At 71.5% G+C, this 215,486-nt stretch carries 213 protein-coding genes, 3 tRNA genes and 1 pseudogene (1 of these 217 cut by a window edge); 114 read left to right on the plus strand and 103 right to left on the minus strand.

Annotated elements, in window-relative coordinates:
* A protein-coding gene (locus AC5L35_RS21185; RefSeq protein ID WP_495061400.1) for an acyl-CoA desaturase crosses the window boundary here: on the minus strand, window positions 1-933 show its 5' portion. It extends 42 nt beyond the left edge of the window; only the first 933 of its 975 coding nucleotides appear in the window; it begins with the start codon at window positions 931-933; its stop codon lies beyond the left edge, outside the window.
* Between the two features lie 289 nt (window positions 934-1,222).
* Between AC5L35_RS21185 and AC5L35_RS21190 the strand changes: the two genes are divergently transcribed.
* Together AC5L35_RS21190 and AC5L35_RS21195 are read left to right on the plus strand one after the other, a co-directional pair.
* A complete protein-coding gene (locus tag AC5L35_RS21190; protein ID WP_495061401.1) occupies window positions 1,223-1,999 on the plus strand; it encodes a TetR/AcrR family transcriptional regulator C-terminal domain-containing protein in 777 nt (258 codons plus the stop codon).
* 34 nt (window positions 2,000-2,033) lie between these two features.
* Window positions 2,034-2,792 (plus strand): SAM-dependent methyltransferase, encoded by a 759-nt coding sequence (locus AC5L35_RS21195; RefSeq protein WP_495061402.1) that lies wholly within the window; start codon window positions 2,034-2,036, stop codon window positions 2,790-2,792.
* A gap of 13 nt (window positions 2,793-2,805) precedes the next feature.
* Here the strand turns inward: AC5L35_RS21195 and AC5L35_RS21200 are convergent, their stop codons facing one another.
* A complete protein-coding gene (locus AC5L35_RS21200; RefSeq protein ID WP_495061403.1) occupies window positions 2,806-4,077 on the minus strand; it encodes an MFS transporter in 1,272 nt (423 codons plus the stop codon).
* Window positions 4,078-4,143: 66 nt separating this feature from the next.
* Entirely contained in the window at window positions 4,144-5,355 is a 1,212-nt protein-coding gene (locus AC5L35_RS21205) for a low temperature requirement protein A (protein WP_495061404.1), read from the minus strand.
* Window positions 5,356-5,485: 130 nt separating this feature from the next.
* On the opposite strand from AC5L35_RS21205, the gene AC5L35_RS21210 reads away from it, so the two are divergent.
* The 8 genes from AC5L35_RS21210 (at window position 5,486) to AC5L35_RS21245 (ending at window position 13,028) form a co-directional block, all read left to right on the plus strand.
* Complete coding sequence (locus tag AC5L35_RS21210) at window positions 5,486-6,328, plus strand: MEDS domain-containing protein (protein WP_495061405.1); 843 nt, start codon at window positions 5,486-5,488, stop codon at window positions 6,326-6,328.
* A 37-nt stretch (window positions 6,329-6,365) separates the two neighbouring features.
* Window positions 6,366-7,352 (plus strand): MEDS domain-containing protein, encoded by a 987-nt coding sequence (locus AC5L35_RS21215; protein ID WP_495061406.1) that lies wholly within the window; start codon window positions 6,366-6,368, stop codon window positions 7,350-7,352.
* Between the two features lie 125 nt (window positions 7,353-7,477).
* Window positions 7,478-8,464, plus strand: a complete 987-nt coding sequence (locus tag AC5L35_RS21220; RefSeq protein WP_495061407.1) for a chemotaxis protein CheB — start codon at window positions 7,478-7,480, stop codon at window positions 8,462-8,464.
* A 137-nt stretch (window positions 8,465-8,601) separates the two neighbouring features.
* Window positions 8,602-10,560: a CheR family methyltransferase gene (locus AC5L35_RS21225; protein WP_495061408.1), complete on the plus strand. Its 1,959-nt coding sequence runs from the start codon at window positions 8,602-8,604 to the stop codon at window positions 10,558-10,560.
* A gap of 106 nt (window positions 10,561-10,666) precedes the next feature.
* Complete coding sequence (locus AC5L35_RS21230; protein ID WP_495061409.1) at window positions 10,667-11,458, plus strand: ATP-binding protein; 792 nt, start codon at window positions 10,667-10,669, stop codon at window positions 11,456-11,458.
* A gap of 147 nt (window positions 11,459-11,605) precedes the next feature.
* A complete protein-coding gene (locus AC5L35_RS21235; RefSeq protein WP_495061410.1) occupies window positions 11,606-11,929 on the plus strand; it encodes an STAS domain-containing protein in 324 nt (107 codons plus the stop codon).
* 58 nt (window positions 11,930-11,987) lie between these two features.
* Window positions 11,988-12,440, plus strand: a complete 453-nt coding sequence (locus tag AC5L35_RS21240) for a hypothetical protein (RefSeq protein ID WP_495061411.1) — start codon at window positions 11,988-11,990, stop codon at window positions 12,438-12,440.
* Between the two features lie 120 nt (window positions 12,441-12,560).
* The gene (locus AC5L35_RS21245; RefSeq protein WP_495061412.1) at window positions 12,561-13,028 is read left to right on the plus strand and encodes a hypothetical protein; all 468 of its coding nucleotides are present in this window, start codon (window positions 12,561-12,563) and stop codon (window positions 13,026-13,028) included.
* A gap of 25 nt (window positions 13,029-13,053) precedes the next feature.
* Here AC5L35_RS21245 and AC5L35_RS21250 read toward each other — a convergent pair whose 3' ends face one another.
* Window positions 13,054-13,521: a hypothetical protein gene (locus AC5L35_RS21250; protein WP_495061413.1), complete on the minus strand. Its 468-nt coding sequence runs from the start codon at window positions 13,519-13,521 to the stop codon at window positions 13,054-13,056.
* A 379-nt stretch (window positions 13,522-13,900) separates the two neighbouring features.
* Here AC5L35_RS21250 and AC5L35_RS21255 point away from each other — a divergent pair, with 379 nt between their 5' ends.
* Both AC5L35_RS21255 and AC5L35_RS21260 read left to right on the plus strand, forming a co-directional pair.
* On the plus strand, window positions 13,901-14,662 hold the full coding sequence (locus AC5L35_RS21255) for a L,D-transpeptidase family protein (RefSeq protein ID WP_495061414.1): 762 nt from the start codon (window positions 13,901-13,903) through the stop codon (window positions 14,660-14,662).
* Between the two features lie 15 nt (window positions 14,663-14,677).
* Window positions 14,678-15,598 (plus strand): choice-of-anchor P family protein, encoded by a 921-nt coding sequence (locus tag AC5L35_RS21260; RefSeq protein ID WP_495061415.1) that lies wholly within the window; start codon window positions 14,678-14,680, stop codon window positions 15,596-15,598.
* A gap of 68 nt (window positions 15,599-15,666) precedes the next feature.
* Here the strand turns inward: AC5L35_RS21260 and AC5L35_RS21265 are convergent, their stop codons facing one another.
* The gene (locus AC5L35_RS21265) at window positions 15,667-16,122 is read right to left on the minus strand and encodes an ATP-binding protein (protein WP_495061416.1); all 456 of its coding nucleotides are present in this window, start codon (window positions 16,120-16,122) and stop codon (window positions 15,667-15,669) included.
* 191 nt (window positions 16,123-16,313) lie between these two features.
* On the opposite strand from AC5L35_RS21265, the gene AC5L35_RS21270 reads away from it, so the two are divergent.
* Window positions 16,314-16,658, plus strand: coding sequence for an STAS domain-containing protein (locus AC5L35_RS21270; RefSeq protein ID WP_495061417.1), 345 nt, complete (start codon window positions 16,314-16,316; stop codon window positions 16,656-16,658).
* An 85-nt stretch (window positions 16,659-16,743) separates the two neighbouring features.
* Window positions 16,744-17,643: a DMT family transporter gene (locus tag AC5L35_RS21275; RefSeq protein WP_495061418.1), complete on the plus strand. Its 900-nt coding sequence runs from the start codon at window positions 16,744-16,746 to the stop codon at window positions 17,641-17,643.
* Between the two features lie 6 nt (window positions 17,644-17,649).
* Here the strand turns inward: AC5L35_RS21275 and AC5L35_RS21280 are convergent, their stop codons facing one another.
* Both AC5L35_RS21280 and malQ read right to left on the minus strand, forming a co-directional pair.
* Entirely contained in the window at window positions 17,650-18,015 is a 366-nt protein-coding gene (locus AC5L35_RS21280; RefSeq protein ID WP_495061419.1) for an RNA-binding S4 domain-containing protein, read from the minus strand.
* A 57-nt stretch (window positions 18,016-18,072) separates the two neighbouring features.
* Window positions 18,073-20,019, minus strand: a complete 1,947-nt coding sequence (gene malQ / locus AC5L35_RS21285; protein ID WP_495061420.1) for a 4-alpha-glucanotransferase — start codon at window positions 20,017-20,019, stop codon at window positions 18,073-18,075.
* 1,909 nt (window positions 20,020-21,928) lie between these two features.
* Here malQ and AC5L35_RS21290 point away from each other — a divergent pair.
* The 3 genes from AC5L35_RS21290 to AC5L35_RS21300 all read left to right on the plus strand — a co-directional run bounded on the left by AC5L35_RS21290 (window position 21,929) and on the right by AC5L35_RS21300 (window position 24,639).
* Window positions 21,929-22,726, plus strand: a complete 798-nt coding sequence (locus AC5L35_RS21290) for an MSCRAMM family protein (RefSeq protein ID WP_495061421.1) — start codon at window positions 21,929-21,931, stop codon at window positions 22,724-22,726.
* A complete protein-coding gene (locus AC5L35_RS21295; protein ID WP_495061422.1) occupies window positions 22,723-23,583 on the plus strand; it encodes an alpha/beta hydrolase in 861 nt (286 codons plus the stop codon). The genes AC5L35_RS21290 and AC5L35_RS21295 overlap by 4 nt, the downstream gene beginning before the upstream one ends.
* Before the next feature lie 210 nt (window positions 23,584-23,793).
* The gene (locus AC5L35_RS21300) at window positions 23,794-24,639 is read left to right on the plus strand and encodes a type IV toxin-antitoxin system AbiEi family antitoxin (RefSeq protein ID WP_495061423.1); all 846 of its coding nucleotides are present in this window, start codon (window positions 23,794-23,796) and stop codon (window positions 24,637-24,639) included.
* A gap of 320 nt (window positions 24,640-24,959) precedes the next feature.
* Here the strand turns inward: AC5L35_RS21300 and AC5L35_RS21305 are convergent, their stop codons facing one another.
* Complete coding sequence (locus AC5L35_RS21305) at window positions 24,960-25,667, minus strand: acetoacetate decarboxylase family protein (protein WP_495061424.1); 708 nt, start codon at window positions 25,665-25,667, stop codon at window positions 24,960-24,962.
* 256 nt (window positions 25,668-25,923) lie between these two features.
* On the opposite strand from AC5L35_RS21305, the gene AC5L35_RS21310 reads away from it, so the two are divergent.
* Together AC5L35_RS21310 and AC5L35_RS21315 are read left to right on the plus strand one after the other, a co-directional pair.
* Window positions 25,924-26,412: a cysteine dioxygenase gene (locus AC5L35_RS21310; protein ID WP_495061425.1), complete on the plus strand. Its 489-nt coding sequence runs from the start codon at window positions 25,924-25,926 to the stop codon at window positions 26,410-26,412.
* Window positions 26,409-26,798, plus strand: coding sequence for a rhodanese-like domain-containing protein (locus AC5L35_RS21315; protein ID WP_495061426.1), 390 nt, complete (start codon window positions 26,409-26,411; stop codon window positions 26,796-26,798). The genes AC5L35_RS21310 and AC5L35_RS21315 overlap by 4 nt, the downstream gene beginning before the upstream one ends.
* Here AC5L35_RS21315 and AC5L35_RS21320 read toward each other — a convergent pair.
* Together AC5L35_RS21320 and AC5L35_RS21325 are read right to left on the minus strand one after the other, a co-directional pair.
* Entirely contained in the window at window positions 26,791-28,005 is a 1,215-nt protein-coding gene (locus AC5L35_RS21320) for an acyl-CoA dehydrogenase family protein (protein WP_495061427.1), read from the minus strand. The genes AC5L35_RS21315 and AC5L35_RS21320 overlap by 8 nt on opposite strands.
* 20 nt (window positions 28,006-28,025) lie before the next feature.
* Window positions 28,026-28,472, minus strand: a complete 447-nt coding sequence (locus AC5L35_RS21325; protein ID WP_495061428.1) for a MarR family winged helix-turn-helix transcriptional regulator — start codon at window positions 28,470-28,472, stop codon at window positions 28,026-28,028.
* A gap of 103 nt (window positions 28,473-28,575) precedes the next feature.
* On the opposite strand from AC5L35_RS21325, the gene AC5L35_RS21330 reads away from it, so the two are divergent.
* From AC5L35_RS21330 to AC5L35_RS21340, 3 genes are all read left to right on the plus strand, one after another.
* The gene (locus AC5L35_RS21330; RefSeq protein WP_495061429.1) at window positions 28,576-29,628 is read left to right on the plus strand and encodes an SDR family oxidoreductase; all 1,053 of its coding nucleotides are present in this window, start codon (window positions 28,576-28,578) and stop codon (window positions 29,626-29,628) included.
* A gap of 74 nt (window positions 29,629-29,702) precedes the next feature.
* On the plus strand, window positions 29,703-30,068 hold the full coding sequence (locus AC5L35_RS21335; RefSeq protein ID WP_495061430.1) for a hypothetical protein: 366 nt from the start codon (window positions 29,703-29,705) through the stop codon (window positions 30,066-30,068).
* 66 nt (window positions 30,069-30,134) lie between these two features.
* On the plus strand, window positions 30,135-30,695 hold the full coding sequence (locus AC5L35_RS21340) for a CGNR zinc finger domain-containing protein (protein WP_495061431.1): 561 nt from the start codon (window positions 30,135-30,137) through the stop codon (window positions 30,693-30,695).
* Here AC5L35_RS21340 and AC5L35_RS21345 read toward each other — a convergent pair.
* The 4 genes from AC5L35_RS21345 to AC5L35_RS21360 all read right to left on the minus strand — a co-directional run bounded on the left by AC5L35_RS21345 (window position 30,678) and on the right by AC5L35_RS21360 (window position 34,241).
* A complete protein-coding gene (locus AC5L35_RS21345; RefSeq protein WP_495061432.1) occupies window positions 30,678-31,865 on the minus strand; it encodes a MalY/PatB family protein in 1,188 nt (395 codons plus the stop codon). The two genes, AC5L35_RS21340 and AC5L35_RS21345, sit on opposite strands and share 18 nt — an antisense overlap.
* Window positions 31,865-32,344, minus strand: a complete 480-nt coding sequence (locus AC5L35_RS21350; RefSeq protein ID WP_495061433.1) for a DinB family protein — start codon at window positions 32,342-32,344, stop codon at window positions 31,865-31,867. The genes AC5L35_RS21345 and AC5L35_RS21350 overlap by 1 nt, the downstream gene beginning before the upstream one ends.
* 108 nt (window positions 32,345-32,452) lie before the next feature.
* Window positions 32,453-33,235, minus strand: a complete 783-nt coding sequence (locus tag AC5L35_RS21355) for a phosphotransferase (RefSeq protein WP_495061434.1) — start codon at window positions 33,233-33,235, stop codon at window positions 32,453-32,455.
* A 10-nt stretch (window positions 33,236-33,245) separates the two neighbouring features.
* Window positions 33,246-34,241 (minus strand): sugar-binding transcriptional regulator, encoded by a 996-nt coding sequence (locus tag AC5L35_RS21360; protein ID WP_495061435.1) that lies wholly within the window; start codon window positions 34,239-34,241, stop codon window positions 33,246-33,248.
* Window positions 34,242-34,361: 120 nt separating this feature from the next.
* Between AC5L35_RS21360 and AC5L35_RS21365 the strand changes: the two genes are divergently transcribed.
* From AC5L35_RS21365 to AC5L35_RS21380, 4 genes are all read left to right on the plus strand, one after another.
* The gene (locus AC5L35_RS21365; protein WP_495061436.1) at window positions 34,362-35,729 is read left to right on the plus strand and encodes an ABC transporter substrate-binding protein; all 1,368 of its coding nucleotides are present in this window, start codon (window positions 34,362-34,364) and stop codon (window positions 35,727-35,729) included.
* A gap of 70 nt (window positions 35,730-35,799) precedes the next feature.
* Complete coding sequence (locus AC5L35_RS21370) at window positions 35,800-36,750, plus strand: carbohydrate ABC transporter permease (protein WP_495061437.1); 951 nt, start codon at window positions 35,800-35,802, stop codon at window positions 36,748-36,750.
* Window positions 36,747-37,625: a carbohydrate ABC transporter permease gene (locus AC5L35_RS21375; RefSeq protein ID WP_495061438.1), complete on the plus strand. Its 879-nt coding sequence runs from the start codon at window positions 36,747-36,749 to the stop codon at window positions 37,623-37,625. Before AC5L35_RS21370 ends, AC5L35_RS21375 begins: the two co-directional genes overlap by 4 nt.
* Window positions 37,622-38,611 (plus strand): zinc-dependent alcohol dehydrogenase family protein, encoded by a 990-nt coding sequence (locus AC5L35_RS21380; protein WP_495061439.1) that lies wholly within the window; start codon window positions 37,622-37,624, stop codon window positions 38,609-38,611. Before AC5L35_RS21375 ends, AC5L35_RS21380 begins: the two co-directional genes overlap by 4 nt.
* 94 nt (window positions 38,612-38,705) lie before the next feature.
* On the opposite strand, the gene AC5L35_RS21385 is transcribed toward AC5L35_RS21380, so the two are convergent.
* From AC5L35_RS21385 to AC5L35_RS21420, 8 genes are all read right to left on the minus strand, one after another.
* The gene (locus AC5L35_RS21385; protein ID WP_495061440.1) at window positions 38,706-40,277 is read right to left on the minus strand and encodes an AbgT family transporter; all 1,572 of its coding nucleotides are present in this window, start codon (window positions 40,275-40,277) and stop codon (window positions 38,706-38,708) included.
* Between the two features lie 78 nt (window positions 40,278-40,355).
* Window positions 40,356-41,684 (minus strand): M20 family metallopeptidase, encoded by a 1,329-nt coding sequence (locus AC5L35_RS21390; RefSeq protein ID WP_495061441.1) that lies wholly within the window; start codon window positions 41,682-41,684, stop codon window positions 40,356-40,358.
* A gap of 51 nt (window positions 41,685-41,735) precedes the next feature.
* Complete coding sequence (locus tag AC5L35_RS21395) at window positions 41,736-42,392, minus strand: cyclase family protein (RefSeq protein ID WP_495061442.1); 657 nt, start codon at window positions 42,390-42,392, stop codon at window positions 41,736-41,738.
* Between the two features lie 33 nt (window positions 42,393-42,425).
* Window positions 42,426-42,995: a L,D-transpeptidase gene (locus AC5L35_RS21400; protein WP_495061443.1), complete on the minus strand. Its 570-nt coding sequence runs from the start codon at window positions 42,993-42,995 to the stop codon at window positions 42,426-42,428.
* 159 nt (window positions 42,996-43,154) lie between these two features.
* Window positions 43,155-47,462, minus strand: coding sequence for an ATP-dependent RNA helicase HrpA (gene hrpA, locus AC5L35_RS21405; protein ID WP_495061444.1), 4,308 nt, complete (start codon window positions 47,460-47,462; stop codon window positions 43,155-43,157).
* A gap of 28 nt (window positions 47,463-47,490) precedes the next feature.
* A complete protein-coding gene (locus AC5L35_RS21410) occupies window positions 47,491-47,751 on the minus strand; it encodes a DUF8836 family protein (RefSeq protein ID WP_169397646.1) in 261 nt (86 codons plus the stop codon).
* Between the two features lie 558 nt (window positions 47,752-48,309).
* Window positions 48,310-49,131 carry a serine hydrolase domain-containing protein gene (locus tag AC5L35_RS21415; protein WP_495061445.1) on the minus strand — a complete coding sequence of 274 codons (822 nt, stop codon included), beginning with the start codon at window positions 49,129-49,131 and terminating at the stop codon, window positions 48,310-48,312.
* A complete protein-coding gene (locus AC5L35_RS21420; RefSeq protein WP_495061446.1) occupies window positions 49,124-49,813 on the minus strand; it encodes an SDR family NAD(P)-dependent oxidoreductase in 690 nt (229 codons plus the stop codon). The genes AC5L35_RS21415 and AC5L35_RS21420 overlap by 8 nt, the downstream gene beginning before the upstream one ends.
* Before the next feature lie 26 nt (window positions 49,814-49,839).
* Between AC5L35_RS21420 and AC5L35_RS21425 the strand changes: the two genes are divergently transcribed.
* Window positions 49,840-50,724 (plus strand): DUF72 domain-containing protein, encoded by an 885-nt coding sequence (locus tag AC5L35_RS21425; protein WP_495061447.1) that lies wholly within the window; start codon window positions 49,840-49,842, stop codon window positions 50,722-50,724.
* A gap of 28 nt (window positions 50,725-50,752) precedes the next feature.
* The gene (locus AC5L35_RS21430; RefSeq protein WP_495061448.1) at window positions 50,753-51,250 is read left to right on the plus strand and encodes a CinA family protein; all 498 of its coding nucleotides are present in this window, start codon (window positions 50,753-50,755) and stop codon (window positions 51,248-51,250) included.
* Between the two features lie 49 nt (window positions 51,251-51,299).
* On the opposite strand, the gene AC5L35_RS21435 is transcribed toward AC5L35_RS21430, so the two are convergent.
* Entirely contained in the window at window positions 51,300-52,469 is a 1,170-nt protein-coding gene (locus AC5L35_RS21435) for an MFS transporter (protein ID WP_495061449.1), read from the minus strand.
* A gap of 107 nt (window positions 52,470-52,576) precedes the next feature.
* On the opposite strand from AC5L35_RS21435, the gene AC5L35_RS21440 reads away from it, so the two are divergent.
* Entirely contained in the window at window positions 52,577-53,287 is a 711-nt protein-coding gene (locus AC5L35_RS21440; protein ID WP_495061450.1) for a VC0807 family protein, read from the plus strand.
* Here the strand turns inward: AC5L35_RS21440 and AC5L35_RS21445 are convergent.
* From AC5L35_RS21445 to AC5L35_RS21460, 4 genes are all read right to left on the minus strand, one after another.
* Entirely contained in the window at window positions 53,267-54,874 is a 1,608-nt protein-coding gene (locus tag AC5L35_RS21445) for an acyl--CoA ligase family protein (protein WP_495061451.1), read from the minus strand. The genes AC5L35_RS21440 and AC5L35_RS21445 overlap by 21 nt on opposite strands.
* 103 nt (window positions 54,875-54,977) lie before the next feature.
* Window positions 54,978-55,169: a ferredoxin gene (locus tag AC5L35_RS21450; protein WP_495061452.1), complete on the minus strand. Its 192-nt coding sequence runs from the start codon at window positions 55,167-55,169 to the stop codon at window positions 54,978-54,980.
* A gap of 81 nt (window positions 55,170-55,250) precedes the next feature.
* Window positions 55,251-55,664, minus strand: coding sequence for a hypothetical protein (locus AC5L35_RS21455; RefSeq protein ID WP_495061453.1), 414 nt, complete (start codon window positions 55,662-55,664; stop codon window positions 55,251-55,253).
* A 130-nt stretch (window positions 55,665-55,794) separates the two neighbouring features.
* On the minus strand, window positions 55,795-57,672 hold the full coding sequence (locus AC5L35_RS21460) for a propionyl-CoA synthetase (RefSeq protein WP_495061454.1): 1,878 nt from the start codon (window positions 57,670-57,672) through the stop codon (window positions 55,795-55,797).
* A 425-nt stretch (window positions 57,673-58,097) separates the two neighbouring features.
* Here AC5L35_RS21460 and AC5L35_RS21465 point away from each other — a divergent pair, with 425 nt between their 5' ends.
* The gene (locus AC5L35_RS21465) at window positions 58,098-59,459 is read left to right on the plus strand and encodes a GDSL-type esterase/lipase family protein (RefSeq protein ID WP_495061455.1); all 1,362 of its coding nucleotides are present in this window, start codon (window positions 58,098-58,100) and stop codon (window positions 59,457-59,459) included.
* A 13-nt stretch (window positions 59,460-59,472) separates the two neighbouring features.
* On the opposite strand, the gene AC5L35_RS21470 is transcribed toward AC5L35_RS21465, so the two are convergent.
* Together AC5L35_RS21470 and AC5L35_RS21475 are read right to left on the minus strand one after the other, a co-directional pair.
* Window positions 59,473-59,877 carry a hypothetical protein gene (locus AC5L35_RS21470; RefSeq protein WP_495061456.1) on the minus strand — a complete coding sequence of 135 codons (405 nt, stop codon included), beginning with the start codon at window positions 59,875-59,877 and terminating at the stop codon, window positions 59,473-59,475.
* A 64-nt stretch (window positions 59,878-59,941) separates the two neighbouring features.
* Complete coding sequence (locus tag AC5L35_RS21475) at window positions 59,942-60,163, minus strand: heavy-metal-associated domain-containing protein (protein ID WP_495061457.1); 222 nt, start codon at window positions 60,161-60,163, stop codon at window positions 59,942-59,944.
* A 369-nt stretch (window positions 60,164-60,532) separates the two neighbouring features.
* Between AC5L35_RS21475 and AC5L35_RS21480 the strand changes: the two genes are divergently transcribed.
* From AC5L35_RS21480 to mftR, 6 genes are all read left to right on the plus strand, one after another.
* Complete coding sequence (locus AC5L35_RS21480; protein ID WP_495061458.1) at window positions 60,533-60,769, plus strand: hypothetical protein; 237 nt, start codon at window positions 60,533-60,535, stop codon at window positions 60,767-60,769.
* A 147-nt stretch (window positions 60,770-60,916) separates the two neighbouring features.
* A tRNA-Glu gene (locus AC5L35_RS21485) sits at window positions 60,917-60,989 on the plus strand.
* Between the two features lie 37 nt (window positions 60,990-61,026).
* A tRNA-Asp gene (locus AC5L35_RS21490) sits at window positions 61,027-61,100 on the plus strand.
* 27 nt (window positions 61,101-61,127) lie between these two features.
* Window positions 61,128-61,201: transfer RNA gene (locus AC5L35_RS21495), tRNA-Phe, on the plus strand.
* 358 nt (window positions 61,202-61,559) lie between these two features.
* Window positions 61,560-62,822 (plus strand): GGDEF domain-containing protein, encoded by a 1,263-nt coding sequence (locus AC5L35_RS21500; protein ID WP_495061459.1) that lies wholly within the window; start codon window positions 61,560-61,562, stop codon window positions 62,820-62,822.
* A gap of 85 nt (window positions 62,823-62,907) precedes the next feature.
* Window positions 62,908-63,531, plus strand: coding sequence for a mycofactocin system transcriptional regulator MftR (mftR, locus tag AC5L35_RS21505; protein ID WP_495061460.1), 624 nt, complete (start codon window positions 62,908-62,910; stop codon window positions 63,529-63,531).
* 13 nt (window positions 63,532-63,544) lie between these two features.
* Here the strand turns inward: mftR and AC5L35_RS21510 are convergent, their stop codons facing one another.
* Window positions 63,545-64,480 carry an acyl-CoA desaturase gene (locus tag AC5L35_RS21510; RefSeq protein ID WP_495061461.1) on the minus strand — a complete coding sequence of 312 codons (936 nt, stop codon included), beginning with the start codon at window positions 64,478-64,480 and terminating at the stop codon, window positions 63,545-63,547.
* A gap of 340 nt (window positions 64,481-64,820) precedes the next feature.
* Between AC5L35_RS21510 and AC5L35_RS21515 the strand changes: the two genes are divergently transcribed.
* A complete protein-coding gene (locus AC5L35_RS21515; RefSeq protein WP_142059975.1) occupies window positions 64,821-65,024 on the plus strand; it encodes a cold-shock protein in 204 nt (67 codons plus the stop codon).
* Between the two features lie 76 nt (window positions 65,025-65,100).
* Here the strand turns inward: AC5L35_RS21515 and AC5L35_RS21520 are convergent, their stop codons facing one another.
* The gene (locus AC5L35_RS21520; protein ID WP_495061611.1) at window positions 65,101-66,009 is read right to left on the minus strand and encodes an NAD-dependent epimerase/dehydratase family protein; all 909 of its coding nucleotides are present in this window, start codon (window positions 66,007-66,009) and stop codon (window positions 65,101-65,103) included.
* 278 nt (window positions 66,010-66,287) lie between these two features.
* On the opposite strand from AC5L35_RS21520, the gene AC5L35_RS21525 reads away from it, so the two are divergent.
* The gene (locus AC5L35_RS21525; RefSeq protein WP_495061462.1) at window positions 66,288-66,806 is read left to right on the plus strand and encodes a hypothetical protein; all 519 of its coding nucleotides are present in this window, start codon (window positions 66,288-66,290) and stop codon (window positions 66,804-66,806) included.
* A 411-nt stretch (window positions 66,807-67,217) separates the two neighbouring features.
* Complete coding sequence (locus AC5L35_RS21530) at window positions 67,218-68,432, plus strand: DUF445 domain-containing protein (RefSeq protein ID WP_495061612.1); 1,215 nt, start codon at window positions 67,218-67,220, stop codon at window positions 68,430-68,432.
* 18 nt (window positions 68,433-68,450) lie between these two features.
* Here the strand turns inward: AC5L35_RS21530 and crcB (AC5L35_RS21535) are convergent, their stop codons facing one another.
* Window positions 68,451-68,810 carry a fluoride efflux transporter CrcB gene (crcB, locus tag AC5L35_RS21535; RefSeq protein ID WP_495061463.1) on the minus strand — a complete coding sequence of 120 codons (360 nt, stop codon included), beginning with the start codon at window positions 68,808-68,810 and terminating at the stop codon, window positions 68,451-68,453.
* Window positions 68,807-69,217, minus strand: a complete 411-nt coding sequence (crcB, locus tag AC5L35_RS21540) for a fluoride efflux transporter CrcB (protein WP_495061464.1) — start codon at window positions 69,215-69,217, stop codon at window positions 68,807-68,809. Before crcB (AC5L35_RS21540) ends, crcB (AC5L35_RS21535) begins: the two co-directional genes overlap by 4 nt.
* Window positions 69,218-69,348: 131 nt before the next feature.
* On the opposite strand from crcB (AC5L35_RS21540), the gene AC5L35_RS21545 reads away from it, so the two are divergent.
* The 5 genes from AC5L35_RS21545 (at window position 69,349) to lon (ending at window position 74,011) form a co-directional block, all read left to right on the plus strand.
* A complete protein-coding gene (locus AC5L35_RS21545) occupies window positions 69,349-69,825 on the plus strand; it encodes a helix-turn-helix domain-containing protein (protein WP_495061465.1) in 477 nt (158 codons plus the stop codon).
* Between the two features lie 18 nt (window positions 69,826-69,843).
* Entirely contained in the window at window positions 69,844-70,617 is a 774-nt protein-coding gene (locus AC5L35_RS21550; protein WP_495061466.1) for a hypothetical protein, read from the plus strand.
* Between the two features lie 111 nt (window positions 70,618-70,728).
* On the plus strand, window positions 70,729-71,031 hold the full coding sequence (locus AC5L35_RS21555) for a DUF2516 family protein (protein WP_211174818.1): 303 nt from the start codon (window positions 70,729-70,731) through the stop codon (window positions 71,029-71,031).
* Window positions 71,028-71,579 (plus strand): YbaK/EbsC family protein, encoded by a 552-nt coding sequence (locus AC5L35_RS21560; protein WP_495061467.1) that lies wholly within the window; start codon window positions 71,028-71,030, stop codon window positions 71,577-71,579. The genes AC5L35_RS21555 and AC5L35_RS21560 overlap by 4 nt, the downstream gene beginning before the upstream one ends.
* Window positions 71,580-71,668: 89 nt before the next feature.
* Entirely contained in the window at window positions 71,669-74,011 is a 2,343-nt protein-coding gene (gene lon, locus AC5L35_RS21565) for an endopeptidase La (protein WP_495061468.1), read from the plus strand.
* Window positions 74,012-74,148: 137 nt separating this feature from the next.
* On the opposite strand, the gene purU is transcribed toward lon, so the two are convergent.
* Window positions 74,149-75,072 carry a formyltetrahydrofolate deformylase gene (gene purU, locus AC5L35_RS21570; protein ID WP_495061469.1) on the minus strand — a complete coding sequence of 308 codons (924 nt, stop codon included), beginning with the start codon at window positions 75,070-75,072 and terminating at the stop codon, window positions 74,149-74,151.
* Window positions 75,073-75,108: 36 nt separating this feature from the next.
* On the opposite strand from purU, the gene AC5L35_RS21575 reads away from it, so the two are divergent.
* Window positions 75,109-76,350, plus strand: coding sequence for an MFS transporter (locus tag AC5L35_RS21575; protein WP_495061470.1), 1,242 nt, complete (start codon window positions 75,109-75,111; stop codon window positions 76,348-76,350).
* On the opposite strand, the gene AC5L35_RS21580 is transcribed toward AC5L35_RS21575, so the two are convergent.
* Window positions 76,319-76,822 (minus strand): DUF2505 domain-containing protein, encoded by a 504-nt coding sequence (locus AC5L35_RS21580; protein ID WP_495061471.1) that lies wholly within the window; start codon window positions 76,820-76,822, stop codon window positions 76,319-76,321. The two genes, AC5L35_RS21575 and AC5L35_RS21580, sit on opposite strands and share 32 nt — an antisense overlap.
* A 24-nt stretch (window positions 76,823-76,846) precedes the next feature.
* On the opposite strand from AC5L35_RS21580, the gene AC5L35_RS21585 reads away from it, so the two are divergent.
* The 3 genes from AC5L35_RS21585 (at window position 76,847) to AC5L35_RS21595 (ending at window position 79,594) form a co-directional block, all read left to right on the plus strand.
* Entirely contained in the window at window positions 76,847-77,884 is a 1,038-nt protein-coding gene (locus tag AC5L35_RS21585) for a UDP-N-acetylmuramate dehydrogenase (protein ID WP_495061472.1), read from the plus strand.
* A 98-nt stretch (window positions 77,885-77,982) separates the two neighbouring features.
* Window positions 77,983-79,182, plus strand: coding sequence for a L,D-transpeptidase (locus tag AC5L35_RS21590; RefSeq protein ID WP_495061473.1), 1,200 nt, complete (start codon window positions 77,983-77,985; stop codon window positions 79,180-79,182).
* A gap of 199 nt (window positions 79,183-79,381) precedes the next feature.
* The gene (locus AC5L35_RS21595) at window positions 79,382-79,594 is read left to right on the plus strand and encodes a hypothetical protein (protein WP_495061474.1); all 213 of its coding nucleotides are present in this window, start codon (window positions 79,382-79,384) and stop codon (window positions 79,592-79,594) included.
* Between the two features lie 6 nt (window positions 79,595-79,600).
* On the opposite strand, the gene AC5L35_RS21600 is transcribed toward AC5L35_RS21595, so the two are convergent.
* The 3 genes from AC5L35_RS21600 to AC5L35_RS21610 form a co-directional block, all read right to left on the minus strand.
* Window positions 79,601-80,515 carry an SMP-30/gluconolactonase/LRE family protein gene (locus AC5L35_RS21600; RefSeq protein ID WP_495061475.1) on the minus strand — a complete coding sequence of 305 codons (915 nt, stop codon included), beginning with the start codon at window positions 80,513-80,515 and terminating at the stop codon, window positions 79,601-79,603.
* A 2-nt stretch (window positions 80,516-80,517) separates the two neighbouring features.
* On the minus strand, window positions 80,518-81,255 hold the full coding sequence (locus tag AC5L35_RS21605; RefSeq protein WP_495061476.1) for an SDR family NAD(P)-dependent oxidoreductase: 738 nt from the start codon (window positions 81,253-81,255) through the stop codon (window positions 80,518-80,520).
* A gap of 229 nt (window positions 81,256-81,484) precedes the next feature.
* Entirely contained in the window at window positions 81,485-81,736 is a 252-nt protein-coding gene (locus AC5L35_RS21610; protein WP_495061477.1) for a DUF2530 domain-containing protein, read from the minus strand.
* A gap of 45 nt (window positions 81,737-81,781) precedes the next feature.
* On the opposite strand from AC5L35_RS21610, the gene AC5L35_RS21615 reads away from it, so the two are divergent.
* Entirely contained in the window at window positions 81,782-83,218 is a 1,437-nt protein-coding gene (locus AC5L35_RS21615) for an NCS2 family permease (RefSeq protein WP_495061478.1), read from the plus strand.
* A gap of 145 nt (window positions 83,219-83,363) precedes the next feature.
* On the opposite strand, the gene AC5L35_RS21620 is transcribed toward AC5L35_RS21615, so the two are convergent.
* The 7 genes from AC5L35_RS21620 to AC5L35_RS21650 form a co-directional block, all read right to left on the minus strand.
* Window positions 83,364-84,194: a glycoside hydrolase family 16 protein gene (locus tag AC5L35_RS21620; protein ID WP_495061479.1), complete on the minus strand. Its 831-nt coding sequence runs from the start codon at window positions 84,192-84,194 to the stop codon at window positions 83,364-83,366.
* A 180-nt stretch (window positions 84,195-84,374) separates the two neighbouring features.
* Window positions 84,375-85,862: a glycoside hydrolase family 16 protein gene (locus AC5L35_RS21625; protein ID WP_495061480.1), complete on the minus strand. Its 1,488-nt coding sequence runs from the start codon at window positions 85,860-85,862 to the stop codon at window positions 84,375-84,377.
* 19 nt (window positions 85,863-85,881) lie between these two features.
* A complete protein-coding gene (locus AC5L35_RS21630) occupies window positions 85,882-86,493 on the minus strand; it encodes a hypothetical protein (protein WP_495061481.1) in 612 nt (203 codons plus the stop codon).
* A gap of 4 nt (window positions 86,494-86,497) precedes the next feature.
* Window positions 86,498-87,637, minus strand: coding sequence for a VldE C-terminal domain-containing protein (locus tag AC5L35_RS21635; protein WP_495061482.1), 1,140 nt, complete (start codon window positions 87,635-87,637; stop codon window positions 86,498-86,500).
* A 3-nt stretch (window positions 87,638-87,640) separates the two neighbouring features.
* Window positions 87,641-88,306, minus strand: a complete 666-nt coding sequence (locus AC5L35_RS21640; protein ID WP_495061483.1) for a hypothetical protein — start codon at window positions 88,304-88,306, stop codon at window positions 87,641-87,643.
* Between the two features lie 5 nt (window positions 88,307-88,311).
* The gene (locus AC5L35_RS21645; protein WP_495061484.1) at window positions 88,312-89,274 is read right to left on the minus strand and encodes a hypothetical protein; all 963 of its coding nucleotides are present in this window, start codon (window positions 89,272-89,274) and stop codon (window positions 88,312-88,314) included.
* 379 nt (window positions 89,275-89,653) lie between these two features.
* Window positions 89,654-91,162: a glutamate-cysteine ligase family protein gene (locus AC5L35_RS21650; protein WP_495061485.1), complete on the minus strand. Its 1,509-nt coding sequence runs from the start codon at window positions 91,160-91,162 to the stop codon at window positions 89,654-89,656.
* 177 nt (window positions 91,163-91,339) lie between these two features.
* Between AC5L35_RS21650 and AC5L35_RS21655 the strand changes: the two genes are divergently transcribed.
* Both AC5L35_RS21655 and AC5L35_RS21660 read left to right on the plus strand, forming a co-directional pair.
* Window positions 91,340-92,152 (plus strand): TrmH family RNA methyltransferase, encoded by an 813-nt coding sequence (locus tag AC5L35_RS21655; protein ID WP_495061486.1) that lies wholly within the window; start codon window positions 91,340-91,342, stop codon window positions 92,150-92,152.
* Between the two features lie 4 nt (window positions 92,153-92,156).
* Window positions 92,157-92,714 carry a DUF2537 domain-containing protein gene (locus AC5L35_RS21660; RefSeq protein WP_495061487.1) on the plus strand — a complete coding sequence of 186 codons (558 nt, stop codon included), beginning with the start codon at window positions 92,157-92,159 and terminating at the stop codon, window positions 92,712-92,714.
* Between the two features lie 24 nt (window positions 92,715-92,738).
* Here AC5L35_RS21660 and sepH read toward each other — a convergent pair whose 3' ends face one another.
* From sepH to AC5L35_RS21675, 3 genes are all read right to left on the minus strand, one after another.
* A complete protein-coding gene (gene sepH / locus AC5L35_RS21665; protein ID WP_495061488.1) occupies window positions 92,739-93,818 on the minus strand; it encodes a septation protein SepH in 1,080 nt (359 codons plus the stop codon).
* A gap of 244 nt (window positions 93,819-94,062) precedes the next feature.
* Window positions 94,063-95,217, minus strand: a complete 1,155-nt coding sequence (gene serC, locus AC5L35_RS21670; protein WP_495061489.1) for a phosphoserine transaminase — start codon at window positions 95,215-95,217, stop codon at window positions 94,063-94,065.
* A gap of 91 nt (window positions 95,218-95,308) precedes the next feature.
* Window positions 95,309-96,328 (minus strand): GlxA family transcriptional regulator, encoded by a 1,020-nt coding sequence (locus AC5L35_RS21675; RefSeq protein WP_495061490.1) that lies wholly within the window; start codon window positions 96,326-96,328, stop codon window positions 95,309-95,311.
* Between the two features lie 72 nt (window positions 96,329-96,400).
* On the opposite strand from AC5L35_RS21675, the gene AC5L35_RS21680 reads away from it, so the two are divergent.
* Window positions 96,401-97,681: an MFS transporter gene (locus AC5L35_RS21680; RefSeq protein WP_495061491.1), complete on the plus strand. Its 1,281-nt coding sequence runs from the start codon at window positions 96,401-96,403 to the stop codon at window positions 97,679-97,681.
* Between the two features lie 21 nt (window positions 97,682-97,702).
* On the opposite strand, the gene AC5L35_RS21685 is transcribed toward AC5L35_RS21680, so the two are convergent.
* Window positions 97,703-98,821 (minus strand): citrate synthase 2, encoded by a 1,119-nt coding sequence (locus AC5L35_RS21685; protein WP_495061613.1) that lies wholly within the window; start codon window positions 98,819-98,821, stop codon window positions 97,703-97,705.
* A 346-nt stretch (window positions 98,822-99,167) separates the two neighbouring features.
* Here AC5L35_RS21685 and pdxH point away from each other — a divergent pair, with 346 nt between their 5' ends.
* The 5 genes from pdxH to AC5L35_RS21710 all read left to right on the plus strand — a co-directional run bounded on the left by pdxH (window position 99,168) and on the right by AC5L35_RS21710 (window position 105,746).
* On the plus strand, window positions 99,168-99,818 hold the full coding sequence (pdxH, locus tag AC5L35_RS21690) for a pyridoxamine 5'-phosphate oxidase (RefSeq protein WP_495061492.1): 651 nt from the start codon (window positions 99,168-99,170) through the stop codon (window positions 99,816-99,818).
* A gap of 192 nt (window positions 99,819-100,010) precedes the next feature.
* The gene (locus AC5L35_RS21695; protein ID WP_495061493.1) at window positions 100,011-101,408 is read left to right on the plus strand and encodes an MFS transporter; all 1,398 of its coding nucleotides are present in this window, start codon (window positions 100,011-100,013) and stop codon (window positions 101,406-101,408) included.
* A 74-nt stretch (window positions 101,409-101,482) separates the two neighbouring features.
* Window positions 101,483-102,844 carry an APC family permease gene (locus AC5L35_RS21700; protein ID WP_495061494.1) on the plus strand — a complete coding sequence of 454 codons (1,362 nt, stop codon included), beginning with the start codon at window positions 101,483-101,485 and terminating at the stop codon, window positions 102,842-102,844.
* 96 nt (window positions 102,845-102,940) lie between these two features.
* A complete protein-coding gene (locus tag AC5L35_RS21705) occupies window positions 102,941-104,239 on the plus strand; it encodes a citrate synthase (protein ID WP_495061495.1) in 1,299 nt (432 codons plus the stop codon).
* A gap of 118 nt (window positions 104,240-104,357) precedes the next feature.
* The gene (locus AC5L35_RS21710) at window positions 104,358-105,746 is read left to right on the plus strand and encodes a cryptochrome/photolyase family protein (protein ID WP_495061496.1); all 1,389 of its coding nucleotides are present in this window, start codon (window positions 104,358-104,360) and stop codon (window positions 105,744-105,746) included.
* 484 nt (window positions 105,747-106,230) lie between these two features.
* On the opposite strand, the gene AC5L35_RS21715 is transcribed toward AC5L35_RS21710, so the two are convergent.
* The gene (locus tag AC5L35_RS21715; RefSeq protein ID WP_495061497.1) at window positions 106,231-106,986 is read right to left on the minus strand and encodes a hypothetical protein; all 756 of its coding nucleotides are present in this window, start codon (window positions 106,984-106,986) and stop codon (window positions 106,231-106,233) included.
* 85 nt (window positions 106,987-107,071) lie between these two features.
* On the opposite strand from AC5L35_RS21715, the gene AC5L35_RS21720 reads away from it, so the two are divergent.
* Window positions 107,072-107,353 carry a sunset domain-containing protein gene (locus AC5L35_RS21720; RefSeq protein WP_495061498.1) on the plus strand — a complete coding sequence of 94 codons (282 nt, stop codon included), beginning with the start codon at window positions 107,072-107,074 and terminating at the stop codon, window positions 107,351-107,353.
* A 258-nt stretch (window positions 107,354-107,611) separates the two neighbouring features.
* On the opposite strand, the gene AC5L35_RS21725 is transcribed toward AC5L35_RS21720, so the two are convergent.
* Window positions 107,612-108,799, minus strand: a complete 1,188-nt coding sequence (locus AC5L35_RS21725) for an ABC transporter permease (protein WP_495061499.1) — start codon at window positions 108,797-108,799, stop codon at window positions 107,612-107,614.
* Window positions 108,796-109,722: an ABC transporter ATP-binding protein gene (locus AC5L35_RS21730; protein ID WP_495061500.1), complete on the minus strand. Its 927-nt coding sequence runs from the start codon at window positions 109,720-109,722 to the stop codon at window positions 108,796-108,798. The genes AC5L35_RS21725 and AC5L35_RS21730 overlap by 4 nt, the downstream gene beginning before the upstream one ends.
* A 109-nt stretch (window positions 109,723-109,831) precedes the next feature.
* Here AC5L35_RS21730 and AC5L35_RS21735 point away from each other — a divergent pair, with 109 nt between their 5' ends.
* Both AC5L35_RS21735 and AC5L35_RS21740 read left to right on the plus strand, forming a co-directional pair.
* Window positions 109,832-110,707: an SDR family oxidoreductase gene (locus tag AC5L35_RS21735; RefSeq protein ID WP_495061501.1), complete on the plus strand. Its 876-nt coding sequence runs from the start codon at window positions 109,832-109,834 to the stop codon at window positions 110,705-110,707.
* Between the two features lie 18 nt (window positions 110,708-110,725).
* Window positions 110,726-111,229 carry a MerR family transcriptional regulator gene (locus AC5L35_RS21740; RefSeq protein ID WP_495061502.1) on the plus strand — a complete coding sequence of 168 codons (504 nt, stop codon included), beginning with the start codon at window positions 110,726-110,728 and terminating at the stop codon, window positions 111,227-111,229.
* Between the two features lie 10 nt (window positions 111,230-111,239).
* Here AC5L35_RS21740 and AC5L35_RS21745 read toward each other — a convergent pair whose 3' ends face one another.
* Complete coding sequence (locus tag AC5L35_RS21745) at window positions 111,240-113,003, minus strand: sigma-54-dependent Fis family transcriptional regulator (protein ID WP_495061503.1); 1,764 nt, start codon at window positions 113,001-113,003, stop codon at window positions 111,240-111,242.
* A gap of 443 nt (window positions 113,004-113,446) precedes the next feature.
* Between AC5L35_RS21745 and AC5L35_RS21750 the strand changes: the two genes are divergently transcribed.
* The 6 genes from AC5L35_RS21750 to AC5L35_RS21775 all read left to right on the plus strand — a co-directional run bounded on the left by AC5L35_RS21750 (window position 113,447) and on the right by AC5L35_RS21775 (window position 120,713).
* Window positions 113,447-115,084, plus strand: coding sequence for a ferritin family protein (locus tag AC5L35_RS21750; protein WP_495061614.1), 1,638 nt, complete (start codon window positions 113,447-113,449; stop codon window positions 115,082-115,084).
* A gap of 101 nt (window positions 115,085-115,185) precedes the next feature.
* The gene (locus tag AC5L35_RS21755) at window positions 115,186-116,241 is read left to right on the plus strand and encodes an FAD-binding oxidoreductase (protein ID WP_495061504.1); all 1,056 of its coding nucleotides are present in this window, start codon (window positions 115,186-115,188) and stop codon (window positions 116,239-116,241) included.
* The gene (locus AC5L35_RS21760; RefSeq protein ID WP_495061505.1) at window positions 116,238-117,437 is read left to right on the plus strand and encodes a ferritin family protein; all 1,200 of its coding nucleotides are present in this window, start codon (window positions 116,238-116,240) and stop codon (window positions 117,435-117,437) included. Before AC5L35_RS21755 ends, AC5L35_RS21760 begins: the two co-directional genes overlap by 4 nt.
* Window positions 117,434-117,802: a propane 2-monooxygenase effector subunit MimD gene (mimD, locus tag AC5L35_RS21765; protein ID WP_407692254.1), complete on the plus strand. Its 369-nt coding sequence runs from the start codon at window positions 117,434-117,436 to the stop codon at window positions 117,800-117,802. Before AC5L35_RS21760 ends, mimD begins: the two co-directional genes overlap by 4 nt.
* A gap of 93 nt (window positions 117,803-117,895) precedes the next feature.
* Entirely contained in the window at window positions 117,896-119,584 is a 1,689-nt protein-coding gene (groL, locus tag AC5L35_RS21770; protein WP_495061506.1) for a chaperonin GroEL, read from the plus strand.
* 10 nt (window positions 119,585-119,594) lie between these two features.
* Window positions 119,595-120,713, plus strand: a complete 1,119-nt coding sequence (locus AC5L35_RS21775) for an amidohydrolase family protein (RefSeq protein WP_495061507.1) — start codon at window positions 119,595-119,597, stop codon at window positions 120,711-120,713.
* A 26-nt stretch (window positions 120,714-120,739) separates the two neighbouring features.
* Here the strand turns inward: AC5L35_RS21775 and AC5L35_RS21780 are convergent, their stop codons facing one another.
* The 4 genes from AC5L35_RS21780 to AC5L35_RS21795 form a co-directional block, all read right to left on the minus strand.
* Window positions 120,740-121,945, minus strand: a complete 1,206-nt coding sequence (locus tag AC5L35_RS21780; protein WP_495061508.1) for a cytochrome P450 family protein — start codon at window positions 121,943-121,945, stop codon at window positions 120,740-120,742.
* A gap of 134 nt (window positions 121,946-122,079) precedes the next feature.
* The gene (locus tag AC5L35_RS21785; protein WP_495061509.1) at window positions 122,080-123,276 is read right to left on the minus strand and encodes a cytochrome P450 family protein; all 1,197 of its coding nucleotides are present in this window, start codon (window positions 123,274-123,276) and stop codon (window positions 122,080-122,082) included.
* Window positions 123,277-123,448: 172 nt separating this feature from the next.
* The gene (locus AC5L35_RS21790) at window positions 123,449-124,792 is read right to left on the minus strand and encodes an MFS transporter (RefSeq protein ID WP_495061510.1); all 1,344 of its coding nucleotides are present in this window, start codon (window positions 124,790-124,792) and stop codon (window positions 123,449-123,451) included.
* Between the two features lie 83 nt (window positions 124,793-124,875).
* Window positions 124,876-125,925 (minus strand): gamma-glutamylcyclotransferase family protein, encoded by a 1,050-nt coding sequence (locus AC5L35_RS21795; protein WP_495061511.1) that lies wholly within the window; start codon window positions 125,923-125,925, stop codon window positions 124,876-124,878.
* Window positions 125,926-126,024: 99 nt separating this feature from the next.
* Between AC5L35_RS21795 and mtnA the strand changes: the two genes are divergently transcribed.
* On the plus strand, window positions 126,025-126,999 hold the full coding sequence (gene mtnA, locus AC5L35_RS21800) for an S-methyl-5-thioribose-1-phosphate isomerase (protein ID WP_495061615.1): 975 nt from the start codon (window positions 126,025-126,027) through the stop codon (window positions 126,997-126,999).
* Window positions 126,996-128,153, plus strand: coding sequence for an MFS transporter (locus tag AC5L35_RS21805; RefSeq protein WP_495061512.1), 1,158 nt, complete (start codon window positions 126,996-126,998; stop codon window positions 128,151-128,153). The genes mtnA and AC5L35_RS21805 overlap by 4 nt, the downstream gene beginning before the upstream one ends.
* 76 nt (window positions 128,154-128,229) lie before the next feature.
* Here AC5L35_RS21805 and AC5L35_RS21810 read toward each other — a convergent pair whose 3' ends face one another.
* Window positions 128,230-128,865 (minus strand): MBL fold metallo-hydrolase, encoded by a 636-nt coding sequence (locus AC5L35_RS21810; RefSeq protein WP_495061513.1) that lies wholly within the window; start codon window positions 128,863-128,865, stop codon window positions 128,230-128,232.
* Entirely contained in the window at window positions 128,862-129,947 is a 1,086-nt protein-coding gene (locus AC5L35_RS21815; protein ID WP_495061514.1) for an S-(hydroxymethyl)mycothiol dehydrogenase, read from the minus strand. The genes AC5L35_RS21810 and AC5L35_RS21815 overlap by 4 nt, the downstream gene beginning before the upstream one ends.
* An 83-nt stretch (window positions 129,948-130,030) precedes the next feature.
* Here AC5L35_RS21815 and AC5L35_RS21820 point away from each other — a divergent pair, with 83 nt between their 5' ends.
* A complete protein-coding gene (locus AC5L35_RS21820) occupies window positions 130,031-130,795 on the plus strand; it encodes an enoyl-CoA hydratase/isomerase family protein (protein WP_495061515.1) in 765 nt (254 codons plus the stop codon).
* A gap of 21 nt (window positions 130,796-130,816) precedes the next feature.
* Here AC5L35_RS21820 and AC5L35_RS21825 read toward each other — a convergent pair whose 3' ends face one another.
* On the minus strand, window positions 130,817-131,392 hold the full coding sequence (locus tag AC5L35_RS21825; protein ID WP_495061516.1) for a TetR/AcrR family transcriptional regulator: 576 nt from the start codon (window positions 131,390-131,392) through the stop codon (window positions 130,817-130,819).
* A 164-nt stretch (window positions 131,393-131,556) separates the two neighbouring features.
* On the opposite strand from AC5L35_RS21825, the gene AC5L35_RS21830 reads away from it, so the two are divergent.
* Window positions 131,557-132,585, plus strand: a complete 1,029-nt coding sequence (locus AC5L35_RS21830) for a DUF3224 domain-containing protein (protein ID WP_495061517.1) — start codon at window positions 131,557-131,559, stop codon at window positions 132,583-132,585.
* Between the two features lie 6 nt (window positions 132,586-132,591).
* On the opposite strand, the gene AC5L35_RS21835 is transcribed toward AC5L35_RS21830, so the two are convergent.
* The 3 genes from AC5L35_RS21835 to AC5L35_RS21845 all read right to left on the minus strand — a co-directional run bounded on the left by AC5L35_RS21835 (window position 132,592) and on the right by AC5L35_RS21845 (window position 134,349).
* Window positions 132,592-133,011: an acyl-CoA thioesterase gene (locus AC5L35_RS21835; protein ID WP_495061518.1), complete on the minus strand. Its 420-nt coding sequence runs from the start codon at window positions 133,009-133,011 to the stop codon at window positions 132,592-132,594.
* A 10-nt stretch (window positions 133,012-133,021) separates the two neighbouring features.
* Entirely contained in the window at window positions 133,022-133,555 is a 534-nt protein-coding gene (locus AC5L35_RS21840; protein ID WP_495061519.1) for a YbhB/YbcL family Raf kinase inhibitor-like protein, read from the minus strand.
* A gap of 65 nt (window positions 133,556-133,620) precedes the next feature.
* Complete coding sequence (locus AC5L35_RS21845) at window positions 133,621-134,349, minus strand: MerR family transcriptional regulator (protein ID WP_495061520.1); 729 nt, start codon at window positions 134,347-134,349, stop codon at window positions 133,621-133,623.
* Between the two features lie 91 nt (window positions 134,350-134,440).
* Here AC5L35_RS21845 and AC5L35_RS21850 point away from each other — a divergent pair, with 91 nt between their 5' ends.
* Entirely contained in the window at window positions 134,441-135,664 is a 1,224-nt protein-coding gene (locus AC5L35_RS21850) for an acetyl-CoA C-acetyltransferase (protein WP_495061521.1), read from the plus strand.
* Between the two features lie 81 nt (window positions 135,665-135,745).
* Window positions 135,746-137,911, plus strand: a complete 2,166-nt coding sequence (locus AC5L35_RS21855) for a 3-hydroxyacyl-CoA dehydrogenase NAD-binding domain-containing protein (RefSeq protein ID WP_495061522.1) — start codon at window positions 135,746-135,748, stop codon at window positions 137,909-137,911.
* Between the two features lie 81 nt (window positions 137,912-137,992).
* Here the strand turns inward: AC5L35_RS21855 and AC5L35_RS21860 are convergent, their stop codons facing one another.
* The gene (locus tag AC5L35_RS21860) at window positions 137,993-139,075 is read right to left on the minus strand and encodes a glutamate--cysteine ligase 2 (RefSeq protein WP_495061523.1); all 1,083 of its coding nucleotides are present in this window, start codon (window positions 139,073-139,075) and stop codon (window positions 137,993-137,995) included.
* Between the two features lie 110 nt (window positions 139,076-139,185).
* On the opposite strand from AC5L35_RS21860, the gene AC5L35_RS21865 reads away from it, so the two are divergent.
* From AC5L35_RS21865 to AC5L35_RS21910, 10 genes are all read left to right on the plus strand, one after another.
* Entirely contained in the window at window positions 139,186-139,794 is a 609-nt protein-coding gene (locus tag AC5L35_RS21865; protein WP_495061524.1) for a DedA family protein, read from the plus strand.
* Window positions 139,795-139,910: 116 nt separating this feature from the next.
* Window positions 139,911-140,720: an ANTAR domain-containing protein gene (locus AC5L35_RS21870; RefSeq protein ID WP_495061525.1), complete on the plus strand. Its 810-nt coding sequence runs from the start codon at window positions 139,911-139,913 to the stop codon at window positions 140,718-140,720.
* A gap of 37 nt (window positions 140,721-140,757) precedes the next feature.
* Complete coding sequence (locus tag AC5L35_RS21875; RefSeq protein ID WP_495061526.1) at window positions 140,758-141,630, plus strand: ATP-binding cassette domain-containing protein; 873 nt, start codon at window positions 140,758-140,760, stop codon at window positions 141,628-141,630.
* Entirely contained in the window at window positions 141,627-142,298 is a 672-nt protein-coding gene (locus AC5L35_RS21880; protein ID WP_495061527.1) for a hypothetical protein, read from the plus strand. Before AC5L35_RS21875 ends, AC5L35_RS21880 begins: the two co-directional genes overlap by 4 nt.
* 96 nt (window positions 142,299-142,394) lie before the next feature.
* Window positions 142,395-142,757 (plus strand): GntR family transcriptional regulator, encoded by a 363-nt coding sequence (locus tag AC5L35_RS21885; RefSeq protein WP_495061528.1) that lies wholly within the window; start codon window positions 142,395-142,397, stop codon window positions 142,755-142,757.
* Window positions 142,754-143,653, plus strand: coding sequence for an ABC transporter ATP-binding protein (locus AC5L35_RS21890; RefSeq protein WP_495061529.1), 900 nt, complete (start codon window positions 142,754-142,756; stop codon window positions 143,651-143,653). Before AC5L35_RS21885 ends, AC5L35_RS21890 begins: the two co-directional genes overlap by 4 nt.
* Complete coding sequence (locus tag AC5L35_RS21895) at window positions 143,650-144,348, plus strand: hypothetical protein (protein WP_495061530.1); 699 nt, start codon at window positions 143,650-143,652, stop codon at window positions 144,346-144,348. Before AC5L35_RS21890 ends, AC5L35_RS21895 begins: the two co-directional genes overlap by 4 nt.
* Before the next feature lie 112 nt (window positions 144,349-144,460).
* Window positions 144,461-145,057 (plus strand): dihydrofolate reductase family protein, encoded by a 597-nt coding sequence (locus AC5L35_RS21900; RefSeq protein ID WP_495061531.1) that lies wholly within the window; start codon window positions 144,461-144,463, stop codon window positions 145,055-145,057.
* Window positions 145,058-145,070: 13 nt separating this feature from the next.
* Window positions 145,071-145,418, plus strand: coding sequence for a YciI family protein (locus AC5L35_RS21905; RefSeq protein WP_495061532.1), 348 nt, complete (start codon window positions 145,071-145,073; stop codon window positions 145,416-145,418).
* A gap of 7 nt (window positions 145,419-145,425) precedes the next feature.
* A complete protein-coding gene (locus tag AC5L35_RS21910) occupies window positions 145,426-146,658 on the plus strand; it encodes an RNA polymerase sigma factor (protein WP_495061533.1) in 1,233 nt (410 codons plus the stop codon).
* A 13-nt stretch (window positions 146,659-146,671) separates the two neighbouring features.
* Here the strand turns inward: AC5L35_RS21910 and AC5L35_RS21915 are convergent, their stop codons facing one another.
* Both AC5L35_RS21915 and AC5L35_RS21920 read right to left on the minus strand, forming a co-directional pair.
* Complete coding sequence (locus AC5L35_RS21915) at window positions 146,672-147,811, minus strand: right-handed parallel beta-helix repeat-containing protein (RefSeq protein ID WP_495061534.1); 1,140 nt, start codon at window positions 147,809-147,811, stop codon at window positions 146,672-146,674.
* Between the two features lie 111 nt (window positions 147,812-147,922).
* Window positions 147,923-148,735 carry an alpha/beta fold hydrolase gene (locus AC5L35_RS21920; RefSeq protein WP_495061535.1) on the minus strand — a complete coding sequence of 271 codons (813 nt, stop codon included), beginning with the start codon at window positions 148,733-148,735 and terminating at the stop codon, window positions 147,923-147,925.
* 81 nt (window positions 148,736-148,816) lie between these two features.
* On the opposite strand from AC5L35_RS21920, the gene AC5L35_RS21925 reads away from it, so the two are divergent.
* Genes AC5L35_RS21925 through AC5L35_RS21935 form a run of 3 tightly spaced genes read left to right on the plus strand, consistent with a single transcriptional unit; the run spans window position 148,817 to window position 151,206 of the window.
* Window positions 148,817-150,145: an aminotransferase-like domain-containing protein gene (locus AC5L35_RS21925; RefSeq protein WP_495061616.1), complete on the plus strand. Its 1,329-nt coding sequence runs from the start codon at window positions 148,817-148,819 to the stop codon at window positions 150,143-150,145.
* A gap of 24 nt (window positions 150,146-150,169) precedes the next feature.
* Window positions 150,170-150,820, plus strand: coding sequence for a GNAT family N-acetyltransferase (locus tag AC5L35_RS21930; protein WP_495061536.1), 651 nt, complete (start codon window positions 150,170-150,172; stop codon window positions 150,818-150,820).
* A gap of 14 nt (window positions 150,821-150,834) precedes the next feature.
* Entirely contained in the window at window positions 150,835-151,206 is a 372-nt protein-coding gene (locus AC5L35_RS21935) for a PadR family transcriptional regulator (RefSeq protein WP_495061537.1), read from the plus strand.
* Here AC5L35_RS21935 and AC5L35_RS21940 read toward each other — a convergent pair.
* The 8 genes from AC5L35_RS21940 to AC5L35_RS21975 form a co-directional block, all read right to left on the minus strand.
* A complete protein-coding gene (locus AC5L35_RS21940) occupies window positions 151,154-152,407 on the minus strand; it encodes an MFS transporter (RefSeq protein ID WP_495061617.1) in 1,254 nt (417 codons plus the stop codon). The genes AC5L35_RS21935 and AC5L35_RS21940 overlap by 53 nt on opposite strands.
* Window positions 152,408-152,538: 131 nt before the next feature.
* On the minus strand, window positions 152,539-152,793 hold the full coding sequence (locus AC5L35_RS21945) for a hypothetical protein (protein WP_495061538.1): 255 nt from the start codon (window positions 152,791-152,793) through the stop codon (window positions 152,539-152,541).
* 2 nt (window positions 152,794-152,795) lie between these two features.
* Complete coding sequence (locus tag AC5L35_RS21950) at window positions 152,796-153,503, minus strand: HNH endonuclease family protein (protein ID WP_495061539.1); 708 nt, start codon at window positions 153,501-153,503, stop codon at window positions 152,796-152,798.
* A 465-nt stretch (window positions 153,504-153,968) separates the two neighbouring features.
* Window positions 153,969-155,405, minus strand: a complete 1,437-nt coding sequence (locus tag AC5L35_RS21955; protein ID WP_495061540.1) for an FAD-dependent oxidoreductase — start codon at window positions 155,403-155,405, stop codon at window positions 153,969-153,971.
* Window positions 155,398-156,060 (minus strand): VC0807 family protein, encoded by a 663-nt coding sequence (locus AC5L35_RS21960; protein WP_495061541.1) that lies wholly within the window; start codon window positions 156,058-156,060, stop codon window positions 155,398-155,400. The genes AC5L35_RS21955 and AC5L35_RS21960 overlap by 8 nt, the downstream gene beginning before the upstream one ends.
* Window positions 156,057-156,656, minus strand: a complete 600-nt coding sequence (locus tag AC5L35_RS21965) for a TetR/AcrR family transcriptional regulator (protein ID WP_495061542.1) — start codon at window positions 156,654-156,656, stop codon at window positions 156,057-156,059. The genes AC5L35_RS21960 and AC5L35_RS21965 overlap by 4 nt, the downstream gene beginning before the upstream one ends.
* 123 nt (window positions 156,657-156,779) lie before the next feature.
* The gene (locus AC5L35_RS21970; RefSeq protein ID WP_495061543.1) at window positions 156,780-159,749 is read right to left on the minus strand and encodes an FAD-binding and (Fe-S)-binding domain-containing protein; all 2,970 of its coding nucleotides are present in this window, start codon (window positions 159,747-159,749) and stop codon (window positions 156,780-156,782) included.
* On the minus strand, window positions 159,746-160,915 hold the full coding sequence (locus AC5L35_RS21975) for a pyridoxal-phosphate-dependent aminotransferase family protein (RefSeq protein ID WP_495061544.1): 1,170 nt from the start codon (window positions 160,913-160,915) through the stop codon (window positions 159,746-159,748). Before AC5L35_RS21975 ends, AC5L35_RS21970 begins: the two co-directional genes overlap by 4 nt.
* Window positions 160,916-161,128: 213 nt before the next feature.
* Here AC5L35_RS21975 and AC5L35_RS21980 point away from each other — a divergent pair, with 213 nt between their 5' ends.
* The 12 genes from AC5L35_RS21980 (at window position 161,129) to AC5L35_RS22035 (ending at window position 173,949) form a co-directional block, all read left to right on the plus strand.
* Entirely contained in the window at window positions 161,129-162,520 is a 1,392-nt protein-coding gene (locus tag AC5L35_RS21980) for an SLC13 family permease (protein WP_495061545.1), read from the plus strand.
* Window positions 162,521-162,522: 2 nt separating this feature from the next.
* Window positions 162,523-163,749 carry a CaiB/BaiF CoA transferase family protein gene (locus AC5L35_RS21985; RefSeq protein WP_495061546.1) on the plus strand — a complete coding sequence of 409 codons (1,227 nt, stop codon included), beginning with the start codon at window positions 162,523-162,525 and terminating at the stop codon, window positions 163,747-163,749.
* Window positions 163,746-164,519, plus strand: coding sequence for an enoyl-CoA hydratase/isomerase family protein (locus tag AC5L35_RS21990; protein ID WP_495061547.1), 774 nt, complete (start codon window positions 163,746-163,748; stop codon window positions 164,517-164,519). The genes AC5L35_RS21985 and AC5L35_RS21990 overlap by 4 nt, the downstream gene beginning before the upstream one ends.
* A 64-nt stretch (window positions 164,520-164,583) precedes the next feature.
* On the plus strand, window positions 164,584-165,366 hold the full coding sequence (locus AC5L35_RS21995; protein ID WP_495061548.1) for an IclR family transcriptional regulator: 783 nt from the start codon (window positions 164,584-164,586) through the stop codon (window positions 165,364-165,366).
* Window positions 165,363-165,941: a class I SAM-dependent methyltransferase gene (locus AC5L35_RS22000; RefSeq protein ID WP_495061549.1), complete on the plus strand. Its 579-nt coding sequence runs from the start codon at window positions 165,363-165,365 to the stop codon at window positions 165,939-165,941. Before AC5L35_RS21995 ends, AC5L35_RS22000 begins: the two co-directional genes overlap by 4 nt.
* A 171-nt stretch (window positions 165,942-166,112) precedes the next feature.
* Window positions 166,113-167,123 carry a LacI family DNA-binding transcriptional regulator gene (locus AC5L35_RS22005; RefSeq protein ID WP_495061550.1) on the plus strand — a complete coding sequence of 337 codons (1,011 nt, stop codon included), beginning with the start codon at window positions 166,113-166,115 and terminating at the stop codon, window positions 167,121-167,123.
* A 99-nt stretch (window positions 167,124-167,222) separates the two neighbouring features.
* The gene (locus AC5L35_RS22010) at window positions 167,223-168,878 is read left to right on the plus strand and encodes a glycoside hydrolase family 13 protein (RefSeq protein WP_495061551.1); all 1,656 of its coding nucleotides are present in this window, start codon (window positions 167,223-167,225) and stop codon (window positions 168,876-168,878) included.
* A 35-nt stretch (window positions 168,879-168,913) separates the two neighbouring features.
* Complete coding sequence (locus tag AC5L35_RS22015) at window positions 168,914-170,287, plus strand: ABC transporter substrate-binding protein (RefSeq protein WP_495061552.1); 1,374 nt, start codon at window positions 168,914-168,916, stop codon at window positions 170,285-170,287.
* Between the two features lie 2 nt (window positions 170,288-170,289).
* Window positions 170,290-171,177, plus strand: coding sequence for a carbohydrate ABC transporter permease (locus AC5L35_RS22020; protein ID WP_495061553.1), 888 nt, complete (start codon window positions 170,290-170,292; stop codon window positions 171,175-171,177).
* Window positions 171,174-172,175 (plus strand): carbohydrate ABC transporter permease, encoded by a 1,002-nt coding sequence (locus AC5L35_RS22025; protein ID WP_495061554.1) that lies wholly within the window; start codon window positions 171,174-171,176, stop codon window positions 172,173-172,175. Before AC5L35_RS22020 ends, AC5L35_RS22025 begins: the two co-directional genes overlap by 4 nt.
* A gap of 489 nt (window positions 172,176-172,664) precedes the next feature.
* Window positions 172,665-172,904: a DUF397 domain-containing protein gene (locus AC5L35_RS22030; protein ID WP_495061555.1), complete on the plus strand. Its 240-nt coding sequence runs from the start codon at window positions 172,665-172,667 to the stop codon at window positions 172,902-172,904.
* A 142-nt stretch (window positions 172,905-173,046) separates the two neighbouring features.
* Window positions 173,047-173,949 carry a Sco1979 family transcriptional regulator gene (locus AC5L35_RS22035; protein WP_495061556.1) on the plus strand — a complete coding sequence of 301 codons (903 nt, stop codon included), beginning with the start codon at window positions 173,047-173,049 and terminating at the stop codon, window positions 173,947-173,949.
* A 21-nt stretch (window positions 173,950-173,970) separates the two neighbouring features.
* Here the strand turns inward: AC5L35_RS22035 and AC5L35_RS22040 are convergent, their stop codons facing one another.
* From AC5L35_RS22040 to AC5L35_RS22075, 8 genes are all read right to left on the minus strand, one after another.
* A complete protein-coding gene (locus tag AC5L35_RS22040; protein WP_495061557.1) occupies window positions 173,971-174,810 on the minus strand; it encodes an SAM-dependent methyltransferase in 840 nt (279 codons plus the stop codon).
* Between the two features lie 346 nt (window positions 174,811-175,156).
* The gene (locus AC5L35_RS22045; RefSeq protein WP_495061558.1) at window positions 175,157-176,419 is read right to left on the minus strand and encodes a class I SAM-dependent methyltransferase; all 1,263 of its coding nucleotides are present in this window, start codon (window positions 176,417-176,419) and stop codon (window positions 175,157-175,159) included.
* Between the two features lie 34 nt (window positions 176,420-176,453).
* Window positions 176,454-177,200 (minus strand): hypothetical protein, encoded by a 747-nt coding sequence (locus AC5L35_RS22050; protein ID WP_495061559.1) that lies wholly within the window; start codon window positions 177,198-177,200, stop codon window positions 176,454-176,456.
* 12 nt (window positions 177,201-177,212) lie between these two features.
* A complete protein-coding gene (gene pip, locus AC5L35_RS22055) occupies window positions 177,213-178,169 on the minus strand; it encodes a prolyl aminopeptidase (RefSeq protein ID WP_495061560.1) in 957 nt (318 codons plus the stop codon).
* A gap of 72 nt (window positions 178,170-178,241) precedes the next feature.
* Window positions 178,242-179,036 carry a hypothetical protein gene (locus AC5L35_RS22060; protein WP_495061561.1) on the minus strand — a complete coding sequence of 265 codons (795 nt, stop codon included), beginning with the start codon at window positions 179,034-179,036 and terminating at the stop codon, window positions 178,242-178,244.
* Window positions 179,037-179,319: 283 nt separating this feature from the next.
* Complete coding sequence (locus tag AC5L35_RS22065; RefSeq protein ID WP_495061562.1) at window positions 179,320-179,799, minus strand: GNAT family N-acetyltransferase; 480 nt, start codon at window positions 179,797-179,799, stop codon at window positions 179,320-179,322.
* 3 nt (window positions 179,800-179,802) lie between these two features.
* The gene (locus tag AC5L35_RS22070; protein ID WP_495061563.1) at window positions 179,803-180,519 is read right to left on the minus strand and encodes an anti-sigma factor; all 717 of its coding nucleotides are present in this window, start codon (window positions 180,517-180,519) and stop codon (window positions 179,803-179,805) included.
* A complete protein-coding gene (locus AC5L35_RS22075) occupies window positions 180,519-181,055 on the minus strand; it encodes a sigma-70 family RNA polymerase sigma factor (RefSeq protein WP_495061564.1) in 537 nt (178 codons plus the stop codon). The genes AC5L35_RS22070 and AC5L35_RS22075 overlap by 1 nt, the downstream gene beginning before the upstream one ends.
* A gap of 490 nt (window positions 181,056-181,545) precedes the next feature.
* Here AC5L35_RS22075 and AC5L35_RS22080 point away from each other — a divergent pair, with 490 nt between their 5' ends.
* The gene (locus tag AC5L35_RS22080; protein ID WP_495061565.1) at window positions 181,546-182,259 is read left to right on the plus strand and encodes a hypothetical protein; all 714 of its coding nucleotides are present in this window, start codon (window positions 181,546-181,548) and stop codon (window positions 182,257-182,259) included.
* Between the two features lie 147 nt (window positions 182,260-182,406).
* Here the strand turns inward: AC5L35_RS22080 and AC5L35_RS22085 are convergent, their stop codons facing one another.
* The gene (locus tag AC5L35_RS22085) at window positions 182,407-183,114 is read right to left on the minus strand and encodes a hypothetical protein (RefSeq protein ID WP_495061566.1); all 708 of its coding nucleotides are present in this window, start codon (window positions 183,112-183,114) and stop codon (window positions 182,407-182,409) included.
* Between the two features lie 116 nt (window positions 183,115-183,230).
* Between AC5L35_RS22085 and AC5L35_RS22090 the strand changes: the two genes are divergently transcribed.
* From AC5L35_RS22090 to AC5L35_RS22100, 3 genes and pseudogenes are all read left to right on the plus strand, one after another.
* The gene (locus tag AC5L35_RS22090) at window positions 183,231-183,956 is read left to right on the plus strand and encodes an ATP-binding protein (RefSeq protein ID WP_495061567.1); all 726 of its coding nucleotides are present in this window, start codon (window positions 183,231-183,233) and stop codon (window positions 183,954-183,956) included.
* 22 nt (window positions 183,957-183,978) lie between these two features.
* Window positions 183,979-184,452, plus strand: coding sequence for a zinc-binding dehydrogenase (locus AC5L35_RS22095; protein WP_495061568.1), 474 nt, complete (start codon window positions 183,979-183,981; stop codon window positions 184,450-184,452).
* Window positions 184,449-184,670, plus strand: a pseudogene (locus tag AC5L35_RS22100) (Gfo/Idh/MocA family oxidoreductase); the annotation flags it as partial. The gene AC5L35_RS22095 and the pseudogene AC5L35_RS22100, both read left to right, overlap by 4 nt.
* Before the next feature lie 296 nt (window positions 184,671-184,966).
* Here the strand turns inward: AC5L35_RS22100 and AC5L35_RS22105 are convergent.
* A complete protein-coding gene (locus AC5L35_RS22105) occupies window positions 184,967-185,836 on the minus strand; it encodes an oxidoreductase (RefSeq protein ID WP_495061569.1) in 870 nt (289 codons plus the stop codon).
* Window positions 185,837-185,966: 130 nt separating this feature from the next.
* Here AC5L35_RS22105 and AC5L35_RS22110 point away from each other — a divergent pair, with 130 nt between their 5' ends.
* The gene (locus AC5L35_RS22110) at window positions 185,967-186,512 is read left to right on the plus strand and encodes a TetR/AcrR family transcriptional regulator (protein ID WP_495061570.1); all 546 of its coding nucleotides are present in this window, start codon (window positions 185,967-185,969) and stop codon (window positions 186,510-186,512) included.
* Between the two features lie 3 nt (window positions 186,513-186,515).
* On the opposite strand, the gene AC5L35_RS22115 is transcribed toward AC5L35_RS22110, so the two are convergent.
* From AC5L35_RS22115 to AC5L35_RS22135, 5 genes are all read right to left on the minus strand, one after another.
* Complete coding sequence (locus AC5L35_RS22115; protein WP_495061571.1) at window positions 186,516-186,893, minus strand: hypothetical protein; 378 nt, start codon at window positions 186,891-186,893, stop codon at window positions 186,516-186,518.
* A gap of 100 nt (window positions 186,894-186,993) precedes the next feature.
* The gene (locus tag AC5L35_RS22120) at window positions 186,994-187,956 is read right to left on the minus strand and encodes an ABC-2 membrane transporter-related protein (RefSeq protein WP_495061572.1); all 963 of its coding nucleotides are present in this window, start codon (window positions 187,954-187,956) and stop codon (window positions 186,994-186,996) included.
* Window positions 187,953-188,834 (minus strand): ATP-binding cassette domain-containing protein, encoded by an 882-nt coding sequence (locus AC5L35_RS22125; protein ID WP_495061573.1) that lies wholly within the window; start codon window positions 188,832-188,834, stop codon window positions 187,953-187,955. The genes AC5L35_RS22120 and AC5L35_RS22125 overlap by 4 nt, the downstream gene beginning before the upstream one ends.
* Window positions 188,827-189,231, minus strand: coding sequence for a GntR family transcriptional regulator (locus tag AC5L35_RS22130; RefSeq protein ID WP_495061574.1), 405 nt, complete (start codon window positions 189,229-189,231; stop codon window positions 188,827-188,829). The genes AC5L35_RS22125 and AC5L35_RS22130 overlap by 8 nt, the downstream gene beginning before the upstream one ends.
* A 104-nt stretch (window positions 189,232-189,335) precedes the next feature.
* The gene (locus tag AC5L35_RS22135) at window positions 189,336-190,328 is read right to left on the minus strand and encodes a helix-turn-helix transcriptional regulator (protein ID WP_495061575.1); all 993 of its coding nucleotides are present in this window, start codon (window positions 190,326-190,328) and stop codon (window positions 189,336-189,338) included.
* A 68-nt stretch (window positions 190,329-190,396) separates the two neighbouring features.
* Between AC5L35_RS22135 and AC5L35_RS22140 the strand changes: the two genes are divergently transcribed.
* On the plus strand, window positions 190,397-190,858 hold the full coding sequence (locus tag AC5L35_RS22140; RefSeq protein ID WP_495061576.1) for a VOC family protein: 462 nt from the start codon (window positions 190,397-190,399) through the stop codon (window positions 190,856-190,858).
* 172 nt (window positions 190,859-191,030) lie between these two features.
* A complete protein-coding gene (locus tag AC5L35_RS22145) occupies window positions 191,031-191,378 on the plus strand; it encodes a hypothetical protein (RefSeq protein ID WP_495061577.1) in 348 nt (115 codons plus the stop codon).
* Window positions 191,379-191,401: 23 nt separating this feature from the next.
* Here AC5L35_RS22145 and dnaE read toward each other — a convergent pair whose 3' ends face one another.
* The 4 genes from dnaE to AC5L35_RS22165 all read right to left on the minus strand — a co-directional run bounded on the left by dnaE (window position 191,402) and on the right by AC5L35_RS22165 (window position 197,634).
* On the minus strand, window positions 191,402-194,965 hold the full coding sequence (gene dnaE / locus AC5L35_RS22150) for a DNA polymerase III subunit alpha (protein WP_495061578.1): 3,564 nt from the start codon (window positions 194,963-194,965) through the stop codon (window positions 191,402-191,404).
* Window positions 194,966-195,146: 181 nt separating this feature from the next.
* Window positions 195,147-195,683 (minus strand): GNAT family N-acetyltransferase, encoded by a 537-nt coding sequence (locus AC5L35_RS22155; RefSeq protein ID WP_495061579.1) that lies wholly within the window; start codon window positions 195,681-195,683, stop codon window positions 195,147-195,149.
* Window positions 195,684-195,901: 218 nt separating this feature from the next.
* Entirely contained in the window at window positions 195,902-196,600 is a 699-nt protein-coding gene (locus tag AC5L35_RS22160; RefSeq protein ID WP_495061580.1) for an alpha/beta hydrolase, read from the minus strand.
* Window positions 196,601-196,815: 215 nt separating this feature from the next.
* Window positions 196,816-197,634, minus strand: coding sequence for an NAD(P)H-binding protein (locus tag AC5L35_RS22165; RefSeq protein ID WP_495061581.1), 819 nt, complete (start codon window positions 197,632-197,634; stop codon window positions 196,816-196,818).
* Between the two features lie 88 nt (window positions 197,635-197,722).
* Here AC5L35_RS22165 and AC5L35_RS22170 point away from each other — a divergent pair, with 88 nt between their 5' ends.
* Window positions 197,723-198,112 (plus strand): winged helix-turn-helix transcriptional regulator, encoded by a 390-nt coding sequence (locus AC5L35_RS22170; protein ID WP_495061582.1) that lies wholly within the window; start codon window positions 197,723-197,725, stop codon window positions 198,110-198,112.
* Window positions 198,113-198,172: 60 nt separating this feature from the next.
* Entirely contained in the window at window positions 198,173-198,583 is a 411-nt protein-coding gene (locus AC5L35_RS22175) for a DUF4440 domain-containing protein (RefSeq protein ID WP_495061583.1), read from the plus strand.
* A 4-nt stretch (window positions 198,584-198,587) separates the two neighbouring features.
* Here AC5L35_RS22175 and AC5L35_RS22180 read toward each other — a convergent pair whose 3' ends face one another.
* Window positions 198,588-199,208 carry a TetR/AcrR family transcriptional regulator gene (locus tag AC5L35_RS22180; RefSeq protein WP_495061584.1) on the minus strand — a complete coding sequence of 207 codons (621 nt, stop codon included), beginning with the start codon at window positions 199,206-199,208 and terminating at the stop codon, window positions 198,588-198,590.
* 106 nt (window positions 199,209-199,314) lie between these two features.
* Here AC5L35_RS22180 and AC5L35_RS22185 point away from each other — a divergent pair, with 106 nt between their 5' ends.
* Complete coding sequence (locus AC5L35_RS22185; RefSeq protein ID WP_495061585.1) at window positions 199,315-200,343, plus strand: glycoside hydrolase family 113 protein; 1,029 nt, start codon at window positions 199,315-199,317, stop codon at window positions 200,341-200,343.
* Here AC5L35_RS22185 and AC5L35_RS22190 read toward each other — a convergent pair.
* Window positions 200,309-200,617, minus strand: coding sequence for an SDR family oxidoreductase (locus AC5L35_RS22190; protein WP_495061586.1), 309 nt, complete (start codon window positions 200,615-200,617; stop codon window positions 200,309-200,311). The two genes, AC5L35_RS22185 and AC5L35_RS22190, sit on opposite strands and share 35 nt — an antisense overlap.
* 72 nt (window positions 200,618-200,689) lie before the next feature.
* Here AC5L35_RS22190 and AC5L35_RS22195 point away from each other — a divergent pair, with 72 nt between their 5' ends.
* Window positions 200,690-201,118 carry a sensor histidine kinase gene (locus AC5L35_RS22195; RefSeq protein ID WP_495061587.1) on the plus strand — a complete coding sequence of 143 codons (429 nt, stop codon included), beginning with the start codon at window positions 200,690-200,692 and terminating at the stop codon, window positions 201,116-201,118.
* A gap of 80 nt (window positions 201,119-201,198) precedes the next feature.
* Here AC5L35_RS22195 and budC read toward each other — a convergent pair whose 3' ends face one another.
* Together budC and AC5L35_RS22205 are read right to left on the minus strand one after the other, a co-directional pair.
* Window positions 201,199-201,993 (minus strand): meso-2,3-butanediol dehydrogenase, encoded by a 795-nt coding sequence (gene budC / locus AC5L35_RS22200; RefSeq protein WP_495061588.1) that lies wholly within the window; start codon window positions 201,991-201,993, stop codon window positions 201,199-201,201.
* Between the two features lie 118 nt (window positions 201,994-202,111).
* Window positions 202,112-205,417, minus strand: a complete 3,306-nt coding sequence (locus AC5L35_RS22205; RefSeq protein ID WP_495061589.1) for an AfsR/SARP family transcriptional regulator — start codon at window positions 205,415-205,417, stop codon at window positions 202,112-202,114.
* A 174-nt stretch (window positions 205,418-205,591) separates the two neighbouring features.
* Here AC5L35_RS22205 and AC5L35_RS22210 point away from each other — a divergent pair, with 174 nt between their 5' ends.
* From AC5L35_RS22210 to AC5L35_RS22225, 4 genes are all read left to right on the plus strand, one after another.
* Entirely contained in the window at window positions 205,592-206,779 is a 1,188-nt protein-coding gene (locus AC5L35_RS22210; protein WP_495061590.1) for an SGNH/GDSL hydrolase family protein, read from the plus strand.
* Window positions 206,780-206,808: 29 nt separating this feature from the next.
* Entirely contained in the window at window positions 206,809-208,329 is a 1,521-nt protein-coding gene (locus AC5L35_RS22215) for an FAD-dependent oxidoreductase (RefSeq protein WP_495061591.1), read from the plus strand.
* 227 nt (window positions 208,330-208,556) lie between these two features.
* Window positions 208,557-209,090 carry an RNA polymerase sigma factor gene (locus AC5L35_RS22220; RefSeq protein ID WP_495061592.1) on the plus strand — a complete coding sequence of 178 codons (534 nt, stop codon included), beginning with the start codon at window positions 208,557-208,559 and terminating at the stop codon, window positions 209,088-209,090.
* Entirely contained in the window at window positions 209,087-210,139 is a 1,053-nt protein-coding gene (locus AC5L35_RS22225; protein ID WP_495061593.1) for a CU044_5270 family protein, read from the plus strand. The genes AC5L35_RS22220 and AC5L35_RS22225 overlap by 4 nt, the downstream gene beginning before the upstream one ends.
* Before the next feature lie 74 nt (window positions 210,140-210,213).
* Here the strand turns inward: AC5L35_RS22225 and AC5L35_RS22230 are convergent, their stop codons facing one another.
* Together AC5L35_RS22230 and AC5L35_RS22235 are read right to left on the minus strand one after the other, a co-directional pair.
* Entirely contained in the window at window positions 210,214-211,062 is an 849-nt protein-coding gene (locus AC5L35_RS22230) for a CPBP family glutamic-type intramembrane protease (RefSeq protein ID WP_495061594.1), read from the minus strand.
* Between the two features lie 141 nt (window positions 211,063-211,203).
* The gene (locus tag AC5L35_RS22235) at window positions 211,204-211,428 is read right to left on the minus strand and encodes a GNAT family N-acetyltransferase (RefSeq protein WP_495061595.1); all 225 of its coding nucleotides are present in this window, start codon (window positions 211,426-211,428) and stop codon (window positions 211,204-211,206) included.
* Window positions 211,429-211,757: 329 nt separating this feature from the next.
* Here AC5L35_RS22235 and AC5L35_RS22240 point away from each other — a divergent pair, with 329 nt between their 5' ends.
* Entirely contained in the window at window positions 211,758-211,934 is a 177-nt protein-coding gene (locus AC5L35_RS22240; protein WP_495061596.1) for a helix-turn-helix domain-containing protein, read from the plus strand.
* Window positions 211,935-212,152: 218 nt separating this feature from the next.
* Here the strand turns inward: AC5L35_RS22240 and AC5L35_RS22245 are convergent, their stop codons facing one another.
* From AC5L35_RS22245 to AC5L35_RS22255, 3 genes are all read right to left on the minus strand, one after another.
* Window positions 212,153-212,338 carry a hypothetical protein gene (locus AC5L35_RS22245; RefSeq protein WP_495061597.1) on the minus strand — a complete coding sequence of 62 codons (186 nt, stop codon included), beginning with the start codon at window positions 212,336-212,338 and terminating at the stop codon, window positions 212,153-212,155.
* Window positions 212,339-212,368: 30 nt separating this feature from the next.
* A complete protein-coding gene (locus tag AC5L35_RS22250; RefSeq protein ID WP_495061598.1) occupies window positions 212,369-212,518 on the minus strand; it encodes a DUF2510 domain-containing protein in 150 nt (49 codons plus the stop codon).
* A gap of 256 nt (window positions 212,519-212,774) precedes the next feature.
* Window positions 212,775-213,443 (minus strand): hypothetical protein, encoded by a 669-nt coding sequence (locus tag AC5L35_RS22255; RefSeq protein WP_495061599.1) that lies wholly within the window; start codon window positions 213,441-213,443, stop codon window positions 212,775-212,777.
* 420 nt (window positions 213,444-213,863) lie between these two features.
* On the opposite strand from AC5L35_RS22255, the gene AC5L35_RS22260 reads away from it, so the two are divergent.
* The gene (locus tag AC5L35_RS22260) at window positions 213,864-214,511 is read left to right on the plus strand and encodes a hypothetical protein (RefSeq protein ID WP_495061600.1); all 648 of its coding nucleotides are present in this window, start codon (window positions 213,864-213,866) and stop codon (window positions 214,509-214,511) included.
* Window positions 214,512-214,766: 255 nt separating this feature from the next.
* On the opposite strand, the gene AC5L35_RS22265 is transcribed toward AC5L35_RS22260, so the two are convergent.
* Window positions 214,767-215,339 (minus strand): hypothetical protein, encoded by a 573-nt coding sequence (locus tag AC5L35_RS22265; protein WP_495061601.1) that lies wholly within the window; start codon window positions 215,337-215,339, stop codon window positions 214,767-214,769.
* Between the last annotated feature and the right edge of the window lie 147 nt (window positions 215,340-215,486).

Raw genomic sequence — 215,486 nt, forward strand, 5'->3', positions numbered from 1 at the left:
CCGGGAGGTGGTGGGCCAGCGAACGCTGTGCGCCCAGCCCAGCTTCTCCAGGACCCAGATCACGCGGGCGGACATGTCGACCTGTCCGCGCTGCACGCCGTGACGGGCGCAGGTGGGGTCGGCGTGGTGCAGGTTGTGCCAGGACTCGCCCATGGACAGAACCGCCAGCGGCCACACGTTGGTCGCCTTGCCCTGCGCGACGAAGGGGCGCTCACCGATCATGTGGCAGATCGAGTTGATCGACCACGTGACGTGGTGCAGCACGGCTACGCGCACCAGCCCGGCCCAGAAGAACGCGGTGAAGGCACCCCAGAACGACATGGTGACCAGGCCGCCGATCAGGGCGGGCGCGAGCAGGCTGATCACGGTCCACACCGGGAACAGCAGGCTGATCCGCGCGATGTCGCGGTCGGCGAGCAGGTCGGGGGTGAAGCGGGCGGCGTTGGTGCGGTCCTTGCCGAACAGCCAACCGAGGTGGGCGTGGAAGAACCCCTTGGCCAGCGCGGCCGGGGTGGTGCCGAAGAGCCATGGCGAGTGCGGGTCGCCGTCCTTGTCGGAGTAGGCGTGGTGGCGGCGGTGGTCGGCGACCCAGGTGACGACGTCGCCCTGTAGCGCCAGGCTGCCGGCGATGGCGAGCCCGTTGCGCAGGCCCCGGTTCGCCTTGAACGCGCGGTGGGTGAAGTACCGGTGGAAGCCGACCGTCACGCCGAAGCCGGAGAGGAAGTAGAAGCCCACGGCGAGGCCGATGTCGAGCCAGCTCAGGCCCCAACCCCAGGTCAGCGGCACGGCCGCGACCAAGGCGAGCATCGGGATCACGGTGAAGAGGTAGACCAGCGCGCTCTCCGCGGGTGGCCGTCTCCCGTCGAGCATCGGTTTGGCGCGGCCGCGCTGCTCGGTGGCTGTCGTGCCTCCGGGGGCGGTCAGTGTTGTCATGCTCGGGGTTCTCCTCGGTGATCTCGGGCGTGCGGCAGTCGTGCTGCGCCTGGTTGCGCTGACGTGGTTCCGGTCCTGGCGGAACGGCCCTGCGAGACGAAGAGGCCCCGGGATGTGGGGCCCTCACGTGCCTGCGGATTCCTGCGACCGCACACTTCGAGTACCCGTTATCCGACGATGTAGCACTACGGGCGGTGTGTGCGACGTGTCACTACTGTGTCGCGCTAGGTTGTAGACACTACGGTGTAGCGGCCCAATCTTCAATCGGGAGGTGGGGCAGCGCACGACGATGAGCACGGAGGTTCGTCTGGTGGACGGCGACGACACGTCGACCCCGGTTGTCGATGACGGAGACGTCGACGGCGTCGCCGGGGCCGTCCCGGCCGGGGGAGGGCGCAGGCCGGTGCTGTCCCGGGGCGAGGTGCTCGCCGCCGCCCTGTCGCTCATCGACAGCGACGGGGTCGAGGCGTTGTCCATGCGCCGTCTCGGCAAGGCGCTCGGCCGCGACCCGATGCGGCTCTACCGGCACGCATCGAGCAAGGACGAACTGCTCGACGGGGTGGTCGAGCTCGTGTTGTCCGAGCTCTCCGTCCCGGTGCCTGCGGACGCCGGCGACTGGGAGGAGGCCCTGCGGCGCACGGCCCACACCTTCCGCGGGATCGTTCTCGCCCATCCTCACGTCGTGCCCCTGCTGGTGACCCGCCCGCTGGCCACCCCGCTGGCCATGCGCCCCCTGGGCACGCTGCGTCCGCTCGAGGACCTGCTGGCGCTGTTCATGGAGGCGGGTTTCGACGGGCGCGGCGCTCTGCACGCCTACCGCCTCTACATCGGCTTCCTGTACGGGCACGTGCTCAACGAGCTGCAGGAACGGGTGCAGGACCCGGACGAGAGCGATGACCTGCTGCGGCTGGGCCTGTACCGGCTGCCCGTCCTCGAGTTCCCGCGGCTGCGCGCGCTGGCAACGGAGCTGGCGGACTACGACGGCGGCCGGGAGCTCGACGAGGGGCTCGACGTCATCCTCGCGGGTCTGCGCGAGCAGCTGAAGGCCGGCGGCACTGACTCGTGACGTCCGCACGCGGAACACCTGGGAGTATCCGGGCGTGGTCGATCCGCCTGCCCCCGCGATGTTCGACGTGTTTCACCGGGCGCTGGGACGCAGTCCGCTGTTGGCGCGGATCGCCGCGGAGGCGATGGGCGATCGCTACCCGTCGGAGGTCGAGCCCTCCAGTTGCGCGTCGTGGTGGTTCCTCGGGCAGGCCGTCGCCGGGCTCCGGCTTCGTCCCGGCGCGCTCCTGGTGGATCTGGGCTGTGGGCGGGGTGGGCCGGGCATCTGGGTGGCCCGAGCGATGTCGGCAACTCTGGTCGGAGTCGACTTCAGCGAGGAAGCGTGTCGGCTGGCTGCCGAGCGCGCTCGTGCTTTCGGCCTCGCTGACCGTTCGAGCTTCCGGGTGGCGCCCCTCGACCGCACCGGCCTGCCCGACGGGTGTGCCGACGGGCTTCTGAGTGTGGACGCGTTGTACTTCGCCGACAGCGCCGCAGCGCTGAGGGAGGTCCATCGCATCCTCGTGCCCGGCGGCCGTGCTGTGTTCACCGCCAACGAGGGTCTCGATGTACCGCTCGGCTCGGAGCGGCGCTGGGATCGCCGGATCGCCGCTGCCGGCCTCGCGCTGGAGGACCGCATCGTCGACCCGGTCCACAACGAGGACTACTCGAACCTCTGCGCCCTCTGGGTCCGGCATGCCGATGCGATTCGGGCCGAGGTGGGCGACGAGGTGACCGACGGTCTGCTCGCCGAAGCCGCCGAGGTCGCGGGGGTCGTGACCCGGGAGAAACTGGTCCTCGTCGTGCGTCGTCCCTGAGCGACCGGAGCGACTACGGCGTCGCGGCCGTCACGGGCTCCGGGGGTGGTTCGTCATCGGGCCCCGCTGCCCGGAACCCCGACACCGCGAGCAGGATGCCCGCGGCGGCGACTCCGGACGCTGCGAGCGCGAGTGCGGCCTGCATCCCCACGGCGTCGGCGAACAGGCCGCCGAGCGGGGCGCCGACCACGACGGCGGCTCGGTTCAGCGATCTCATCGTCGCGTTCGTCCGGCCCTGCAGGCGGTCGGGGGTGACCGCCTGGCGGTAGGACATCTCGATCGGTCCCTCCGCCCCGAACCCCAGCCCGTAGAGGAACTGGCCGGCCGCGGCGGTCACAACGACCGCGATCCCGTCCGTGCTGCCTGCCACGGCGATGACCGCGATCCCGCCGGCCTCCAGTACGCGGGAACCGGCGACGGTCGCCGGGATCCCGGCGCGGCGTCCCAACGTCTCGGACGCGGAGCTGCCCATGAGCGCGCCGACGCCGGCCAGCGCGACCGTCACTCCCAGCCCCGTCGGGCCGATGCCCAGCCGCAGGAGCGCATAGGGCACGTAGACGGTGACGAACACGGCGTTGAACAGGAACCAGCCGTGCGTGGAGAGTGCGAGCGGCCGCAGTGTGGGGTGCCGGAAGACCCACCGGACGCCTTCGCGCAGCTCGGCGAGGACGGATCGGGTGGCCCGACGCGCAGGACGCTCGACCACCGGGGTGGCGGCGACGAGCAGGCCCGACAGCGTGAAGCTCACGGCGTCGACCAGCACGGCGAGCGGTGCCCCGACCGCCGCGATCACGCCGCCGCCCAGCAGTGGTCCGGTCGTCTGGGCCACCGCGTCGCTCTGCTGGAGACGGGCGTTCGCGCGCGGCAGCAGTTCGCGCGGGACGAGCCGTGGGAGGAAGGACTGGTTGGCGGCGGCGTTGAAGACCGACAACGTCCCGAACACCACCATCAGCGCGGCCAGCATGGCGACGGTCAGGGTGCCCGTCACCGTGAGCAGCGCAATCCCGGCGAGCACCACCGCACGGCCGAAGTCGGTGCCGACCAGCACCGGCTTGCGGCGCACCCGGTCGGCCAGCACACCGGCGAACAACCCGACGGCCACGTAGGGCGCCATCCCTGCGGCCTTGACGAACCCGACGTCCGCCACCGTGCCGCCCAGCGCGGTCACCACGATCGCGGCAATCGCGATCTCGCTGATGTACGTGCCGAAGGCGGAGACCGTGGACGCCGTCCAGAACCGGCGGAACCCGAGGTCGTGACGCAGCCCGGCGGCCCGCTCCGTCACGCCGGCCGACCAGCCACTGACCCAGCGTAAGCGGATGATCGTCCGCAGTGAACGTCTCCCTGTGGGTCAGGCGAGGGCGACGCCGCGGCGGGCGCGTTGCCGGGCACCCCACACGGCCACGACCACCGTGGTCAGGGCGAGCAGGCCGACGAGCGCCAGCACTGGGACGTCCAGGACGGTGAGCACGAGTAGCGGGGCGATGGCGGCCACCGGCCACGGCCACATCGCCGACAGGCGCTTGTGGGCGCTGACGAGCACGATGCCTGCCCCGACGAGGGTGAGGGTCATGCCGCCGATCGCGGTCCACCCGGCCGCTGCGGGCAGGGCGGCGTACGGATGCATGACCAGTTCCTCGATGCCGACGCCTGCCGCGGCGATACCGAGGCTGAGCGGCAGGTGGCCGTAGACGTAGAGGTCGTGTCGCTCGTCGGCCTCGTCGTCGGTCTCCTCCTCGTCCTCCTGAAGCTCCTCGTTGCCGCTGGCCGAGGCCACGTCGAAGTAGGTCCACCAGAGGGCGCCGCCCACCACGAACGCGACGGCCGCCACGGTCACGGACAGGCCGGCCCACGCCGCGTCGTGCACTCCCGTGACGATGCCCGCGACGACCTCGCCGAGCACGAGGATGACGAACAGCCCGAACCGTTCCGGCAGATGCTCCATGTGCAGCGGTGCGGTGTCGCCCCGCCACGTGGCGACCACGGGGCCCGCGGCGTCGACGAGCACCGCCGCCGCCCACAGCACGTAGCGGGCCGGGGCGGGCACCACGAGCGACACCGCCCACAGTGCGGCGGCGATTCCGGTGCTGCCCAGGTAGACCGTGATGTTCCCCCGGCTCTCGGGCACGTGCCTCCACGCGCGCACGTACAGCGCGAGCAGCACGACCCGACCGAGCAGGAAGCATGCCGCGAACGGCACCGCGGTCGCCCCGACGGCGCCGGTCGCAGCAGCGGCGCAGCCGGCGATCGCGGCGGTCCCGACGAGCTGGGCGATGCGGAAGACCACGTCGTCCGTGTCGAAGCGGTTGGCGTACAGGGTTGTGCTGACCCACGAGAACCACATGGCCGAGAACAGGCCGGCGAACACGGCGGCACCCGACCAGCTGAGGTCCTTCAGGAACACGGCGGCGAGCTCGGCGACGACGAGCACGTACGCGAGGTCGTAGAACAGCTCCAGCCGCGACGCGGTGCGTTCCTCCCCGGTGGCGAGCCGCGGCGGGCGAACCCATTCCGCCGCGGCGTCGCGCTCGGTAACGTCGGTCTGCTCGCACTCCGCAGTCATGCGCTTCCTCCCCGGGTTCGATCGCCGCGACAGTGTCCCTGTCCCGCCGCCGCCGCGCCGGGTCGAGATCACGGCGGCGACAGGGATTCGGGCTGGGAGCGGCGGCCGGGACGTGGGTACGGTTGGCTGCGTGTCCGCCACCGGTCGTGATCAGGCGACCACGACATGGGACGGTCATCTCGTCCTGCTGCACCGCTCCGAGAGCGACCGGCTGGCCCGGCTGGCGGCGTGGGTGCGCACGGGCCTGGACCAGGGGGAGAAGGTCCTCTGCGTCGAAGGCGCGGAGGCGGGGAGCCCGTTGTTCGGCCACCTCCGCGGCTGCGGGATCGACGTCGACGCTGCTGCGGCGGAAGGCCGGTTGGTGCTACTGCCGCTGGAGGAGTTCCACGCGGCCGGCGGCCGGGACGAGGTGGTGGACCGGGCGCTCGACGAGGGCTTCCCGGCGCTGCGGATGTCCGCGCAGGCCGACTCGGCCCGCACCGTCCTCAGCACCGAGGCGTACGAGGACCTCGAGCGCGGGATCGATCGGCTGTGCCGGACGAGACCGGTGTCGGCCATGTGCCGCTACGCCAGCCGCTCCACCACCGGGGTGCTCCTGCGTGACGTCGTGGCGATGCACGTGGCCGGGGTCCGCGATCCGACCTTGAGCACCGGTGGGAAGGGGTCGGGGCTGGTCCTCCGGGGCGAGGTCGACATCGCCAACGTCGATGTGCTCGCAGCCACGCTGGCCGCTGCCCTTGGCGCCGCAATGTCCTCGCGGCGGGATGTGGTGTGGCTCGACCTCGCCGGGGTGGGCTTCCTCGGTGTCTCTGCCTGTCGCACGATCGCAGAGGAGAGTGCGGCCTTCCGCGACGGCGGTGGTCGCGTACGCCTCGCAGGCTCCCCGCCGGGGGTCGAGCGCGTCCTCACGCTCGTCGGGCTCCCTGCGATGCCGGGCCTGGAACTCGTCGGATCAAGCCGTCCGGCCGGTTGACGTATCGCTGTCCACGACAACGGGTACGCCCCGATTCGTGCAGGGCTACCCCGATGCCCCGTACGCCGCGAGCGCAGCTCACGCCGTGGCGCTGTACGGGTCCGACGCCGAGCTCCGGCGGACGGTGCTGCCGTTCGTGCGCGAGGGCCTGCGTCGCGGCGAGACCGTGGTCGCCGCCGTGTCGGAGCAGGCGGCCGCTGCGCTGTGCGAGGGCCTGGGGACGGCCGGCAACGACGTCCGGTGGGCGGTGCCCGGCCTCACGTACGCCAGCCTCGGGCCGGCGTCGGAGGCTGTGCGCAGCTACCTCGCCGAGCAGCGCGCGGCGGGGACTCCCGTCCGGCTGCTGGCGGAGAACGTCAGCGAAGGCCCCGCGGGGCGGACTGCCGCGTACCTGCGCCTCGATGCGGTGAGCACTGAGGTCTACGGCGTCTACGGGTTCCCGTGGGCGTGTCTGTACGACCGGCGCCGGTACCCGGCCGAGGTCCTGCAGCAGGCGGTCCAGGTCCACCCGCTGCTGCTCGGTGCGGACGGCCGCGCGGCCGGCAACGGCGCGTACGTGAGTCCCGATGAGTACGTCGCCACGCATCCCGGGCCGCTGTCCCCGGTGCCCCCGACGGTGGTTTTCGACGTCGCGCTGACCACGACCGCGGAGCTGTCGGCCGTGCGGAACCGGGCGGCGCACGCCGCGCAGCTCCTCGGGCTGCCCGTCGCGGACAGCCGTGATCTCGAGCTCGGGGCCGGCGAGGTGATCGCCAACGCTCTGGAGCACGGTGTCCTCCCCTGCCGGGTCCGGCTGTGGGGCGAGGCGGGGCAGGTGGTGGTCCGGGTGGACGACCGCGGGCCCGGCGACGGCGTCGCGACCGCGGGATTCCGCCGCCCGGCCCCCGACAGCGGTTCCGGCATGGGCCTCTGGATCGCCCGCCAGCTGGCCGACGTCGTTCACGTCGGTACCGGAGCGGACGGGTACGCGGTCGAGCTGCGGTTCGGTCCGGTCGCGGGAGGAGGGGGACGCGATGCCGCGTGACGACGGTGGGGGCGGCTCGGACCTACCGTCTCGCTGAGGAGCATCGCGCCGAGGTCGACGAACGACCGGTGCCCGATCTGTGCGGATCGACGGGTGCGCGTCGCCCGTACGGGGTACCGCTGAACGTGACACGTCCAGGGGTCGTCGCGGTCGGTGGGTCGGCCGGCGGGATCGAGGCGCTCGTGGCGATGGTGGCAGACCTGCCGGCGGATCTGCCTGCGTCCGTGCTGGTGACGGTGCACATCGGCCAACACGCCCGGAGCAGCCTCCCGCGGATCCTGTCGCGGGCCGGACCGCTGCCCGCGGAGCACGCCAGGAACGGGGAGCAGGTCCAGCCCGGACGCATCTACGTCGCGCCTCCGGGATTCCACCTGCTCGTTGCGGGTGGGGTGGTGCGGCTGAGCCCGGGACCGCGGGTCAACCGGCACCGACCGGCGGTCGACGTGATGTTCGGCAGCGCGGCGCGGTGGGCGGGAGACCGGGTGGTGGCGGTCGTGCTGTCGGGTCTGCTCGACGACGGTTCCGTCGGCGCCGCGCTCATCGCCAGGGCCGGCGGCCGCGTGGTCGTGCAGGATCCGGCGGAAGCCGTCTTCGGGTCCATGCCACGAGCGGCGCTGGGAGCGGTACCGGGTGCGGATGTGCAGCCGACGGCGCGGCTCGGCACCGCGGTCGGGGCCATGCTGGATGAGAGTGAGCCGGAGAGCAGGTCCGAGGACGAGAGGCAGGTGGAGCCGGAGATGTCGATGGAGGACAGCGGGGACCCGCAGTTCCTGGCAGCGGAGGAGACCCGGCTGACCCGCCTGATGTGCCCCGACTGCGGAGGCTCACTCGCGGAGGTCGAGCTCCCGCACATCAACTACTACCGCTGCCACGTGGGCCACCACTACGCCCCGAAGACGCTCGAGGCGGCGCAGGCGGAGGCCGCGGAGCGGAAGCTCTGGGCGGGGGTCGCGGCGCTGGAGGACCATGCGGCGCTCGCGCGGCACCTGGCCGAGCAGCCGGGTGCGGGTGCCGAGTATCGCGAGGCTGCCGAGCGGGCCGCCGACCTCGCGAAGATGATGCGATCACACCTGGCTGCGCCGAACCTCCAGGGCGTGGCCGGCTCGTCATAGGGCTCTCCGCCGCCGGGACGGTGTCCGTCCCGGTGGAATGAACGATGCGGCGGCGACGCGGCGCCGGGCCTCGCCAGGCAGGTCTACCGTGCGGTCCCACGAACGTGCACGCCACCGGCCGTGCGTGAGGAGGCAACGTGTCGCAACCGAACGCGGCGTTCGAGGAGCTCCTCGTCTACCTGCGGGACGCCCGGGGGTTCGACCTCACCGGCTACAAGCGCTCGAGCCTGACCCGCCGCGTCGAGCGGCGGATGGCGCAGCTGAACATCCCCGAGTACGGGGACTACCTCGACTACCTCCAGGTGCACGCCGAGGAGTTCACGGCGCTGTTCAACACGATCCTGATCAATGTGACGGGGTTCTTCCGGGATCCCGACGCCTGGGCCGCGTTGCAGACGGAGATTTTGCCTGCGCTGCTCGCGGCGAAGGCGAGCGGCGAACCGATCCGGGTCTGGAGCGCGGGCTGCGCATCCGGCGAGGAGGCCTACACGCTGGCGATCGTGCTCGCCGAGCTGCTCAGCCCCGACGAGTTCCGGCGGCGCGTGAAGATCTACGCCACCGACGTGGACGAGGAGAGCCTGGCGCAGGCCAGGCACGCGAGCTACTCGCCGCGGGAGATCCAGGGAGTCACGCAGGAGGAGTACCTCGAGAAGTACTTCGAGCAGTCCGGCGGCCGCTTCGTCTTCCGCAAGGACCTGCGGCGGGCGGTGATCTTCGGTCGTAACGACCTCGTGCAGGACGCGCCCATCTCGCGGATCGACCTGCTGGTCTGCCGCAACTCACTGATGTACTTCAACGCCGAGACCCAGGCCCGCATCCTGTCGCGCTTCCATTTCGCACTCGCCGACGCCGGTGTGCTGTTCCTCGGCAAGGCCGAGATGTTGCTGAGCCACTCGACGCTGTTCCTGCCCATCGACCTCAAGCGCAGGATCTTCCGCAAGGTGCCTCGGCAGCCCGTCGGCAACGGCACCGCGTTCGCCGAGGTGCCGGTCTCCGCCCCGCGGGCCGAGCTGCCCGGGGTGGAGTTGCTGCGTCACGAGACGCTCATGACGGGCCCGCTCGCGCAGGTCGTCCTCACCGCGGACGGTCGGGTCGCGCTGGCCAACCATCAGGCCGAGCACCTCTACGGGGTGTCGGCGAGGGACGTGGGACGTCCCTTCCGCGACCTCGACCTGTCCTACCGCCCTGTCGAGCTGCGCCAGTACATCGAGCAGGCCCAGCTCGAGCGGCGCATCGTGCGGGTGCCTGACGTCTCCTACGTCCGGGGCGGCGAGCGCCTCGACGTCGAGGTGCACATCACCCCCCTCGCCACCGGGGAGAGGGGCCTGCTCGGGGTCAGCGTCGTCTTCCACGACGTCACCCAGGCGCGGCGGCTGCAGGACGAGCTGGAGCAGACCAACCGGCAGCTGGAGACCGCCTACGAGGAGCTGCAGAGCACCAACGAGGAGCTGGAGACCACCAACGAGGAGCTCCAGTCGACGGTGGAGGAGCTCGAGACGACGAACGAGGAGCTCCAGTCCACCAACGAGGAGCTGGAGACGATGAACGAGGAGCTCCAGTCCACCAACGACGAGCTGCAGACGATCAACGACGAGCTGCAGGACCGCACCACCGAGCTCGACCAGGCCAACGGTTTCCTGGAGACCATCCTGTCGAGCCTGCGTGCGGGGGTCGTCGTCCTCGGTCCCGAGCTGCGGGTGCAGGTGTGGAACCGCCAGGCGGAGGAGCTGTGGGGGCTGCGCACCGATGAGGCGGTCGGCGAGCACTTCCTCAACCTCGACATCGGCCTGCCGCTCGATCGGCTCCGCCCGCTCGTCCGGCAGGCGCTGGCGGCGGACGAGGGTCTGCACGAGCTGGCAGTGGCCGCGGTCAACCGGCGGGGCCGCCCGATCCTCGTGCGCGTGCTCGCCAGCCCGCTCCGCGGATCGGACGGCGGGGCCGCCGGGGTGATCCTGATGATGGAGCAGGAGGCAATGGCCGACCGCCCGAACGGCGGCACCGGCTCCGACACCGTGGCCGCGGACGGTAGCGCCGACGGCAACGGTCGCGAACCGGCAGGCGGGATGTCGCGCGCCGACGGAGCGGCCGCCCACTGACCGTCGGCCCCACCGGGCAGACCGTCCGATCGGTGTGGCCTGCGCCACAGCATGCCCTTGGTGTCGCCTGTGCCTATCCTCCGTAATCGGGAGGTTGCATTCAGTGGTGGTGAGCGGTGTCCTGGCCGGCCTCGACGAGCGCGACGACCACGCCGTCGTGGTGCTCTCGGGCGCTCTCCGCCAGGGTACCCAGACGGACGTCCGGCGGTTGCTGCTCAAGCTGCTCGCGGATCACGGGCGCCTCCTCGTCGACCTGTCCCGCATGCGGCTCGAATGGCTGCCTGCGGTGCAGGTCTTTCCCGCCGTCCTGACGGAAGCGGGCGGCTGGCCCACGGGACTGCTGGTGCTCTTCGGTGCCGACGAGCGCATGGCGGCAGGCCTCGGGAAGCTGCACGTCGGGCGGACTGTCCCGGTGGTCGCCACCCTGGCCAATGCCGAGCGACGACTGTTCGAGCGACCCGCCCGCGTCGTCCGGGACCGCGAGCTGCCGGCGGATCTGGCCGCGCCGGGGGCCGCACGGGCGTTCCTCCGGGACACGTGCACGGACTGGGAGGTGCCGGCGTTGGCCGACGACGCCGCCCTCGTCGTGACCGAGCTCGTCTCCAACGCGGTGCAGCACGCGGGCAGCGAGAGCCGCCTCCGCATCGGGTGGGACGACCGGGGGTTGTGGATCGAGGTGCGTGACTACCGTCCCGGTGACGATGCCCGGCCCCGTCCGCGCGTGCTCGGCGCCCACCACGGCCGGGGTCTGCACGTCGTCGCCGCCGTGGCCACGCATTGGGGGGTGAGCGATCATCTCGACGGGAAAACGGTGTGGGCGCTTGTCTCCGTGCCGCCTGCGCCGAGGCAGATCCACCCGTCCAACCGTCGACGCAGGGATGGAACCGCCCTACCCTGACGCCTGGTCAAGCGGCGTGTCAGCCGCTCGTCCTACCCGGCCTGGGGGACCAGAATTGACGCCGGAGATATTTCCGGAAGGAATTCAGTGTGAATGCGAGATTCCGGGCTACGGTGGGTTCGCCGGGACGGGGGTGCTCAGGACGCAATGGAGCGCCACGAGCATGCCACCCTGCTGCATGCCGACGGCGAGATCGAGCTCGCGACCGCCGCCCGGCTCGCGGCCGAACTCGCGGCGTGCTCCGGTGAGATCCTTCTCGATCTGCGCAGTGTCACGTTCATCGACTGCGCAGGAGTGACCGTTCTCGTCGACGCCACCCGCCGCGCTGCCATCGGTGGCGGCCGGCTGCGGATCGTCCCGGGCCGGGCCATGGAGAGGCTGGCCGACATCCTCGGTCTGGCAGGCGAGCTGCACCTCGAGGACGAGCTGAGCCTGCGCAGGTGCCACGCACGACCTGCCGCCGACGCCTGATCCTCGAGCTCGCTCCACGCGGGCGGGGGCTGCAGGTGATCGCCGCGGTGTCGGCGGCATGGGCTCCGGAAAAGATTCCGGCAACCAGCGCGGGAGGCACGGGGAGTACGCGGTGCAGGCCGCGATCGCCGCGTGCCATGCCCGGGCACTCACCGCCGCCGACACGGACTGGGCGCGAATCGCGACGCTGTACGACGTGCTCGCGGAGATGGCGCGGTCTCCTGTGGTGGAGCTGAACCGGGCGGTCGCCGTCGGCATGGCGTTCGGTCCCGCCGCCGGCCTGCACCTGCTCGACCAGCTGGGTACGGAGCCCGCCTTCGCGGGATACCACTTCCTGCCCAGCGTGCGGGGCGACCTGCTGACCAAGCTCGGCAGGCACGGCGAGGCCCACGTCGAGTTCGCGCAGGCGGCGTCGCTCACCGCGAACGGACGCGAGCGCACCCTCTTTCTCGGGCGGGCATCGACGGCGCTGGCGCTGCTTCGTGGCGAGGACCGCGAGCCGCCGGGGTGACTTCGGCCGCCACGGGCACGGCCGGGCGATGCTGCTGCCTGCGAGAACGGCCGACCGGCCGCGCCTGTGCCCACGGTGTCCGGCTTGCGCGCGGGCCCGGCCGGCCTGCTATCTGGTGAGGTGTCCGAAAGCGTCGCCACGGGACGGGCAGCGAACCCGCCCGCCATGGTCCGGAGCCGCGTGGGCGTGCGCGGCGCCGTGCTCCTGGCTGCGGTGTTGCTGCTGGCCGGGTGCGCCGGTCAACAGCCGGAGATCGAGCGGATCGCGTCCACGTTCGCAGCGGCCGACCCCTCCGCCCGGTGTGCGGTGCTGGCACCGGCCACCGTGGCGGCGGTGGAGGCGGCACGGTCCGAGTCGTGCGTCCGGGCCATGGCGCAGCTCTCGCTTCCCGAGGGCGCGGTCGTGTCGTCGACGGTGCGGGGCGACGAGGCGCAGGTGCAACTCGTCGGGGACACGGTCTTCCTGACCAGGACGAGCTCCGGGTGGAGGGTCACCGCCGCGGGCTGCAGGTCCCGCGGCGGTGCGTCGTACGGCTGCAGGCTCGCGGGGCCATGGGGCGGCGGCGTACCCGGCCCGGCGCGCTGGTAGCGGCGCCGGGCCGGTGGTTCCCGTCTCAGCCGCCCTGGTCGCCCGCCGGGAGGTCGGGGGAGCGGGGGTCCTGTGACGTCCCGCTGCCGTCCTCGTCGGTTCGGCCGACCGGTCGGCCTGCCGCGCCCTTGGTCCCGACGTCGTCACGGTCGGGCGCGATCTCCTCGCCGCCCTTGCCGTGTTTCTCGCCGACTCCGAGAGGGGGTTCCGGGTTCATCTCGGTCGCGGCCATCCCCGACCGTTCCTCGTCGGATGCGGGAGACGGTGGCCCGGGGGGCCCCGCAGTCGAGGCGTCGAACGCCTTGCGGGTTCCTTCCGCGCCTTCGCCACTGTTCTCGCCCCGTAGGTCGTCATAGGGGGGTGTCGGCACCTGGGTTTCGCCTGCCGTGCCGTATTCCGGTCCTCGGCTCGACCGGCCGCCAGGAGCTTCCTGTTGGACGTCCGATATTTGCTTGTCGGGGCTGGTCTTGTCGTCATCGACCATGATGATCACCTCGCACCTGATTACCCGGCGTTCAGCTGCAGGAATCCGGCCGATCAGGCGATGAGTGGTGCACTTACCGGCGTCGTGCACCCCCGCCCATTCCGGTGTTCGCTCCGTCCGCTGTGGACTGCCGATTCACTCACTCTGAGTGACGACCTGTTCAGCGGATCGTGAGAAAAAATCTTGGTCGTAACCCCGATGGAGTCTCCGTCGTTTCATCGTTGCGCGCACTGCAGCCGGGGGGCTCGAGGTAGTCACCCGAACGCGGCCATCCCTGTCTGATTCGCACGGTTTGGGTCTTATGCCACAGCACACATCGCCACAACAGGTGGCGTCATCCGAAGATCCGTCACGTCCATCCCGCAAGCCGCTCCTGATCGGAGCGGTTGTGGGCGTTGTCGCGGTGTTGGCCGTGGTGATCGGCTTCGCCGCCTTCAGTGGGCCACCTGCCGCGTCGCCTGCGGGCATCGCAGCAGGTGAGGTCGCGCCTGCCGCCGGCGAGCTCCCCCTGAGCAGCACGTACACCACAGTGGACGGTGCTCCTCAGGACTCGGCGGCGACAGCGAAGACGGACGGGCTCGTCGTCCACCCGATCCGGGAGACGCCGGTCCACGACTCCCCGAACGGACGCGCCATCGCCAGGATGGAGCCGACGCAGATCGGCGACACCTGGCTGCCCGTGATCGGGGAGGACTCGGGCTGGGTGCAGGTCCTGCTGCCGTCGAAGCCGAACGGTTCGACGGGCTGGCTGCGCTCGGAGGACGTCAAGCGCGCGAACACGCCCTACCTCGTCACTGTGCACCTCGGGTCGAAGAAGCTCGAGCTGCACCGCGACGACAAGGTCGTCGGTCAGTGGACCGTCGGCATCGGCAAGGAGTCCGCTCCCACGCCGACAGGTCGGACCTTCCTGCTCGGAGCGTTCTCCGACAAGAAGCAGACCTACTCGCCGGTGATCCTCCCGCTCGGGACACACAGCCCGACGCACGACACCTTCGGCGGTGGTCCCGGGACCGTCGCCATCCACACCTGGCCGACCGATGACGTCTACGGCACCGCAACCAGCGATGGATGCATCCGGGTGCCGGCCGATGCGCTCGACCAGCTGTCCGAGGTGCCGCTCGGCACCCTCGTGATGATCGATGAAGATTGAGGGGTTTGCACCACAGTGAACACGAAGAAGCTCGCCGGCGCGGGGGCGGCGGCGTTCAGCGCCGCAACAGCGGTGACGGCTCTGCTCCTCGGCTCGTCCGTCGCGGTCGCGCAGGAGGCTGCGCCCGACTCGGCGTACGCCCTGTCGGCCTCCGGCCTCCTGAAGATCGACCCGGTCACCTACGTGGAGTCGACCGACGGCAACCACGTCGAGGGCCAGCTGGCGGGCATCGGTGACGTTCTGGGCGAGCACCAGAGCGACATCGGCGTCGGGGTCCTGACCGCAGAGGCCAAGGGTGGGTCGGCGGAGACCTCGGTCACGAAGCTCAACCTCCTCCAGTTGCTCCGCGCCGACCTGGTGCGCACCTACTGCAACGACGGTGACGGCGGCCTGCAGATCATCCGCGGCACGATCCTCGGCCGCGACCTGCCGGAGGCCCCGGTGCCCAGCCAGGCGATCGACATCTCGCCCCTGCTGAAGCTGACCCTGAACGACCAGGTCCGTCACGAGGACGGCTCCCTCACGGTCACGGGCATCGAGCTCACCGTGCTGCCGGGTGCCGGCGAGGACCTGGACCGGGTGCTCACCAGCGACGAGCGCAAGGCCCTTCCGGAGCTGGGCGGCCTGCTCGGCGCCGACCTCCCGGGCGGCGTCAACACCGTTCGTGACGTGGTCGACGGGCTGAGCGGCGAGCTCGGCGTCCAGGTCGACCCGTCCAAGCCGGTGCAGACGATCACCGTCGGCTCGGCCACCTGCAGCGCCGGCGACGGCGATGACAACGGTGACGGCAACGGCAACGGTGACGGCAACGGCAATGGTGACGGCAACGGTGACGACAACGGCGACGACGACAACGCCGCTGACACCGACACCGCTGCGGTCGCGACCGCGCCGAAGCCCGAGGTCATGGACGCGTCCCTGCCGGTCACCGGCTGATCTTCGCGATTCCTGCTAACGGGCGGGGGCCGATTCGGCCCCCGCCCGTTCGTCGTTTCCGCCGTTGCTCAGCCGTCGCCCCGCGGCCCGGTCCGGGCTCGTCCGTCGGGAGCCGACGGCAGCCGCCAGCGCATCTCCACAGTGGTGCCCGTGTCGTCGTGACGGACGTCGGCGTCGTCGCTGAGCCCCCGGATGATGAGCAGCCCCCGGCCCCGCCACCCGGGGTCGGCCGCCGGTGCCCGCCATCGTCCCTGGTCGCGGACCACCACGACGATCTCACCGTCGCCGGTCAGCTCCGCGTCCAACAATGCCATCGCGCCGTCGCTGTCGGGGTAGGCGTGGTCGGCGACGTTGGCGAGCGCTTCGTGGGTGGCCAGCACCAGGTCGTCCACCGTCTCCTCGGACGCCCCGAGACCTTCTGCCCACGCGGCCATGCGGCTCCGCACGGCCGCCAACTCGTACGGCAGTGACGGTCCGTCGAGGCGCAGCCTCAACGGGTCCGGGCCTCGGGCGGGCGCAGACATCGATCACTCCCGGTCGGCATCCGTGCCACGTGCGCAGATCCGTCAGGATCTCCGGCGGTCGGAAAGGGCGTACCCACAGCCGGGTGCGCCCAATCGGACGCCTCCGGGGTGTCGGTGCTGGGGTACGGTTCAGATCCGTTGGACCCTTCAGCAGCGGCCGGGCCGGCCGCCGTCGGAGAAGGGGTCGCATCATGCAGGTACCATCGCGGCAACCGACCGTCGATCCGCCGGCGTTCGCCCTCGAGGTAGCCGGTGATCCGCCGAAGGCCACCGTCCGGGTCATCGGCGAGCTGGACATGCTCACGGCTCCTCACCTGGAACGGGAGCTGGATCTGCTCTGCGAGCGCGGGTACCGCGAGGTCGATCTCGACGTCGTCGGCCTGACGTTCGTCGCGGCCGCCGGGCTCACCGCCTTCGCCCGTTCCGACCGCAGACTCCGCGCGATGCCCGGGCGGCTGCGGCTCGTCGGACCCACGCCCCGGTGCCGGCGGTTGCTGGCGCTCACGGGGCTCGACGCGACCCTGACGATCAGCTGAACCGGCCCTGCGCCGTCCCGTGATCGGCTGCGGGTATGGATCGTGCCCCGCCTGCGTTGGGTGCCATGTGGATCAACGTGGAGGCGTGCCCGACCGGACCTGGCTGATCGCGGTCGCGGCGGCGCTGTGGGGTACCGACGGCCTGCTCCGTCAGCCGCTCGCCGGACAGCTCCCGGCAGCGACGATCGTGTTCTGGGAGCACCTGCTGATCGTGCTGGTGCTGGTGCCGTTCCTGCCCTCCGCGGTGCGGGCCTTCCGCTCGGCCACACCCAAGGAACGCACCGCGCTGGTCCTGATCGGCGCCGGTGCCTCCGCCGTCGCGACGGCGCTGTTCACGCAGGCCTTCCAGCTCGGTGACCCGGTCACCCCGCTCGTGCTGCAGAAGCTGCAACCCGTGATCGCCGTGGTGGCAGCGGCTCTGCTGCTCGGAGAACGGATGCGCGGCCGGTACTGGCTGTTCGCGGTGCCCGCCCTCGCGGGGGCGTGGTTGATGGCCTTCGCAGACCCGTTCTCGGCGGCGCCGAAGGCGGTGCTCGCCGCGCTGCTGGCAGTGGGCGCTGCCGCGCTGTGGGCCGTGGGCACGGTGCTCGGCCGGATGGTGAGCGTGCGTATCGCCAGCCGCGATGTCACCGTGCTCCGGTTCGCGATCGGGCTGCCGGCCAGCGCGATCGTGCTCGCTGCGCAGGGCGCACCCGTCGCCGTCACCCCGGCCCAGCTCGGTCCGCTCGTACTCCTCGCGCTGATCCCCGGCCTGCTCGGGCTGGCGCTGTACTACCTCGGCCTGCGCTCCACCGCCGCCGCCCGCGCGACGCTCGCCGAGCTCGCGTTCCCCGTGACCGCCACGCTGGTGGGAGTGGGCCTGCTCGGCACCGAGCTGAGCCCGACGCAGTGGCTGGGCCTGGCCGTGGTGGTCGCGTCGGTCACCGCGCTCGGCCTGCGTGAGCGCACCCGAGAGCCCGTCGTGCAGGTGGCGCCGGCGTCCTGACGGCAGTCACAGCCCTCCCGCGCGGAACTCGTCGAGGATGCGGCGCTCCCGTTTGGTGGGACGCCCGGCGCCGCGGTCGCGCCGGGCCACGGGGATGGCGGCCTCCGGCGGGGGAGCCGGGGTGCGGTCGATGAAGCAGGTGGCCGCGTCGGCGGCACCCACCCGCTTCTGGATCACCCGGACCACCTCCACGATCCGGGTCGTGTCGTGCACCCGCGCCCGCACCTCGTCGCCGGGCTGCACGAGGGTGGCCGGCTTCGCCGGGCGGTCGTTCACCCGCACGTGCCCGCCGCGGCAGGCCGACGCGGCGTCCGGGCGGGTCTTGGTCAGGCGCACCGCCCACAGCCAGCGGTCCAGTCGAGTCGACTCCACATCCCGATGATGGCCGCTGCCGCCCACCGGCGCGAGAGCCGCACACTCAGCGGTGACTCACGGGCGACGGATGCGCAGCTGGTCGACCACCACACGCACGCGGGGATCCTGGCGGAGCTCCTCGAGTGAGACCGGCAGCGGCAGCCGCCAGTTCGGGTACTCGTCGACCGTCCCCGGCAGGTTGGGCTGGCGGACCTCCCCCACGACGTCGTAGGGGGAGATGAGCACCAACCGCGATCGGCTGCGGGCGAGCAGCGCATGGATCGCGACCACCAACTGGTCCTCACCGGGGTCCTCGCCGGTGACAAGACCCTCCCCGCGCAGCAGCTCCACCAGCTCCAGCCGGTCGATGCGCGCCTTGGCCGCCTCGGCCGCCACGTCGTCGAGCAGACCCAGCTCGGCTCGCGCCCGCACGTGCTCGCCCCGCAGGAAGCCGGCAGCTGTCGGCAGATCGTGCGTCGACACCGTGGCCACCGACTCCTCCGGCCAGCGCTCCGGAGGCAGCAGCGGCTCGCCGGGCGCGTCGAGATCGCGGGTGAACCACAGGACCGACGATCCGAGCATCCCCTTCTCCGCGAGCCCCTCGGTGACCTCCGGCTCGACGGTGCCCAGGTCCTCGCCGATCACCAGCGCGCCCGCCCGGTGGGCCTCGAGGGTGAGCACCGCGAGCATGACCTCGGCGTCGTAGTGGACGTAGGTGCCGCGGTCGGCCGACTCGCCCGGCGGTACCCACCAGAGCCGCCAGAGGCCTGCCACGTGGTCGATCCGCAGCCCGTCGGCCTGCCGGAGCAGCGCGCGCAGCAGGTCGCGGTACGCGGCGTACCCGGTGGCAGCGAGCCGGTCCGGGCGCCACGGGGGAAGCCCCCAGTCCTGCCCCTGCTGGCTGAACGCGTCCGGCGGAGCGCCCACCCGCACCCCGAGGGCCAGCACCTCCTGCAGTGCCCAGCCGTCGGCGCCCTGCGGGTCGCATCCGACGGCCAGGTCGTGCACCACGCGCACCCCGGCGGCCCGCGCGGCGTCCCGCACGCCGGCGAGCTGCGCCTGCACCTGCTGCTGCACCCAGGCGTGGAACGCCACCCGCGGGCCGAGCTCCTTGCGCATCCCGGCCACACCGGGTGCGTCCGGGTGCCGCAGCTGCTCCGGCCACAGGCTCCACCGTCCGCCGAAACGTTCCGCGAGCGCGCAGAACGTGGCGAACTCCCACAGGTCGGCGTCCGCGTCGCGGGGTTCGGGACGGCCCTCGGAGCGCCACAGCAGTTCCAGCGCCGCGCGCTTGGCCGCCCACACCCGGTCGTGCTCGATCTCCCCGCCCGCCGTCTCCGGGCGGAGTGCGTCCACCTCGGCCCGGGTCGGACCGTCGGCGCGGCGGTACGCCTCGAGGTCGGTGATCCGCAGCGCCATCGGTGTGCCGAAGCGCCTGCTCGACGGCGTGTACGGCGACGGCTGCACCGGCGGCACGGGCGTGATCGCGTGCAGCGGGTTGAGCAGCACCGCGCCCGCGCCGTGCTCGGATCCCGTCCAGGCGGTGAACTCCCGCAGGTCGCCGAGGTCGCCGATGCCCCACGAGCCCGCCGAGTGCAGCGCGTAGAGCTGCAGCATCCAGCCCCAGGTGCGCGGGGAGGGCTCGAGCGCAGGCGGTGCGACGACGACGGTCACCTCCTGGTCGCCCGTCTCGAGCCGGTACCAGCCCGGCTCCAACCCGGCGGGGATCTCGGTGACCTCCCGCCGTGCGCCCAGCTCGTCGACCAGCACACCGGGGCCCGGCAACGGGCGCGGCCGGTCCGTGCGCGCCGAGATCGTGCCGGGCAGCTTCCCTGCCGCAGCACCGGCCCGCGCCACGGCCAGTGCGGCCCGTGTTGCCTCGGGACTGCCGGCGTCGACGTCGAGCAGGCCGAGCACCTGGATCACGACATCCGGATCGACCTGTACCGGCCGCCGCCCCCCGTCTCGGTACTCCGTCGCCACGCCGTGCGCAGCGGCCAGTTCCCTCAGCTCTGTGTCCACATCGCTCCGTTCCCGCACCGCACCTGATCTACCCCGATCAGGGGGAGATCGGGCCCGCCGTCACGCCGAGAGCCCACGTACGTGGCATTACCAGCGGTAACAACCCACCCACCACTACCTGATCGAGGCGCCCCACGGGTGCTAGGTTCCTCGCTGGGCTATTCGCCCGGTACTCCCGCAGCGCACGTGCGTCCATGGTGGTCCCGGCCGCATGATCGTTGTCACCGGGGGTCATGGGGTGGTGACGGGGGAGCGGGAGACTGCCGGGATGAGCACGCTGGGTCTGATCGCATTGGGTGTCGCCGTCGTGGCCGTCGGTGTGTTCATGCTCCTGCGCAGCCGGACGGCCGGCTCCGACCCGAACCGCCCGAAGACCGTCGCCGACCTCGTCCGGCTCCGGGCCGAGAGCAGCGGATCGCTGGTTGCGGCTGCTGTGGCGGTGCAGAACGGCGGGCGGGACGCGGCCGCGCCCGACAGAGCCGGACCACCCGAGCCCTCGCCGCCGGGTCCGGTCACGGTTGTGTCCGACCGGCCCCAGGCCGCCGCGCCCAGCCCGTGGGAGCCGGAGCGCCAGGCCGGACCGGAAACCGCTCAGGCGGGCGCTGCCGGGATCCCCGAGCAGCCGGCCCCCGCGGTGCACATCCCACGCCCGGCCGAACCCCCGCGGGAGCAGCCCGCCCCTCAACTGCTGCCCACCGTCGACGACACCCCGTGGGGCCGCGCCGCCCGGATGGTCGCGGGTGGCGACGGCACCGGGTCGTGGCAGGCACCGGCGTCCGTGGAGATCGTCCCCCTGCGCCTGGTGTCGCCGACCGACCGGTCCTCCGGCACGGGGTCCGAGGCGTGGGCCGGGTGGGCGGACTGGGCCGATGTCGACGCCGAGGAGGACGCGAGAAGCGCCCCCGCCGCGCCGGCCCCCGACCCGGGCTTCGGTGAGTCCGGCAGGGGCCGGGAGGAGATCCCGGACCCGCGGGAAGGAGCCGACCGCTCACCGACCCCCGCTGCCGACCCCGCTTCTGCCGAACCGGGGGGTGCCGGGACGGCCGCCGCCGAGCCGACTGCTGCGGGGTCGGGCGCTGTTGGGTCGGGCGCTGCCGAGCCGACTGCCGCCGGGCTGAGCGCTGACGGGGCTTCTGCTGCCGAGCCAACTGCCGCGTCGGGTGCTGCTGGGTCGGGTGTTGCCGACTCGATTGCCAATCCGGACGCCGGCCGATCGACGCCTGCCGGGTCGAGCGCCGCCGGGTCGGCTGCTCCCAATTCAGGTGCTGGTGGGCCGACCGCTGCTGGGCCGACCGCTGCTGGGCCGACCGCTGCTGGGCCGACCGCTGCTGGGCCGACCGCTGCTGGGCCGACCGCTGCCGGGCCGACCGGTGCCGGGCCGACCGGTGCCGGGCCGACCGGTGCCGGGCTCATTCCTGCGGGGCCGACTGCTCAGTCGGGCGTTGCTGGTTCGGGCGCGGCGAGGTCCGGGACTGCCGGACCGACCGCTGCCGGGCCGGTTCCTGCGGGGCCGACTGCTCAGTCGGGCGCCGGTGGTTCGGGCGCCGCGAGGTCCGGCACTGCCGGGGCGAGCGCGCCCGGGTCGCCCGGTGATGAGTCGACTGCCGCCGGGCCGGTACCTACCGGGCCGACCGCTCCCGGTTCGGGCGCCGCTGGTTCGGGCGCCGTCGGGGCCGGCGCCGCCGACCGCCGTGCCGGCGCATCCGAGGGTGCGCGGCCTACTGCCGGCGGGCCAGGCACCGTCGGCTCCAGCGGTGCCCTCGTCGGTTCCGTGGCCGCCGCGTCCGCTGGTGCTCGACCGACCTCCGCCGGCCCCGCGGGCACCGGCGCTGGATCTGCGCCCGTCCGACCTCCCTCCGTCGAGCCGGCGACCCGTGGGGAGTCCGGGTCAGGGCGATCGCTCGCGGTCGTGCCCGCCACTTCCGGACCTCCGACGCCGAGCGGGGCCGCCCCCGCCGCAGGGAGCGCGGATGCGGCCGCCGCCCACGCCCGGCAGTCCGCCGTCGAACGGGCCGCCGAGCAGGCCGCGGCCGACCTCGCGCTGCTGCGCACGTTCGGCTTCGCCGACCCCAGTCTGCGCCCGGACAGCGCGCCGGTGGTGCAACTGGTCAGCCGGCACGAGCCCGTGCCGGAACCGCCGGTGCAGGGAGCGCCGCAGCCGGTGCGGTTCCGTGCCGTGCGCCGCGGCGGCGCTCCGGCCGGCAAGGTCGCCGTCACGCTGCTCGACGACAGGGGCCGGGTCGTCGCGGAGGACGTCGCGGGAGCCGACGGGCGCGGCGAGATGCGTGCTCCGGGCGCCGGCAGCTTCGTGCTCGTCTGCACGGCTCCCGGACACCAGCCCGGCGCCACCGCGATCACGGTGATGGACGGCCCGATCGACACCGAGGTACTGCTGGTGCGGTCGGCGTCGCTGTCCGGGTCGGTACACGGAGAGGACGGCCCGATCGCGGGCGCGCGCGTCACGCTGGTGCAGGACGGCGAGATCGTCGACTCGGTCGACACCGGTCCGGACGCCGAGTACCGCATCGAGGACCTCGCAGGCGGCGAGTACGGGCTGTCGGTCGTCGCAGCGGGATGCGAGCCCATCGCGATCCTGCTCGAGATGCCGGACGAGGCCGACCTGCGCCATGACGTCGATCTGGAGCCGGCTGGTGTCGGCGCCGCGTACGACCGGACCGACGACGACCTGAGCATCGGAAGGCCATGACCGACGGACTCGATGAACGGGAACAGGCGAGGCGGGTCGAGGGCAGGTTCACCGGTGCGCGTGGCGTGGAGATCTACTGGCAGGGCCGGTTGCCCGCCGGGGAGCCCACGGGCGTGCTGCTGGTCGTCCACGGCCTCGGTGAGCACTCCGGCCGCTACGGCAACGTCGAGGATGCCGTCCTGCCGGACGGGTGGGCGGTCTACGGCCTCGACCACCGCGGCCACGGACGGTCCGGAGGGCGGCGAACCCACCTCGTCCGCTACGACGACTGGCTGGCCGACCTGGACGCCTTCCGCCGCCAGGTGGTGGCCCGCCACGACGGCCTGCCGGTCGTCATGCTCGGGCACAGCATGGGCGGCCAGATCGCGCTGGCCTACGCGCTGGAGCACCAGGACACGCTGAGCGGTCTGGTGCTCTCCGCGCCGGCACTCCGCAACAACTCGCTGCCGAAGGCCACTGCCGCGGTACTCCGGTCGCTCGCTCTGGTGGCGCCGACGCTGCGACCGGCCGGAATCGACACCACGAAGATCAGCAAGGACCCGGAGGTCGTCGCCGCCTACCAGGCCGATCCGCTGGTGCACCACGGTCGCCCGACGCTCGGGCTCTCGTCGGCGTTGTTCGCGCAGTTCGACGTGCTGCCCGAGCGGGCCCGTGAGCTGCGGATCCCGGTGCTGATGCAGCACGGGGACCTGGACGAGCTCGTCGACCCCGCGGGCATGCGGCTCCTGGAGTCGACCTGCGGCTCACCGGACCGGACGGTGCACTGGTACGAGGGGCTCTGGCACGAGATCTACAACGAGCCCGAGCGCGACCGCCCGCTGTCCGACCTGCGGAAGTGGCTGGCCGCGCACCGCTGATCGCCCCGAGATCCGCCGATCCGCCCTCGCAAGGGCGAAGACGAGGATCTCGTCCGGGCTCCGCGCACCATGATCGCTCTGAGATCCGCCGATCGGCCCCAGCGGGGGCGTACAGCCGGATCTCGCGGCGATCATGGGGCGGATCCGCGGATCTCGGAATGATCATGGGGGTGGTGGAACCGCGCGGGCGCGGGCGTCGTCGGTGTGGTGGTGCCGATCGAGTTGAGCTCGCCGTTCCGGGGGTCCGCCGCCGTCGCCGCCGGCCTCGTCACGCCGAAGGCGCTGCGTGGCCCCGGCTTCCGTCGACTGTTCACCGGGATCTTCGTCCGGGCCGACGTCGAGGTCGACCTGGAGTTGCGCTCGCGCGCCGCGCTGCTTGTCGTCGAGGGTCGCGGGGTGCTGGGAGGCTGGTCCGCGGCGGAACTGCTGGGCGCGTCCTGCGGGCCGGCGGATGCGGCGGCCGAGGTCGTCGTCGCGGGCGGCAGCCACAAGAACCGGCCCGGGTTGCGGGTGCGCCACGACCGGCTTCCCGTCGAGGAGATCATGACCTGGAGCGACGGGGTCCTGGTCACCACGCCCCAGCGCACGGCCTTCGACCTCGCCCGCCGAGCCCCGCTGGTCGAGGCGGTGGTCGCGGTCGACGCACTGGCGCACGTCCACGGGTTCGCCCCCGCCGAGCTCGTTGCCCTCGGATCGCGCCACCTCGGGGCGCGCGGGAGTGCGCAACTGCCGGAGGTGGTGGCGCTGGCCGACCCCCTCGCCGAGTCGCCGATGGAGAGCCGGATCCGGTTCGCATTACGGGCCGCGGGCCTGCCGGCTCCGGTGTTGCAGCATCCGGTCGGCCCGTACCGCCTGGACCAGGCGTACCCGGCGGCGCGGCTCGCCGTGGAGTACGACGGCCGCGACCACCTCACCCCGGAACGGGCCCTCTACGACCTCGACCGGCAGGCCTACCTCACCCGGCACGGATGGGTCGTGCTCCGGTTCCGGGCGCGGGACGTGCTGCTGCGGCCGTGGTGGGTGGCGGCGACGGTCCAGCGCGCGCTGGACCGCTGATCGCCGCGAGATCCGCGAATCCGCCCTCGCCGGGGCGAGCACGCGGATCTCGGAACGATCATGGGCCCGCGTCCCGTCGCTCCGAGCCGCGAGATTCGCGGATCGGCAATGGTGGGGGCGAAGACCCGGATCTCGGAACGATCATGGGGCGGGTCCGTGGCGCCGACACCATGATCGCCGCGTGCACCGGTTCGCCCTCGCGGGGGCGGACAGGCGGATCTCGGAACGATCAGGGGTTCGGTGCTCGTTTGAGGTGCGCGGATCCGCCCTCGCCGGGGCGAACACGTGGGTCTCGGAACAATCATGGCGGGCGGGTGGGGTCAGCGGGGGGTTGGTACCGCCGCAGCCATGTCGAACTCGATGTGTTCCGCGGTGAGGGTCGCCAGGGGGTGCCGGGGGAGGCGGACGGCCCGTAGCTCGTCGGCCATCGGGTGGCCGGGGGCCAGCTCCACCGTGGCGCCGCGGGGGCCGAGGCGGAGTCCGCCGATCCGGCCGCGGAGCCTGCTGGCCAGCACGGTGTCTCCGTGCGGGGCGAGGGCGGTGAGGGCGCCGGGCAGGGTGAGGGGGATTCGCCAGGGCAGGGTGCGCAGGGCGGCGGTGAGGACGGGCGCGCCTGAGATGTCGCTCAGCCGGCCGGTGGCGGCGCGGCCGGTGATGTCCACCTCCGCCCTGGCGAGCCACTTCGGCAGCCCCCACAGCGCCCGGCCCGCCTCCAGCGTGAACGTCTCCGTCACTGCCATCTGGTGGATGTACGGGCCGATGCGGCGGCGGTGGCGGCCCAGCAGTGCGACGGCCACCTCGTGGTAGCTGCCGAGGTCGCCCGCCCGGTAGGTGATGAACGCCAGGACCAGCGGTGTCCTGCCGGCCACCGACACGAGCGAGAGTCCCGTGCCCGCGACGAGCGTGCTCGCCGCGGAGGTGCGGACGAGGTAGGTCGCCAGCGCCGCCGAGGCGTCGGTGATCCGCACCGGGAGGGTCAGTCTGCGGCCCTGGATCTCCCAACTGCCGTCGTCGAGGGGAGTTGCCACCTCGGAAGTGTGACGCACCAACCACGGTGGGAGGACACGTGGATGTCGGACATTTCACGGCCATTGCGTCGCGCGCTCTCGTGGCGTGGGACGAAGTGGCACGCTAGGCCTCAGGTGTGATCCGATGTCGCCATGGCGCCCGCTGCTGTCCTCGGAGAGATCTGGGGCTGCCGGCGTGCCGACCATTTCGACCAGTGCTGTTGCACGGGCTGAGGTTCTCGCCCCGCTCGTCCATCATCATCACTGGAGTACGTCCGTGCTGCTGCACGCCCCCACCTCGCTCGTCCTCGCCGACCTCACCGCGCTGACCCGTGAGGTCGCCTCCGAGGTGCACGCCGGTCTGCACCCCGTCACGATCGACCCCGACCGCCGCTGGTACCGGCTCCTGCGCAGCGACAGCTACGTCGACGTGTGGCTGATCAGCTGGGCCACCGAGCAGACGGCCGAACTGCACGACCACGCCGGCTCCCTCGGTGCGCTCACCGTGGTGTCCGGCAGCCTCGTCGAGCAACGCTGGGTGGGAGACGGGCTGCGGCCGCGACACCTGCGGGCCGGCCGCAGCGTCGGGTTCCCGCTCGGACACGTGCACGACGTCGGCAACCCCGCACCGACGCCCGCCGTGAGCGTGCACGCCTACTCGCCGCCGCTGAGCGCGATGTCCTACTACGCGGTGGAGCCCGACCAGCGGCTGCGCCGCACCCGTAGCGTGCTCGTCGAGGCGGGTTCCTCGGAGGGAGTCGGATGAGCGAGCTCATGAGCCGCACGGTGCATGACCTGCTGGCGGCCGCCCGGGCCCGGTTGGACCGTCCCGACCCCGTCCGGGCCGCGGCGATGGTGGAGCAGGGCGCGATCCTCGTGGACACCCGGCCGGGGTGGCAGCGCGAGCAGGAGGGCGAGCTGCCCGGTGCTCTGGTGATCGAGCGCAACCACCTGGAGTGGCGCCTGGACCCGGCATCGGACGCGCGGATCCCGCAGGCCACCGACCACGACGTCATCTGGATCGTCTTCTGTTCCGAGGGCTACAGCTCCAGCCTCGCCGCGGCGTCTCTGCAGGACATCGGGCTGCGCAACGCCACCGACCTCGACGGGGGCTACCAGGCCTGGAAGAAGGTTTTCGGCCCCGTCACGTGAAGGCGCCGATCCCGGTGATGTCACGCCCGACGATCAGGGTCTGCATCGTCTCGGTGCCCTCGAAGGTGTGGATCGACTCGATGTCGGCCCAGTGCCGCACCACGTGGTGCTCGAGCAGGATCCCGTTGCCGCCGAGCAGGTCGCGGGCCTCGGAGAGGATCGCGCGTGCGGTGCGCGTGTTGTGCATCTTCGCCAGCCCGGCCACCGTGGGCGACAGCCGTCCCGCGTCGGCGAGCCTGGCCAGCTGCATGCAGTAGAGCTGCATGCCGGTGAGGTCGGCGAGCATGCGCACCAGCCGTTCCTGCACGATCTGGAACGACGCCAGCGGCTTGCCGAATTGCTGCCGCTCCATGGCGTAGCGCAGGGCCGCCTCGTAGCCTGCCGTGGCGTGCCCGAGTGCCATCCAGGCGCAGGTGCCCCGGGTGCTGGCGAGCACCCGGGCGGCGTCCTTGAACGATCGCGCGTTCACCAGCCGGTTCTCGTCCGGCACCCGGACGCCGGTGAGGCGGATGTCGGACTGCCACACCGACCGCAGCGAGACCTTCCCGGTGATCACCTCGGCCTGGTAGCCCTCGGTCGGCGTCTCGACGACGAACCCGAGCACGTCACCCGAGTCGGTGTCGCGGGCCCAGACCACCACGAGGTCGGCGATCGTGCCGTTGCCGATCCAGCGCTTGGCGCCGTCGAGCACCCAGTGGTCGCCGTCGCGGCGGGCGGTGGTCTCGAGGGCGACGGAGTCCGATCCGTGCTCCGGTTCGGTGAGCGCGAAGGCCCCGATCTCGTCCAGGCCGGCCATGGCAGGCAGCCAGCGCTGCTTCTGCTCCTCCGAGCCGCACATCGCGATCGACTGCATGGCGAGCCCGGCGTGCACGGCGAGGAACGTGCCGAGCGAGCCGTCCCCGCGGTGCAGCTCCATGTGCACCAGGCCGCAGGCGAGCGGGCTCATCGCGGCCGCGCCGTAGCCCTGGATGTCCTCACCGACGACGCCGAGCTCGGGCAGCCTGCGGAACAGGTGCCAGGGTAGCTCGGCATTCTCCCAGTAATCCCCGATGTCGGGCAGCACCTCGTCGTCGACGAACTTCCGGACGGCGATGAAGCGGTCCCACTGCTCGTCGGTGAACTGCTCGCGCACGAAGAAGAAGTCGGTGCCCAGTGCCTCACCGAGGTGGGCGTAGCGGGTGCTCGGACGGTCCCGATCCTCGGTCATCGCCCGATACTGGCACGTGGTCAGGGGTGCGGCAGGGCGTGCAGGGCGTCGACGAGCGGGGCGAGCTCGGGGTCGGCCCGCGCGCCGTCGAGCGCCTCCGACAGGGCGCGGTCGTGTACCGGACGCGCCTGCTCCTGGAGCTCCTTGCCGTCGGTGGTGAGCGTGCTGTAGATCCCGCGCCGGTCGTCGTCGCACAGGTAGCGGCTCAGCAGTCCGCGGCCCTCCAGCCGGGTGACGAGCCGGGTGGTGGCGCTGTGGGAGAGCGCCGCCGCACCCGCGAGCTGCTGCATGCGCATGTGCCAGCTGTCCTGCCGGGCGAGGGTGTCGAGCACCGTGTACTCGACGACCGAGAGGCCGCACTCGCCCTGCAGCGCTTTCTCCAGCGCCTCGTCCAGGCGTGCGTGCAGTGCGGCCAGCACGCGCCAGCCGCGGGCGCGCACATCCACCACGTGGTCGGTCACGGCCACCGCTCACCTCCGGTCCTTGCGGACGATCATACGGGGTTGCCGCCAGTAGGCCGCGTGTGCAAATGTTGCACACGCTCTCTACTGGCGTTCGGAAGGGACTGCAATGCAGAACACCGCGCTCGTCGTCGGTGCGAACGGCGTCATCGGTGGCACGCTCGCCGCGCACCTGGCCGCGCTCCCGGAGTGGGAGGTCGTCGGCCTCTCGCGGCGCGGTGGCCCGCCGGACGGGCCGGTCCGGCACGTCGCGGCCGACCTGTTCGACCCGGCAGGGGTGCGGGACGCGCTGCGCGCGCATCCCGGGGTGACACACGTCTTCTATGCGGCCTACCAGGACCGGCCGACGTGGTCCGCGCTCGTGGAGCCCAACGTCACGATGCTGCGCAGCGTGCTCGACGCGGTGGCGTCCACGGCTCCCGACCTGCGGCACGTAAGCCTCATGCAGGGGTACAAGGTGTACGGCGCCCACCTCGGGCCCTTCGCCACGCCGGCGAGGGAGAGCGACCCGCCCCACATGCCGCCGGAGTTCAATGTCGACCAGCAGCACCTCGTCGAGGCGCGAGCGGCCGAGGCGGGCTGGACCTGGTCGGCCATCCGCCCGTCGGTCGTCGCGGGGTTCGGGCTCGGCAACCCGATGAACCTCGGGGTCGTGCTCGCCGTCTACGCCTCGATCAGCGCCGAGATGGGCGTCCCGCTCCGGTTCCCCGGCAGGCCGGGTGCTTACGACGCGCTGCTCGAGCTGACCGACGCCGGGCTGCTCGCCGAGGCGACGGTGTGGGCGGCCACCGATCCCCGGTGCGCGAACGAGGCCTTCAACATCGCCAACGGCGACCTGTTCCGCTGGAGTCGCATGTGGCCGGTGGTCGCCGGGGCGTTCGGGCTGGAGGTCGCGCCGCCGCTGCCCATGTCGCTCTCGGACGTGATGGCGGACAAGGAGCCGGTGTGGGACGCGATGGTCGCGCGGCACGGGCTGGCCCCCACGTCGTACGCCGACGTCTCGTCCTGGGCGTTCGGCGACTTCGTCCTCTCCTGGGACTACGACATGTTCGCCGACACGTCCAAGTCACGGCGGTTCGGCTTCCACTCCTATGTGGACACGGAGGCGATGCTGCTGCGGCTGTTCGACGATCTGCGTCGGCGTCGGATCATCCCGGGCTGACGGCCACGGAAGGCATGGGTGCCGCGTGACTCCGTACGACATCCTGTGGGCCGACGGGCAACGGGAGGAACGACGTGGACGAGGTCGAGGAAGTCCGATCCGACAACAGTCTCGCGGTGGTGGGGAGCGTCGCGACGGGCGGCAGCGTGGCGGTGGCGGGGAGCGTGGCGACGGCCGGCAGCGTGGCCGTCGCCGGCAGCGTCGCCACATCGGGAAGCGCGGGTGTGGCCGGCAGCGTGGCGACGGCCGGGAGCGCCGGGATCCTCGGCAGCGTGCTGACGATCCTGAGCGTCGGGCTGCTCGCCTGCATCGCGTGTCTGGGCTGTGTCGGCTGCCGCCGCTGCGTGGCCTGCATCGGCTGTGTCGACTGCGAAGGCTGTGTGGGCTGCATCGGCTGTGTGGGGCTGCGAGGCGCCGTGGGCAAGGTGGGTAACCGGTAACGCTGCGGTTCACCTCCGAGCTGTGCTGCGGTTGCAGGACCCGGACGTCACCGTCAATATGGTGACGTGCACGTGTTCGTGAGCGGGCGGGTGTCGCTGGATCTGGCCGGCACCCTCAAGTGGCGACGTCACAAGCAGGAGGAACTGCTGTCGGCCGGTCGCGACGTCGCCGAGTGGGTGGTGGAGGCGGGCCTGCTGACGCATCCCCCGGTGGTCGACGACGCCGCCGTCGCGGAGGTGCGCCGGCTGCGCGAGCTCGTGTACGCGGCCACGAGAACCGAGCCCGAGCGGCGGGTGCAGGCCGCGGAGCTGCAGGAGCTCGCCGACCCGCCGCCTGTCCGGTCGGTGCTGACGGCGGACGGCGCGCTCGAACGTCGCGGCGACCTCGCCGCCGTCCTGTCCACGGTGGCGCGCGATGCCATCGAGCTGATCGGCTCGGCGGAGCTGGCCAAGGTGCGGGAGTGCGGAAGGCCCGAGTGCACCCGGCTGTTCGTCGACGACTCCCGCGGCAAGCCCCGCCGCTGGTGCGGCATGACGGAGTGCGGCAACCGGATGAAGGCCGCCGAGTACCGGCGCAGGCAGCGCCGCGAGCGGGGCGGGCCGCCGGCGCTAGCGACGGGCCAGTGAGCCCAGCCGGGTGAGGATCTCCGCCAGCAACGGTCCGCTGGTCGCGAAGTTGAGCCGCAGGTACCGGCGACCGTCGTCGCCGAAGGGGGCGCCGCCGTCGAGCAGGACCCGTGCGCGGGTGAGCACCTCGTCCACCGGGTCGTCGCCCAGCCCGAGGACGTCGGCCTCGAACCAGTAGAGGTAGGTCGCCTCGGGCATTGTTGTCACCTCCGCGCCCCAGGAGGCGAGAGCCGCGCTGACCTCGTGCCGGTTCCGGTCGAGGACGCGCATCAGCCGGTCCTGCCATTCGGAGCCGTGCTGCCAGGCCGCGAGGCTGCCGGCCACGCCGACCGTGGACACCGTGCCGTAGAGGTCCACCGGTGGGGCGTCACGCAGTGCCAGCAGCCGCTGCGGACCGAAGTGCGCCACCGAGCACCGCAGCCCGGCCAGGTTGAACGCCTTGCCCGCCGAGGTCAGCGTGACGGTGCGGGCCGCGGCGTCGTCGGAGAGCGAGGCGAACGGGATGTGCCGGTGCGGCGCGTAGGTCAGCTCGGCGTGGATCTCGTCGCTGATCACCAGCAGGTCGTGGCGCCGGGCGATCCCCGCGATCTCGGTGAGCTCGTCGCGGGTGAAGACGTGCCCGGTCGGGTTGTGCGGGTTGACCAGCAGCAGGGCCCGGCAGTGCTCCCGGGCGACGGCGTCGGCGAGGCCGGCGATGTCGGGAGTCCAGCCCGTGGGGTTTCTGATCCACGGCGAGGGGACCCGGCGGCGCCCCATGGCGTCGAGAGTGGCGAGGAAGGGCGGGTAGTTCGGGGTCTGCACCGCCACGGCGTCCCCGGGCGCGGTGCCGAGGTGCAGCACGAGCTGGAGGGCCTGGAGGAGGTCCGTGTGCTCACGGACGTCGGCAGGCGAGATCGTCCAGCCGTAGCGCTCCTGCATCCGGTCGGCGAAGGCCGCCCGGAGCGGGCTGCCGCCCGGCCAGTCGGGGTAGCCGAGATCGCCGTGCCGGACGGTGTGGTCGATCGCGTCGGCCACCACCTGCGGAACGTCGAAGTCCATGTCCGCCACCCACGCGGGCAGGACGCCAGGAGCGACCCGCTGCCACTTCACCCCAGGACGTCGGCCCAGCTCGTTCAGGGGGAGCTCGTCGAACAGTGGGTCGCTCAGCCGGAGTGCCCCGCCGGTGCTCATCACACCCGCTCCCGGTGGAGAAGGTCGCAGGTCAGCTGCACCTGGCCGTGGTGCTGCGCCAGCTCCTCGAGCACGTGCAGGAGCACACCTGCGCAGGACAACGGCCGTTCCGGGCCCTCGTAGTCGCCGGCAGGAGGGTTCTTCGGGCTGCCCGCCAGGTCGGCACCCGCGAGATCGGCGGCCACCCGGCGTTGCACGTCCGTGACCTGGCGGCGCAGGTCGTCCACGCTGCCCGTCGCGCTGAACTCCCCTGCCCGGTTCCGGCGGGTCGGGCGGCCCGCGACCACATGCCCGATCCAGTAGTCGGCCACTTCGACGCAGTGGTGAACGATCGCGAAGGGGCTGTTCGCGCCCTGAAGTGGCGGCCTCGTGTTGATCGCGTACTCGTCCAGCTCGCCCAGCGCGTCGAGCATCCCCGTGAAGGCGCGCGCGAGGAAGTACAGGTACTCGTCGGTACCGGGGACCACTGCCGTTCCCATGCCGAACCTCCTCGGAATCACCGTTCATCGGGTAACGGGAGTCTTCGCGCGCGGGGCGTCACTGTCAAGACGGTGATGGTGCCGCGCCCGGTGATCGCTCCGCGGTCGTCAGCGCAGCGCCTCGGTGATCGCGTCGGCGTTCCGGTCGATCCACACGCGCGTCCGCGCGGCCCTGGCCGCGGCCTCCGGCGTCCAGTACTGCACGAATCCCGACACCCCGCGCTCGGCACCGTCGCGCACGATCTCGCACATCCACTCGTGGCTCGCGCGTAGCGCGGTGACGAACTCGGCGCGGCCGGCGTCGTCCAGGCCGTAGGCGTCGACGAAGATCCGCAGGCGCAGCAGTTCCCGGCCGTGCCGGACGTCGGAGATGTCGGCAGGCGCCCGCAGCGGTGCCCACAGCCGGGCCGCCGCGGCCACGTCCCACACCGCGTTGCCGGGACCGGCGAGGTCGAAGTCGATCAGCGCGACCGCACGGCCGTCCCGGAAGACGATGTTGTCCAGGTTCGGGTCGTTGTGCGCGATGCCGCCACCGTCGAACGGGGCGGGGGCGGGGTGCGACCACGGGTAGGGCGACGGGTCGAACCCGGCCGTCGCGTCGTGGAAGCGCCGGAGCAGCAGTCCGACGCTGGTCAGGGCGGCATCGGTGAGCCCCCACGCCGGTGCCGGGGCGATGACGGCCTGGCCCGGCACGTAGCTGAGCACCTCACGGCCCGCACCGTCGGTGCCGAGCGCGCGAGGCGCTCCGTCGAACCCCACGTCTTCCAGATGACGCAGCAGGGCGTGCGTGGCTGCGCTCGTCGGCCGCCACGGCCTGCGCACCGTGTCGCCGACCCGATGAACGCGGCCACGGTTGGCCGTGCCACCCGGCAGGGGCACCTCCACCGTCATGCCGCCACCGTCACGACCCGGCTTCGCGGATCAGTGCCTCCGCCAGCGTCGAGTGCGTCACCAGGCTGTCGACCATCCCGCCCCTGACGGCGGCGAGCACCGCCTTGACCTTCGCGGTGCCGTAGACGATCGCGATCACCTCGGGGACGGCCCGCATCTGCTCCGCCGTGATGCCGATCATCCGCTCGGTGAGGTCGGAGGCCACGGGTGCCCCGTGGGCGTCGACGAGCACGCCGGAGATCTCGGCGGCAACCCCGAGCCTGCCGAGCTCGCGACGCTCCGCCTCGCTGGTGGCGTCGTAGAGGGTGGACTGCTCGGGCGCCCACGCACCCACGCCCGCGACGGCGCGGGTGACCGAACCGATCCGGGAGAACGCCCGCGCGACCTCCGGCTGGCGCCGCAGGGCCTGGGCGGTGGCGGCGTCCGGCACGGCCATCGGCGCGTAGAAGAAGTAGGCGGGCCCACCCGCGACGCGGGCGACGTCGCGGACCACCTCGATCGAGCTGTCGTCCACACCGGGACGGGCCAGCGCGCCGGTGAGCTGGATGACCGGCACGGTGGCGAGCCGCTCCAGCGCCGTGGCCATGGCGCTGACCGACCGGGCCCACGAGAGGCCGAGCACGTCGTCGGGGGTGACGAGCTCCGTCAGCAGTTCGGCGGCGGCCGCGCCCAGGTGTTCACGGAGTGATGCGGGGTGGTCGTCGGGGGTGTCGGTGACGACGCAGTGCTGCAGGCCGAGGGTCTCCATCAGGCGGGCCGAGAGCTCGACGTCGATCACGCCGGGGTGGCCGATCTCGATGCGCACCAGCCCGCTGCTGCGGGCGTCGTCGAGCAGCCGGGCGACCTTGAACCGGCTGAGGGCGAACTCCTCGGCGATCTCGACCTTCGAGCGGCCGTCGAGGTAGTACCGGCGGGCGACCGACGCGGTGAGAACGAGGTGGGCCGGTCCGTGTGCACTGCCGCCTCTGACCGCGACCACGGCTCGGCCCCCCTCGACGTCGCTCATTTGAGCGATCCGTCGCCCATTCTTACACAACCCATTGACTGGACGTGACCGTTCCCACAGGCTCACCTGTGATCAGGGCGCCGCTCATCTGAGCACGCCCATGGGTCCCGGGAGGACGCGATGAAGCGAACGGGCATGCGCGTTGCGCTGCTCGCTCTCGCGGTGATGCTGGCGAGCACGGCCTGCGCGGGCTGGGGCGGTGGCGTCGGCGGCGGCGGGGCGAACAGCATCAACGTGCTGATGGTCAACAACCCGCAGATGATCGACCTACAGCGGCTCACGGCCGAGCACTTCACGAAGGACACCGGGATCTCGGTCAACTTCACGGTGCTGCCCGAGAACGACGTACGCGACAAGATCAGCCAGGAGTTCTCGAGCCAGGCGGGCCAGTACGACGTCGCGTCGCTCTCGAACTTCGAGATCCCGATCTACGCCCGCAGCCGGTGGATCGCGCCGCTCGACCAGTACATCGCCGCCGACCCGGCCTTCGACCAGAAGGACATCCTCGCGCCGATGACCACGTCGCTCAGCGGCGACGACGGGAAGATCTACGGCGAGCCCTTCTACGGCGAGTCGTCGTTCCTCATGTACCGAAAGGACGTGCTCGCGGCCGCCGGGATCACGATGCCGGCCAAGCCCACCTGGCCGCAGGTGGCCGACATCGCCGCCAAGGTGGACGGCGCCGAGCCCGGGATGGCCGGCATCTGTCTGCGCGGGCAGCCGGGCTGGGGCCAGGTCTTCGCGCCGCTCACCACCGTCGTCAACACCTTCGGCGGCACCTGGTTCACGGCCGACTGGCAGGCGCAGGTGAACGCGCCGCAGTTCCGTCAGGCCGTGCAGTTCTACGTCGACCTCGTGCGGGCGCACGGCGAGGCGGGCGCCCCGCAGGCCGGGTTCACCGAGTGCCTCAACAACCTGGTCCAGGGCAACGTCGCGATGTGGTACGACGCCACGTCCGCTGCGGGCTCGCTCGAGGCGGCCGACTCGCCCGTGCGCGGCAAGATCGGTTACGCGCCCGCACCCGTCGTGGAGACCGCCAGTTCCGGCTGGCTGTACGCGTGGTCGTGGGCCATCCAGGAGGCGAGCCAGAAGAAGGACGACGCGTGGAAGTTCATCTCCTGGGCGTCGAGCAAGCAGTACGAGGAGCTCGTCGGCCAGGAGGTCGGCTGGTCGAACGTGCCGGCGGGCAAGCGGGCGTCGACGTACGAGAACCCGGACTACCTGGCTCAGGCCGCGGCGTTCGCCGGACCGACGAAGGCGGCGATCGAGAGCGCCGACCCGCGCAACCCCGGGGTCCAGCCGAGGCCGGCGATCGGCATCCAGTTCGTGGACATCCCGGAGTTCCCCGACCTCGGGACGCAGGTGTCGCAGGACGTGAGCTCGGCGATCGCCGGGCTGGTGACGGTGGACCAGGCGCTCGACCGGGGTCAGCAACTCGCTGACGACGTGGCGGAGCGCTACCGGGCCCGGGCGGAGGGCGGATCATGAGCGAGCTTGCGAGCGAATCATCGACACAGCGTCTTCGCGAATCATCGGCCGAGCGAAGCGAGGGCGCACGATGAGCACGGCTGTGGAACCGCGGACGGGGCCGGCGTGGCGCCGGTCCCCGGAGGAGAGGGAGACCCTGCGCCGCGCGGGCGACTGGGCCCGGCGCGCCCCGCTCATGCCCGCGCTGATCTTCCTGATCATCGTGACGCAGTTGCCGTTCGTCGTCACTCTGATCATCTCGTTCATGAACTGGAACGCGTACTACCCCGACGAGCGGGGGTTCGCGGGGATCGACAACTTCCGCCGCGTGCTCACCGACGTGAACACGCGTGACTCGATCATCACCACCATCAAGCTGACGGTCCTGGTGGTCCTGATCAGCATCATCCTCGGGCTGCTCATCGCGCTCCTGCTGGACCGCTCGTTCCGGGGCCGGGGCGTCGTCCGCACGATGATGATCACGCCGTTCCTCATCGTGCCGGTCGCGGCCGCGCTGGTCTGGAAGCACGCGCTCTACAACCCGGAGTACGGCCTCTTCAACGGCGTGCTCACGTGGATCTTCGGTCAGAACGCGCCCCAGCCGGACTGGATATCCACCATGCCGCTGACGGCGATCGTGGCGTCGCTGGTCTGGCAGTGGACGCCGTTCATGATGCTGATCATCCTGGCCGGCCTGCAGAGCAAGCCGCTCGACGTGATCGAGGCCGCCAAGATCGACGGCTGCTCCAGCTGGCAGATCTTCCGACACATGACGCTGCCGCACCTGCGGCAGTACCTGGAGCTCGGTGCCCTGCTCGGGTCGATCTACATCGTCCAGAACTTCGACGCCGTCTTCACGATCACCTCGGGTGGCCTGGGCACGGCCAACCTGCCGTACACGATCTACCAGACCTTCTACAACGCGCAGGACTACGGCCGGGCGTCCGCCGCGGGCGTCGTCGTCGTGATCGGGACGATCCTCATCGCCACGCTCGCGCTGCGCACCGTGTCGTCGCTGTTCCGTGAGGAGGGGGCCCGATGACCGCGACCCTGGAGGCACCCGGCACCGCACCGCCCGCGGCGCCGGTGCGGCACCGCAACCGGACCGGCACCCTGCTCACCGTGGTCGCGTGGGTGGTCGGCGTCCTCTTCATCGTGCCGGTGCTGTGGATGCTGCTCACCTCGCTGCACAGCGAGACCGACGCCGCCACCAACCCGCCGTCGATCTTCGCGCCGCTCACGCTGGAGGGTTACGCCAACTTCTTCGGTGCGCAGACGGGCACGAGCCCGTGGCCCTCGTTGCTCAACTCGTTGACGGCGAGCGTCCTGTCCACGGCGCTCGTGCTGGTGCTCGCGATCCCGGCGGCGTACGCGCTGTCGATCCGGCCGGTGCGCAAGTGGACCGACGTGCTGTTCTTCTTCCTGTCCACGAAGATGCTGCCGGTGGTGGCCGGCTTGCTGCCGGTGTACCTGATCGCTCAGCAGATCGGGCTGCTGGACAACATCTGGCTGCTGATCATCCTGTACACGTCGATGAACCTGCCGATCGCCGTGTGGATGATGCGCTCGTTCCTCGCGGAGGTTCCGGTCGAGGTGCTCGAGGCGGCGGCGATCGACGGCTGCGGGCTGATGCGGACGCTGCGCACCGTCGTCGGGCCGATGATCCTGCCCGGCATCGCGGCCACGTCGCTGATCTGCTTCATCTTCAGCTGGAACGAACTGCTGTTCGCCCGCGTGCTCACCGCCACCGTGGCGCAGACGGCACCCGTGTTCCTCACCAGCTTCGTCACCAGCCAGGGCCTGTTCCTGGCGACGGTGTGCGCGGCGTCCGTGGTCGTGTCGCTGCCGGTGCTCATCGCCGGGTTCGCGGCGCAGGACAAGCTCGTGCAGGGTCTCTCGTTGGGAGCGATCAAGTGAAAGCCGCAGTCATCAGCGCTGATGCCGTCACCGTGGAGACGGTGCCGGACCCCACGCCCGGTCCCCGGGAGGTGGTCGTCGCCGTCGCGGGATGCGGGATCTGCGGCACGGACCTGCACATCGCCGACGGGGAGTTCGCCCCCACGCTGCCGGTGGTGCCGGGCCACGAGTTCGCAGGCGAGGTCGTGGCAGTGGGCAGTGACGTCACGGAGCTGCAGGTCGGTGACCAGGTGGCCGTCGACCCGTCACTGCACTGCGGGGAGTGCTACTACTGCCGCCGCGGCCGCGGCAACCTCTGCGAGCGCTGGGCCGCTATCGGGGTGACCACCACCGGCGGGGCCGCCGAGTTCGCCGTGGCACCGGTCGGCAACTGCGTGCGGCTGCCGGAGGGCGTCTCCCCGGCCGACGCCGCGCTGATCGAGCCGCTCTCCTGCGCGGTGCGGGGCTTCGACGTGCTCGCCCCGCAGCTCGCCGACCACTACCTCATCTACGGGGCCGGAACGATGGGCCTGATGATGATGGAGCTCGCCAAGCGGGCCGGCGCCGCGAGCGTCAGCATGGTCGATCTCAACCCGACCCGGCTGGAGACGGCCAAGGAGCTCGGCTGCTCCGCGGTCGTGGGCAGCGCCGACGAGCTGGACCGCCCGCGCGGCTGGGACAACGTGATCGACTGCACCGGCGTGGTCGCCGCGATCGAGGACGGCCTCACGCGCGTCGGGAAGGGTGGCACGTTCCAGCAGTTCGGTGTGGCCAACGAGGACGCCATGGCGCGCTTCTCGCCGTTCCGGATCTACAACCAGGAGATCCGGATCGTCGGGTCGATGGCGGTGCTGCACAGCTTCGAGCGGGCCGCTGAGCTGTTCGCCGAGGGCGCGCTGCGCCCGGAGGTGATGATCAGCCACCGGATGAGCCTCGACGAGTACCCGCAGGCGCTCGAGCAGTTCCGTGCGGGCGTGGGGCGCAAGATCCAGGTGCGGCCCGGGTGACCGTTCTCCACGGACACACCGCACTGTGGAGCCGTACTGCTGTCTGCAGATGCGTGGGACAGCAGTACGGCTCCGAGGTGCGCTCAGTGGAGGGTCATTCCGCCACTCGGATGCCCGTTCCGGGTCCCAGGGGCAGGTCGAGGAAGTAGAACACCGTGAGGATCAGCACCCACGACACCCAGAACGGGATCACGAACGGCACCATCTTGGCGATCACGGTGCCGAGACCGGCCGAGGGCTCGTAGCGGCGCACGAAGGTGAGCAGCACGATCATGTACGGGTTCAGCGGTGTCATCACCTGCGTGGCGGAGTCGCCCACCCGGAACGCGGCCTGCGTGAAGCCGGGTTCGTAGCCGAGCAGGAGGAACAGCGGCACGAACACGCTCGCCATCAGCGTCCAGAGGCTCGACCCGGACACGATGAACAGGTTGAGCGCGGAGGCCAGCACGATGAACCCGAGGATGGCCGGGTAGCCGGTGAGCCCGATCCCCTCCAGCAGGCTCGCGCCGGACACTGCCAGCCAAGCCCCGATGTTGGTCCAGGCGAACAGCGCGATGAACTGGCCGAGGACGAACGCCAGCACGATGAAGCCGGACAGGTCCTTGAGCGCCTGGCCCATCAGCAGCGGCACGTCGGCGCCCCTGCGGATGACGCCCGCCACGATCCCGTAGGCCAGCCCCGGTACGAAGAACGCGAGGAACACCAGCGTGACCACCGAGCTGAGCAGCGGGGAGGTGGGCAGGTACCCGCCGGTCTCGTTGCGCAGCGGTGATCCGGGAGCGAGAGCCAGCACCAGCACGGCCGCGGCCAGCGCGAGCAGGGTGACACCCGCCGCTCGCAGTCCCCGGCGCTCGGCGGTGGTCACCTCGGCGTCCACCGGCGGCGCGTCCTGTTCGGTTTCGTCCGAGGGGCGCTCGTCACGGGGGAAGGCCGCCCGGACCAGGCCGGGCTCGACGACCTTGTCGATCACCAGCCCGGCGAGCAGGCTGAGCACGATCGCGGAGACGATGTTGAAGAAGTAGTTCGAGACCGGCGTGACGGTGGTGCCGGCGTCGGGCAGCGTGGCGGCCACCCCGTTGGTGATCCCGGCGAACAGCGCGTCCAGGCTCGTGACGAGCAGGGACGTCGAGTAGCCGGCGCCTGCCGCGGCGAACCCACCCAGCAGGCCGGCCACGGGGTGGCGCCCTGCGGCCTTGAACACGATGGCGGCCAGCGGCGGGATGATGATGAACACCGAGTCGGACATCACGCTGCCCGTGACGCCGATGAAGCCGAGCGCGTAGGGCAGCAGCGAGCGTGGGGCGTTGCGGAACGCCAGCCGGATCAGCGCGGAGAGCATGCCGGTGCGCTCGGCCAGCCCGACGCCCAGCATGATCGTGACCACGGTCTGCAGCGGCGGGAAGCCGATGAAGTTCGCGGCCAGCCCGGTGAAGAAGAACTCCACGCCCTCGCCGCTGAAGGCGCCGCGGATCGCCGTGACACCGTCCCGGCCCGGTACGGCGACGGCCACCCCGAAGGCCGCCATGACCGTGGACACCACCGCCACCACGAGCGTGAGAAGCGCGAACAGGATGAACGGCTCGGGTAGCCGGTTGCCCACTCGCTCGATCCCGCCCAGGAGTCGATCGAGCCGGCCGGGGGGAGCGGGGGTGCTGGTTGCGGTCACGGTCGGCTGCCTCCAGTCGTCCTCGGGGGGACGGGCCGGTCGGTGGGGCGCAGTCGGTCGGTGCGGTGGAGCGAGTGGTCAGTCGAAGTACGCGGGGACGTCGAGCGGGCCGCCCGCCGCGGCGAACTCCGCGTGCACGGCGTCGCGAAGCTCCGGGTCGGCCAGGTAGTCGACCGCCGTGAGGGCCAGGCCGAGAGCACCGTCGCGCACCGCCCGGTCACCCGATGGCCCGCCGGACGCCGCGGCGAACTCCGTGGTGTGCAGCGCGACCGTCGGCTCGGACACCGCGATCATGGGGTGGATGGCCGGCATCCGGTAGCTGAGGTTGCCCAGGTCGGTGGAGCCGGTGAGGAACTCGGGCACCACGCCCATGGGCAGCGGCTTGCGCCCGACCGGTTCCTGGTTGACCGCCCAGCGGCCGGCGAGCGCGTGGTTGAAGCGGATCGGCAGGTACGGCGGGAGATCGTCCCAGCGCAGTTCGACGCCGCAGCCGGTCATCGCCGCCGCCCCGTGGGCGATGTGGTCGACGCGTTCGGCCAGGTCCCGCAAGGTCTCGGGGGCGGCGGAGCGCAAGTAGAAGAGCAGCGCGGCCCGCTCGGGGACGACGTTGGGCCGGGCGCCCCCGTCGGTGAAGACGCCGTGCACCCGGTCGCTGTCGGGCAGGTGCTGGCGTAGCGCGGCCACGCCCTGGTAGGCGGCCACGGCGGCGTCGAGCGCGTTGCGGCCCATGAACGGCTGCGCCGAGGCGTGGGCGGCGACGCCGTGGAAGACCATCTCGAGCCGGCGGCGCCCGAGGAACGGGTGCATGGCGATGTCGTGCGAGAACGGGTGCAGCATGATCACGGCGTCGACGTCGTCGAAGACACCGGCCCTGGCCAGCGTCTCCTTGCCGCCGCCGCCCTCCTCGGCCGGCGTGCCGATCAACGAGATGCGGCCGCCGACGCGGTCCCGCACCTGCGCAGCGGCGAGGTACGCACCGACCGCCGTGGCGCAGATGATGTTGTGGCCACAGGCGTGGCCGACGCCGGGCAGCGCGTCGTACTCGGCGAGGACGGCGACGTGCGGGCCGTCCGTGCCGACGGTGCTGACCAGGGACGTCTCCAGGCCGCCGACGCCGATCTCGGCGGCGTGGCCGTGTCGCTCCAGCAGCGCCGCCACCGCACGCACCGAACGGTGCTCGGTGAACCCCTCCTCGGGGTGTGCGTGCAGGTCGTGGCTCAGCTCGACGAGATCGTCGTCACGACTGCGGGCGGCCTCGACGACGGCCGAGCGGATGTCGTCCCCCGCGCCCTTGTGGGGCGAGCCGATGGGCTCGGCGTCCTGCACGGCCTGCGCCATCGCGACCGTGAGGGAGCGCAGGTAGCTGTCGTCGGGCGGCAGCGGCCTGGTCCGATCGTTCTCGGTCATGATCGTGACCCTAGTGTCGTGGCGGGCATCACGCAGATGCCGTACAGCTGCTCATGTTCCCAGCCCGACCGCCCGCACCGGCGCACCGTCGGCCCCGACGAGTGGGAGCGGGAAGAAGCTCAGCACCGGGTCGGCGAGCGAGGCCAGCTGTGCGACGTTGGTCAGGTTCTCCACGATCACCCCGCCAGCCCCGAGCACCACCCGGTGCACCGGCAGGTCGCCCGTGGCGCTGCCGGTCGAGAACGTGGGATCCGGGTTGAGGGTGTCCACGGCCAGCGCGCGCACGCCTGCGGCGACCACCCGCTCTGCTGCGTCCGGCGTTAGCCAGGGATGGTGCAGGTAGGCCGGGGTGCCGAAGTGCGCCGACCAGCCGGTGTGCAGCACCAGCACGACGCCGGGCCCGAGCTGGTCGGCGACCGGGGCGAGGTCCGCCCACGCGATGCCGGTGCCGGGAGCACGGTCGAGCACGTCGACCGTGACCGCCGGGCCGTGGAAGAGGCCGAGGTCGAGATCGTCCAGCCGGGCGCCGTCGGCGAGCACGTGGAACGGCGCGTCGACGTGCGTGCCGGTGTGCGACCCGTGGTGCACGGCCAGCACATTCACCCCGTCCCGCTCGAGGGTGGCGGCGGGCGCCGTGCTGACCTCGGGGTCACCCGGATAGACCTGCATCCCCGCGTGGACGGGCTGGGACAGGTCGACGATCCGCATGCGGTCAGTCTGGTCCCGCCTGCGGAGTTCCGGTCAGTGGACCTGGACCTGGTCGCCGACCTTCAGGTAGTTGTACCAGGCCTCAGCATTGGTGGCCGAGAGGTGAACACAGCCTTCCGACTTCTTGTGCACGTTGCCCTCATGGAAGGCGACCCCGTCGGTGGTGAAGAAAACCGAGTACTCCATCGGCGCGTTGTTGAACTCCTTGCTGCGGTGGTGCAGATCCTTCCACTGCACGTCGAAGGTGCCGCTCGGGGTGTTGTGCCCCGCTGCCCCCTTGTTGATCCGCACCGGACCGCGCATGACATGTCCGGCCTTCAGGAGCCAGGCCTCGTTGTGGGCGAGATCGACACACGCCTTGGCGGCCGCGGTGCACGGGGTGCCCGGCACCAGCCGCGACGTGGCGCCGGCCGGAGCCGAGGCACTCTGCGCAGGCCGGGAGGGAGCCGGGGTGGCCGCGTTGGCCACGGCCGGCCCGGCCAGTGGCCCGAGGAACGTCCCCAGCACCCCGGCGCCGACTGCTCCGGCGAGCGTCGCCGCCCGGGCCGACGTGACCCACCGGCGCGTTGTGATCTTGCTGTGCCGCCCCACGGAACCACCCAATCTGCCATGCTGCCCGACCATTCGGTCCTGCAATCCAAGACAAACGTACGCGCCCGATTTAAGAGCGGGAATCGGCGGGCGACGGTACCGTGTTGGAAGTATTGTCGGACCGATTTCCCGGAATCGCGGAATTCCTCCGATTATCCGTTTTGAACGGGGTCAGCGGGGCAGGTCGTCGATCGCCTTCTGGATGCGCTTGATCGACACCGGGTACCGGGTGCGCATCGGGTGGGCGTAGAGCCCCACGCGCAGCTCCTCGATCAGCCAGCGGATCTCGCGCAGCTGCGGCGACGGCTCGACACCCGGGGGGAGCGCTGCCAACTCGGCCGCGTACTCGTCGGCCACCACCCGCACCTGTGCGGTCCACTCGGCGTCGCGGGCGGGATCGGCCCGCAGCTTCTCGATCCGCCGTTCCACGGCCTCGAGGTAGCGGGCGACGTCGACGAGCCGGGACGCTCCGGCCGCCGTGGCGAAGCCGGGCCCGACCAGGGCGTCGACCTGGGCGGTCATGTCGGCGACACCGGCGGCGAGGACGGGGGCGCGGAGCTCGGCGAGCTGCGCCTGCACCCGGTGCCAGACGGTGAGGACACCCCGCACGGCGTGCAGCACCTGCAACGTCGTGGAGGCCAGGCGCTCGGCGAACAGCTTCCGCAGCCGCGCGTAGGACCGCTCGTCCCATGCCGGGCCGCCCGCGGCGGTGATCAGGGCGTCGGCGGCCGCGGTGACGCAGTCGTCGAGCAGTGCGGCGACGGAGCCGTGGGGGTTGCGGGACAGCGCCAGCTTCGACGCGTTGTCCAGGCCGCGTTGCACCTGTTTCGCGGGCGACGGCGTGTCCAGCAGGAGCAGCCGGCGCACACCGCGCCACGTCATCGGGTCGCGCTCGGCCGCCGTCGGGAACACGCGGACGTCCACGGTGGAACCGCGGTCGATCAGACCGGGGTAGCCGGTGACGACGTGGGTGCCGCGGCGAACCGGCAGTTCGCGGGGGAGGGTGCCGAGCGTCCACGTGGTGAGTCCGGACCGTTCGATCTGCGCACCGGCGGCAGCCAGCTCCTGGCGCACCTGGGGGGCGAGCCTGCGCCGAAGCGCGTCGAGGTCGGTGCCGGCGGCCACCTCGTTGCCTGCCTCGCCGACCACGCGGAAGGTGACGGTGAGGTGCTCGGGCAGCCGGTCGAGCTCCCACGCCTCGCGGGGGATGTCGATGCCACGCATGCGTCCCAGCTCGCGCTCCAGACCGTCGAGCAGCGGCTCGTCCGGTGCGCCGCCCGCCTGCAACCTGGCCAGCACGGCCCTGGCGTGGTCGGGCGCCGGCGCGTAGAGCCGCCGCAGCTGCTTGGGCAGCGTCCGGATCAGGGCCGTCACGAGCTCTTCGCGCAGGCCGGGGACCTGCCACGTGAACGGCGTGGGATCCACCTGGTGCAGCGCGGCCACCGGCACGTCGACGGTGACGCCGTCGGTGCGGGCGCCCGGCTCGAAGGCGTAGGACAGCGGCAGCGTGAGGCCGCCCGCCTCGACGTGGTCGGGGTAGGCGGCGCGGTCCACGTCGGCCGCCTGTGCCGTGCGGAGCATCTCCTCGGTGAAGTCGAGCAGGTCCGGCTGCCGCCGCGAGGTCTTCTTCCACCAGCTGTCGAAGTGCCTGCCGGACACCACGTCGGCGGGGATGCGGTCGGTGTAGAACGCGACCAGCGTGTCCTCGTCGACCACGAGGTCGCGGCGCCGCGCCCGGTGCTCCAGCTCCTCGACGTCCTCGAGCAGCTCGCGGTTGGCGTGGAAGAACCGGTGCCGCGTGTCCCAGTCGCCCTCGACGAGCGCGTGCCGGATGAACAGCTCGCGCGACAGCTCGGGGTCGATCCGGCCGAAGTCCACCGTGCGCCCGGCAACCACCGGGATCCCGTAGAGCGTGACCCGCTCGGTGGCGACGGCGGCCGCGCGCTTGCGTGACCAGTGCGGCTCCGAGTACGAGCGTTTGACGAGGTGCCCGGCCAGGGGTTCGATCCACTCCGGCTTGACTCGGGCCACGGTGCGGGCGAACAGCCGCGAGGTCTCCACCAGCTCGGAGGCCATCACCCAGCGCGGCTGGGCCCGGGACAGCGGCGAGCCCGGGAAGATCATGAACTTCGCGCCGCGGGCGCCCAGGTACTCCCGGCCGCCGCGCTCCTTGCCGGAGGGCTCCTCGCGCAGCCCGATCTGGGAGAGCAGCCCGGACAGCACCGCGATGTGGATGCGGTCGGCGTCGGGTTCGATGTCGTTGAGGGTCATGCCCGCGTTGCGGGCGGCGGAGCGGAGCTGGGAGTGCAGGTCCTGCCACTCGCGGATGCGCAGGTAGTGCAGGAACTCCTCGCGCAGCAGGCGGCGGAAGCGGTTGCCGGAGAGGGCCTCACGCTGCTCGCCGATGTAGCGCCACAGGTTGAGGAAGGCGAGGAAGTCGGAACCACCCGCGTCCAGCGTCGAGCCGCCCGAGCTCCACTCGCCTGCGAACCGCGCGTGCTTCTGGTCGGCGGCCTGGCGCTGCTCGGTGGGGCGCTCGCGCGGATCCTGCACCGACAGCGCCGCGGTGATCACCAGCACCTCGCGCAGGCAGCCGGTGCGGTCGGCCTCCACCAGCATGCGTCCCAGCCGGGGGTCGACGGGCAGCGCCGCCAGCGCCCGCCCGACGGGGGTGAGCCGGCGATCCGGTTCGAGGGCGCCGAGCTCCTGCAGCAGCGCGAGACCGTCGTTGACCGACCGGGCGTCCGGGCGCTCGACGAACGGGAACTCGGTGAGCTCGCCGAGCTCCAGGGAGATCATCTGGAGGATGACCGACGCGAGGTTCGTGCGGAGGATCTCGGGATCGGTGAACTCGGGACGAGCGTCGAAGTCGTCCTCGCTGTAGAGGCGGATGCAGATTCCGTCCGCGACGCGCCCACAGCGTCCCGCGCGCTGGTTGGCGCTCGCCTGCGAGACCTTCTCGATCGGCAGCCGCTGCACCTTCAGCCGCCGCGAGTACCGGGAGATGCGCGCGGTGCCGGGATCGACGACATAGCGGATCCCCGGCACGGTCAGCGACGTCTCGGCGACGTTGGTGGCGAGCACGACGCGCCGCCCGGGGTGCGGGGCGAACACCCGTTGCTGCTCGGCAGTGGAGAGTCGCGCGTAGAGCGGGAGGATCTCGGTGTTGCGGTAGTCGCGCCTGGTGAGCGCCTCCGCGGTCTCGCGGATCTCGCGCTCACCCGGCAGGAACACGAGGATGTCGCCGTCGCCCTCCCGCTGCAGCTCCGCCACCGCGTCGCCGATGGCGTCGAGCTGGTCGCGGTCGGGATCGGCCTCGGGATCGTCGGGGTCGACCACCGGGCGGTAGCGGACCTCGACGGGGTAGCTGCGCCCGGAGACCTCCACGATCGGCACCGGTGTGCCGAGCGCCTGCGCGAAGTGGTCGGCGAACCGCTCGGGGTCGATCGTCGCCGAGGTGATGACGACCTTCAGGTCGGGGCGGCGCGGCAGCAGCTGGGTGAGGTAGCCGAGGATGAAGTCGATGTTGAGGCTGCGCTCGTGGGCCTCGTCGATGATCAGCGTGTCGTATTGGCGCAGCATCCGGTCGCCCGTGAGCTCCGCGAGCAGGATGCCGTCGGTCATCAGCTTGACCAGCGTGTTCTCTCCGACGTGGTCGGTGAAGCGCACCTTCCAGCCGACGAGGTCGCCCAGCTGGCTCCCGAGCTCCTCGGCGATGCGGGCGCCGACGGTGCGCGCGGCGAGCCTGCGCGGCTGGGTGTGCCCGATCAGGCCGCGGATGCCGCGGCCGAGCTCCAGACAGATCTTCGGGATCTGCGTTGTCTTCCCGGAGCCGGTCTCGCCCGCGACGATGACGACCTGGTGGTCGCGGATCGCGGCGGCGATGTCCGACCGGCGGGCGCTGACCGGCAGCGTCTCGGGGTAGCGGATCGCGGGTACGGCGGCGCGGCGTGCGGCGGTGCGTTGCTCGCCCGCGTCGACGGCGGCGGCGATGCCGGCCACGGCCCTCGCCCGCGCGGTGGTGTCGCGGGTGCGGCGTGCGGTCTCGAGGCGGCGGCCCAGCCGGTGCTCGTCGAGCAGCGAGAGGGCAGGCAGGCGTTCGGCGAGCGCGGCGATGTCGTCATCGGAGACGGGAGCCGGTGCACCGTCATCCGGAGCCGGTGCGGCGCCGTCCGGGGTGGCGGGTCCGTCGCCTGCCTCGCGTCCGCGGGGTCTGCGCCGGCGCGGACGCCGGGACCGGCCCGCGCGCCGGACGGTCTCCGACGCGTCGAGGTCGCCGCCTGCCGGTCGCCGGGCCCTGTCCCGGTTCTCGGGATCGTGGCGGGCCGGGGCGTCGGAACTCCCGTGGCCCGGCCGGCCGGCGCCCTCGCGGGCGACCTGGTCGGACACCTGGGCGCCGTCGCGGGAGGGGACGGCGCCGACAGGTGGGTCGACCGGCGCGGGGCGCGCATCGGCGGCTCGGGCCACGGGAGAGGACATCGGGAGAGAAGTCTGCCTGTGCCCGCGCTCAGACGGAGCGCAGGGTGGGGGTGATCTCGTCGGCGACGGGATCGTCGGCGGCGGGATGTTCGACCAGAGCGAGCACCCGCCCGGCGAGGAAGCGTGCGGTACGCACCGTGCTGCCCCCTCGGGTGGTCTCGCTGACCTCGACGACGCCGCGGGAGTGGGTGATGCCGACCTTGCGGCCTGCCCGGGTCGCGGTGATGTCGTAGGTGCGTGTGGTGCCGCTGCCCGCGTCGATCACGATCTCGACCCGATCGCCCTTCATGGCTGTCGCCGTCCTTCGCTGGTGGGTGAGGTGAGAAGTCCGGGCCGGGCGCCGGTCGCCTCTCGGCGCGTGGCGCACCCGTAGGTGGCGGAAGGTGAGACCCGGGGACACGGATCGCCCGGCTCGGACTTCTCTTTCAACCGCCTCGACCTGGGGATTGTTCCCGGTTGAGGCGGGCGGGAGGGGCGGCGCTGTGGGGGGATCAGCGCCGCCCGGGCGGCCGCGTCACGGGTAGGGGTTTCCGGACGCGGCGGGTGGAGGGGGACCGGAAGAGGTGACGAGGTGGCGGCGCCGTCGGGGGCAGCGCCGCCCGGGCAGCCGCGTCGCGCGCGGGATCGCGGACGCGGCAGGTCAGGGTGGGTCGGGTGACGGAGGATGGGTGTCCGAACCGAGCACTGGTCGCCTCGCGGCGAGTGGCACACCGCGGCTCCAGCCGAACGGTATTCCGCGGCGGCTCTTACTTTGTAGGACCCGGGGACACAGGACGCTCGGTTCGGACAGCCGTTACAACGGACGACCCGGGCAGATCATTCCCGCCCGTTCGGACGGATTTTCCGGCTACAGGGCGGCCAGGATCTTGTCGGTCGCGGGGGGCCAGGACTCGATCGCCCACGGGCCGAAGTCGCGGTCGGTGAGCGCCACGCAGGCCGCGCCCGCGTCCGGGTCGACCCACAGGAAGGTCCCGGACTGCCCGAAATGCCCGAAGGTCCGGGGCGAGCTGTTGGAGCCGGTCCAGTGCGGCGACTTGCCGTCGCGGATCTCAAAGCCCAGCCCCCAGTCGTTGGGCCGCTGTCGTCCGAAGCCGGGGAGGATGCCGTCGAGGCCGGGGAACGCCGTGCTGGTGGCGTCGTCCAGGGTGGTCCGGTCCACCAGCGTGGGCGCCTGCAGTTCGGCGGCGAAGCGGGCCATGTCCGAGCAGGACGACACGGCGTCGGCCGCGGGGGAGCCCTCGAGCCGCGTGGCGCTCATCCCGAGGGGCGCGAGCACGGCTTCGTGCAGGTACTGCGCGAACGTCATGCCCGCCGCCGCCGCGATCGTCTCGCCCAGCACCTCGAAACCGACGTTCGAGTAGATGCGCCGGGTGCCCGGCGCGGCCTGCACGACCCCGTCGGAGAACGAGAGCCCGGACGCGTGGGCAGCGAGGTGGCGCACGGTCGATCCCTCGGGACCCGCCGGCGTGTCCCACTCGACGGCGCCCTCCTCCACCGCGACGAGGACGGCGTAGGCGGCGAGCGGCTTCGTCACCGACGCCAGCCGGAACACCCGGTCCTGCTCGCCGGCCGTTGCGCATACGGTGCCGTCGGCCGTGACGACTGCTGCCGCGGCGTGGTCGACCGGCCAGTCGAGCACCACACCCACCGCGGCCTGCAGGTCAGGCATCGCCGTACACCGGGACCGCCGCGCCGCTGATCGGAGCGGCGTCCGGACCGGACAGGAACACGATCACCTTCGCGATCGCGGCCGGGGAGACCGACCGCGCCGCGAGGTCCGCGGACATCCAGCTGCGGTTGGCCGGTGTGTCGATCACCGAGGGGAGCACGGCGTTGACGCGGATCCGGTCGGGGCGCAGCTCGTCGGCCAGCAGCTGGGTGAGCCGGACGACAGCGGCCTTGCTCGTGGCGTGCGCCACCGGCGCCGGGCCGTGAACGGCGGTCTTGGAGCCGATCGTGAGGATCGAGCCGCCCCCGTGCGCGGCGAGCCGCGGGGCGATCGCCTGCGCCGCCCACAGGACGGAGCCGAAGTTGGAGCGCCACAACCCGTCCAGGCCCTCCTCGTCCACATCGGCCAGCTTCCCGGGCGTGAACGCGCCGGCCAGCGTCACGAGCGCGGACGGCGTGACGGGCACGCCGTCGACCGTGTCGAAGGCGGCGTGCACGGCGTCGCGGCTCGTCAGCTCGGCGGCCACGGCGTAGACACCGTCACGTCCGCCGAGCTCGTCCAGCTTGGCGCCCGCACGACCGAGAGCGATCACCGGCCGCCCGGCGGCCAGGAACTCGGTCACGACGGCCTGGCCGAGTGCCCCCGTCGCGCCGGTCACCACCACTGCTGTCTCGTCGTTCACGTGCGCCATCCTGCCCGCCGGATGAGATGCTCACCGACGTGGCCGGTACCTGGGTCGGCACGTCGGGTTGGCGCTACCCGCCGTGGCGCGGCACCTTCTACCCGAAAGGCCTGGTGCAGCGCCGGGAGCTCGAATACCTGTCCCGGCAGGTCACCAGCATCGAGATCAACGGATCCTTCTACTCGCTGCAGCGCCCGGAGAGCTACCGCGCGTGGGCCACGGAGACCCCCGACGACTTCGTCTTCGCGGTCAAGGGTGGCCGGTTCATCACCCACCTCAAGCAGCTTCGGGACGTCGGGACGCCACTCGCGAACTTCCTCGCCTCCGGAGTGCTGGCCCTCGGGCCGAAGCTCGGACCCGTGCTGTGGCAGCTCCCGCCGCGGCTGCGCTTCGAGCCGGCGCGGATCGAGGAGTTCCTCACCCTGCTGCCGCGCAGCACCGGGGCCGCTGCCGAGATCGCCGCCCGGCACGACGAGCGTCTCGACGGGCGGGCGTACACCGAGACCGACGCCGACCGTCCCCTGCGCCACGCCATCGAGGTGCGCCACCCCAGCTTCCGCACCCCGTCGTTCGTCGAACTGCTCCGGGAGCAGGACGTCGCGCTCGTGGTCGCGGACACGGCGGGCACCTGGCCGTACCTCGAGGACGTGACCGCCGGCTTCGTCTACGTCCGGCTGCACGGCGACGCCGAGCTCTACACCAGCGGGTACACCCCGGAGGCACTGGACATGTGGGCGGCGAAGATCCGGACCTGGCGGACCGGTGAGGCGCCGACGGGCGAGCAGACCGTCGCTCCGGCGGCGCTGCTGCGGCCGGAAGGCCGGGACGTGTTCGTCTACTTCGACAACGACGTGAAGGTGCACGCGCCGTACGACGCGATCGGGCTGTGCGACCGCCTCCGGGTGGATTGACGGGTCGCCGGACGGGTACCGGCATCGCGTGCAGTCACAGTCGACGATTACCCAGGAGAACACCCGCGACCGCCTCGCCCGCCAGGTGTCCGAGCTGGCGCGCCGACACGGCCTGACGGTCGCGGTGGCCGAGTCGCTCACGGGCGGGATGGTGGCTTCGGCGCTCGCCGCGGCCGAGGCGGCAGGCGAATGGTTCCGCGGTTCGCTGGTGGCCTACTCCAGTGAGGTCAAGCACGGGGTGCTCGACGTTCCCGACGGGCCCGTCGTCAGCGCGGAGGCGGCGGCGGCGATGGCCCGCGGCGTGCGGCGCCTGCTGGGTGCGGATCTGGCCGTCGCGGTGACGGGCGCCGGTGGGCCGGGGCCACAGGACGGGCAGGACCCCGGCACCGTCTACGTCGGCGTCGACGACGGAGCGGACGTGCATGTGCGCGAGCTCGACCTGGACGGCGACCCCGAGGAGATCATCGTGCAGGCGGCGGACGGCACCCTCGGCGAACTGCTGGCCGCGCTCCGCGCCCGGGGCTGAACCCGCGGTCTGCGGTCGGGATCCGGTCCCCGACCCGGCGTGCGGCGCGCTACGCCGCGGCCGACACCTCGCGGGCGGCGCGGTGGGCCACGAGCATCCGCCTGCCCACCGCCATCAGTGCCGCCGCGACCACCATCGTGACCGCGCCGGTGAGCCACGCCGCCGGGAACCCCGCGTGGGTGGCGATGGCGCCGAACCCCAGCGGACCGATGAACCCGCCCGCGTACACCCCCGTCTGGATGATGGAGGTCGCCGCGGCCGGAGCCGACGGGTTGAGCCGGACCACCGCGAACTGGAGGAGGCCGGGCCAGGCCCAGCCGAGACCGAAGCCGAGCACGGTGCCGGCCACGAGTGCGGGAGCGCCGGGCACCGCGAGCAGGGCGAGCCCGCCTGCGCCGAGCAGCAGGCTCCCGGCGACCACCGCGATGTGGCCGCCCGACCTGCGGTCGGCCAACCATCCGTTGGCCAGCCGCAGCACCAGCCCGACGACGCTGCCCAAGGTCAGGGTCAGTCCCGCGAGACCCGGACTGATCCCGCGGTCCACGGCGGACGCGACCAGGAAGATGCCGAGCGCGTTGGCCGCGGCGGCGGCCAGACCGGCGGCGATCCCGATGACGCTGAGCGCGGCCGTCGCCCGCTCCCCGTGGGTGGCCGGCGTGCGGACCCGGTCCTCGGCGTCCCGGGGGGCGACCAGCAGAGCGGCCAGCGCGAGCCCGGCGCCCATCACGTAGGCCCACCGCCAGCCGACGGTCAGCGCGACGGCAGGCACCGCGACGCCGGAGAGCAGCGTCGCCAGCGGGATCGCCGACTGCTTCATCCCGAAGGAGAGCCCGAGCCGGGCGGCCGGGATGTAGCGCGCGAGCGTCAGGTTGGACGACAGCTGGGCGAGGACGTTGCACCACGCGCTGAACAGCAGGATCGTCACCAGGCCCCCGTACGAACCGGCGAAGGCGGCGACCGCGGCCATCGCCGTGGCGGCGCCCGTCACCGCCGCCCGGCTGGTCGGCCCCGAGCCGAACCGCTCGACGAGCCAGCCGCAGGGGAGCGAGGCCAGCGCGCTGATCCCGAAGTAGAGCGCGACGACGAGCCCGAGACCCGCGGGGTCGAAACCGAGCTCTGCGGAGATCTGTACGGCCAGCGCCCCGGTGAGGAACACCGGCAGCACGCCCGCGGTCGTGGTCGTGACGGCCCCGACGGCCGCCCGCGTCGCTTCCGTCACTTGAGCAATGCTAACGGCCGGATGGCTCGTCTCGGCCGATTTATTCGAATGCCAGAGCTGACATGTCATTCTTGACATGTCGATTCCGGCCAGTGCATGCTCACTCCATGCCGAACACCTCCCGGATCGACGCCAGCACCGGAGTTGCCATGCCTGTCGACCGGCCCACCGATGACCCGCGCCCCAACGCCACGCTGGTGATGGTCCGAGGCCTGGCCTGGGACGTCGGCCTGCCCGTCGCCGCCTACTACGCACTGCGCCTGGCCGGCGCCACCGACTGGGTCGCCCTCCTCGCGGCGTCCGGCATCGCCGCCGCGAGGACCGTCTGGGGAGCGGTCCGCCACCACACGCTCAACCAGTTCGCCGTCGTGATGTTGCTGGTCTACGGCATCGGGTTGCTGCTGGCGTTCGTCAGCGGGGACCCCAAGGCGCTACTGCTTCAGAGCTCGCTGGTCACCGCGGCCGTGGGGGCGGTCTTCGTCGTCACAGCGATCCTGGGCAGGCGGCCGTTGACGCTCGCGGCGGCCCAGAGCCTCCTGCCCCCCAAGGCCGAGGAACTGGGAGACCGGTACCGGAACGAGCCGCACGTGCGCCGGGGGTTCCGGCTCACCTCCGCCGTGTGGGGTGTCGGCCTGCTGGCCGAGGCGGTGCTGCGGATTCCGCTCGTCGTCCTGCTGCCCGTCGACATCGGGGTCGGGGCGTCGAAAGGCCTGTTCGTCGCCACCTTCGTCGCGCTGATGGTCTGGAACGGCTGGTACATCGGCCGGGTCCTGTCCACTCCCGCGCAGGGGGAGAGCTCAACCGCGGATGCGGCCTGACTCCGTGGACCACTCCTTCTCGCGCAGCTCGAACTTCTGCACCTTGCCGGTGGACGTCTTCGGCAGCTCCTCCACGAACTCCACGGACTTGGGTGCCTTGTACCGCGCGATGCGACCCTTCACGTGCTCGATCAGCTCGTCCTCGGTGACGCTCTTCCCGTCGGCGAGCACCACGAACGCCTTCGGCCGCTCACCCCACTCCTCGTCGGGCACCCCGATCACGGCCGCCTCGACCACGGCCGGGTGGGAGACGACCGCCTGCTCCACCTCGATCGTCGAGATGTTCTCCCCGCCGGAGACCACCACGTCCTTCGCGCGGTCGCGAAGCTCCACGTAGCCGTCGGGGTGCAGCACGCCCAGGTCACCGGAGTGGAACCACCCGCCCTCGAACGCCTTCTCGGTGGCCGCCCGATCGTCGTAGTAGCCCAGCATCACGTTGTTGCCCCGCATCACGACCTCGCCCATCGTGGTGCCGTCGGCGGGGACGTCGTTCATCTCGGTGTCCACCACGCGCACCTTGTCGGCGCAGACCATGCCGACGCCCTGACGGGCCTGCCGGACGGCCCGCTCCTCGGGGTCGAGGTCGTCCCAGGCGTGCTGGTACTGGTTCACCGAGTACGGCCCGTAGGTCTCGGTCAGCCCGTAGACGTGCACGATCCGGAAACCCATCCGTTCCATCTGCAGGATCGTGGTGGGGCTGGGTGGCGCGCCTGCCGTGGTGACGGTGAGGGCGTGGTCGAGCTGCCGCGCCCCGGGCGCCCGCATGATCGTGGTGACCACGGTGGGCGCGCCGTTGAGGTGGGTGACCCGGTGTTCCTCGATGAGCTGCCAGATCACGTCGCCGCGCACTTCGCGCAGGCAGACGTGCGTGCCGCCGATCGCCGTGACGGCCCACGGCGTGCACCAGCCGTTGCAGTGGAACATCGGCAGCGTCCAGAGGTACACGCTGTCGAAGGTGTGCCCCGAGTGCACCACCTCGCCGAACGAGTTCAGGTAGGCGCCGCGGTGGGAGTACTGCACTCCCTTGGGCTTGCCGGTCGTCCCCGAGGTGTAGTTGATCGAGATGCACGCCGTCTCGTCCTCGACGGACCACGGCAGCGGTTCGTCGTGGCCGCGGGCGAGCAGGTCGTCATAGGTGACCCCGCTGCCGGTGCCGTCGCCGGGGTTCGCGGGGTCGACCACCGTGACGATCTCCTCGACGGTCTTCAGCTCGCGCGCGACCGGGGCCACCGTCGGGTGCAGGGCGGCGTCGATCACCAGGATCTTCGCGCCCGCGTGGTCGAGGATGTAGCGCACCTCCTCGGTGGACAGGCGCGTGTTGATCGCGACGAGCACCGCGCCGGCGAGTGGCACCGCGAAATGGGCCACGAGCATCTCGGGGATGTTCGGCAGCATGTAGGCGACACGGTCGCCTGCCTCGATCCCGGAGCCGCGCAGCGCGTGTGCCACGCGGGTGGTCTCCGCGGCGAGGTCCGCGTAGCTCAGCCGGCGTTCGCCGTAGACGATGGCCGTCTTGTCGGGGAAGACATCCGCGGAGCGCCGCAGGAATGCCAGTGGGGTCAGCGGGGTGTCCCAGACAGCAGTCATCGATGCTCCTCGGCGCAGGCGACACGGTCATGATGACCGAAATCGCCTGTCGGCGCGCCGGGAGCGGCGCGTCGTCCTCGCAGGTCCGGCGCCGGACCCCGCTCTAGTCGACCAGCTTGATGGCCGCCCGCGGGCAGGCGGCCACGGCCTCCTCGAGCGTCGGGCGCATCGACTCGGGCGGATTCTCGTCGAGGATGTAGAGGAAGTCGTCCTCCCGCACCTCGAACACCGCAGGGGCGATACCCATGCAGACGGCGTTGGACTCACACAGATCGAAGTCGACCACGACCTTCATGGCCACATCGTGCACCGCCAGCCGCCACGGCGATACTCAGGTGACCCTCACCTGAGCAGCGCCGTCACGCCGCCGCGGTGGTCACGGCGATGGTGTCCCTCCCGTCGTCACTCCTCCGGACTGCGTGACCCACCGGCCGCTCACGCGGTCGGCGGCCGTCACGAGCTTCCCGGGAGCGGCCTGCGGAGTGGTCACCGGAGTGGGGGCGACCACGGCGTCCGGTAGCTGGTCGCCGACGGCCTGATCGGCCGCCCAGGACCCTCGGTGCGGCAGCGACCCGCAGGCCACGCCGTCGGACGTGCCGCTGCCGGCGTCGTCGAGCGGGTGGGGGCGGGCCGGAGTGGCGTCGAGGGCGGCCTGGGCGTCTTCCTGGTAGGTGAAGTCGCCGCAGTCGAGGTCGTCGTAGGCGAGGGCGGTGCCGGTCATGCCGGCGACGAGGGCTGCGCTGAGCGCGGCGGCGGATGCGGCCGCGCGGGTACGACGGGACAGGTCCATGAGAGTCGGGGGTCCTCTCGGTGCAACGGTGCGGCCGGCGTGGGGGAGCGCCGACCTGTCCGGCTCATCTCCGAGCCGGCACCGAGCGTTACCGCATGACCACGAATGTGATGAAGTCGGATGTATCCGACTACCCGCGCCGCAGCACCGCGCGAAGCGTGTCGAGCACCGAGGCGTCATCGATCGTCGAGGGCACCGGCTCGTCGGCGCCGTCGGCGATCCCACGCATGGTCTTGCGCAGGATCTTGCCGGACCGGGTCTTGGGCAGAGCGGGCACGACGGCGACGTCCCTGAGGCTCGCGACCGCGCCGACCTGGTCGCGCACGAGCTGCACGAGCTCGCCGCGCAGCTGCTCCTCGTCGCGGTCGACACCGGCCTTGAGCACCACGAACCCGCGCGGGACCTGGCCCTTCATCGGGTCGGCCACGCCGATCACGGCGCACTCGGCCACGTCGGGATGGGACGCGAGCACCTCCTCCATCCCGCCGGTGGACAGCCGGTGCCCGGCCACGTTGATCACGTCGTCGGTGCGTCCCATGACGTAGACGTAGCCGTCCTCGTCGATGCGCCCGCCGTCGCCGGTGAGGTAGTAGCCCTCGAACGCGGACATGTAGGAGGAGACGAACCGCTCGTCGTCGTTCCACAGCGTCGGCAGCGAACCGGGTGGCATCGGCAGCTTGACGACGATCGCTCCGTCGGTGCCCGGCTCGGCGGGCTGCCCGGAGGCGTCGAGCACCTGCACGTCCCAGCCGGGCAGCGGTCTCGTCGGCGATCCCGGCTTGATCTCCAGCAGCTCGATGCCCGCCGGGTTGGCCACGATCGGCCATCCGGTCTCGGTCTGCCACCAGTGGTCGATCACCGGGATGCCGAGCAGGTCGGACGCCCAGCGGTGGGTCTCGGGGTCGAGCCGCTCGCCCGCGAGGAACAGGTACCGCAGCGTCGACAGGTCGTACTGGCCGAGCAGCTCGCCCTTCGGGTCCTCCTTCTTGATCGCCCGGAAGGCCGTGGGTGCGGTGAACAGGCTCGTGACGCCGTACTCGGCGACGACGCGCCAGAACTGCCCGGCGTCCGGGGTGCCGACCGGTTTGCCCTCGTAGAGCACCGTGGTCGCCCCGGCCAGCAGCGGCGCGTAGACGATGTAGGAGTGCCCGACGACCCACCCGACGTCGGACGCGGTGAAGATCGTCTCCCCGGTGTCGACGTCGTAGACGTTCGGCATCGACCAGCGCAGCGCCACCGCGTAGCCGCCGCCGTCGCGCACCACGCCCTTGGGCTTCCCGGTCGTGCCCGACGTGTAGAGGATGTAGAGCGGGTCGGTCGCGCGCACCGGCACGCAGTCGGCGGGCGAGGCCGCCGCCATCGCCTCGGCCCAGTCCACGTCGTTCTCCCCGAGCCCCGCCTCGGCCTGCGGACGCTGCAGGATCACGCACCGGGCCGGCTTGTGTTCCGCGAGCTCGATCGCCTTGTCCAGCAGCGGCTTGTACTCGATCACGCGCTTGCCCTCGATGCCGCAGGACGCGGAGACGATGACCGTGGGGGTGGCGTCGTCGATCCGGACCGCCAGCTCCTTCGGCGCGAAGCCGCCGAACACCACCGAGTGCACGGCGCCGATCCGGGCGCACGCGAGCATCGCCACCGCGGCTTCGGGCACCATCGGCAGGTAGATCACCACGCGGTCACCCGGGCCGACCCCCAGACCCGTGAGCACGCCGGCGAACAGCGCGACCTCGTCACGCAGCTGCGCATAGGTGTAGGTGTGCCGGGTGCCGGTCACCGGGGAGTCGTGGATCAGCGCGGCCTGCTCGCCGCGTCCGGCGTCGACGTGCCGGTCGAGGGCGTTGTGGCACACGTTGAGCTCCCCGTCGGGGAACCAGCGGTAGAACGGGGGCCGCGAGTCGTCGAGTGCCCGCGTCGGCGCCACGTGCCAGTCGATGGCCTCCGCGGCGCCGAGCCAGAACGCCTCGGGATCATCGGTGCTGGCCCGGAAGATGTCCTCGTACTCGCCCACGACGGCCTCCTCGCGCTGTGCCCCGTGGTCGTCGCCCCTGCGTCGACGCCGACCGGGCGGGAACCCGATCGAGACCCTAAGCGCTGGCGGGAGCGGTGGGCAGGTTCGCGTCAGGTCGCTGCCGATCTCCACCTGTTCGAGTGGTGAGGGCCCTACCGGGTCGCGGGCCGCGACCTGTCCATGCGGCCGACCGGGGGACGGCGTGACGCGACGTAGCGTCACCACCCGATCGGCCGACTCCCGGACGGGGCGCCGGCTCGTTCCACTGCGTGTAACGAGTTGCCTACTACCCGTTCGTGTGGCGCGTCCCGGTGCGCTCCGCAGGCTGCGGGCGATGAAGATTCCGCGGGAGGTTCTGCGGCGTCGGGGCGTCGGGCGGGCCGACGATCCGGGCTGGTGAGCCGGGGTGTGACCGAGGGGGACGGGTGAGCGGACCGGTGCGGTTCGGACGACGGGTGCGGGCTCTGCCGTGGCCGGGCCTGCAGTGGGCGCGGCACGCACCGTCCGGCCTCGCGGTCGCGGTGGCGCTCGTCCTGGCCGTGGGTGTCTCCGTCGGGACCTCCGCCACGGGAGGGGCCGCGGCGGACGTCCAGCCGGTCGCGGCGCCCGACGCGTGCGCACCGGACTGGGTCACCGGCTGGCAGACCGCGGCCCAGCCCGCACCCGGCAACCCGGCACTGGGTGGCAAGACGCTCCGCATGGTCGTGCACCCGCAGGTCACCGGTTCCGAGATCCGCCTCCGCCTGTCCAACGCCTACGGCACCGTGCCGCTGTCGGTCGCCGGCGTGTCGGCCGCCCGATCCGACGGCACGGCAGGCCTGCTGCCCGGCACCGCGACGGCTGTGACGTTCGGCGGGCAGCCGTCGGTCGTCATCCCCGAGGGTGCGGACATCCTGAGCGACCGGGTCCCGCTCGTCGCCGAGGCAGGCCGTCCGCTGGCGGTCAGCATGTACCTCCCGGTGGCCCCGCCCGTTCTCACGCAGCACTCGGTGGCGCTGCAGACCTCCTACGTGTCCCGTCGAGGGGACTGGACGCTCGGCGACGCGTCCGCCTTCCCCGTCCCCGTCGGTTCGTGGCTCGTGCTCACCGGCGTGGACGTGCTCGTGCCGCGTCCGGTCAACTCGGTGGTCACGGTCGGCGACTCGATCACCGACGGCGTCGGTAGCGGTCCCGACGCCGACGAACGCTGGTCGGACGCGTTGTCGGCCCGGCTCTCCAGGGCCGGTGGGGCCGCGGTGATGGCGGTGCTCAACGCCGGCATCGCGCGCAACCGGCTGCTCTCGGACGGCACCGCGGGTGGGGGTGACTCCCCGCTCACCCGTTTCGACCGGGACGTCGCCTCCGCCGCCGGCGCGACCGACGTGGTGCTGCACATCGGCACCAACGACGTGGCCGCGCGCCGGAGCGCCGCCGAGATCACCGAGGGCATGCGGCGGTTCGCCGAGCGCGCCAGGAGCGCGGGCCTGAGGGTGTTCCTCACGACGATCACCCCGTCGGACGCCGGACCCCACGGCACGTCCGCCGCGGTCGCGAACCGCGCCGCGGTGAACGCCTGGGTGCGCGTGCACGGGCGGGAGTACGCGGACGGGGTGTTCGACTTCGCGGCGAGCGTGGCCGACCCCGCGGAACCGACGAACCTGGCGCCCGAGTTCGACTCGGGCGACGGGCTGCACCTCTCCGCGGCCGGATACCGCGCGATGGCGGGCGCGGTGGACCCGGAACTGCTCACCGGCAGCCCGTGCCTCGCCGGCACCTCGCCGGTGCGCGTGCTGCTGTCGGGCGACTGACGACGACGGTTGCCTACTGCTGTCGCCTGCCGAGCCTGCGCAGGCCGCGCAGCCCGCGGTGCGGCCGGTCCTCCGATGTCTCCTCCGGGCCGCCGTCGACGACAGGGATCGGCCCGGTGGGGGTGTCCTCCCGGTTCAGCCGCTCGATCACCCAGTCCACGGCCAGCGCCCCGGGCGAGACGCCGCGGTCGTCGGCGATGCGCCGGAGCTGCTCGATCCGCAGCGCGGGCAGCCGCAGCTGGAACACCTGGGCCGAGCCGAAGCGTCCGGTCAGCTCCGTTTCGTGCTCACCGCTCCCGGCGAGGGCGGCGAGGTAGGAGTTGAGCTCAGGGTCCTCGACGGCCGGTTCCTGGGGAGCTGCCGGCCCGGGAGCGGGGGCACGGTGACGCGAGCGCGGACGGTCGCGGGGCGGAGGCATGGCGGGAGCCTACGACCGCGGCCGCCCGGCGCCGGCCGAGCGGGGTGGTGCGGTGGACGCCGACTCAGTCGGCGATGGCGTATCCGGCCTCGGTGACGGCCGCCTCGATCTCGGGGCGGGTGATCTCGCGGTCCGCCAGCACGGTGACGGCACCGCTGTCGAGGCTCACCTCGACGGCGTCGACGCCGTCGATCTCGCTGATCTCCTCGGTGACGGAACTCACGCAGTGGTGGCAGGTCATTCCGGTGACGGTGACCTGGGTGCGGAACGGTGCCTCGACGGACATGCAGAGCCTCCTCGGGTGTGGCTCGAATGGTGGCAGAACCGACATCGGATGCCACGACGGCCCACAGCGCTTCACGGACCGACGGCGACGATACCCGCAGGGGGTAAGCGGGCGTAGTGGTGTACCGCACCCCGGAGTGTTCTGTCCGTCACGCGACCGCCGGATCTTCCCCCGGGAAGAGGGGTGCGTCGCGGAGGGACGGTAGGTAACGTGCCGGTCACGGCCACGGGGGTGGCTGCGGGGCGTTCCGATCCGGGGTGGGGTACCCGGAACGGGTCAAGGCGGCCGATTTCTGCGGACGGTGCTGTCCGTCGTTCACGCGCCCCCGCTCGGTCCAGGCCTGGGTGACGACCGCACGGGGAGGCGTCGATGAGTGGTATCGGAAGTGCACGGCGGGAGATCGGTGAGGAACGGATGGCGCCCGGAGGCGCCATCCCGACCCAGCGCACGGCGGCGGACGCCTACCGCGTCTCCGACGACCAGCTGAACCGCGCGAGGTTGGTCGTCGCACGCAACTCCGCGGACTCCGACGATCTCCGGCAGTTGCTCGACATGCTCGGGCTGATCTCGGTCAACCCCGAGCAGCCACCGCCCGTGACCCGCTGACCGTCGGCCGGCTCGGCCGTGACCTGCGGTCGAGTCGGCTCGGGCGGTAAAGCACCCCCCGGGTTTCGGGCCCGCAAGGGCTCGTCCTATGCTTGTGTGGCTCCCAACGGACAGCCGTTGCGGGCGGGGACAGCCTCGGCGGTCCAAGCCCCCATCGTCTAGCGGCCTAGGACTCCGCCCTTTCAAGGCGGCAGCGCGGGTTCGAATCCCGTTGGGGGTACGTTCCACCAGCACCACCGTACGATGCAGTAACGCAAGGCCCAGTGGCGCAGTTGGTTAGCGCGTCGCCCTGTCACGGCGAAGGTCGCGGGTTCGAGTCCCGTCTGGGTCGCTCCACCATCCGGCACACCGCCGGTTCGGCCAGGTAGCTCAGTTGGTACGAGCGACCGCCTGAAAAGCGGTAGGTCGGCGGTTCGACCCCGCCCCTGGCCACAGTCCCCGCAGGTCACAGCCCGCGAGCTAGCCGTTCGGACGGGTGCGTCCAGTAACATGGCCGACGGAATGGTCGTCCGGCCTCCTGGCTGGACGGACGTCCTTCTCCACATCTTTCCGGTGATGCACCGTTGCCCGCCCGGTTGTCGCAGCTCACCGCTCGGCGAGTTGATCGGTCGTCCGTGCCGATGACGTAGGGTCGTCGCCCGGCTACCATCCGTCGGGGGATGGGGGGCATGCGAACGTGACGACAGCCCGGTTGAAAGGTTTCTCGGGAATGCGACTGCCGCGGCGCCGCCCAGGGGGGTTGACCCGTTGGGATGTCTGGTCGTCGCCGGCTCCGGTTCTCACCATCATCGTGATCGTCGAGCTGGTCGCTGTCGGCACACTCGCGGCGAGCCTGCGGCACGGCGTCGGCCAGCTGCCGTCCTCGTGGCTGCTCACCCTGGCGGTGCTCGTGGGGGCAGGCATCGTCAGCACGGAGGCGTCGCTCGGCGTCGAACGCGTCAGACGCCAGTCCGACGAGAGCCCGCACATCGATCTCAGCTCGGTCTGGACCTTCGCCGCCGCCGCACTGCTCCCTGGTCCGTTGGCCGTGGCCGTGGCGGTGCTGATCTACAGCCACATCTACGCACGGGTGTGGCGGCGCTCGGGCGTACCCCCGCATCGCGCGTTGTTCAGCGCGGCCACCGTCGTGCTCGCCGTGGAGGCCGCCGGGGCCGTGATGGGGCTGAGTGAGCCCGCCGTCCTCTTCCGCAGCGTGGGCGGCCTTCTCACAGTGCTGGGCGCACTCCTCGTGTACGCCGCCGTCAACATGGTGCTGGTCGTCGGCGTGATCGTGCTGTCAGGGCCCAACCGGCGGTTCAAGTCCTTCCTGCAGGTCCTCGCCCACGGTGACGACGCCGTGCTGGAGTTCGCCACCCTCTCGATGGGCGCGCTCGCCGCCTGCGCGATGGCGTCCTTCGGGGCCGCGTACGCGCTGCTGGTGCTCCCACCGCTGATCGTGCTGCACCGCACCGTCCTCGTCCGCCAGCTCGAGGAGGCGGCGAGCACCGACGGCAAGACCGGCCTGCTCAACGCCGCGGCCTGGCACACCCAGGCCGGTCAGGCGCTGCGCCGCATCGAGCGCGAGGGTGCCCACGCCACGGTCCTCGTCCTCGATCTCGACCACTTCAAGCAGGTCAACGACCAGTACGGCCACCTCGTGGGCGACCAGGTGCTGGCGGCCGTGGCGGAAGCCGTGCGTGCGGAGGTCCGTGAGGACGACCTCGTCGGCCGCTTCGGAGGTGAGGAGTTCGTCGTCCTCCTGCCCGGTCTCGACGGCGAGGAAGGGCACCCGGGCGCCGAGGCGGTGGCCGAACGGATCCGCCGCCGGATCAGGGGTCTGCGGGTCGACATCGCCGACCCGGTCGGCCAGGAGGTGATCGACCATCTCAGCGTGTCGATCGGGGGCGCGATGATGCCGGTCGACGGCACCGAGCTCACACAGCTGCTCGAGGTGGCCGACGCCGCGATGTACTGCGCGAAGCACGCGGGCCGCAACACCGTCCGGATGGGGCTCACCGGCTTCCCGGGACCGGTCGGAGGGCACCGGCGCCACTCCCCGCCCCGTCACGCCTGACCTGGCGGAATCCTCACCTGCAGGGGCCGTGGGACGATCGGGGTCCTACCGGGCCGCTGCGCCCGCGCCGCCGAGGAACCCGACGATGCCCGTACACCCGATCAGTGACGCGGTCCGGCCCCGCCGGTCCGGCCGCCGCCCTGTCACCTCCCGGTCCGAGATCGAGCACATCGCGCTCGACCTGTTCACCGAGCGCGGCTTCGAGACCACCACCGTGGATGACATCGCCGTCGCGGCCGGAATCGGGCGCCGCACCGTGTTCCGGTACTACGCCTCGAAGAACGACATCCCGTGGGGCGCGTTCGACGAGCAACTCGACCGCATGCGCCGCACCTTCGCCGACCTGCCAGCGGACATCCCGGTCATGACGGGCGTGCGCCGGGCGGTGCTCGACTTCAACGAGGTGGATCCGCAGGAGCAGCCGTGGCACCGGCGGCGCCTGCGGCTGATCCTGGGAACGCCCGCGCTCCAGGCCCACTCGACTCTGCGTTACGCCGAGTGGAGGCGGGTGGTGGCGGAGTACGCGGCGGCCCGGCTCGGTCTGGCGCCCGACGCACTGGTGCCCCAGACGATCGGGCACGCCTGCCTCGGGGTGGCGTTGGCCGCCTACGAGCACTGGCTCACCGAGGACAACGGCGATCTGCTGGAACTGCTCGACGCGGTCTTCCGCGCGCTGGAGCGCGGGCTCCTCCCGGAACCGGCGAGGTAGCCGGGCCCGCGGCTCAGCGGGTGAGCCGCTCCAGCCTGCGAGCCGTCGGCCAGCGCACGGAGTGGGCCCAGCCGAGCTTCCCGAAGACCCAGATGATGCGCGCGGAGATGTCCACCTGGCCGCGCTTCACCCCGTGCCGGGCGCAGGTCGGATCGGCGTGGTGCAGGTTGTGCCAGGACTCGCCGAACGACAGCACGGCGAGCCACCACACGTTGGCGGAGCGGTCGCGGGCGGCGAAGGGACGATCGCCCACCATGTGGCAGATCGAGTTGATCGACCACGTGACGTGGTGCAGCACGGCGACACGCACCAGGCCGGCCCAGAACAGTGCCGTCAATGCACCCCACCACGACCAGCTCACGAGCCCGCCGATGAGAGCGGGCAGACCGAGGCTGGTAACCGTCAGTAGGACGAAAAGGCGGTCGACGGCGGCGATGTCACGGTCGGCGAGGAGGTCGGGGGCGAAGCGGCGCGCATTGGTCCGGTCGCGTTGCAGCAGCCAGCCCATGTGCGAGTGCCAGAATCCGCGCGCCACGGCCGCAGGTCCGGTGCCGAACAACCACGGCGAGTGCGGGTCGCCGTCCTTGTCGGAGAACGCGTGGTGCCGCCTGTGATCGGCGACCCAGCCGACCACTCCGCCCTGGAAGGCGATACTTCCGGCCACCGCGAGTGCGATCCGCAGCGGTCGCTTGGCCTTGAACGAGCCGTGCGTGAAGTAGCGGTGGAACCCGACGGTGATGCCGAGGCCGCTCAGGATGTAGAAGGCCGATGCGAGGCCGACGTCGAGCCACGTCAGTCCCCAGCCCCAGGCCAGCGGCACCGCGGCGGCGAGTGCCAGCAGCGGCAGCACCATGAACGCGATGACGAGTGCCTGCTCGGTGTCCGACTTGCGGCCGTCGGTGAGTGGAGCAGCGGTGGCCGGCGGGCCTTCCTGCAGCACGGGGGGCATGAGCATCCTTCGCTTCGACGACATCGTGAGCCCGCTGCTTCGGCGGGGAACGGTGGCCGGACCGTCCGGATTCGCGGGCGCAGATCACGGTACGGCAACGTCCGGCTTCTTCCCCTGTCGTGGAACCGATGTCCCGGATCGAGTTCTTCGCGGTGAGGGGCCTCCGTGATAGGTTCTGCCGCGGTTGCAGTCGTGTCTTCCTCGATCGTTGTGAAGCGTCCGTGGAGAGTGACGGTGGGCTTCACAGGCGATCGAGAGGTTTCAGCGTTCGTCGGTGTTCCCGTGCAGCCCCCGGTCGGCACAGTGTCGGCAGGGTCCGCTTCACGTATGGAGAACAGGTATGCCGCAGGGCACCGTCAAGTGGTTCAACGCCGAGAAGGGCTTCGGCTTCATCGCGACCGACGACAACGGCCCGGACGTCTTCGTCCACTACTCGGCCATTCAGTCGGACGGCTTCCGCACGCTGGAGGAGAACCAGCGCGTCTCGTTCGAGGCGAGCCAGGGCGCCAAGGGACCGCAGGCCGACACGGTCCGCCCCATCTGAGAGAAGCCCTCTCGATCGAAGCTTCGGTGCCGGCGTCCCCCAGGGGCGCCGGCACCGGCGTTTTCCGGGGGCGTGGTCACCGGCCCGCTGTCCACGCGGCCGTACGGGCCACCCCTTCGTCGACGCCGACGGGTGAGAAGCCCAGCGCCCGGGCTCCCGCGTCGTCCACGCGCGCAGGCGGCAGGTGCCCGTAGACCTCCGAGCGGCGGGCGAACGTGTCGGCGTCCTCCCCGAGCGAGGAGCCCGGTGGCAGGACCTGCACCCGACGGCCACCGACGCGGTCGGCGAAGGAGTGCAGCACCCGACCGAACGTCGCGACCTCGCCGCACAGCACATACCGCCTGCCCGGCTCTCCGCGCTCCAGCGCGAGCAGGTGCCCCGCGGCCGCGTCCTCGGCGAGCACCCATCCCACGGCGGCATCCACCACGGCAGGCACCTCGCCGCGCGCGGCCGCGAGGAACAGGCTGTTGTAGGAGTACGGGCCGAGCGGGCTCGGCCCGTAGATGCTCACCGGGTTGACGATCACGGCCCCCAGGCCGTCGGCCGCCGCGGCGAGCACCAACTCCTCGGCCGCGGCCTTGCTCGCCGAGTAGGGATCGTTCAGCGCGGGTGCTCCCGACGGCGTCTCCGACACCAGCCCCGATGCGTCGATCACCGCGGCGCTGCTGCTGGTGTAGACGAAGCGCGACACCCCGGCGGCCACCGCGGCGGCGAGCACCGACCGGGTGCCCTCGACGTTCGCGACGCGGGTCCGCTCCGCTGAGCTCTCCACGGAGCCCGCGACGTGCAGCACCCCGTCGCAGCCGCGGACGGCCCGCTGCACCGAGTCGGCATCGGCCAGGTCGCCCACCACGACGTCGACCCCAGCGGGCAGGAGGTCCGCCGCCTTCGCCGCGTCCCGCACGAGGACGCGGACCTCGTGGCCGTCACGCACGGCCAACTCGAGCAGGGCGCTCCCCAGGTATCCGGTGGAACCGGTGACCATCAGCACCCGGTCATCGTCGCAGCCGCTGGTCGACGGCCACCGGTAGGCCGTGGCGGCGCGCCATGCGCAGCCGCCGCCAATCTCCCGACGCCAACCGGTCACCCGTCGTTCACCGAGCGTGGATCAGGCCGTCCACGAAAGAGTGCCCGCTCGTCTCGGCGGTCGGCTCGGTCATCGCTATGGGCTCTCCAATGCGTGACCGAGGCGTCATGCTCAGTGTTGAGAGTCACAGAGACACGCCATACGGGCTGGCTCCACAGACACATCGGAGGTTGTAGATGCCGGGCTGGGACAGCTACCGCGCGGTGTACGGCGCGGAGCTGCGCGCGGCGGCGCGGGAGTTCATCGACCACGGGTGGCCGGTGGTGGAGCAGTCGCCCACCTCGCTCCTGCTGGTCACGGGCACTGCGCTCGACGTTCTCGAAGTACCGGCGATCTGGGGCCGGCAGGTGTGCGCCCAGCTGCGCGACGCGGGGTCGGTGGTGCCGGTGGCGGCCACCCCCACCGGGTCGTGGTGGTTCCCGGTCACGCCGGGCGCTGTGCTCCCCGCCGAGCTTCGTGACATCGAGGGCGTCGTCCTGCACACAGCGGGTGCAGCGGTGCTGGCGCCGCCGTCCCAGGTGCCCGACGGGTGGGTCCACTGGCGCGTCGCGCCGGCACTCACCGGTTACCGGGTGCCGGGTGCAGGCTTGATCGTGCACGCCGCCGTCGACGTCGTTCGATGGTGGGCCGACCGTGAACCACACCCGGGCGCCCAGCGGCCCGCCGGTGCGGTGGCGGTCGGGATGCGGTTCTGACCGGACCGCGAAACCGGCCCCCGGTTCACCCCCGCTGACGCGGCTCGTCGCGCCGCGCCGGGGGGACCGGGACGCCGGTGGTGTGGCGCCCGAGGGTGCATCTCCCGCTGTGGGAGGTCCCTCGCCGCGCAGCCACACCACGAACGTGGCCGGGGTCGGTGGAACACCATCGACCCCGGCCAGACCCACGTCGCCGCCGGGGTTCTCCCGGGGCGGGAAGCCCCGCAACCGTTCCGGACAACACGTCCACGGGTGTGCGGGCACTATGGGTGCGTGCAGATCTCGGAGACCCCCCGGTCGGATGCGTCGGCTCCGGGCGCACAGCGCCCCGGGGGCCGGCGACCGGTCGTCGAGGTCGGTCTCGGCTTCGGCCGGATCGACGCGGCGACCAGGGCGCGCGACCTGCAACGGATGAAGCTCTTCGCCACCGGCCTGCTGCTGGTCGCCACGGTCGTCTTCCTGCTCTCGCGCTGGTGGGAGGTCAACGACGGTCCGGCCTGGATCGGGTACGTCCGGGCGACGGCAGAGGCCGGGATGGTCGGCGCGCTGGCCGACTGGTTCGCCGTCACGGCGCTCTTCCGGCGTCCGCTCGGACTGCCGATCCCGCACACCGCGATCATCCCGACGAAGAAGGACATGATCGGCGACAGCCTCGGCGACTTCGTCGGGGAGAACTTCCTGTCCGAGGACGTGGTGCGCGACAAGATCGCGCGCGTCCAGGTGGCGTCGCGGGTGGGGGCGTGGGTCGGCCAGGAGGCCAACGCGGACCGCATCACGGCCGAGCTCGCCACCGCGGCCCGCGGGGTGGTCACCGTCCTGCGTGACGAGGACGTGCAGGAGGTGATCGAGCAGATCCTCGTCCCGAAACTGATGGAGCGTCCGATCGGGCCGCCACTCGGCACGGTCTTGCAGGGGGTGCTGGCCGACGGATCGCACCGCCGCCTCGTCGACCTGGTGTGCGACCGGGCCTACGACTGGGTCACCGCCAACCACGACATGGTGCTGCGGATCGTGCACGAGAGGGCTCCCTCGTGGTCGCCGCGGTTCGTCGACGAGCTCATCGCCGACCGCGTCTTCCTCGAGGTACAGAACTTCGCCTGGGCCGTGAAGACCGATCCCGAGCATCCGTTGCGCCAGGCCGTCGACACGTTCCTCGTGGAGTTCGCCTCCGACCTGCAGAGCGACCCGGACACCATCGAGCGCGCCGAGCGGATCAAGCACCAGATCATCGGGCATCCGGATGTGCAGAAGTTCATCGGCCAGGCGTGGGGCACCGTGAAGACCATGATCCTCGACGCCGCGGCCGACCCGTCGAGCGCGCTGCGCGCCCGGGTGCGCTCCGGGCTCATCGCACTCGGCACCCGGCTGAGCACGGACCCTGATCTCCGCGGCAAGGTCGACGGCTGGCTCGCCCAGGCGGCCGGCTACGTCGTCCGGCACTACCGCGCGGAGATCACCACGCTGATCACCGACACCGTCGAGCGCTGGGACGCGCAGGAGACGTCGCGCAAGATCGAGCTACAGGTGGGCCGGGACCTGCAGTTCATCCGCATCAATGGCACCGTGGTGGGCGCCCTCGCCGGGCTCGTGATCTACACGGTCGGCCAGCTGGCCTTCGGGTCGTGATCGCGGTCGTCCGCGCCATCACCCGACCGCCGTACCGACCGCCAGGCCCACCCAGGCCGCGGCCAGGCCGGCCAGTACTGAGCCGATGGCGTTGAGGGCGGCGTAGCGTCCGCGACCCCGTTCGGCCAGCTCCACCGTCTCGGCGCCGAAGGTGGAGTAGGTGGTGAGCGCGCCGCAGAAGCCGGTGCCGACCAGCGCCGTGACGGCGGGGGAGGCGGCGGCGCCGACCACCAGTCCGAGCAGCGCCGAGCCCACCACGTTCACGATGAACGTGCCCCACGGCAGGGCGGCGCCGTAGCGCAGGCGCAGAACCCGGTCGGTCAGGTAGCGCGAGGGAGCCCCCACCGCGGCGCCGAGCACCACCAGCAGGGCGGTCACCGGTTGCTCGCAGACAGGCGCGGCCCATGGAGACCGATCCAGGTGGCGGCGAGGGCGCCGAGCAGCGTGCCGCCGACGTAGACGGCCACGGAGCCGGCACTCCCGTGCTGCACCAGCCGGACCGCGTCCACCGCGTAGCCGGAGAACGTGGTGAACCCGCCGAGCACGCCGGTGCCCAGGAACGGGCGCAGCAGGTGGTGCCGGGGGCGGCGGGCAACCGCAGCGATCAGCAGGCCGATCAACAGGCATCCCACGATGTTGATCGCCAGCGTGGCCCACGGGACGTCTCCGAGCCGCGTTGGCCAGGCCAGCCCGACGGCCCAGCGGGCCAACGCCCCGAGCAGGCCGCCTGCTGACACCGCCGCGAGGACGGGGCCCTGGCCGGCGAGCACAGGCGTCTGTTCCACAGCAGGATCCTCCCCCGAGACGAGTTGTCGCCGCTCGTGGCTGTGGGCAAGCTCGCTGCCAGCGCAAGCACGGTGCTTGCAACAGCTAGCGCTCCGGCGTATGGTCGGTTCGACGGAACAGAGGTGAGTGAATGTCAGCGCCGAGGGACCCGTCCCCCAAGCCCGAAGGGCCCGGGGAGCGCGTCGGCCACGCGGTCGAGCAGGTCGGCCAGGTCGTCGAGCAGGCAGGTCTGGCCGTCGGTCAGGCCGTCGACGACATCGGCAGCTACATCCGCAGCCAGCGGGAGGGCGCGCAGGTGTCGCTGCGTCAGCTCGCCCGCACCGCCGGCGTCAGCAACCCCTACCTCAGCCAGATCGAGCGAGGGCTGCGCAAGCCGTCGGCCGAGATCCTGCAGCAGATCGCGAAGGGGCTGCGGATCTCCGCAGAGGCCCTGTACGTGAAGGCCGGAATTCTCGACGAGAAGCCGGCGAGCGACGTCACCGACGCCGTGCTCGCCGATCCGACCCTGACGGAGCGCCAGAAGCAGGTGCTCCTGGACGTCTACCAGTCATTCCGGCGGCAGAACGACGAGCCCGTCGCTCCCCGCCCCACAACCGAACGATCCTGACCACGAGGAGTGATCATCATGCCCGTGTCACTACCGACCGCCGCGGACGTGCGCAAGGCACGCGAGCAGGCCGCCAAGTCCGCCGCCGAGCGGGCCGAGGCCGCACGTACCCCGTTGCTGGCCGTCCTGGGTGCAGGCGAGCTCGCCGTCACCGCGGTGTCCAAGGCCGCCGAGGTGGCCCGTGCCCGTGCCGCCGTGGCCCGTACCCGCGCCACCGAGCAGGCCGGGGACGTCCAGAACCGCGTGGCCGAGCTTCCGCAGCGCCTCAACTCCGAGGAGCTGCGCAAGACGGTCGCCGAGCTACGCGTACAGGCCGAGCAGGCCTACGCGGGCTTCGCGGAGCGCGGTGAGAAGACCTGGGGCCGCATCCGCAAGCAGCCGCAGGTGGAGCAGGCTCTCGCGACGTTCGGGTCCTACACCGAGAAGCTCGACGCGCGCGTCGACGACCTGGTGGACGACGCCCGTGACGCCGCGACGAAGGCGCTGGCCACGGTCACCACGCAGACCCGGTCCACCGGTGAGCGGGTGGCGCGCGCCAGCCAGCGCATCAGCGGGCGGGCCGCCGAGACCGTCACCGACGTCACCGGCGACGCGTCCAAGGCGGTGGCCCAGGCCGGCGCCGGGGCGGCCGACGTGATCACCGACGCCGGCACCGAGGTCGCCCACGACACCCGCAGCGCCACGCGGAAGACGGCCAACCGCACGGCTCCGGTGGAGACGCCGAAGCCCGCAGCACGCAAGCCCGCCGCGCGCCGCACCGGCTCGACCAACGGCACCGGTCCCAAGGGCTGACCGCACGGAGGAGCAGCCCTCCTCCATCCTGACGAGCGCCCCCGAGGTTCGGTTACTCCTCGGGGGCGCTTCGTCGTCGGGGTCCGGGGTAGGCTGCCCGGTGTGAGCCTGCTGTATGACCTCGATGACTGGGTTCTGTGGGCGCTGTGGCTGCTGGCCATCCCGGTGGGTGCCTACGCCTTCATCCACGCCCTGATGCAGCGCGCCGACGCCTTCACGGCGGCCGACAAGCTCACCAAGCCTGCGTGGCTCGGCATCACGGGCGCCAGCGTGCTCGTTCTCGTCGTCTTCCAGGGCGGCCCGCGGAGCAGCGGCACGCTGTTCTGGCTGGCGGCGCTCGTTGCCGTGCTCGTGTACATCGTCGACGTCAAACCCGCCGTGGTCGGCGTGCAGGGTGGCGGTCAGCGCTGGTGAGTGCCTGGTCCGTACTGGGCTCGCTGCACGCAGTCCCCGCTCTCGACCGTCCCGACCTGCTGGGCGAGCCCGTCGCCCACGCGCTCAAGCTGCTCGATCCGGCCGACGCCGCGCTGGTCGGCGTGGCGGAGATCGATCCCGGCCTGGCCGACACGGCCGCGTTCTGTGAGGCATACGGCTCCCCGCTCGACGGATCCGCCAACTGTGTCGTGGTGGCAGGCCGCCGCGGCGAGACCGTCAGCTACGCGGCGTGCCTGGTGCTGGCCACCACCCGGGCCGACGTCAACGGCCTCGTCCGCAAGCGCCTGAACGCGCGCAAGGCCTCGTTCGCCCCGATGGACGACGCCGTCGCCATCACGGGCATGGAGTACGGCGGCATCACGCCCGTCGGCCTGCCGGACGACTGGCCGGTGCTCGTCGACGCAGCGGTGGCGGCGGCTCCTGCCGTGGTGATCGGGAGCGGGGTGCGGCACTCGAAGCTCGCGCTGCCCGGCGCGCTGGCGGCACGGCTCCCTGGCGCAGAGGTGGTCGACGGCCTCGGGCGTTGAGTCGCTCTTGCTCAACCTTCCTGCGTTCGCTCATGGCGGACTTACTTGAACGCTGGAATTCCGACAACGGTGTAAGCGTTGACCGGGGCATGACAGAGACGCTGAAGCTGCCGGTGCTTCCGCTCGCCGACTCGGTGGTGCTGCCCGGCATGGTGGTTCCCGTCCGGCTCGACGAGCCGGAGATCCAGGCAGCGGTCGATGCAGCGAACAGCGGTATCGATGCCGGCTCCGCTGGCGCTGCGCCTGGTGATCGCAAGGTGCTGGTCGTCCCACGCCTCGACGGCAAGTACGCCGCCGTGGGCACGATCGCCGTCCTCGAGCAGGTCGGCAGGCTCCCCAGCGGGGAGCGGGCGGCCGTGGTGCGCGGCGAGGGTCGCGCGCAGATCGGGTCCGGTGTCACCGGTCCCGGTGCCGCACTGTGGGTGGAGGCGACTCCGATCCCCGAGTCGCCCGTCACGGGCAAGGCGACCGAGCTCGCCAAGGAGTACAAGGCACTGGTCGTCGGGATCCTGCAGCAGCGCGGCGCGTGGCAGGTCATCGACTCGGTGCAGCAGATCACCGACCCCGGACAGCTCGCCGACACCGCCGGCTGGGCGTCCTACCTCGACCTGGACCACAAGGCCCAGCTGCTCGCCGAGACCGACACGGTCAAGCGGCTCGAGCTGCTGATCGAATGGACCCGCGAGCACGTCGCCGAGCAGGAGATCTCCGAGAAGATCTCCAACGACGTCCGTGAGGGCATGGAGAAGACCCAGCGCGAGTTCCTGCTGCGCCAGCAGCTGGCCGCGATCCGCAAGGAGCTGGGTGAGGACGAGCCCGAAGGGGCCGACGACTACCGCACCCGGGTGGAGAACGCCGACCTGCCCGAGCACGTGCGCAAGGCCGCGCTGACCGAGGTCGGCAAGCTGGAGCGGGCATCGGACCAGAGCCCGGAGTCGGGCTGGATCCGCACCTGGCTGGACACCGTCCTCGACATCCCGTGGACCACGACCACCGAGGACACCGACGACCTGGTGGCCGCACGGGCGATCCTCGACTCCGACCACGCGGGCCTCGACGACGTCAAGGAGCGGCTGATCGAGTTCCTGGCCATCCGGGCTCGTCGCAACCGCCGCGGTCTCGACAAGGTCGGGGGCCGTGGGTCCGGTGCGGTCCTGTCGCTGGTCGGTCCGCCCGGTGTCGGCAAGACGTCGCTGGGTGAGTCGGTCGCACGAGCGCTCGGCCGCAAGTTCGTGCGGGTCGCCCTCGGTGGCGTCCGCGACGAGGCCGAGATCCGGGGCCACCGGCGCACCTACGTCGGCGCGCTGCCCGGCCGGATCGTCCGGGCCATCCGGGAGGCAGGCGCGATGAACCCCGTCGTGCTGCTCGACGAGATCGACAAGGTCGGCAGCGACTTCCGCGGCGACCCGACCGCGGCGCTGCTCGAGGTGCTCGACCCGGCGCAGAACCACACGTTCCGCGACCACTACCTCGAGGTCGACCTCGACCTGTCCGACGTGCTGTTCCTCGCCACCGCCAACGCCTACGACACCATCCCCGGCCCGCTGCTGGACCGCATGGAGGTCGTGACGCTCGACGGCTACACCGAGGCGGAGAAGGTCGCCATCGCGCGCGACCACCTGCTGCCGCGGCAGGTCGAGAAGGCGGGCCTGGAGCCGTCCGACGTGGAGTTCTCCGAGGTCGCACTCGGCATGATCGCCGCGGAGTACACGCGTGAGGCAGGTGTGCGGCAGCTCGAGCGGGGCCTGGCGAAGGTCCTGCGGAAGGTCGCCGTGCAGGTCGACTCATCGGACGTCGAGCGCCCGGTGCACATCGACGCGGACGCGCTGGTCGGCTACCTCGGCAGGCCGAAGTTCACGCCGGAGTCGGCGGAGCGGACCTCCGTGCCGGGCGTCGCGACCGGTCTCGCCGTCACCGGCGCCGGTGGGGACGTGCTGTTCATCGAGGCCACCTCGATGGAGGGCGAGCCGGGGCTGACCGTGACCGGCCAGCTCGGTGACGTCATGAAGGAGTCGGTGTCGATCGCACTGAGCTACCTGCGGTCCCGCGGGCTGGCAGGCGATCTGGCCTCGCGCAAGCTGCACATCCACGTGCCGGCGGGCGCGGTCCCGAAGGACGGCCCGAGCGCGGGGATCACGATGACCACGGCGCTGGCGTCGCTCGCGAGCGGGCGGCCGGTGAAGTCGTCGGTCGGGATGACCGGCGAGGTCACGCTGCAGGGCAAGGTCCTGCCGATCGGTGGGGTCAAGCAGAAGCTGCTGGCCGCCCACCGGGCCGGGCTGACCGACGTGATCATCCCGAAGCGCAACGAGCCCGACCTCGACGATCTGCCGGAGTCGGTGCGCGGTGAGCTGCGGGTGCACCCGGTGTCCGACGTGTCCGACGTCCTGGAGCTGGCCCTGGAGCCCGCCCCGGTGGCCGTCGCTGCCTGATCCGTAGTCCCCGAAACGGGTGGTCGCGCACCGCGACCACCCGTTTCGCGTTCCTGCCCTGGGATGTTCGGAGCCGTAGTGCTGTCCTCAGCCCCGCGCCGGAGCAGGATGGCTCCGGAGTGCCCAGCTGCAGGAGGTCAGCGGAAGACCACCGTCTTGTTCGCGTGCACCAGCACCCGGTCCTCCAGGTGCCAGCGCAGGCCACGGGCCAGGACGAGGCGTTCGATGTCGCGGCCGCGGCGGACCATGTCGGCCGCGGTGTCGCTGTGGTCCACCCTGATCACGTCCTGCTCGATGATGGGGCCGGCGTCCAGGTCGGGTGTGACGTAGTGGCAGGTGGCGCCGATCAGCTTCACCCCGCGCGCGTAGGCCTGGTGGTACGGACGGGCGCCGACGAACGACGGCAGGAAGCTGTGGTGGATGTTCACGGCCCGCCCGAGCCACGCCCGGCACAGCTCGGGCGGAAGGATCTGCATGAAGCGGGCGAGCACGATCGCGTCGGGGTCGTGCTGCTCGACCAGGCCGCGGAGCTCGTCGAAGGCCTTCTCCTTGTCGCGGGCGTAGCGGCCGTTGCCCGGTGGCGGGAACTCGACGTGGTGGAACGGCACGCCGTGCGCGCGCACGATGTCGCCGAGCTCCCCGTGGTTGCCGATCACGGCGTCGAGCTGCACGGGGAGCTCCCGGGCGGCGACGCGGCCGAGCAGGTCGTGCAGGCAGTGCGGCTCCCGGGTCACCAGGAGCACGGCCCGCTTGGGGATCCCCGTGTCGGTGACCGTCCAGGTGGTCTCCCCACCGAGCTCAGCGGCCACCTCGGCGAACCGGGCGCGCAGCTCGTCGGCGCCGAACGGCAGTGAGTCGGCCCGCACGACCTGCCGCGTGAAGAACCAGCCGCTGTCCGGGTCGGAGTGGTAGCCCGCCTCCACGATCCAGCCGCCTGCGTCGGCGAGGAAACCGGCGATCCTGGCCACGATCCCGGTGGTGTCGGGACAGCTCAGGCTGATCACATAACGCTGCTCGGGGATCGCATCCACTGCCGCATGGTGCACTGTGGTCGACCGCATGTCTCCGGCGTGTGGTCGCCGGCGCATGCTGGAGCTGTGACTTCAGGAGCGACCGAGACCGACGACACGGTCCGCACTCGTCGTCGCGCAGTGGCGGCGATGACCTTCGCCACCGGCGTGATCATCGCGAACAACTACTACGCCCAACCGCTCGAGGACGCCCTCGCCGAGGCGTTCCACGCGTCCACGTCGCAGATCGGCCTGATCCTCACGCTCATCCAGCTCGGCTACGCACTCGGGCTCGCCACCCTCGTGCCGCTGGGCGACCTGCTGGAGCGACGCAAGCTCGTGGTCACGATGCTGTCGGTGACCGTGGCCGGCATGGTGGTGGTCGCCGTGGCCCCGACGCTGGCCGTGCTCGGGGCCGCGGCCACGCTGGTCGGGATCACCACGGTGGCCGCGCAGATCCTCGTGCCCTTCGCCGCGCACCTCGCGCCCGAGGGCCAGCAGGGCAAGATGGTCAGCACGGTGATGAGCGGGCTCCTGATCGGAGTGCTGATCTCCCGTGTCGTGGCCGGCCTGGTGTCGCAGGTGCTCGGCTGGCGTGCCGTCTTCATCCTCGGCGCCGTGCTCACCGCGGTGGCCGTGGTGCTGCTGTGGCGCGCGCTCCCGGTGCTGCCTCCCACCACGAGGATGCGCTACGGCGCGCTGCTGCTCTCCGTGGTCAGGCTCGTGCGCGAGGAGCCGGTGCTGCGCTGGCGGGTGGTCTACAGCGCGTCCAGCTACGCCGCGTTCGGCGCACTGTGGACGAGCATCGGCTTCATGCTCGCGGCCCCGCCGCACCGCTTCGACCAGGGCATCATCGGGCTGTTCGCCCTGTTCGGGGTGGCCGGAGCGGCGGCTGCCCGGTTCGCGGGCCGGCTCGCCGACCGGGGCTGGGCGCACTACGCCGTCGGCGGGTTCCTCGCCGTCTCGGTGCTGTCCTGGGTGGCGATCGCCCAAGGTGCCGGCCCGGGGGTCGGATCGCTGGTGGCGCTCGCGATCGGGCTGCTCCTGTTCGACCTCGGTGTGCAGGGCGTGCACGTGAGCAACCAGACGATCGTCTACGCGCTGCGTCCCGACTCCCGTAGCCGCATCAACTCCGCGTACATGACGATCTACTTCCTGGGGGGCGCGCTGGGCAGCGGCCTGTCGGCCACGTTCTATGCGAGCCACGGGTGGGCCGGCGTGTCGGTGCTCGGCGCGGTGCTCCCCGCGATCGGTCTGGTGTTCTGGTTCGTGGACACCGCACTGCGGCGCCGGGCGGTCAGTGTCGCTGCGCGAGCCACTCCCGCGTGAACTCCGCTTCCATGTCGAACAGCTCGCCGACCCGGTTGACCACGATGCCCTCGACCGTGCTGCCGATCAGCGGCACCTTGACGGTGACGTCGATGCGCATGAGCAGTTCGCTGCTGCTGGCGGTGTCGTGCAGGCGCATCCCGCCCGACGCCGACGCCGGCGTGCCGTGGATCGTCACCGCCACCGTGGCGGCGTAGCTGCCGGGACCCTGCTGCTTCCAGCTCTCGTCGCGCTCGATGGTGATGTCGCCGGGCAGCACGGTGCGGATCATGGCCGGCATGTCCTTCGGGTCGAGCCCGTGACGCAGCCGGTAGTGCACGCCGTCGGGGTCGACGTGGTGTTCCAGGAGTGCAGCGCCCGGCCCCCCGATCCGCGCCAGCCGCGCACGCAGGTAGTCGGGGTCCACCATCGCGGCGTGCACCTCGTCGGCGGGATACGGCCACGTGGACCGGTAGTCGAACTGCCGGGACATGGGGGCAGGCTACCGTTGACACCCGTGTCGGTACCTGATGTGGCCACCCGGCTCGCCCCGTTCACCACTCTGCGGCTCGGCGGACCGGCCCGCTCGGTGGTGGCCGCGAGCTCAGCAGGGGCCGTGGTCGACGCCCTGCGCAGCGCCGACGTCGTCGGCGAGCCGGTGCTCCTGCTCGGCGGCGGCTCCAACGTCGTGATCGCGGACCAGGGATGGCCGGGCACGGTGGTGCGGGTCACCAGCACCGGACGGGCCGTGGAGCGCCGGGACGACGGCTCCGTGCTGCTCACGGTCGAGGCTGGCGAGGACTGGGACGAGGTCGTGGCCGCCTCGGTGGCCGATGGGCTCGGCGGGCTCGAGTGCCTGTCCGGTATCCCCGGCCGCACCGGCGCGACGCCGGTGCAGAACGTCGGTGCGTACGGCGTGGAGATCGCCGAACTGCTGGTCGACGTCGACCTCTACGACCGCGGCGCCGGCGTCGTCCGCGAGCACGTGCCCGCGGGGGAGTTGGGGCTGGGATATCGCACGAGTTCGCTCAAGGGACGCGACGACGCCATCGTGCTGCGGGTCCGGTTCGTACTGTCCGCCGACGGCACGAGCGCGCCGATCCGCTACCCGGAGCTCGCCAGGGCGCTCGGCGTGGAACCGGGCTCGCGGGTGCCGGCCGCGGCCGCCCGGGAGGCGGTGCTCGGACTGCGTGCGGGCAAGGGCATGGTGCTCGATCCGGCCGACCACGACACCTGGAGCGCGGGCTCGTTCTTCACCAACCCCGTGCTCCCGGAGGCCGACGCGCCGGGCGACGGGCCGCGCTGGCCGGCCGGGCCGGGGCTGGTCAAGCTCCCGGCGGCGTGGTTGATCGAGCAGGCCGGATTCCGCCGTGGGCATCCCGGTCCCGGTGGCCGCGTCGCCCTGTCGGGCAAGCACGTCCTGGCCCTCACCAACCGGGGCGACGGCACCACCGCCGACCTCCTCGTGCTGGCCAGAGAGGTGCGCGACGGGGTGCGCGAGCGGTTCGGCATCGACCTGGTGGCGGAGCCGGTGCTGATCCACTGCCGATTCTGAGGCGCGCGTACGCTCCGGCAGGAGCAGCGTCGGGGGGCAACCGGGCTGGTGTTCGGACGTCTCTCACTGCGGGAAGTGCTGTGAGGGGAATCAAACGCATGAAGAGGCTCTTGCTGGTCCTGGCTGTTGTGCTGGTCGGCTCGCTGGGCGTGGTCACCGCCGCCACAGCCGCCGGTCGCGACAACCAGACGGCGCCGGCCGCGACTCCGCCGCCGGCGGTCGAAGCGCCGCAGCAGATCGTCGCTCCGGTCGCCGCGATCGACTACGAGCCGGCCGCCGGTTCGGACACCACCAACCCCACGGGCTCGGCCACCGTGACCGTCCGGGAGGGCGTCTTCGATCGCGTCACGCTGACCGGTCCGAAGGGCAAAGCGGTCAAGGGCTCGTTCAACGCCGACCGCACGAGCTGGACCAGCAGCGACCGGCTCGCCTACGGCACGTCCTACACGTGGACCGGCTCGGCCAACGGGGTCGACGGCAAGTCGGTGCCGCTGGAGGGCTCCTTCTCCACCCTGACACCCGCGAAGACCGTGCGCGGCACCCTCAACATCGGTGACGGCAAGACCGTGGGTGTCGCGGCCCCGGTGCGCGTCCAGTTCCACGGCCACGTCGCCGACCGGGCCACGGCCGAACGCGCTCTGTCGGTCACCACGTCGGTGCCCGTGCAGGGCTCGTGGGGCTGGCTGCCCGACGAGGGCGGCGGCTCCCGCGTCGACTGGCGCCCGAAGGCCTACTGGCCGAGCGGCACCACCGTCACCGTCAAGGCGAAGCTGTTCGGCGTGGCCTACGGCCAGGGTGCCTACGGGGCCGCCGACGTCACCTCCACCTTCCAGATCGGGCGCTCGCAGGTCGTGAAGGCCGACGTCAACAGCCACCGCATGGTCGTGATTCGCGACGGGCAGCAGGTGGCCGACTACCCGGCGAGCTACGGCCTCGGGACCGACCCCAACCGCAACACCAGGTCCGGCATCCACGTGGTCAGCGAGAAGTTCACCGACAAGCGGATGGTCAGCGAGCAGTACGGCTACGACACCGTCGAGAAGTGGGCCGTCCGGATCAGCAACAACGGCGAGTTCGTCCACGCCAACCCGGCGTCGGCGGCGGCGCAGGGCTCGGAGAACGTCACCCACGGCTGCGTCAACCTGTCGATCGACAACGCCAAGGCCTACTACGACACGGCGCTGTACGGCGACCCGGTCGAGGTCACGGGCACCCCGGTCCAGCTCTCCGCCAAGGACGGCGACATCTGGGACTGGACGCTCAGCTGGGACAAGTGGCAGAGCCTCTCGGCCCTCTAGTGCGGCGGCCACTAACGTCAACCGGGTTCCTCGCGGGCCCAGGCGGCCCCTCGCGGCGTTGCCGCCCTGGCGAATACCCCGGTATGGGCGGCGGGCGGCGCCTTGCGAGGAACCACCTGGATCTCGCGATCAACCCGGCAACGTCCGTGGCCACCGCACTAGGCCGGTTGCCGCCCGGCTCGCCCGGGTACGCGCCCGCATGCATCCCGACGAGCTGAGCGACCAGACGGCCACCCGAGCCGAGCCCCTTCCCGAGGAACGGGCGGCCGAGCAGGGCGGCGAGGACCGCGCCGCGGAGGCCGCCGAGATCCTGCGCGACTCCGAGGAGCGCGTCGCGGGAGCGGTGGAGGGCAACGCGCCGGGCGACGCCGCCGACGAGCACCGCCCGTCCGAGGAGACGGCCACCCCGTAGCCGGGGCTATCGGCCGCCCGCGGCTGAGCGGCGCACCGCAACGGTGTCCCGCACCGTGGTGCGGATGCGGTACAGGCTGGTGGTTGCCGTGATGTAGAGGGTGCGTCCGTCATCGCCCCCGAAGCACAGGTTCGCCACCTTCTCCGGCACGGGCACCTGCTCCAGGGGCTCCCCGCTGGGGGCGAACACCTGCACCGAGTCGAAGCTCGACGACCACACGTTCCCGGCCTCGTCCACGCGGATGCCGTCCGGCAGACCGGGGTTCACCTCGACGAACTCCCGGCCGTTCTTGCACAGGCGCCCGTCGAACACGTCATAGCAGTGGATCGAGTGCCCTCCCGGCCTGGTCGGCTCCCGGACGCCGGTGGGTGGCGACATGCCGGAGTCGGCCACGTAGAGAAGCGACTCGTCGGGGGAGAACGCGAGCCCGTTGGGCATCTCGACGTCGATGACGACCGGGGTGACCGACCCGTCGCGCGGGTCGAACCGGAACACGAAGTGGTCGCCGTACTCCAGCTCACCCGGGTGGCCCTCGTCCGGCTTGCGGATCCCGTAGGAGGGGTCGGTGAACCAGATGGTGCCGTCGCTCTTGACGATCACGTCGTTCGGCGAGTTGAACGGCACTCCCGCCCAGCGGTCGACGACGACCTCGACGACCCCGTCCCGTTCCCGCTCCACCGCACGCCTGCCGTGCGAGCACTGGAGCACCGAGCCGTCGAGGTCGAGCGTGCGGCCGTTGGTGAACTCCACGTCCTCACGATGGACGCGCAGCTCGCCCGAGTCCTCCGAGAACTCGAGGATCCGGTTGTTCGGGATGTCGCTGAAGCGCAGCGACCGGCTCTCCGGCAGCCACACCGGCCCCTCGGCCCAGATGGTCCCCGAGGCGACCTTCTCGAGTACGCCGTCCGGCTCGACCAGCACTGTCAGCCCTCCCTGTTCATCCGCGTGGCACTCGCCTGGTTGCGAGGCTTGAGGACGATCTGGTCGATGTTCACGTTGCTCGGCCGGGTGGCGGCGAACGCGACCACGTCGGCCACGTCGTCGGGCGTGAGCGCCTCGATGCCGCGGTACACCCCGGCCGCCCGCTCCGCATCGCCGTCGAAGCGCACGAGGGAGAACTCGGTCTCCACCAGTCCGGGCAGGACCTCGGTGAGCCGCACCGGCTGCCCGAGCAGCTCGCCGCGCAGCGTCCGGTGCAGCATCGCCTGGGCGTGCTTGGCCCCCGTGTAGCCGGCCCCGTTGTCGTAGGGCTCCAGCGCCGCGATCGAGGTGACGGTGATGATGTGCCCGTCACCGGAGGCGAGCAGCGCCGGCAGCAGCGCCTGCGTGACCCGCAGGGTGCCGATCACGTTGGTCTCGAACATCCAGCGCCAGTTCTCCTCGTCGGCGTCCGCGACGGGCTCCATGCCCTTGGCGCCGCCGGCGTTGTTGACCAGCAGGCGGCAGTCCGGCACGGCAGCGGCGAACGAGGAGACGGATTCGGAGTCGGTGACGTCCAGGCGCACCGCGGTGCCCTCGATCTCGGCGGCGATCTCGGCGCACCGGTCGGTGCGCCGGGCGCCCAGCACCACGTGGAAGCCCGCCTTCGCGAGGGCGCGGGCCGTGGCGGCTCCGATGCCGGAGCTGGCCCCGGTGACGACGGCGGTGGGTCGATCGGTCATACGACGAGCCTAGTGCGGTGGCCACGAACGTTGCCGGGTTGATCGCGGGATCCGGGTGGTTCCTCGCAAGGCGCCGCCCGCAGCTCATACCGGGGTGTTCGCCAGGGCGGCAACGCCGCGAGGGGCCGCCTGGGCCCGCGAGGAACCCGGTGGACGTTTGTGGCCGCCGCACGAGTGCCGTGGAAGCCTCGTTTCCTCGAGACACGGGGCGCTCGGCGGCGCCGTCGGATCAGTCCAGCCCCTCCTGCGCGGTGCGGGACCCCCGCCGGGCCGCGGCGCGTTGCCAGGTGAAGATCCCGTAGCCAAGCGCGCCCACCCCCACGCCCGCGAGGCAGGTGGTGAACCAGATGTCCAGCGGGTGCCACCCCAGCAGCGCCGCGACCAGCAGCACCAGCGCCGCGACGGCCCACACCAGCGAGCCGGCGATCGCCACCGTGCCGGGCTGGCTGAGCCGGGCCGGTAGGGGCGGGGGTGTGAGCACGACGTGCAGCGTACGGCGATGTCCCACCCGCTCTAAGTTGTGTCGGTGATCGAGCGCCTGTTCCGCGTCTCCGAGCGCGGCTCCACCGTCGGTCGTGAGCTGCGTGGCGGGCTCATCACCTTCGTGACGATGTCCTACATCATCGTGCTCAACCCGTTGATCCTCGGCAGCATCGCCCCGGACGCACCGGGCGCCAAACCCGACGCGTTGGGCCACGTCCTGGGCATTCCCCAGGTCGCGGCCGTCACCGCGCTGGTGGCCGGGGTCATGACGCTGCTGTTCGGGCTCGTCGCGAACTATCCGTTCGCGATCGCCACCGGCCTGGGGATCAACACGCTGCTGGCCGTCACGATCGCCCCGCTGATGAGCTGGCCGGAGGTGATGGGCCTGGTCGTGGTCGACGGGCTGATCATCGTGCTGCTCGCCGTCACGGGCTTCCGCACAGCGGTGTTCAATGCCGTCCCGGCTGAGCTGAAGGCCGCGATCGCCGTCGGGATCGGGTTGTTCATCGCGTTCATCGGGCTGGTGGACGCGGGCTTCGTCCGGCGCATCGGCGACGCGGCGGCCACCACGGTGCCGGTGGGGCTGGGCATCGACAACTCGATCGCGTCGTGGCCGACGTTCGTGTTCGTCGTCGGACTGCTGGTCACGGGCCTGCTGGTGGCCCGGGGGGTGCGCGCCGGGATCCTGCTCGGTGTGGTGATCACCACGGTGCTCGCGATCATCGTGGAGGCGATCGCGCACGTCGGAGCGTCGGCGGGTACCAACCCGAAGGGCTGGGCGCTGTCGGTGCCCGAGCTTCCCCACAGCGTGGTCGGCCTGCCCGACCTCTCGCTCGTCGGTGCCGTGTCCTTCGGGGCCTTCGTCCACCTGGACCTGCTCACGGTCGTGCTGCTGGTGTTCACGCTCGTGCTCGCCAACTTCTTCGACGCGATGGGCACGATGACGGGACTCGGCCAGCAGGCCGGGCTCGTGGGCAAGGACGGTCAGCTGCCGGGGGTGGGCCGGGCGCTGATCGTCGAGGGCGTGGGTGCCGTCGCGGGCGGAGCGGCGTCGGCGTCGTCCAACACCGTGTTCATCGAGTCGGCGTCGGGCATCGCGGAGGGTGCGCGCACAGGCCTGGCCAACGTGCTCACGGGCGCGCTCTTCCTGCTCGCGATGTTCTTCACACCGCTCTACTCGGTGGTGCCCATCGAGGCCGCGGCCCCGGCGCTCGTGGTCGTGGGCGCGCTGCTGATGCGCCAGATCACCCAGATCGACTTCACCGAGTTCCGGGTGGCGCTGCCGGCGTTCCTGACGATCGTCGTCATGCCCTTCACCTACTCGATCGCCAACGGGATCGGGGCGGGCTTCATCTCCTACGTCGTGCTGGCCGCGGCCACCGGGCGCGGGCGCTCCGTGCACCCGTTGATGTGGGTGGTGGCGGTGGCGTTCGTCGGCTACTTCGCGGTAGGACCCTTGGAGGCGCTGTTCCGCGGGTGAAGCCTTGCGACCGGAGGAGAGGTTAGGCTAACCTCTCCTTGTCGCTTCGTGGTGGGAGTGACGCGTCAGTTCGGGACTGCAACGGGGGTCCTGGCCATTCGGTCAGGACCCCCGTTGCAGCTTCCGGCGCGGTGCCCGCCCCTGGTCAGTATCCGTAGATGCGGACCCAGTCGACCTCGAGCTGCACGCGCTCGGGCGTCGTGTCGTCGAGCGGCGGGATCCAGTCCTTGCCGTACGGGCCGATGTCCTGCTGGATCGCGAGGTGCATCGGGCGCGGCGGGATCGTCTTCGGGTCGCTGCTGCGGAAGATCTCCTGGCCGTCGATGAAGCCCGCCACGTGGTCGGGCCCCCACTCCACCGCGTAGTTGTGCCACTGGGTGAAGTCGCCGACCGTGGTGGTGCCGATCTGGCTGTTGTCCTCGCTGTAGTGCAGGACGAAGTGGCTCTCGTTGCGCGCGCCGTTGGGGATCTCCATGAAGTTGATCTCGCCCCCCTCCGGCCAGTCCTCGGCGTCCGGCCAGAGCAGGATGACGGCGCCGTACCCGGTGCCCTGCTGGGCTCGGGCCCGCACCTCCCAGCGTCCGTGCAGCTGCCCCTGGGTCCAGGCCATGCCGGCGGAGGAGTAGCCGTGGCTGGTGATCTTCATCGTGCCGTCGGTGACCGTGACGTTGTCGGGGTCGTGCCGCCCGACCCCACCGGTGGTCTCCCCGGTGTAGAGGCTCCAGAGCGCGGGATCGATCTGCGTGCCGTCGAACTCGTCGTTGGTCTGGAGCTGCCAGTTGTTGCGGACCGCCGCCTCCGTGTCGGAGCGCGTGCTCGGGTCGAGCCTCGCCTGCCCCTGCGGCCGCAGCGGGTCGCGGGTGTCGCGGCCGGCGTCGCTCGGGGCGGCCGGTGCGCCACCGTCGCTCCCGCCCTGTCCTCCGACGACGACTATCAGCACGCCCACCAACGCCGCCACGGCGGCGATGGCCGTCACGATGATGACTGTCCGGTGCCAATCCCGGGGCGGGGGCGCGGATGGTGGGTCGGGCGTGGATAGCTGTTGCGTGTCGGACACGGGGAGAACCGTAGGGTGCAGGCACTGTGCGGATGCTGAGAGGGTCCGATTAGCGAATTTCCGTCCCTTTTGTCCTGTTCGTGGGGGATCGCGGGCGGGTCATCGCCAGGAGAACATCCGGCGCAGTAGTTCCCGGATCGAGCCCGCGCCGTCCTCCTCACCGCTGTCGCTACCGGTGGGGGAGTCCTCGTCGCTGTCGCTGTCGCTGTCGCTGTCGGAGTCGCTCTGGCGGCCGGTCGTGCCGTCGCCCCTGCCGGAGTCGCCGCTGGAGTCCCTGCCGGAGTCACCGCTGGAGTCGTCGGCGGAACCGCTCTCCGCCGCGCTGCCGCTCTCGCCGTCGAGGGAGTACTGCCGGACCCAGTCGACCTGCATGGTCGACTCCTTGGGCGTGTCACCTTCCGGGAACCAGTCGAGCTGGATGCACAGGTGCATCGGTCCGGGCGGCAGGATGCTGGTGTCGGTGGTGCGGTACCACTCCTCGCCGTCGACGAAGGCGGTGATGCCCTTCGGCGTCCACTCCACGGCCCAGTTGTGCCACTCGGTGCCGTCGATCTCGACCTTGCCGTTCACCTGCGAGTTGTCCTCGCCGTAGTGGATGAAGATGTCGGTCTGCTGGCGGGAGGGGTCCATCATCTCCATGAAGTCGATCTCGCCGCCCACCGGGAAGTTCTCGGCGTCGGGCCACAGCAGCAGCAACGCGTTGTAGGACGGGTCGGCCGCAGGAGCCCGCACGCGGCCCTCCCACCGCCCGTACTTCTGGCCCGGGTTCCACGCCATGCCCGCGGTGGTGCCGGACGAGTCGCCCGTGATGGTGAGGATGCCGTCCTGCACCGAGACGGCCGACGGCGAGCGGGTGCCGTTCCCGCCGTGACCGGGACCGTCGTAGATGTCCCACTGCTCGGCGCCGGCCGAGAAGTCGTCCTCGCGGTTCGGGGTGCCCCAGCCGTGACGTTGGGCCGCCGTGGTGCCGGCACTCGCGTCGGTGCCGGAGCCCGTGGCCGCCCCTCCGCCGGAGCCGCCGGAGCGGTTGCCCGAGCCGGAGGCATCCTCGCCGTCCGAACCTCTGCCGGAGCCGTCCGAGCCGGCCGGGTCCTCGCTGTTCGAGCTGCTGTCGGAGCCCGAGTCGCCGTCGGAGCCGGAGCCGGAGTCCCGCTCGCCGTCGCGCTGCCGGCCCGTGTCGTTCTCGTCGCTGTCGTCGGTGCCCGGATCTCTGCTCGGGGTGTCGTCGCTCGAGCTGTCGTCGCCGGTGCCGGAGTCGGCGTCCCCGGAGCCGTCGTCGCTGCGCTCGGGGTCGCGGCCGGCTGCACCGGTGCGCTCCGGATCGTCGTCGGAGCCGTCCGCTGTGCTGCCCTGCTCGGGTTCGGCCGGCTCGCGGTCACCCGCATCGGGAGCAGGGGCGCGGTCGCCGCCACCGCTGTCCGGCCCGGTGGCAGCGGCCCCGTCGGGCTCGATGACCCGGATCGACGGTTCCGCGGGCAGCGGCCCGCCCGGGGCGGCCTCGGTGCCGGGTGCGACGAGGATGACCACCACGGCGATGCCGGTCGACAGGTACTTCCGGATCAGCTCCTCGAGCTCCTCGAAGCTCATGACGGGCACTCCTGTCGCATCAGTCCTCCCCGGCGGGGAGTTCGGGGGTGGCGGGGGAGTCCGCGGCCACGAGCCACCGGCCGTCCGGCTGGAGGGCCAGCACCACGTAGCGCGAGACGAGGTCGACCACGACCGAGCCGCCGGGCGGCCCCGTGGCCGTGCCGACCTCGGCCTGGTATCCGCGCCGCAGGCCGTCGTGGTCGGCGGCGACGAGCTCCAGCGCCGTCACCGCCGCGGTACGGAGGGAGCCGGGCGGTGGGGGGTCGACGACGACCACACCGACGGTGCCCGGCGCGGTGCCCGGCACCGCGTAGCCCGCTGCCCGCAGGTGCGTGCGGCCGGTGTCGCCGCTGGTGATGGAGTGGGCGGTGGCGAGGTAGGCGCGGGCCACGGCCTCGGGATCGGTGAGGTCGACGGCCGGGTTCACCGCGGCGGGCGCGTCGCCTCGGTTCACGGGCGGTGCGTCCAGCGCGATCCGGTCCTCCTCGCTGAGTGCCGCGCCGAGCGGGGGGTCTCCCGACGGCGGCTCGTCACCAGCGGCCGCGCCGCCCACCAGCACTGCAGCCACCGCTGCCACCGCGGCGGCAGCGACAGCGGCCAGCAGCGGCCCTCGACGGTTCCGGCGCGTCACGGCCTCACTCCCGGAAGCTCACGTGCACGTGGTCGAAGTGGCCGCCGGTGGCGTCGCGGACGTCGTAGACCCCGCCGCCCGTGTAGCGCCTGCCCCATCCGCCGTCGTCCTTGACGCTCGGGTCCCAGTAGCGGCCCTGCCAGATCAGGTACTTCACCCGCAGCGGTTCGGCATTGGCCCGGAACCAGTCGGCCACGCGCCAGCCCGCGTCCAGCTCCGCGCCCTTCGGGAACGTGCCGGGTGTGGTGGGGAACAGGTCGCAGGCCCGGCCGCGTGAGTGGTCGCTGCGCGGGTTCCAGGCGTGCTTGTCCCAGCAGCCTGCCGAGTGGATCAGCGGGCCCCCCGACCAGCTGCCGAAGGCCGTTGCGGCGGCTTCGAGCCCGTGCCGGGCGGCACCGGTGAGGCACCCGTCGCCGGTGGGGTCGGGTGGCCGGCAGGCCGTGGCGCCGCCGGTCCAGGCCGCAGGCGCCGCAGCCGGGGCCGGTGCAGGGGCGGCCGCGGGCTCCGGTGGCGGCGCCGCGAACCGGTCCAGGTTGCCGTGCACCGCCGCGAGGTAGCGCCGGACCACCTGCGCACAACGTTCGCCGCAGCCGGCCTCGCCCGCAGCAGGCACACCGGTGGCGCTGCCCGTGACCCGGCCGCATCCCGCGATGTGGCAGACGAGCATCGCGTCGAGCGGTGCGGTCGGCTTGCCGGTCGTCTGCAGGTGCGACGTGACGGCTCGGAGGTTGGCGCAGACCCACGGGATCGCGACGCGCAGGTGGTGCTCCGCGGAGAGGACGGCGGCGTCGGTCGCGGGTGGGTCGGAGCCCCACGCCTGGCCGCCCGCGGCCTCCCAGTTGCGCCGGCTGAGCTGGTAGAGCCCGGCCGGTCCGCCCGTGCGCCTCGACTCCAGCGCCGGGTCCCACCCGGACTCCGCCTGCACCTGGGCCACCACCCACAGCGGCGGCAGCTCGGGACACTGCGACGCGGTGAGCTCCGTGATCAGCGGGAGCGACTCGCGGGCCGGCACCGGCACCCGCTCGACAGCCACGCCCGACATCGCCTCCGGTGCCGGTGCGGGTGCCGCGCCCAGCAGGAACAGGCCGGCCATCGTGGACAGTGCCGCGCGCAGCAACCCGCGCGCGCGTGCCGTTCCGGCCACCGCTCACTCCGCTCGTCCCGCCGCGACGCCCGCGCGGACGGGTTCGGCCTCGATCTCCTCGTCATCGGGCTCGGGAGCCGTCCGGGACAGGGGGACCGGCGCGACCGGGCGGGGCGGGGTGAGCAGGACCGGTCGGCGCGGCTCTGCCCGGCGGAGCGGCTCCGGCAGGGCCGGCCGGGGCGCGGCCATCGGTACGGCGAGCAGGGGCGGGACGCTCCGGCCGAGCAGACCCGATCCGACCACGCCCACGGCGAGCGTGCGCAACGCCGCGGCATAGGCCCGCAACGGGCGCGGCAGGTGCTCCGCGGTCTGGGCGAGCACGGCGGCCGCTTCGTCGTGCGGCAGGGCCCGGTCGTGCCACCGGGGGACGTGCGGGAGCACCACGACGGCCGAGAAGCGCGGCTGCAGCGCCGGGAGCGCGGTCTCCGCGGCGCGCTGCTGTTCGTCGCCGGGGCCGAGGGTGACTGCGAGCAGCGGACGCGGGCCGGCCGGGGCGCAGGCCAGGGTGGCGGCGCGCCGGAGCGACGGCTGCTCCGCACGGCACACGACGATGTCGGCCCCGTGGGCGGCCCACTCCTCGAACCGGCCGGCGTCGCGGGCGTGCAGGGCGGCGGCGAGGGTGCTCGTGCCCGACCCCGCGGCGAGCCCGGCGATCACGGGCGCACGCATGCCGCTCACCACGCACCCGCCGCACGGGGCTCGGCAAGGGGGTCGTCGTCGGCGAGGGTGTGGTCGTCGGTGGCGGGAGCGGCCGTCGGTGGCGGCGCGGGCTCCTCGCCGAGGATCTCCTCCCCGGCGTCGATCACCAGCCGGGCGCCCTCCAGCACCACGGGGACGCTGAGCCGGACCCAGAACGACGCGAGGCTGCGCCAGCCGCGTCCGGTGGGAGCGGGGGCGACCGCAGGCGTGCCTGCCACGTTGCCGGGCTCCGCTTCGGGGAGGTTGTCCGGGCCGCGGTCGCCCACCGAGCGGTACGGCGTGACCCGGACCCGGACGTCGACGAGCACCCGTCCGTCGCCGTCGGGGCTCACGCGCCCGGGCAGGGCGAACTCGGCGCGCTGACGCCCGTGGCCTGCCCAGCCCAGATGCGCCGGGTCGGTGGCGGGAGCCGCCAGGTAGTCCTGCAGCACCCGCCCGCGCCGCTGCGGATCGTCCTCGTCCCAGGACAGGTAGTCGACGGCGAACGCACCGGCCAGCGCGGCCGCCTCGGCCGGATGGGGCGCGGGCGCGTCGGGCATCGGGGGCGCCTGCCCCCAGGGGTGCGCAGCGGGCTGGTGGGGCAGCGCCGGCCCGGTGGCCTGCGGCGGGAGGGGACCCGGCAGGGCGGGCACGGGAACAGCGGTGATCGGCGGGAAGCCGTGGGGGTCGGTGGGCGGGTCGTCGTAGCCGGAACCCCGCGGGAGCACCGGCCGGGCCGCGCGGGTGGCCGGGCCGGCGACACCGGGAGCGGGCCAGGGGGCGCCCGCACCGACCGGTGGCGGGCCGGCGGCCGGAGCGGGGGCTCCCCACGCCGGCGGCTGGGGGCCGTACGCCGCCGGCGGGCCGTAGGAGCCGCCGTGCGGGGCCGGGGCGCCGGGCGGTGGGCCCTCGGGTGCCGGGGCGCGGCCGAAGAGCCGGAAGCGGGCCACGGTCGTCACCAGGCTCGGCCGGCGAGCGCGGCCCGGCGCGTGCGGAGGGTCGGGGCGGGTCGCTCGGGCATGGTTCCCCCCGGTCTGCGGGCGCGCGAGATCGCACCCGCAGCGGATCGCCCGGGCGCACGGACTAGTGGTGGTGCCGACCGGCTCGGCCGATCGACCTGCGGCTACCTCGGTGCAGCCGCGATCGGAACGGGATCGACACTAGGAGCGCCCCTCCCGCCGCGAGGCGGAACGGGAGAGCGCTTTGCGATGGTGAACGCGGGGCCTGCGGCCGCGGGGCGTCGCCTGACCGTGCACACCTGATGGCCACCGTGCACACGTCAGGACGTGTGCACGGTGGCCACGGGATGTGTGCGGTCCGGACGGGACCGCCGCCGGGTCAGCTGGGCAGCGGCCAGCTGTGCACGGGCTCGTTGGCCGCCGAGGACTCCAGGTAGCGCTCCAGCATGCCGCGCAACGCCGTCGGCCGGTCGGCGCCGCGGGCCTCCAGCGCCGCCACGGTGTCGAGCTGCCACGACGCCCCGGTCCGCCGGTTCACGCAGCGCCGCTCGACCACCGACAGGTACCGGTCGATCACCTCGGAGGCGACGCCCCACCGCTGGAGCCCCTCGGCCGCCTGCGGCAGCAGCTTGCGCAGCACGAGCTCGTCGGGCCGGATCCAGCCGTTGCCCGGCCAGTAGAGCGGGCCTTCCATGCCGTGCCGCGCGGCGGTGGTGAAGTTCTCCTCGGCGGCCTCGAACGACATCGAGCTCCACAGCGGCCGCTCGGCCTCCACGAGCGAGCGCAGCAGCCCGTAGAAGAACAGCGCGTTGGCCACCATGTCCAGCGGGGTCGGCCCGGCAGGCAGCACGCGGTTCTCGACGCGGACGTGCGGCACCCCGTCCGCGATGTCGTACACGGGGCGGTTCCAGCGCCAGATGGTGCCGTTGTGCAGCCGCAGCTCGTCGAGCCCCGGCACGTGGCCGTCCTGCAGCTCGGTCATCGGGTCGGTGTCCTCGGTGACGGGCATCAGCGCGGGGAAGTACCGGCCGTTCTCCGAGAAGAGGTCGAGAATCGAGGTGATCCAGCGCTCGCCGAACCACACCCGGGGCCGGACGCCCTGGTTGCGCAGCTCGGGCGTGCGTACGTCGCACGACTGCTCGAAGAGCGGGATTCTCGTCTCGGCCCACAGCCGGGAGCCGAGCAGGAACGGGGAGTTGGCCGCGACGGCCAGCTGCACCCCCGCGACGCACTGCGCGGCGTTCCAGTAGCCGGCGAACGAGTCGGGGTGCACCTGCAGGTGCAGCTGCATGGAGGTGCAGGCCGCCTCGGGTGCGATGGAGTCGAAGTCGGCGATGAGGTGCTCCGGCTCCACCCCGTGCCGGCCCGACGGGTCGTCACCGGCGATGTCGAGGCGAATCGGCTCACCACGGGCGTTCAGCATCTGCTCGTTGAGCATCGTGTAGCGCTCGTCGGGCGACAGGGCGGCGGCGACGAGGTGCCGGCGCTCCAGCGTGGGGAGGATGCCGATGACGGCGAGGTTCGCGCCGGAGTCCACGGCCTTCGCCCTGGCGACGGCGAGCTCGTCGAGCAGCTGGTGCTCCAGGTGCCGCCACCGGTCGCCGGGCAACAGGCGGGGCGGCAGGTTCAGCTCGAGGTTCCAGCGGCCGAGCTCGGACTGGAACTCGGACGAGCCGATGGCCTGCAGGACGTCGGCACCCGTCAACGAGGGTTCGAGGTCACGGCCGACGAGGTTGAGCTCCACCTCGATCCCGGTCATGGGCTCGTCGCGGGCAAACGGGTGCTCCCGCAGCATGAGTGCGAGAACGTCGAGACAGCGTTGCACCTTTGCCCGGTACTGCTGTCGATCCCGTCGACTGAACGTTCGTCGGTCGACGTCCTGACCCATGCGTGCAGTGCCTCCTGCCCCCGGGCCGAGCCGGAGCTGTCTCGATGCTCGGACCCGAGCAGTCCTCGGGCGGCGGGCGCCTCCGGGCGGTTGTCAACCGTGACACGGTGGGTGAACCCTTCGCTACGGCCGACCGGATGACGGGTGGGACACCTCGCGGCTGGGACGATTCGGAGCGTGGCCACGATCATCACCCTTGACGACCCGGCCGACCCACGGGCGGACGACTACCGCGACCTCACGGCCGCCGACCGCCGACCGGACCGTCCGGGAGGGCGTGGGCTCGTGATCGCCGAAGGGGTCGTCGTGGTGCGCCGGATGATCGACTCGCCGTACCCGGTGCGCTCGCTGCTGGGGGTGCCCCGGCGGATCGACGAGCTCGCCGACGAGCTGGCCGGGCTCGACGTGCCTGCGTACGCCACGGACGCCTCGACGATGTCCGCGGTCGTGGGGTTCCACCTCAACCGAGGGGTGCTGGCGGTGGCGGATCGGGCCGGGTCGCCGGATCCTGGGGCGCTGCTGCGCGACGCCCGGCTCGTGGCGGTGCTCGAGGGGGTGAACGACCACGAGAACCTCGGCGCGCTGTTCCGCAACGCCGCCGCGCTCGGCGTCGACGCGGTGCTGCTGGGCCCCCGCTGCTCCGACCCCCTCTACCGCCGGAGCGTGCGCGTGTCGATGGGGCACGTCCTGCGGGTGCCGTTCGTCGAGCTGCCGGGGCCGTGGCCGGAGTCGCTCGACGTGCTCCGGGCGGCCGGGATGCAGGTCGCGGCGTTGACGCCGGCGGCGGACGCCGTGCCGCTGACGGCGTCGGGACTGCGGGGGGAGCGGGTCGCGGTGCTGCTCGGCGCGGAGGGACCGGGCCTGTCGGACGAGGCGCTCGCAGCGGCCGATGTCCGGGTCCGGATCCCGATGGCCGACGGGGTCGACTCACTCAATGTCGCGACCGCGGCCGCGGTGGCCTTCCACGCCGTGGGCACGGCCGTAGGCTGACCGGGTGGAGCTCGTCACAGGAGGTCGGGTCGTACTGGGGGAGCGGCAGCCCGGTGACCCGGATCTGCCCCCCGATCTGCTCGACGCGCTGCGCGAGTGGGCGGCGTTCGCGGTGTCGGTGACGCGGTCCGGCGGTCCGCAGGAGCTCGACGTGCTCCAGCGCCGCGGGCGCCAGCTGGCGTCGCGCGTGGCCGACCACCTCGGCAGGTCCGTGGAGTTCACCGACCCGATCACGGGCGAGGTCGAGTCGGTGCCGGCGGGTTCCACCGGCCCGATCCCCCGGCTGCCTGCCGAACCGGCCGGACCCACGCCGTGGGCCACCGGGTTCACCATCGCCGCGTTCTCCGCGGTGCTCGCCGCGTTCGCCGACATCGCACTCAGCCGGGCGTTCGCCGAGGCGTTCGGCCTGCTCTGGGTGCCGGCGAACCTGCTCGTCGCGCTCGGGCTGGCGCCGTCGCTCTACCTGCTGCGGAACACACCGCTCTGGCGCTGGCCCGCGCTCGGCGGGGCGGCAGGACTCGCCATGGCGTGGGTGGTGCTCCTGGTGGGCCTCCTCGGCTAGGAGCGCCCTGACCCTCCTAGCGCGTCAGCGCTGGCCGCGCACGCCCAGCAGCACCTCGTCCCACGACGGCATCACCGGCTTGCCCTTCTTGGTCCGCCGGTTGGCCGCGGGCTGCTGCTCGGGTGCGGGCTGCTGCTCGTCGGCCGCTGCCTCAGCGGCGGGTCGCTCCGAGGCCTGCTCGCTCGCCGCCGGGGCCGCGGGGGTCTCCTTCGCGGCCGGGGCAGGCTGCTGCTCGCGCTCGGGCGCCGCAGGCGGGCTGGTGCGGGTCTCGACCGGTGCCTGGCGCTGCACGGGCGGCACGGGACGTCGAGGTTCCGGTGCGGTGCGCGCGGGGCGCTCGGCCGCCCGCGGCGGCTCAGGTGCGGGCGAGTGCTCGCGGCCGGCGTCGATCCGCCCGCCGCGCACGTTGTCGGAGGCCGCGGCGCGCAGCTCCTCCGGGTGGTTGGGCGCCGGCGCCGGAGGGGGCTCCTCGGTGCGTCCGATCTCGATGACCGGCCCGACGGTGCGCAGTGGCCTCGCGGGCAGTCCCTCGACGAGGTCGCTGGCGTGCTCGTCGATCGCGGTGACCGTGCCGCCGTTGGCACCCGGCTGGAACGTCCAGTGCGCCCGGTTGTCCGACCGGCCCGCACGCCACGACAGCGCGACGACCCAGCGGCCGTCCTCGCCCTTCCAGGAGTCCCACTCGGCCTCGCCGTACTCCTGGCCACGGAGGCCGAAGGTGTGGGCGACCACGTCTCCGAGCATCCGGGTGTCGGGTCCGTCGGCGCGCACCGGATGGGCACGCTGGGCCACCTCTGCCGTTCGGGTGCGTTCGAGCAGCACCGGATAGGCGAAGCGTTCGATCTTCTGCAGTGGCACGCCTGCCGCCGCGGCGACCTGCTCCACGGACGCTCCGGCGCGGATGCGGGCCTGGATCTCACGTGGGCGCAACTGACTCTCCAACTCGATCGCGATCTGCCCGAGCCGGGAAAGGTCTCCACGAGCAGCGGCACGCAGCTGCTCGTCGGCCACCACAGAGAAGCGCTCGTGACGTTCGGGATCCTCGAGAACGACGGAGATCTCACCGCCACCCTCGGTGATCCCGACGACCCGCAGCGCCCGCATCGGCGGCCTCCCCGCTCTCGTACTCCCCGTCTGGGTGACGGTAGTTGCCAAATCGCAACCTGCGGCGGAGGCGCGCCGGGTCCGGTGGACGTCGTCCCACGTCGTTGCCGCCCCCGGTCAGCGCACCCCGCGCCGCGCAGCATCGCACGTTTTCGGCCGTTTGGAGCAGTGTGTGAAGGTAACAGTTGTAACTACACAGCGTTACCGATACTGCTCATATCACGACGCGAGCGGTGGACGACCGTCAGGATGTCTGCTCCACGACCCAGTCGATGCAGGCCGTGAGTGCCTGCACGTCGTCGGGGTCGACGGCCGGGAACATGCCGATGCGCAGCTGGTTGCGGCCGAGCTTGCGGTACGGCTCGGTGTCGACGATCCCGTTGGCGCGCAGCGTCTTCGCCACCGCGGCGGCGTCCACGGAGTCGGCGAAGTCGATCGTGCCGACCACCTGCGACCGGTGAGCGGGATCCGCGAACGGGGTGGCGAACGTCGACTTCTCGGCCCACTCGTAGAGCCGGCTCGACGAGTCGGCGGTGCGGGCGACGCAGGCGTCGAGGCCACCGAGCCCGAGCATCCAGTCGATCTGCTCGGCCATGAGGAACAGCGTGGCGACCGCGGGCGTGTTGTAGGTCTGGTCCTTGACCGAGTTGTCGACGGCCGTGGCGAGCGACAGGAACGGCGGGATCCAGCGGTCGGACGCGGCCAGTTCGGCGACGCGGGCGAGGGCGGCCGGGCTCATCAGCGCGATCCACAGGCCGCCGTCGGAGGCAAAGCCCTTCTGGGGCGCGAAGTAGTACGCGTCGGCCTGGCGGACGTCGACGGGCAGGCCGCCGGCGGCGGACGTGGCGTCGATCACCATGAGCTGCCCGTCGGTCGCGGCCTCCGGGCGCACCACCGGCACCGCGACGCCCGTGGAGGTCTCGTTGTGGGCCCAGGCGAGCACGTCGCAGGTGGGGTCCGTCGCGGGGGCCGGGGCGCTGCCCGCGTCGGCCTTGATCACCACCGGGTCGGCCAGGAAGGGGGCCCCGCGGGTGGAGTCGGCGAACTTGGACGAGAACTCGCCGTAGGACAGGTGCAGGGCGCGGTCGCGCACCAGGCCGAACGCAGCGGCGTCCCAGAACGCCGTGGACCCGCCGTTGCCGAGAACGACCTCGTAACCCTCGGGCAGCGAGAAGAGTTCGGCGAGCCCGGAACGCACCCGGCCGACGAGTGACTTCACCGGCTTCTGGCGGTGCGACGTGCCCATGACGGCGGCGCCCGCGTCGGCGAGCGCGGCGAGCTGCTCCGGGCGGACCTTGGAGGGTCCGCAGCCGAAGTGCCCGTCGGCAGGCTTGAGGTCGGCGGGGATCTGCAGGTCAGGAGAGGTGGAGGCGGTCACAGGCTCCAGTGTTGCAGCCATCGGCGCGGAGAAACCGGTGTGGGGCGTCACCGTTTACGGCTCGCGGGGAGCGTTGACGGCCGGGCTGATCTCCGCATCTACCCAGGTCGATCTACGCGTTGGCCCGCAACCTGGCCGGCTCGTCCGCCCCGCGGTAGGTGCGGCGGTAGGCCAGCGGTGCCACGCCGATCGCGGCGTGCAGGTGTTGGCGCAGTGACGTGGTGGTGCCGAACCCCGCGTCCGCCGCGATGCGCTCCACCGGGAGATCGGTGCTCTCCAGGAGCCGCCGGGCCAGCGCCACCCGTTGCGTCGTCAGCCAGCGTGCCGGACTGAGCCCGGTCTCGTCGCGGAACCGGCGCGTGAATGTCCGCACGCTCATGGACGCGTGCGCAGCGAGGTCGGCGAGAGTCAGCGGCCGGTCGATGCGCTCCAGCGCCCAGGCCCTCGTGGGTGCGGTGCCCGGGCCTTCGGGGTCGGGGATCGGCTCCATGAACTGGGACTGCCCGCCGTCGCGCCACGGCGCCACCACACTGCGCCGCGCCACGCGGTTGGCCACCGCGGCGCCGTGGTCGCGCCGGACGAGGTGCAGGCACAGGTCGATCCCGGCCGCGTTGCCCGCCGAGGTCAGCACGTCGCCGTCGTCGACGTAGAGGACGTCGGGATCGAGCAGCACCGCCGGGAACAGGGCCCGGAACGCCGCGGCGTGCATCCAGTGGGTGGTGGCGGGCCGGTGGTCGAGCAGGCCGCAGGCGGCGAGCACGAATGCGCCGGTGCAGATGGACACCATGCGCGCGTCGAGACCCTCCAGTGCGGCCGCGAGCTCGGGCTCGAGCTCGCCGCGCTCCTTCGCGGAGCCACCGTAGATCCCGGGGACGATGACCGTGTCCGCCGTGCGCAGGATCGACGCATCGTGGTCGGGCAGCACCTGGTAGCCGGCGGAGGTGCGGACCGGGCCGCCGTCCAGTGTCGCCACGCGGACCCGGTACAGCGGCCGCTCGTCGTCGTCGACGGCGCCACCGAGGAACCGGTGTGGCAGTCCGAGCTCGAACGCGACCACGGTCGGCAGGGCGAGCACCGCGACCTCGTGGACGTCGGGGAACCGGGATCCGCCCGGGCTGTCGACGACAGGCATGGCCGAATCCTTTCATAGGATGGCCTTCGGGCCACTGTCGTCCTGGATGTCGCTGCACGATGCTGGCTTCTCGTGACCGAAGTCAGCACGCCGGTGAGCACCCGGCCGGGGCATCGCATCCATCCCGCCTGGTGGGCCGCGGCCGTCACCTTCCTGGCGCTCGTCGGCGCTGCGGGCTTCCGCGCCGTTCCCGGCGTCCTGATGGACCCGCTGCACGACGAGTTCGGCTGGTCGATCTCGACGATCTCGCTCGCCACCGCCGTCAACATGGCTCTGTACGGCCTCACGGCTCCGTTCGCCGCCGCGCTGATGGAGCGTTTCGGCATCCGCTACGTCGTCACGGCGGCGCTGGTGGTGGTGGCCGCGGGCAGCGGCCTCACCGTGTTCATGACGGCGAGCTGGCAGCTCGTCCTCTGCTGGGGCGTGCTCGTCGGGTTGGGCACGGGCTCGATGGCGCTCGCGCTCGTCGCCACCGTCACCGGACGCTGGTTCGTCGCCCGCCGAGGGCTCGTCTCCGGTGTGCTGACCGCGGGCGGGGCCGCGGGTGGCCTGGTGTTCCTCCCGCTCGTGTCGCAGCTCGCCGTCGCGCACGGCTGGCGGCCTGCCGCCCTCGCCGTGTCGGTCGCGGCTCTCGCCGTGGCGCCGTTCGTGCTCTGGCTGCTGCGCGACCGCCCCCGCGACATCGGCGTGACGCCCTACGGCGGCACCGAGGCCGACGACGTGGAGCCGGTGCGGTCGGGCGCCGCGCGGCTCGCGCTGCGGGCGCTGGGCACCGCGGCCAGGACGGGCCCGTTCTGGTACCTCGCCGCGGGCATGATGATCTGCGGCGCCACCACGATGGGGCTGATCCAGCCGCACTTCATCCCCGCCGCCCACGACCACGGCATGCCCCCGACCACAGCGGCGGGACTGCTCGCGCTGGTCGGGATCTTCGACGTGGCCGGCACGATCGCGTCGGGCTGGCTCACCGACCGCGTCAACCCCCGGCTGCTGCTGCTCGCCTACTACGTGCTGCGCGGGCTCTCGCTGCTCGCTCTGCCGTGGCTGTTCGGGCCGGACATCCAGGCGAACATGCTGGCGTTCATCGTGTTCTACGGGCTGGACTGGGTGGCGACGATCCCGCCGACGATGGCGCTGTGCCGGGAGCTGTTCGGGGCTGCCGCGCCCGTCGTCTTCGGCTGGGTGTTCGCCTCGCACCAGGTGGGCGCGGCCCTGATGGCGCTCGGTGCCGGCATCGTGCGTGACGAGCTGGGCACGTACGACATGGCCTGGTACGCCGGTGGGGTGCTGGCCGTGGTGGCAGGCGTGCTCTCGCTGCTGGTCCGGCGGGTGCGGGTGCCGGCCCCGGCGTGACCCGGGGCCGGCCGAACCCGGTCAGCCGTGGTTGATCTCGTCCCAGCCGTCGACCTCGGAGGGCAGGCGCGGGCCGGGGCCGATGTACTGCGCGGACGGGCGCACGAGCTTGTTCTCCCGCTTCTGCTCCATGATGTGCGCCGACCAGCCCGCCGTGCGGGCGCTGGTGAACATCGCGGGCATCATGTGCGGCGGAACCTCGGCGAAGTCCAGGATCACGGCGGCCCAGAACTCGACGTTCGTCTCGATGGGGTGGTCGGGGCGGCGGGAGCGGAGCTCGGTCAGGGCCGCCTGCTCCAGCGCAGCGGCCACCTCGTACCGCGGAGCCTTCAGCTCCTGGCAGGTGCGGCGCAGCACGCGGGCCCGCGGGTCCTCGGCCCGATAGACCCGGTGCCCGAAGCCCATGAGCTTCTCCCTGCGGTCGAGGATGCCCGTGACCAGCGCCTCGGGGTCACCGGAGCGCTCCACCGCCTCGAGCATCGGCAGCACCCGCGCCGGCGCGCCACCGTGCAGGGGTCCCGACATCGCGCCGATCGCTCCGGACAGGGACGCCGCGACGTCGGCGCCGGTGGAGGCGATGACGCGCGCGGTGAAGGTGGAGGCGTTCATCCCGTGCTCGGCAGCCGACACCCAGTACGCGTCCACGGCCTTGATGTGCGCAGGGTCCGGCTCGCCGCGCCAGCGCGTCATGAAGCGCTCGGTGATCGTGGTGCACTGGTCGATCCGCGACTGCGGCACCGCGGGAACACCGATCCCACGAGCGGACTGCGCGACGTAGGACAGCGCCATCACCGACGCCCGCGCGAGCTGCTCGCGGGCCTCGGCATCGTCGATGTCGAGCAGCGGCCGGTAGCCCCAGTACGGAGCCAGCATCGCGAGCGCGGCCTGCACGTCGACGCGGACGTCACCCGTGTGCACGGGGATGGGGAACGACTCGGCGGGCGGCAGGCCCGGGCCGAACCGGCCGTCGACGAGCAGGGCCCAGACGTTGCCGAACGTCACCTTGCCGACGAGGTCCTCGATGTCGACGCCGCGGTAGCGCAGGGCTCCGCCGTCCTTGTCAGGCTCGGCGATCTCCGTGCGGAAGGCCACGTGGCCCTCGAGCCCCGACTTGAAGCCCGGCGGTGGCGGGGGAACCACGTGCTCACTGCGCCCCGCCGGTTCCGCGGCAGTGGCGCCCGGAGGGGTGGTGCCCAAGGGGGTAGGTGTGGTGGTCACCGCGGGTCTCCTCGTCGTGGTCCCGACACAGGTCACCGGCCGCCGGCACCGGTGGCGTCGTTGGCCGGGCTTCGACGGTCGGCCCGGAGGAGTGCGCCCGGGCCGGGCCGCCGACCACGGCCGTCGGTGACGGTCGACGTGGCTGGCGCCACGATGCCTTCGTGGCCTCGTGGAGGCAACGGGGCAGCAGGGTGGCATCGGTCACCGGATCTTTCGGACCAAACCGCCCCGCCATAGCGTGAGGTCGGCAACCTGGGGGAGGCGTGTCATGGCGGAGCGGCTGGCGACCATGCGGGTGGACTACGACTGCGAGGGGTTCGACATCGACGGACTGGCTCCCACATGGCACGAGCAACTGGCCCGCTGGCTCGTCGAGGCAGAGGCGGCCGGGGTGCCCGAGGCCAACGCGATGGTGCTGGCCACGGTGGGGCAGGACTTCCGGCCGTCGTCGCGAACGGTGCTGTGCAAGGGGGTCGATGCGCGCGGCGTGGTGTTCTACACCAACTACACCTCGGCCAAGAGCCACGACCTGCGGGCGAGCCGCTACGCGTCGGTCACCTTCCCCTGGTACGGGATGCACCGGCAGGTGCACGTCCGGGGCCCGGTCGAGCTCGTGTCGGCGGAGGAGACGCGCAGCTACTGGGCCACCCGGCCCCGCGGCTCCCAGCTCGGTGCGTGGGCGTCGGCGCAGTCGACGGTCGTGCGCGACAGGCGGTCGCTCGACGACGCGCTCGAGGCCGTGACGCGGCGGTTCGCCGACAAGGACGTGGTGCCCGCGCCGCCGCACTGGGGTGGCTGGCGCATCGCGCCGGATCAGGTGGAGTTCTGGCAGGGCCGCGCCAACCGCATGCACGACCGGCTGCGGTTCGACGTCGACGGTCACGACCGCAGTTGGACGGTCCGCCGCCTCGCCCCCTGACGCGGCGGCGGCGCGCGGACCGTGATTCTCGGCACTCACCGCCGGGTGCAGGGTGGCGCCTACGGATCCGCTGAGGTTCTGTGATGCCGAGGTGGCGGCCGTCCTACGTCGATGGACCGGTGCACCGGCGTCCCGGGGGCCGGTGCCGGGCCCATGAATCTCCCATCTCGAAGTGGTAGTCGTATCTCCGTGATGTCCGGTCCGGAGGAACCCACCCGCCCGAGCCGGCTCGGGCCGGAACCGCCCACCACGCAGATTCCCTCGGGGCCGGACGCTCCGACCCGCCCGACCGAGCGCCCGACGTCCAGGACACGGAGGATCGGCGGGGTCGTCCGCGGTGCTCTGGCCGACACCCGCCCGCTGCGCACCCCGGCCTACCGGCGGCTCTGGTTGGCCGGTGTGGTCACGGTGGTCGGCTCGCAGCTGTCGGTGGTGGCCGTCCCGACGCAGATCTACCAGCTCACCGGCTCGTCCGCATACGTCGGACTGACCGGGCTGTTCGGGCTGGTGCCGCTGGTCGTGTTCGGGCTGTGGGGCGGTGCCATCGCCGACGTGATGGACCGGCGCCTGTTGCTCCTCATCTCCGGCGGCGGAATCGCACTGTCGTCGCTGGCGCTGTGGGTGACCGCCGCGAGCGGCGCCGGTGGCGTGTGGAGCGTGCTGGTGCTCTTCGCCGTGCAGACCGCGCTCCTCGCCATCAACCAGCCCACGCGCAACGCGGTGATCCCCCGCCTCCTGCCGCCGGGGCAGCTACCTGCCGCCAACGCGCTCAACATGACGGTGCAGCAGGTCGGGGCCATCGCCGGGCCGCTGCTGGCCGGGGTCCTGATCCCGGTGGTGGGGTTGCCGACGCTCTACCTCGTCGACGCCATCGCCCTGCTCGCCACCCTGTGGGCGACGTGGCGGCTCCCGGCGCTGCCGCCGGAGTCGGCCGCCAGCCGCCGGGCAGGAGCGCGCCAGGTCATCGAGGGGTTCCGCTACGTCGCCCTGCACAAGGTGCTGCTGGTGTCGTTCCTCATCGACGTCGTGGCCATGGGCTTCGGCATGCCGCGGGTGGTGTTCCCGGAGATGGCGCACACGGTGTTCGGGGATCCGATCGCCGGGGGCCCGGCGCTCGGGTTGCTCTTCGCCGCGATCCCCATCGGGATGGTGGTCGCCGGGCTGTTCTCCGGCTGGCTCACCCGGGTGCGACGGCAGGGAGTGGCGGTCACCTTCGCCGTCTGCACGTGGGGCGTCGGCATCGCCCTGTTCGGGCTGTCGGGCTCGCTGTGGTTCGCGGTGCTGTTCCTCGCCGTCGCGGGTGCGGGTGACATGGTCAGCTCCGCGTTCCGGAACTCGATGCTGCAGACCGTCGCCACCGACGAGATGCGTGGCCGTATGCAGGGCGTGTTCACGGTGGTCGTGGTGGGTGGCCCCCGGCTCGCGGACCTGTGGCACGGGCCCGCGGCGGACGCGATCGGCCCGTCGGCTGCCGCTGCGGTGGGCGGCTTCGCCGTGATCGTGGGGGCGATCGCCGTCGTGGCCGTGTTCTCCGTCTTCTGGCGCTACCAGGCCCCCGCCGAGGCCGGGGGACCGTCGAAAGCCATGTGACGTCCAGATCTCGATCGTGACAATCCAGACGATCAGCAGGTGACGTAACGGGCGTCACCCGTCACCATCAGGCCATGACTGATGTGAGCACGGTCACCGGACAGCCGCCGCTGAAGCGGGCGATCGGACCGAAGCTGCTGCTGTTCTTCGTGATCGGCGACATCCTCGGCACCGGCATCTACGCCCTCACCGGCTCGGTGGCCGGCGTGATCGGGGGCGCGCTGTGGCTGCCGTTCCTGCTCGCGTTCATCGTCGCGTTCATCACGGCCTTCAGCTACCTCGAACTGGTCGGCAAGTACCCGAGAGCCGCCGGTGCCGCCCTGTACACGCACAAGGCGTTCGGCATCAACTTCCTGACCTTCATGGTCACGTTCACGGTGATGGCCTCCGGAGTCACCTCCGCCGCCACGGCGGCCAAGGCCTTCGGTGACACCTACCTGCGGCAGTTCATCGAGCTGCCCACCTGGGCGGTGGCCGCGGCCTTCATCGCCGGCCTCGCCCTGATCAACTTCCGCGGCGTGGGGGAGTCGGTCAAGGCCAACGTGGTGCTCACCATCATCGAGCTGTCCGGCCTGCTGCTCATCATCGGTGTGGGGATCATCGCGGTGGCCGGTGGTGCGGGGGAGCCGTCCCGCCTGGTGGAGATCAACACCGGGGAGACCACGGCGTTCGTCGCGATCACCGCCGCCACGTCGCTGGCGTTCTTCGCGATGGTCGGGTTCGAGGACTCCGTCAACATGGCCGAGGAGTGTCACAACCCCCCGAAGATCTTCCCGCGGGCGATGCTGCTCGGGATGGGCATCGCCGCTGCCATCTACGTGATCATCGCGGTGCTGTCCTCGATGCTGGTGCCTGCCGACGACCTCGCCGAGGCGAAGAGCAGCGCCCTGTTCCGCGTGCTCGAGGTGGGGGCGCCCGGGTTCCCGCTCGGCGTGTTCGCCGTGATCGGCCTGTTCGCGGTGGTGAACTCCGCACTGATCAACATGCTGATGGCGAGCCGTCTGCTCTACGGCATGTCGAACGAGCGGATCCTCCCGCCGGTGCTCGGCAGGGTGCACGAGGGTCGCCGCACCCCGTGGGTCGCCATCGTCTTCACCAGCGTCATTGCCGTCATCCTGGTGGCGTCCGTCGACATCACCGCGCTGGGCGGCACCACGGCCCTGCTCCTGCTGGCCGTCTTCACCGTGGTCAACATCGCGGTGCTCGTGCTCCGCCGCCGCGACCCCGTGGAGCACGCGCACTTCCGGGCGCCGTCGTGGACCCCTTACGTCGGCATCGTGCTCTGCGGCTTCCTCGCCACACCGCTGTCCGGACGGCCGTTGCAGCAGTTCGCGCTGGCTGGGATCCTGTTGCTGGTCGGCGCAGCGCTCTGGGTCATCAACTATTTCATCGTCGGCAAGGTGGATGTCGACCCTGAACAGCTCACCAAGAGCTGAGCGCCCCACGTCACATGCTCTGGCGGGCGCGGTCGGCGGGCCGAGCACTAGCGTTGCGGCCAACCACGAAAACGAAGAGTGCGAGGGAACCTCCACATGGCCGACGAGACCACGAGCGCTGTCCTGCACCACCCCGGCGGTGAGTACGAGATGGCGATTCAAGACGCCAGCGAAGGCGCTTCCGCCTTCGACATCTCCAAGCTGCTGCCTTCCACGGGGCTGGTCACGCTCGATTCCGGCTTCGGCAACACCGCGGCATGCAGTTCGGCGATCACCTACATCGACGGTGACGCCGGGATCCTGCGCTACCGGGGCTACCCCATCGACCAGCTCGCCGAGAGCTCGACGTTCCTGGAGACCAGCTACCTGCTGATCTACGGGGAGCTGCCGTCGCAGACCGAGCTCGACGCCTTCACCAACAAGATCAGCCGCCACACCCTGCTGCACGAGGACCTGAAACGGTTCTTCGACGGCTTCCCGCGCGACGCGCACCCGATGCCGGTGCTCTCCAGCGCCGTCAGCGCGCTGTCCACCTTCTACCAGGACAGCCTCGACCCCTTCGACGAGGACGCCGTCGAGCTGTCGACGGTCCGGCTCCTGGCCAAGGTGCCCACCATCGCGGCCTACGCTTACAAGAAGTCCATCGGGCAGCCGTTCCTCTACCCCGACAACTCCCTGGGACTCGTCGAGAACTTCCTGCGGATGACGTTCGGCTTCCCGGCCGAGCCCTACGAGATCGACCCCGACTTCGCCCGTGCACTCGAGACTCTGCTCATCCTGCACGCCGACCACGAGCAGAACTGCTCGACGTCCACGGTCCGGTTGGTGGGATCGTCGCAGGCCAACCTGTTCGCGAGCATCTCGGCCGGCATCAACGCATTGTTCGGGCCGCTCCACGGTGGGGCGAACCAGGCGGTGCTGGAAATGTTGCAGCGCATTCGCGACGTCGAGGACGGCAACGTCGACGCCTTCGTCGAGCGCGTCAAGAAGCGGGAGAAGGGCGCCCGCCTGATGGGCTTCGGGCACCGCGTCTACAAGAACTACGACCCGCGCGCGAAGATCGTCAAGCAGAGTGCCGACGACATCCTCAAGAAGCTCGGGGTCACCGACCAGCTCCTCGACATCGCCAAGGCCCTCGAGGAGCGCGCGCTCGCCGATGACTACTTCGTCGAGCGCAAGCTCTACCCGAACGTCGACTTCTACACCGGTGTCATCTACCGGGCCATGGGCTTCCCCACCAAGATGTTCACCGTGCTGTTCGCGCTCGGCCGGCTGCCCGGCTGGATCGCGCACTGGCGGGAGATGATCAGCGACCCCACCACGAAGATCGGTCGCCCGCGCCAGCTGTACATCGGCTCCACGGAGCGTCCGTACGTGTCGATGGACCAGCGCTGAGGTCCGTCCGTCCCACAGCGGGGTGACATCGCCGGCGTTCACCGCCTGCGGTGCCACCCCGCTGACGTTCTGCCTCGATCGACGCGCGGGATGTGGCCACCGCCGTTAGCGTCGGCCCATGGCTGACACCGCCGTCGTCTGGTTCCGGCGTGACCTGCGGGTACGGGACCAGCCCGCCTTCCTCGCCGCCTCCGACGCAGCGTCCCGGTCGCTCGCGCTGTTCGTGCTCGACCCTGCGCTGCTCCGGCCGTCCGGCGCGGCCCGGCGCACGTTCCTCTACCGGTCGCTGCGCACGCTCGACGAGGCGCTGGGCGGGCGGCTGATGGTGGTCCACGGCGACCCCGCCGAGGTCGTCCCCGCCGTCGCGAACGCCGCCGACGCGGCTTCCGTGCACATCGCCGCCGACTTCGGCCCCTACGGCACCCGCCGCGACGAGGCCGTCGAGAAGTCGCTCGCGGACGCGGGTCGTGAGCTCGTCCGCACCGGATCGCCGTACGCGGTCGCGCCGGGACGGGTGCGCAAGAACGACGGGAGCCCGTTCCGGGTCTTCACCCCGTTCCGCCGGGCCTGGGCCGAGCACGGCTGGCGTCCCCCCGCCGAGACCGACGCGTCGACCGTCGCATGGCTCGACCCGGCCGCGCTGGACGCCGGCCCGACGGCCGTCGGGATCCCGGACGACGACCCCGTGGACGCCGGGCTCCCCGACGCGGGCGAGGACGCGGCACACCGGCAGTGGGCGGCGTTCCTGGCCGACGCGGTGACCACGTACGGGGGCGACCGGAACCGGCCCGACAAGGAGGGCACCTCCCGGATGTCGGTGTACCTCAAGTACGGGGCGATCCACCCGCGCACGCTGCTCGCGGACCTGGCGTCCCGGCGCTCGGAGTCGACCGAGACGTACCGCACCGAGCTCGCATGGCGCGAGTTCTACGCCGACATCCTGTTCCAGCGGCCCGACTCCGCCCGCGGCAACTACGACCGGGCCTTCGACGCCCTGCCGCTCGAGTCCGGCCGCGAGGCGGAGGCGCGCTTCGACGCATGGCGCGACGGCCGGACCGGGTTCCCGATCGTCGACGCGGGGATGCGCCAGCTCCGCGAGCAGGCGTGGATGCACAACCGGCTGCGCATGATCGTCGCGAGCTTCCTCGTCAAGGACCTGCACCTACCCTGGTGGCGGGGCGCACGTCATTTCATGCAGCTGCTCGTGGACGGGGACCTCGCGTCGAACCAGCACGGGTGGCAGTGGACCGCGGGAAGCGGCACCGATCCGGCGCCCTACTTCCGCATCTTCAACCCGGTGGTGCAGGGGGAGAGGTTCGACCCCGACGGCGACTACGTGCGGCGCTTCGTCCCCGAGCTGAGGGGCGTGGCGGGCAAGGCGGTGCACCAGCCGTGGGCCCTCCCCGGCGGTGCGCCGGCCGGATATCCGGAGCCCATCGTCGACCACCGCGTCGAGCGTCAGGAGGCGCTCGCCCGCTACGAGCGCGTGAAGGCGGAGCGTCGCTGATCCGCCCCACGTCCCCGATCGGGGCGTGACCTGCGCGGAAGTGACGGATTCCGCATCAGAGGGTGAGCAACGCCGACCCACGTAATTGCTCCATACGGGGGGTCGCCTTAACCTTCGGGGCACACCGACGGAGAGGGTGAGCCATGGCCGAGGAAGACGAGACGCGGCCTCGGCGGCGACGCGGGTGGCTCGGGCTGGTCGTGCTGTTGCTGGGCGTGATCATCTGGTTCGTGCGCTTCCGCCGGGGCGCCGTCGGCCCGGTCGACCCATGGCGGGGGTTGCAGCCCGTGCCGGCTCCCGCCGCCCCCCGAATCAGTGCCGTCCGACCGCTCCCGGCCCCCGCCTCCGCCCCCGCCTCCGCTCCCGCCGCTCGTGAGGCGGCCGCCCCGGCTCGCGCCGTCCCCCCGGCCGCCGCGACGCCTCCCGCACCTTCCGCTCCCGCGGACTCGAAGGCATCGGACGCAGCGGCGGGCGTGGGTTCGGATCAGGATTCGGACCCGGCCCCCGCGAGCGGGGTCGACTCGTCCACGGACGTGCCGCCTACGCGCCCGTCCGACTCCTCCTCCGTCATCTCGACTCCTCTGACGCCGGCTGTTCCGACCATGGCTCCCGAGTTCCCGTCCGTCGCCGCCCCGGCACCGGCCGTTCCCGCGCCGGCCGCTCCGGCTCCGGCTGCCTCAGCTCCCGCTCCCGCCACCTCGGCTCCGGCCGCTTCGGCCCCTGCTGCTCCAGCTCCGGAGGCGCCGGCTCCTGCCGCCTCGGCTCCCGCCGCTCCCGCTTCGGAGTCTCCCGCTCCTGCCACTCCGGCTCCCGTCACCTCGACGCCCGCCGCTCCCGCTTCGGAGGATTCGGCTTCCGCTCCCTCGGCTCCCGCCGCTTCGGCGCCTGCCGCTCCCGCCGGTTCGGCTGCCGCCAGTTCGGCTCCCGCCAGCCCGGATCCCACGACTCCGGCACCCGACGCTCCCGCCGGTTCGGCTCCCGCCAGTTCGGTTCCAGCCGCTCCGGCTCCCGCCGCCTCGGCCCCTGCCACTTCGAGCCCCGCCGCCCCGGCTGTCGCCGCCTCGGCGTCCGCTGCTGCGACTTCCGCTTCCGCCATCTCCGCCCCGAGCGCCTCGGCCCCCGTAGCTCCGGTAGACCGATCGGAGGCCGAGCCGACGGCCTCGATCTTCGAGCCCGCCACCCCCGCGCCTGCCGAGCCGGCGCTGCCCAGCTGGACGGATCCGTCGGACGATGCCGTCACCGAGCTGCTGCCGACGACAGCGCCCCTCCAGCCGCAGCACGAGGAGGAGCCGCACTCGCTGTTCACCCCCGCGCCGCCCAGGCGGGTGACCCCGCGCCCTGACCGGCCGTCCCCGTCGCCCCGCCGCCGCAAGCCCGCGTCGCCGCGAGCGGGAGAACTTCCCCCTGGCGCGGCCGCCGCGCTTGCGGACGGCGAGGCTCCCGACCCCGACTACACGATCAAGGCCACCACCGGCTCCCTGCTCTTCCACCCGCCCGCCAGCCCGTACTTCCGGCGGACGAAGGCTGAGATCTGGTTCCGCAGCGCCGAGGACGCCCGGGCCGCCGGGTTCACCGAGTGGACTCCGAAGAAGCGCACCGACTCCTGATCCGCCCCGGTACGCGAGTAGCCGCCTCGACCCCGGCCCTGCCGAGGACTCGCGGGCGGAGATCGAGCGACTCACGGGGAGCCGCGACGGTGATCGCCGCGAGATCCACCGATTGGCCCTCGGGAGGGTGGTTACGTGGGTCTCGTGGCGATCGTCGTGGCGACTCCCACCGGTGATCGCCGCGAGATCCGTCTATTCGCCCTTGTGAGGGCGACTGCGTGAGTCTCGGGCCGATCTTGGTGGCCGGCGGCTCGGGGGTCAGGGGCGGGAGGAGAGGGCCTCGCGGAGGCTCACCCGCGCCCCGGTGCGCAGCACGGAGTTCCGGTAGACGCGCCCGGCCAGCCGCACCACCACCACGATGGCGACCACCGCGAGCAGGGCCGCCACCGCCACCTCCTGCAGGGAGGCCACCCCGAGGGCGTAGCGGGCGGGCATCACCGTCTGGGAGAAGAAGGGGATGAATGACAGCACGGTGGCCAGACCGTTGCGGGGGTCGTTGGGCAGGAGGTTCATGGTGAGGATGAACGGGATCAGCAAAACGAAGATCATCGGGGCGACGACCGAGCTGAGCTCCTCCTGGCGCGACACGGTGGATCCGACGGCCGCGTAGAGGGACGCGAAGAGGAAGAAGCCCAGCAGGTACCAGACCACCACCATGACGAACATGCCCGCGGCGGCGGTGGGCAGCGTCAGCAGTCCCGCCGCCGATGCACCCACCGCGCTGATCGCGCTGAGGATCACCAGCTGCAGCAGCCCGACCGCGCCGAGCCCGAGGATCTTCCCGGCGAGGAGCTGCCACGGCTGGATGGTGGCCAGCAGGAGCTCGACGACGCGGCTCTGCTTCTCCTCGACCACGCCGGTGGCCACGAGCTGGCCGTAGCCGCTGAGGGAGAAGAACAGCAGGATGACACCGACCAGGGCGAGCGCGAGCTTCTGGCCGGACTCGGGGTCCTCGGGCTCCAGCGTGTCGACGCTCACCTGCGACTGTGCGCGGAGCTGCGTGGGGTCGATCCCGGCGCCGGTGAGCGCGGTGGTGAGGGTCTGCTGTTCGACGGCCGCGCCGACGAGCGACTGCAGCTTGCTGTCCACCGAGTCGAGTCCGAGCAGCTCGTACCCACCGGCCTCGCCGGTGAGGAGCGCGTCGAGGTCGCCGGAGTCGACCTGCTGCCTGCCGGCTTCGTCGTCGACCGTCGTGACGGTCAGGTCGATGCCCTGGGCCGTCGCCGACTGCTCCAGCATCGGCTGCAGCGCCGCGGTCTGCGACGTGACGCCGAGGGTCTTGCTGTCGGACTGCGAGCCGATGTAGGCGCTCAGCAGGAAGACGCCGCCGAACAGGACCAGGGTGACGACGAGCCCGATCACGAAGGTGCGGGACCGGACCTGGGAGACGAACTCGCGGCGCGCCACGAGCAGGACCACCTGCCTGGTGGAGAGGGGGCCCGTCATGCCGCCGGCTCCTCGGAGTGGTCGTTCGCGGTGGGTCCGGCCTCGACGACGTCGCGGTAGAGCTCGGTGAGCGGTGGGCGCCAGCGCCGGAACTCGTGCACCGGGCCGGCCGCCAGGGCCGCCTGCAGGAGGTGCTGGTCGTCGACGCCCGGCGCCAGGCGCACCCGGGCGTGGGTGGGGCCGTCGGCGACGACGAGCTCCACACCCGGGATGCCGTCGGTCCAGCCGGTCGGCGGCCCGTGGACGTCGAGGACGGTGGCGCCGTCGAGGGCTCTGAGCTCCTCGACGCTGCCGACGGCGACCATCCGCCCTGCCGCGATGATCCCGATCCGGTCGCAGAGCCGTTCGACCAGGTCGAGCTGGTGACTGGAGAAGATCACCGGCACTCCCGAGTCGGCCTTGTCGCGCAGCACGCTGCTCATCACGCCGACGGCGGTGGGGTCGAGGCCGGAGAACGGCTCGTCGAGCACGAGGACCTCGGGGTCGTGCACGAGCGCCGCGCACAGCTGCACGCGTTGCTGGTTGCCCAGCGACAGCTTCTGCACCTCGTCACCGACCCGCTCGGAGATGCCGAGCCGCTCGGTCCAGCGCTGCACCGACGCGACGGCGTCGGTGTTGCTCAGCCCGTGGAGCCTGGCGAGGTACTGCAGCTGCTCGCCGACCTTCATCTTGGGGTAGAGCCCGCGCTCCTCCGGCATGTAGCCGATGCGCCTGCGGAGGTCGGCGTCGATCGAGGTGCCCTTCCAGCGGACCTCGCCAGAGTCGGCCTCGAGCACACCGAGCACGATCCGCATCGTCGTGGTCTTCCCGGCGCCGTTGCTGCCGACGAACCCGAACACCTCGCCCGGCCGCACCGCGAAGGTCACGTCGGCGAGCGCCTGCCGCGATCCGAACCGCTTCGAGATCCCCCCGATGTCCAGCACGCGAGAGACCCTACTGGTCGGTCAAGCCCCTTTCGCCGTCCTTTGACCCAAGACCGTTCGGACGTCGCGGCTTGCGTTCGAGCGCGCTCGAAGTCCTAGCTTCGCAGGCATGACAAACGCTGATACGACGCCATCGACCTGGATCATCACCGGCGCCGCGCAGGGCCTCGGCCGCGCGCTGGCCGAGTCCGCGTTGGCTGCGGGAGACCGCGTCGTTGCCGCCGTCCGACGGCCGGACGCGGTGGCCGACCTCGCGGCAGCACACCCCGACAGATTCGCCCCGATCTCCGCCGACGTCCGCGACACCGGCCGTGCGCCGGAGGTCATCCGGGCCGCGCTCGACCGGTTCGGCCGTATCGACGTCCTGGTCAACAACGCGGGACGCGGCCTCGTCGGGGCTGCTGAGGAAGTGGACGAGGCGACCCTGCGCGACCTCATGGACCTGCATCTGTTCGGCCCGGCCGCGCTCGTGCGTGCGGCGCTGCCGGTGATGCGGGAGCAGGGCAGCGGCACCATCGTCCAGATGAGCAGTCAGGGCGGACGCATGTCGTTCCCCGGCGTGGGCGCCTACTCGGCCGGGAAGTTCGCCCTCGAGGGCTGGTCGGAGGCGCTGGCCGGCGAGGTCGCGCCGTTCGGCATCCGCGTGCTGATCGTGGAGCCGAGCCGGTTCCGCACGGCGTTCAACGCCCCGGGCGTCCTGGGCTTCGCCGACGTGAGCGACACCTACGACGGCGTCCTCGACGCGGTCCGGGCGGACATGGCAACCGCGGACGGGATGCAGCAGGGCGACCCGGCCCGCGCGGGAGGCATCCTGGTCGACCTCGTCCACGGCTCGGACCTGCCGCTGCGGCTCGCACTCGGCCGCGAGGCGGTCGAGCGGATCTCCGCGTCCTACCGCCGCGGCCTCGACGAGCTCGAGCGATGGCGGCACGCCGCGGTCGACGCCGACTTCGCCGACGCCGTCCCCTCGGTCCGGCCGATCTAGTAACTAGGCTCGATCACGATGGCAACCGAGGACCTGATGAGCAGGGCGCTCAGCGCGCTCGGCGAGGTGGACGGACCGATGTCGGTCGAGGTGATCCACCGGCTCGTCGACGTCTCCGGCGTCGATGACCCGATGACGATCACCGAGGTGGCCGACCTGCTCGACCTCTCGCCGCACACGCTGCGCTACTACGAACGGATCGGACTGATCGAGGTCGGCCGGGACTCAGGCGGCCACCGCGTCTACGAGCCCGCGGCGGTGCGGCGCCTGGTGTTCCTGACCCGCATGCGCCTGTCCGGGATGGCGATCCGGGACCTGCAGCACTACATGGCTCTCGTCGAGGCCGGCGAGGACACGGTGCCCGAGCGGCTGGAGATGTTGCTCGAGCACCGCGACACCGTCCGGCGCCAGATCCGCGAGCTCACGCTGTCCCTGGCCGCCACCGAGTACAAGATCGCGACCTACGGCGGCGCCACCGGCGACGGATCCAGCATCGGTGACGCCGGGCCGACAGCGCACTGAGATCGGGCGGTCAACCCCGATTCCCGGCTTCGAGACCGGGCACGGAGATGCCGTAGCCGCGGATCTTGCGGTAGATCGTGGCCCGCGACATCCCCAGGTGGCGAGCCGCCTCCGCCTTGTTGCCGTCGTTGTCGAGCAGGGCGTCGACGATCGCGTCGCATTCGATGGCTTCGAGCGGTGTGAGCACCCGGCGGGTGATCGCCCGGCACTCCGGGGGCAGGTCGGCCGCGGTCAGCACCCCGGACCGGCGCCGGGCCACGGCCTTGCGCAGCACCTGGTACAGCTGCTCGATGTTGCCGGGCCAGCGGTTGCGCATGAGCACGCGCAGGGCGTCGGAGGAGCAGGTGAGGTCGGTGCCCCGGGTGAGCCGCGCGAGCAGGTGGGGGACCAGCTCGGCGACGTCCTCCACGTGGTGGCGCAGCGGCGGCACCTGGACGGTGCGCGGGAAGGACTCCAGCAGGACGCTCGACTCGAGGCCGCCGGGCCCGACGGTGACGACGACCCATGGCCGCTCGGGGTCGGTGGACTCGCGGTGCGGCTCGAGTGCGTCGGCCAGAGCCCGAATCCCGTCGGGGGCCAGCCGGTCGACGTGGGTGAGCACGAGCGTGCCGCTGCCGTTCTCCAGCTCGTCGATGATCTCGGCGATCCAGCGCGGGCCGTAGTCGTCGGCGTCGAGGAGGCGCAGGTGCGCGGCGGGGGTGCGCCTCTGGTGGGTGGCGCGGGCGATGGTGGTCTTGCCGGTGCCCGCCTCGCCCTCGAGCACCAGCCACTCCCGGTTGTGGAAGTGGCGGTCGACGGCCTGGCAGCACTTCACCCAGAGCACCCCGGACCCGACGGCGGCCAGGGAGGTCATCGCGGGCAGGGCCGCCTGGCGGGTGCGGGAGATCTCGGGTGCGGCGAGCTGCACGAGCAGGACGCCGCCGACCGCGTCGCGGTCGGTCCAGCTCGGGCGGCAGCTGACCCGGGCGACCGCGCCGCTGGGCAGGTCGACGAGAAGCAGCCGGCGTCCGGAGCTCAGCGCCTCGGTGGCCCCGGCGATCAGCGTGACCTGGTCGGCGGGGTCGATCAGCTCCCTGGCGCTGTCGTTCATCATCACCAGGTCGGGGCTGATGGCGAGCACCGCGCCGCGGTTGCGCCGGCACGCGGTGAGGTAGTCGTGGAGCAGGGCGAGCTCGCGTGGACCGGACTGGTCGAGCAACGCCCCCTCGATCTGGCGCGCGATCCGGGCCACGGCGGTGGACATGAACCGGCCGGCGTCGGGCCGCCAACAGGTGAGGTCGACGACGCCGAGCAGCTTGCCGTTGACGGGGTGCCAGATGGGGGCACCCGCGCAGGCGAGGTCGGCGAGGCCGTCGACGTAGTGCTCGTGGCCGAACACCTGCGCGGGACCGCGGCCCTCCAGCGCCGTGCCGATCCCGTTGGTGCCGATGAAGCGCTCGGCGTAGGAGAAGCCGGGGGCGAGCCAGACCTTGTCCAGGTGCTGGTTCAGCGTGGAGTCACCGGTGCGGCGCTCCAGCACCACGCCGTCGGCGTCGGTCAGGATCAGGCTGACGGGTTCCCCGGCCAGCTGGTCGGTGACGTCGGCCATGATGGGTGACGCCGCCCGGACGAGTGGTGAGTCGCGCTCCGGCGCGAACTCGCACGACAGTTCGACGCTGTCGGTGGCCACGTCCCACTCCCGGGAACGCGTCCAGGACGCCAGGATCGTGTCGCGGACCGAACCCTCCTCGACCTGGTCGTCCACCAGGAAGGACGTGCGGGCGCGTACCAGCACCTCGGCGGACCTGTCGGTCCGTCGAGGCGGGAGTGCGTGGTTCGAACGGACCAAGCGCGTGCTCTCCCTCGGCGCAGCGGTGCTTCGCGACGGTGCGGAAACCTTGCGTCCACGTGAAGGTACCGCTCCGCGGTGCGCCATGGGGGCGAGCAATCGGACACCGTCTCATATTGAGACCACTGGGTGACGCCCGGAGAGGTGTGATTCCGGGCACGAGACAAGGGTCCGGTGCAAGCTGCCCGCACTGCTCAAACCGGGGACGCGTCTCGGGTCACCTCCGCTGCCGGCGCCACCCGCGCAGGACCGGCACCGCGGACGGGGGCAGACCACGGGGAGCGGCGTGTGCTCCTGCCGGTCCGGTGACAACGCCGGGTGGGCGGACGGCGCGCACGTCGGTCCGCGGCCCACCACCACCGTGAGGAGTCGATGTGAGTCGGCAGAGTCTGGCGAAGGCTCATCAGAAGATCCAGGAACTCGCCTGGGAGCCGCAGTACCACGAGCCGTACATGAAGTACGGGACCGACTACACCTTCCGGAAGTCCGCCAAGAAGGACCCGCTCAAGCAGGTTCTCCGGTCCTACTTCCCCATGGAGGAGGAGAAGGACAACCGGGTGTACGGCGCCCAGGACGGGGCGATCCGCGGCAACATGTTCCGGCAGGTGCAGGAGCGCTGGCTGGAATGGCAGAAGCTGTTCCTGTCGATCATCCCGCTGCCGGAGATCTCCGCGGCCCGGTCGATGCCGATGCTGTTCCACGTGGTTCCGAACCCGGAACTGCACAACGGCCAGGCGATCCAGATGATCGACGAGGTCCGGCACTCGACGATCCAGCAGAACCTCAAGCGCCTGTACATGAACAACTACATCGACCCGGCGGGCTTCAACAACAGCCTGCGGAACTTCCAGAGCGACTACTGCGGCACCATCGGCCGTCAGTTCGCCGAGGGGTTCATCACCGGCGACGCGATCACGGCGGCGAGCATCTATCTGACGATCGTCGCGGAGACGGCGTTCACGAACACGCTGTTCGTGGCCATGCCGGCCGAGGCGGCGGCCAACGGCGACTACCTGCTGCCCACGGTGTTCCACTCGGTGCAGTCCGACGAGTCGCGGCACATCTCCAACGGCTACGCCACCCTGCTGATGGCGCTGTCGGACGAGGACAACCGCCAGTTGCTCGAGCGGGACCTGCGTTATGCGTGGTGGAACAACCACCGCGTGGTGGACGCCGCCATCGGCACGTTCATCGAGTACGGCACGAAGGACCGCCGCAAGGACCGTGAGTCCTATGCGGAGATGTGGCGTCGCTGGATCTACGACGACTACTACCGGTCCTACCTGGTGCCGCTGGAGAAGTACGGCCTGACGATCCCCCACGACCTCATCGAGGAGTCGTGGAAGCAGATCTGGGAGAAGGGCTACGTCCACGAGGTCGCGCAGTTCTTCGCCACCGGTTGGCTCGCCAACTACTGGCGCATCGACGCGATGACCGACGAGGACTTCGAGTGGTTCGAGTACAAGTACCCGGGCTGGTACGACAGGTACGGCAAGTGGTGGGAGAACTACTCCCGCCTCGCCACGCCCAACGGGCACAACGCGATCGTGGCCGAGGACGTCGACTACGTCTATCCGCACCGGTGCTGGACCTGCATGGTCCCGTGCCTGGTGCGTGAGGACATGGTCATGGCCGAGGTCGAGGGCCAGTGGCGCACGTACTGCCACGAGGTCTGCCGGTGGACCGACGTCGAGGCGTTCCGGCCCACCTACCAGGGCCGGGAGACCCCGAACATGGGTCGGCTGGTCGGTCACCGCGAGTGGGAGACGCTGTACCACGGGTGGAACTGGGCCGACGTGGTCAAGGACATGGGCTTCGTCCGCGACGACGGCAAGACGATGACGGCGCAGCCGCATCTCGACCTCGACCCCAAGAAGATGTGGACGCTCGACCACATGCGGCGGATGCCTCCGCTGCAGAGCCCGAACGTCCTGCTCAACGAGATGAGTGACGACCAGCGGCAGGCGTTCCACGCCGACTACGTCCGCCAGGGTCCGGCCGGCCGCCCGGCACCTACCGACGCCTGAGCGCGGGTCAGGCGAAGGGGGAGGGCCGCCCGTCGGCCCTCCCCCTGCCCGACCGGGGGCCCGGGAACCTCAGACGCACGAGCCGAAGGGCTTGAGATCAGTTGGGTGACAAGCACGTCGTCCGGTTCGAACCGGTCGGCATCGAGATCGAGGTCGACGAGGACCAGACCATCCTGCGCGCCGCGGCCGAGCAGGGTGTGCAGCTCATGCACGGCTGCAAGGAAGGGCAGTGCGCGGCCTGCAAGTCGTTCGTCCTCGAGGGTGAGGACATCGAGCTCGACAGCTACTCGACCTTCGCGCTCCCGGACTACGAGAAGGAGGAGGGGCAGACCCTGCTCTGCCGGGCGCATGCCTACGAGGACCTGACCATCGAGCTCCTCAACTACGACGAGGAGATCATCCGCAGCGGGCTCCCGCTGCGGACCGGCACCGTCGAGGTGATCGCGAACGAGCCGGTGACGCACGACATGCGGCACCTGGTCGTGAAGCTCGTGGAGCCCGAGGAGATCAAGTACTTTCCCGGGCAGTACATGGACTTCGTGGTGCCGGGCACGGGCGAGACCCGGTCGTTCTCGATGGCGAACACGCCCAACCGCGACGGGCTGTTCGAGTTCGTGATCAAGATCTACCCCGGTGGACTGTTCTCGGAGTACCTCGCCGACAAGGTCCAGGTCGGGGACCACATCCAGGTGGAGGCCCCGTTCGGCACCTTCACCCTCCGCGAGACCCGGACGAACGACCTGGTCTTCGTGGGGGGCGGCGCGGGGATGGCGCCGATGCTCGGGCTGCTCCGGTCGATGGCTGAGCGGGGGGTCGAGCGCAAGGTCACCTTCTACTACGGCGCTCGCCGCCGCCACGACCTGTGCTTCGCCGATGAGCTGGTGGCGCTGGGCGGGAGGTTGACCAAATTCTCCTACGTCCCCGCGCTGTCCGAACCGGCCGAGGACGACGGATGGGACGGGGAGACGGGCCTGATCACCGAGGTCGTCCGCAGCCGTGAGTCCACGCTGAAGGGAGTGGATGCCTATGTCTGCGGTCCGCCGCCGATGGTGGACGCGGCCATCGCGACGCTGACCGCTCTGGGTGTGACCGAGAACCAGATCTTCTACGACAAGTTCACCACCACGGGTGAACCAGAAGGCGAGGACGGCCAGTGACCACCACGGAGACCCCGAGTGAGCGCCCCGAACGCAGCGTCCCGAAACCCGTCTTCACCGACGCGGAGGCCGGGGCGCGGGAGTTCCCCGACTCCGGCGCGAGCGCGCGTCGGTACAACTACTTCGCTCCGGCGAAGCGCAAGCAGACCCACTACGAGGACGTCACCGTCGAGGTGCAGCCCGACCCGCGGCACTACCTGACGCAGGGTTGGATCTACGGCTTCGCCAACGGTGAGACCGGCTACCCGTTGCACTGGACGAAGCTCAAGGCATGGGGGGTCGACGAGCCCGAGCCGCAGCGCGGGATCGGCACGGGCGGCCTTCCGGTGGAGAACTGGCCGGCGCACGGCTGGCACGAGTTCCGGGACCCGAACGAGGAGTGGGAGCAGAGCCTCTACCGGTACAACGCCAACGTCGTCCGGCAGCTGACCCAGAACGTCGAGAACGCCCGCAACGCGAAGGCGTTCACGATGTGGTCCCCGAACTGGGTGCGTTTCGTGGAGCGCCACGTCGGTGCGTGGATGCACATCGAGCACATCCTCGGCCTGTACGTGTTCGCCTCGAACGAGCGGTCCGCTCCGACGAACATGCACAACACCGCGCTCGCCGCGAACAGCACCCGCAAGATCCGCTTCGCCCAGGACCTCGCGCTCTACAACCTCACCCTCACCGAGGAGATCGAGGGGTTCGACGGCACCGCCCACCTCGACGCGTGGAACAACGACGCGGAATGGCAGGGCGCGCGCAAGGTCACCGAGGCCCTCACCGCGATCGAGAACGACTGGGGTGAGGCGATCTTCGCCGCGAACGTCGTGTTCGAGCCGCTGATCGGTGAGCTGTTCCGCAGCAACCTGGTGATGCAGTCCGCGGCACCCAACGGCGACTTCGTGACCCCCACGGTGATGGGTGCCGGCGAGTACGACTTCGCGCAGCGCGACCTGCGCTGGACGATCGCCTGCTTCGGGCCGCTCGTGCAGGACCGCGAGTTCGCCGACCACAACAAGCGGCTGATGTCGGGCTGGCTCGCCAAGTGGGTGCCGCAGGCACTGGAGGCGGCCCGCACGATGCAGCCGCTGTGGTCGGCGGTCGACCACAAGCCGCCGCGTTTCGAGGACAGCCTCGACCGGGTCAAGAACCGGTTCGCCGGGATCTGCAGCGATCTCGGACTCGACACTCCCGAGGAGCTGAAACTGTGACGACCACAGGGGCCGAGAACCGCTTCGCGGTCAACAACACCGCGTCGAACATGTGCGGGTTCACCTTGATGAACAGCCAGGTCGGCGTGCTCATCTCGACGGTGCTGACCCGCCTGGACAACGTCAAGGTGACCCACCTGCCTTCGATGATCCGCGTCGACGGCGAGGGCAAGTTCGAGGTCCTGTACTCCGACATCGACGAGGAGGCGGGCGAGGAGGAGGGCTGGTTCAACGCGGCCGAGTTCGAGGAGGCCATGTCCACCCACTACGGCCGGATGGTCCACCTCGACGACCGCACGATCATGTTCGCCAACCCCGAGGACGCAGCCGAGTACATCGACTTCGACCTCAAGCCCATCTCGTAGTTCGGTCCGGGCCGCCGTCCCCTCGCGGGCGGCGGCCCGGCCTTCGTTGATCCGCACCCGCGCCGCAGACCAACGTCTCTGGAGGTCCCCGCAATGGCCAAGGAACTGAGATTCGGCGAGGAAGGCCGCCGCCTGCTACAGGCCGGCGTCGACCAGCTCGCCGAGGCCGTCAAGAGCACCCTCGGCCCGAAGGGCCGCAACGTCATCCTGGAGAAGATCACGGGGTCCCCCGAGGTCACGAACGACGGTGTGACCATCGCGCGCGAGATCCACCTGCGTGACCCGTTCGAGAACATGGGCGCCCAGCTGGTGAAGGAAGCCGCGGTCAAGACCAACGACACCGTCGGCGACGGCACGACCACCGCCACCGTCATCGCGCAGGCCATCGTCCAGCAGGGGATGAAGGCGATCGCGGCGGGTGGGAACCCGGTGCTGGTCAAGCGCGGCATCGACATGGCGGTCGGGGCGCTCGTGGAGCGGCTCGCCGCGGTGGCCCATCCCGTGTCGACGGAGGAGGACTACGCGCGCGTCGCCGCGATCTCCGCCAACGACGACAACGCGATCGGCCGGGCCGTGGCACGGGCGTTGCACACCGTGGGCGACGACGGCGTGGTCACCGTCGAGGACACGCCGGTACTGGGCCTCGGGGTGTCGTTCGTGGAGGACTACGAGTTCGACAACGGCTACGTGACGCCGTACATGGTGACCGACCCCGGCACGCTCCGGGCGATCGTCGACGACCCGTACATCCTCTTCTCGGCCGAGAAGATCAAGGACGTGCAGTCGATCATGCCGGTGCTCGACAGGATCATGCGGGCGGAGCGCCGCCCGCTGGTGGTCATCGCGGAGACGGTCGAGGGCACCGCCCTGCAGATGCTCGTGCACAACCACGTCAACCGGACCTTCCAGTCCGTCGCGATCAAGGCGCCGGGGTTCGGGGAGAAGCGCATCCACCTGCTCGAGGACATGGCGGCCCTGTGCGGGGGAAAGGTGCACAGCCGCAGCTCCTCGTTCGCGCTCGAGCAGATCACCACCGAGCACCTCGGCCGGGCCAGGCAGGTCCAGGTGACGAGCGACAGCACCACCATCATCGGCGGCGCCGGGGACCGCGAGGCACTCGAGATGCGGCTGGCCCAGCTGCGCGCCGAGCTGGCGCGGGCCACGATCGGCACCGACGAGGACTTCTTCTCCTCGCGTATCGCGCGGCTCTCGGGCAAGGCGGCGATCATCTCCGTCGGGGCGCCCACGAACGCCGAGGCCAAGGAGGTCCGCCACCGCGTCGACGACTCGCTGCAGGCCACGCGGGCCGCGATCGCGGAAGGCATCGTGGCGGGCGGTGGCTCGGCGCTGCTGCACGCCGAACCCGTACTCGACCGGCTCGATGTCGCCGGGGACTACCGGATCGGTGTCGAGATCGTCCGGAGCGCACTCTCCGAGCCGGTGCACCTGATCGCCTCCAACGCGGGCTACGACGGGGACGAGGTGGTCAAGCAGGTGGCCGCCATGGCCGTCGACGAGGGGTTCGACGCGCTGGAGGGCCGTTACGGGGACATGGTGGAGATGGGCATCATCGACCCGCTGCGGGTCGTGCGCTCAGCGCTGCAGAACGGCGCGTCGGTCGCCGGCCTGATCCTCACCACCAACTCGCTGGTGGCCGAGGAGGTCACGCCCTGGAACAAGTCGCTGATGACCGAGTTCGGGCCTCTCGACGAGGGGATCCCGCAGCCCTCACCGGACTCCAGTACTCCGCAGTCCATGGGCCTCGGGCCGTCGGTCGGCTAGTACCGCCGCCATGTACACCGTCGGGGGGCAGCGGATCCTCGTCGTCGACGCCCAGGTACACGTGTGGGACGCGAGCCCGCACAACCAGGCGATCCCGGACGGCGAGGCCTACGCCACGGACCTGTTGCGCAGGCACCAGGAGCTCGACGGTGCCGGCGTGCCGCCACACGAGGTGGAGCGCGTCTCCGAGCACAGCCTGAGGCGTGACGTCTTCGAGGGCGGTCACGTCGACCGGGCGGTGCTGCAGCCCGTGGTGCTCGGCGACCTGTTCGTGCTCGGCTTCAGCCCGCTGGAGTGGCATGCCGAGATGGCGGGCTGGATGCCCGGCCGGTTCGTGCTGAGCGGCGAGCTCGACCCCGGCGGGGGGCAGCCGGGGGCGCGCGGGCTGGGGCCACGGGTCCGGCGGTTCGACCTGCGCGGGCTGACGCTGTGCGAGCGGCGTCGTCCCGCAGGCCGGTTGCGGCTGGGTGAGCCATGGCTGCGCCGCACCCTCGCCCGGTGCGGTGCGGCCGGGGCGGACGTCGTGCACATCGGGGTGGGCCCGTCGACGCTGCCCGCGCCGTGGCGCCGCGACGACGGCGGCACCCCGCCGCGGCCACCCGGCGCGGGGCGGGACCGTCCGCCCCGGGTGCCGGGCTGGGCGGAACCTGTGCGGGCGGGCTCGGCGCTGCCCGCGCGTACGAGGGAGGCAGAGCGGGTGGCCCCCGCGGGCTTCGACGCGGGGCAGTTCCGTGCGCTGGCCCAGGCACTCCCCGGCGTCCGGTTCGTGCTGGGAGCGGGATGCCTGCCCGAGCAGCGGCTGTGCAGGCTGGCCGAGCTGCCGAACGTGTACGTCCTGCTCACCGAGATCCTGCCGTGGATCGGGTCGGAGGACTTCGCCCACGCGTTCGGCGCGCTGCTGCGGGCCTTCGGGGCCGACCGGCTGCTGTTCGGCAGCGGGTACCCGCTGGTGCGGCCCGGCCGGCTGGTGCGCGAGCTCGCGGCCTACCGGTTCCCCGACGAGCTGCGTCACCGCTACCCGCGCTTCGACACGTCGGCGAAGCGGGCGGTGCTGGGGGACAACGCCGCGCGGCTGTACCGGATCGGCCGTCCCGTGTCGGCGTCCCCGGTGGTGGCAGCCGGAGCGTGAGACCCGGCGGCCACCGGGTCTCCCGCTCAGTGCGGTTTCGGCCCGGGGATCACCGGCATCGTCGCGAACCCGTTCATGAGCACTCCCGGGGCGGCGGGCACGTCCTGCGGCGGCACGGCGAGGCGCAGGCCGGGGAACGTGGTGAGCAGGCTCGTGAGCGCGATGCGGGCCTCCAGCCTGGCGAGCGGCGCGCCCACGCAGAGGTGGATGCCGTAGCCGAACGCCAGGTGCTGACCGGGCGGACGCGTCACGTCGAAGTCCTCGGCGGCGGGGCACGCCATCGGGTCCCGGTTGGCCGCGAGCAGGGCCACCCGGACGTGGGCACCGGCCGGGATGGTGGTGCCGGCGATCTCGACGTCGTCCGTGGTGACGCGCTCCGTGGCGGTCTGTACCGGACCGTTGAAGCGCAGCGCCTCCTCGATGACTGCCGGCACCCGCTCGGGCTCGGCGCGCAGCAGGTTCCAGGCGCCGGGCGTGCTCAGCAGGGCGTGCACCGCGCTCGCGATGAGGTTCACCGTGGTCTCGTGCCCGGCGACCAGCAGCAGTTGCATCATCGAGGTCAGTTCGTCCTCGCTGAGCCGGTCGCCGCCGTCGCGCGCCGCGATCAGCGCCGTGACGAGGTCATCGCCCGGTTCCGCGCGCTTGAGGGCGATGAGCTCGCGGAGGTAGTCCACGAACTCGGTGAGCGCAGCAGAGAGGGCTTCAACCCCCATAACCATGCCGTTGACGATCACCTGCGACCATGTCCCGAAGTCTCCCCGCCGATCCTCCGGAACTCCGAGGAGCTCGCAGATCACGGCCACCGGAAGCGGGTAGGCGAACTCCTCCAGCAGGTTGAAGGGGGAGCCCCGGTCGGCGAGTGGTGCGAGCAGTTCGTCGGTGATCTGCTGGATCCGCGGTGCGAGCCGCTCCACCTGCCGTCGGGTGAAAGCGGCCGTCACCAGCTTGCGCAGCCGGGCGTGCCCCGGTCCGTCCATGCTCAGCATGGAGCTCTCGGTGGCCGCCCGGAGCGCCGGATCCAGCAAGTGGGCCAGGGGTGTTTCGGCCGCGGCGATCCGTGGGTCGGTGAGCGCCGCGCGCGCCTCCTGGTAGCCGGTGATCAGCCACATCTGCGCGCCGTGGGGCAGGGTCACCTCGTGCACCGGACCCGAGCGGATCAGCTCGGCGTATGCGCGGTGCCGATCGCACATATCTGTCGTCAGGAATGGGCTGGCCACGTGGTCAGTGGGCACGATGAACCTCGCAATCCGTCGCCGGCTCGTCCGCCGACAGTGCGAAATCGAGGGTACGGAAACAGTCTCGGCTCGGCGAGCTGCGCAAACTCCTCAGACGGCCCGAGAATGGTCGAACAGCCGGCTGGCAGTATTCATCGAACCGGATTGTCCGTTGCATTTTCGGCCCACCGATTCTGCGCCGGGCGGGTGGTGACGGGCAGTGCCCGCAGTGCGTTGATGAGCAGGCCGGGGTCGGCGAGGATCTCGTCCGCGGCGGGCCGCAGGTCCGGGAAGCGGGTGAGCAGGCTGGTCAGTGCGATCTGGCCCTCCAGCCGGGCCAGCGGAGCTCCCAGGCAGAGGTGGATGCCGTGGCCGAAGGCGATGTGCTGGTTGGGGGAGCGCGACAGGTCCAGGACCTGCGCGCCGGGGCGGCCCGGGTCGCGGTTGGCGGCCAGCAGGCCCACCAGCACGGTGTCGCCCGCCTCGATCGCGGTGCCGGCGAACTCGAAGGTCTCCACCGCGGTCCTCAGCGTGCTGGTCTGCACCGGACCGTTGAAGCGCAGCAGTTCCTCGACCGCGGCCGGTACCCGTTCCGGCTCCGCCGCCAGCAGCGCCCACGCCCCGTCCTGTGCCAGCAGCACGTCCACCGAGTTGGCGATGAGATTGACGGTGGTCTCGTGCCCTGCGACCAGCAGCAGGTACATCATCGACGTCAGCTCGTCCTCGGTGAGCTGGTCGCCGCCGTCGCGCGCGGCGACGAGTGCCGAGGTCAGGTCGTCAGCGGGCTGCTCACGCTTCGCCGCGATCAGGTCGTGCAGGTAGTCGACGAACGCGGTGGCGGCCTCGGCGTACGCCTCCAGCCCGATGACGGAGGCGTTCACGTCGGCCCACGACCACTTGCGGAAGTTCTCGCGCTTGGTCTCCGGGACGCCGAGCAGCTCGCAGATGACCGCGACCGGCAGCGGATAGGCGAACTCGGCGATGAGGTCGACCTCGGTGTCCGCGGCCCTGGCGGCCAGCGGTTCCAGCAGCTCGTCGGTGAGCTGCTGGATCCGCGGCGCGAGCCGGTCCACCCGGCGCCGGGTGAACGCTGCCGCCACCAGCCGCCGCAGCCGCCCGTGCTCCGGCATGTCGACGTTGAGCATGCTTCTGTTGATGGCCGAGCGCAGGGCCGGGTCCAGGTCATCGGCGAACGGCGGCTCCTTCTTGGCCAGCCGCGGCTCGACCAGCGCGGCCCGCGCCTGCTCGTAGCCGGTGACGAGCCATGCCGTCTCCCCGTGGGGAAGCGTCACGCGGTGCACCGGACCGGAGCGGCTCATCTCGGCGTACAGCCGATGGCGCTCCGCCATGTCGGTGGTCAGGAAAACGGATGCCGGCCCGTGGGCAGTGGACAACGGAACCCCCCGAAAAAGGACGCCGACACCGAATCGACGCCGCTCGGGCATGACTCGTCGACTATGGGGAGTCACGGTAACGGGCTGTTCCCGGTGAGTCCCTGTGACCAACGCCATTGCGGCCGGGTCAGTCGGAAACGTGCTCCGTGCCCGGAATCCTCGTCGGGTGGGAGATCGAGATCCGCGCCGTCTCGGGCATCAACAGGATCGGGATGATCGCCACCGCCGCGGCGCCCATCAGGTAGAAGGCGGGGATCGCCGTGTTGCCGGTACCGTCGATCAACGCGGTGATGACGAGCGGCGCGGTGCCACCGAACGCCGCCGTGGACGTCGAGTAGCCGATGGAGAAGCCGCCGTAGCGGTTGCGCGTGGGGAACATCGCCGGCAGCGCCGAGCCGATCGTGCCCAGCATCAGCACCAGCAGGAGCGCCAGGATCACCATGCCGAGCGTGACCGGCAGCGGGTCGCGCATCCCTATCAGCGCGATCGCCGGGTAGCTGAGCAGCAGGAACCCGACGGCCGACGCGAGCAGTACCGGCTTGCGTCCGATCCGGTCCGACAGCGCGCCGACCGGCGCGATCACGACCATCATCCCCAGCATCACGCCGATGATGACCAGCAGCGACTCGGTGTCGCTGATCTGCAGGACCTGCGTCAGGTACGTGGGCATGTACGTCAGCAGGGTGTAGACGGCGACGTTCAGCAGGATCACGAAGCCGATGAGGTTGAGGATCTGGGGCCAGACGGCTCGGACGACCTCGCGGAACGGGGCCTCGGCGGTCTCGCCCGCCTGGGCGGCGCTGCGGAACGCCGGGGTGTCCTCGAGCCGGTGCCGCAGGTAGAACCCGATGGCGCCGAGCGGCCCGGCGATCAGGAACGGGACGCGCCAGCCCCATGAGCTCAGCGCCTCGGGAGACAGCCCGAGTTGGACGGCCGTGGCGAGGCTCGCGCCCAGCACGTAGCCGGTGAGCGTGCCGAACTCGAGGAAGCTCCCGTAGAAGCCGCGTCGGCGGTCGGGTGCGTATTCGGCGATGAACGTGGCCGCCCCGCCGTACTCGCCGCCGGTGGAGAAGCCCTGCACGAGGCGGGCGACCAGCAGCAGGATGGGCGCGGCGATGCCGATCGTGGCGTAGCTCGGGATGAGGCCGATGCAGAACGTGGCGCCCGACATCATGATGATCGTGATGGCCAGCACCCGGCGCCTGCCGAACTTGTCGCCGAGCGGCCCGAGCAGCACGCCGCCGAAGGGCCGCAGCACAAACGGGATCGCGATGCCGGCGAAGACCAGCAGGGTCTGCGCGGTGGGGTCCGCGTCCGGGAAGAAGTTGAGCCCGATGCTCGTCACGAGATAGCTGTAGATGGCGTAGTCGAACCATTCGACGGCGTTGCCCATGGCTGCACCCGCCACGGCCCGGCGCACCGTCCGTTCGTCCGGCTGCGTCACGGTCTGTGACTGTTCGTCGACGCTCATTCTCGATCACCCTCGAGTTGGCACATGCCGCTCGACGCTAGTTCCGACGGGTGGCCGTCGCAGGACGGGCGAAAGGGGAGAGATCAGGTCGGAGGGGGCCATCCGGCGTCGAGCCGTGCCATGCCGTCGGACGGGGCCGACCACGCGTACACCCAGCAGGACTGCTGTCCGGGTGTCGCGGCCATCCGGACGCGGCGGTACTCGGGGCCCTCGTACTCGTCGAGCACCGGGAGGACGGCGGCCGGCTCGCGCAGCGGAACCAGCCAGCCGGGAGTGCGACCGCCGGTGCCCGGGAGCAACGCCGGGAACCCGCGTCCGGTGTCGAGCACGGTGCCGTCCACGGTGCCGCGCTGTGGGTCGCCGCCCAGGTACGGGGCGACGCGGTGCCAGGAGACGTCTCCCGGCTGCAGCAGCCCGTAGGTGAAGAGCGCGCCGGGCCACTCGTCGGGATGCGGGTCGCCGTGCACCGTGTCGGCGTCGAGACCGTCGCCGGGGGCCGGGTCCCCGGTCAGCTCGACGGCCGCGTCCTGAGGCAGGTCTGCGCAGCGGACCGGTGCGCCGCCGACGAGCAGCGGGCGCCGGGTGGCGGCGAGACCGAGGTAGCACCACGGCGAGTCGACCAGGGTCTGATCCTCGAGCCGTACCTCGCCGGTGCGCAGCCGGGCCAGGCGGAAGCGGTCGTCGCGACCTTCGCAGCGGTCCAGTACCGCGATCTGCTCCGGCGTTGCCAGCCACACGGCATGGTCCTCGACGGTGCCCGGCGAGGCGGCCAGCACGGCGGGGCGCTGGCCGTCGCGGTGTCGCAACCCGGAGGCCCAGACGGCGGCGACGTCACGGGTACGGGCCCGCAGCGCCACGACGGGCTCGGGGCCCAGTCCCAGCTCGCGGCGCAACCAGGTGATCTTGCCGGGGCAGCGGTTGGAGCCGTAGGCGAGCACGGGGATGCGCTCCGCGGCCGCAGCGGTGCCGCGGTCGGCCAGCCAGGTGTCCAGCGGTGTGCCGTCCTCGAGGGCCCAGCCCGCCCGCGGATGGGGGCGCAGGGGATGCGACACCTCGTCGAGATGCACGAACGAGAACGGAGGGACGGCGCCGGGGTAGGGATCGGCCGGGAAGTCGGCATCGGGCCAGGACACCCCCCGACCGTAACCCGATCACCCCGCGCTCCCGGCTCGCGGCGGAGCCGGGTGCTGGGCCGCACATGACGGGCCCGGGAGTCCTACGCTCGTCACGTGTTGCCACGGACGATCGACTGGGTGGACGGCCGGATCGTGCTGGTGGACCAGACGGCGTTGCCGGAGCTGCGCGTGGTCGAGATCGACACCGCGGACGGGCTCGTCGACGCGATCCAGCGGCTCGTCGTGCGGGGCGCCCCGGCGCTCGGTGCGGCCGGGGCTCTCGGTGTCGCGCTCGCGGCCCGGTCCGTCACCGGCGCCGGGCTGACCGCCGTCGCGGCCCGGCTCGCAGCGGCCCGGCCGACCGCGGCCAACCTCGCGGTCGGCGTGCGCCGCGCCATGGCGGCAGCGGCCGACGGCCCGGAGGCGGTGCTCGCCGCGGCACTCGTGGTGGTCGAGGAGGACGTGGCCGCCTGCCGGGCGATCGGGGCGAGGGGCGCCGCACTGCTCGCCGAACTGTGCGGGCCCGCCCCGCTCCGGCTGCACACGCACTGCAACGCCGGGGCACTGGCCTGCGTCGAGTGGGGCACCGCGCTGGGCGTGGTGCGGTCGCTGCACGAGGCGGGGCGCGTCGCCAACGTCGTCGCCGACGAGACGCGACCGCTGCTGCAGGGCTCCCGGATCACCGCGGTGGAGCTGGCCGAGATGGGCGTGCCGTTCCGCCTGGTCGTCGACGGTGCCGGCGCCTCGATCATCGCCCGCGGGCTCGTGGACGCCGTCGTCGTCGGCGCCGACAGGGTGGCCGCCAACGGCGACGTCGCCAACAAGATCGGTACGTACCCGCTGGCGCTGGCCGCCGCCCGGGCCGGCATCCCGTTCGTCGTGGCGGCCCCGGAGTCGACGCTCGACCCGGACACCGCCGACGGCGCCGCCATCGAGATCGAGGAACGCGCGGCCGATGAGGTGCTCGTCGTCGGCGGGACGAAGATGGCGCCCACCGGCAGCGCGGCCTGGAACCCGGCGTTCGACGTCACGCCTGCCGACCTGGTGACGGCCGTCGTCACGGAGGAACGGGTCTGGCGGCCCGGAGGGTGACGATCACGACCGGGATCTCCGGCGTGCCGTTCCGGTTGATGCTCGGTGCCACCGTGCTCGGGTTCAGCGGGTACGCCCTGCTGCTGCCGGTGGTGCCGCTCTGGGCGGTGTACGGAGGCGCAGGCGCGCTCGGAGCCGGAGCGACGACGGGCGTACTCATGCTGGTCACGGTCGTCACCCAGCTGGGCGTGCCGTGGCTGCTCGTGCGCGCCGGCCACCGCTGGGTGCTGGGCCTCGGGCTCGCACTGCTCGGCGCGCCGGCGCCGCTGCTCGCGCTCTCGCCCGACCTCGACCTGATCCTCGCCGTCTCCGCCGTGCGGGGGATCGGGTTCGGGCTGGTCACGGTGGTCGGGAGCGCACTGGTGGCCGAGCTCGTCCCGCGCGCCGAGCACGGACGGGCCGCGGGCCGGTACGGCCTCGCCGTCGGGCTGCCGCAGCTCGGGCTGCTCGCCGCGGGGGTGGCGGTGGTCGCCGAGCTGGGCTTCACCGTGGTCTTCGTGGCCGCCGGGGTGGCGCCGCTGCTCGGGGCGCTCCTCGTGCCCGCGATCCGGGTGCCGCGGGGCGAGGGTCCGCGCGCTCCCGCCGCGGCGGCCCCGGTGGTGTCTCCTGCCCGATCGGCGTTCGGTCCGTTGCTGGCCATGGTCTGCTGTTCGATCGCGCAGGGCGGGCTGATCACGTTCCTCCCACTCGTCGTGCCCGGCGCCGGCCTGCTCGTCGCGATGGCGTTGCTGGCCACGGCCATGGGCGCGCTGCTCGGGCGGCTCGCGGCCGGACACCTGGTGGACCGCCGCGGCTGGGGCGGCCGGCTGCTCGGGCCCGGGCTGCTGCTGGCGGCGGTCGGGATGGCGGTGGAGGCCGGTGTCGTGGTGCTGGGCGGCGGGACCCTGCTGGTCGTCGGGGCCGGAGTGGTGGGGGTGGGCTTCGGGCTGGTGCAGAACGACGCGTTGACCGCGCTGTTCACCGCCTTCGGCAGTGCCCGCTACGGCACGGCCAGCGCGGCCTGGAACATCGCCTTCGACGCGGGCACCGGGCTCGGTGCGCTGGGCCTCGGGGCGGTGGCCGAGCCCTTCGGCTACGGCGCGGCGTTCGCGCTGTCGGCCGTGCTGTGTGGCGCCGCCGCCGGAGTGCGGCGGAATGCCAGGTGGGGGCGGTGAGCATGGCAGGTGAACCAATCAGGTTCCCGGCGGTTGCTCCACCGCCCCCGGTAGCACCAAGGTGCTACATCGAGGCTCAGTGGCCGCGCGTGATCCACTCCTCCAGGTGGGGCAGCTCCTCGCCGATCGTGGTGGGGTCGCCGTGGCCCGTGCGTACGACCGTGTCGCCGGGCAGCGTCAGCAGCTTCTCGCGGATCGACTCGATGATCGTGTCGAAGCTGGAGTACGACCGTCCGGTGGCACCCGGCCCGCCGTTGAACAGGGTGTCGCCGGTGAAGACGGTGCCGAGTTCGGGCGCGTACAGGCAGGACGAGCCGGGGGAGTGGCCCGGTGTCTGCAGCACCCGCAGCTCCACCCCACCCGCGCTCACCACGTCGCCGTCGGCGAGTTCCCGGTCCGGCGGCCGGTTCGGGTGGGTCATCTCCCACAGCGGCGCCTCGGCCGGGTTGAGCAGGATCGGGGCGGAGAACCGGTCGGCCAGCGCGGGTGCCCGGTTCACGTGGTCGTCGTGCGCATGGGTGCACACGACGGCGACCACCCGCCTGCCGCCGACCGCCTCCTCGATCTTCAGCTCGTCGTGCGCCGCGTCGATGACGAGCACCTCGTTCTCGTCGCCGACGATCCAGACGTTGTTGTCGACGTCCCACGTGCCGCCGTCGAGGGAGAACGTCCCGGACGTGACGACGTGGTCGATGGGGCCGGGCGGGGTCACAACAGCACCACCGAACGCAGCACCTCGCCCTTGTGCATCTTCTCGAACGCGGCCTCGACGCCGTCGAGAGCGATCGTCTCGCTGACGAACCTGTCGAGAGGCAGCCTGCCCTGCAGATGCAGGTCGACGAGCATCGGGAAGTCGCGCGAGGGCAGGCAGTCGCCGTACCAGGAGGACTTGGTGGCGCCGCCGCGGCCGAAGACGTCGATCAGCGGCAGGTCGACCGTCATGTCCGGGGTGGGCACGCCGACGAGCACCACGGTGCCGGCCAGGTCGCGGGCGTAGAAGGCCTGCTTGAACGTCTCGGGCCGGCCCACCGCGTCGACGACGACGTTGGCGCCGTTGCCGTCGGTCAGCGCCTGTACGCCCTCCACCGCGTCCTGCTCGCGGGAGTTGATCGTGTGCGTGGCACCGAACTCCTTCGCCCACTGCAGCTTCCGCTCGTCCACGTCGATCGCGATGATCGTGGTGGCGCCGGCGAGCTTCGCTCCGGCGATCGCGGCGTTGCCCACGCCGCCGCAGCCGATGACGGCGATGGAGTCGCCACGCCCGACCTTGCCGGTGTTGATCGCCGCCCCGATGCCGGCCATCACGCCGCAGCCCAGCAGCCCGGCCACCTCCGGCTTCACCGCGGGGTTCACCTTCGTGCACTGCCCGGCGTGTACGAGTGTCTTCTCGATGAACGCGCCGATGCCGAGCGCCGGGGTGAGCTCCTGGCCCGACTCGAGCGTCATCTTCTGTGCCGCGTTGTGGGTGGAGAAGCAGTACCAGGGTTCGCCGCGGCGACAGGCGCGACAGGTGCCGTCGACCGCCCGCCAGTTGAGGATGACGAAGTCACCGGGTTCGACCTCGGTGACGCCTTCGCCCACGGACTCGACGATCCCGGCCGCCTCGTGGCCGAGCAGGAATGGGAACTCGTCGTTGATCCCGCCTTCGCGGTAGTGGAGGTCGGTGTGGCAGACCCCGCAGGCCTGCACCTGGACGACCGCCTCGCCCGGACCCGGATCCGGAACGATGATCGTTTCCAGCGAGACGGGCTCGCCCTTCTTCAGCGCGACGACCCCGCGGACCTGTTGCGGCATTGTTCGTCCTCCCCAACTCGTGTTCGGGTCTGTTCCCCCCGCGCAGCGTGCCATGGGTGAGGGCGCCAGGTAGGTTCCGGCTTGTGATCGACCGGGTGGACCACGGCGGCGATGAGGACCACGTCGCTGTGCTGCGGCTCGCACACGGTCCGGTCAATGCGATGGACCAGGAGCTGTGCGAGGCGATCGCGGAGCAGTTCCGAGCCCTCGAGACCGACCCCGCTCGTGCCGTGGTGATCACCGGAACGGGCCGAGCCTTCTCGGCAGGTGTCGATCTGAAGCGCATCCTCGACGAGGGCGTGCCCTACGTCGAGCGCTTCCTGCCCGCGCTGTCGGCGGCGTTCCTCGCACTCTTCCAGTTCTCGAAGCCCGTGGTCGCGGCCGTCAACGGGCATGCGATCGCCGGTGGCTGCGTGCTGGCAGCGTGCGCCGACGCCACGCTGATGGCCGAGGGGCACGGCCGGATCGGGGTACCGGAGGCCCGCGTCGGACCGCCGTTTCCGCGGCTCGCGATCGAGGTCCTGCGCCACGCCGTGGGTGACGTGGGCGCACGCAGGCTCATGGTCGGCGCCCTGACCTACACCCCGGCGGAGGCGCAGGCACTGGGGCTCGTCGACCGGGTGCTCCCGGCCGACGAGGTGCTCCAGCAGGCGGTGACCACGGCCAGGGCGCTGGCCACCGAGGTTCCGTCCGACACCTTCGCGCTGACCAAGGCTCAGCTGCGCCGAGACGCACTGGAACGCACCGCGCGCTACGCCGACGAGGACGCGGCGGTGACGGAGCTGTGGAGCCGCCGCGCCGCCGACGGCTGGACGGCGCGGTACCTGGAGTCCGTCACCCGGAGGTGAACGGGCCCGGATCGCCGCTCGTCACCGCCGCGTGAGCGTGGCGACCACGGCGTCCACGTAGTCGCGCTGTTCGGCGCCCACGGGCACGAGTTCGGGGCTGGCATCGGCGAGGTTCGTGTGCCCGAGGTAGGCCGTGTAGGCCAGCAGGCTTCGCCTGCGGGCCTCCTCCGGCGGGAAGCCGGCGGCTGTGAACAACCCGGTGACGTACTCGAGCCGCCGCTGGGTGACCCTGGCGAAGACGGGTGCCACCAGTGGGTGGCTCGCGTTGGCCTGGAGGGCGAGCAGCACGCTGTGGCCCGGCCGGTCGGCCGTCGCCGGCGCCAACGTCATGGTCATGAGGTAGCGGAGCCTGCTGTACGGGTCGGGGTCGGTATCGACCAGCGCGATGATCTCCTCGGTGTGGACCCGCTCCCATCGCAGCAGCGCCGCCTCCAGCAGCGCATCCCGGTTGCTGAAGTGCCAGTAGAAGCTGCCCTTCGTGGCGCCCAGCCGAGCGGCGATGGGCTCGACGGCCACAGCGGCGAGACCACCCCTGCCGAGGGCATCGAGGGCGGCTGCCGTCCAGTCGTCGGCCGCCAGTCGCTTCCGCTCCACCACATCCATACGCTACCGTATGGAGCGGCTCCATACGGCAGCGTACGGATGGTCGGTCCGGGCGCGATCCGGCCCGGTGAGCATGTCCGGCAGGGGGACACCCGGCCGCCCGGGCGAGAGGGGTCGCTCGGACGCCGCGGTGTCCCGTGGGGGCCTGGAGGTGGGGGATGGTCCGCAACGTCCACGAACGACTGGTGCCCGGCCCGCTCGCGGACGTGGGTCCGCTGCTCGACCGGCTCGGCGGCGCGGACGACCCGCTGTGGCCGACGCCCGGCTGGATGCCGATGGTGCTGGACGGCCCGCTCGCCGTCGGGACCACGGCCGGTCACGGGCCCGTCCGCTACCGCGTCACCGCGCACGAGCCGGGAAGGCGCCTGGAGTTCACCTTCGACCCGCGGACGGGCGTGCGCGGCACCCACACGTTCACCGCCGAGGCCGCCGGCCCGGACAGCACGCTCCTGCGCCACGACATGGTGTTCCGGCTCTTCGGCGTGACCCGGCTGACCTGGCCCCTCGCCGTCCGCTGGATGCACGACAGCGTTCTCGAGGAACTGCTCGACAACGCCGAGCGCGCGGTGGGTGCGCGTCCGGCCCGCCCGGCGCGACGGTCGCCGTGGGTCCGGCTGCTGCACTCCTTCACGGGGGTGCAGGCCCGGGCCGTCCCGGTGCCGGTCACACCCCTGCTCGCCGATGCGCTTGCGCGGGTCGACTGGTCGGACGCCTACGCCGTGCCGCGCAAGCGCAGCCGGGATGCTGTCGCGTTCGTCCAATGCATCCGGTGTCGCATCCCCCATGATCGACGCATGACGTGCACGACGGGACGGTTCGACCTCACGCGCTGGGACGAGGAGGTCCTCGACGAAGCGGAGGGCGCGAAGGTGGTGCGGGTGAGCAACTCGAAGACGTTCGAGGGCGGGATCTCGGGCACGAGCGACGCGGAGTTGCTGCAGGCGCTCGCGCAGGAGGGCTCCGCGGCCTACGTCGGTATCGAGCGGGTTCGCGGCGAGATCGACGGGCGCAAGGGCACCTTCGTGTTGCGGCACTCGGCGGCCGGGAGTGCCCGCGGCGGAGACTTCCGCGTGGACGTGGTGCCCGACTCCGCCACCGGCGACCTCAGGGGCCTGCGCGGCGAGCTCTCGATCGTCAAGTCCCCCGAGGGGGAGCACACCTACACGTTCGACTACGAGCTGCCCTGACGCGCATCAGTCACGCAGGGGCGCGGGCTCACCCAGCGCCTCGGCGATGAGCGGCGGGATCTCCCGCTTCCCGGAACCGTCGGTGGCGATCACGACGTAGACGGTGCGGCCTGAGCACGTGACGTCGCTGCCGTCGCGCCGCACCTCGTAGTCGAGCGCGAAGCTCGTGCGCCCGACCCGGGCGGTGGAGACCGCCACCTCGATCGCGTCCTGCCAGCCGACCCCCGATCGCCAGTCGATCTCCGAGCGCACGAGCTGCACGTCGTAGCCCGCGTCCAGCATCGCGCGGTACGGCAGTCCGCGAGCGGAGAGGAAGGCCGTCATGGCGTCGTCGAAGTACGCGAGGTACCAGGAGTTGAAGACCACGCCCTGCGCGTCGACCTCGAGGTAGCGGACCGACACCGGGTGCGTGAAGACGTCGCTCATGCCGCGCTGGTCAGCCCTTGTTCTCGTGTGTCCCGACGATCACGGCGCGGCCGAGGGTGTGGCTGAACAGGTTGAACCCGAGGAACGCGGGAGTGGCGCCCTCCGGAAGCCCCAGGCTCTCGACGTCGAGGGCGTGCACGGCGACGTAGTAGTGGTGTGGGCCGTGTCCGGGCGGCGGCGCGGCGCCGATGAAGCGCTTCGCCCCGGCGTCGTTCGTGAGCTGGACGGCGCCCGCGGGCAGGCCGGAACCTTCGTCGTCGCCTGCTCCGCCGGGGAGCGAGGTGACCGACGCGGGGATGTCGGCGACGGCCCAGTGCCAGAAGCCGGACGCCGTGGGCGCGTCGGGGTCGTACACGGTGACGGCGAACGAGCGGGTGCCGTCCGGGAAGCCGCTCCACTCGAGCTGCGGGGAGACGTCCTCGCCGCCAGCCCCCATGATCCCGCTCAGCTGGGGAGTGTCGAGTGGTCGGCCGTCGGTGACGTCCGTGCTCGTCACCGTGAACGACTCGACGCCGGGCAGCTCGTCATAGGGGTTGCGGCTCATCGTCCGTCCTTCCGTGAGGGATGGATCCGAGGGAGGTCGTGCATTCTGCCCGAGTGCGCCCTCCGCTAGCCGATGCGTTCGCGGATGGTCCGGTTGACCGCTCGACCGAACGCCGTGACGACGCCGCGCATGGTGACCGGCTTGAGCTGCGAGAGGGTGGCGGCGAGCTCCTTGCGCTCCTCCGCGGGCCGCCCGCGGTCGCGGTAGGGCTGCAGCACCTCGTCCTGGAACCACTTCATCAGGTCCTCGGCCAGCGCGGTGGTGTGCTGCTCGATGAGCTCGTGGGCCTGCCGCCACACCTCGGTGGGGAGCGCGGAGTCGAGCACGGCGAGTGCGGTGCTGAGCGTGCTGGTGCCGTGGAGCCGGATCCGGCCGTCGTCGAGCACGGTGACGGCGCCGAGCTCGGCCAGCGTGGTGACCTCGTCGGGTGTGAGGGTGCGGCCGGCGCGGCGGTCCAGCTCGGCGCGGTCGATCTCCTCGATCTGTTCGGGCACCCACGGGGTGAGCAGCGCGCGCTGCAGGGCGAGCTCGGCCGCGCCCGCGCTTGGCGGAAGCCGCTCCAGGTGGGTCTCGATGGCCGACAGCGTGAAGCCGAGTGCCGAGAGCTCGCTGACCAGCTCCAGCCGGGCCAGGTGGTCCTCCCCGTACAGCCCGGTGCGTCCGCGCAGCTGCGGCGGGGGGAGCAGGCCCCGTCCGGCGTAGAAGCGGATGTTGCGGACGGTGATCCCCGTGCGCTCGGCCAACTGGTCGATGGTCATGAGGTCGCCCTGATCAGGAGCGGGAGAAGCCGCCATGACCGTCACAGTACGTCACGCCTTGACCTATGTGACAGTATTACTGTAACAAAAAGTGGAAAATGAGCTCGGCCGTCGATGAGAGGTTCGCATGAGCGAGATCCCCGAGGCGTACATCTATGACGCCGTCCGCACGCCGCGCGGCCGCGGCAAGTCCTCCGGTTCGTTGTACGAGGTCAAACCCATCTCGCTGGTCGTCGGCCTGATCCACGAGCTCAGGAACCGGTTCCCGGATCTCGACCCGGCCACCATCGACGACGTCGTGCTCGGCGTCGTGTCGCCCGTCGGCGACCAGGGCGGCGACATCGCCAAGGCCGCGGCGATCACGGCCGGGCTGCCCCACACCGTGGCCGGGGTGCAGCTCAACCGGTTCTGCGCGTCGGGCCTCGAGGCGGTCAACGTCGCTGCTCAGAAGGTGCGCTCCGGGATGGAGGAGATGGTCCTCGCCGGCGGCGTGGAGGCCATGTCGCGGGTGCCCATGGGATCCGACGGCGGCGCCTGGGCGATGGACCCCGAGACGAGCTACGACACGGGCTTCGTGCCGCAGGGGATCGGCGCCGACCTCATCGCCACGCTCGAAGGCTTCTCCCGCGAGGACGTCGACACCTTCGCCGTCGAGTCGCAGACCCGCGCCGCCAAGGCCTGGGCCAACGGCTACTTCGCCCGCTCGGTGGTGCCGGTGAAGGACCGCAACGGCGTCACGGTGCTGGACCGCGACGAGCACATCCGGGCCGGGTCCACCCTGGACAGCCTCGCGGGCCTGCAGCCGTCCTTCGCGATGATCGGCGAGGCAGGCGGGTTCGATGCCGTGGCGCTGCAGCGCTACCACTGGGTCGAGAAGATCGACCACGTCCACCACGCAGGCAACTCCTCCGGCATCGTCGACGGCGCCGCGCTGTGCCTCATCGGCACCGAGGCCGCGGGCAAGGCCGCCGGGCTCGCCCCGCGCGCCCGCATCGTCTCCACCGCGCTGTCGGGAGCCGACCCCACGATCATGCTCACCGGCCCGGCTCCGGCCAGTCGCAAGGCGCTGGCGAAGGCCGGCCTGACCGTCGCCGACATCGACCTCTTCGAGATCAACGAGGCGTTCGCCGCCGTCGCCCTGCGGTTCATGCGCGACCTCGACCTGCCGCACGACAAGGTCAACGTCAACGGTGGCGCGATCGCCATGGGCCACCCGCTGGGTGCCACCGGCGCGATGATCCTCGGCACGCTGGTCGACGAGCTCGAGCGCCGGGACCTCCGCTACGGCCTCGCCACGCTGTGCGTCGGCGGCGGCATGGGCATCGCCACCGTCGTCGAGCGACTCTCCTGAGCGGAGCTTGCGGAGCGAATGTCAACGCTCCTGAGCGGAGCCGGCGGAGCGAACATCAGCGCAAGAAGGGAACCTGCAACCGTGACTGAGCCACAGGCCGTCCGCTGGGAGCGCGGCGAGGACGGGATCGTCGTCGTCACCCTCGACGACCCAGGTCGTAGTGCCAACACGATGAACGACCGCTACGTCGCCGCGATGGGCGCGTGCGTCGACGCGATCGTCGCCGACAAGGAGAACATCGCCGGCGTGATCCTCACGTCGGCGAAGAAGACGTTCTTCGCAGGCGGCGACCTCGACTCGATGAGTAAGGCGACGAACACCGACGCCGGAGCCGTCATGGAGAACTCCATGACCGTCAAGAAGCAGCTCCGCAGGCTGGAGACGCTCGGCCGCCCGGTGGTGGCCGCGATGAACGGCACCGCGCTCGGCGGCGGCCTGGAGATCGGGCTGGCCTGCCACCACCGCATCGGGCTCGACGCCCCCGGCGTGGTGTACGGCCTCCCCGAGGTGACGCTCGGCCTGCTGCCCGGTGGGGGCGGCGTCGTGCGGATCACCCGGATGCTCGGCATCGCCGACGGCTTCATGAAGGTGCTGGCACAGGGGCAGCGGCACAAGCCTGCCGCCGCGCTCGAGATCGGCATCATCGACGAGCTCGCCGCCGGCCCCGAGGAGATGCTCGACAAGGCGCGGGCCTGGATCGCCGCCAACCCCGACGCCGCACAGCCGTGGGACAGGCCCGGCTACAAGGTGCCCGGCGGCACCCCGACCACGCCGAAGCTCGCCGCGATGCTCCCGGCGTTCCCCGCCAACCTGCGCAAGCAGCTCAAGGGCGCCCCGATGCCGGCCCCGCGCAACATCCTCGCCGCGGCCGTGGAGAGCACCCAGGTCGACGTCGACACCGCGTTCCGCATCGAGGCCCGCTACTTCGTCGAGCTGGTCACCGGTCAGGTCTCGAAGAACATGACCAAGGCCTTCTTCTTCGACCTGCAGGCCATCAACGGCGGGAAGTCGCGTCCGGACGGCCACGACAAGTGGCAGCCCCGGAAGGTCGCCGTGCTCGGCGCCGGGATGATGGGAGCGGGCATCGCCTACTCCTGCGCGCTGTCGGGCTGGGAGGTCGTCCTCAAGGACGTCACGCTGGAGGCTGCGGAGAAGGGCAAGACCTACTCCGAGAGCCTCGTGGCCAAGGGCGTCAAGCGCGGGAAGACCACGCTGGAGAAGGGCGAGGCGCTGCTGTCGCGCATCACCCCCACCGGCGACTACAACGACCTCGCGGGCTGCGACATCGTCATCGAGGCCGTGTTCGAGTCGGTGCAGCTCAAGCAGGAGGTCTTCCGCGAGGCCGCCAAGTACATCGAGCCCGACGCCCTGCTGTGCTCCAACACCTCCACGCTGCCCATCACCGAGCTCGCCGCTGGGGTCGACCGCCCGGGCGACTTCGTCGGGCTGCACTTCTTCTCCCCGGTGGACAAGATGCCGCTCGTGGAGATCATCCGGGGGGAGCGCACCTCGGACGCCACGCTGGCCAAGGCGTTCGACGTGACCATCGGGCTGAAGAAGACCCCGATCGTCGTCAACGACAGCCGGGGCTTCTTCACCAGCCGCGTGATCGGCACCTTCCTCAACGAGGGTGTCGCGATGCTCGCGGAGGGCATCGACCCGCAGACGATCGAGCAGGCGTCGGCGCAGGCGGGCTACCCGGCGCCGGTGCTGCAGCTGATGGACGAGCTGACCCTCACGCTGCCCCGCAAGATCCGTGAGGAGTCGAAGGCGGCCGCGCTGGCTGCCGGCGGCACCTGGGAGCCGCACCCGGCCGATGCGGTCATCGACCGGCTGGTGGAGGAGTTCGACCGCAAGGGCAAGAGCTCCGGCGCGGGCTTCTACGAGTACGCCGACGGCAAGCGGGTGCGGCTCTGGCCGGGCCTGCGCACCGAGCTCAGCGCCACGAACCACGAGGTCGACCTGCACGAGCTGTCCGAGCGGATGCTGTTCGTCGAGGCGATCGAGACGCAGAAGTGCCTCGATGAGGGCGTGCTCACCTCGGTGCCGGACGCCAACATCGGTTCCATCTTCGGGATCGGTTTCCCGGCCTGGACGGGTGGCGTGGTGCAGTACGTGGTGGGCTACCCGGGCGGCCCCACAGGCTTCGTCGCGCGGGCCGACGAGTTCGCACGCAAGTACGGCGACCGCTTCCAGGTACCGGAGAGCCTCCGCAAGCGCGCCACCGAGGCCGCCGCAGTCGCCTGACCCCGGCGGGCGCCCGCGCTCCTTCGTTGCAGCAAAGCCACTTTCATGCAAGCAGGTTGCGTGAAAGTGGCTTTGCTGCAATCAGGGGCTGCTCGCGTCGCGGACCACTGCCGCGAGGGTGCCGCTGTGCTCCAGCACCTCGCGTTGCCTTCTCGCGCCGGTGCCGCGGCTCAGCACCGTGGCGAGCAGGTCGTGCACCGTGTCCAGGTCGCCCGCCTCCTCCAGTGCAGATCGGACGTGCTCGACCAGGCGTCCGACCACATCGGTGGCCGGGGCGGGGCGCCAGCTGCCCGGGTCGAGCAGCATGCCGTCCATCCCGGAGCGGCCCGCCTGCCAGGCGGCGAGCCGGAGCACCTCGGTGCGCACCGGGTCGGGCTCGTCGCCCGCCTGCCAGCCGTCCACGGCGGTCTGGACGAGACCGCGGGTGAGCGCCGCGATCAGCACGGCGTCGCCGGGCTCCCGGCAGACGTCGGCCACGCGCACCTCGACCGTCGGGTGCTGGCGGGACAGCCGGGCGTCGAGGTAGAGCATTCCCTCGTCCAGCACTGTCGCGGTGCCGAGCACGGAGTCCACGAACGTCCGGTAGGCCGCGGCGGAGCCGAACGGCCCATAGGGCCCCGCGGAGGGCCACCGTTGCCAGACCTGGCTGCGGAAGCTGGCGTATCCGGAGTCCTCGCCCAGCCAGAACGGCGAGTTGGCGCTCAGCGCGATCAGGGGGGCCAGCCAGGGGCGGATCCGGTCCAGGACGGCCACACCCTCCTCGGCGGAGTCGATCGCCACGTGGACGTGGCAGCCGCAGGTGAGCTCCTCGGACACGGTGCGTCCGAAGCGGCGGGCCATCTCCTCGTACCGGTTCGACGGCGACAAGGTGGGCTCCACGGCCAGTGGGGACGTGGCCAGCGGAGCGAGGGCAACACCTACGTCCGCTGCCGCCGTTGCCGCGGTGGCCCGTGTGGAGCGCAGCTCCGCGTCCAGCTCGTCGAGGGTGTGGCAGGGCTTCGTACCGGTCTCCACCTGCTCCCGGTGCAGCTCGGCGGTCAGGTCGTCAGCCGGGCCGTCGGCCGCGGAGACGGCGAGCACCGCCTGGCCGACCGCTCGCGGCCGACCGGTTGCGGGGTCGACCAGAAGGAACTCCTCCTCGACGCCCACTGTCCGTACCGTCACCCGCAGGAGTATGGCCGGAGCCCGGCGAGCCGCTCGGCGGGGCACGGGCCCGACGTGGCGCGCCGCCCGCGCCGGGGGTTGAAATCGGATCTCTTGGGCACAATGGACGTGTGGCCGACTGGGTGTTCGCGATCGTCGACCGTCTCGGAGCGGCAGGTGTGGGGCTGCTGATCCTCCTGGAGAACCTGGTCCCGCCGATCCCGTCCGAGGTGATCCTGCCGCTCGCCGGGTTCCGGGCGCGGACCGGAACTCTCAACGTCCTCACGGTGTGGCCGGCGGCCACCGCGGGCTCCGTACTGGGGGCGCTGCTGCTGTACGGCCTCGGAGCGTGGCTCGGCTACGACCGGCTGCATCGCCTCGCTGCGCGCCGCTGGTTCGTGCTCGCCAGCGAGAAGGACCTCGACCGCGGTCGCGAGCTGTTCGACCGGCACGGCGGCAAGGTGGTGCTGTTCGCCCGGTGCGTCCCGTTCCTGCGCAGCGTCGTGTCGATCCCGGCCGGCATCGCCGGCATGCCGTTGGGCCGGTTCCTGCTGCTCACGACGATCGGCAGCGGGGTCTGGAATGCTGTGTTCATCACGCTCGGCTGGGTGCTCGGCGAGAACTGGGACAGCGTGGAGGGATGGCTCGGGCCGATCAGCTACGGGGTCATCGGACTGGTCGTCGTCGGGTTGGTCATCCTCGTGATCCGCAGGGTCCGCGCGCGTTCTGTCGCCTCCTGACCTCAGGGTTCCGCCGTTCGGTGGTGCTGTCTCGGCCGAATGCCGTCGATCTCGGTCCCCGGCTTGCTACGAGGCGTGGTCCTGGGTCAAGCTTCCGCGCCGGTTCAGGACTGGAGATGATCGAGGTGGGCGTGGCGACGGAACAGGAGTGGTCCGAGGACCGGATGCGCTTCGCCCGCGATCCGGGGTCGGATCGACCGGCGGAGCTCGCAGAGGCGATCGGTCCGCTGGCCCTCGAGTTCGTGCGTCTCACCGAGATGCTGGCGAGCGAGACGACGGTCGCGGGTGTGTTGCAGCGGGTCGTGGACGCCACCTGCGTCGCGGTGCCGGGGGCCGACCTCGTGAGCGTCACGTTGCGCGCGCCGGGCGGATTCCACACGCCCGTGGAGACCGAACCGCTGGCCACCCGGCTCGACGAGGTGCAGTACCGCCTCGACGAGGGGCCGTGCGTGGAAGCCACGCGGACGGCGGGCCTCGGGGTGACGTTCTGCTCCGATCTGGGGGACTGTCCGGAGTTCCCCCGCTTCGGGCAGGCCGCCGCGGGCATGGGTGTGGGCAGCGTGCTGGCGGTGGGTCTGTTCCCGCACGGCGGTGACGCACCGCGGATGGGGGCGCTCAACATCTACTCGCGAGAGGTCGGTGGCCTCGACGACGTCGATCGCGACATCGCGCTCGTGCTGGCGGCGCACGCCTCCACGGCGCTCGCCGCCACCATGGCCTGCACGGCGGCCGACCTGGAAGCCGCTCAGCTGCGCCAGGCCTTGAACAGCCGCGACGTCATCGGCCAGGCCAAGGGCATCCTGATGGAGCGCCGCAAGATCTCCGCCGACGACGCCTTCGACATGCTGCGCTCGGCGTCGCAGTCGCTCAACCTGAAGCTGACGCGGGTCGCGCAGACGCTGGTCGACCGGCGCACCGACATCTGACGGCGGGTCCGGCTGCCCGTTACGGCACCATGCTCGGGTGCTCCGGACCCAGGCGATGCGGCTCGCGGGGGTGCGCAAGCGCTACCGCGGCCCCGGCGAGGTGCTCGCCGGCGTCGATCTCGACGTTCCGCCGGGCCGTCCCGTCGCCGTGGTCGGCGGGAACGGGGCAGGCAAGTCCACGCTCCTGCGGATAGCGGCCGGGTGCACGGCCCCGACGGCGGGCACGGTGTCGGGGCGGCCGCGGGTGGTCGGGTTCCTGCCCGGCCGCTTCCCGGCGTCGTCGCGGATGCCCGTGCGGGCCTACCTGCGCCACCTGGCCGCGCTGCACGGCGTGCCGCGCGCGGATGCGGGGCGGGACGCCGACGACCTGCTCGACTCGCTCGGCTTCACCGGTGACGCGAGCGCCCCGGTCGCCCTGCTCTCGACAGGGAACGCGCAGAAGGTGGGCCTCGCCCAGGCGTTGACCTGCCTGCCGGACCTGCTGGTGCTGGACGAGCCGTGGTCGGGCCTGGACGCGACGGCGGCCGCGGCGCTGGACCTGCGGCTCGAGGCCGAGTGCGCTCGCGGTGCCGCGATGCTCCTCGCCGACCACACCGGGCGAGCGGCTGCGCTGCCCGGAGCGGCGGTGCTGCGCCTCGCGGACGGGGTGCTGACGCCCGCCGCCATGGACACCGGTCCCGGCACCGGCGCTGCGGACGACCCGGTGGACGTCGTGCAGACCGTCGTCGAACTGCGCTGTCCCGCCGATCCCACCGATGTCCTGCGCGCGCTCCCGCCCGTCGCGGAGTGCTGGACCGTTCGTGGGCAGCTGACGGTACGGGTGCCGGCGGAGCGCGGCGACGCCCTGCTCGCCGCGGCGCTCGCGGCGGGGTGCTCGGTGCTCGCCGTGTGGCGGGAGGGTCCCCGGTGATCGGCCCGGCGGTGGGCAGCGGTCCTGCACGCACGCTGGCCGTCGCCCGGTTCCTGACCGAAGACGTCCTGCGGTCGCAGCGGTACCTGCTGCCCCTGCTGGTGTACCTGGCCGTCCTGGGTGTGCTGTTCGGTGGTGACCCGGGAGCGCCGCCCGGCGCGTGGCCGGCGTCGGCACTGGCGCTCTACCCGATGGCGGTGTGGCTCGCGGTGATCGTCGCCAACACGGAGGACCCGGTCCAGCGAACCGTGACCGTCGCGGCGGCCGGCGGTGTCGTCCCGGTGGTCACCGGGACGCTCCTGGTGGCTCTGGCAGGCGATCTCCTGCTCGTCGTCCTGCCGGTGGGCTGGCCCGTCGTGTTCGGCGGGCACGCGTACCCGCCGTCGGTGCTGCTGCTCGGCGGTGTCGCCCATCTCGTCTGCGCCGTCACCGGCACGGCCGTCGGGCTGTTGTGTGCGCGCCCGCTGGTGGAGCGGATCGGCTGGTCCTTCTGCCTCGGGACCGCGATCGTGGTGGTGACGGCCGTGCAGCCGTGGCTGCCGCCCGTCGGCGTCGCCGTTCGTGCGCTCACGACCCTCGGGCCGCCTCCGTTCGCCGCCGCCGTGCTGAGCCTCGTTCTGGCGCTGGGCGCCGCCGCCGTCGTGTGGACGGTCGAGCGGCGCCGCTGACGGCTGCCGCACGTCTCGCTTGACAGGGCGCCCCGTTGGCTCCATGGTTAGCTACATGAGTAACGAACCGACGAACCGCAAGCCTCGGTGGTCGGGGTGAGGGACGACGGGCGCCCCCTGTTCGCGCAGATCGCCGAACAGATCGAGAGCTCGATCGTCGACGGAACGTTGGCCGAGGAGGCTCAGGTGCCCTCGACCAACGAACTGGCGGCCTTCCACCGCATCAACCCGGCCACGGCGGCGAAGGGCGTCAACCAGCTGGTGGCCGACGGAGTGCTCTACAAGAGACGAGGAATCGGGATGTTCGTCGCGACCGGGGCCCGGACGCAGCTGCTGGAACGCCGCCGCGAGGACTTCGCGCGGCAGTACCTGGCCCCGCTCCTGGCGGAGGCTCGCAAGCTCGGCATCGACACCGAGCAGGTCAAGAAGATGATCGATGTCTGGGGGGACGAGAGATGAACGTCATCAGGATGAGCGGGGTGACCAAGCGATACGGCCAGGTCAACGCGCTCGACGAAGTGAGTATGGAGCTGGCCGAGAACCGGATCCACGGGCTGCTCGGCCGCAACGGGGCCGGCAAGACCACGGTGATGCAGATCCTCACCGGCCAGGCCTTCGAGACCTCCGGAGGGGTGGAGGTGTTCGGGGAGCACCCGTACGAGAACGCGGGCGTGCTGAGCCGGATCTGCTTCATCAAGGAGAGCCAGCGCTATCCCGACTTCTTCAAGGTCAAGCACGCCCTGCGCGCGGCCGAGCTGCTCTACCCGAACTGGGACGCCGGGTTCGCCGCGGAGCTGGTCTCCGACTTCGGGCTGCCGGTCGACCGGGGCATCAAGAAGCTCTCCCGCGGCATGCTGTCCGCCGTCGGTGTGATCATCGGGCTCGCCTCGCGGGCACCGCTGACGTTCTTCGACGAGCCCTACCTCGGTCTCGACGCCGTGGCGCGCCAGCTGTTCTACGACCGGCTGCTCGCCGACTACGCCGACCGCCCGCGCACGGTCGTGCTGTCCACCCACCTGATCGACGAGGTCAGTGACCTCATCGAGCACGTCGTCCTGATCGACAAGGGGCGCATCCTCCTCGACGAGGACGCCGACACGCTGCGCACCCGGGCTGTCACGGTCACCGGGCCCGTCGCCTCGGTCGAGTCCTTCGTCGCAGGCCGCACCGTGCTGCACCGCGAGCAGCTCGGCGGCTTCCTGCGCGCCACCGTGTCCGGTGTCCCCGACCGCCCCTCCGTCGGCGGCCTGGAGTTCGAACCGGTGTCCCTGCAGCAGCTCGTCGTCCGCACCACACAGATGAACGGCCCGCTCAACGGTCAACCGGTCGGGGCCGGCATCGGGGGGAACAGATGAACCGCGTGCTCGACGTCGTCCGGGTCCAGCTGGTGAACTGGCGGGGGATCTTCGCCTGGCCGCTGGGGATCCTCGCCCTCACGCTCGTCCTCAATCTCGTGATCTTCGGTGCCCTGTCGGACGACGTGCCGCCGAACGGCCGGGTCACCGGCAGCCTGGTGTCGATCTACATCGTGATGTTCGTGGCGCACCTGCAGACGATCACACAGGTGTTCCCGTTCGCACTCGGGCTCAGCGTCACCCGGCGGGCCTTCTATGCCGGGACCACGTTGCTGGTCGTGGCGCAGGGGCTGCTCTTCGGTCTCCTCCTGCTGCTGCTCGAGCTGGTGGAGCGCGCGACCGGTGGGTGGGGGATCGGCCTCCGGTACATCGGGCTGCCGTTCCTGGTGCAGGACAACCTCGTGCTGCAGTGGCTGGCGTACGCGGTGCCATTCCTGGCGTTCTCGGCCATCGGGGTGTGCTTCGGCGTGGTCTTCAAGAGGTGGGGGCAGACCGGGATCTACGTCGTCACCATCGCCGTGGTCCTGGCGCTGGCCGGCTTCGTAGCCGTGGTCAGCCGGCAGGGGTGGTGGCCCGCGGTCGGCACGTTCTTCACCGACCAGTCGACCTTCGCGCTACTGGCGGGCTACCCGCTGGTGATCGCGATCGTGCTCGGCGCGGCCGGGTGGCTCGCGCTCCGGCGCGCCACGCCGTAACCCGAACCGGTGGGCGGCATTCCTCCTCCGCACTGTCGAACCGGCACCACCCCGTTCGTACAGAGGGTGGGACGCCGGCACGGGGCCGGCGGCGATGCCGAGGAGGAATGCCGTGGGAGTGCTCACCGTGGTGGAGAATTTGACCCTCGACGGAGTGATGCAGGCGCCGGGCCGGTGCGACGAGGACGTCCGTGGCCGCTTCGCGCACGGCGGCTGGGCCGCGCCGTACAGCGACCCCGTCATGGCGGAGACGATGGGGAAGGGGATGGCCGCCCCGGACGTGTCCCTGCTGTTCGGGCGGCGGACCTACGAGGACTTCGCCGGCTTCTGGCCGAAGCAGGCCGACATCCCTGTCACTGCGGTGCTGAACGCCCGTCGCAAGTTCGTCGTCTCGACCACGCTCGACGGGCCGCTGCCGTGGCAGAACTCCGTGCTCCTTCCCGGCGGGGCGGCGAAGTCCGTGGCCGTGCTGAAGGAGGAGGTCGACGACGACATCGTCGTGCTCGGGAGCGGGGTGCTGTGCCACACACTGGTGCAGCACGGCCTCGTCGACCGGTACACGCTGCTGGTCCACCCGCTCGTGCTGGGCACCGGGCGCCGGCTCTTCACGGACGGCGCCGCGTTCGCCAGACTCCGGCTCGTCGAGTGCGTCCCGACCACCACCGGCGTGCTGATCGCCACCTATCAGCCTGCGGACGCCGACCAGTGAGGAGGCGCGCCCGATGAAGCAGTACCTGCTGAGCATCTACCAGCCCGACGGCGACCCGCCCCCGCCCGAGGTGATGGACCCGATCATGCGCAGGCTCAACGCCCTGAACGAGGAGATGCAGGCGGCGGGCGCCTGGGTCTTCGCCGCGGGCCTGCACCCGCCGGGGACGGCCACCGTGCTGCACGCCGTCGAGGGCGACATGCTCGTCACCGACGGCCCGTTCGCCGAGGGCAAGGAGTATCTGGGCGGCTTCACGGTCATCAGGGCGCCCGACCTCGACGCCGCGCTGGCGTGGGGCCGCAGGCTCGCCGAGGTGATCACGCTTCCGATCGAGGTGCGCCCGCTGTACGGCGAGGGCTGACCGTCCCGTGCCGGTGCTGCCCGTCGGGGAGATCGAGCGCGTGTTCCGTGCGGAGCACGGCCGTGCCGTGGCCGTGCTCGCCCGGGTGTTCGGCGACCTCGACATCGCCGAGGAGGCGGTCCAGGACGCGTTCACCGCTGCCGTGCAGCGCTGGCCCGCCACCGGACTCCCGCCGAGCCCGGCCGGATGGATCATCACGACCGCCCGCAACCGGGCGATCGACCATCTCCGTCGCGAGTCCTCCCGGGACGACCGGCACGCCGCGGCCGCCCTGCTGCACGTCCGCGCCGCCGACCAGGACGAACTCGCGCAGGAGGGTGCCGTGCCCGACGACCGGCTCCGCCTGATCTTCACCTGCTGCCACCCGGCCCTGGCCACCGCGGCGCAGGTGGCGCTCACGCTCCGGCTCCTCGGCGGCCTCACCACCGCCGAGATCGCCCACGCGTTCCTGGTGCCCGAACCGACCATGGCCCAGCGGCTCGTGCGCGCGAAGGGCAAGATCCGGGACGCGCGGATCCCCTACCGCGTGCCGGACGACGCCGAGCTCCCGGCACGCCTGCGTGTCGTGCTCACCGTCGTCTACCTGATCTTCAACGAGGGCTACACGGCGAGCTCGGGCGACCGGCTCCTCCGCGAGGACCTGTGCGCCGAGGCCGTCCGGCTCGGACGCCTGCTCGCCGAGCTCATGCCCGATGAGCCGGAGGTGATCGGGCTGCTCGCGCTGATGTTGCTCGCCGACTCCCGCCGGGCGGCGCGCACCACCGCGGACGGCGACCTCGTGCTGCTGGCCGACCAGGACCGGGGCCGCTGGGACCACGACCTCGTCGGTGAGGGGCAGGCCCTCGTCCGGCGCTGTCTGCACCGCAACCGGCCCGGTCCCTACCAGATCCAGGCGGCGATCAACGCCGTGCACAGCGACGCGCCCACCGCGGCCACCACCGACTGGGGGCAGATCCTGCAGCTGTACGACCAGCTCGTGGCGCTCGTACCCGGCCCGGTCGTGCGGCTGCACCGCGCCGTGGCAGTGGCCGAGGTGGAGGGATCGGAGCAGGCGCTCACGCTCGTCGACGCTCTCGACCTCCGCGGCCACCACCTGTTCCACGCCGTGCGCGCCGACCTGTTGCGGCGGCTCGGGCGCGCCGCGGAGGCGGCGGACGCCTACGAGGCCGCGATCGTGCTGGCCGGCAACTCGGCCGAGCGCGCGTTCCTGCGCCGCGCGCGTCGGCTCCTCGACGCCTGACGGTGGGACGGTCTCACTTGCACTTCTTGTCGACCGCCACCAGCTGGCCCGACGGCTGGAAGCCCTGCACCTTGTTGTTCTCGATGCGGTTGCCGCAGCCCGAGGTCTCCGGCTCGGTGATGACGTGGGTCTCGATGATGTTCTTCAGGGCCGGGGCGTTGCCGGTGGTGATGTTGCCGGTGACGGTGCCGCCGTAGCCCTTGAAGTCCACCACGGAGTCGGCGAAGTTCTCGCCGCTGATGGCCGAGCCGTCGAACCGGTTGCCGGCGATCAGCGTGCCGCCGGTCTCCTCCTTGACGTCGACGTTCTCCGCGGTGATCCGCTGGAACGTGTTGCCGACGACCCGGTTGTTCATCGACAGGTCGGGGCGGCCGTCGCTGTACTTCTTCCAGTTGCTCTTCGCGCTGCCGACGTAGACGCCCTCGCCGTACTGGGGCTGGTTGAGGCCGGTGTTGCGGATCGTGGAGCGCTGGATGGTGTTGTTGCTCGACGCGCTGCGGAAGTGCACGGCCTCGTCGCCGGTGTCGCTCACGGTGAGCGAGTCGAGCAGGAGGCCGGTGCTGCCGTCGGTCATGACGCCCTTGCCGCCGCCGGAGACCGAGAACCCGACGAGCTGCCAGTGGCTCGCGCCGTCGAGGTGCAGGGTGTAGTCCTTGCCGCTCCCCTTGATCACGGCGCCGGCGGGACCGCTGAGGGTGATGGGGGCGGCGGCGGTGCCGGAGCGGGTGATGACGACGGGGTCGTAGGTGCCTGCCGCCATCCGGATGGTGTCGCCCGGCCGGGCTGCGGCCAGGGCCTTCTCCAGCTGCGAGGTGCCGCTGACCTGGACGGTGGTGCCGCGACCGCGGACCACCGCGAGCAGGTCGGCGGCAGACACGGTCGCGCGGTTCGGCTTCGCCGCGTCGTTCTTCTCGTCGGCCTCGCTGTCCTTCTGCGGGGCCTTCTCGGGCTCTGCCTCCTCCTGCGTCGAGGACTCCTCGCCGTCGGAGTCGCGGGAGGCCTGCCGGTGTGCGGAGTCGACCGTGTCCTTGCGGGGGTCACCCGCCGGCACGACCGGATCCGTGTGCGTGGCAGGAGCGGCGTCGCCGCCGAGGGTCGGCATCGCCCACAGGACCACTGCCACGACGAGGAGTACCCATCGTTGAACCTGCATCCGCATGACCTCCGCGCTGGCGGATCGATGTCGGGGCGATCAGCACCTGGAGTGGAGAGGCTAGGGGGCGGGGCTTCCGGCGCGTGGCGTTTTGGATCATCCCGCCGATAATCAGTCGTTGCTGGTCGCCGATCGGTCACCGGCCCGGTCGACCCGGGCGAGCAGCCGGGACATTACGCCGTTGAACGCAACGGGTTGCTCCAAATTGGGGAGATGTGCTGCGTCCTCGACGACCACCAGTTCGGCCTCGGGCACGAGTCCGGCGATCGTCCGGGCGTCGGACACCGGCGTGAGGTCGTCCTCCGCCCCGGCCACCACCACGGTCGGCACGGCCACGGACCGGAGGCGCGGGAGATGGTCGGGACGCTCGGCGCGGGCGCGCTGGGCCGCGGCCGCCCCGCCGGGGTCGGTGGCCCGCATCATGGCGAGCACGTGGTCGGCGACGGCGGCGGGAGCCCGCGTCGTCACCATCCGGTAGAGCATCTCCACGGCGTAGGGGTCCATGCCCTCGCCGAGCAGCCGGTCGGCCATGGCGAGGCGGTCGGCGCGGGAGGGCTCACCTGCCGCCGTGGTGTCGGCCAGCAGGAGCCCGGCCACGCGGGAGGGGTGGCGCCGCTGCAGCTCCAGCGCGATCTGGCCGCCCATCGACAACCCGGCCACGACGGCGCGGGGTATCCGCAGGCCGTCCAGCAGGCCGGCGAGATCGTCGGCGAAGGCTGCCCAGTCCGGGACGGCTCCCGGGCTGGCGCCGTAGCCGCGCAGGTCGGGGACGATCACCCGCCGCTCGGCGGAGAAGTGCTGCAGCTGCGGGTGCCACATCGACCGGTCGAACGGGTGCCCGTGCACGAGCAGCAGCGGCACGCCGCGGTCGGGCCCGGCGTCGTCGTAGGCGAGGGTGGCCGTGTCGAGGGTGATGGTGCGCATCGAGCCTCCTGGTCTGTTGACGAACGCAGTGTGCCCGGTGCAATATCTCGGTGCAATGCTGACAATGATCTCGGTGCAATGATGGACGACTTCCGCGTGCTGGCCGACGCCCTCGCCGACGACATCGCGCTGGGCAGGCTCCGCCCTGGCGACCGGCTGCCCACCCAGCGCGTGTTCGCCCGCGACAAGGGCATCGCCGTGTCCACCGCGATCCGCGTGTACTCCGAACTGCTGCGCCGCGGGCTGGTGACGGGCGAGGTGGGCCGGGGCACCTTCGTGCGCGCCGCCCCTCCCGTCCCCGGTCCGGCACTGGTCGAGCCCGTCGCCGCGCGCGTCGACCTGGAGCTGAACTTCCCCGTGCTCCCCAGGCAGGCCGTGCTGCTCGCGCCCGCGCTGGAGGGGCTGCTGCGGCCCGAGGCGCTCGCCGGTGGCCTCGCCGCCGCCACGGCAGGCGGCACCCCCGCGGCCCGCTCCGCCGCCACCGGCGTCCTGGCCCGTGAGGGGTGGGCACCGGAGCCCGCCCAGGTGCTGTTCGCCGGCAACGGCAGGCAGGCGATCGCCGCGGCCGTGAGTGCGCTGGTGCCGGTCGGCGGCAGGCTCGGCGTCGAGGCCCTGACCTATCCGGTGGTGCGGGCGATCGCGGCCCGGCTGGGGGTGGATCTGGTCCCGCTCGCCATGGACGCCGACGGCCTGCTGCCCGACGCCCTGCGCGGCGCGGGCCGCCTCGACGCCGTCTACCTGCAGCCGACGCTGCACAACCCGCTCGGTACGACGATGTCGCCTGCCCGCCGCGCGGCGCTCGCCGCAGTTCTCGCCGAGCGCGACCTGACGGCGGTGGAGGACACGATCTACGCGTTCCTGCGGGATGGTCCCGCGCCGCTGGCGGCGGTGGCGCCGGAGCGGACCGTCCTCGTGGACAGCCTGTCCAAGCGGGTCGCCCCCGGCCTCACGCTCGGCTTCGTGGTCGCCCCCGCCGCGCTGCGGGAGCGCGTCACCGCGGCGCTGCGCTCGGGTGGGTGGATGGCGCAGGCGTTCGCGCTGGAGGCGACCACGCGGTGGATGGCCGGTGGGGTGGTCGCGGAGATCGAGACGGCCAAGCGTGCGGACGCCGCGGCCCGTCAGGCCCTGGTCGCCGAGCATCTCGGCGGGTTCGCCGTGCGTACCGACCCGGCCTCCTACCACTGCTGGTGGGAGCTGCCTGCGCCGTGGCGGGCGGAGACGTTCGTGGCCACCGCCGCCCGCCGCGGTATCGCCGTCACCCCGGCGGCGGCCTTCGCGGTCGGAGCGGGCCACGCCCCGAACGCCGTGCGGCTCGCGCTCGCGGCTCCACCGCTACCGACGCTGGGCGCCGCGCTGGCCGTCCTCGCCGTGCTGGCCAGAGGAACGCCGGGAGACGACGGGGTGGAGTGATCGGGTGGTGGTTACGGTGGGCGCGTGCCCACCGTCCGCCCCTACCGGTCCGACGACCGCGCCGCGCTGGCCGACATCTGCGTCCGCACGGGGGACGCAGGCGAGGACTCCCGCGCGCTGTACCCCGACCTCGACCTGCTGCCGAACATCTACGTGCTGCCCTACGTCGAGTTCGAGCCCGCGCTCGCGTTCGTCGTCGACGACGGCGGCCGGGCCGTCGGGTACGTCGTGGGCACCTCGGACACGCCCACGTTCGTCGAGTGGTTCCGGCGGGAGTGGCTGCCCCCGCTGACCGAGCGCCATCCGCAGCCCACCGGCCGTCCGACCACACCGAGCGCCTGGATGGCCGGCGTGCTGCACCACCCCGAACGGATGCTCGTGCCCGAGGTGGCGGCCTACCCGGCCCACCTGCACATCGACCTGCTGCCGACCCACCAGCGGGCGGGCCACGGGCGCGCCCTGATGTCCACGTTCCTGGAGGCACTGGCCGACGCGGGGGTGGCGGCGGTGCACCTGGGCATGGCCACCGCCAACGCCCGCGCGCGGGCCTTCTACGACCGGATGGGGTTCCACGAGATCCCGGTGGCCGCCGAGCCCGGCACCACCTACCTGGGGCGATCCACCCAGGATGTTCAGGCAGGCCGAGCCCAGGGAATGCCGGACCTCAGACCCTGACGGGGAGGTGCGCGATGATGCGATCGTACGTGCAGGCCCACCTGGACCTGCTGCTGCTCGCCGTGATCCGGGCGGAGCCGGGTGACGGTGCGGCGGTCATCCGGCACCTGCGTGAACGGTCGGGCGGGAAGTTCGTCCCGTCGTCGCAGAGTGTGTACGCGACACTGCACCACCTCGAACGCAACCGGCTCGTCGAGCGCTACCCCGAGCCCCGCAGGTACACGCTCACGAGCTCCGGACGCCGGTCCCTCGAGACGAAGCGCAAGGAGCTCGATTCCTTCGTGGCGGGCGTGCACGCGGTGCTCGGACAGGGCGGTAGCGCGAAAGCACGGCCTACGCGGGCAGACGCCGCGTCTCCCGGATCGCGATCACCGCGGCGAGGCTGATCAGAGCCGTCAGCACCATGTAGGCCGACACCGACAGCGACGTGCCGGTGGAGGTCTGCAGCGCGGTGGCGACCAGCGGCGCGAAGCCGCCGCCGAGCACCGCGCCGACGGCGTAGGAGAACGAGGCGCCGCTGTAGCGGAAGCGCGGCTCGAACATCTCGGCGAACAGAGCCGACTGCGGGCCGTAGGACGCCCCGAGGCCGATCGTCAGGACGATGACGGCGATCACCATCAGGGCCGTGGAGCGGGTGTCGATCAGCAGGAAGAACGGCACCGGCCACACGACGAGGAGCACCGACCCGACGAGGTAGACGGGCTTGCGTCCCACCCGGTCCGACCAGTTCGCCGAGACCATGATGCTCACCAGCCACGAGACGCTGCCGATGATCACCACGATCAGCATCGTCGTCCGGCTCACCTTCAGCACGGACGTGCCGTAGGAGAGCAGGTAGGCCAGGAACACGTAGCCGATGGCGGTGTTGGCGATGAAGCTGACCGACGCCACCACCAGCTCGCGCGGCCGCTCGCGCAGGACGTCGATCATGGGGAGGCGGGCGCGCACCTGCTCGGTCTTCAGCGCCCGGAACACCGGGCTCTCCTCGATCCGCAGGCGGATGAACAGCCCGACGCCGACGAGCACGATGCTGAACAGGAACGGCAGGCGCCAGCCCCAGCTCGCGAACTGCTCGTCGCTGATCGTGGCACCGATGACGACGAACACCAGCTGGGCGAGGATCAGGCCGGCAGGCACCCCGATCTGCGAGTAGGCCCCGTACCGGCCACGCTGCCCGGCCGGCGCGTGCTCCACGGCCATGAGCGCCGCGCCGCCCCACTCGCCGCCTGCGCTGAGCCCCTGCAGCAGGCGCAGCACGACCAGCAGGATCGGCGCGGCGACACCGATCTGGGAGAACGTCGGAAGCAGCCCGACCCCGACCGTCGCGACCCCCATGAGCAGCAGGGACGAGATGAGCATGGCCTTGCGGCCGATCCGGTCGCCGAAGTGGCCCCAGAGGATCCCGCCGACCGGGCGCGCGAGGAACCCGACACCCAGCGTGGCGAACGACGCCAGCGTGGCCGAGGCGGGCGTCAGCGTCGAGAAGAACTGCGAGCCGAAGATCAGCGCCGCGGCCGTGGAGTAGATGAAGTAGTCGTACCACTCGATCGTGGTGCCGACCGCGCTGGCGAGGGCCACCCGCCGCATCTGGTCGGGGCGGGACTCCTCCTCCGCCGCGGCAACAGCAGGCGTCAGCTCAGAGTCCACACGTCCCCCCCTCGTCGTCGCCCACCTTGCGAGCAGCGACCGGGGCATGTCAATGCCCGTGATCGACGCGATCAGCTCTCCGGCCGGTGCAGCACCGCGACGAGCACGGAGTGCAGGACCTCGGCGTCGGCCGGGTCGTGCAGGCGGGCCGTGCCCCCGCGCACGGCGTACCACTCGTCGGCCTCTTCGTAGCGGATGGTGACCCGGACCTCGCCGTCGTCGCTGCAGCCCGTGCGCAGCTCCAGGGCGCCGGTGATCACGCCGACGTCATCGGTCCAGACACCGCCCGGCGGTGCCGTGATGAGGGAGCTGTGCTCAATGGGCATCGTCAACACCTGTTCACCATGTCGAGGAGCGTGGAGCGTTCGGCTGACGTTACCGAAAGATCCCATTTCGACTTGGTGTCGATCCAGAGTGTCGCGTAAGTGCACCAGTACTCGGTGAGCTTCGGCTTCCACAGGTTCGGGGGCTGGTCACCCTTGGCCTGGTTGACGTTGTCGGTGACGGTGAGCAGCCCCGGGCCGTCCAGGTCGTTCGCGAACGCCTCGCGGCGGTCGTCGTCCCAGTCGGCGGCGCCGGAGCGCCACGCCTCCGCGAGCGGGACGACGTGGTCGATGTCGACGTCCGCCGGGTCGGTCCAGGTCGCACCGTCGTACGGCGAGTGCCAGACCCCGCTGACGATCTTGCACGGCGGTTTCACGACGACGTCCTCGCCGTCGCGCTGCAGCACCAGGTCGCGCGTGTCGCAGCCGCCCTTGCCCTGCGTCGACCAGTGCGGGAACCGGTCGCGGGAGTAGCCCCGCATCGACGCGGGCGCCCGCTCCACCAACGCATCGAGCTTGGTGCGCGCATCCCCCGACCCCGGGGTGGTCGACCCCGGCTCGGTGTCGGGAAGTGAGGCGATGGCGGTGCAACCGCCTGCGCCGATGACGAGCAGCAGCGCAGCGATGAGCGCCACCAAGATCCGCACGAGCTGTCCGAGCACGCCCCAGTAGCTCCCATCCCGGTTGCCGGCACGGGGCGAACCCACGGCCACGACGTGACGATCATGCCAGCAGTCCGGTGCGGCGCCCCGGCTGGATTGCAGCAAAGCCACTTTCACGCAACCTCGTGGCATGAACGTGGCTTTGCTGCAACGGGGGTGGGCGCGCCGCCACGCGCGGCCGCGGCCGGTGGGCCAGGGAGGGGAGCCGGGGTTATCCGCCTCGACCAGCGGCTATCCGTCAGGACGGAGCCGCCGCTGGCACGGGGGAGCCGTACAACGGGCCGCTGCACCGTCGCGGCGGCCCCCGGCCCATGGCGGTGGCGATGAGAGTGCTGCGGACGATCGCGGGCGTTCTGGTCTGGCTCGTCGCCACGGTCCTGCTGATCGTCGCGCTCGTCCTGTGCCTCTCCGTGCTTCTCCTGCCCGTCGGCCTGCTGGTCGGGCGGGTAGCGCTCCGCCTCTACCGCGTCGGGATCCGGCTGCTCCTCCCACGGCCGCGCGACCTCTCCCGGGGCATCAGGGAGGAGGGGCGCAGATGGCGGCGGAAGATCCCGCTGCCCGCGCCGTCACGGAAGCGCTCGGGACGGTTGACGACGGCGGCGCGCAAGCTGGGACGCTGACCACGGCCGGGGCGCCGAACCACCGGCGCAGCGCCGTGTCCAGACCCGGTCCGCCTGCCCACGCCACGTAGCCGTCGGGGCGGACGAGCTGCGGCTCCGTGCCGTCACGGGTATCGATGCGGTCGGCCCAGCCCGCGGGCAGTGCCGCGCCGGCGAGCACGGCGCGGCCGTCGGACGCGACCGGGACGTCGACGGCGCGACCGGTGGTGCCGGGGTAGGTGATCCCGATGCCCGACACCTCCATCGCGACGGCGCGGCGGGCATCGGGGACTGCGAGCAGCCCGGTGACGATCTCCCGGACGGCCGCGGCGTCGGGGTCGGGCACGCCGAGCACCCCCTGCGCCCGGGTGCTGACCAGCACCCGGGCGGCCACCGGATGACGCTCGTCGTGGTAGCTGTCGAGCAGCCCGTCGGGCGCGTGCCCGCTGACCTGGGCGGCCAGCTTCCAGCCGAGGTTCACCGCGTCCTGCAGGCCCAGGTTGAGCCCCTGGCCGCCGACCGGGAGGTGGATGTGTGCGGCGTCGCCCGCGAACAGCACGCGGCCGTGGCGGTAACGCTCCAGCTGCCGTGCCGCGTCGCCGAACCGCGAGGCCCAGAGCACCTCGCCCACCTCGATCCCCGGCCCGTGCGCGGCGGTCAGGGCCCGCTGCAGCTCGTCGGCGGTGACGGGGGCGTCGCGGCCGAGCCGCTGCTGCTCCTCGCCGCCGACGACCGCGCGGTGGCGCCCACCGGAGAGCGGCAGCAGGAAACCCGACGCGAGCGACGGCAGCCGCCAGCCGTCGGGGAGCCCGGCGGGCTTCCTGGCCAGCGTCAGGTCGGCCACGACCAGCGTGAACCGCGCCGAGGTGCCGGGGAAAGCGGCCCCCAGCAGCGTCCGGACCGTGCTGTGCCCGCCGTCGGCCGTGACGAGCCACCCAGCCCGGTGGTCGCGCCCACCCGCGGTGACGGTGACGCCCTCGCCGTCCTGCTCCACGGCCGTGACTGCCGCGCCGCGCAGCACCGGCGTGCGCAGCCGCGCCTCGATCGCCGCTGCGACGTGCGCCTGTTCGACGCCGAGCTGGTACGGGAAGCGCGTCGGCAGGTCGGCGTAGTCGATCGGGATGCCGGAGAAGTGCCCGGCCGGCAGCCGTGCCTCGACGTGCGGCTCGACCGCGCGGAGCAGGCCGCGGTCCGCCAGCACCTCGATCGACCGGGGCTGCAGGCCGAGTGCCTTGGACTGCGTGGTCGGCCGGGCGTCGCGCTCCAGCACCAGCACGTCGAGCCCGGCGCGCTCGAGCTCGAACGCGGCCATCAGGCCGGTCGGGCCGCCGCCCGCCACGAGGACGTCAGGCATCGAGGTTCTCCTTGCGCATGTACCAGACGTGCCAGGCGATCAGGCAGGCCAGCACGGCGAGCCCCACCACCGTGGTGACCAGGGAGATGAGGTCGATCGGCAGCACGTAGACGAGCACGACGTGCACCACAGCGTTGGCCAGCAGGACTGCGCCCCAGCCTGCGGTGTTGATGCGCAGCCCGCGCCGGAACCGGGCGTCGGTGTCCCAGCGGGCCGCCCACGCGGCCGCACCCTCGGCGCCGCGTTTGACCTCGGCGATCGTGCGGCCCAACGTCAGCTGGGCCCGCCTGCCGACGACGACCGTGACCAGCATCCACGCGCCGACCAGGCCGCCCACCGCGGCGGTCCACCCCTCCCGGATCGCGAGGGTGCGCGGGTCGTCCGACAGCAGGCCGAGCACGACCGAGAGCACCAGGACGCTGAGCGTGACCAGGGCGGGGAGGTCGATCCGGCGGTTGTGCACCACGGTCCACACCACGTACGGCGCGGCCACCAGGACGCCGGCCATCAGCGCCCACCACTGGCCCACGCCCACGGCGCGCAGTCCGTAGAACAGCGCCATCGGCACGACCACCTCGAACACGACGTTCAGCACGTTGGCGCGGACCAGTCGGCGCAGGCCCGCGTCGGGCGCGGCCTTCTCGTCGATCGTCATGCGGACCCCTCGGGATCGGGTGCGGTCGCCCGCACGTACAGGTCGGCGAGCTCGCGGCCGATGCGGGCGAGTTCGGTGGGGTCGGGTGCGGCCTCGGCCGTGGTGACGACCACCGCGTCGAGGCCGGTGATGAGGGCGATCGCCACCGTCCGCGCGTCGAAGGGGCGGAAGACACCCGCCGCCTGCCCGGCGCGGAAGTGCTCCTCGAACAGGTCGAGCCGTCCGTTGACGCTGGGGCTCTGCGAGGCGGCGTTCTTCACGATGTCGATCAGCGCCCGGACGGCGGCGGGGTGCTCGCCGACGAGGGCGACGTTCGACTCGACGTAGGCGCGCATCTGCGCGACGTGGCCCTCGGCGGCGTCGATGCGCGGCTGCATGAACGCCCCTGTGACCTGCTCGATCTCGGCGACGCACGCCGTGAGCAGGTCGTCCTTGCCCTCGAAGTGGTAGCTGATCATGCCGGTGCTCGACAGGCCGGCGTGCTTGGCGATCCGGGTGAACGACGCCTTGGCGTAGCCGACCTCGGCGATCACCTCGATCGCCGCCGTCACGATCTGGGCGCGCCTGCCTGACTCGGTGAAGGTTCTTGCTCGCACGAGCAGAACTTAGCTCGGTCAAGCAAACCGCGCAACGGGCATCGCCCCCCTGGTCGCAGCAAAGCCACTTTCACGCAACGAGGTTGCATGAACGTGGCTTTGCTGCGACTGGGGAGCGGCGGCTCAGCCCGCCAGGGCGGCTCGGATCAGCTCGACCGGGTGGTGCGCCTGGCGGGTGGTGCCGTGGGCGATCTGCTGGCGGCAGGAGACTCCGGTGGCGGCCACCACCGTGTCGGCCGGCTCGGCGTGCACGGCCGGGAACAGGCGGTCGGCTCCGACCTGCATCGACACGTCGTAGTGCTCGGCCTCGAAGCCGAACGAGCCCGCCATCCCGCAGCACCCGGCGTCCAGTTCGACCACCTCGGCGCCGGGGATCCGCCGCAGCAGCGCCATCGTGGCGGCCGTGCCCACCTCGGCCTTCTGGTGGCAGTGCCCGTGGAAGAGGATGCGCAGGCCAGCGGGCCACGCGTCCTCGCGCAGCTTCAGGGCTCCGCTGTCGATCGCCTCCACGATCAGCTCGTCGACGAGCCGCGCGCGCCCGGCCACGTCGGTGACGCGGGCGTCCTCGCCGAGCAGGGCGCGGTGCTCGTCGCGCAGCGTCAGGAGGCAGGACGGCTCCACGCCCACGATCGGCCCGGACGTGCCACCGAGCGCGTCCAGCAGCCCGGACGCCTGGCGCTTGGCCTGGTCGAGCAGCCCCTTCGAGAACGCCGCGCGCCCGCAGCACCCGCCGTCCTCGAGCCGCACGTCCCACCCGGCCCGCTCGAGCAGTTCGATGGCGGCGATCCCGACCGCGGGCTCCGTGAAGCTGGTGAACGAGTCGGCGAGAAACGTGAGCGGGCCCCGGCTCCCCGGTTCGGGAAAGCCACTTTGCTGCCCTGTACGGGCCTGAAAGTGGCTTTCCTGAACTCCAGCGGGGCGCTTCCGGAACCAGCGCGGGAGCGTGGCGCGGGTGAACGTCGGGAGGGGGCGGGCGGGGGCGATGCCGAGCGTGCGGCCCAGCAGCCTGCGCAGTGCGGGGATGCGGCCGGGCAGGTTCGACAGGGGGGCGGTGGCCGAGCCGAGCCGGTTGAGCCCGCGGATCCCACCGAACACCCGGGACCGCAACGGCGTGCCCTCCACCTGGTGGGCCTGGTGCAGCGCCTCGCTCTTCAGCGTGGCCATGTCCACCGACAGCGGGCACTCGCTCTTGCAGGCCTTGCACATCAGGCACAGGTCGAGGGCGTCGTGCAGGCCCTCGTCGGTGAGCCCGGCGCGCGGGTCGGGCTCCGTCAGGGCCTTGACCAGTGCGTTGGCCCGGCCCCGGGTGGAGTCGTGCTCGCGGCGCGTGGCCATGTAGGACGGGCACATCACCCCGGCGTCGGTCTTGCGGCACACGCCGATGTTCATGCAGCGGTCGGCGGCGCCGCGCATGCCGCCCGCCCCGCCCGCCACCACGGTGAAGTCGAGCGCGGTGCGCAGCGGTGGGGCCGGGGGCAGTGCGGCGTCGCGCAGGTGGTCGGTCATCGCGGGCGCGTCGACGATCTTTCCGGGGTTCAGCCGGTTCCCGGGGTCGAAGATCTCCTTCACACCGCGCATCGCCTCGTAGAGGTCGTCGCCGAACAACGCCCGGTTGAACTCGCTGCGGGCGAGGCCGTCGCCGTGCTCGGAGGAGTTGACGCCGCCGAACTCCGTGACGAGGTCGCGGATCTCCTCGGCCACCGCGCGCATCTTCGCCACCTCGTCGGGCCGGGACAGGTCGACGAACGGGCGGATGTGCAGGCAGCCCACCGAGCAGTGCCCGTAGAACCCGGCCCGCATCTCGTGGCGGTCGAGGATCTTGGCGAAGCGCTCCGTGTACTCGGCCAGGCGCGCCGGGTCGACGGCCGTGTCCTCCACGAACGCGAGCGGCCGGTTCGCTCCCGTGCTCGCCGCCATGAGCAGCCCTAGGCCCGACTTGCGGACCTTGAGCAGCGCGCCCTGCTGGGCGGGGGTCTCGGCGCGCAGCGTGTGGTAGCCGTGGCCGTGGCGCTCCCACAGCGCGACGAGCCGGTCGAGCTGCCCAGCGAGCTCCGCCGCGTCGTCACCGGTGAAGGAGACGAAGAGCAGCGCGTCGGGGTCGTCCTGCAGGATCTCGCCGAGTGCCGCGTACTCGATCCGCTCGCGGGAGAGGTCGAGGATCGTGCGGTCCATCAGCTCGACGGCCGCCGGGTCGCAGCTCAGCGCGTCCTCGGTGGCGGCGATGGCGGCGGCGGTGGAGCGGAAGTGGCCCACCCCGATCACGGTGTGCTTCGGCTTGGGCACCAGCCCGACGGTGGCCTCGGTGGCCACCACCAGGGTGCCCTCGGAGCCGACGACGAAGGTGGCGAGGTCGAAGCCGTCCGTGGCGGCGGCGAGCCGGTCCAGCCGGTATCCGCCCGAGCGGCGCCAGAACCCGGGGTACCCGCTCGCGATCGCGCCCCGGTTCGCCTCGACCAGCGCGGGCAGGTCGCGGTAGAGGCGCCCCTCCAGCGTGGCGGCCGTGGCGCGGCGGGCGCGTTCGGCCTGGTCGACGGGGGCGAGGTGCGCGGTGGTGGCGTCGGAGAGCACCACGTCGAGCTCGCGGACGTGGTCGATGGTCATCCCGTAGCGCACCGACCCGCTGCCCGCGGAGTTGTTGCCGATCATCCCGCCGAGCGTGGCGCGGTTGGACGTGGAGGTGTCCGGGCCGAACATCAGCCCGTGTGCGCCGGCCGCCCGGTTGAGCTGGTCCTGCACCACCCCCGGCTGCACGCGCGCGGTGCGCGCTTCCGGATCGAGCTCGAGGATCGTGCTCATGTACCGGGAGAAGTCGAGCACCAGCGCGTCGCCGACCGTCTGGCCGGCCAGGCTGGTGCCCGCGCCGCGGGGGAGGACGGCGACGCCGTGCTCGGCGGCGATCGCCACGGCGGCGGCCACGTCGGCGGCGTGGCGCGGCGCCACCACTCCGCGCGGCGTGATCGAGTACATGCTGGCGTCGCGCGAGTAGAGGTGGCGGGTGTAGTCGTCGAAGGCGACCTCCCCCTCGATCGCCCGTGACAGCGCCTGCGCGAGATCCGCGTGCTGTGTCGGCGACGTGCTCGCGAGCTCGGTCATCCGGCGTCCCGCAGGTGGTCCAGTGCCGCGTCGACGCCGCCCGGCTTGATCGGCACCCCCGCCAGCTGCAGGCCCATCTGCACACCGCCGAGCGTGCCGGCCAGCGTCAGGTCGTTGAAGTGGCCGAGGTGCCCGATCCGGAACACGGTGCCTGCCAGGCGGCCGAGACCGGTGCCGAGCGACATGTCGAACCGTTCGAGGATGATCCGGCGCACCTCGTCGGCGTTGTGGCCCGCGGGCAGCAGCACCGCCGTCAACGACCCGGAGTACTCCCGGTCGTCGGCGCACAGCACCTCGAGCCCCCACGCCCGGACGGCGGCGCGGGTGGCCGCGGCGTGGCGCTGGTGGCGGGTGAAGACGGCGGGCAGGCCCTCCTCGTTCAGCATGGTGAGCGCCTCGCGCAGGCCGTAGAGCAGGTTGGTGGCCGGCGTGTACGGGAAGAACCCGCGGGCGTTCGCCTCCAGGATCGGTGCCCAGTCCCAGTAGGACCGCGGGAGCCCGGCCGAGCGGGACGCGGCCAGCGCCTTCTCGCTCACGGCGTTGAAGCCCAGCCCGGGCGGCAGCATCAGGCCCTTCTGGGAGCCCGTCACCGTGACGTCGACGCCCCACTCGTCGTGGCGGTAGTCGATCGAGCCGAGGGACGAGACGGTGTCGACGAGCAGCAGGGCGGGGTGGCCTGCCGCGTCCATCGCGGCCCGGACGGCGGGGACCCGGCTGGTGACGCCGGTGGAGGTCTCGTTGTGGACCACGCACACGGCCTTGATCACGTGTTCGGTGTCGGCGGCCAGTCGCGCACCGACCGCATCGGGGACGACACCGTGGCGCCAGTCGCCCGGGATCACCTCGACGTCGAGACCTAGCCGTCCGGCCAGCTCGGCCCACAGCGTCGAGAACTGGCCGGTCTCGCCGATCAGCACGCGGTCGCCGGGGCTGAGGGTGTTGACCAGTGCCGCCTCCCACGCGCCGGTGCCGGAGGACGGGTAGATCACCACCGGTCCCGTGGTGCCGAACACCGGGCCGAGTGCAGGCAGTAAGGCCGTGGTGAGTTCCGCGAACTCCGGGCCGCGGTGGTCGATCGTGGGCGCCGCCATCGCCCGCAGCACCCGGTCGGGCACGTTCGTGGGTCCCGGGATCTGCAGGAAGTGACGCCCGCCGGTCGGACTCATGCGATGCCTCCAGGTGCGTCGTCGTTGCCGCTTCGTGGAAGACATCTACCGCATCCCGGGTGGGTGCGACAGGCTCGCACGAAGAGGCGAGGGCCGAGACACGCGTATCCGTGTACGGGGGCCTTGACCCGGTGGTGTGACCCGAACCATACTCCAGGACGGAAACCGCCTTCCGCATTACGGAACAACGACGTCCGGCCGTGAGGAATTGGCATGTCCTATCAGGTGATCTCGATCCTCGCACTGGTGGCGGCGTTCGTCCTCGCCACCGTGCTGCCCATCAACCTCGGCGCGATCTCGCTCGTAGCGGCGTTCGTCATCGGGATGCTGGCTCTCGACGGGAGTCCGGACGACGTCGCCGACGCGATCTTCGCGGGCTTCCCCGGCAGCCTGTTCGTGATCCTCGTCGGCGTCACGTTCCTGTTCGCCATCGCCCGCGCCAACGGCACCGTCGACTGGCTGGTGCACGTGGCCATGAAGGGCGTGGGCGGCCGGGTCGCCCTGATCCCGTGGATCATGTTCCTGGTCACGGGCGTGCTCACGGCGTTCGGCGCCGTGGTTCCCGCCGCGGTCGCGATCATCGCCCCGGTCGGGATGGGCTTCGCGGTCCGCCACAAGATCAACCCGGTGCTGATGGGCCTGTCGATCATCAACGGGGCCAGCGCGGGTGGGTTCTCCCCGCTCAGCATCTTCGGTGTGATCACCAACGGCGTGGTCGCCCAGAACAACCTGCCGGGCAGCCCGCTGTTCCTGTTCCTCGGCAGCCTCGTGTTCAACGTACTGCTCAACATCGTCGTCTTCGTGATCTTCGGCGGCCGTGAGCTGCTGGGGCGCGTCGTCGACACCACGGGCGAGACGACGGACGAGCCGGCCGCGGCGAGCGCATCTGCCGGGCGGGAGTCGGGCACCAGCGGGATCTCCTCCGGCGGTCCGGGCGCCGCGCGCGCGACCACCACGGGAGCGACGGGCGCAGGCTTCACCGACAGCGAGCGGCCACCCGTCACCTCGCTCGACCTGAACCGCTCGCTCACGCTCGTGGCGCTGATCGGTGTGGCCGTCGGGGCGTTGGCCTTCCAGCTCGACGTCGGGCTGCTCGCCATCACCGCCGCGGTCCTGCTCTCGCTGCTCGCACCGCACACCTACAAGGGCGCGGTGGCCCAGGTGGCCTGGCCCACCGTGCTGCTGATCTGCGGGATCGTCACCTACGTCAACCTCATGCAGGACATCGGCACGGTCGACTTCCTGGGCAACCAGGTCGCCGCGATCGGTGTGCCGCTGCTCGCCGCACTGGTGGTCTGCTACATCGGTGCCGCCGTGTCGGCCTTCGCCTCCACCACGGGCATCCTCGGCGCACTGATCCCGCTGGCGGTGCCGTTCCTCCTCGCCGGGTTCGTGGGCCCGATCGGGCTCATCACCGCGCTGGCGATCTCCTCGTCGGTGGTCGACTCCAGCCCGTTCTCCACGTCCGGCGCGCTCGTCACGGCCAACGCCCCCGAGGACCGCCGCGACTACGTCTACCGCCGGTTGATGCGCTGGGGCTTCTCGATGGTCGCGATTGCGCCGCCTGTCACCTGGCTGCTGCTGGTGGTGCCGGGTTGGCTGTAGGCATGGAGCAGGAGCACGCGGCCGATGGGCCGCTCGCCGGTGTCACGGTGCTCGAGGTCGGTGTCTTCATGGCCGGCCCGTTCGCCACCATGCAGCTTGCCGACCTGGGTGCCAGGGTCATCAAGGTCGAGAACCCGGCAGGTCCGGACCCCACCCGGTCGACCGGCCCGTTCCTCGACGGCCCCGGCTCGCAGCGGCACAGCTCGCCCTTCCTGCGGCTCAACCGCAACAAGGAGTCGGTGGCGCTCGACCTCAAGTCGGACGCCGGGCGGGTGGCGTTCCTGCGCCTGGTGGCGGGTGCCGACGTGCTCGTGGAGAACCTCCGGCCCGGCGCGCTGCGCCGGCTCGGTCTCGGCCCGGACGAGCTCGCCGAGCTCAACCCCGGACTCGTCTACGCCTCCGCGTCCGGCTTCGGGCAGGACGGGCCGCTGGCGGCGCTGCCGGGGCTGGACATCATGGCCCAGGCCCGCGCCGGGCTGATGAGCATCACGGGCTCCCCGGACGGCGACCCGGTCAAGGTCGGCGTGCCGATCTGCGACCTCGTGAGCGGGCTCTACACGGCGCTCGCGGTCACCGCCGCACTGCTACACCGCGACCAGCCGCACGGCGACGGCCGGGGGCAGCAGGTCGACGTGTCGCTGCTGGAGTCGGGCGTCTCCCTGGCGGTGTGGGAGGCCGGGACCTACTTCGCCACCGGGCAGGTCGGCCGCCCGCTGGGCTCGGCGCACCAGACGCAGGCGCCGTACCAGGCGGTGCGGTGCGCTGACGGCTGGGTGACGGTCGGGGCGATCACCCCGAAGACGTGGGACGGGCTCTGCGCCGCGCTCGACCTGCCGCACCTGCACGCCGACCCCCGCTACGCCGACTCGAGCGGCCGGCACGCCCACCGCACCGAGCTGATCGCCGCGATCGAGCAGGCCACCACAGTTCGGGACACCGCGGACGTCGTCGCGGCGCTGGAAGCCGCAGGCGTCCCGTGCGCGCCGATCAACGACTACGGCCAGGTGTTCACCGACGCCCACCTCGCCGAACGGGACTTCTTCTGGGACGCCGAGCACCCCGACCTCGGCCCGGTGCGCCAGCTCGGCTCGCCGATGCGCCTGTCCGGCACCCCGGCCCGCCGCGGCGGCGCCGGCCCGGCGCTCGGCGCCGACTCCCGTGCCGTGCTCGGTGAGGTCGGGTACAGCGATGCGGAGATCGATGCGCTGCTGGGGACGCTGGTCCGATGACTGACGAACTCATGGTCGAGCGCGACGGCCCGGCGCTGCACGTCACCTTCAACCGGCCGAAGTCGCACAACGCGCTGACGTTCGCCATGTACGAGGGCCTGTACGAGGCCTGCGAACGGGCAGACGCGGAGGACGACGTCACGGTGCTGGTGCTGCGCGGGGCCGGCGGCCGGGCGTTCGTCTCGGGCACCGACATCGCGCAGTTCGAGGGCTTCGACGGTCCGGCGGGCGTGGCCTACGAGGAGCGGATCAGCCGCGTCGTGCGGAGGCTGGAGGACACGACGGTGCCCACCGTGGCCGCCGTCGACGGCTACTGCATCGGCGGTGGCCTCGCGCTCGCTGCGGCCTGTGACCTCCGCATCGCCACCTCGGCGTCCCGGTTCGGGGTGCCGATCGCGCGGACGCTGGGCAACTGCCTCTCGATGGACACCTACGCCCTCCTGCTGGGGCACCTCGGCCCGGCACGCACGCTCGACATGCTGCTGCGAGCCCGGCTGCTCGGCGCCGACGAGGCGCACGCTGCAGGCTTCGTCACCCAGCACGTCGACGATGCCGATGCACTCGACACCGCGCTGGCCGAGACCGTCGACGCGCTGGCCTCCCACGCTCCGCTGAGCATGTGGGCGGCCAAGCAGGCGATCACCCGGCTGCGGCGCGCGGGCCTTCCGGACGGCGACGACATCGTCTCGCGCGTGTACGGGAGCGCCGACTTCCAGGCCGCCGTGCGGTCCTTCGCGGCGAAAGAACGTGTGACGTGGAAAGGCGAGTGAGACCTGCCGACGCGGGACACTAGCGTGCCATGTCGGCAACTCGCCCAACTGAACCGGGAGAACCATGACTGGTGTGGCGCAACCCGACCGCAGTGGTGGTGTGCAGTCCCTGGACAGGGCGTTCGCCCTGCTCGAGCACATGGCCGACGCGGGTGGCGACGTCGCGCTCTCCGAGCTCGCCGTCCGGTCGGGCCTCCCGTTGCCCACGATCCACCGGATCATCCGCACGCTCGTGACGTCGGGGTACGTCCGGCAGCTCCCGTCGCGTCGCTACGGGCTGGGGCCGCGGTTGATCGGGCTGGGCGAGGCCGCGTCCCGGATGCTGGGGGAGTGGGCGCGCCCGCAGCTCGCCGAGCTCGTCGACCAGGCCGGGGAGACCGCCAACCTCGCCGTCCTGGACGGGGACGCCGTCGTCTACGTCGCGCAGGTCCCGTCGCGCCACTCGATGCGCATGTTCACCGAGGTCGGACGGCGGGTGCCGGTGCACTGCACGGGGGTGGGCAAGGTGCTGCTCGCGCAGCTTCCGCCTGCGCAGGTGCACGCCATCGTGGTGCGCGCCGGCATGCCGGCGCAGACGCCGCACACGATCACCGACCCCGAGCGGCTCGCCAGGGAGCTCGAACGGATCCGGCACCAGGGCTACGCGGTCGACGACGCCGAGCAGGAGATGGGCGTGCGCTGCGTCGCCGTCGCCGTGCCGGGTGGGCGGTCGACCACGGCGTTGTCGGTCTCCGGGCCGGAGACGCGGGTGACGTGGGCCGTGGTGGAGCGCATGGTGCCGTTGTTGCAACAGGCGGCGGCGGCGCTCGCCGGTCAGCTCGACGGCCGGGGGGTGACCGCGCAGTGAACGCCGAGCACCTGCGCCTGTGCGCGAGCGCCGAATGGGCCCGGATCGTGGCCGACGACCTGCTGCCCTGGGTGCTGGGTGACGACGGCCCCGCAGGCCGCCGGTTGCTCGGGGACGACGTGCTGGAGATCGGGGCCGGACCAGGGCTGGTCACCGACCTGCTCGTGGAGCGGGCACCGCGGATCACGGCCGTCGAGATCGACCCCGACCTCGCATCGGCACTGCGGGAGCGGATGAGCGACCGGCCCGTCGAGGTGATCACCGCGGACGCCACGGCGATGCCGCTGCCGGACGGGCGGTTCTCCTCCGCGGTCTGCTTCACGATGCTGCACCACATCCCGGACGCCGACGGTCAGGACCGCGCGCTGGCCGAGATCGCCAGGGTGCTGCGGCCCGGAGGCGTGCTGCTGGGCACGGACGGCCAGGACACCCCGGAGCGCCGGGCCCTGCACGAGGACGACATCTTCGTGCCCGTCGACCCGGCCGTGCTGCCGGCCCGGCTCACCGCGGCCGGGTTCACCGAGGCCGACGTGGAGAGCAACGGCGACAGGTTCCGCTTCCGCGCCCGCCGCTGAGCTGCGCGGTTCGGCCCGCCGCGAGATCCACAGCAGCGGGGTTTCGTCCGTGGAGAAGCCCTCTGGTGTCGATCTCGCTCGTCCTGCCATCGGGTGGAGATTCGCGAGGCGAGCGCGCAAGCGCCCGCAACCGTTGCAAGAGTTTGCAGAAACGTGCGTTACGCTTGCGGCATGACACGACGGCTCGCGGTGGTGGCGCAGAAGGTGGGGGTCAGCGAGGCCACGGTCAGCCGGGTGCTCAACGGGAAGCCCGGGGTCTCGGAGGCCACCCGCGACGCGGTGCTCACGGCGCTCGACGTGCTCGGCTACGAGCGGCCCACCCGTCTCCGCGGCGAACGCGCCCGCCTGGTCGGGCTGGTCCTCCCCGAGCTGCAGAACCCCATCTTCCCGGCGTTCGCCGAGGTGGTGGGCGGTGCGCTGGCCCAGCAGGGCCTCACCGCGCTGCTCTGCACGAGCTCGGCGGGCGGGGTCAGCGAGGCGGCGTACGTCGACCTGCTGCTGCAGCAACAGGTGTCGGGCGCGATCTTCGCCGGCGGCCTCTACACCGAGGCCGACGCCCGGCACGACCACTACCGGCTCCTCCTGCAACGCAAGCTGCCCACCGTGCTCACCAACGCCGCCGTCGACGCGCTGGGGCTGCCGCAGGTCTCCTGTGACGACGGGGCGGCCGTCGACCAGGCGTTCAACCACCTGCTGGCGCTCGGCCACCGCCGCATCGGGCTGTTGCTCGGCCCCGCGTCCCACGTGCCGTCGAGGCGCAAGCTCGCCGCGTTCGCCGCCGCCAACGCCCGCGCCGGTCGTCCGGAGGCCGACGGGCCCGTCGAGCACGCGATGTTCTCGCTGGAGAGCGGTCAGGCCTCGATGCTGCGCCTGCTCGACCAGGAGGTCACCGGGGTGATCTGTGCGAGCGACCCCCTCGCCCTCGGCGCCATCCGGGCGGCGCGCCGCCGCGGCCTGTCGGTACCGGGAGACCTCTCGGTGATCGGCTACGACGACTCGACGCTGATGAGCTGCGTCGACCCGGCCCTCACCACGATCCGGCAGCCGATCGAGGCGATGGGCCGCGCCGCGGTCGACCTGCTGGTGCACCAGATCGAGGGCAGCGCGGTGGGCACCGCGGAGCTGATGTACGAGCCGGAGTTGGTGGTGCGGTCCTCCACGGGGCCGGCGAAGGCGCGTTGATGTCGATAAAGTGACGAGATTCCGTCAATCTATTGCGGCTATCTGACGGACGCCGCTACCGTCCCTGCCCACACGATCGGGTGACGTGAGCGGGGGCGCATGGACGGGCGGGCTGCGGGCGACGAGCTGTGGTGGCGCGATGCGGTGATCTACCAGGTCTACCCCCGCAGCTTCGCCGACGGCGACGGCGACGGCGTCGGCGACCTGGCAGGCGTCCGGTCGCGGCTCGACCACCTGTGCGAGCTCGGCGTCGACGCCATCTGGTTCACGCCCTGGTACCTCTCCCCGATGGCCGACGGTGGCTACGACGTCACCGACTACCGCGCTATCGACCCCGCGTTCGGCACGCTCGCGGAGGCGGAGGAGCTGATCACCGCCGCCCTGGCCGTCGGCATCCGCACGATCGTCGACGTCGTCCCCAACCACGTGTCCGACCGGCACCCCTGGTTCCAGGCCGCGCTGGCCGCCGCGCCCGGCTCGCCGGAGCGGGCGCGCTTCTGGTTCCACCCCGGCCGCGGCCCCGGCGGTGCCGAGATGCCGACGCGCTGGCCGTCGATGTTCGGTGGCGACACCTGGACCCGCACCAAGAACGCCGACGGGACGCCGGGGGAGTGGTACCTGCACCTGTTCAGCTCCGGGCAGCCGGATCTGAACTGGAGCCACCCCGACGTCCGCCGGGAGCACGAGGACGTGCTGCGGTTCTGGTTCGACCATGGTGTCGCCGGCGTACGGATCGACTCGGCGGCCCTGCTGGTCAAGGACCCCGCACTGCCGGAGATCCCGGCCGACCCCGGCTCGGGCGAGCACCCCAACACCGACCGCGACGAGCTGCACGAGATCTACCGCGGCTGGCGGGAGATCGCCGACTCCTACCCGGTGGACCACGGCCCGGGCCGGCGGATCCTGGTCGGGGAGATCTGGCTGCCCGACGTCGAGCGCTTCGTCCTCTACCTGCGTCCCGACGAGCTGCACACGGCGTTCAACTTCGACTTCCTGGCGCGGCCGTGGGACGCGGCGCAGCTGCGCGCGTCGATCGACGCCACGCTGGCCGCCCACGCCCCGGTGGGCGCGCCCGCCACCTGGGTGCTGTCCAACCACGACGTGACGCGGCCGGTCACGCGCTACGGGCGTGCCGAGTCCGGGTTCTCGTTCGCGGCCAAACGGGCGGGCATCCCCACCGACCTGGAGCTGGGCGGGCGGCGGGCCAGGGCGGCCGCGCTGCTCTCGGCGGCACTGCCCGGTTCGCTCTACCTCTACCAGGGCGACGAGCTGGGGCTGCCCGAGTACGAGGAGCTCGACGACGACCTCCGGCAGGATCCGATGTACCTGCGCTCGGGAGGCGTCGACCCCGGCCGGGAGGGCTGCCGGGTGCCGCTGCCGTGGCACGGCGACCGTCCTCCGTTCGGGTTCTCGCCGCCGGGCGCGCAGGCCACGTGGCTGCCGCAGCCCGCGGAGTGGGCGGAGCTGACGGTGGCGGCGCAGGAGGCCGACCCCGGTTCGATGCTCGCCCTGTACCGCGCCGCGCTCCGGATCCGCCGTGCCGAGCCCGGCCTCGGCGACGGCCCGATGGAGTGGCTGCCCGCCGCGGACGGCGTGCTGGCGTTCCGCCGCGGGCCGTCGTTCACCTGCGTGGTGAACCTGTCGCCCCGGCCCGCGGTGCTGCCCACCCACACCGCGGTGCTCCTGGCGAGCGCCCCCCTGACCGACGGCGGGCTACCCCGCGACACCGCGATCTGGCTACGCACTGCCCCGTGATCGGACCGCACCGGCACTGACGAGAGGGAGCGACAATGAGGTCCATCCGCAAGACCGCCACCGCGGTATCGGCAGCGCTGGTCGTCGCCGGCCTGCTGGCCGCGTGCAGCGGCTCGTCCGACGATCCGGCTGCCGGCGGGAAGACGGCCATCACGGTGGTCAGCCTCAAGCCCGGCAGCGAGCAGGCCGCGTTCGACGCGTTCGAGAACCAGGTGAGGCAGTTCGAGGCCGCGAACCCGGACATCGACGTGACCTCGCAGGAGTACGAGTGGACGGGCCCCACGTTCACCGCTCAGCTCGCCGGGGGCACCCTGCCCACCGTCTTCACGGTGCCCTTCACCGACGGCACGGCATTGATCGAGCGCGGGCAGCTCGCCGACCTCACCGAGCACGTCCGGGGTTTCGGCTACGCCGACAAGTTCAACGAGACCGTGCTGCGGTCCGGGCAGAGTGACGACGGCGGGATCTTCGGGGTGCCCACGGCGGCCTACGGCGTCGGCCTGCACTACAACCGCACGCTCTTCACGCAGGCCGGGCTCGACCCGGACAAGCCCCCGACCACCTGGGACGAGGTGCGCAGCTACGCGAAGCAGATCGCCGAGCGCACGGGGCAGGCGGGCTACGCACAGATGACGGAGGAGAACACCGGCGGCTGGATGCTGACCTCGCTCACCTACGCACTCGGCGGCCGGATGCAGACCGTCAACGGGGACAAGGTCGATGCCACGATCGACAACCCCGGCGCGCGGGAGGCGCTGACCCGCCTGCGGGACATGCGCTGGCAGGACAACTCGATGGGCAGCAACTTCCTCTACGACTGGGGAACCATCAACCAGGAGTTCGCCGCAGGCCGGATCGGCATGATCATGGGCGGCTCGGACATCTACGAGTCGCTGGCGCAACAGAACAACATCAACCCGGCCGGCTACGGGCTCTCCGTGCTGCCGCTCGCGCCGGGCGCGTCGGCCGGCCTGCTCGGCGGCGGCACGCTCGCCGCGGTGAACATCAAGGCCACGCCGGAGCAGCAGGCCGCCGGGGCGAAGTGGATCGACTTCTACTACATGGCCAAGTACCTGAAGCGGGACGCGGCGGAGCTCGACGCCAAGACGCTGGCCGAGAGCGACCAACCGGTCGGCCTGCCGGAGCTGCCGGTCTTCGACAAGGCGACGCTCGACCAGTACAACGAGTGGATCAAGCCGTACGTCAACGTGCCGCTCGACCAGATGCGCTTCTTCTCCGACGGGATCTTCGCCCAGGACCTCGCCGGTGAGCCCACAGCGCGCACCCAGGAGATGTACGCGGTGCTGGACACCGTCGTGCAGGCGGTGCTCACCGACCAGGGTGCCGACATCAACGCGCTGCTGAGCACGGCCGACGCCGAGGTTCAGGCGATCATCGACCGGGGCTGAGCATGCGCACCTGGGTCCGGCGCGGTGGCGTGAGCACGCTGGTCTTCCTGCTGCCGCTGCTGGTGATCTTCGGCGTGTTCTCGTGGCTGCCGATCGTGCGGGCGGCGCTGATGAGCGTGCAGCAGACCAACCTGGTCACCGCGCCGGAGTTCGTCGGGCTGGAGAACTTCGAGTCGGTGCTGGGCGATCCGCTGTTCTGGACCGCCGTGCAGAACACCGGGCTGTTCGCGCTCATCGCGCTGGTGTTCGGCTACCCGCTGCCGCTGGTGCTGGCCGTGCTGATGAGCGAGGTGCGCCGGTTCCGCGGGCTGTTCAGCGCCATCGCCTACCTGCCGGTGGTGGTGCCACCGGTGGTGGCGGTGCTGATGTGGAAGTTCTTCTACGACGCCCGCCCCGACGGGGTGTTCAACACCATCCTCGGCTGGGTGGGGCTGGGCCCGTACCAGTGGTTGCAGTCGGCCGACACCGCGCTGCCGTCCCTCGTGCTGGAGGCCACGTGGGCGGCGGCGGGTGGCACGGTGATCATCTATCTCGCCGCGCTGATCGGGGTGCCCGCCGAGCTGTACGACGCGGCCGACGTGGACGGCGCCTCGATCTGGCGCAAGATCTGGCACGTCACCCTGCCGCAGCTGCGCGGCGTCCTGCTGGTCACCCTGATCCTGCAGATCATCGGCACCTCGCAGGTGTTCCTCGAGCCCTTCCTGTTCACCGGGGGCGGCCCGGCGAACTCGACGCTCACGGTGCTGCTGTTGATCTACAACTATGCGTTCGGTTCCAGCCTGGGTGGCGACTACGGGGCGGCAACGGCACTGAGCCTGATGCTCGCGGTGTTCCTGGCCGCGCTGTCGGCCGTCTACTTCTGGCTCACCCGATCCTGGAGCACCTCATGAGCACGCCGACGAGCACGCGACCCGTGGTCCCCGCAGGCGCGGAGCCCGTCGCGGCGGAGCCCGTTCCCCGGCGGCCCGCCCGGTGGCTGGTCGGACGGACCGGCCGCCGGTCCGACCACCAGCCGCCGCGCGGGATCGTCTCGGACGCGGAGCGGCGCACGCCCGCCGTGCGGGTGGCGCTGCGGCTCACGCATGCCGTGGTGCTGGTGCTGCTGGTGCTGGTCGGGCTCGGTCCGATCCTCTGGCTGGTGAAGGCCTCGATCAGCACCACCCAGGACACCCTGCGCAGTCCGATGGCGCTGTTCCCGAGCGGGGTGGACTGGGCGAACCTGGCCACGGCGTGGTCGACGGTGCACATCGACCTGCACTTCGCCAACAGCATGATCATCGCAACGGGCGCATGGCTCGTGCAGCTGGTCGTGGCCACCACCGGTGGCTACGCCCTGTCGGTCCTGCGGCCCCGGTACGGGCCGATCCTCTACTGGCTGGTGCTCAGCACGCTGTTCGTCCCGGCAGTGGTGCTGCTCGTGCCGCTCTACCTGACCGTGCTCGACCCGCCCCTGCTCGGGATCTCGCTGATCAACTCGTTCTGGGCGGTCTGGCTACCGGCCGGGGCCAACGCCTTCAACGTGCTGCTCACCAAGCGGTTCTTCGACAACCTGCCACGGGAGATCTTCGAGGCCGCCCGGATCGACGGAGCCGGCCCGTACCGGATCTTCTGGTCGGTGCTGCTGCCGATGTCCCGGCCGATCCTCGGCGTGGTGTCGGTGTTCGCCTTCATCGCGGCCTGGAAGGACTTCCTCTGGCCGCTGCTCGTGCTGCCCGACCCGGACGTCCAGCCGCTCTCGGTGCGGTTGCCCACGCTGGCCCGGTCGATCGAGCTGGACGTGCTGCTCGCGGCGCTCACGATCTCGGCGCTGATCCCGATGGTGCTGTTCCTGATGTTCCAGCGGACGTTCCTGCGCAGCGCAGGCCTCAGCGGTGCGCTGAAGGGTTGAGTGCAGCGGCTGGGCGAGCTCAGCCGAAGATGCGGGACAACAACCGTTGTTGCTGACGACGGACGGCGTGGCGCGCGCTCCACAGATCGGCGCAGGAACGGCACGGCTCGCCGTCGGGGGCCGACATCGGGGCTGCGGCGACCATGTGCCCGCAGACGGCTGAGTAGTAGCCCGAGTGATGCGCTACACCCTGGGTGAGTTCGCTGTCCGGTACGGCGTGAGCGCGACCATCGGTGACGCAGGTGACCGATACGGTCGCCATCGACTGCGCGCCGACCAACGCCGGCTGGTGTGTTCTGCTCACGGCCCCCCCGCTCCGCACACAGTGTGTCCGCGTGTGCCCGAAAGCACACACCGTCCGAGGGTCAGTCTGCCGCGTAAAGCTTGCATTCGCAAGGGTGTCTGCAACAACATCTGCAATTGCATCTGCAACGCACGCACCCACCGGACAGCGAGGCCGGAGGGGGCCGGAAGGGTCGGAGGTCGGACATGCAGCACCACGACGGCAGTGGCGTCAGCGCTGATCATCTCGGGGCCGTCGCGTGGCGGAAGAGCCAGGCCAGCAACCCCAACGGCGACTGCGTCGAGCTGGCCCACCTCGCCAGTGGCGAGGTGGCCGTCCGCAACTCACGCGACCCCCGCGGGCCTGCGCTCGTCTACACCCGCGCGGAGATCGCGGCCTTCATCCGCGGCGCCAAGGACGGGGAGTTCGACGACCTCATCGCCTGATCGACAGGAGACCGGCCGCAACGCACCCCGGACGGTCTATGCTCCTCGACCTGAAGGTGGCAGTACTGCTCGCCGGCGCTGCCTCGTCCGCTTTGTTCCGGGCCCGATCGAGTCAGGACAGGTTCGTCGTGAAGGTTGAGCTGTGAGAGCAGAGCCGGAAGGCCGGTCCCCGTTGGCGTCGTCCGACCCCGCTCAGGCCGGCGGTCCCACCGTCCTGCGCATCGTCCTCGGCACCCAGCTCCGGCGGTTACGCGAGGCCAGCGGGATCACCCGTGAGGCCGCAGGCGACGCGATCCGCGCCTCCCACGCGAAGATCAGCCGGCTGGAGCTCGGCCGGGTGGGTTTCAAGGAACGCGACATCGTCGACCTGCTGTCGCTCTACGGCGTCACCGACAAGGGGGAGCGCGAGGAGTTCATCGATCTCGCCCGCCGGGCCAACGCGCGCGGCTGGTGGCACCAGGACGGCAACATCCTCCCCAGCTGGTTCGAGATGTACCTCGGGCTCGAGCAGGCCGCGAGCGTCATCCGCACCTACCAGGTGCAGTTCGTCCCAGGCCTGCTCCAGAGTGAGGAGTACGCGCGCAGCGTCATCCTGGTCGGCCACCAGGACGAGTCCGCCGACGACATCGACCGCCGGGTCCGGCTGCGGATGACCAGGCAGAAGATGCTCACGGAGCCCGGCGCACCCCAGCTCTGGGCCGTCATCGACGAGGCGGCCCTGAGCCGGCCGTTCGGTTCCAAGCGCGTCATGCGTGAGCAGTTGGAGTACCTGCTCGAGATGACCACGCTGCCGAACGTCACGGTGCAGGTGCTCCCGTTCGACTTCGGCATCCACGCCGCCGCCGGCGGTCCCTTCACCATTCTCCGGTTCGCCGAGGCCGACCTGCCCGACATCGTCTATCTCGAGCAGCTCAACAGCGCCGTCTACCTGGACAAACGCCCTGAGGTCGAGGACTACCTCGCCGTCATGGAGCGGGTCAGCGTGCAGGCGGAGACCCCGATCGACACGAAGGCTCTCCTGAGGGAGAAGCTCGCCGACATGTGAGGCGGGCGCCGGTGGCCCCGTTCAGGACACCTTCCGCGCCATGCCCGCCGAGAACAGGGTGTGCACCGGGCTGTCGGCAGGGGTGAGCCCGTCGGCACGCCAGTCGTTGCCGTAGACCAGGCCCGGCTCCAGCATCTCGAGCCCGTCGAAGAGGCGGCGCAGTTCTGCCCACGTGCGGAAGCGTCCCGTTCCCAGGCCGCCGTCCAGGAACGCCTTCTCGAGATCCTTCGCGCGGTCCTCGTCGTCGTCGAGGAAGTTGGTGGTGACCAGGTAGGAGCCCACCGTGAGCCGGTCCCTGATGCCCTCCGCCGTGGGAAGGACCTCGGAGTCGGTGAGGTGGTGCAGGATGCTCGCCGCAATGACCGCGAACGGCTCGTCGAAGTCGATGAGTTCCTTGACGGCCGGGTTGTCGAACACCGAGTCCGGCTCGCGGATGTCGGCCATGATCATGGTGGTGGTGTTCTCCTGGCTGAGCAACGCCCGGCCGTGGGCCAGCACCACGGGATCGTTGTCGACGTAGACCACGCGGACGCTCGGATCCACCTCGTGGGCGATCTCGTGCACGTTGCCCAGCGTGGGAAGCCCCGAACCGAGATCGATGATCTGACGGATCCCGGCGTCGCGCACGAGGTAGCGCGTGGCCCGGCGCAGGAGGTTGCGGTTGTCCCTCGCGAGGCTGCCGACCTGGGGGACCGCCGCGAATATCGCGTCGGTGGCCCGGCGGTCGATCTCGAAGTGTTCCTTGCCGCCGAGGATGAAGTCGTACACCCGTGCGATCGACGGCTTGCTGAGATCCACCTCGGAAGGAACGGCGACGCCGCCACGGCCCCGACTGCCGGTCTTGTCCGCCCGGCCAGCCATCACAGTTCTCCTCCATCAGGTGGCACTCACGCCTACCTGGTGCCGCTCCGAAGATCGCGCTGGAAGTCTAGCGCGATTGCCTACCTACCGATGACCAAGGTTCGTGCTGCGTCGGCCTTGTGACCAGGCGTCGATCCGGATTCGGCGGGGCGGAATCCTTTCCGTTCTTCCGGTGCCGGTCCGGATGGCGCAGCAGGGTCGGCGCCGCGGTCCGGACGATCAAAGTGAGCACTCCGGCGAACACCGGGAGACTGACCGGTGGCGGCGTGGACCGTCACCGGGGTGGAACTGCGACACCTGGCCACGATCTGCCGGGCCGCCGGTGTAGGCGCTCCCGGCGCGGGTCTCAGACGGTGATGAGCTCGGTGGTCTGCAGGCCGAGTTCGTCGAGCAGGGCCCGCACCTCGCCCGCGTAGACGGGGTTCATGAGCAGCACGGTGCGCGGCGGCGCCGACACGAGGTCGCGCGGCGCGACGATGGGGAGCCCCAGACCGCCGATGTAGTGGTGCTGCAGACCGGGGTTGATGTCGACCACCGCGGACACCGCGGCGGCGTGGTCCATGAGCATGTTGAGGAACGTCAGGCCCTTGGCCCCGCCACCCCAGACGACCACCCGCTCGCCTGCGGCTGAGCGGTCGTCGAGCCATGAGCCCCAGTGGGCGATCCGGCCGAGGGTGTGCGTGGCGAAACCCTCACAGAGTAGGTGCAACCGGTCCAGCTCGGCGGCGGGCCCCGGCTCGCCGGAGGGCGCGGGGAGACGGGCCGGTGCGGCCTCGGCGACCACGTACTGGTCGGTGTAGGTGGTGCGCACGTCGAGCACGTCGAACCCGAGGCGGGCGAGGTAACCGGCCAGCGTGGCCGGCGTGAAGTACGAGCAGTGCTCGTACTGCAGGTCCCAGAACGCCCCGTCGGTGAGGATGCGGCCGAGGTCGGGCACCTCGGCCAGCAGCACAGGCACGCCTGCCGCCCGCATGCCGGTCATGATGTCCGCCCCGAACACGGCGAGCTCCGGGATGTGCTCGAGCGTGTGCCGGCAGACGACCGCCGCGGTGCCGGGCTCCACCATCCGGGGGGAGTAGAACGCGGGCACCGCGCGCAGCCGCTCGGCGAGCTCCGCCGGAACGCGGTCGGGACCGAAATGGGGGTCGATGCCGGTGACGGTGCCGACGCCGGCACGGAGCAGTTCGGCGGCGAAGTCGCCCGCGCCGCAGCCGATCTCGACGACGTGCGCGTCCCGGAGCCCGTGCCGCTGCACCCACTGCCCGCTCAGCTCCGCGGCGTACGCGGCGAAGCGGGGGGAGAGGTGTTGGGACTCCTCGTGCTCGCCGGTGTAGTCGAGCTTCGACATGTCGAAGGCCCGGTTGAACACGACTCCGCAGGTGCCGCAGAGGGCGAGCTCCTGGTCTCCCGTGGTGACCGCCCTGGCCTCGTCCGGGGTGGTGAAGACCGCGGTGCCGTGTACCGGCAGGCCGGCCAGCCGGATGAACGCCTCGGGAGCCGGAGCGGCACAGGCAGGGCAGGCGGCCGGCTCGCTGTGCGCCGCTGCGCCGGCCGTCGCCGAGGCGGTCAGGTCGATCATGGTCACCTCTGCGTGCGGATCAACAGCCATCGCAGCGGAGGGTAGTGGGGCTCACCGGCGGTTCTCAGGTGCGGTCGTCGAACATCGGCCGGAACCGGCGGTCCCCGACCCTGAGCAGCACATCCTGGAGGGAGAAGGTGCTGTCGAGCACCTGCCGGATCTCCTCCAGCAGCGACCGGATCTCACGCACACGTTGCTCGGGACGCTCGATCTCCAGGTAGTGGACGACCATGACGTACACGTGCTCGTCCCAGCGGCGCTCCGTGGACACGGCGCCGTTCTCGAGAACCGACCGCACCGCGTCCAAGCGCATGAACTCCTCGTAGTCATCGACAGCGGTCGGGTCCTGGAGGACCGCGATCTGCCTCGGCGACGGTTCGGCCATCGGGAACCCGCCGCGGGCCATGACGGCCAGCAGGATGTCGAGGGCGTTCGCCTTCGCACGGAGCAACGGTGCAAGGCGGGCGATCGAGCCGGGAGCGAGGATGTTGAGCTGGATGCTCAACCGACTCATCGTCGAGCCGACGCGGTCGAGCGTGAAACGCTGTTGCTGGACCATGTCGCGAATCCAGTCGCCTGCCGCGAGTGCGGAGGAGTCGTCGCCGTGCTCCAGGTGCCGCGCCATCCGGTTGGCGTAGACCCGAAGGCTCTGGACGATGTCCTCGGCACAGAGCATCGCCTCGTTGAGCTGCGCATACAGCATGAACAGCTCGGCGCCCATGTCGCCCAGCCGCTTGCTCCGGGCAGCCGCCCCCGCAGCAGGCAGGGCTTTGGTCATCGTCTCGATGAGCACCTTCAGCAGCTCGAGCACGCCTTCTCGCTCCTAACGCGCGAAGGTGTCGAGAGCGCCGAGCAGCCGGTCGCGCATGCCGTCGCTGCCCTTGTGCCCGGAGTCGTTGATGGCGAAGAGCTCGGCGTCGGGCCAGGCACGGGCGAGCTCCCACGCCGTGTGCAGCGGCCCGCTCATGTCGAGGCGGCCGTGGATCAGGACACCGGGGATGCCCGCGAGGCGGCCGGCGTCCCGCAGCAGCGCGCCCTCCTCCAGCCACGCGCCGTGGGAGAAGTAGTGCGCGCAGATACGGACGAGGGCCAGGACGTCGTCCGCCGGACGGTCGCTGAAGGTGTTCGGCTTCCCGTTCGGCTCCAGGGAGAGAATCGCGTCCTCCCAGGTGCACCAGTCGTTCGCGGCACGGTGGCGCACGAGCGGGTCGGGATGCTCCATCAGGCGCGCGTAGGCGGCCACGAGGTCGCCGTCGCGCTCGGCTTCCGGCACGCCCGCCCGGAACTGCTCCCACTCCTCGGGGAAGAACCGCCCGACGCCCCGGTAGAGCCAGTCGATCTCCGATCGCCGGGTGGTGGTGACGGAGACGAGCACGATCTCGGACACCCGGTGCGGGTAGCGCTCGGCGTAGGCGAGGGCCAGCGTGCTGCCCCACGACCCGCCCGAGAGCAGCCAGCGTTCGATGCCGAGGTGCTCGCGCAGCCGCTCCATGTCGGAGAGCAGGTGCTCCGTGGTGTTGACCGACATGTCCGTGGCCGGATCGCTGGCGTGCGGGAGGCTGCGTCCGCATCCGCGCTGGTCGAACAGAACGGCGCGGTACCGGTCGGGGTCGAACTGCCGCCGTGCGTTGACGGAGCATCCGCCACCGGGGCCGCCGTGCACCACGACGGCCGGCTTGCCGTCGGGGTTGCCGCACGTCTCCCAGTACACGAGGTTGCCGTCGCCGACGTCGAGCATCCCGTGGTCGTAAGGCTCGATCGGCGGGTAGCTCTCGACCATGCCCGTCCCCTTTCGTCCGCCGGTACGGTACGGGCGGACGGGACGGTCCTCGAAGATCGGGTCCGGTCGTGCTCAGCGCAGGTCGGCAGGGTCTTTCCGGCCGGGCCATATCTTCGAGCCGAGCGCGCCCCCGAGCGCGGCGGCGGCCACCGACACCCCGAGTCCGAGCGCGGCCCAGCCCGCCATCCGCCGGGCGGAGTTGAGCACGAGCGCCGGGTCGAACTCGATGTTCTGCTGCTGCCCCGCTCCGAAGAGGTCGGCCAGCGGCCCCACCAGTGCGCCGCTGCCGACCACCGCGAGGGTGACGATCACGAGCAGGCTCAACGCCCAGACGAGCACACCGTGCAGCAGGCCGTCGCCCGCGCGGCGCCACATCGTGGATGCCCCGGCGAGCAGGCCACCGACGAAGAACGCGACCAACGCCAGGATGCCGGCGACGATGCTCCCGGTGGTGGTGCCGCCGCCGTAGCCCATGCCGAGCAGGCCGAGGGCGAAGAACAGCAACTGCAGGACGAGGAACGTCGCCAGTGTGACCAGGGCGCCCGCCCACACCGCTCCCCACCGCACGCGGTCGTGCCATGGCGCCGCCGCCTCCGCGGTTGCCGCCGGGGTCGTCGTCGCCCAGTTGGTCGTCGACGCTCTCGGCGGTGACGTCTGCGTCGGCGTCTGCGTCGGCGTCGGGACCGGAGCCGGCGCCGGAGGGGGGGTCGTTCGGGGGCTCGGGCTCGGGCTCGGGGTCGGCGCCGTCGGCGCGGCACCGCCCTGGTCGTAGCCGCCCGGCGGGGTTCCCTGCTCCGGTAGACCGCCGCGCCCGGCCTGCGGGTCGACGCCGGTTCGCGCGGTGCCCGATTCGTCCGGTGTGGTCATGTGGATCTCCTGCTCTTCCGAGAAACCGGGATCACTCATTCGTGCCGCGTCGAGCGGCCGCGAGGATCCATTTCTCTGCGGCTGAGGACAACGGAGAACTGCCTACGCCGTCTGATCCGGCAATTACTCACCCCGGCGCAGGTGAAAGGATGTTAGAACCGGACGTTGCGGGCCGCAACGGCGCGCGGAGGTTCCACGGATCTCGTCACCCTATCGGTGCGCGTTCTCGACCGGATCTAGGAAGGCGTCCGGAATCTCACCCGAGCGATTCGGCCGGGGATCTTTATGATCTCTCGGACGGGCGGCGTCCCGGGAAGTCGATCCGCCCCAGCGGCCATTCCGCGGAGAGCCAGTGCGCCACGGTCTCGTACAAGGGATCGTCCAACTCGGCCCGGTCGGCCCGGACCCAGCAGCGCACCTCGGTGTCGAAGCCGGCTTCGCGCGCGGGGTAGATGTAGACGCACCCGATCACCTCGCCACCCGTGGGTTCGATGACGGTGTAGGTGAAACCGCTACGCCGGGCGAAGTCCTGCGCGTGCCCGCGCAGGTCGGCGAGGTTCGCCTCCGGGGTCATCCCGGTGGCCGGCGGCCAGTCCCGGCCCGCGAACCCCGGCGTGGCACGGATGTGCTCGATGCTGCCGGTCCAGGCGGCGAGATCGGCCTCGTTGTGCTCCGGCCCGAGTGGCTCCAACCGGAACCGCGGGGCGACCAGCTCCCGCGGAACCGTGAAGCCCTCGGGTACGAAGGGCCGATCCGTCGTCATGTCTCAGACCTTCGCTTCCACGAACTGCTTCCCGTCGGTGTTCTGGACGGCCACTCCCGCGACATCGTCGGGAGCGATCAACGCCGACCCGTCGAGCGTGGTGCCGCCGTTGGCGCCCTGCTCGGACACGAGCCAGCCGCCCGCCATCTCCCGGCTGCCGTCCTTGCCGATGACGATCAGCTGGCAGCGCTGCCCGGCGGGAATGCCGGTGACCGCCACGTTGACCCTCACCCAGCCGGCTGCCGGCGTGATCGCCGCGGTCAACCGTGCGCCGGTGCCGGGATCGAGCGCGCTCGCGTACCGGGTGTCGGGCTGGACCGGCGCGGCCGGTTGGGTGGAGGCGGGCGGCGCGGCGGCGATGACCGTCTGCTCGCCCAGGGTGACGCGACCGACGAGCACACCCCCCACAAGCGCGACGGCCGCCACGGCCGCGGCGGCCGCGGCGGCCAGGTGTCTACGCCTGCCCTCTACCGCTGATGACTCGGTTCTCACCTGTCGGAGAGTGCGTTGTAGCAGGAGATCCGCGTCATCCGGAGGTCCGTCGAGCAGTACCTCGGGCGGCATGTCCGCCAGTAGCTGCTGGAGTTCCCGGAGCACGGCAGCCTCCTCCCGGCACTCGGTGCAGGTGTCGAGGTGCTCCTCGACGGCTCGGATCTCGTTCGGGGTCAGTTCGTCGGCGACGTAGGAATCGATGTCCGCATGGTCACGTCCCTCACTCATCAGGCTGCTCCTTCCATCCCTACCCGCCGTTCGGGAAACATCTGGCGCAGTGCCCTCAGCGCGTAATGCGATCGGGACTTCACGGTGCCTGCCGGGATACCCAGCGCCTTCGCCGTCTCGTCGACCGACCGGCCGTGGAGGTACACCTGCTCGAGCACCTCGCGGTGCTCGATGGAGAGACGACCGAGCACGTCGAGCACCACCATGCTGTCGACCACGCGGTCCGCGTGGTCCCGCTCGACAGGGCCCGAGGTCGGCGACTCGGCCACCTCGGTGGGCCGCGCGTTGCGTGCCCGCACCCGGTCGGTGACGATGTTGCGGACCACCGTGAGCAACCAGCCGCGCACCGAACCCTTCCCGTTCACCAGGACGTCCGGATTGCGCCACGCTCTCACGAGTGCCTCCTGGACGATGTCCTCGGCGGCGGCGCGGTCAGTGGTGAGCCTCGTGGCGTACGCGAGCATCGCCTTCCCGTGCTCGTCGAACAGGGACCGCACGAGTGCCTCGTCGGCCCCCGCCGGCCGCCTCGTCCTCATCCCGACCACGCACGTGTCCCTTTCCCCCTCACCCACGACATGGGTGCCTCGCACCTCGTGCCGACGGCGGTCGTGATGTTCGCGATCCCGCGCCGAGCTTCTGCGTGATGGCGTCTTCGTCGGGCGCCGTCGGCAGCCGGGACGGGCGGCGCGGCCGGGGCGGGCGCCGGGAGCCTCGTCATGGATGGAACCCCTCAAGTCGGGAACTGGGACCGGAGCACCGGCCACCCCCCACACGTCGCCTACGGCGGTGAGGTTCAAATCTTCTTTGCCGGATCTTCGGAGACTCATCCATCGCCGGAGAGCCGCAGCCGGCCGCGGCAGACCGAACTGCCGACCTTCCATGGAATACGTGCTCGGGCGTGGGTCGGTTCGTTCCTGAAGGGGTGTCGTGGATCACCCCGGATGTCGGAACCGCAATGCGGTACAGATCCGTGTGCTACTCCGAACGGGTCGGAGCGACCGGCCCGCAGATCTCGAGGAACTCACCATGATGCTCCGCTCCGTTGCCCGGCATGCCGTCATCGCCGCCGTGGGCCTCGCAGCGCTGGCTGCCTGTGGCACAGCGGCCGCCCCGCCCGCTGCGCTGACGGCAGCGGCCGCACCGCCCTCCGTGGAGCAGCAGGCCCCGGACCAGGCGCAGCAGCAGTTCGGCCAGGTCATCGCCACCGAGGCACCCACCATCACCCGGACCCAGGGCAAGGTCAAGATCTACACCGGGGCGTCCACGGCGGCGGTCACCCCGCCGACCGATCACGCGTCGAACACGATCCAGCTGCAGGTGATCGCCAGCACCCAGATCGGCCCGTACGTGAGCGACAGCGCCGGCATGACCCTGTACCGCTTCGACAAGGACACCGCGAAGCCGTCGAAGTCGAACTGCACGGGCGACTGCGCGACGACCTGGCCGCCGCTGCTGGTGAAGTCCCCGGGCGACATCTACACCGTCGGTCTCGACGCGAAGAACGTCGGCTACGTCGAGCGTCCCGACGGCACGTGCCAGGTGACCATCGGCGGCTGGCCCGTCTACTACTTCTCCAAGGACCAGCAGCCCGGCGACCTCAAGGGCCAGGGCGTCGGCGGCACCTGGTTCGCGGTGAACCCGAAGGGCGGCAAGACCGAGGCGACGCAGCAGGCTGCGCCCGCAGGCGCCCCGTCGGGATCCGACAGCGGACAGCAGCAGTCCTCCTCCGGCGGCTACTGACGGACACAGGAGTCCGGGCGGCCCGGCGACGCCGGCCGCCCGGACTTCGTGCGGCCGCTCGCAGGCCGTGCACGCGCGCCCCGGTGGTGATGCAGCCCACCGGGGCGCTGTCGTGCCCGCGATCACCCGGAGGAAGCGCGGCGTCGCTCAGGGGCCGTCGTGGCCGGGCCCGGTGGTCCGGCGGGAGCGGGCAAGGGTCTCGCGGCTGTCAGCGATGCGCCGCTGGGACGACTCGACCGCCTCCGACTGGCCGTCGAGGTGGGAATCGGGGAACGGGTCCGCGGACGCGACGCCTCCGGGCACGTCCTGCTGGGCCCGTTCGATCGCCGACTGGTCGCGGTGGACGGCGCTGAAGTCGCGGTCGCCTGCTGAGGCCGTGCGGTCCTGGGCGGAGGCGGAGCGGTCGGACGCCGAGCCGATGCGGTCGGCAGCAGCGGCCCGCCGCTCGTCGTGACCCGGCCCGATCTCCGTGAGGATCTCGTCGATGAGGGACTGGACAGCGGCGCGGTCGAGCGCGGCCAGCCTGCTCTGCTCGGTGGCGTGGTCGCGCAGCTGCGCCAGTGCCGCGGGGGTGAGGTGCTGCCACGCGGCCGGGTCGATGTCGGTGTCCTCGATCCGCCGCAGGCGTTCGACGATCTGACCGCGGATGCTCCAGAGCCGGTCGCCGAGCTCGCTGCGGTGCGTGTGGGCGGCCACCTCCCGGTCCACGGCGTGCTCGTCGCGGGACTCGGCCGTGCGGTCACGTCGGGCCGAGGAGAGGTCACGCTCCTCAGCGGCGTCGTCCCGATCGGCCGCCGCGTCGTCCCGGCGCTCGGCCGGTGCGGAGGAACCGGTAGGCGTGCCGCTGCAGTCCATGCGACCGCTCCTCCCTGACGCCGACACCCGCCATGGTGGCACCTCTGCCGACCGGTCGTGCGACCTGTGCGGCGAGGTCTTGGTGGGAACGCGCAGTTCCCGGCATGCTGGCCCGCGTGACTGACTCGGACGGTTCCGGCCACGGCGTTGCGTCCGGGCAGCCAGGCACGGCCGGGCTGTCGCTGCGGCTCCACGGGGAGCCGTCCGCGCTGTCGGTCTTCCGAGCGGAGGTCGACGGCTGGCTGCGTGGGCTCTGGTGGCCCGACGCCGGCCGCGACGATGTCGTGTTCGCGGTCAGCGAGGCGTGCACCAACGCGGTGGAGCACGGGTACTCGTCCGTGCCGGCAGGTGACGTCGAAGTCGTCGGGGGAGTCCACACCGAACACCGCACGCGGTTCGTGGTTCTCGTCGTCCGCGACCGGGGCCGCTGGCGCCCCCCGCCTGCTGACTCCGGCTTCCGGGGCCACGGCCTCACCCTCATGCGGGCGTGCATGGCGGACGTCGGCGTCCGTACCGGCGCCGATGGCACCGTCGTGACGATCACGAGCTGTCCCGTCCCGCTGCCCGGGCCTGCTCCGCGGCCCAGGGCACTGCTCCGACAGGCCCCGGCGGAGGTCTCGTGCCCGGCCGTCGACCGGGCGACCGGCGACCGGCGGTACCGGCAGGCGCTGCTCATCCGCCGGGCAGCAGAAGCGCGGAGCCGGTCCGCTGCCGCCGTCGGTGAGGCCGGCACCGCGAACGTGCGGGCGCGGGAGATCATGCAGGCCAGCGAGCGGCTGCTCGGCCGCCCGCCGCGCAGGCCGTGTACGAACGTGCCCCGCAGCGCCTCCTTCCCCACCTGACGGGCAGGCGGTTCGCCCGCTCGTGCTCGACGCGGACCAGGTGGCGCACGCACCGGCCGGGAGCAGCCACGCGGAGGCGGCGACGCTCCCGTTGAACGGGCTCACCGCGCGCCTGGCTCTCGACCTGCTCCGGCTGCCACCGGGGCGAACCGTCGCGGTGACGGGAGCCGCGGGGCCGTCGGTGGGTATGGCGTTCAGCTCGCCAAGGCCGACGGGCTGCGCGTACTGGCCGACGCGTCGCCGTCCGACGAGGAGCTGGTCCGGCGACTCGGTGCCGACGTCGTCGTCGCGCGTGGTGTTCGTCCCGCCGTACGGCCATGCCCGCCACAAGCTCGAACAGCTGCGCCGTCTCGCCGAGCAGGGGGAGCTGTCCCTGCGCGTGGCCGGCACCTTCCCACCGGAGCGAGCCGCCGACGCCCATCGGGCCCTCGAGGCAGGTGGCGTCCGCGGGCGCCTGGTCCTCGACTTCGACCACCAGAATCCGGAGAACGTGTGAACACCATCGGAGTCGGCATCATCGGCGCCGGCCCCGGGCCCACCAGCTGGGCGGCCAACGTGCACGTCCCAGCGCTGCGGGCACTACCGGCCTACGAGCTGCGTGCCGTCAGCACCAGCCGCCGTGCGTCGGCGGACGCCGCCGCGGCCGCGTTCGGTGTGGACGCGTTCGACGACGCTGCTGACCTGATCGCCCACCCCGGAGTGGACCTGGTCGTGGTGGCGGTCAAGGTGCCGGCAGAGCAAGTTCGTGCCGGAGGTCCGCAGGGTCCGCGAGCTCGTCGACGCCGGTTACGTGGGGACGTACCCGGCACGACCATCGTCGGATCCGGGGTGTCCTGGGGTGCGACCACCCACCGCGGTCAGGCCTACCTCTTCGACGTCACCAACGGCGTGACGCCGTTGACCGCCTCGGCCGCGTTCGGCCTCGATGTAGTCGTACCCCCAATCCGTGCGTTGCTCGATGGTGCTGGTGACGAGGCCGCCGCTGACGTTGGGCACCCAGTAGGCGAACTTCAGCGGAGCCTGTCCGGCGTGGGACGTGACGGGACAGCGTGCGGAAAGTCGGCTGAGCGGCTCACCGGCGCCCACTCCGCCGCCTCGGCGGCCCGGGACCGGGACGACCGCTCGGCCGCCTCCACGGCGTCGGAGCCGAGGAGCAGCCGCAGCGGCGGCTCGTCGAGGTCGACGAGATCGACGATGATCCGGGCGCCGCGCGCGGGGTCTCCCGGTGCCGATCGGTCCATGCCGGCGCGCCGGCGGTTCATCGCCCCGACGGTCTCCTCGTAGTCGGGCCCGACGGGGGCGAGGCGCATCGACGAGCCCGCCCAGTCGGTGCGGAACGCGCCCGGCTCGATGATGGTGACCTTGATGCCCAGCGGCTTCACCTCGTTGTTGAGCACCTCGGAGAAGCCCTCGACGGCGAACTTCGCCGCCTGGTACGCGGCGGCGCCCGGGGAACCACCCACGCGCCCGCCCACGGAGGAGAACTGCACGAAGTGGCCGGAGCGCTGTGCGCGCAGTACCGGCAGGGCGGCCTTCGTGACGTTGACGACGCCGAAGAAGTTGGCCTCCACCTGTGCGCGGAAGTCCTCGTCCGGGGTCTCCTCGATCGCCGACGAGTTGGCGTAGCCGGCGTTGTTGGCAACCACGTCGAGGCGGCCGAACTCGTCCACCGCGAACCGCACGGCGGCGCGCGCGGCCTCGGCATCGGTGACGTCGAGTGCGAACGTGCGGACGCGGTCGCCGTACTGCCGGACGAGGTCCTCGAGTTGCTCGCGACGACGGGCGGTGGCGACGACCTGGTCCCCCTTCTCGAGTGCGGCGACGGCGAGTTCGCGACCGAAGCCCCGCGAGCTACCGGTGATGAGCCACGTCCTGGTCATGCCGTTCCCCTGTCCTCGGATCTCCTGCGGCTCTAACTGTCTCATCAACGTAGCACTAGAGTGGTTTTCTGCCACTCCGTCATGGCCGACGATCAATGATGTGTCTCACGCGAGGTATCCTGCGGTCGCCATGAGAGCTGATGCCGCGCGCAACCTCGACGCCGTCCTGCGCACCGGAGCGCGCCTGCTCGCCGAGGACCCGGCCACGAGCATCGCCACCATCGCGGCGGAGGCGGGGGTCGACCGGCGCACCGTCTACCGGCGTTTCACCACGCGCGAGGCGCTACTCGCGGCGGTCTTCCAGGCGAAGCTCGACTCGGCCGAGCGCGTGCTCGACGACGCCAGGCTCGTCGAGGCGCCGGTGGCGGTGGCCCTGCACCGTTATGTGGAGGGCATCGTCCCGGTCAGCCGGGAGTGGCCGGTGGACGTGCGCCGGATGATGCGGGCCGACCCGGAGGCCCACGCACGCCGGGAGGAGCAGAGCCACCGGCTCGACGTGTTCCTCCAGCGGGCGGCCGACGAGGGCCTCCTGCGCGCCGACATGCCGACCGGTTGGACCCGTGCCGTCCTGGACCAACTCGTCGACTCCGTCGCGCACGCCTACCCGCGGATCGAACCGCCGCAGGCCGCCGACCTCGTCGTCGACACGCTGCTGGGCGGTGTGGGCCGGCGCTGACGACTACCGGGGAACGATCGACGCGCACGCGGCCTGCGCACGGTCGGGCACGAAGGCGTCGGGGCGGGAGTCGCCGAGGGCGCGGGCCTCGTCGACGATCTCGCGCAGCGCGTCAGCCTGCTGCGACGTGAGACCGCGGTGCTGGTAGTCGTACCCCTGGTCGGGAGACCCGCGGAGGTCCTCGGCCACCCAGTACGTGAGCTGGTTGACGCACACGGCCACGGGATCGGGCGGCGGAGCGGTCGTGCTGGGCTGCTGCGGTGCCGGCGGTGACGGCTCGCCGGCGCAGCCGATGAGCACCGCGGCGAGAAGCGCCGGCCCCACCCACCCCACGGCCCGGCGCCCCCTCGCGGGACCGATGCGCTGCAGCATGGGCGTCACCGGCGGAGTGTGGCCGAGCGCCCCAAGTTCAGGAAAGCCACTTTCAGGCCCTCTGCGGGCAGGAAAGTGGCTTTCCTGAACCTCGGGGCGGTGCTCGCGCTCAGATCACTCGGCGGAGTCGGAGTTTGCCGAGCGCGAGGGTCAGGGCGCTGAGCACGATCATGACGGCGACCACGACGCCTTGGATCGGCCAGTAGTTCGAGTCCGGCTGGTAGTCCCGGTAGATCGAGACAGCGCCGATAGTGGGCGCGCAGACGCGCATGTCGACCGGGGGCGGGCAGTGACGGTAGAAGGTGGTCAGGTCGATCCGGTTGCCCGCGGTGTCGAGGAAGCCGAAGTCCCGCGGGAGGGTGCCCGGGCCGGTGTTCGTGTCCCAGCCGTGCCAGGTGTCGGCGAGCGGGGTGGTGGTGGTTTCGGCGGGCAGGTAGTCGTAGCGGTCGTAGAGGACCACGAAGAAGACCAGCGTCCAGCCGAGGACGGTCACGACGATCGTGGCGAGCGAGTTGCGGAGCAACAGCCCGGCGGCGGCCGCGATGGCGAAGGCCAGGAGGGCGTTGCCGACCGGCAGCACGCCGGACACGTCGAAGTCCACCGGCTCGATGCGGTAGTGCTCGTAGAGCACCGCGAACGGCTCCAGAGCCCACGACGCGACGAGCGTCAGCCCGGCGACGGCGACGAGGACCGGCACGAGCGACACGGCGATGCCGGTGGCCCACCAGCGGGCCCGGCTGGTGGCCTGGGTCAGGGCGAACACCTGCGTGCGCTGCTCGAACTCGCGCGCGAACAGCCCGGCTCCGGCGATCATCCCGACGATCGGGGCGAGCACCCACAGCCAGGCCCGCGCGGGACCCTGGAAGCCGCGGAAGGAGTGGTAGAGCTCAAGGCCCGGACCGCCGTCGATGCAGCCGGCCGCGTGATCGGTCAGGCATGCGGTGGCGCCGAGATCGGCGGCGGCGTCGGCGAGCAGCAGCCGTGCGCCGACGAGGACGAGCGCGGTGCCGGCGAGCAGGACCGCGCAGAGCAGCAGCGCAGCGCGTTGCCTGCGCCAGACGAGCCACATCATGCCGCGCTCCCGGTGCTCGTCGGTGCCGTTCCCTGCTGCAGATAGCCGAGAACGAGGTCGTCCAGGGACGGGCTCACCGCCCGGAACCCGGGCGGCACGTCGGGGCCGCGGACCAGGGCCGTGGTCTGTCGGCCCACGGTCGACTCGTGCACCACGTGCCCGGCGGCCAGGCCCGGAGCGGCGTCGCCGGGCCCGGTGACGCGCCGGTGCGCGCCGAGAAGTTCCTCGACCTCGCCGCAGAGCCGGACCCGCCCGTCGCGGAGCAGGACGAGGTAGTCGCAGGCGTCCTCGAGGTCGGCGATCACGTGGGAGGACAGCAGCACCGTCGTGCCGGTCTCGGCGGCCTCGGCGAGCAGGGCCGCCATCACCTGCTTGCGTGCCAGCGGATCCAGCTCGGCCAGCGGCTCGTCGAGAAGCAGCAGCTCAGGCCGCCGGCCCAGGGCGAGCGCCAGCGCCACCCGGGCCCGCTGACCCGGCGAGAGCTCTCCGACCCGCTCGCCGAGCCCGATCCCCGCCTCGTCGACCAGCCGGAGCACGTACGACGCGTCCCACCGGCCGCGTGCGTTGAGCACGGCCCCGGTGCGCAGCATCTCGCCCACCCGAAGGGAGCGGTAGAGCGGCTTGTCCTGAGCCACGAAGCTCGCTCCGGCCGCCATCCCGGAGCGCCCGGGGTCGACGCCGAGCACGTCGACCCGGCCGGTCGTGGGCCGCGTCAGCCCGCTCGCCAGCATGAACGCGGTGGTCTTTCCGGCCCCGTTTGGTCCGACGAGGGCGGCGATCCGGCCGCGTGGCAGCTCCAGTTCGCAGTCGCGCAGCGCCCAGCGCCGTCGGAAACGCTTGCCGACCCCGTCGAACCGCAGGACGACCCCGTCACCCATCCTTGCCATCCCTCCGAATGTGGCGGTCGCGGACGTCGGCGACCAGCGCGTCGATGTCCTCGTGCTCGAGCCCCGCTGCCGTGGCCCGTTCCATCCACCGCTCCAGGTCGGTCCGCAGCTGCGCGTCGACCTCCGAGTCGGGGCGGGCGAGTGACCGCAGCACGAACGTGCCCAGCCCGGGACGCGGCTCCACCAGGCCCTCACGTTCGAGCTCGCGATAGGCCTTGAGCACCGTGTTGGGATTGACCGCGGTGCGGCTCACCACGTCCTTCGCGGTGGGCAGCCGGTCGCCCGGCTGCAACGCGCCGAGCCGCAGCGCCTGCTTCGTCTGGGCGACGATCTGCAGGTAGGTGGGCACCCCGGAGCGTCGCTCGATCCGGAACTCCACCGACCACATCCTCAAAGCACTAAGTAGTTAGTGGAACGATGGTGCCATGAGCGGGCGAAGTCAACCCCTCGGCCGTCGGAACCGAGCGGTCGACACCGGTCGTCGCGGGCAGCTCACCGCAGCCCGGATGAACCGGGACCGGTGCTCGGAGCACCGGCCGACAGCAGTCTCTCCGCCAGCACGCGGCACCGCCTCGCGAGCTCCGGGGGGTCGAGCACCTCGAAGCCGTGCCCCAGCAGGACCACGTGCATGAGCAGGAAGTCGAGGCTGCCGGCGCCGCTGAGCACCTCGCAGAGCTCGTCCCCTCGCCGTCGTACGACGGCCGCCGACGCCGGAATCTGGGCACGCACCGTGTCGGCAGGCGCGTGCACGAGGAAGCGCGCCTGGTACGGGTAGGCCCGACTCGCCACACCTTCCTGCACGTACGTCACCGCGTCGGGTGCCGCGCGCGGCCGGAAGCGCCAGCTCCGTGCCGACACCCCGGTCATCCGGTCGACGCGGAAGCTGCGCCAGTCGTCGCGATCGAGGTCGTAGGCGAGGAGATACCAGCGCCGGTCGGAGGCGACCAGGCGATAGGGCTCGACCCGCCGCCGTCGCACCTCGCTCCGGGACGGGTAGTCGAAGCCGGCCTCGACCTCGTCGCGGCAGGCCCTGGCCAGCGTCGTGAGCACCTCGGGGTCGATCGGCGTACGGCCTCCGCCGAAGGACTCCACCGAGCCGGAGAGCGCACGCACCTCGTTCCGTAGCCGGCTGGGCAACACCTGGTCGAGCTTGGTCAGCGCCCGGAGCGCGGCGTCACCGGCGCCGGTGACCGCGCCACCCGCGCCGGCGAGCAGCGAGACCGCGGTGGCGATCGCCTCCTCGTCGTCGAGAAGCAGCGGCGGCAGGTCCTGCCCCGGGCCGAGCCGGTAGCCACCGCCGACGCCCTGGCCGGCATGCACCGGGTACCCGAGCGTGCGCAGCCGCTCGACATCGCGGCGCACCGTGCGCGGCGTGACCCCGAGCCGTTCGGCGAGTTGGGGGCCGGTCCAGACCGGGCGCTGCTGCAGCAGGCCGAGCAGGGTGAGAACCCGCTCCGTCGTCCCCCGCTCGGCGGCCCCTGCCATTTCAATGCCGCCCACCTTGCCGGAGATAGCGGACCGATCCTGTCCGCCAGGGGTGTCAGGGTGATCCCATGAGTCGAGACATCCAGGTCACCTTCGATGCCCACGACCCGCGGGCGCTGTCGTCCTTCTGGCGCGACGTACTGGGCTACGTCCACCCCGGCCCGCCCGGAGTCGACCTGCCCGAGGACGCCGACCCGCTGGCCGCATGGGACGACTTTCTCGAACGGATCGGCGTGCCGGAGGAGGAGCGCACCGCGAGATCGGCCGTCGAGGACCCGGATGGGCGTGGTCCCCGGCTGTTCTTCCAGAAGGTCCCGGAGGGAAAGCTCGCCAAGAACCGTGTCCACCTCGATGTCCGGGTGGCTCCGGAACTGCTGGGGGACGAGCGGATGGCTGCGCTGGAGGCCGAGTGCGACCGGCTCGTCGCTCTGGGGGCCACGCGCGTGCGTCGTGACGGGCCCGCCCCTCCCCTGAGCCCCGGCTTCATCGTGATGACCGACCCCGAGGGCAACGAATTCTGCCTCGACTGAATCCTCACTTCGGGCGTTTACCTGACCGAGGGTATTTCATCCGTTCGGTGGTGTTGCGCTGTTTGTCCGCGCATGCGGTGAACGCTAGTTTCCGCACGTGCGCAGGCTCTCCGTCGACGCGCGCTGAATCAGGACGTCGGCATTGGTTGTCGACACGTGTGAGGAGACGTCTGTGTCGAAGAAGGTAGGAATCGTGGCGGTCGCCGCCACGGCAGGGATGCTCGCACTGAGCCCACTGGCGTTCGCCGGGGACTACGGCGACCGGGACCATGATCGTGACCGTGACCGCGGTGGTAGCGGGATGGGCTCGTTCTGGTTCTGGTTCGACCACGACGACATCCAGCGGGACAGCATCATCCGCTGCACCAACGAACAGACCATCAATGGGCTGCCGCCCGTGACGCCCGCTCCCGTCCCACCGGTGGTGGTCCAGGAGCAGAGCGGCAACTGCATCAACGTTCCTGACGGCGCGGATACCCCTGTCCCCACGACGACTCCCGCGCCTCCCGCAGGGACGTAGGCCGCGACCTCCCGCTCGGCGGGCTACGACGCAACCGCGATTCCCGGGATGTGTTTGAGCTCGCCGAGCAGGGCGGAGGAGACGGTCACCGAGAATCCGTCGATCGCCATCGGTGTCTCGCGGTTCCGGTAGCACAGCACCAGCGTCAGTGGGGTGCTGCCGGAATGCGCCACGAGCGCCGACTTCAGCTCTGACACCACCGCGTGGTCCAGTTTCAAGGCGTCGGCCTTGAGCACCAGCGGTGGTTCTCCCATGCCCGCCTGCGCAGCGGCCACGTCGAGCGTGATGATTCCCGACGCGAAGATCGACATCCGTTGCTCGTCGCGGATGTTGACCCGCCCCTTGACCGCGACGGCCGAGTCGGCGACGAGGTCCTCGTGCATCGCGAGGTACGACTTCGGGAAGAACAGCACCTCGACGGCGGCGTCGAGGTCTTCGATCGTGACGATCGCCCAGGGCTCGCCCTTCTTGTTCACCCGCCGGTCGACCGAGACGATCATGCCGGCGATGGCGACCTCGCCTTCCTTCGGCGGGTCGTCGAGGATCGCGGCGATGGCCCGGGGAGCGTGCTTGCGCAGAATCCGCTCGGTTCCGTCGAGGGGATGCGCGGAGACGTAGAGCCCGAGCATCTCGCGCTCGTAGGCGAGCATCTGCTTCCGCGGCCACTCCTCCTCGCCGATCTTCAGGTGGGCGAGCGGCGAGCTCTCCGCGGGTGGCGGGCCGTCACCCATGCCGCCGAACAGGTCGAACTGGCCTCGCTCCTCGTGGCGCTTGAGGTTGGTGACCGCGTCGACCGCATCCTCGTGGACCATCAGCAGCGACTTGCGGGGCTGGCCGAACGAGTCGAAAGCGCCTGCCTTGATCAGCGACTCGATGGTGCGCTTGTTGCAGCAGACCAGGCTGACCTTCTCGAGGAAGTCGCTGAAGGAGGTGAACCGACCCTTGTTCTTACGGGTCTCGACGATGGCTTCCACGACGTTGGCGCCGACGTTGCGCACCGCGCCGAGCCCGAAGCGGATGTCCCCGCCGACCGCGGAGAACCACAGATCGGAGTCGTTGACGTCCGGTGGGAGCACCTTGATGCCCATCCGGCGGCATTCGGCGAGGTAGACGGCCGACTTGTCCTTGTTGTCGCCGATCGACGTCAGCTGGGCAGCCATGAACTCGACCGGATAGTTGGCCTTCAGATAGGCCGTCCAGTACGCGACGAGCCCGTAGCCGGCGGTGTGGGACTTGTTGAAGGCGTATCCGGCGAAGGGCAGCATGACGTCCCAGAGGGTCTGACACGCCTCCTCCGAGAAGCCCTTGCCGGTCATGCCGGCGCGGAACCCCTCGAACTCCTTCTCGATGATCTCCTTCTTCTTCTTGCCCATCGCGCGGCGCAGCAGGTCGGCCTGGCCGAGGCTGTAGCCGGCGAGCTGCTGGGCGATGGCCATCACCTGCTCCTGGTAGACCAGCAGGTGATAGGTCTCGCCGAGGATCGGGTCGAGCGCGTCCTGGAGATCCGGGTGGATCGGCGTGATCTTCTGCCGCCCGTTGGAGCGCTCCGCGTAGTCCATGTGCGCGTTCGCGGCCATCGGGCCCGGCCGGTACAGCGCCAGCGCCGCGGCGATGTCACCGAAGTGGGTGGGCGCCATGGCCTTCAGCAGCGTCCGCATCCCGCCGCCGTCGAGCTGGAACACGCCGAGCGTGTCGCCGCGGGTGAGCAGCTCGTAGGTCTTCTTGTCGTCCAGTTGGAGCGTCGGCAGGTCGATCTCGATGCTGTGGTTGGCGGCGACGGCTTTCACCGCGTCGTCGACGACCGTGAGGGTGCGCAGCCCGAGGAAGTCCATCTTCAGCAGGCCGATGTCCTCACACGACGGGAAGTCCCATCCGGTGATGACCGAGCCGTCGTCGCGCTTCCACAGCGGGATGACGTTGAGCAACGGCTCCGAGGAGAGGATCACCGCGCAGGCGTGCACGCCGGCGTTGCGGACCAGGCCCTCCAGCCCGCGCGCGGTGGTCATGATCTTGCCGACCTCGGGGTCGGTCTCGGAGAGAGTGCGGACCTCCGAGGCTTCCGCGTACCGCTCGTGGCTCGGGTCGAAGATGCCGGAGAGCGGGATGTCCTTTGCCGCGATGGGCGGTGGCAGCGCCTTCGAGATCCGGTCGGCGATGGAGAAACCGGGCTGCCCGTGCAGAACTCGGGCCGAGTCCTTGAGCGCGGCCTTGGTCTTGATCGTGCCGAACGTGATGACCTGGGCGACGTTCTCCTCGCCCCACTTGTCGACGGTGTAGCGCATCACCTCGCCGCGCCGGCGTTCGTCGAAGTCCAGGTCGATGTCGGGCGGGCTGACCCGCTCCGGGTTCAGGAACCGCTCGAAGATGAGCTTGTGCTCGATCGGGTCCAGGTCGGTGATGTGCAGGATGTAGGCCACCAGTGAGCCGGTTGCCGAGCCACGGCCCGGCCCGACGGCGATCTTCTGGGACTTGGCCCAGCGAACCAGGTCGCCGACCACCAGGAAGTAGCCCGGGAAACCCATCTTCGAGATCACGCTGAGCTCGATCTCGATACGTTCTTTGTATTCGGCTGACAAGCCGTTGGGGAAGCGCGACGGGGTGTACTTCTCGACGTCCGTGCGGAGCAGGTCGTCTTCCGTCTCGCCGGGCTGCAGCGGGAATCTCGGCATCCGGTCGATCTCGGCGTAGACCTCCGCGTACGACTCGACGCGCTCAGCAATCAGCAAAGTGCTGTCGGCGGCCCCCGGGACTTCTTTGTCCCAGTACTCGCGCATCTCGTCTGCACTTTTCAGGTAGTAGCCGTCGCCGTCGAACTTGAAACGGTTCGGGTCGTCGAGGGTCTTTCCCGACTGCACGCACAGCAGAGCGGAATGCGCTTCGGCCTGATCCTTCGTCACATAATGCGAGTCGTTCGTGGCAACCGGCGGCAGATCGAGTTTCTTCGCGATCGTGAGCAGGCCCTCGCGGACCGAGCGTTCGATCGGCAGGCCGTGGTCCATGAGTTCGAGGAAGAAGTTCTCTCGCCCGAAGATGTCGCGGTAGTCGCTCGCCGCCTGCAGCGCCGCGTCCTCCTGGCCGAGACGCAGTCTGGTCTGCACTTCTCCGGACGGGCAGCCGGTGGTGGCGATGATCCCCTCAGCGTGTTCCGCGACCAGTTCGCGGTCCATGCGCGGCTTGCGGTAGTAGCCCTCGAACGAGGCCAGGCTGGAGAGCCTGAACAGGTTCCGCAGCCCGGTGGCGTTGCGGGCCACCATCGTCATGTGCGTGTACGCGCCCGCGCCCGAGACGTCGCCGCCCTCGCCGAACTCGTCAGAACCCCGCTGTGACGCCTGGCCCCAGAAAATGGGTTTCTTGATGTGCCGGCTGGCTGGTGCGAGATACGCTTCGATGCCGATGATCGGTTTGACGCTACTCTTCGTGGCGCGACGGTAGAATTCCGCGGAGCCGTACATATTGCCGTGGTCGGTCATCGCCACCGCGGGCATGTCGAGGCGCTCGGCCTCGCTGAACAGCGCGTTTACTTTCGCCGCGCCGTCGAGCATCGAATACTCGGTGTGCACATGCAGGTGAACAAATGAATCCGCCACAGGCCCCGTCTCTCCCTCGCGCTGCCGGACAGTTCTACCAGGCCTTCGGGCCCGGGCCTCCCAGGTCCCGGCGCGCGTCGCGAAACGGCTTGTGCTGGGGGCTGAACGGGTGGGCGGCGGCCGCAGGCGCGCCCCCTCGACGTCGGGCCTCCTCGACCGTCTGCGGTCGCGCGGCGGGCAGTCACGGGCTCGGCTCGCCGACCGTGATCCAGTAACGCCGGACGGCGCCGAGTTCGGTGTCCCGGATCTCGTCGAGGACGCCGCCGTTGCGCTCGATCGTCCTCACCGAGGCGATGTTGCCTGCCTCGCAGGTGATCAGCACCCGGTCCATGCCGAGCCTCCGGGCCTCGTCGAGCATCCTGCCCACGGCCCACGTGGCCAGCCCGCGCCGGCGCGCGGACGGTCGGACGCCGTAGCCGATGTGGCCGAGCCGCAGCACGTGGTCGTCGAGCCCGTGCCGCAGCGCGATCCCGCCGAGCACCTGATTGCCCCCGACGATCCATCGGCACGTGGCCCGCACCCGGCCTGCCGCCACCGGCTTCGCCGGGTCCGACCCGTCGACCAGTTGAGCCACCCAGGCCGTGAACCCGGCGAGCGAGTCGACCTCGTCGGACGGCTGCAGCCCGAACCCGTCCTCGTGGACGCCGGGGCCCCAGTCGTCACGCGCCTCGAGCCAGGCGGTGTGCAGGCGTGCGGTGGGGGCGATCAGGTCGGGCACATCCCGACGATAGTGATCCGGCGCGGCCTCCTCGCCGGCCTTCGCGACTCAGGCGCTGGGATCGCCCTCGCCGCGGCGCTGATCCACCTCGGCGCGCTCGCCGCCCCATTGCCGGGCGCGGTCCGGGGCTCGCGACCCAACCAGCTGCACGCGGCCCGGAGCGGCTCCAGCGACGTTCCGGGCCTTCTACAGGGAGCGACCCTTGCGGGAAGCGTGCCTCACACTGAGGCGAGCTCACTCTTGATCATCTGCGCGAGCGCGGCAGGCTGCGACAGGAAAGGGGAGTGGGAGGTGGTGAGCCGCAGCAGCTTCTCGGCACGCTTGGCGAAGAGCTCCTGCGCGAACGGCGGAAGGGCGTTGTCGGCCTCGCACAGGATGTAGGTACTCGGGATCTCCTTCCAGGCGGCCTCCGTCAGCTCCTGGGTCTTCCCGGCGTAGCGCTGGTAGCCCAGATCTGCGATGGCCTGCTCGGTGGTGGCAGCGTCGACGTCCCCGTAGAACACGTCGGCGGGGTTGTCGACCGTCATGTAGTCCCCGGCGCCCCCGTCGTGCTCGTGCATCACCCACCACGGCGCGGGGTTGCCCCCGACACTCGAGAGCAGGGATTCACCCGAATCGAGCTGGAACGCCGCCAGGTAGATGATGCGTCGGACATTGCTCGCGCCGGTGAACGCCTGCGTGGTCGGAATGCCGCCGTAGGAGTGCGCGAGGACGACCACCGGACCGTCGATCGCATCGGCCGCGGCGCGGATGGCGGCGGCGTCGGAGAACATGTCACCGAGCGTGTTCACATCGTCGCCGCAGCTGGTCAGGGAGACGGTGTGGACGTCGACCCCGTCGAGTTCGTCGATCAGGTGCTGCAGGTGCGCGGGCTTGTGCCAGGCACCGGGGACGAGCAGGAGTGCAGGAAGTGTCATGGGGACCTCTGTTCGGAAACGAACGGATGAACGATGACCAACACGAACGGGCCAGGGCTGAGAAAACCGGACAGAACCGGCTTTATGGAAACGCTGGGCAGTCCGCGGCGATCACGGCGAGCACTGTACATCGAACTTGTTCGATGAAGTACTAAATCTAAACTCAGGTCGGACTCCGACCGAAAGCCCGAGGCGAGGTCGCGGCTCCTGGCGGGTCACGTGAACGCCGCGACGTTGCGCGACGCCCATTCGGCGAAGGTGTGAGGCGCACGACCGAGGAGCCGCTCCACATCCGGGCTGACGCGCTGCTCTGCGGCTGACGGTTCGCCGAGGATGCCGAGGGTGGCCTCCACGACGGGCTCGGGCATGTGATCCAGCATTCGGGCCCGCGCCTCCGCGCGGGTCTGCTCCGTGAACCGCACCGGCTCGCCCAGGGCGTCTGCGATCGCGGCGGCCTGCTGCCGGGGTGAGATCGGTCCCGGTCCGGTGAGCGTGTAGATCGCGCCGTTGTGGCCGGGTTCGCGCAGGGCGAGGGCGGCAACCTCGGCGATGTCGGCCGGGTCGATCGCCGGCAACGCGACGTCGCCGAACGGCGCCGCGGCGACCCGTCGTGCGCGGACCGAGCCGGCCCACTGAAACGTGTTGGAGTCGAAGTTGCCCGGCCGCAGCGTCGTCCAGTCCAGACCGGACTGCGTGACGGCGTCCTCCAGCACTGCGGGGTGGCGTCCGGAGCCGACGCCCTGCGAGGACAGCAGCACGACCCGTCGGACGCCGGCCGCCCGCACAACGGTCATGACGTCACCGAGATCGCCGTTCGCCATGAAGTCGGGGGAGGTCAGGACGAACAGCGCGGCAGCCCCGTCGAGGGCGGCCTTGAGGCTCTCCGGCTCGCCCAGGTCGGCCCTGACGTGCCGGACTCCTGCAGGCACGTCGGTCGGCCTCCGGGAAACGGCTGTCACTTCCTCGCCCGCTTCGACGAGGGCCCGCGTGAGCGGCTGCCCGACGTTGCCCGTCGCTCCGGTCACAACGATCATGTCTTTCTCCTGGTCCGCGCTGGTTCAACTGACGCGACGACGCTACTTTCGATCTACTAGTAGGTACCCAGAGGAAAGTGGGTTCGAGGTGGCCGAGACCACACCGGCCGTCGCTCCGGAGCAGGCCTGCCCGATCGCCCCCGTGGTGGACATCGTCTTCAGCCGCTGGACCACACCGATCCTGTGGACGCTCAACGAGTACGGGCGGCAACGGTTCGGGGAGCTCGAGCGCCGCATCACCACGATCACGCCCAAGGTCATGACGCAGCGGTTGCGGCAGCTCGAACGCGACGGACTCGTCGTACGCACCCAACACCCGGAGATTCCACCCCGGGTGGAGTACGAGATCACCGAACTCGGGCGCAGCCTCGCGCCCCTTTTCGCCACGCTCGCCGAGTGGTCGGTCAACCTGGAGAAGGTTGACCAGGCCCGCCTGGACTACGACGCACGGCAGCAGTCTCGAAACCGTCGAAGCTGAGCCGGCGATCGTTCCCTTTCGTCCATGACCCGAGCGGCGGCCATCGGCAGGATGTGCCCCATGCAGACTCGCGAGGACGGTGGACCGGCCGATCTGGAGGAGCGGGGTTGGCAGGCGCTGGCCACTGAGGGGGCGGCCCCGGAGTTCTATCGCGAGGTGCTCGACGACACGGTGGTGATGCTGCTGCCCGGCGGCCTCGTGCTCGACGACCGGGCCGCGATCATCGAAGCGATGAGCGGGCCGCCCTGGTCGGCGTACCGCATCGGCCGGCTGACCGAGCACCATCCGACCGCGGACACCGGGCTCGTCACCTACGAGGTGGTGGCCCGGCGCGGGGACGGTCCGGAGTATGCGGCACTGATCGGCAGCCTCTACGTCCGGCGCCCCGCGGGGTGGCGGTTGACGTTCCACCAGCAGACCCCGCGCGGTGCCACGTGGCGCGACCCCGAGGGGACGGCGCAGCGTCCGTAGGGGATCAGCCGGATGTCGCCCCGCGCTGCCGGACGAGCGGCAGATACACCTCGTCGACGATCTCGACGAGGACATCGTCGGGGACGGTAGGAACTCCGCGCACCACGAACTCGTTGCGGAGCAGCACGATGGCAACGGTGGCGACCCGAGGATGAAGTGCCTCCGGGGAGATCTCGCCGCGTGCCACCGCACGGCCCAGGACGGTCAGCCAGGGGGCGGCCAGCGCGTCGGCGGACTGTTCTGCCAGCCGGGTGAGGAGCCCCGAGGCGCCACCGGCCGCGGCGACCAGTTCGCGGAGGATCGTGCCGAGTGGGGAGCTCCAATGCCGGTTCGCTCCGCGTAGCAGCTCGAGGGCATCCGCACGCAGGTGGCCGGTGTCCGGGAGCGGGACCGTGGTGGTCAGCTGCTTGTAGGCGGCGATGCCGAGCGCAAGGCGGTCCGGCCAGCGGCGGTAGATCGCGTTCTTGTTGGTGCCTGCTCTCCTGGCGACCCGGTCCATGGTGAGCCCGGCGTATCCGCGCTCGGTGATCTCGTCGACCGCGGCACCCAGGATTGCTTCCTCCAGTGCGGTCCCCCGGCGCCGCGTCTGTCCAGCGCGGGCCTGGTCCGCCGGAACGTCCGCCATGGTCTTCCTCGCATTCGGTACTGCGCGTTCCTCCCCAGCATCGACTTGATCGCTCCCTTACGTCAAGATAGGGTACGCCTAGTACCCAATATTTCGAGAGGTGGCCATGCGCGCCAAAGGCATCAGCTACAGCACCGGGTTCGTGCTTCGAGGTGTGAACTCCCGTGTCCGCTTCGACCCGGAGCAGGTCCAGCGTGAGCTGCGCGTCATCCACGACGATCTGCACTGCACCGCGGTGCGCGTGATCGGCGGCGATCCCGAGCGGATCGAGATGGCGGCGAGGTTCGCCATCGACGCCGGCCTGGAGGTCTGGTTCTCGCCGTACCCTCTGGAGCTGAGTACCGACGAGATGTTGTCGCTGTTCGCCGACTGCGCCGAGAGGGCGGAGCGGCTTCGGCAGCAGGGCGGCGAGGTCGTGTTCGTCACCGGTGCCGAGCTGAGCCTGATGAACCCCGGATTCCTGCCCGGCGACAGCACCGACGAGCGGGTCGCGCTACTGAGGAGCCGGCCAGAACGGGCGCGCGAGGCGATCGGAGAGGCCGGCGCGCGAGTCAACGACTTCCTCGGTGCGGCCGTCGTTGTGGTCCGCGAACGGTTCGGAGGCAAGATCACGTACGCCTCGGTGCCGCTCGACCGCGTCGACTGGACGCCCTTCGACTTCGTGTCGGTCGACCTCTACCGGTCGAACGAGATCGTGGACCAGTTCGCTGAAGGGGTCCGGGGCCTGGTCGCGCTGGGCAAGCCGGTCGCGATCACCGAGTTCGGCTCTGCCGGCTACCGCGGCGCGGGCGACCGGGGTGCGCTCGGACTGGAGATCGTCGAGTACGACAAGGAAACGGGGTGGCCGGTCCGGCTGAACGGTGAATACGCACGGGACGAAGCCGGCCAGGCTTCCTATGTACGCGAACTGCTGGAGGTTTTCGATGCCGAAGGCGTCGACAGTGCTTTCCTGTTCATCTTCGCGCTCTACGACTTCCCGCACCGTCCCGACGGGGACCCGAGCGACGACCTGGACCTCGCCAGCTACGGCATCGTCAAGGTCTTCGACGACCGCTGTGGAGAAACTTATCCCGACCTGCCATGGGAACCCAAGATCGCCTTCAGTGCTCTCGCCGACTTCTACCGAGAGCGCTGACTGCGGACCACGACGCCGAGGCGCGGCCGTCCGTTGAACTACAACCGAGAAGGCCCTCCAGCGGTTGGATCGACGAACATCCGGGGTTGGCCGCTGGAGGCGCGCAGTCCCCGTCGACCGGGATGTTCGCACCGGTGACGAACGCGGCGTCGTAACTGGCCAGGAAGGCGAACACGGAGGCGATCTCGGACGGCGGTGCGGGTCGCCCCAACGCGATCCGCTGCTGCCGGGCCGAGATCCGCCGGTGCGGACCGAAGTGGTGTCCGGGTGACACGGTTGTTCCTCCCCGGGCGCACCGTCGTCGGCAAGGAGCCGCTGGGACCGGACGCGCAGCGGCGGCTGCGGCATGAGCTGGCGATGCTGGAGCGGTTGCGCGGCGATCCGGGCGCGCGAGTCCCGCCGCTCCCCGGTCCCGGTCGAGCTCGACGTTGCGGTCGACCGGCGGCTGCCCGAGCAGATCGAGATCGCCGCTTACTACCTGGTGGCCGAGGCGTTGACCAACACGGCCAAACACGCCGACGCCTCCGTCGTCCACGTCGAGATGGACACCGCCGACACCGGCGCCGTGCTGCGGGTCCGCGTGTGCGACGACGGCCGTGGCGGCGCCGACCTCACCGCCGGGTCCGGCCTGGTCGGGCTCAAGGACCGGGTGGAGGCGCTGGGCGGCCGGCTCTCGGTGCACAGCGCCCCCGGCGCGGGCACCACCGTGCACGCCGAGCTCCCGCTGGGCCAGGCCCCGGTAGGTCTCGGTCGGAAAGGTCGGAGTGCGTGTTGACGTTCCACCAGCAGGCCCCGGGGCGTGTTCGGACCGGAGATCGTCGAGTACGAAAAGGAAAAGGATGGCCGTTTCGCGCCCTATGGAAGCGACCCGGCGGTCGGGTCCAGGAACATCCGAGGCTGGCCGCTGGACGCACGCACCCCTCCGTCGACCGGGATGTTCGCACCGGTGACGAACGAGGCGTCATCGCTGGCCAGGAAGGCGATCACCGAGGCGATCTCGGACGGTTGTGCGGGTCGCCCCAACGCGATCCGCTGTTTGAACGCCTCCAACACCGGCTCATTCTCCAGGTTGGGTGCTGCCATGTCGGTGACGGTGAGACTGGGGTGCACCGCATTCACCCGCACACCGTCCTCCGCGTGATCGAGCGCCATCGAGTTGGTCAGATTCACCACCGCACCCTTTGCCGTGTTGTAGGCGACCAGGCCCCAGTCCGCGCCGAGTCCCGACACCGAACCGACGTTGACGATGCACCCACCGACGGCACGCAGATGAGGAAGCGCGGCGCGGGAGGCGAAGAAGACCCCGTCGACGTCGACCGCCATGACCTCGCGCCAGGCCGCCGGATCCAGTTGCTCGACCGTGCCGATCGCCGCCGTCGCAGCGTTGTTGACCAGCACGTCCACCCGGCCGTGCCGCTTGGCCGCGTCGTCGATGACAGCGGTGATCGCAGCGATGTCGGACACGTCACCCACGGCGGCCTCGACGGTGCCGTCCGCGTCCGCGACGGTCTTCTGCAGCTTCTCCGCGGTGCGCCCGACCGCGACCACCGTCGCTCCCTCGCCCGCGAACCGGTGGGCGGTGGCCGCCCCGATTCCGGACCCCGCCCCGGTGACTATGACGACCTTTCCGGCGAATCGATCTTTTATCACGCATTTCCTCCTCGAGGCGCCACCGCCGACTATTGTCAGAGAGGAACTCTAGGCGGATCGGCCGAGAACCAAAACGACGGAACTCACAGGACGTCCGGATGATTCGCACGATTCAGGATCATTTCGTCAGCGGGGACGACAAAGGAGCGCTCGGAAGTCGGCTCAGAGCGGGAGACGCCGTTCGACCGTGGTCGTGCCGGCGTAACGGGGCGGGGTCGACTTCGGTCACGGCAGTCTTCCCGTCCAGCCGCCAGCCCGTGCTGTAGGCCGCGGCGAAGGCTTCCTCGCCCAGCGCCACCTGCCCTCTGCGGGTGAGCTCGCGAATCCGCCGATCGGTGCGGTCGTGAGCACCGCGCAGCCGGGAGGCGGCGCCGAGCAGGACGGCCACGTCACGGTGCCGCCCGTACCGCGCGGCGAGGCCGGCCACGGCCACCGCCACCGTTGCCAGGATCGGCATGTCCTTGCTGTCGACCGCCGCGGCGTACGCCCGGCCCAGCGCCTCCTCCGCGCCCGGCCCGTCGCCGAGTTCGAGACAGAGTGCGCCCCGCACCGCGCCGACCAGTGCCTGCGCGTGGTCGTGGCCGAACGGGAGCTGCTCGGACAGGCCGGCCTCGGCCGACTCGACCAGCTCGAGCGCCCGGTCCAGGTCACCGATGTGCACCCACACTTCGGCCTCCCGCGAGTCGACCAGTATGGCCATCTCGGGCGACGCCGAGCGCAGCACGCGCTCGCGGGTCGCGGCGATCATCTCGGTCGCCTGCGTGGTCTCGTCGAGCCGCACGTGCAGATCGATCCAGCGCAGGTCGATGAAGACCTCGTCGCTCAGGCTGAGCGACCCGAACTGGCGGGCCAGCCGTTTGGCCTCGTTCAGATCGGCCAGCGCGCCGGCGAGATCACCGTCGTACTGACGCAGCAGCGCGCGCACCGGCAGCGCATTGGCCAGGCCCCAGCGGTCGCCCGCCCGCGCGAAGCAATCCAGTGCGGCGGTCACGTCGCTGCGGACCTGGTCGAGGTGGCCCGCGTTCTCGGCGAGCTGGGCCCGGAACATGCGGGCCAGCCCGGCCAGCCAGACGTCCGGCCCGTCGACCAGCCGCTGGATGATCGAGGGCCACGCCTCGGCCTCCTCCAAGGACGCCAGCCCGAAGACGGCCAGCGCACCGCCGAAGCCCGGCAACTCCGAATGGCGGAGCAGCCGGTCGGTGAGCGTCCGTAGCTCCTCGCGCCGCTCCTCGATCGATTCCTTGTCCAGCGCGCTCCGGGTGGGGATGGTGGTGAACAGCAGCATCCCCTCGGCGATGTCGCGCTCCACGCTCGGCCGCTCAACCGCTGTCGCGACCGCCTCACCGAGCCAGTAGGCCGCGTCGGGGTGCCGGCCGAGCATCTGCCAGTACCAGACCAGGTTCACCGCGAGCCCGATCGCGCCGCCGGCGTCGCCGGTGTCGCAGAGGTGGCGCAGGGCGGCGAGCACGTTGTCGTACTCGGCGCGCAGCACGCGCAGCGCGTCGAGCTGCTCGGGGCCGCGCAGCAGCGGGTCGTTGCGTGCGACCAGTCCGGCGAAGTAGCGGGCCGTCAGGTCCCGCATGCCCGTCAGGATGCCCTGTTCGGCGAGGTTCTCCAGGCCGTACTCGCGGATCGTCTCCAGCATCCGGTACCGGCCGGTGTCCGGCGCGAGCTGCAGCAACGACCGGTCGACAAGGCCCGCGAGCAGCTCCGGGATCTCGCCTGCGGGCACCGCGGTGCCGGCACAGACCGCGATGACCGACGCCGGCGTGACGCCGCCGGGCAGGACCGAGATCCGCTCCGCGACCGTGCGCGCGTTCGCGTCGAGCAGGTCCCAGCTCCACGCGATGACCGCCCGCAACGTGCGGTGCCGCGGGAAGGCGGTCCGGCTGCCGGTCGTGAGCAGGCGGAAACGGTCGGACAGCCCGGCAGCCAGGTCGGCCAGCGAGAGCGTTCGCAGACGGGCAGCGGCCAGTTCGAGCGCGAGCGGCATGCCGTCGAGGCTGCGGACTATGCGCAGCACGTCTCCGAGGTTGTGCTCGTCGACGTCGAACCCGGGTCGCACCGCCGCCGCGCGCTCGGTGAACAGGCGCACAGCCGCGGTCCGGCGGGCCTGCTCGACGTCAGCGTCCGGCGCGGGCAGGGTGAGGGGTCCGAGCGGGACCAGCCCCTCGCCGTCGATCGCCAGCGGTTCCCGGCTAGTGGCCAGCACCCGCAGCCCGGCGCAGCGGGCCAGCAACGCCGAGATCAGGTGGGCCACGGCGTCGATCAGGTGCTCGCAGTTGTCCACCACGAGCAGGCTCTCCCGGCCGCCCAGTTCGTCGGCCAGTACGTCCAGCTCGCCGACCGGGTCGCCGCGCAACGTGGCCGAAGCCTGGAACAGTGCCGAGCCGCGCAGCCCGATCCCGGCCAGCAGGGCCGCACCGACCTTGGCCGGCTCGGTGACCGAGGCGAGGTCGATCATCCAGGCACCGTCGCGGTACTCGTGCCGGTGGCGGCGGGCGGCCTCGACGGCCAGGCGCGTCTTGCCGGCGCCTCCGGGACCGAGCACGGTGGCCAGGCGCCCGGCGGTGAGGAGCGTGGCGATGCGGGCGAGGTCGTCGTCGCGACCGATGAAGCTGGTCAGCGGCGCGGGCAGGTGGCTCGGCCTGGTCTGCTCGGCGGGGACGGGCCGTTCGGCGCGCAGCAGGCGCAGGTGGCGCTCGCGCAAGGCGGCGCCCGGGTCGGTACCGAGAACGTCGGCCAGCGTTTCCCGGACCCGCTCGTACAGGGCGAGGGCCTCGGCCTGGCGACCCTGGGCGGCGAGTGCGTCCATGAGCAGTGCGGCGGCGCGCTCGTGGACGGGGCGCTCGGCGAGCAGGGCGGTCAGGCGGGTGGCGGCCGCGTCGGCGCGGCCCAGCGCCAGCTCGGCGTCGGCGAGGTCGGTGACGGCCTCGATCGAAGCGTGGGCCAGCCGGGTCGCGGCTGCGGGCGCGACCGCAGCGACGACCGTCGGCTCGGCGCCGGGACGGTCGCCCCACAGCGCCACGGCCTCGCCGAGCACGGCCGCCGCGGCATCCGGGTCGCCGGCACGCAGGCGGTCGCGACCGCTTGCGGCGAGCTGCTCGAACCGCAGCGCGTCCACGTCGGCCGCGTCCACGGCCAGCCGGTAGCCGCCCGCGGCCTGCGCGACGTCGCCTGCCGAGCCGAGGGTCCGGCGCAGCCGCGAGACGAGGGCCTGCAGGGCGTGGGCGGGGCCGGCCGGCATGTCCTCGGCCCAGATCGCGTCGACGAGGACGCCACGCTCGACCGCGCGCCCGCCGGCGAGCGCCAGCCGCACGACCAGACCCTGCAACCGGGCACCCGGAACGGGCAGGGCGGCGTCACCGCGGGACGCCTGAAAGGCGCCGAGCACCGTGACGCGAAGCCGCGCACCCCCGTCCATGCCCCGATCTTCGCGCGCGGACCGTCGAGTCCCCGAATCAGGCAGTGCCTGTGTCAGCGCCGTGCGCCGCCGTGTCAGCGCGGTGTGTGCCCCGTATGAGCGGCCCGGGTCAGTCTTCGCGTGCCGCCGAGAACGGGGCGGCGTGTCCACCAATCCGAACGACGGGGGAAACCGATGAGCCAGACGAACGCCGGGTATGACGGCTGGGTCCGGACCTGGGGCGCCTCGCCCCAGGCACCCGACGCGGCCACCGCGCTCGGCTCCTTCGCCGACACGACACTGCGCCACGCGGTGCGCATCAGCGGTGGCGGGCGTCAGGTGCGCATCCGCTTCACCAACGAGTACGGGACCGCGCCCCTCACCATCGGCGCTGCGCGCGTGGGACTCGCGGCGCCCGGCGGCGGGGTCCGACCCGGCAGCGACCGTGAGCTGACCTTCTCCGGTAGGTCGACCGCCGCTGTCCCGGCCGGTGCACCGATCCTGAGCGATCCGGTGGACCTGCCCCTGCCCGCCCTCTCCGAGCTGTCCATCAGCCTCTACCTGCCGGAGCCCGTGGAGACCTGCACCTGCCACGGCATGGGGGTGCAGACCTGCTGGACGATCCCGGGCGACGCCGTGGCTGCCCCCACCCTCCCGGCCAACGCCTCCTCCCTGCCGTTGCAAGCCCTCGTCTCGGCGGTGGAGGTGCTCCCCGACGGTCCGGCCAAGGCCATCGTCGCGCTGGGCGACTCCATCACCGACGGTTTCGGCTCGATGCCGGACGCCAACCGCCGCTGGACGGACCGCCTGGCCGAGCGGCTCGCCGAGCACGGCGGGCCCGCCGTCCACGTCTCCAACCAGGGCATCAGCGGCAACCGGATGCTGAACGACGGCGTCGGCGTCTCGGCGATGGCCCGCTTCGACCGCGACGTGCTGGCGACGCCGGGCCTCGGCTACGTGGTGGTCTCCGAAGGTCTCGGCGACATCGCCATCTCCTTCGCCCCGCGCGATGACGGCGGTCCCCTGGCCGAGTTCCTGACGATGTTCCCCGGCACGCCGGTGACAGCGGACGACATCATCGCGGGGTACCGCCGGCTGATCGCCCGGGCGCACGGGCACGGGGTGAAGATCTATGCCGCCACGCTGACGCCCTACGGGAACGACGACATGTTCGCGGCGGAGGGCGAGAGCGCGCGCCAGGACGTCAACGCCTGGATCCGCACCAGCGGCGCCTTCGACGGGGTGCTGGACTTCGACGCCGTCTGGCGTGACCCGGCCGACCTCAGCCGGATCAAGGACGGCTTCCACGCGGGCGATGTGCACGGCAGCGACGCGGGCTACCGGGCACTGGCGGACTCCATCGACCTGTCGCTGTTCGGGTGAGGCGCAACCGTTCGAGAAGGGGATCTCCCATGCATGACGTGGTGATCGTCGGCGCCGGCCCGGTCGGTCTTCTCCTTGCCTGCGAGCTCGGCCTCGCGGGCTGCTCCGTCCTGGTGCTGGAGCGGGAGCCGGAGCCCGGCTCCCCGTGGAGGGCGAACCCACTCGGGATGCGGGGCCTGTCCGCCATGTCGGTCGAGGCGTTCTACCGCCGCGGGATGCTGGACCCGCTGCTGACGGCGTCCGGCGTGCCCGGCGGTGCCGGCGTGAATCCCGAGTCGGACGAGCCGTCACCTCCGCGCAGCGTGGGCCACTTCGCCGGCATGGTGCTCGATCCGGCCAAGGTCGACGTCGCTGCCCTGCCGTTCCGGCTTCCCGGCCCGGCACCGGAGTTCATGGTGACAAGCCTCGAAGCGGTCGAGGCGGTGTTGTCCGAGCGGGCATCCACGCTCGGTGTGGAGGTCAGGCGCGGCGCCACGGTCTCGGCCATCGCGCAGGGCGACGAGAGCGTGGTCGTGCGCGCCGGCGAGCACGAGTACGCGGCACGCTGGGTCGTCGGCTGCGATGGAGGCCGCAGCGCGGTGCGTGGGCTCGCGGGCTTCGAGTTCGTCGGCACCGAACCGCTGTTCACCGGCTACACCATGCTCGTCACACTCGCCGATCCCGAGAAGCTGAGCCCTGGGTTCAACCTGACGCCGACGGGCATGTACGTCCAGATGCCCACGGAAGGGCACATCGGCGTGATGGACTTCGACGGTGGCGCGTTCGATCGCTCGCAGCGGCTGACCCGCGCCCATCTCCAGGCGGTTCTGCGTCGGGTGTCGGGCACCGACGTGACGCTGGCCGACGTCCATCTCGCGTCGAGCTTCACCGACCGGGCGATGCAGACGACGACCTACCGGCGGGGACGCGTCCTGCTCGCGGGCGACGCCGCGCACATCCACTCTCCCCTCGGCGGGCAGGGACTCAACACCGGCATCGGCGACGCCATGAACCTGGGATGGAAGCTCGCGGCGACCGTGCACGGGTACGCGCCGGACGGGCTTCTCGACACCTACACCCGCGAGCGCCGTCCGATCGGCGCCTGGGTGGTCGACTGGACGCGCGCCCAGGCGGCGGTCATGAGGCCGGACCCGCATTCCCAGGCGATCCAGGTACTGGTTCGCGACCTGCTCGGAACCCCCGACGGAACGACCTACGTGTTCGAGAAGTTCTCGGGATCGTCGATCCGCTACGACCTCGGCAGCGAGCAGCCGCTGGTCGGCCGCGACGCCCCGGACCTCCGTCTCGAGGACGGCACCCGTCTCGGCGACCTGATGCGGGACGGCCGGGGCGTCGTGCTCGATTTCAGCGCCGACCGTCGCCTGCACGGTTCGGCGACGGGCTGGGAGAGCCGGCTTCGGTACGTTGCCGGGCCGGCGAGAAACGACCTCGGATCGGGTGCCGTGCTCGTCCGGCCGGACGGCGTCGTCGTCTGGGCGGGGGATCGTGCCCCTGATCGTGAGGCGTTCGTGCTGGCCGCGAGCCACTGGTTCGGTGCTCGGGCAACCTGAGCCGCGACCGGCCTTTCGCCGGATCGCCATGCCGGGTCTCCTTCAGTGTCGTACGGCCGGGGTGGCCGCATCCGCCGCTGAGACGGAGCCGTCAGGCCGTTCTCGACAACAAGATCGGGCGGCCACCGCGGGTGGTTGACTGATCGGCGCAGCAGATCCCGCTGGGTCGGCGTCCTGCAGGTGTGAACGACAAACGAAGCGCGGCGCGGGGGGCGGCTGCATCGGCCGTGACATATCCGCAGCAGCAGGAACCGACGTGGCCGGCGACGGGGGATCAGGTCGTCTCCCTGCTGCTGCACCGCCACTGGTCGGGCCTGCACGGGCTGGCCGTGAACATGTTGCGCGACCGCGACGCCGCCCAGGACGCGGTGCAGGACGCCTTCATCGCGATCATCCGCCGCCGCCCGGTCTTCGATGGCGAGGCCGCCGCAGTGCGCTACGCCCGCACCGCGGTGCTGAACAACTGCCGCTCGCAGCTGCGACGCCTGCGCACGGCCCGCAAGCACCTGCACCTCGTGCGTGAGCCGACCACTGGGCCGGCGGACGAGAGGTTCCTCGCCAACGAGGCGACCGCCCGCATGCTGACCGTCATCGACGCATTGCCGACGCGCCAGCGCGAAGTGCTCGTCCTGCGCTACTTCGCCCATCTCGACGACCACGAGATCGCCGCGACGCTGGGCATCAGCAACAGCGCCGTCCGGTCCACGGCCAGCCGCGCCACTGCCGCTCTTTCCCTCGAGCTGAAAGGCGACCAGCCATGAACGACACCACCTCTGACCGTGGTCGCGGGCAGCACCCCGACGACAGGAACCGCGACACCACGGCTCGTGACCACGTTGACGGCGCGCAGGTGGCTGCTGCCTTCGCGCGGCGAGCGAACGTGCTGACCGTGCCTGCGCCCGAGCTGGAACAGCTGCGACAGCTCGCAGAGCGCCGACCCGGGGCTGCCGGTCTGCCCGCACCGCTCAGGCGGGGGCTTGCGGCCGCTGCGGTCGTCACCGTGCTGGCCGCGACCGGCTACGCCGTGGCGACGGGCCGCGCCGACACGACCGTGGCACACCCCGGTGGAACCTCGACGGCGAGCGCTGCGGCGGATCCGGGGATCTCCGATGCCGAACTCGCCGGCGGTGCATCGATGGTTCTGCGGCGTATCGCCGAGGTCACGCAGACCGCCCCGATCACCGTGCCTCGCCCCGACCAGTTCGTCTACACCAAAACAGAAGGAGTGGGAATCCCGAAGGGAAGCCCTTCGGACTGCTCGGGACCCCTGCAGCACTTCAGCAGCGAGGTGTGGGTCGCGCAGGCCGAGGACACCGACAGCTTGGCCATCTACGGAGACGGAACCCGGGTGCCGATCCACCACGAGGTCGAGTCCGACCCCGGCCTGGACGTGGAGATGGCCACCTATGCCGACCTGGCGAAGATCCCGACCGACCCGGCGGGTCTGCGCGCCTACCTGGACAAGCAGTACCCGAACGGGCCGCTGCGAGGGGCCGAGCTGCTGTTGGAGACCAATCTCGTGCCGCCGGCACTCTCGTCGGCGATCTACCGGTTGCTCGCCGACGAGCCCGGTCTGACGGTCGACCCCGACGTTTCCGACGCCGCGGGGCGGCCCGGTGTCGGTGTCGGCCAGACCGACAGGACGGGCGTGCTCCACGAACTGATCTTCGACCGGGATCGGCTGAGCCTGATCGGCTCGCGCCAGGTGCGGACGGCCGGAACGGCCACGAACCCGACCGAGCAGGTGATCACTTCCTCCGCGTTCGTCGAGCAGGCGATCGTGGACGACGCCGGCGAGCGCCCCAACTGATCCGCCGGTACAGCGGCCCCTCCCGATCATCGGGAGGGGCCGCTCGACTACACGGATTGGCGCGGGAGTACGCGCTATCGCGGGTCGGTCACGAAGACGTCCGCCACGGCGGGGTTGTAGGCGTGCACGAGGATGCCGAAGATGATGACGTCGAAGGTCAGATGGACGGTGACCACGTAGGTCAATGATCGGGTGCGCTGGAAGATGTAGCCCTGCAGCAGGGCGAAAGGCAACGTGAGCAGCGGACCCCAGCCGCGGTAGCCCAGCTCCCAGAGGAACGAGACGAACACCACGGATTGCAGGAGGTTCGCCTGCCAGAATGGGAAGTGGTGGCGGAGCAGGGCGAAGACGATGCAGATGAAGAACAGCTCGTCCCACAGCCCGACGGCGTTCACCCCGATGAACAGCCGGATGATCTCGTTGGCGCCGGCGATGTCAGGCCAGTTCCGGTAGGCGCCCGAGCCCAGGAAGTACACCGGCAGGATGAGGTAGCCCCCGACCACCACCAGGGCCAGGTAGCCGAACTCGAACCGGCTCCACCGGTTCCCGGTTCCGACCGGGAACGTGATGATGTCCTCCCCGTACCACCACCGGGAGAGGGCGTATGGCAGTGCGACCGCCGCCGACAGGGTGATCGCGAACCGGACCATCGCGGCGTTGCTCAGGTCCGCCTCCAGCGACATCGTGCTGATGACGACCAGGCCGGTGGCGATGAAGATCAGGTGCCGCAACAGCATGCGGTCCGCAACCGCCGCGACGACCAGACCGGCGACGATCAGCGCGTACCCGACCAGCCGCTCCTGCAGGCCGAACAGCGCGACCGCGGACACCACCACGAGTGTCGCGGCCAGCAGCTGGGTCCACGGGGGCCGCGCGATGGACCGGCCCTCGTGGCTGTCGGGAGTCGTCGCACCGTGGCTCACCTCGCCAGCATGGCCGGACCGTGCCAATGCGACAAACTTCCCACTGCGCGATCCGGGATCCGCAGCCACTTCAAAGCCTCACTCGGTCTGACACCCCACCTGAGGAAGCAACGGAACTTGGGCGGGGTACGACCGGCTGCATCACCGCTGCGGCGGCGGGGCCGTGCTGCCGGCTGTGCGTCGACGCAACTCGTAGGCGACGGTCGGCCACACTTCGCCCTTGACCTCGCGCAGCCGGTCCCCGGCCCGATCACGGGTGAAGCCTGCTCTCTCCGCGGCTGCTCGGGACGGGGCGTTGTCGGCGTGAGTCCACAGCCGGATCACCTGGAGATCCAGGTCCGACGAGAGCACGCTGATCGCGGCCACGACGTCCGCCGCGGTCAGGGTCGAGGGGTCGGATGTGAACCGCTGGATCTCCGCGTCCCTCGCACAGCACGCGTACCACTCTGCGTCCGAGGGCGACCAGCGTCGTAGAACGATTGCGCTGTCACGGAGATGCGCGAAGCTCACCCGACGAGCCTCGCAGAGCCGGACACGACCGGACACAACAAGATCGGCCCCCACCCGTTTCGGCAGGGGAGGGGCCGATTCTGTGAGCTGGCGGTGGTGCCCCCGGCAGTGTCTGAGTTCAGGACATCGTTCACACCTGTCGCGCGACATCGTGCACACCCGAGGACAAGGGGTGCACGATGGGGATGGCGCAGTTGGTTGTGACCGCGGTACTGGTCGAGGGCCGTTCCAAGAGCGAGGTGGCCCGCACCTACGGGGTCTCGCGCAGGTGGGTGATCACGCTGGTGCAGCGGTTCCTCGCCGACGGCGAGGCCGGGCTGGCGCCGCGGTCACGCCGACCACACCCCAGCTGGACGGCGTAGTCCGCCGCGGGAGCCGTCCATGTGGTGGGTGAGCCTGGGAACGGGGCGCCCGGGTCAGGGAGCGCCCGGCCGGGCTGGTAGTGGTCGATGACGACCGGTTCGTCACTCATGCGAACAAGGGTGCACCGGCCGCTACTCGATCAGCCGCAGGTTGGGCGGCATGTCCGGTCCGGGCTCGGTGGGCGATTCTGCGGCGGGACCGCTGCGGTTCCGGCGAGTTACCCGGCCTTGCCGGTCTTCTCAATGGCCTTGGCCAGGTCGGCGGTCGCCTGTGCCTGCGCCAACGTGGCCTGCACCTGCGCGGCGTGCATGTAAACGTCGGCGGTCAACTGCTCGGACCTGGACTCCAGCGCCTCGGACATGTAGGCGCGGGCGGAGGTGGCGTGGCTGTCAACACTCGGCATGGCCGGAGTGTGGCAGGCGTATCGGACATTTCACGCCGGGGTGCGCGGTGGGGGCACCTGCTCCGTCCACGCCCGGCCGTCCCACCACCGCACGGCGCCCGCGGCGTCCGGGTACCAACCGGGCGCCATCGCCGCCGGGACGGCCCGCGCCGGGATCACGCGGATGACCTCGGCACTCACGGGTCATCAGCTTGTAGGTCATGGCGCACTCGTCGGATCAGCTTGTAGGTCATGGCGCACTCGTCGGATGGTGGATGGGTGGATGGGTGCCGCAAGACCCCCGGAGCGTGCTCGATGAGGTATGGGCACGCCGGGAAGGGGTGCGGCGCCGGAGCCCTTCCCCGACTCCGGGAGCCGACCCTACCGCGTATCGAACGCGTGTTCGAGCTACCTCGAGCGTTGTCTCACCGTGTCTCACCCGGTTGCGCAGCCGGGCTTACCCCCGGCCCGTGACCTTGATGGTGTCGACCGTCAGCATCGGCACTGTCGTGCTCCCGCCGATCTGCGTGTCATACGACATCGCGCCGCCCACGGTGACCTCGGCCCTGAACAGATCGTCGTTGACGATGTCCTTCAGAGCAGCCGCGTCCCCGTTCAGCACCGTGTTCGTGTCGAAGGCGTACGCCTCCCCGGGGTGGTCGATGCCGTCCACGTTCGCGCGGAACGCGTCATTGCCGGTCGCCGCGTCGAACTGCGTGACCCGCCCGTACACGATGATCCGCTGGCCCTCATGGGCTGCCGGGTCCTTCGCGATGATCTGCCACTCGCGGGCGTCGACCGCGCGGTGCGGGAGCAGCGGTGCCGCAGAGGCCGTCCCGCTGTCCGGCGTGGCGCCGTTGCCTGCGGTCCCGATCAGGACCGCGAGGAGCAGCACGAGGACTCCGACGATCCACGGCCACTTCTTGCGCTTCCTCGGTGGCTGCGGCAGGTGGGGCCGTTGTGCGTAAGGATGCTGCTGCGGTGGTGCCCAGCCGTGGCTGTAGGCGGGCTGCTGGGGTGCCTGTGGGGACCAGCCCCCGTGCGGTGGCTGCCAGCCTTGCCCCGGCGGGGGCGGCTGCCAGCTCTGTTGCGGCTGCTGTGGTGGCCAGCCCGGCCCCTGCGTCATGGCGTCCCCCTCCGGCGTCCTCGACGGCGGGACGCTGCCTTGTCCACTTCGCTCCAGACGTGCGGTTGTTACCAGTTCTCAGCACGGGCTTGCCGGGCCACGACCCAAGGTCGGCCCAGCCTGGTGTCGCCGAGCGCGAGGTCGAGCAACCCCAAGCGACAGGCCGTTTAGTTACGCCACCTTCGCGTAGACCTTCGTTGACATTCCGTTAACAGCGAGCCGTATCGATCCCGATGGCCCTCAGAAAATAGGCACCATCGGATGGGTAACCTGACCAGCAGTATTCTGCTCATCCAATGGTGTTGCGCCATTTGTTCGCACATGAGCCGCACGGTAGGTTGCGCGCGTGCGCTGGCTCCCCGTCGAAGCGCATTGAATCAGAGCGTCGACATTGGATGTCGGCACACATGAGGAGACCCTGTGCGAAAAAAGTTGCTAATCGCGTCGGCTGCCGCCGTCGCCGGGATGCTCGCGCTGAGCCCTTTGGCGTTCGCCAACGACTACAACCGCGACCGCGACCGCGGTGGTAACGAGACGACCTCGTTCTCGTTCGAGGACGACAGTGTCCAGCGGAACCAGGTCAACCTCTGCAGCTCCGACCAGGACGCCGAGGTGCTGCCGTCCACTGTTGTTGGCGCGATCCTGCCGTCGCTGAGTCAGGACCAGAACGGCAACTGCGTCAATATTGCTGATGGTGTGAGCGAGCCAACGGCGCCTCCCACGACCACACCGGCGCCTCCGCCTCCGCTTACGGAGCAGGTCACACCCCCTGCCGATCGCGCTGATCCACTACCAGATGGCAGGTACGCCTTCGGATGGGACCGCGATCTTCCCCCCGGCCTCATGGACGCTGATACCACGTTCGTGATCACTCAGGCGTGCCCCGACGGTTGGACCCCGACGGTCCTCGGACAATTCACGCCCGAGAACGCAGCGAACACGCCTCGCATCGGCTTCGAGATTATCAACAGCGGCCAGGGTGTCCGGTACTTCTGGATTGGCAATGCACCACCGCCGGCTGAGCCGAGCGGGATCACCTACGTCAGCGCGTGCGAACCGCCCGCATAGCAAAACCGCACTCGGGGGCGGCTGCACGGTTTCGACAGGCCTTACCAACCTGTACAAGCTGCGGCCGAAACTGTCGTATCGCTACGTCTGCAACCAGACTGACGACGGCGCCCGGCTCGGTCTCGCCCTGCACTGTCGGTTCGCTCGGGCCCGGATGGCGATCTGCCATCCGGGCCCGAGTTGTCTCACCGAACCTTCGTCCGGTTGCGTAGCCGGCTCACGTCTGGCCGACGCGCGTCAGTACGACTCCACGTCCTACTCGGCCCGCTCCTGCTCGGCCCGCTCCAACGCCGCCCGCAGCACCCGCTCCCGCTCAGCCGGGGACAGCGGCGGACCCACCTCCACATCGGGGTCGCCATCGCCGAGACCCAGCTCCGGCCGCGACGCCAGCCCCGCACGCTTCATCGCTCGCAGCACGACATCGTCAGCACGGTCGAGTCCGAGCTCACTCACGACGCCCAGGATCCCCACCGCCGACATCCGCGCCGAACTGCGCATCACCGAGTCCTGGCTGAGCCCGAGCTTCGCGATTCGCTCTGCCAGCGACGCCACGTACTGACGCTCCGCTCGCTCTTGCTCGAACAGGACCCGGGGGTACTCGCCGACCTGCACCGCCCGACCCTCGATCGTGACCTGGTACGAGGTGCCGACGACGCCGTGCACGCCCTCACGATCCACCTGCCCGCGCAGCTGCTCACCCAGCCACTCGGCCCGCTCCTGCGCCAGCAGCAGCTGGCGCGGCAGCACCCACGCCGGGTGCATCTGGTCGTACCGGGCGGCGGCCTGCTCGCCGGTCTGCACGGTCGGGAAGCTGGCCAGGGTCACCATCTCGGCGGACGTGACAGGCTCCAGGGCACCACGCCGGAACGTGCAGGTCAGAGCTTGGATGTGCCCCCGGCAGTGTCTGAGTTCAGGACATCGTTCACACCTGTCGCGCGACATCGTGCACACCCGAGGACAAGGGGTGCACGATGG

Source organism: Pseudonocardia sp. OZ21 (genome assembly GCF_059359135.1).

Excerpts from the sequence above, each read along its gene's own strand:
- AC5L35_RS21190 (WP_495061401.1), top strand. The coding sequence starts at position 1,223 with ATGAGCACGGAGGTTCGTCTGGTGGACGGCGACGACACGTCGACCCCG.
- AC5L35_RS21205 (WP_495061404.1), bottom strand. The coding sequence starts at position 5,355 with ATGACTGCGGAGTGCGAGCAGACCGACGTTACCGAGCGCGACGCCGCG.
- AC5L35_RS21235 (WP_495061410.1), top strand. The coding sequence starts at position 11,606 with ATGGAGCGCCACGAGCATGCCACCCTGCTGCATGCCGACGGCGAGATC.
- AC5L35_RS21240 (WP_495061411.1), top strand. The coding sequence starts at position 11,988 with ATGGGCTCCGGAAAAGATTCCGGCAACCAGCGCGGGAGGCACGGGGAG.
- AC5L35_RS21265 (WP_495061416.1), bottom strand. The coding sequence starts at position 16,122 with ATGTCTGCGCCCGCCCGAGGCCCGGACCCGTTGAGGCTGCGCCTCGAC.
- AC5L35_RS21270 (WP_495061417.1), top strand. The coding sequence starts at position 16,314 with ATGCAGGTACCATCGCGGCAACCGACCGTCGATCCGCCGGCGTTCGCC.
- AC5L35_RS21295 (WP_495061422.1), top strand. The coding sequence starts at position 22,723 with ATGACCGACGGACTCGATGAACGGGAACAGGCGAGGCGGGTCGAGGGC.
- AC5L35_RS21315 (WP_495061426.1), top strand. The coding sequence starts at position 26,409 with ATGAGCGAGCTCATGAGCCGCACGGTGCATGACCTGCTGGCGGCCGCC.
- AC5L35_RS21320 (WP_495061427.1), bottom strand. The coding sequence starts at position 28,005 with ATGACCGAGGATCGGGACCGTCCGAGCACCCGCTACGCCCACCTCGGT.
- AC5L35_RS21330 (WP_495061429.1), top strand. The coding sequence starts at position 28,576 with ATGCAGAACACCGCGCTCGTCGTCGGTGCGAACGGCGTCATCGGTGGC.
- AC5L35_RS21345 (WP_495061432.1), bottom strand. The coding sequence starts at position 31,865 with ATGAGCACCGGCGGGGCACTCCGGCTGAGCGACCCACTGTTCGACGAG.
- AC5L35_RS21350 (WP_495061433.1), bottom strand. The coding sequence starts at position 32,344 with ATGGGAACGGCAGTGGTCCCCGGTACCGACGAGTACCTGTACTTCCTC.
- AC5L35_RS21355 (WP_495061434.1), bottom strand. The coding sequence starts at position 33,235 with ATGACGGTGGAGGTGCCCCTGCCGGGTGGCACGGCCAACCGTGGCCGC.
- AC5L35_RS21360 (WP_495061435.1), bottom strand. The coding sequence starts at position 34,241 with ATGAGCGACGTCGAGGGGGGCCGAGCCGTGGTCGCGGTCAGAGGCGGC.
- AC5L35_RS21365 (WP_495061436.1), top strand. The coding sequence starts at position 34,362 with ATGAAGCGAACGGGCATGCGCGTTGCGCTGCTCGCTCTCGCGGTGATG.
- AC5L35_RS21370 (WP_495061437.1), top strand. The coding sequence starts at position 35,800 with ATGAGCACGGCTGTGGAACCGCGGACGGGGCCGGCGTGGCGCCGGTCC.
- AC5L35_RS21375 (WP_495061438.1), top strand. The coding sequence starts at position 36,747 with ATGACCGCGACCCTGGAGGCACCCGGCACCGCACCGCCCGCGGCGCCG.
- AC5L35_RS21390 (WP_495061441.1), bottom strand. The coding sequence starts at position 41,684 with ATGACCGAGAACGATCGGACCAGGCCGCTGCCGCCCGACGACAGCTAC.
- AC5L35_RS21395 (WP_495061442.1), bottom strand. The coding sequence starts at position 42,392 with ATGCGGATCGTCGACCTGTCCCAGCCCGTCCACGCGGGGATGCAGGTC.
- hrpA (WP_495061444.1), bottom strand. The coding sequence starts at position 47,462 with ATGTCCTCTCCCGTGGCCCGAGCCGCCGATGCGCGCCCCGCGCCGGTC.
- AC5L35_RS21410 (WP_169397646.1), bottom strand. The coding sequence starts at position 47,751 with ATGAAGGGCGATCGGGTCGAGATCGTGATCGACGCGGGCAGCGGCACC.
- AC5L35_RS21415 (WP_495061445.1), bottom strand. The coding sequence starts at position 49,131 with ATGCCTGACCTGCAGGCCGCGGTGGGTGTGGTGCTCGACTGGCCGGTC.
- AC5L35_RS21425 (WP_495061447.1), top strand. The coding sequence starts at position 49,840 with ATGCTCACCGACGTGGCCGGTACCTGGGTCGGCACGTCGGGTTGGCGC.
- AC5L35_RS21440 (WP_495061450.1), top strand. The coding sequence starts at position 52,577 with ATGCCGAACACCTCCCGGATCGACGCCAGCACCGGAGTTGCCATGCCT.
- AC5L35_RS21445 (WP_495061451.1), bottom strand. The coding sequence starts at position 54,874 with ATGACTGCTGTCTGGGACACCCCGCTGACCCCACTGGCATTCCTGCGG.
- AC5L35_RS21450 (WP_495061452.1), bottom strand. The coding sequence starts at position 55,169 with ATGAAGGTCGTGGTCGACTTCGATCTGTGTGAGTCCAACGCCGTCTGC.
- AC5L35_RS21455 (WP_495061453.1), bottom strand. The coding sequence starts at position 55,664 with ATGGACCTGTCCCGTCGTACCCGCGCGGCCGCATCCGCCGCCGCGCTC.
- AC5L35_RS21470 (WP_495061456.1), bottom strand. The coding sequence starts at position 59,877 with ATGCCTCCGCCCCGCGACCGTCCGCGCTCGCGTCACCGTGCCCCCGCT.
- AC5L35_RS21475 (WP_495061457.1), bottom strand. The coding sequence starts at position 60,163 with ATGTCCGTCGAGGCACCGTTCCGCACCCAGGTCACCGTCACCGGAATG.
- AC5L35_RS21480 (WP_495061458.1), top strand. The coding sequence starts at position 60,533 with ATGAGTGGTATCGGAAGTGCACGGCGGGAGATCGGTGAGGAACGGATG.
- mftR (WP_495061460.1), top strand. The coding sequence starts at position 62,908 with ATGCCCGTACACCCGATCAGTGACGCGGTCCGGCCCCGCCGGTCCGGC.
- AC5L35_RS21510 (WP_495061461.1), bottom strand. The coding sequence starts at position 64,480 with ATGCCCCCCGTGCTGCAGGAAGGCCCGCCGGCCACCGCTGCTCCACTC.
- AC5L35_RS21515 (WP_142059975.1), top strand. The coding sequence starts at position 64,821 with ATGCCGCAGGGCACCGTCAAGTGGTTCAACGCCGAGAAGGGCTTCGGC.
- AC5L35_RS21520 (WP_495061611.1), bottom strand. The coding sequence starts at position 66,009 with ATGGTCACCGGTTCCACCGGATACCTGGGGAGCGCCCTGCTCGAGTTG.
- AC5L35_RS21525 (WP_495061462.1), top strand. The coding sequence starts at position 66,288 with ATGCCGGGCTGGGACAGCTACCGCGCGGTGTACGGCGCGGAGCTGCGC.
- AC5L35_RS21530 (WP_495061612.1), top strand. The coding sequence starts at position 67,218 with ATGAAGCTCTTCGCCACCGGCCTGCTGCTGGTCGCCACGGTCGTCTTC.
- AC5L35_RS21545 (WP_495061465.1), top strand. The coding sequence starts at position 69,349 with ATGTCAGCGCCGAGGGACCCGTCCCCCAAGCCCGAAGGGCCCGGGGAG.
- AC5L35_RS21550 (WP_495061466.1), top strand. The coding sequence starts at position 69,844 with ATGCCCGTGTCACTACCGACCGCCGCGGACGTGCGCAAGGCACGCGAG.
- lon (WP_495061468.1), top strand. The coding sequence starts at position 71,669 with ATGACAGAGACGCTGAAGCTGCCGGTGCTTCCGCTCGCCGACTCGGTG.
- purU (WP_495061469.1), bottom strand. The coding sequence starts at position 75,072 with ATGCGGTCGACCACAGTGCACCATGCGGCAGTGGATGCGATCCCCGAG.
- AC5L35_RS21580 (WP_495061471.1), bottom strand. The coding sequence starts at position 76,822 with ATGTCCCGGCAGTTCGACTACCGGTCCACGTGGCCGTATCCCGCCGAC.
- AC5L35_RS21590 (WP_495061473.1), top strand. The coding sequence starts at position 77,983 with ATGAAGAGGCTCTTGCTGGTCCTGGCTGTTGTGCTGGTCGGCTCGCTG.
- AC5L35_RS21595 (WP_495061474.1), top strand. The coding sequence starts at position 79,382 with ATGCATCCCGACGAGCTGAGCGACCAGACGGCCACCCGAGCCGAGCCC.
- AC5L35_RS21605 (WP_495061476.1), bottom strand. The coding sequence starts at position 81,255 with ATGACCGATCGACCCACCGCCGTCGTCACCGGGGCCAGCTCCGGCATC.
- AC5L35_RS21625 (WP_495061480.1), bottom strand. The coding sequence starts at position 85,862 with ATGAGCTTCGAGGAGCTCGAGGAGCTGATCCGGAAGTACCTGTCGACC.
- AC5L35_RS21640 (WP_495061483.1), bottom strand. The coding sequence starts at position 88,306 with ATGCGTGCGCCCGTGATCGCCGGGCTCGCCGCGGGGTCGGGCACGAGC.
- AC5L35_RS21650 (WP_495061485.1), bottom strand. The coding sequence starts at position 91,162 with ATGGGTCAGGACGTCGACCGACGAACGTTCAGTCGACGGGATCGACAG.
- sepH (WP_495061488.1), bottom strand. The coding sequence starts at position 93,818 with ATGCGGGCGCTGCGGGTCGTCGGGATCACCGAGGGTGGCGGTGAGATC.
- serC (WP_495061489.1), bottom strand. The coding sequence starts at position 95,217 with ATGGCTGCAACACTGGAGCCTGTGACCGCCTCCACCTCTCCTGACCTG.
- AC5L35_RS21675 (WP_495061490.1), bottom strand. The coding sequence starts at position 96,328 with ATGCCTGTCGTCGACAGCCCGGGCGGATCCCGGTTCCCCGACGTCCAC.
- pdxH (WP_495061492.1), top strand. The coding sequence starts at position 99,168 with ATGGCGGAGCGGCTGGCGACCATGCGGGTGGACTACGACTGCGAGGGG.
- AC5L35_RS21695 (WP_495061493.1), top strand. The coding sequence starts at position 100,011 with ATGTCCGGTCCGGAGGAACCCACCCGCCCGAGCCGGCTCGGGCCGGAA.
- AC5L35_RS21700 (WP_495061494.1), top strand. The coding sequence starts at position 101,483 with ATGACTGATGTGAGCACGGTCACCGGACAGCCGCCGCTGAAGCGGGCG.
- AC5L35_RS21705 (WP_495061495.1), top strand. The coding sequence starts at position 102,941 with ATGGCCGACGAGACCACGAGCGCTGTCCTGCACCACCCCGGCGGTGAG.
- AC5L35_RS21710 (WP_495061496.1), top strand. The coding sequence starts at position 104,358 with ATGGCTGACACCGCCGTCGTCTGGTTCCGGCGTGACCTGCGGGTACGG.
- AC5L35_RS21725 (WP_495061499.1), bottom strand. The coding sequence starts at position 108,799 with ATGACGGGCCCCCTCTCCACCAGGCAGGTGGTCCTGCTCGTGGCGCGC.
- AC5L35_RS21735 (WP_495061501.1), top strand. The coding sequence starts at position 109,832 with ATGACAAACGCTGATACGACGCCATCGACCTGGATCATCACCGGCGCC.
- AC5L35_RS21740 (WP_495061502.1), top strand. The coding sequence starts at position 110,726 with ATGGCAACCGAGGACCTGATGAGCAGGGCGCTCAGCGCGCTCGGCGAG.
- groL (WP_495061506.1), top strand. The coding sequence starts at position 117,896 with ATGGCCAAGGAACTGAGATTCGGCGAGGAAGGCCGCCGCCTGCTACAG.
- AC5L35_RS21775 (WP_495061507.1), top strand. The coding sequence starts at position 119,595 with ATGTACACCGTCGGGGGGCAGCGGATCCTCGTCGTCGACGCCCAGGTA.
- AC5L35_RS21785 (WP_495061509.1), bottom strand. The coding sequence starts at position 123,276 with ATGGCGGAGCGCCATCGGCTGTACGCCGAGATGAGCCGCTCCGGTCCG.
- AC5L35_RS21790 (WP_495061510.1), bottom strand. The coding sequence starts at position 124,792 with ATGAGCGTCGACGAACAGTCACAGACCGTGACGCAGCCGGACGAACGG.
- AC5L35_RS21815 (WP_495061514.1), bottom strand. The coding sequence starts at position 129,947 with ATGCCGCAACAGGTCCGCGGGGTCGTCGCGCTGAAGAAGGGCGAGCCC.
- AC5L35_RS21830 (WP_495061517.1), top strand. The coding sequence starts at position 131,557 with ATGGTCCGCAACGTCCACGAACGACTGGTGCCCGGCCCGCTCGCGGAC.
- AC5L35_RS21835 (WP_495061518.1), bottom strand. The coding sequence starts at position 133,011 with ATGAGCGACGTCTTCACGCACCCGGTGTCGGTCCGCTACCTCGAGGTC.
- AC5L35_RS21840 (WP_495061519.1), bottom strand. The coding sequence starts at position 133,555 with ATGAGCCGCAACCCCTATGACGAGCTGCCCGGCGTCGAGTCGTTCACG.
- AC5L35_RS21845 (WP_495061520.1), bottom strand. The coding sequence starts at position 134,349 with ATGGCGGCTTCTCCCGCTCCTGATCAGGGCGACCTCATGACCATCGAC.
- AC5L35_RS21850 (WP_495061521.1), top strand. The coding sequence starts at position 134,441 with ATGAGCGAGATCCCCGAGGCGTACATCTATGACGCCGTCCGCACGCCG.
- AC5L35_RS21870 (WP_495061525.1), top strand. The coding sequence starts at position 139,911 with ATGATCGAGGTGGGCGTGGCGACGGAACAGGAGTGGTCCGAGGACCGG.
- AC5L35_RS21890 (WP_495061529.1), top strand. The coding sequence starts at position 142,754 with ATGAACGTCATCAGGATGAGCGGGGTGACCAAGCGATACGGCCAGGTC.
- AC5L35_RS21895 (WP_495061530.1), top strand. The coding sequence starts at position 143,650 with ATGAACCGCGTGCTCGACGTCGTCCGGGTCCAGCTGGTGAACTGGCGG.
- AC5L35_RS21905 (WP_495061532.1), top strand. The coding sequence starts at position 145,071 with ATGAAGCAGTACCTGCTGAGCATCTACCAGCCCGACGGCGACCCGCCC.
- AC5L35_RS21915 (WP_495061534.1), bottom strand. The coding sequence starts at position 147,811 with ATGCAGGTTCAACGATGGGTACTCCTCGTCGTGGCAGTGGTCCTGTGG.
- AC5L35_RS21920 (WP_495061535.1), bottom strand. The coding sequence starts at position 148,735 with ATGCGCACCATCACCCTCGACACGGCCACCCTCGCCTACGACGACGCC.
- AC5L35_RS21925 (WP_495061616.1), top strand. The coding sequence starts at position 148,817 with ATGGACGACTTCCGCGTGCTGGCCGACGCCCTCGCCGACGACATCGCG.
- AC5L35_RS21935 (WP_495061537.1), top strand. The coding sequence starts at position 150,835 with ATGATGCGATCGTACGTGCAGGCCCACCTGGACCTGCTGCTGCTCGCC.
- AC5L35_RS21940 (WP_495061617.1), bottom strand. The coding sequence starts at position 152,407 with ATGCGGCGGGTGGCCCTCGCCAGCGCGGTCGGCACCACGATCGAGTGG.
- AC5L35_RS21945 (WP_495061538.1), bottom strand. The coding sequence starts at position 152,793 with ATGCCCATTGAGCACAGCTCCCTCATCACGGCACCGCCGGGCGGTGTC.
- AC5L35_RS21955 (WP_495061540.1), bottom strand. The coding sequence starts at position 155,405 with ATGCCTGACGTCCTCGTGGCGGGCGGCGGCCCGACCGGCCTGATGGCC.
- AC5L35_RS21960 (WP_495061541.1), bottom strand. The coding sequence starts at position 156,060 with ATGACGATCGACGAGAAGGCCGCGCCCGACGCGGGCCTGCGCCGACTG.
- AC5L35_RS21970 (WP_495061543.1), bottom strand. The coding sequence starts at position 159,749 with ATGACCGAGCTCGCGAGCACGTCGCCGACACAGCACGCGGATCTCGCG.
- AC5L35_RS21975 (WP_495061544.1), bottom strand. The coding sequence starts at position 160,915 with ATGAGTCCGACCGGCGGGCGTCACTTCCTGCAGATCCCGGGACCCACG.
- AC5L35_RS21980 (WP_495061545.1), top strand. The coding sequence starts at position 161,129 with ATGTCCTATCAGGTGATCTCGATCCTCGCACTGGTGGCGGCGTTCGTC.
- AC5L35_RS21985 (WP_495061546.1), top strand. The coding sequence starts at position 162,523 with ATGGAGCAGGAGCACGCGGCCGATGGGCCGCTCGCCGGTGTCACGGTG.
- AC5L35_RS21990 (WP_495061547.1), top strand. The coding sequence starts at position 163,746 with ATGACTGACGAACTCATGGTCGAGCGCGACGGCCCGGCGCTGCACGTC.
- AC5L35_RS21995 (WP_495061548.1), top strand. The coding sequence starts at position 164,584 with ATGACTGGTGTGGCGCAACCCGACCGCAGTGGTGGTGTGCAGTCCCTG.
- AC5L35_RS22005 (WP_495061550.1), top strand. The coding sequence starts at position 166,113 with ATGACACGACGGCTCGCGGTGGTGGCGCAGAAGGTGGGGGTCAGCGAG.
- AC5L35_RS22010 (WP_495061551.1), top strand. The coding sequence starts at position 167,223 with ATGGACGGGCGGGCTGCGGGCGACGAGCTGTGGTGGCGCGATGCGGTG.
- AC5L35_RS22015 (WP_495061552.1), top strand. The coding sequence starts at position 168,914 with ATGAGGTCCATCCGCAAGACCGCCACCGCGGTATCGGCAGCGCTGGTC.
- AC5L35_RS22020 (WP_495061553.1), top strand. The coding sequence starts at position 170,290 with ATGCGCACCTGGGTCCGGCGCGGTGGCGTGAGCACGCTGGTCTTCCTG.
- AC5L35_RS22025 (WP_495061554.1), top strand. The coding sequence starts at position 171,174 with ATGAGCACGCCGACGAGCACGCGACCCGTGGTCCCCGCAGGCGCGGAG.
- AC5L35_RS22030 (WP_495061555.1), top strand. The coding sequence starts at position 172,665 with ATGCAGCACCACGACGGCAGTGGCGTCAGCGCTGATCATCTCGGGGCC.
- AC5L35_RS22040 (WP_495061557.1), bottom strand. The coding sequence starts at position 174,810 with ATGGCTGGCCGGGCGGACAAGACCGGCAGTCGGGGCCGTGGCGGCGTC.
- AC5L35_RS22045 (WP_495061558.1), bottom strand. The coding sequence starts at position 176,419 with ATGGCTGTTGATCCGCACGCAGAGGTGACCATGATCGACCTGACCGCC.
- pip (WP_495061560.1), bottom strand. The coding sequence starts at position 178,169 with ATGGTCGAGAGCTACCCGCCGATCGAGCCTTACGACCACGGGATGCTC.
- AC5L35_RS22060 (WP_495061561.1), bottom strand. The coding sequence starts at position 179,036 with ATGACCACACCGGACGAATCGGGCACCGCGCGAACCGGCGTCGACCCG.
- AC5L35_RS22065 (WP_495061562.1), bottom strand. The coding sequence starts at position 179,799 with ATGACGACGGATCGGCCCTTCGTACCCGAGGGCTTCACGGTTCCGCGG.
- AC5L35_RS22070 (WP_495061563.1), bottom strand. The coding sequence starts at position 180,519 with ATGAGTGAGGGACGTGACCATGCGGACATCGATTCCTACGTCGCCGAC.
- AC5L35_RS22075 (WP_495061564.1), bottom strand. The coding sequence starts at position 181,055 with ATGAGGACGAGGCGGCCGGCGGGGGCCGACGAGGCACTCGTGCGGTCC.
- AC5L35_RS22080 (WP_495061565.1), top strand. The coding sequence starts at position 181,546 with ATGATGCTCCGCTCCGTTGCCCGGCATGCCGTCATCGCCGCCGTGGGC.
- AC5L35_RS22085 (WP_495061566.1), bottom strand. The coding sequence starts at position 183,114 with ATGGACTGCAGCGGCACGCCTACCGGTTCCTCCGCACCGGCCGAGCGC.
- AC5L35_RS22105 (WP_495061569.1), bottom strand. The coding sequence starts at position 185,836 with ATGACCAGGACGTGGCTCATCACCGGTAGCTCGCGGGGCTTCGGTCGC.
- AC5L35_RS22110 (WP_495061570.1), top strand. The coding sequence starts at position 185,967 with ATGAGAGCTGATGCCGCGCGCAACCTCGACGCCGTCCTGCGCACCGGA.
- AC5L35_RS22120 (WP_495061572.1), bottom strand. The coding sequence starts at position 187,956 with ATGATGTGGCTCGTCTGGCGCAGGCAACGCGCTGCGCTGCTGCTCTGC.
- AC5L35_RS22125 (WP_495061573.1), bottom strand. The coding sequence starts at position 188,834 with ATGGGTGACGGGGTCGTCCTGCGGTTCGACGGGGTCGGCAAGCGTTTC.
- AC5L35_RS22130 (WP_495061574.1), bottom strand. The coding sequence starts at position 189,231 with ATGTGGTCGGTGGAGTTCCGGATCGAGCGACGCTCCGGGGTGCCCACC.
- AC5L35_RS22135 (WP_495061575.1), bottom strand. The coding sequence starts at position 190,328 with ATGGCAGGGGCCGCCGAGCGGGGGACGACGGAGCGGGTTCTCACCCTG.
- AC5L35_RS22140 (WP_495061576.1), top strand. The coding sequence starts at position 190,397 with ATGAGTCGAGACATCCAGGTCACCTTCGATGCCCACGACCCGCGGGCG.
- AC5L35_RS22160 (WP_495061580.1), bottom strand. The coding sequence starts at position 196,600 with ATGACACTTCCTGCACTCCTGCTCGTCCCCGGTGCCTGGCACAAGCCC.
- AC5L35_RS22165 (WP_495061581.1), bottom strand. The coding sequence starts at position 197,634 with ATGATCGTTGTGACCGGAGCGACGGGCAACGTCGGGCAGCCGCTCACG.
- AC5L35_RS22175 (WP_495061583.1), top strand. The coding sequence starts at position 198,173 with ATGCAGACTCGCGAGGACGGTGGACCGGCCGATCTGGAGGAGCGGGGT.
- AC5L35_RS22180 (WP_495061584.1), bottom strand. The coding sequence starts at position 199,208 with ATGGCGGACGTTCCGGCGGACCAGGCCCGCGCTGGACAGACGCGGCGC.
- AC5L35_RS22185 (WP_495061585.1), top strand. The coding sequence starts at position 199,315 with ATGCGCGCCAAAGGCATCAGCTACAGCACCGGGTTCGTGCTTCGAGGT.
- AC5L35_RS22195 (WP_495061587.1), top strand. The coding sequence starts at position 200,690 with ATGAGCTGGCGATGCTGGAGCGGTTGCGCGGCGATCCGGGCGCGCGAG.
- AC5L35_RS22205 (WP_495061589.1), bottom strand. The coding sequence starts at position 205,417 with ATGGACGGGGGTGCGCGGCTTCGCGTCACGGTGCTCGGCGCCTTTCAG.
- AC5L35_RS22210 (WP_495061590.1), top strand. The coding sequence starts at position 205,592 with ATGAGCCAGACGAACGCCGGGTATGACGGCTGGGTCCGGACCTGGGGC.
- AC5L35_RS22215 (WP_495061591.1), top strand. The coding sequence starts at position 206,809 with ATGCATGACGTGGTGATCGTCGGCGCCGGCCCGGTCGGTCTTCTCCTT.
- AC5L35_RS22225 (WP_495061593.1), top strand. The coding sequence starts at position 209,087 with ATGAACGACACCACCTCTGACCGTGGTCGCGGGCAGCACCCCGACGAC.
- AC5L35_RS22240 (WP_495061596.1), top strand. The coding sequence starts at position 211,758 with ATGGCGCAGTTGGTTGTGACCGCGGTACTGGTCGAGGGCCGTTCCAAG.
- AC5L35_RS22245 (WP_495061597.1), bottom strand. The coding sequence starts at position 212,338 with ATGCCGAGTGTTGACAGCCACGCCACCTCCGCCCGCGCCTACATGTCC.
- AC5L35_RS22255 (WP_495061599.1), bottom strand. The coding sequence starts at position 213,443 with ATGACGCAGGGGCCGGGCTGGCCACCACAGCAGCCGCAACAGAGCTGG.
- AC5L35_RS22265 (WP_495061601.1), bottom strand. The coding sequence starts at position 215,339 with ATGGTGACCCTGGCCAGCTTCCCGACCGTGCAGACCGGCGAGCAGGCC.